Origin of the sequence: Bacillus cereus group sp. MYBK95-2 (genome assembly GCF_051915225.1) — a bacterium.
In the GTDB taxonomy this organism is placed as follows: domain Bacteria; phylum Bacillota; class Bacilli; order Bacillales; family Bacillaceae_G; genus Bacillus_A; species Bacillus_A cereus.
Genome location: NZ_JBQAEH010000001.1, coordinates 115,344 through 346,029, shown reverse-complemented (window position 1 = coordinate 346,029; position 230,686 = coordinate 115,344). Strand labels below are relative to the sequence as shown.

The following is a 230,686-nucleotide window of genomic DNA, read 5'->3' as shown; positions in this document are numbered from 1 at the left end:
AACTTGTTAGACCTCCTATTGCTAATGTCGATCAAGCGATCCTTGTGTTCTCTGCAGTAGAACCAGATTTTAATCCTGGACTGTTAGATCGATTTTTAGTGCTGATTGAATATCATAACATTAAGCCAATTATTTGTATTAGCAAGATGGATTTAGTAGATGAAAAGATGAAAGCAACTGTTGAAGCTTATGCGAATGATTATCGTGAGATGGGTTATGATGTTTTATTTACTTCTATTAATACGTCAGAAAGTATTGATATATTAAAACCATACTTAGAAAATTGTGTTTCTGTCGTTGCGGGTCAATCTGGTGTGGGGAAATCTTCAATGCTTAATGTGCTACGTCCAGAATTAGAGCTGAAAACAAATGATATTTCCTCCCATTTAGGACGCGGGAAGCATACGACAAGACACGTAGAATTAATTGCAATTGGGAGTGGACTAGTAGCAGATACACCGGGTTTTAGTTCACTAGATTTCATTGATATAGAAGTAGAAGATCTTACATATTGTTTTCCAGAGTTGAAAGAAGCGAGCCAATACTGTAAATTTAGAGGGTGTACACATCTTTCTGAACCGAAATGTGCGGTGAAAGCTGCGGTTGAAGAAGGGAAGATTACAGAATATCGCTATAAGAACTATAAACAATTCGTAGAAGAAATTAGAGAGAGAAAGCCGAGGTATTAGTTATGATTAAAATTGCACCATCGATTTTATCAGCAGATTTTTCAAAATTAGGGGAAGAGATTAAAGATGTAGAAAAGGGCGGAGCGGATTACATTCACGTTGACGTAATGGATGGACATTTCGTACCAAATATTACGATTGGACCGTTAATTGTAGAAGCTATCCGTCCAATTACATCATTACCATTAGATGTACATTTAATGATTGAAAATCCTGATAACTATATCCCGACTTTCGCACAAGCGGGAGCGGATATTATTACTGTTCACGTAGAGGCGTGTCCACATCTACATCGTACAATTCAGTTAATTAAATCTCATGGTATTAAAGCGGGCGTTGTATTAAATCCACATACGCCAGTTTCAGTAATTGAGCATGTATTAGAAGATATAGATATGGTATTACTTATGACAGTAAACCCTGGATTTGGTGGACAGAAGTTTATCCATTCTGTATTACCGAAAATTAAACAAGTTGCAGACATGGTGAAAGAGCGCAATCTAGAAGTAGAAATTGAAGTTGATGGTGGTGTAAATGCTGAAACAGCAAGACTTTGTGTGGAAGCAGGAGCAAATGTACTTGTAGCTGGATCAGCAGTATACAATCAAAAAGACCGCGGTGAAGCAATTCGCGTAATTCGTGGGTAGTGATGAACTTTATCCTAGTAAGGTATTCATAGGATAGCGTAAAAATATGTAAAAAGGCAATCTACCGAATGGCAGATTGCCTTTTTACAATGGAAGGGGAAGAAAAAATGATTATTCATATTTTGGCAGGAGGACCTTCGGAATATTGTGCAGATTTTGCTCGATATGAGGATGAGGAAGTAGTGTGGGCAGCGGTTGATAGGGGAGTATACCGTCTATTAAAGAAAGGGATTACACCGGCTGTTGCGTTTGGAGATTACGATTCAGTTACCGAAGAAGAATTAGTATGGATGGGACAGCAAACGAACGAATTACATATTGTTCCACGAGAAAAAGATCAAACGGATTTAGAAATTGCAATTAACTGGGCATTAGGACAGAAGCCGGCACTAATTCGTATTTTTGGTGCTACCGGTGGAAGGCTTGATCACGGTTTGGCAAATATACAGATGCTTTTAAAAGGGTTAGAAGTAGAGATAGAAATGTGTATTGTGGACAATAAAAATGAAATAACAGTTAAAAAAGTGGGTACACATATAATTGAAGAAAATAAAAATTTTCCTTATGTATCTTTTGTACCAGTTACTGAAATAGTGGAAGGGATTACATTGTTTGGTTTTAAGTACCCGCTTACTAATAAAACAATAGAGTGGGGATCAACACTTTGTATTAGTAACGAACTCGTTGAGGAAAAAGGTACTTTTTCATTTACTTCTGGCATATTAATGTTGATAAGAAGCACTGATTGAAGAAACAATTTTGCTCCTTACATCATATAGTGACCAAGTGGAGTAATGGGGATTAGGAGGGAAACCATGAGATTTTATACAATTAAGTTACCTAAATTTCTTGGTGGAATTGTTCGTGCAATGTTAAATACCTTCAAAAAAGATTAAAAAAAGCACCTATCACCGGTGCTTTTTCCATTGTTATAGTAAAAAAAGAGCCTATCGGCTCTTTTTTTTATTATTAAACACGTTCGATTTTGCCAGATTTTAATGCTCTAGCAGAAACGTAAACACGTTGAACTTTTCCGTCGATGCGTACGCGAACTTTTTGAAGGTTAGCGCCCCACTTACGTTTTGTAGCGTTCATTGCGTGAGAACGAGAGTTACCAGAACGAGCTTTTCTTCCAGTAATAGCACAAACACGAGCCATTTATATTTCCCTCCCTTGATACCTTACCATACGTAATTTTTCAATGTTAGTCTTTTATGCGATGCTAAAAACACTACTATAATTTAACACAACTAAAAAGAGAATGCAACACCGTAGAAAAAAGAAATCAAGAAAATTTACTTGACACTATATGTCAATGAAGAAAAGTTGAAATCCATAAAAATTGCTTGACATATTATAGTGGTACATGTTGTATAATAACAATGGACTATTTTGCTCATCATAAAAAAGTGTAATTTAAAACATAAAATATGAGAGTGAAAAGAAAGAACGATGGAATTTTCTTTAAAAAGATTATATGATAGTAACTAAAGTAGTCTAGCTCACTTTCACCATTTATGAAGGGGGAAACGAGATGTCAATTGAAATTAAAACGAAGTACGGTCAAATTGATATTAGTACAGATGTAATTGCAACAATTGCTGGAGGTGCCGCGGTAGATTGCTACGGTATCGTAGGTATGGCATCAAAAAATCAGTTAAAAGATGGATTAACAGACATTTTACGAAAAGAAAACTTCACTAGAGGTGTTATTGTTCGTAAAGATGAAGATGAAGTACATATTGATATGTATATTATTGTGAGCTATGGTACGAAAATTTCAGAAGTGGCACATAATGTGCAGACGAAAGTGAAATATACATTAGATCAAACTGTAGGACTAGCAGTAGATTCTGTAAACATCTACGTACAAGGAGTTAAAGTAATAAACTTGTAATGTGCATTAAGGAGGAAAATCTGTGTCAATTCAAAAAATTGATGGAAAACGTTTATCACAAATGATCATGCAAGGAGCGAATAATTTAACAAATAATGTTCAGCTTGTTGATGCATTAAACGTATTTCCAGTTCCAGATGGCGATACCGGTACAAACATGAACTTATCTATGACTTCAGGTGCGCGTGAAGTGAAAGCAAATCCTTCACAGCATGCTGGTAAAGTCGGCGTAAGTTTAGCCAAAGGATTATTAATGGGAGCTCGTGGTAACTCTGGAGTTATTTTATCTCAGTTGTTCCGTGGTTTCTCTAAATCCATTGAACAAAAAGAAGAATTAACAACAGTTGATTTTGCTGCAGCACTAGAAGCTGGAGTAGAGGCGGCTTATAAAGCGGTTATGAAACCGATTGAAGGAACGATTTTAACGGTTGCAAGAGAAACGGGTAAATATGCAGTAACAGTTGCGAAAAAACAGCGCGACTTTGTTTTGTTTATGGAAGACGTTGTGAAAGAAGCAAACGCATCGTTAAATCGTACGCCAGATTTATTACCTGTATTAAAACAAGTTGGCGTTGTAGATAGCGGTGGTAAAGGTCTTGTAGTGGTATACGAAGGGTTTTTAGCTGACTTAAAAGGAGAAACGATTTCTTCTGATGCACCGACGCAACCATCTATGAATGAAATGGTACGCGCAGAACATCACCGTAGTGTACAAAGCCAATTGAGTACAGAAGATATTAAGTATGGATATTGTACGGAGTTCATGGTGAAATTAGAGGCTGAAAAGGTGAAAGAGCATAATTTCTCTGAACAAAAATTCCGTGAAGATATTAGTGTATATGGTGATTCTCTACTAGTTGTGTCTGATGATGAAATTGTAAAAGTTCATATCCATGCAGAACATCCTGGAGACGCTATGAACTACGGGCAAAAATACGGTAGTTTAATTAAGATTAAAGTAGAAAATATGCGTGAACAGCATACTGCTTTGTTAGATGAACCTACTATGGTTCCTGAGCAACCAGCTCAATCGAAAGAAAAACAACCATATGGTATCGTAACTGTAGCTATGGGATCTGGTATTAAAACTTTATTTGAGAGCATCGGCGCAACGAAAGTTATCGAAGGTGGTCAAACGATGAATCCAAGTACGGAGGATATCGTGAAGGCAATTGAAGAAGCAAATGCTGAAAAAATCATTATTTTACCGAATAACGGAAATATTGTAATGGCAGCAGAACAAGCGGCATCAGTTGTAGATCAAGAAGTTATTGTTGTTCGTTCGAAAACAGTTCCTCAAGGTATGGCAGCAATGTTAGCATTTAACCCAGTTGGAACGTTAGAAGAGAATGAAGAAAACATGCAAGAAGCTTTATCTCATGTGAAAACAGGTCAAATTACGTATGCTGTACGTGATACGGAAATTGATGGTGTAGCAATTCAAAAAGATGATTTCATGTGTATTGCAGATGGGAAAATTGTATCTACAAATGCTGAAAAAGTAGGAGCTGCGAAGCAATTACTAGAAGCGCTTATTGATGAAGATTCTGAAATCGTAACGATTCTACAAGGGGAAGATGCAACTGATGAAGAAGTAGCGGAGTTAGTTGAATTTGTAGAAGAGAAATTTGAAGATGCAGAAGTAGAAGTACATGCTGGAAACCAACCAGTGTATTCTTTCATCTTCTCTGTAGAATAAGATAAGATTCGTTTTGAAAATAAATGGATTACTTACTTGCTAATGGATAAGAAGTAGTAATATGAAGTTTATTACTAGTTTTTATTCAAAAGGCTAGCATATTGAAGAGAGAAAAGAGCCTTGCTGCTAATAGTGAGGCTCTTTTTTACTTGTTTTATATAAGGGATTTGAGTAGTTTCTCTTAGAATGCCTATGATAGAATATATAAGGTGAAAGAGAGCGATTACAGATGCTAATTGGTACTCAAATAAAATGCAATAAAGAAAATAATGTGACGGGGTGTGAGAATCTTGAATGATGTTGTACAAGTTCCTGTTACGGATGTAAAGGGGATCGGAGGAGAAACATCTGAGTTACTACATGAGATGGGTATTTATACAGTTTCTCATCTATTAGAACATTTTCCGTACCGTTATGAAGATTATGCGATGAAAGATCTTGCTGAAGTAAAGCATGATGAACGTGTAACGGTTGAAGGGAAGGTTCATAGTGCTCCTTTGCTGCAATATTATGGTAAGAAGAAATCGCGTTTAACAGTTCGTGTTCTCGTCGGTCGTTACTTAATTACGGCGGTATGTTTTAATAGGCCTTACTATAAGCAAAAATTAAAGTTAGATGAAACGATAACGATTACTGGTAAATGGGATCAACATCGTCAAACAATTGCTGCATCAGAACTTCATTTTGGACCGGTTGTACGTCAACAAGAAGTGGAACCTGTTTATTCAGTAAAGGGGAAACTTACAGTAAAACAGATGCGTCGTTTTATTGCTCAAGCGTTAAAGGAATATGGAGATTCTATAGTCGAAGTGTTACCGGATGGTTTGTTAGGGCGATATAAATTATTACCAAGATATGAAGCGCTCAGGGCATTGCATTTTCCGGTAGGACAGGAAGATTTGAAGCAAGCGCGTCGCCGTTTTGTATATGAAGAATTTTTCTTATTTCAGCTGAAAATGCAAACGCTCCGGAAAATGGAGAGGGAAAATTCAAAAGGGACGAAGAAAGAGATTCCGTCAGCAGAATTACAAGAATTTATCGATGCACTGCCGTTTCCATTAACGGGTGCGCAGCGCCGAGTTGTAGATGAAATTTTGAAAGATATGACATCTCCTTATCGGATGAACCGACTATTGCAAGGTGACGTTGGTTCTGGGAAAACAGTTGTTGCTGCGATTGGTCTTTATGCATCGAAATTAGCTCATTATCAAGGTGCTTTAATGGTTCCTACAGAAATTTTAGCTGAGCAACATTATCAGTCGCTTGCTGAAACGTTTTCGCATTTTGGTATGAAGGTGGAACTGTTAACAAGTTCTGTTAAAGGGGCGAGACGTCGAGAAATTTTAGCGAAGTTAGAACAAGGAGAAATAGATATTCTTGTTGGAACGCATGCCTTAATTCAAGATGAAGTTATATTTCATAGGTTGGGTCTCGTTATTACAGATGAACAGCATCGATTTGGTGTAGCGCAGCGCCGAGTTTTACGGGAGAAAGGTGAAAGTCCAGATGTATTATTTATGACAGCGACACCAATTCCGCGTACGCTTGCAATTACTGCATTTGGAGAGATGGATGTTTCGATAATCGATGAGATGCCAGCAGGTAGAAAGGTGATTGAAACATACTGGGCAAAACATGATATGTTAGATCGCGTTCTCGGTTTCGTTGAAAAGGAGATAAAAAAAGGAAGACAGGCATACGTTATTTGTCCTCTAATTGAAGAATCTGAGAAACTTGATGTGCAAAATGCTATCGATTTACATAGTATGCTGACGCATCATTACCAAGGGAAATGCCAAGTTGGATTGATGCATGGGAGATTATCGTCTCAGGAAAAAGAAGAGATAATGGGACAGTTTAGTGAAAATAAAGTACAAATTCTTGTATCGACAACAGTTGTTGAAGTAGGTGTGAACGTACCGAATGCGACTGTAATGGTTATTTATGATGCAGAACGTTTCGGTTTATCGCAGCTTCATCAGCTTAGAGGGCGTGTCGGCCGTGGTAGTGAACAATCATATTGTTTATTAATAGCAGACCCTAAATCAGAAACAGGGAAAGAAAGAATGCGCATAATGACTGAAACAAATGATGGATTTGTATTGTCAGAAAAAGATTTAGAATTACGAGGTCCTGGAGATTTCTTTGGGAGTAAGCAAAGTGGCTTACCAGAATTTAAGGTTGCTGACATGGTACATGATTATCGAGCGTTAGAAACGGCAAGGCAAGATGCGGCGATACTAGTAGATTCAGAAGCGTTTTGGCACAATGATCAGTATGCTGCCTTGCGTACGTATCTTGATGGGACAGGTGTGTTCCAAGGAGAGAAGCTCGATTAAAGGGAGTCAACAAAAGTTTTTGTTGCATTCTACTTTTAATGATTATATACTACTGTTAGTACCTAGTCATAAAAATGGATGGTGCGGTATGAAAAAAAGAAGAAGTAAAAAAGAAAGACAAGAGTTATTACAACAAACAATCGAATCAAATCCTTTTATTACGGATGAAGATTTAGCGGAAAAATTTCAAGTGAGTATACAAACGGTACGACTTGATCGTATGGAATTGTCTATTCCTGAATTAAGAGAGAGAATTAAACATGTAGCTACAAAGCAACATGAAGAAGATGTGAAATCTTTACCGTTAGAAGAGGTTGTTGGAGAAATTATTGATATTGAATTAGATAGACATGCAATCTCTATCTTTGAAGTAAAGATAGAACATGTATTTAAAAGAAATCAAATCGCTCGTGGGCATCATCTGTTTGCGCAAGCAAACTCACTAGCTGTTGCGGTTATTGATGAAGAATTAGCTTTAACTGCAAAGTCTACCATTCGATACATTCGCCCTGTAAAATTAGGAGAGCGTGTTGTTGCAAAAGCGCGCGTTGAAGATGTAGAGAATGATAAAGGACGGACGGTTGTCAAAGTGCGTAGCTTCGTTGGAGAAGAACTTGTTTTTACAGGCACTTTTGAAATGTATCGATCTAGTAATTATAGTGAGGAAGGTAACAACTTATGAAAATCGCAATAGATGCAATGGGCGGAGATCACGCTCCAAAGGCTGTAGTATTAGGGGCAATGAAAGCTATTAAGGAATATTCTGATTTACATATTACGTTAGTAGGGAAAGAAGAGGAAATTCGTCAATACTTAACGAGTGATGAAAGAATTACTATTCTTCATACAGACGAAAAAATAGAATCAACGGAGGAACCAGTAAGAGCGGTTCGTCGAAAAAAACAAGCTTCAATGGTGCTTGCGGCACAACAAGTAAAGGATGGAGAAGCAGACGCTTGTATATCCGCAGGTAGTACAGGAGCTTTAATGGCAGCTGGATTATTTGTAGTCGGTCGTATGGAAGGAATTGAGAGACCAGCTTTATCGCCTACAATGCCAACTGTAGATGGAAAAGGTTTTGTTATGTTAGATGTTGGAGCAAATGTTGATGCAAAACCAATTCATTTATATCAATATGCAGTAATGGGATCTGTTTATGCTGAGAAGGTAAGAGGAATTGAAAATCCTCGCGTTGGACTATTAAACGTTGGAACAGAGGATGGAAAAGGAAACGAGCTTTCAAAGCAAGTATTTGCAATGCTTAAAGATGCGCCAATTAATTTCGTGGGGAACGTTGAATCAAGAGATTTATTGCAAGGTGTAGCAGATGTTGTTGTATGTGATGGTTTTACAGGGAATGTAGCGTTGAAATCATTAGAGGGAACAGCACTTGCGCTATTCTCTATGTTGAAAGAACAGTTAATGAGTTCATTTACGAGCAAATTAGCAGCGGCGGTATTAAAGCCAAAACTTATGGTATTAAAAGATAAAATGGATTATTCGGAGTATGGAGGAGCTGCATTATTTGGATTGAAAGCACCTGTCATTAAGGCTCACGGTTCTTCTAATGATCAGTCGATATTTAGTGCGATTCGTCAAACGAGAGAAATGGTAGCGAAAGAAGTAATTCCTACGATTTCAAGCGTAATGGAGAAAGAGTCACTCCAATAAGAGGAGGATTTGAAATGGGAAAAATAGCATTTCTTTTTCCGGGCCAAGGTTCACAGGCAGTTGGAATGGGTAAACAATTAGCAGAGAATAATAAAGAGGTTGCAAAAGTGTTTGCAAAAGCAGATGAGGTGTTGGAAGATTCACTTTCAGAAGTGATTTTTGAAGGACCGCAGGAAAAGCTTACATTAACAACAAATGCGCAGCCTGCATTATTAACAACGAGTTTTGCTATTTTGACAGCTTTGAAAGAGTATGACATTACACCTGACTTTGTCGCTGGTCATAGTTTAGGTGAATATAGTGCTCTTGTAGCAGCTGGTGCATTAACTTTTGAAGATGCTGTATATGCTGTAAGGAAACGTGGCGAATATATGGAAGAAGCTGTTCCGGGCGGGGAAGGCGCAATGGCAGCTATATTAGGTGCTGACCCACATATGCTGAAACAAGTTACAGAAGAAGTAACAAGTGAAGGATATGCAGTGCAAATCGCTAATATGAATAGTACGAAGCAAATTGTGATTTCTGGAACGAAGCAAGGCGTAGAGGTTGCTTCTCAAAGAGCGAAAGAAAATGGTGCAAAGAGAGCGATTCCACTAAAAGTAAGTGGGCCATTCCATTCTTCACTTATGAAGCCAGCAGCTGAGAAGTTCCAAAGTGTTTTAAATGAAATTACAATTCATGACACGAATATTCCTGTTATTGCAAATGTTACGGCGGAAGTTATTACACGTGGTGCAGACATTCAAGAAAAGTTAATCGAACAGCTTTATTCGCCTGTATTATGGTACCCGTCTATTGAATATATGGTGAACCAGGGAGTAGATACATTTATTGAAATTGGACCTGGAAAAGTACTTGCTGGACTTATGAAGTCAATTGATTCATCAGTAAAAGCATATGCGATATACGATGAAGAGACATTAAAAGATACCATTTCAAATTTGAGAGGAGAAAACTGATGTTAAAAGGGAAGGTAGCATTAGTAACTGGCGCTTCACGTGGAATTGGTCGCGCGATTGCGATTGATTTAGCGAAACAAGGGGCAAATGTAGTAGTAAATTATGCTGGTAATGAACAAAAAGCAAATGAAGTAGTAGATGAAATTAAAAAATTAGGTTCTGATGCAATTGCGGTAAGAGCAGATGTTGCAAATGCTGATGATGTTACAAATATGGTGAAACAAACAGTAGATACATTTGGACAAGTTGATATTCTTGTAAATAATGCTGGTGTAACGAAAGATAATTTATTAATGCGTATGAAAGAAGAAGAATGGGATACAGTTATTAATACAAACTTAAAAGGTGTATTCTTATGTACAAAAGCAGTATCTCGTTATATGATGCGTCAACGTCACGGTAGAATTATAAACATCGCTTCGGTTGTTGGTGTTATAGGAAACCCAGGACAAGCTAACTATGTTGCTGCTAAAGCGGGTGTTATTGGATTAACAAAAACATCTGCAAAAGAGTTAGCAAGTCGAAATATTACAGTGAATGCAATTGCGCCGGGCTTTATTGCGACTGATATGACGGATGTACTAGATGAGAATATTAAAGCCGAAATGTTAAAAGTTATTCCAGCTGCTCAATTTGGTGAAGCGAAAGATATCGCGAATGCTGTAACGTTTTTTGCTTCTGATCAAAGCAAATATGTTACAGGTCAAACGTTAAATGTTGATGGCGGTATGGTAATGTAATAAAAGAATCGATTTCACCTAGTTTTTTTGGTCAATATTTAATATAATATTTGAGGGGAGGTGAATGGAATGGCAGATGTTTTAGAGCGCGTAACAAAAATCATCGTTGATCGTTTAGGAGTAGAAGAGACTGAGGTAGTACCAGCTGCAAGCTTCAAGGAAGATTTAGGAGCAGACTCCCTAGATGTAGTAGAACTTGTAATGCAATTAGAAGATGAATTCGAAATGGAAATTTCTGATGAAGATGCTGAAAAGATTGCTACTGTTGGCGATGCTGTGACTTACATAGAGAGTCATCTATAATGCTTAAGTGAAGTCCCGTTTTTTAGCGGGGCTTTCTGGCTTATATCTGGAGGGACCTATGCCGTACCGAAAATATAGAGAAAAAAAATACGAAACAAAATATCGTGAAGCATTTAAAGTGTTTCAAGAAAAGATAGGTATTACGTTTACAGATGAAAAATTATTGATTCAAGCATTTACGCATTCATCGTATGTGAATGAGCATCGAAAAAAACCGCATGAAGATAATGAGCGTCTTGAATTTCTTGGAGATGCAGTATTGGAACTGACTGTATCGCAGTATCTGTTTCAAAAATATCCGACAATGAGCGAAGGAGAGTTAACAAAACTACGTGCAGCTATTGTATGTGAGCCATCTCTTGTTCGTTTTGCGAACGAATTGTCATTTGGTAGCCTTGTTTTATTAGGAAAAGGTGAAGAAATGACAGGTGGACGTGAACGACCAGCTTTATTAGCGGATGTCTTTGAAGCGTTTATTGGTGCCCTTTATCTTGATCAAGGGCTAGAAACAGTTTGGGAATTCTTAAAAGAAATTGTATATCCGAAAATTAATGAGGGTGCTTTTTCTCATGTGATGGATTATAAGAGTCAGTTGCAAGAATTGATTCAGCGTGATGGCAGTGGCAATGTTGAGTATCAAATTTTGCAAGAAAAAGGACCAGCTCACAATCGAGAATTTGTGTCACGTGTTACGTTAAATAACGTAGCTTTAGGTCTTGGTAGTGGTAAGTCGAAAAAAGAAGCAGAGCAACAAGCTGCTGCAGAAGCATTGAAAAAATTAAAAGAACAACTATAAGGAATCCCCCTTTGAATGAGGGGGATTCCTTGTGCATAGAATGAAACTTTCTTTTTGTTTATAATGAAAAAGAAGGTAAATCCGTATAATACTTGTTTTTGTATAGAGAACATTTATAACGACGGAGAATAGGAGGAAGGCCTTTCGTGTTTTTAAAAAGATTAGAAATAGCAGGGTTTAAGTCTTTTGCTGAGCGTGTATCTGTTGATTTTGTCCCAGGTGTAACTTCTGTAGTAGGACCTAATGGAAGCGGGAAAAGTAATATTACTGATGCAATTCGCTGGGTACTTGGTGAACAATCTGCAAAATCATTACGTGGTGCAAAGATGGAGGATATTATTTTTGCAGGCAGTGATACGAGGAGAGCGGTTAATGTTGCTGAAGTAACAATAACTTTAAATAATGAAGATCAACGTTTACCAATTGAATACAATGAGGTGTGTGTAACACGTCGTGTATCTCGTTCAGGTGATAGTGATTTTTATATTAATAAACAATCATGTAGATTGAAAGATATTATCGATTTATTTATGGACTCTGGTATGGGAAGAGAAGCTTTTTCAATTATTAGCCAGGGGAAAGTGGAAGAGATTTTAAGTAGTAAGTCAGAAGAGCGTCGAGGTGTATTTGAAGAAGCGGCAGGCGTACTAAAATACAAACTTCGCAAAAAGAAAGCTGAAGGGAAATTAGCAGAAACACAAGAAAACTTAAATCGTGTACAAGATATAATTCATGAATTAAGTAGTCAAGTAGAACCTTTAGAAAGACAAGCTTCTATTGCGAAAGATTATCTTGAGAATAAAGAAGAATTAGAGAAAGTAGAAGCTGCGCTTATTGTCCATGAAATTGAAGAATTGCACGAGAAATGGGAAGCGCTTCGAAATCAGTTTGGGCATAATAAAAACGAAGAAGCTAAAATGTCAACGAATTTACAAAAAAGTGAAGAAGAGCTTGAGGAATTACGAGGACAATTACAAGCGGTAGATGAGTCTGTAGACTCGTTGCAAGAAGTACTTCTTCTTTCTAGTAAAGAGCTAGAAAAACTTGAAGGGCAGCGCGAGTTGTTAAAAGAGAGAAAGCAAAATGCTACGACGCATTGTGCGCAACTTGAGCAGTTAATTGTTGAATTAACAGAGAAAACTAAAAGTTACGATGGTGAGATTGAGTCAAGTACAGAAGCTTTAATGCAATTTGTGAATGAAGTAAAAGAGTTGGAGCAAAAATTGCATGATAATGAGCAACTGCTTGCTACTTTTGCTGACAATTTAGAGGAACAGATTGAGAATTTAAAAGGTGACTATATTGAGCTTTTAAATCAACAAGCTAGTCATCGTAATGAATTATCTATGATTGAAGAACAATCTAAACAGCAAACGTCTAAAAACGAGCGTCTAGATGAAGAGAATGCGAAATATGTAGAAATGCGTATGGAAATTACAGCGAAAAAGACGAAACTTGTAGAAAGTTACGAACAAGCGAAAGAAAAAGTAGCTGGCATTCTCTCAAACATACAGAAGACAGAGGCGGCGCTTGGGAAATGTAAGACGCAGTATAGTGAAAATGAAACAAAACTGTATCAAGCATATCAATTTGTGCAACAGGCACGTTCTCGAAAAGAAATGCTTGAAGAGATGCAAGAAGATTATTCTGGATTCTATCAAGGTGTACGTGAAGTATTGAAAGCTAGAGAAAATAGGTTGCAAGGTATCGAGGGTGCTGTTGCGGAACTGTTAACGGTACCGAAAGAATACGAAGTTGCAATGGAAATTGCTCTAGGTGCAGCGATGCAGCATATTGTTGTACAAACAGAGGAGCATGCTCGTAATGCGATAGCATTTTTAAAGCAAAATAAACATGGACGTGCAACGTTTTTACCGCAAGCTGTTATTAAAAGCAGGTCTTTATCATTTGAGCAATTACGCATTGCAAATCAACACCCATCGTTTGTAGGTGTGGCGGCAGAACTTGTGCAGTACAACAATAAATATGAAAATGTAGTTTCAAATTTATTAGGTACGGTTATTGTTGCGAAAGATTTACGCGGAGCAAATGAGTTGGCGAAACAACTGCAATACTGTTATCGCATTGTAACAATCGAAGGTGATGTAGTGAATCCTGGCGGTTCTATGACTGGTGGGGCGGTAAAGCAAGCGAAATCTTCTTTATTAGGACGCCAACGTGAACTGGAAGAGTGGACTCGCAAGTTAACTGATATGGAAGAAAAAACAATGAAGTTAGAAAACTTTGTTAAAGCAGTAAAACAAGAGATTCAAGAAAAAGAAGTGAAAATACGCGAACTAAGGCAAACTGTAGAAGTAGATCGTGTAGATGAGCAGAAATTAAGAGAAGAGATTAATCGTCTAGAATTAGAAGAACATCGTATTAATGATCGATTGTCTATTTATGATTTAGAGATTGAAGGGTTTTTACAAGATCGAGTAAAAATGCAAGGGCGTAAAGAGGAGTTAGAAGGGATTTTAACGAATCTTCAAGCTGATATCACTAAGTTAGATAGTAAAATTGTAGCTTTAACAAAACAAAAAAGTGAGCAACATTCTTCGAAAGAAAAAGTTCAAAAAGAAATGACGGAGTTAAAAGTGCTGGTAGCTGAAAAGCAACAACGCTTATTTAATCAAAAAGAAAAAGTTGAACGATTGACGAAGGAAAAAGAAGAAACGGATGCGACACTTGTAAAAACGAAAGAGGATTTAGCGTTCTTAAAACAAGAAATGACATCTAATTCAAGTGGTGAAGAGCAAATTACGAATATGATTGAGAAGAAAGCATATGATCGTAATCAAACTTCAGAATTAATTCGCTCTCGTCGTGAACAACGTGTATCGTTGCAAGAGAGGGTAGAACATTTAGAGCGCAATTTGAAAGAAACGACAGGTAAACATAAATATATTCTTGAAATGTTGAAAGATCAAGAAGTGAGAATAAATCGACTTGATGTAGAGTTGGAAAATAGATTACAACATTTACGTGAAACATATACGATTTCATTTGAAGCGGCAAAACTAAAATATACAATGACAATGCCTGCAGAAGATGCGCGTAAGAAAGTAAAATTAATCAAATTATCTATAGAAGAGTTAGGTACAGTGAACCTAGGGGCAATTGATGAATATGAACGTGTAGCGGAGCGTCATACATTCTTACTAGAGCAGAGAGACGACCTAGAAGAAGCGAAAGCGACATTGCACCAGCTTATTACCGAAATGGATGAAGAAATGAAAAAACGCTTTTCTACTACGTTTGAAGGCATTAGAATGGAGTTTCAATCGGTATTCTCTGAATTATTTGGAGGCGGTAGAGCGGATTTAGTAATGACTAATCCAGAGGATTTACTAAATACGGGTATTGATATTGTAGCACAACCGCCAGGGAAGAAACTGCAGAACTTAGGTTTACTTTCAGGTGGAGAGCGTGCTTTAACAGCAATTGCGCTTTTATTTGGTATTTTAAAAGTACGCCCAGTACCATTCTGTGTACTAGATGAGGTAGAGGCAGCCCTTGATGAGGCGAATGTAGCTCGTTTTGCACAGTATTTAAAGAAATTCAGTAATGAGACGCAGTTTATTGTAATTACACATAGAAAAGGTACAATGGAAGAGTCTGATGTGTTGTACGGTGTAACAATGCAAGAATCAGGGGTATCTAAACTTGTTTCGGTTCGTTTAGACGCCGGAGAAGAACTTATTGCAAGTGAATAGGAAGGATGGGAAAGTATGAGTTTTTTTAAAAAACTAAAAGAAAAAATTTCAAAACAAACGGATACAGTTACAGAGAAATTTAAACAAGGATTAGAAAAAACGAGAAATTCATTTGCGGATAAAGTGAATGATTTAGTTTATCGTTACCGTAAAGTGGACGAAGATTTTTTCGAAGAGTTAGAAGAGATCTTAATCGGTGCAGACGTTGGCGTTGCGACGGTAATGGAATTAATTGACCAATTGAAAGAAGAAGTACAACGTCGTAACATTCAAGATCCAAAAGAAGTACAAGCTGTTATTTCAGAAAAACTAGTAGGAATTTACAAAGGCGACAGCGATTTTAGTAACGAAATTAATATGCAAGAGGACCAATTAACGGTTGTTTTATTTGTTGGTGTTAATGGTGTAGGAAAAACGACGACAATTGGTAAACTGGCGCATAAGTTTAAATCAGAAGGTAAGTCAGTCCTATTAGCGGCAGGAGACACATTCCGTGCTGGAGCGATTGAACAATTAGAAGTATGGGGCGATCGCGTTGGTGTAGAAGTGATTAAACAAGGATCTGGATCTGATCCAGCGGCGGTTATGTATGACGCTGTACAAGCTGCGAAAGCACGTAAGGTAGATGTATTACTATGTGACACAGCAGGACGCTTGCAAAATAAAGTAAATTTAATGAAAGAATTAGAGAAGGTGAAGCGTGTAATTGAGCGTGAAGTACCAGGTGCTCCTCATGAAGTATTACTTGTTATTGATGCAACAACAGGACAAAACGGTTTAAGCCAAGCGAAAACATTCCGTGAAGCAACGAATGTAACTGGTATTGTTTTAACGAAGTTAGATGGAACTGCTAAAGGTGGTATTGTATTAGCGATTCGTAACGAAATGGATGTACCAGTGAAGTTTGTTGGATTAGGAGAGCAAATGGATGACTTGCAACAGTTTGATCCAGAACAATATGTGTATGGTTTATTTGCGAACTTAGTAGAAACAGAAGAAGTATAAGTGAAAGGAGCGGTATTTCCGCTTCTTTTTCTATAAAAAATATATGATGTTAAGAAAAAAACTTGACACTCTTTTGGACTACATGTAAACTAATTCATGTAAAGGGAAATCACTTAACAAAGGATGATCCAACATGCTCGAAAAAACAACGAGAATGAACTATTTATTTGATTTTTATCAATCGTTGTTAACGCAAAAACAAAGAAGTTATATGTCGCTTTATTATCTAGATGATTTATCTCTTGGTGAAATTGCGGAAGAATTTGATGTAAGTCGCCAAGCCGTGTATGATAACATTAAACGGACTGAAGCGATGCTTGAAGAATATGAAGAAAAATTAGTATTACTTCAAAAGTTTCAAGAGCGACAGCGACTTGTTGCAAAGCTAAAACAGCTAATCAGCGAAGAAGAGCATGTAAATGAAGAAATGAAACAAGTTGTTGAAGCTATCGAAAAATTAGATTAGGAGGGCGGCAATATGGCATTTGAAGGATTAGCCGACCGACTTCAACAGACAATGCAAAAAATCCGCGGCAAAGGAAAAGTTTCTGAAGCCGATGTGAAAGAAATGATGAGAGAAGTTCGTCTAGCTCTTTTAGAAGCAGATGTTAACTTTAAAGTAGTAAAAGATTTTGTGAAGCGTGTGTCTGAACGTGCTGTCGGACAAGATGTAATGAAAAGTTTGACACCTGGACAACAAGTAATTAAAGTTGTACAGGAAGAACTTACAGAACTTATGGGCGGAGAGCAAAGCAAAATTGCTGTTGCTAATAAGCCACCGACTGTTATTATGATGGTTGGTCTGCAAGGTGCGGGTAAAACAACGACGACAGGTAAGCTTGCGAATTTGCTTCGTAAAAAGCATAACCGTAAACCGATGCTTGTTGCAGCGGATATTTACCGTCCAGCAGCGATTAAACAGCTTGAAACATTAGGGAAGCAATTGGACATGCCTGTATTCTCTTTAGGAGATCAAGTAAGTCCTGTTGAAATTGCGAAACAAGCGATTGCAAAAGCAAAAGAAGATCATCACGATTATGTTTTAATCGATACAGCGGGTCGCCTGCATATTGATGAAGAACTAATGGATGAATTAGCGAAAGTTAAAGAAGTTGCGAAACCGGATGAAATTTTCCTTGTTGTCGATGCGATGACGGGACAAGACGCGGTAAATGTTGCGCAAAGTTTCCATGAACAGTTAGGTTTAACAGGTGTTGTATTAACGAAATTAGATGGTGATACGCGCGGTGGTGCTGCATTATCTATTAAGGCTGTAACAAACACGCCGATTAAATTTGCTGGTATGGGTGAAAAACTAGATGCAATTGAAGCGTTCCATCCAGAGCGTATGGCATCCCGTATTTTAGGGATGGGCGATGTCTTAACATTGATTGAAAAAGCGCAAGCTACAGTTGATGAAGAGAAAGCGAAAGAACTTGAGCAAAAAATGCGTACGCTTTCGTTTACGCTTGACGATTTCCTAGAACAACTTGGACAAGTGCGTCAACTTGGGCCGCTTGATGAATTGTTAGGAATGCTTCCTGGTGCAAATAAAATTAAAGGGCTGAAAAATGCACAAGTTGATGAAAAACAAATTGGGCATATTGAGGCAATTATTCGTTCTATGACTAAATTAGAACGAGAACAACCGGAAATAATCAATGCTAGTCGCAAAAAGCGCATTGCCAAAGGTAGCGGTACAACTGTACAAGAAATCAATCGTCTAATTAAACAATTCGATGACATGAAAAAAATGATGAAGACGATGACGGGAATGCAAAAAGGTAAGAAAAAAGGACTAGGTGGATTGAAGTTTCCATTCATGTAAGGAAAAAAAGATGGCTCTGTTAAGAAAAAATACTTTACAAAGCAATAGTCTTTTTGCTAATATAATTATCTGTGTGAAATAAATTCGGAGGTGCTTTATAAATGGCAGTTAAAATTCGTTTAAAACGTATGGGAGCTAAAAAAACTCCTTTCTATCGTGTAGTTGTTGCAGATTCTCGTTCTCCTCGTGACGGACGTTTCATTGAGGAAATCGGAACTTACAATCCAGTTGCTCAACCAGCTGAAGTTAAGATCAACGAAGAAGCAGCATTAAAATGGTTAGGAAATGGTGCTAAACCATCTGATACAGTTCGTAACTTATTCTCTAACCAAGGTATCATGGAGAAATTCCACTTATCTAAACAAGGTAAGTAATTGAGGCAATGACTATGAAGAAGTTAGTCGAGACGATTGTCAAGCCTCTTGTCGATTATCCTGAAGATGTAAAAGTTACACAGGAACTTTGCAACGGAGAGATAAAGTATCGATTAACTGTACATCCTGAGGATGTTGGAAAAGTCATTGGAAAGCAAGGGAGAGTTGCGAAAGCGATTCGAATGCTCTTGTATTCAGTGGGACATCATAATGATGAAAAAGTAACACTGGAAATTCAATAAACGTAAAAAAGGGCGAGGAGTTATTCCTCTCCCTTTTTTAACATTTAAATAGAGAGTGCATGTTCCATCTGTGAAATGGAGATGCTTAATTTATATAGAAACCAGGGGTGACATACTATTTATGACAAAATGGTTTAACGTAGGGAAAATTGTAAATACTCATGGCGTAAGAGGAGAAATCCGTGTTATTTCTCGTACTGATTTTCCAGAAGAGCGATATAAAGTAGGAAACACGTTATACATATCGAATGAGAAAGGCACAGACTACCTTCCGGTGAAGGTAACTTCTCATCGCCAACATAAGACATTCGATTTATTAACATTTGAAGGATATAACAATGTAGATGAAGTAGAGAAGTTTAAAGGTTCTTTAATAAAAGTACCGGAAGAGCAGTTAGGTGAACTTGCTGAAGGTGAATACTACTATCATGAAATTATTGGTTGCAGTGTTGTAACGGAAGAAGGAGAAGCGCTAGGGACAATCAAAGAGATTCTATCTCCTGGTGCAAATGATGTTTGGGTAATTAAACGCCCGAAGGGTCAAGATCTCTTAATTCCTTATATCGATGACGTTGTACTTCAAGTTAATATTGAAAATAAATTAGTAACCATTCATGTAATGGAAGGGCTGCTATAATGAAAATTGATATTTTAACGTTGTTCCCAGACATGTTTACCGGTGTATTTGGATCTTCTATATTAAAGAAGGCACAAGAAAAAGAAGCGGTAAACCTTCGTGTTGTTAACTTTCGTGATTATACAACAAGTAAGCATAATAGTGTAGACGATTATCCTTACGGCGGAGGAGCTGGTATGGTGCTTACTCCTCAGCCTATTTTTGATGCTGTAGAAGATTTGACGAAAGAGACAGAGCGTAAGCCTAGAGTTGTCTTAATGTGTCCGCAGGGCGAAAGATTTACGCAGAAGAAAGCGGAAGAGCTTGCAGGGGAAGAACATTTGATCTTCGTATGTGGGCATTATGAAGGGTATGACGAACGAATTCGTGAGCATCTCGTAACGGATGAGATTTCTATTGGTGACTATGTATTAACGGGCGGAGAATTAGCCTCTATGGTTATTACTGATAGTGTTGTACGTCTCTTGCCAGGTGTGCTAGGAAATCATGCTTCACAAGTAGAGGATTCGTTTAGTACAGGTTTATTAGAGCATCCTCATTATACACGTCCGGCTGATTTTCGTGGTATGAAGGTACCGGATGTATTAATGTCAGGGAATCATAAAAACATTGATGAATGGCGACATAAGGAATCTTTGCGTCGAACGTATACGCGTAGACCGGATTTGTTAGATGAGAGAGAGTTATCTAAACAAGAGAAAAAATGGCTTGAGGAAATAAAGCGAGAGCAGTAATAACTTCATATATTTGCTATTGCAACAGGCCTAGTAATATGCTATTATAACATTTGTGCTACTGAAATCAGTAGCCGTATTAACGATGTTCCGCTGTAATTTATTAAGACTTTATAAGAGCATCTGTTTAAAGGAGAGAATTTAATATGCAACAATTAATCGCAGAAATTACAAAAGGCCAATTAAAAACTGACCTTCCTTCATTCCGTCCTGGTGACACTTTACGTGTACACGTAAAAGTTGTTGAGGGAACTCGTGAAAGAATTCAGCTTTTCGAAGGTGTTGTAATTAAACGTCGTGGTGGCGGAATCAGTGAAACATTCACAGTTCGTAAGATTTCTTACGGTGTAGGTGTTGAGCGTACATTCCCAGTTCACACGCCAAGAATCGCGAAAATCGAAGTACTTCGCCGTGGTAAAGTACGTCGTGCTAAGTTATACTACTTACGTAACCTTCGCGGTAAAAAAGCACGTATTAAAGAAATTCGATAAGACATGTATGGGAGCTTGTAAATGCACAAGCTCCCTTTTTCCAATCTATATGAAATTTTGGTATAATACGAGCAGTTTACATAACCGTGGAGGGGAAATGCATGAAAAAAGAGAAGAGTTCACTTTGGGAATGGATTAAGGCAATTTTGATTGCTGTTGTATTAGCTGGTGTTATTAGACAGTTTTTCTTTGCGCCAATTCTCGTAGACGGGGTATCGATGGCACCTACTTTACATGATCGTGATCGAATGATTGTGAATAAAATTGGTTATCACATTGGAGATCCAAAACGCTTTGATATTATCGTATTTCGAGCAACAGAAGATAAAGATTACATTAAGCGCATTATAGGCCTGCCAGGCGATGAAATAGAGTATCGTAATGATAAACTGTATGTTAACGGAAAGGCTTATGAGGAGCCGTATTTAGACAAGCAGAAAAAGCAAATTGCTGACGGACCGCTTACATATGATTTTAATCTTGAAGAAATGACAGGCAAGAAAACCGTTCCAAAAGATCAATTATTTGTTTTAGGTGATAATCGTCGTTTTAGTAAAGATAGCCGTTCAATCGGTACGATTTCAATGGATCAAGTAATTGGTAAAGCTAATATGTTATATTGGCCGTTAGAAGACGCACGTATTGTGAAATAAATGAAAAAGAAGGTGGCAACATGGTAATTCAATGGTTTCCAGGGCATATGGCGAAGGCTAGACGCCAAGTAACGGAGAAATTAAAATTAATTGATGTTGTAATTGAACTTGTAGATGCTCGATTACCATTATCATCTCGAAACCCAATGATTGATGAAATCATTACACATAAGCCAAGGCTTGTTGTTTTAAATAAAGCGGATATGGCGGATGATCGTTTAACAAAACAATGGATCGCATATTTTAAAGAAAAAGGCCATATGGCAATTTCGATTAACGCGCAAGCTGGACAAGGTATGAAGGAAATTGCAGCAGCTTGTAAAGTGCTTGTTAAAGAAAAATTTGATAAAATGGTTGCAAAAGGTATTAGACCGAGAGCGATTCGTGCATTAATTGTAGGTATACCAAATGTTGGTAAATCTACATTGATTAATAAATTGGCAAAGAAAAATATTGCTAAAACAGGAGATCGTCCAGGTGTGACAACAGCTCAACAATGGATTAAAGTTGGGAAGGAAATGGAATTGTTAGATACACCAGGTATTCTGTGGCCTAAATTTGAAGATCAATTAGTGGGTCTTCGTTTAGCGACAACGGGTGCAATTAAAGATTCAATTTTAAATTTACAAGATGTAGCTGTTTACGCATTACGTTTTATGGAGAAACATTATCCAGAACGCTTGAAAGAACGCTATAATTTAAATGAGATTCCAGAAGATATTGTGGAATTATTCGATGCAATTGGAAAAAATAGAGGCTGCTTAATGGGCGGCGGAATGATTGATTATGATAAGACATCTGAGCTTGTGCTTCGTGAGCTTCGTGGTGGCAAACTTGGAAAAATGACGTTTGAAACACCGGAAGAGTTTGGAGAGCAAGTGGAAGATGTGGAAAAAATAGAAGAAGTATAAGACGTGCGTTTGTGCGTCTTTTCTTTTTGGATATGTTTAAAAAGGAGCTTGTATAAATGCAAACTATGACGATAAAAGAAGCGGAAAATGTATTGAAAGAAATTATGAATGAAGAAGATGATCGCTTTCAGCTGTTAATGAAAGATGATCGAAAAGGTGTTCAAAAGCTCGTTTTGAAGTGGTATAAACAAAAAGAGTTAGAACAGAAAGAAAAAGAGAAGTTTTTTGAAATGTCCAAGTATGAAAATGCTTTGCGTGAAAAAGGGGTCACATATATCGCGGGTATTGATGAAGTAGGGCGCGGGCCATTGGCTGGGCCTGTTGTGACGGCAGCTGTCGTTCTTCCTGAGGATTTTTATATTCCAGGGTTAAATGACTCGAAAAAGTTGAGTGAAGCGAAACGTGAGCGTTTTTATGATGAAATAAAAGTACAAGCAATTGCAATTGGAGTAGGAATTGTATCACCGCAAGTTATTGATGACATTAATATTTACCAAGCAACGAAACAAGCGATGTTAGATGCAGTTGCAAATTTATCTTGTACACCTCAACATTTATTAATTGATGCGATGAAGCTTCCTACACCAATTCCGCAAACATCAATTATTAAAGGTGATGCGAAAAGTGTTTCGATTTCAGCAGCATCCATTATAGCAAAAGTAACGAGAGATCGTATGATGAAAGAACTGGGAGAGAAGTATCCTGAATATGGATTTGAGCAACATATGGGATATGGCACAAAGCAACATTTAGAGGCAATTGAAGTGCATGGAGTACTAGATGAACACCGCAAGTCATTCGCACCAATTAAAGATATGATTCAAAAATAAGCTGTAAATATACAGCTTATTTTTTTATTTTGGCATATAAACATTACTATTTTCGAAAAAGAATAAAGCGATTTCAGTTTTCTGACACTTTATTGTAGACAGCGTGCCAATCATCTTATACAATGGCAATGTAATGTTTTTTAAACATTAAAAAACTTTTCGAGTAAAACAGGAAAACAGGGGAGGATGGGACCATGAATATCCATGAGTACCAAGGTAAGGCAGTCCTTAGAAGCTATGGGGTTAGCGTTCCGAACGGGAAGGTTGCGTTTACAGTAGAAGAAGCTGTAGAAGCAGCGAAAGAATTAGGAACAGATGTATGTGTAGTGAAAGCGCAAATTCACGCTGGTGGACGCGGCAAAGCTGGCGGAGTAAAAGTTGCGAAAAATTTAGATGAAGTTCGTACATATGCAGAAAGCATTTTAGGAACTACACTTGTGACACATCAAACAGGTCCTGAAGGTAAGGAAGTAAAACGCTTACTTATCGAAGAAGGTTGCGATATTAAAAAAGAATATTATGTAGGTCTAGTTTTAGATCGTGCAACTTCTCAAGTTGTTTTAATGGCGTCTGAAGAAGGCGGAACAGAAATTGAAGAAGTAGCAGAAAAAACACCTGAAAAAATCTTTAAAGAATATATTGATCCAGCAGTAGGCTTGCAAGGTTTCCAAGCGCGCCGAATTGCATTTAACATCAATATTCCAAAAGAGCTTGTAGGACAAGCTGTGAAGTTTATGATGGGCTTATATCGTGCGTTTATCGAAAAAGATTGCTCTATCGCTGAGATTAACCCACTTGTTACAACAGGCGAAGGTAAAGTTATGGCATTAGATGCAAAATTAAACTTTGATTCTAATGCGTTATATCGCCATAAAGACATTTTAGAGCTTCGTGATCTTGATGAAGAGGATTCAAAAGAAATTGAAGCTTCAAAATACGACTTAAACTACATTCCTTTAGATGGAAATATCGGTTGTATGGTTAATGGTGCAGGTTTAGCGATGGCTACAATGGATATCATTAAACATTACCACGGTGACCCAGCTAACTTCTTAGATGTTGGTGGCGGTGCAACTGCAGAAAAAGTTACAGAAGCATTCAAAATTATCCTTTCTGACAAAAATGTAAAAGGTATCTTCGTTAACATTTTTGGTGGCATTATGAAGTGTGATGTTATTGCAGAAGGTGTTATTGAAGCAACGAAACAAGTAGGTCTTGAGTTACCTTTAGTTGTACGTCTTGAAGGCACAAACGTAGAACTAGGTAAGAAAATTTTAAATGAGTCTGGCTTAAATATTGTTGCAGCAGAATCTATGGCAGACGGTGCACAAAAAATTGTTTCACTAGTGGGCTAATAGAAAGCGGGGGAGAAAAATGAGCGTATTAGTTAATAAAGATACAAAAGTTATTGTTCAAGGTATTACAGGTTCTCAAGGTTTATTCCATACAAAACAAATGATTGAATACGGTACGAAAATTGTCGGTGGTGTAACACCAGGTAAGGGCGGCACTGATATTGAAGGTGTACCAGTATTTGATACAGTAGAAGATGCAGTGAAAGCAACAGGCGCAAACGCTTCAGTTGTATACGTTCCACCCGCTTTTGCGGCAGATGCAATTATGGAAGCTGTTGATGCAGAAATTGATTTAGTAGTATGTATTACTGAAGGGATTCCTGTATTAGATATGGTAAACGTAAAGAGATATATGGCGGGTAAACATACACGTTTACTTGGACCAAACTGCCCAGGTGTAATCACACCAGATGAATGTAAGATTGGTATTATGCCAGGATATATTCATAAAAAAGGTCATGTTGGTATCGTATCTCGCTCTGGTACATTAACTTATGAAGCTGTACATCAGTTAACACAAGAAGGTATTGGCCAATCTACTGCTGTAGGTATCGGCGGAGACCCTGTTAACGGTACAGACTTTATTGATGCGTTAAAAGCATTTAATGAAGATGAAGAAACACATGCTGTAATTATGATTGGTGAAATCGGCGGTACAGCAGAAGAAGAGGCAGCTGAATGGGTAAAAGCTAATATGACAAAACCTGTTGTAGGCTTCATTGGTGGTCAAACAGCGCCTGCTGGCAAACGTATGGGCCATGCTGGTGCAATCATTTCTGGCGGTAAAGGAACTGCTGCTGAAAAGATTAAAACAATGGAAGCTTGTGGCATTAAAGTAGCTGAAACTCCAGCAGTTATGGGAGAAACGCTAATCTCTGTTTTAAAAGAAAAAGGTTTATTTGAGACTTGTAAAAACTATTAATCTGTTGAAAGACACCTTCTTACTTGAGGGTGTCTTTTTACACTTTTTTCTGTTTACATAATAAAAATTATGGGTAAGGAGAATCAAGATGAAAAGAGAGAGGTTATTACATGTTCATTACTTGCTAGCAGATTATTGGAAAGCGATGGAGAGGCTACTATATGTCGATCCAGAATTAAAGAACATATATAATTTTAACGAAAAACAAATGGAACACTACACTGGAATATCCTCGAAAAAATCTTCAGAACTAGTAAAATTTCTTCAAAATTCAAATCTTCCGCAATATATATCTTATTTAGAGAGAAATCGTATTTTTTATATAACGATATGGGATGAAGATTATCCGCAATTATTACGTGAAATACAAGACCCTCCCTTCGTTTTATATGGAAAAGGAGAGAAAGATTTCCTGAATAAAGTAAATAAATTAGCAGTTGTTGGAACGAGAGAACCATCATTATATGGTCATGAGAGTTTGAAGTTTATTTTACACCCTTTATTAGAAAGAGAGTGGCTTATTGTCAGTGGGTTTGCAAAAGGGATAGATACAATGTCTCATGAGATTACAGTAAGGCATCATTGCCCGACTATTGCGATATTAGGGCATGGATTGTCTTTTATGTATCCGAAAGAAAATAGACATTTATATGAAATGTGGAAGGAATATATATTGTTATTGACAGAGTATCCGCCGCACTATGCACCGAAAAAATGGTATTTTCCAAAAAGGAACCGGATTATTAGTGGTATAAGTAAAGGTGTTTTAGTTGTAGAAGCGAAATCGAGAAGCGGAACACTTATTACTGCAGACCTTGCGTTAGAGCAAAATAGAGAGGTGTTTGCGCTTCCTGGACCTATATTTGTAGAGGGGGCATCGGGAACGAATCATCTTATTCAGCAAGGAGCAAAACTAGTAAGAAATGCAGAAGATATCTTGGAAGAGATTTTAAATTAACCTTATATTTTTATGTTTTTATTAAACAATTATTGACAAATGGTAGATTGGCACTGTATGGTATATTCATTCTTGATTGACAAAAACAAGAGAAATCAATAAGATTAATGAAGACTTGAATCCACCTCTTAAGGAGGCACTAGCATGTCAGATTACCTCGTAATCGTGGAGTCGCCTTCTAAGGCGAAGACCATTGAGAAATATTTAGGGAAAAAATACAAAGTTGTCGCGTCTATGGGACATGTTCGCGATTTGCCAAAAAGTCAAATGGGGATAGAAGTAAAGAACAACTTCACCCCGAAGTATATTACCATTCGTGGTAAAGGTCCCGTCTTAAAAGATTTAAAATCAGCGGCGAAAAAAGCAAAGAAAGTCTATCTCGCGGCCGATCCAGACCGTGAAGGGGAAGCGATTGCTTGGCATTTAGCGAATACGTTAAATGTGGACGTTGAATCAGATTGTCGGGTTGTGTTTAATGAGATTACGAAAGATGCAATCAAAGAATCATTTAAACATCCTCGTGCAATTAATATGGATTTAGTGGATGCACAACAAGCAAGACGTATACTTGATCGTCTTGTTGGTTACAATATTAGTCCTTTATTATGGAAGAAAGTAAAAAAAGGATTAAGTGCAGGACGTGTACAATCTGTAGCAGTTCGTTTAATCATCGAGCGTGAAAGGGAAATTCAAAACTTTGAACCTGAAGAATTCTGGACAATTAAAACAGAATTTGTAAAAGGAAAAGACACATTTGAAGCAAGCTTTTACGGTGTAGATGGTGAAAAAGTTCAATTAACAAATGAAACGCAAGTGAATGAAATAATTGAACAGATGAAAGACAATGCGTTTTCAGTTGAAAATGTAACGCGCAAAGAGCGAAAACGTAATCCTGCATTACCGTTTACAACATCTTCCTTGCAACAAGAAGCAGCACGTAAGTTAAACATGCGAGCAAAGAAAACAATGATGCTTGCACAGCAATTGTATGAAGGGATAGATCTTGGAAAACAAGGAACTGTAGGTCTTATTACGTATATGAGAACTGATTCAACACGTATCTCAGAAACAGCTCAAACAGAGGCTCGTACTTACATCACTGAAGCGTATGGTACGGAATACATAGGAACAGAAAAGAAGAAAGAAACGAAAAAGTCAAATGCGCAAGATGCGCATGAGGCAATTCGTCCTACTTCGGTAATGAGAAAGCCAGAGGAACTAAAAAGTTTCTTAGGTCGTGATCAACTTCGATTATATAAATTGATTTGGGAGCGATTTGTTGCAAGTCAAATGGCGTCTGCTATAATGGATACTGTGACAGCGAGACTCATTAATAACAATGTTCAGTTCCGTGCAAGTGGATCGGTTGTAAAGTTCCCAGGATTTATGAAAGTGTATGTAGAGTCAAAAGATGATGGTGCTGAAGAAAAGGATAAGATGTTGCCACCTTTAGAAGTAGGGGAAACTGTATTTTCAAAGGATTTAGAACCAAAGCAACATTTTACACAACCTCCTCCGCGCTATACAGAGGCTCGCCTAGTAAGAACACTTGAAGAACTTGGAATTGGAAGACCGTCAACATATGTACCTACACTTGAAACAATTCAAAAGCGTGGGTATGTAGGTTTGGATAATAAACGCTTCGTTCCGACTGAACTTGGTGAAATAGTAATTGAACTTATTTTAGAGTTTTTCCCAGAAATTATTAACATTGAATTTACTGCCAATATGGAGCAAAGCCTTGATGAAGTAGAAGAAGGAAATGCGAATTGGGTAAAAATTGTTGATGATTTCTACGTAGGTTTTGAACCGCGTTTAGAAAAAGCGGAAAAAGAAATGCGTGAAGTGGAAATTAAAGATGAACCAGCTGGGGAAGATTGTGAATTATGTAATCACCCAATGGTCTTTAAAATGGGTAAATACGGGAAATTTATGGCTTGCTCGAATTTCCCAGATTGTCGTAATACAAAGCCGATTGTGAAAGAAATCGGTGTTACTTGTCCAAAGTGTGATAAGGGTCAAATTATTGAACGCCGTAGTAATAAAAAGAAACGTCTTTTCTATGGGTGCGGTACGTATCCGGAATGCGACTTTGTATCTTGGGATAAGCCAATTGGTCGTAAGTGTCCGAAGTGCGAAGGCATGCTTGTAGAGAAAAAGTTGAAAAAAGGCGTGCAAGTACAATGTATTTCGTGCGATTATGAAGAAGAACAACAAATGTGAGCGTAACTGCTCACATTTTTTTCGGGAAGAAAAGGAAAGGTGATATAAATGACAACACAAGTAGTAAACGTCATTGGCGCAGGTCTTGCAGGAAGTGAAGCAGCTTACCAAATTGCAAAACGTGGTGTCCAAGTTAGATTATATGAAATGAGACCGGTAAGGCAAACGCCAGCTCATCACACAGATAAATTCGCTGAATTAGTATGTAGTAACTCACTTCGTGCAAACACTTTAACAAATGCAGTTGGAGTTATTAAAGAGGAAATGCGCTTAATGGATTCTGTAATTATTCGTGCGGCGGATGAGTGCTCTGTACCAGCTGGAGGTGCTTTAGCTGTAGATCGTCATGAGTTCGCAGCTAAAGTAACAGAATACGTAAAGAACCATCCAAATGTAACTGTAATGAATGAAGAAATTACAGATATTCCAGAGGGACCGACAATTATTGCTACAGGTCCATTAACATCTCCTGATCTTTCTGCAAAATTGAAAGAATTAACAGGAGAAGATTATTTCTACTTCTATGATGCTGCAGCCCCAATCGTAGAAAAAGACAGCATTGACATGAATAAAGTGTATTTAAAATCGCGTTATGACAAAGGTGAAGCTGCATATTTAAATTGCCCAATGACAGAAGAAGAGTTCGATCGTTTTTATGAGGCTCTAATTGCTGCTGAGACAGTGCCTTTAAAAGAGTTTGAAAAAGAAATTTTCTTTGAAGGTTGTATGCCAGTAGAAGTTATGGCAAGTAGAGGGAGACAGACGTTAGTATTTGGACCTATGAAACCTGTTGGATTGGAAGATCCCAAAACAGGGAAAACGCCATATGCTGTTGTTCAGTTACGTCAAGATGATGCAGCGGGAACTTTATACAATATCGTAGGTTTCCAAACTCATTTAAAGTGGGGACCGCAAAAAGAAGTGCTACAGTTAATTCCGGGATTGGAAAATGCAGAGATTGTACGTTATGGTGTAATGCATCGTAATACGTTTATTAATTCACCTAATTTGCTTCGTCCAACATATCAATATAAACAACGTGATGATTTATTCTTCGCTGGTCAAATGACTGGAGTAGAGGGATATGTTGAATCAGCAGCATCAGGATTATTAGCAGGAATTAATGCTGCGCGTCTTGTGCAAGGTGAAGAGCCAGTTGTATTACCGCCAGTAACTGCGATGGGTAGCATGGCAAATTACATTACGGCAACGAACGCTAAAAACTTCCAGCCGATGAATGCGAACTTCGGTCTATTTGCACCGTTAGAGAAGAAGATTAAAAAGAAAGCAGAACGAAATGAAGCGTACGCAGCACGCGCTTTAGAAACGATTCGAAATTTTGTAAATATTTAGTTAAATTTCTTGCAAAGGCTACTAAGTTGTGATACGATTTAGTAGCCTTTATTGAGGTGAGTTGTGTGAATGTGAAGAAATTGTTACAATTATTCGTTGGATATTTACAAATTGAAAGAAATTATTCAAAATATACAATTGCAAGTTATCAAAATGATTTAGAACATTTTGTGCAATTTATGGAACGAGAAGGCATATCCTCTTTTTTAGACGTTACATACGCGGATGTTCGTTTGTACTTAACGACGTTGCACGATGAAAAGTTAGCCCGTAAATCTGTCGCAAGAAAAGTATCAAGCTTACGAAGTTTATATCGTTTTTTGATGCGTGAAGGTTATCGAAAGGATAATCCGTTTGCACTTGCGTCACTCCCCAAAAAAGAATTGTCAATCCCAAAGTTTTTATATGCTGAAGAGTTAGAGGAATTATTTGAAGTTTCTGACACGGAAACGCCATTAGGTCAAAGGAATCAAGCTTTATTAGAGTTGATGTATGCGACTGGGATCCGTGTGAGTGAATGTGTCAATTTACAACTTACCGATATTGACTTTGCGGTGGGAACAATTTTAGTAATGGGAAAAGGAAAAAAACAAAGGTATATTCCGTTCGGAAGCTATGCGCAAGATTCTTTAATTACTTATATAGAGAATGGGAGAAAACAGTTAGTTAATAAGACTGACGAAGATTCTCATATGGTATTTTTAAATGCGAAAGGTACACCGCTAACAAGTCGTGGGGTTCGTTATGTTTTAAATGAACTCATTAAAAAGGCTTCGCTGACAATGCGGATAAGTCCCCATATGTTAAGGCATACATTTGCTACACATATGCTAGATGAAGGGGCGGATTTACGTACTGTACAGGAGCTATTAGGCCATGAAAATTTGTCGACGACACAAATTTATACGCATGTCTCTAAAGAAAGATTGCGTTCTGTTTACATGAAGCATCACCCGCGGGCATAAATTGCTTTAAAAGCTATAAAAACAAATAAAGGAGTTTTTTCTATGGGAAATTTCCACGCTACAACGATATTTGCAGTTCATCATAATGGAGAATGTGCAATGGCTGGAGATGGCCAAGTGACAATGGGAAATGCTGTTGTAATGAAACATACAGCTCGTAAAGTTCGTAAACTTTTCCAAGGTAAAGTTTTAGCTGGTTTCGCAGGATCAGTTGCTGACGCATTTACTCTTTTTGAAATGTTTGAAGGGAAATTAGAAGAGTATAATGGCAACTTGCAGCGTGCTGCTGTTGAAATGGCAAAACAATGGCGTGGCGATAAAATGTTACGTCAGCTAGAAGCGATGCTCATTGTCATGGATAAAACAACTATGCTCCTTGTTTCAGGTACAGGAGAAGTGATTGAACCGGATGATGGTATTTTAGCAATTGGATCTGGTGGGAATTATGCACTTTCTGCAGGTCGTGCTTTAAAGCAATATGCAAGTGAACACTTAACAGCGAAGCAAATTGCGAAAGCGAGTTTAGAGATTGCTGGCGATATTTGTGTTTATACGAATCACAACATAATTGTTGAAGAATTGTAGAATCGTAAGGGAGGCATTTTATATGCATTTACATTTTACTCCGCGCCAAATTGTGGAAAAATTAGATCAATACATCATCGGTCAAAAAGACGCAAAGAAAGCGGTTGCTGTAGCGTTGAGAAATCGATATCGCCGCAGTAAATTAGCTGAAAATTTACGTGACGAAATTGCGCCTAAAAATATTTTAATGATTGGACCGACAGGTGTTGGGAAAACAGAGGTAGCACGACGAATGGCGAAACTCGTTGGAGCACCTTTTATTAAGGTTGAGGCTACAAAATTCACAGAAGTTGGATATGTGGGTAGAGATGTAGAGTCGATGGTACGTGACTTGGTGGAAACATCGGTTCGTATCGTAAAAGAAGAAATGGTAGTGAAAGTTCAAGATAAAGCAGAAGAGCAAGCGAATCAACGTCTTGTTGAAATTTTAGTGCCGAGTCCGGAGAAGCAATCTGGATTCAAAAATCCATTAGAGATGCTTTTTGGAGGCGCTCAAAATTCGAATCAAACGTCTGATACACAAGAAGATGTTGAAATCGAAAAGAAACGTCAAGATGTGGAGAGAAAGCTTGCTGCAGGGCTTCTTGAAGAAGAAATTGTATCGATTGAAGTGACTGAACAACAGTCTTCCATGTTTGATATGTTACAAGGAACTGGCATGGAACAAATGGGAATGAATTTCCAAGATGCGCTAGGAAGTTTTATGCCGAAAAAAACGAAAAAACGTAAACTTTCTGTAAAAGAAGCAAGAAAACTCTTGACAAATGAAGAGGCACAGCGCTTAATTGATATGGATGAAGTTACACAAGAGGCTGTTTATCGTGCTGAACAGCTCGGGATTATTTTTATCGATGAAATTGACAAAATTGCTGGTAAGCAGTCGAATAGCGTAGATGTATCACGTGAAGGTGTGCAACGTGACATTCTGCCAATTGTAGAAGGGTCGAATGTTGCGACAAAATACGGATCAGTAAAAACGGATTATATTTTATTCGTTGCAGCTGGAGCGTTCCATATGTCTAAACCGTCGGATTTAATTCCGGAATTGCAAGGGAGATTTCCGATTCGAGTAGAATTAACAAAATTATCGACAGACGATTTTGTTAAAATATTAATCGAGCCTGACAATGCGTTAATTAAACAATATATGGCATTATTAGCGACTGAAGGTATAGAAATTGAATTTTCAGACGAAGCTATTCGTAAGATTGCTGAGATTGCTTATCAAGTTAATCAGGATACAGATAATATTGGAGCAAGAAGACTTCATACGATTATGGAGAAGCTCCTTGAAGATTTATCGTTTGAAGCATCTGAAATTACGTTAGAGAAAATAACGATAACACCTCAATACGTTGAGGAGAAATTAGCAACAATTGCTAAAAATAAAGATGTGAGCCAGTTTATTTTGTAATAGTGTCATCAGGTGACTCGCCCTAGTTTCCAAGTGATGAAAAAATATGTGAGTAACATGTAGGAGGAACTTTTGAAATGGAATTATTAGCAAAAACGAGAAAATTAAATGCGTTATTACAGAGCGCAGCAGGGAAGCCTGTAAACTTTAGAGAAATGTCTGACACAATGTGTGAAGTAATCGAAGCAAACGTATTCGTAGTTAGCCGTCGTGGTAAATTACTAGGTTATGCAATTCACCAACAAATCGAAAACGAACGCATGAAGCAAATGCTTGCAGAACGTCAATTCCCAGAAGAATATACACAAAGCTTATTCAACATTACAGAAACATCTTCAAACTTAGATGTGAACAGTGCTTACACAGCATTCCCAGTAGAAAACAGAGAATTATTCGGTCAAGGTTTAACTACAATCGTACCAATCGTTGGTGGCGGTGAGCGTCTAGGTACATTAGTATTAGCTCGTCTTGGTCAAGAGTTCTTAGATGATGATTTAATCCTTGCTGAGTACAGCTCAACTGTTGTAGGTATGGAAATCTTACGTGAAAAAGCAGAAGAAATCGAAGAGGAAGCGCGTAGTAAAGCTGTTGTTCAAATGGCAATCAGCTCATTATCTTACAGTGAGTTAGAAGCAATTGAGCATATCTTCGAAGAATTAAATGGAACAGAAGGTTTACTTGTTGCAAGTAAAATTGCTGATCGCGTAGGAATTACTCGCTCTGTAATCGTAAATGCACTACGTAAATTAGAAAGTGCTGGTGTTATTGAGTCTCGCTCTTTAGGTATGAAAGGAACATACATTAAAGTACTAAACGACAAGTTTCTACAAGAACTTGCTAAATTAAAAACAAACTAATTTATAAAAAACTCTCCTCAATTGAGGAGAGTTTTTTTGTGCAATGGATAGAAGATGCTTGTGAAAAGTGTCATAAGCGTGTTTTCTGGGAAAACTATTAATTGTATTTACTTTTTTGCTTAAAAGAAAAGAAGGTTGGTAATACTAGAATTCGAGTATGAACAAAGAAAGTTTTACATTGTTCGCATTTTCGACTTGATTGTAATATTTCAGTATGATATAGTAAGCAGTGGTGTCAGTACAAAGTACACACGTTTACTGATTTAAGTGTTGGTGCTACGTTTGTAGTTTCGCTTAGAGATGAAGTAAACGGAGGATATCAAAAACCATTTAGGAGGAACTATATTATGTCAGTAATTTCTATGAAGCAATTGCTTGAAGCTGGTGTTCATTTCGGACATCAAACTCGTCGTTGGAACCCAAAAATGAAGCGTTACATTTTCACAGAGCGTAACGGTATCTACATCATCGACTTACAAAAAACTGTGAAAAAAGTTGAGGAAGCTTACAGAACGATGCGCGACATCGCTGCTGAAGGCGGAGACATCTTATTCGTAGGTACTAAAAAACAAGCACAAGAAGCTATTAAAGAAGAAGCAACTCGTGCTGGTATGTACTTCGTTAACCAACGTTGGTTAGGTGGAACTTTAACAAACTTCCAAACAATCCAAAAGCGTATCAAGCGTCTTAAAGACATCGAAAGAATGCAAGAAGATGGTACTTTCGAAGTACTTCCTAAGAAAGAAGTTGTTCAACTTAAAAAAGAGTTAGAGCGTCTTGAGAAATTCTTAGGCGGTATTAAAGATATGAAAGGTCTTCCAAGTGCATTATTCGTAGTAGACCCTCGTAAAGAGCGTATTGCAGTTGCTGAAGCACGCAAATTACACATTCCAATCATCGGTATCGTTGATACAAACTGTGATCCAGACGAAATCGATCACGTTATCCCAGCAAACGATGATGCAATTCGTGCTGTAAAACTTCTTACATCTAAAATGGCAGACGCGATCCTTGAAGCAAAACAAGGTGAAGAAACTGTTACTGCGTAACAAAGTTGGAAAGGTGATAAGGGGTTCGGCCTTTTATCACCTTTTTTAAGGTATAAACACCTTTATAAAAGGTATAAATACATATTTTAGGAGGATGAAAAGTATGGCAATCACTGCTCAAATGGTAAAAGAATTACGTGAAAAAACTGGCGCAGGTATGATGGACTGCAAAAAAGCTTTAACAGAAACTAACGGCGACATGGAGAAGGCAATTGACTTCTTACGTGAAAAAGGTATTGCGAAAGCTGCTAAAAAAGCAGACCGCATTGCTGCTGAAGGTTTAACTTTCATCGAAACAAACGGTAACGACGCTTTAATCTTAGAATTAAACTCTGAAACTGATTTCGTTGCGAAAAACGAAGGTTTCCAAACACTAATTAAAGAATTAGCTGCTCACTTATTAACTAACAAACCAGCTAACGTTGAAGAAGCTATGGCTCAAACAATGGAAAACGGTAAAAAAGTTGAAGAGCACATCAACGAAGCAATCGCTAAAATTGGTGAAAAACTTACACTTCGTCGTTTCGAAATCGTATCAAAAACTGATGCAGATGCATTCGGCGCTTACCTACACATGGGTGGACGCATTGGTGTATTAACAGTTCTTGAAGGTTCTACTGATGAAGCTGCTGCTAAAGATGTTGCAATGCACATCGCTGCAGTTAACCCTAAATACATCGACCGCGATGCTGTAACAGCTGAAGAAGTTGAGCATGAGCGTCAAGTATTAACACAACAAGCATTAAACGAAGGCAAGCCTGAGAAAATCGTTGCGAAAATGGTTGAAGGCCGTCTAGGCAAATTCTTCGAAGAGATTTGCTTACTTGACCAAGCATTCGTTAAAAACCCTGATATGAAAGTTCGTCAGTTCGTTGAGTCTAAAGGCGGAACATTAAAAGGATTCGTTCGCTACGCTGTTGGTGAAGGTATCGAAAAACGCGAAGACAACTTTGCTGAAGAAGTAATGAACCAAGTAAAAGGTAGTAACTAATACAGATTAGGGAACACATTGTGTTCCCTTTTTTAAAATAAAGATGTAAGCAATTGGAGGTTCATTATGAGTAAACCGAAATATAATCGTGTCGTTTTAAAGCTAAGTGGAGAAGCTTTAGCTGGAGAGCAAGGATTTGGAATTAACCCAACTGTTATTAAGTCAGTTGCGGAACAAGTAAAAGAAATTGCAGAACTTGATGTAGAGGTTGCTGTTGTTGTTGGTGGCGGTAACATTTGGCGTGGAAAAATTGGAAGTGAAATGGGCATGGATCGTGCAGGGGCAGATTACATGGGCATGTTAGCGACAGTTATGAATTCATTAGCTCTTCAAGATAGCTTGGAGAATATCGGAATTCAAACTCGTGTACAAACTTCAATTGAGATGCGTCAAGTTGCAGAACCTTACATTCGTCGTAAAGCAGTTCGTCACTTAGAGAAAAAACGTGTTGTTATCTTTGCAGCAGGTACAGGTAACCCATACTTCTCTACAGATACAACAGCAGCATTACGTGCGGCAGAAATTGAAGCAGATGTAATTTTAATGGCGAAAAACAATGTAGATGGTGTATATAATGCGGATCCATCTATTGATCCAACAGCTACAAAATACGAAACGCTTACTTACTTAGATGTATTAAAAGAAGGTTTAGGTGTAATGGATTCTACAGCTTCTTCTCTATGTATGGATAATGATATTCCACTAATTGTATTCTCAGTTATGGAAAAAGGTAATATTAAACGTGCCGTTTTAGGCGAAAATATCGGAACAGTGGTAAGGGGGAAATAAATATGGGACAACAAGTATTGAAGTCTTCAAATGAAAAAATGGAAAAAGCAGTTGCTGCTTATTCTCGTGAATTAGCAACAGTTCGTGCTGGTCGTGCAAACGCGTCTGTATTAGATAAGGTACAAGTTGATTACTATGGTGCACCAACACCAGTTGTGCAATTAGCGAACATTACAGTTCCAGAAGCGCGTTTACTAGTAATTCAACCTTATGATAAAACTTCTATCGGTGATATTGAAAAAGCAATTTTAAAAGCAGATTTAGGCTTAAACCCTTCTAATGATGGAACTGTAATTCGTATTGCATTCCCTGCACTAACAGAAGAGCGTCGTCGTGATCTTGTAAAAGTTGTGAAAAAATATGCTGAAGAAGCAAAAGTTGCTGTTCGTAACGTACGTCGTGACGGAAATGATGATCTTAAGAAGCTTGAAAAAGCTGGCGAGATTACAGAAGATGATTTAAGAGGATATACTGAAGATATCCAAAAAGAAACAGATAAATATATTGCAAAAGTTGACGAAATCGCAAAAAACAAAGAAAAAGAAATCATGGAAGTGTAATAGCGATAACTTCGCAAATATGACCCTCTTCTTAAGGGGGTCTTTTTACACTTTTAGGCATACGTCTGCTTGCTGGAGGGTATGAATGATGTTTAAAAACTTTCCTTTTTTTAAAGGTAAAAAGGACACATCGTTTGATCATCTCGTTGAAGAAGTGAAAAAAGGATATATCCCAGAACATATTGCCATCATTATGGATGGGAATGGAAGATGGGCAAAGAGGAGAGCAATGCCTCGTATTGCGGGACATCATGAAGGTATGCAAGTTGTAAAGAAAATTACAAAATTTGCAAGTAAACTTAATGTGAAAGTGTTAACTCTCTATGCTTTTTCAACTGAGAACTGGAAAAGACCGAAAAAGGAAGTTGATTATTTAATGAAGCTTCCAGAAGAATTTCTAGGTACATTTTTACCAGAATTGATTGAAGAAAACGTACAAGTCCGAGTAATAGGGCAAAAAGATCGTCTTCCTACGCATACACGCAGAGCGATGGAGAAAGCCATGGAAGATACGAAAGAGAATACGGGATTAATTCTTAATTTCGCGTTAAACTATGGAAGTCGAGATGAAATCGTTTCTGCTGTGCAACATATGATGAAAGATAATGAGGAAGGAAAAATTCGTTCTGAAGAGGTAAGTGAAGAAATGCTTTCCTCCTACTTAATGACGAGTTCTTTACCTGATCCAGAGTTGTTAATCCGAACAAGCGGAGAGCTACGTATTAGTAATTTCATGTTATGGCAAATTGCATATTCGGAGTTTTGGTTTACAGACGTGTATTGGCCAGACTTCAAAGAAGAACATTTGCTAAATGCGATTACTGACTTTCAACATAGAGGGCGCAGATTCGGAGGCGTGTAGAAAGAGAGGGTTTGATAGTGAAACAGAGAATTATTACTGGAGTGGTTGCTGCCGCGCTATTCATTCCCATCGTAATATACGGTGGCGTGCCTTTTACGGTTTTAGTGTATGCACTTGCTTCTATAGGTTTATATGAATTAATTCGTATGAATAAGCTTACGCTTATTTCAGTACCGACAGTTTTAGCTGCAGTATTATTGTGGATTCTTTTAATTCCAAGTAGTGCATCAGAACTGTTTACATGGATTGGATTAGGTAAATTGGAAATCACATTTGTGATTGTTTTATTACTTTTATCATATACAGTCCTTTCTAAGAATACATTTACTTTTGATAATGCTTCATTTTTACTGATGGCAACGACATATGTGGCAATGGGATTCTTATATTTAAATGAAACGAGAATATTAGGAATTAAATATGTATTTTGCGCATTATTTGTTATATGGGCTACTGATTCAGGCGCATATTTCGTAGGAAAAGCATTTGGCAAGAGAAAATTGTGGCCAGAAATTAGTCCGAATAAAACGATTGAAGGTTCATTAGGCGGTATCGTTTGTGGAATTATTGTGGCACTTGTTTACAACGTGTTCTTCCCAGTCGAATCGAATGTAGTAATTTTAATTGTGCTGACAATTATCATTTCTATTTTTGGACAAATTGGTGATTTAGTACAATCTGCTTTTAAACGTCATTATGGCGTAAAGGATTCAGGTACAATTTTACCTGGGCATGGTGGTATATTAGACCGAACAGATAGTTGGTTATTCGTTTTACCAATTCTCTACTTCTTATTACAATACAATTAATAAATGAACGAGGGGTTGGAGTCATGAAAAACATTAGTTTATTAGGTGCAAGCGGATCAATTGGTACACAAACTTTAGATGTATTACGCTCGCACCCAGACCAATTCCGTCTCGTTGCTTTTTCTGTAGGGAAAAATATTGACTACGCAGTAAAGGTAATTCAAGAATTTTCTCCGCAAATCGTCTCTGTGCAAAGAGAGGAAGATGTTTTAAAATTACAATCTGTTTCTGGTAATACAAAAATTGTATATGGTAGTGAAGGACTTTTAGAAGTAGCATTACATCCAGATGCGGAGATTGTAGTAAATGCTGTTGTAGGTAGCGTAGGGTTGTTACCAACACTTCGTGCAATTGAGGCGAAAAAAACAATTGGAATTGCAAATAAAGAAACGTTAGTAACTGCAGGACATCTTGTAATGGAAGCAGCACGAAAACATAATGTTTCGTTACTTCCAGTAGATAGTGAACATTCGGCTATTTTTCAGTGCTTGAATGGTGAAAATGAAAAAAGAATTTCTCGTCTTATTATAACGGCTTCTGGTGGAAGTTTCCGTGATAAAACGAGGGATGAATTGCATCATGTGACCGTAGAAGATGCGCTTCGACATCCAAACTGGTCAATGGGTTCGAAAATTACAATTGATTCTGCTACAATGATGAATAAGGGACTAGAAGTAATTGAAGCACATTGGCTTTTTGGTATCCCTTATGAGCAAATCGATGTTGTTTTACATAAAGAAAGTATTATCCATTCTATGGTTGAATTTGAAGATCGTAGTGTAATGGCGCAGCTTGGTTCACCTGATATGCGAGTACCAATTCAATACGCACTTACATATCCTGATAGATTGCCTCTTTCAGACACAAAACAGTTAAACTTATGGGAAATAGGGACGTTGCATTTTGAGAAAATGGACCAAGAACGATTCCGTTGTTTACGTTTTGCGTATGAAGCTGGAAAAGCAGGTGGAAGTATGCCAGCTGTAATGAACGCAGCGAATGAAGTAGCTGTTGAAGCCTTTTTACAAAAGAGAATTGGTTTCTTAACAGTGGAAGACCTCATTGAAAAAGCAATGAACCATCACAATGTCATTGCACGACCGAGCTTAGAGGAAATTTTGGAAATTGATGCGGCCACAAGACGGTTTGTGATGGAACAAATTTAGCAAAGGTGGTTATGGAATTGAATACAGCGATTGCCTTTATATTAATTTTCGGTGCACTCGTATTTTTCCATGAGCTAGGGCATCTATATTTCGCAAAAAGAGCAGGTATTTTATGCCGCGAGTTTGCGATTGGTTTTGGTCCGAAAATATTCTCATTTGAAAAGAATGAAACGGTGTATACGATTCGATTACTGCCCCTTGGTGGCTATGTAAGAATGGCCGGCGAGGATGCGGACACAGTTGAGTTAAAGCCTGGGAAAAAGGTTGGCCTTGTATTAAATGAAAAAGACGAAGTTGTGAAATTAGTTTTTGATGGATATGAAAAGTATCCAAATGTTCGTGTTATTGAAGTCGAACAAGCTGATTTGGAGCATAATTTAACAATTTCGGGCTATGAAGAGTACGAGGAAGAGCTTCAAACATTCCGAGTGAATGAAAAGGCTCGTATTATTACTGCGGGGGAAGAAATTCAAATTGCTCCGTATAATAGACAATTTGGCTCGAAAAAACTAGGGCAACGCGCTTTAACAATCTTTGCGGGTCCTGCAATGAACTTCATTTTAGCATTTGTTATTTTTGTGATTCTTGGATTTGTACAAGGGGTTCCTATTGACAAACCAATGGTCGGAAAAGTGATGGATAACAGTGCAGCACAGCAAGCTGGATTGAAAGAGAATGATACAATTCAAGCTATTGATGGGAAAAACACAAGTACATGGAAAGATGTTGTTACTATTGTACGTGAAAACCCAAATAAAGAAATTACGTTACAAGTAAAGCGTGATAATGAACAGTTTAATGTGAAAGTAACGCCAACACTCGATAAAGAAGGAAAAGACGAAGTTGGTAGAATCGGTGTGTATTCTCCTGTAGAGAAAACAGTAATGGGTTCTATTAAATCAGGATTTGAACAAACGTACCAATGGACGAAACTAATTTTTGAATCTCTTGTTAAATTAGTAACTGGTCAATTTTCTATTAATGAGTTATCAGGTCCAGTAGGAATTTATAATCTAACAGATCAAGTTGTAGATTATGGGTTTACGCGTGTACTAAGTTTAGCTGCAGTTCTAAGCATTAATCTTGGTTTATTTAATTTATTACCAGTTCCTGCTTTAGATGGTGGCCGTTTATTCTTCTTCTTAATTGAAGCGTTACGAGGGAAACCAATTGATCGCCAAAAAGAAGGAATGGTTCACTTTATTGGTTTTGCATTATTAATGTTACTTATGTTAGTTGTAACTTGGAATGACATTCGTAAGTTTTTCTTGTAAAATAAAGTGAAACTTATAATGAAATAGAGCTCGTAGAATAAAATCCCTCACCTAACTCGAGGTGAGGGGTTTTACTGCGTGTAAGAGTAAAATGAAGAGGTGCAAATAAATGAAACAAAGTATGGTATTCAGTCCTACATTACGTGAAGTTCCAGCTGATGCTGAAATTAAGAGTCATCAGCTATTACTTCGTGCAGGTTTTATGCGTCAAAATGCTTCTGGTATTTATAGCTTTCTACCATTTGGATTAAAAGTATTACACAAAGTAGAACGTATCGTTCGAGAAGAAATGGAGCGCGCAGGAGCTGTAGAATTATTAATGCCAGCTATGCAAGCTGCGGAATTATGGCAAGAATCAGGTCGTTGGTATTCTTACGGATCTGAATTAATGCGTATGAAAGATCGTAATGCTCGTGAATTCGCATTAGGAGCGACACATGAGGAAGTAATTACGGATCTTGTGCGTGATGAAGTGAAATCATATAAAAAATTACCGTTAACATTATACCAAATTCAAACAAAATTCCGTGATGAGCAAAGACCTCGTTTCGGCTTATTACGTGGAAGAGAGTTTCTAATGAAAGATGCATACTCTTTCCATGCTACACAAGAGAGCTTAGATGAAGTATACGATCGTTTATATAAAGCATACTCTAACATTTTTGCTCGCTGTGGCTTGAATTTCCGTGCAGTTATTGCTGATTCTGGAGCAATGGGCGGAAAAGATACACATGAATTTATGGTATTATCTGATGTTGGTGAAGATACAATTGCATACTCTGACACATCTGATTATGCAGCAAACATCGAAATGGCTCCTGTTGTAGCTACGTATACGAAGAGTGACGAAGCAGAAAAAGCACTTGAAAAAGTAGCAACACCAGACCAAAAAGCAATTGAAGAAGTATCCGCATTCTTAAACATTGCAGCTGACAAGTGCATTAAGTCTATGGTGTTTAAAGTAGATGAGAAATTAGTAGTGGTACTTGTTCGTGGTGATCACGAAGTAAACGATGTGAAAGTGAAAAATGTATACGGCGCTTCAGTTGTTGAGCTTGCTTCTCATGAAGAAGTAAAAGCATTATTAAATTGTGAAGTTGGTTCATTAGGACCGATTAATGTAACAGGTGATATCGAAATTATTGCTGATCATGCTGTAGCATCAATTGTTAACGGATGTTCAGGAGCGAATGAAGAAGGATTCCATTATGTAAATGTAAATCCAGAACGTGACTTTAAAGTAAGTCAATATACAGATTTACGCTTCATCCAAGAAGGAGACCAATCTCCAGATGGAAACGGAACAATTCTTTTTGCACGCGGAATTGAAGTTGGTCATGTATTCAAATTAGGAACTCGTTATAGTGAAGCAATGAACGCAACATTCCTGGATGAAAACGGAAAAACACAACCACTTATTATGGGTTGTTACGGTATCGGGGTATCTCGTACAGTGGCAGCAATTGCAGAGCAGTTTAACGATGAGAACGGCTTAGTTTGGCCAAAAGCTGTAGCACCGTTCCATGTGCATGTAATTCCAGTAAATATGAAATCGGATGCACAACGTGAAATGGGTGAAAATATCTACAACTCATTACAAGAACAAGGCTATGAAGTGTTATTAGACGATCGTGCAGAACGTGCAGGTGTTAAATTTGCAGATGCAGATTTATTTGGTCTTCCAGTTCGTGTTACAGTTGGTAAAAAAGCAGACGAAGGTATTGTAGAAGTGAAAGTACGTGCTACAGGTGAGTCTGAAGAAGTAAAAGTAGAAGAACTTCAAACATATATTGCAAATATTTTAAAATAAGAAGAGGTACCTCGTAATGGGGTACCTTCTCTTTCTTTGTAAACGTATTTTGTAAAAGAAGAGGTGAGAAATCTTTCTTTGTGGTACGTTTCAATTTATAATAGCAAATGGAAGGAGAGTGCTTATGTCTTTAACAAATGAACAACAAGAGCGATTTCAAATTTTGCTCCAGCAGTTGCAAATACCAGACGACCTTATAAATCAATATTTACAAGGCGGTGGTATTGAAAGGCTCGTTATTGATAAAGCGAATAAAAGTTGGCATTTTGATTTACAAGTGCCACGTATTTTGCCTACAGAATTATATGAATTGCTAGAAACAAAGCTTAAGCAATCATTTTCTCATATTGCAAGAACAACATTTGCATTAGAAACAGAGAATAAACAATTTACAGAAGAAGAAGTGAGGGCGTATTGGCCGCTTTGTACGGAACGAATTACATTTTCACCTATGTTCGCATACTTAAAGAAGCAGCTTCCACAGGTGAATGGAGTGAAGTTGCTAATAAATGTGAATAACGAGTTGGAGTCTACTGCTTTAAAGAAAAACGTTGCGAAACCAGTAGGGGATCAATACGAAGTTTTTGGATTCCCGCGTTTTCAGTTAGACACACATATACAGCAAAATACAGAAGAAATGCAAAAGTTTCGTGAACAAACGCAGCAAGAAGACCGCGAGCGTGTTATACAAGCTATGGAAGAAATGGCGAAGAAGCAAGCTGAAGAAAGCAGCGTTGTGTATGAAGGACCGATTACACTCGGGTATCTTATTAAGCCAGATGAAGAGATTACACCGATGCGAGAAATTCAAGATGAAGAAAGAAGAAAAACGGTTCAAGGATATGTCTTCCATGTAGAAACAAAAGAGCTTCGTAGTGGACGTACGTTATTAACTTTAAAAATAACGGATTATACGGATTCTATTATGATCAAAATGTTCTCGCGTGACAAAGAAGATATTCCAATGCTGCAATCCTTGAAAAAAGGAATGTGGGTGAAAGCGCGTGGTTCTGTTCAAAACGATACATTCGTTCGAGATTTAGTAATGATTGCAAATGATATTAATGAAATCACAGGACCGTCTCGTAAAGATAAAGCACCAGAAGGCGAAAAACGAGTAGAGCTGCATCTCCATACTCCGATGAGTCAAATGGACGCTGTCACTCCAGTTTCTAAGCTTGTTGCTCAAGCTGGTAAATGGGGACATGAGGCTATTGCGGTTACAGACCATGCCGTGGCTCAGTCTTTCCCAGAGGCGTATTCTGCGGGGAAGAAGGCTGGAGTTAAAGTTATATATGGTGTAGAAGCAAATTTAGTTAATGATGGTGTACCGATAGCATATAACGAAGCGCATCGTTTACTTGCAGAGGAAACGTATGTTGTTTTCGACGTTGAGACGACAGGTTTATCAGCTGTATACGATACAGTTATTGAGTTGGCTGCTGTAAAAGTAAAGGGTGGCGAAATTATTGACCGCTTTGAATCTTTTGCAAATCCGCATCAACCATTATCGGCGACGATCATTGAATTAACAGGTATTACAGATGATATGTTAACTGATGCACCTGAAGTGGACGAAGTGTTTAAAAAGTTTGAGGAATGGATGGGCGACCATACACTTGTTGCCCATAATGCGAGCTTTGATATGGGCTTTATTAACGTAGGTTTTAAAAAGGCTGGACTAGAAAAAACGAATAACCCCGTTATTGATACGTTAGAACTTGCACGATTCTTATTCCCAGAAATGAAAAATCATCGATTAAATACGATGTGTAAAAAACTTGATATTGAATTAACACAACATCACCGTGCAATTTATGATACAGAAGCGACGGGATATTTACTTGTGAAAATGTTGAAAGACGTAATTGAAAAGGGATTTGAATATCACGATCAATTAAATGATAGCATGGGACAAGGGGATGCGTATAAGCGTGGCCGTCCAAGTCATATGACGTTACTTGCCACATCAGATGTTGGATTGAAAAATTTATATAAACTTGTTTCATATTCTCACCTTAATTACTTTTACCGTGTACCACGTGTGCCGAGGTCACTATTAAAAAAATACCGTGAAGGAATTTTAGTAGGAACGGCTTGTGATAAAGGTGAAGTTTTCGAGGCAATGATGCAAAAGGCACCTGAAGAGGTAGAAGAAATTGCCCAGTTCTATGATTACATTGAAGTAATGCCTCCAGAGGTGTTGCGTCATTTAGTAGAACGTGAACTTGTTCGAGACGAAGGTCAATTAAAAACAATTATTTCTAACTTAGTAAAACTAGGTGAGACGTTAGATAAACCAGTTGTTGCTACAGGAAACGTGCATTATTTAGACCCTGAGGATGCAATGTATCGTAAAATTTTAGTCAGTTCGCAGGGCGGAGCCAATCCGTTAAATCGACATTCATTACCGCCAGTACATTTCCGTACAACTGATGAAATGTTAGAATGTTTTTCATTCTTAGGTGAAGATAAAGCGAAAGAAGTTGTTGTAACAAATACACAAAAGATTGCGTCATTAATTGGTGATGTGCATCCAGTAAAAGACGATCTATACACACCGAAAATTGAAGGTGCTGATGATGAAACGCGTGATATGAGTTATAAAATGGCGCGTAGCATTTATGGTGAAGAGCTACCGGAAATTGTAGAAGCACGTTTAGAAAAAGAATTAAAAAGTATTATTGGGCATGGATTCGCCGTAATTTATTTAATTTCACATAAGCTTGTGAAAAAATCGTTAGTAGACGGATATCTAGTAGGTTCGCGTGGATCGGTAGGATCATCATTTGTTGCAACGATGATGGAAATTACAGAAGTAAACCCATTACCACCACACTATGTATGTCCGAAGTGTAAGCAATCAGAATTCTTTAATGATGGTTCTGTAGGCTCTGGTTTTGACTTACCAGATAAAGAATGTCCTGCTTGTAATATTCCATATGTAAAAGATGGACATGACATTCCGTTCGAAACATTCCTTGGATTTAAAGGAGATAAGGTACCCGATATCGATTTGAACTTCTCCGGGGAATACCAACCACGTGCCCATAACTATACGAAAGTACTGTTCGGTGAAGACTATGTATATCGTGCAGGAACGATTGGTACAGTTGCGGAAAAAACTGCTTACGGATATGTAAAAGGTTATGCAAATGATCATAACTTAACGATTCGAAATGCAGAGATTGATCGCTTAGTAGCAGGGTGTACCGGTGTAAAACGTACAACAGGACAGCATCCAGGCGGTATTATCGTTGTGCCAGATTACATGGATATCTTTGATTTCTCACCAATACAGTATCCAGCTGATTCAATTGGTGCTGAATGGAGAACAACGCATTTTGATTTCCACTCGATTCATGATAATTTATTGAAACTTGATATACTAGGACACGATGATCCGACCGTTATTCGTATGTTACAAGATTTAAGTGGTATTGATCCGAAAACAATCCCAACGGATGATCCAGAAGTAATGAAAATTTTCTCTGGTCCAGAATCGTTAGGGGTAACGGAAGAACAAATTAACTGTAAAACAGGTACACTTGGTATACCAGAGTTTGGTACAAAATTCGTAAGACAGATGTTAGAAGAGACAAAACCGACGACATTCTCAGAGTTAGTCCAAATTTCTGGACTATCACATGGTACCGACGTATGGCTTGGTAATGCAAACGAGTTAATTTATAACGGTACATGTACGCTGAGCGAAGTTATCGGTTGTCGTGATGACATCATGGTATATTTAATCTATCAAGGTCTAGATCCATCATTAGCCTTCAAAATCATGGAGTCGGTTCGTAAAGGTAAAGGTGTACCGGAAGAATGGGAAGAAGACATGAAAAATAATAATGTACCAGGTTGGTATATTGATTCATGTAAGAAGATTAAATACATGTTCCCTAAAGCCCATGCGGCTGCTTACGTACTTATGGCTGTACGTATCGCATACTTTAAAGTACATTTTGCACTGTTATTCTATGCCGCATATTTTACAGTTCGTGCAGATGATTTTGATGTAGAGGCAATGGCGAAAGGTTCAGCATCTATACGTGCAAGAATTGATGAAATTGCTCAAAAGGGACTCGATGCTGCGCCGAAAGAGAAGAGTTTATTAACGGTACTAGAAATGACACTTGAAATGTGTGAGCGTGGATACTCATTCCAAAAGGTGGATTTATACCGCTCACATGCAACAGAATTTATTATTGATGGAGATACATTAATCCCTCCATTTAATGCAGTACCTGGTCTTGGCACAAACGCAGCTTTAAGTATTGTAGAAGCACGTAAAAATGGAGACTTCTTATCAAAAGAAGACTTGCAACAGCGAAGTAAGGTTTCGAAAACAATTATTGAGTATTTAGATAGCCAAGGTTGTTTAGGAGACTTACCAGATCAAAACCAGTTATCACTGTTCTAGTAGGTAGGAAAAGTCTTTGCAAATCAACATTTCCTATGATATACTATTAACCGAGATAACCATGTCATGTATATTGTGTAAAGAAAAGAGTGGGGAAACCCACTCTTTCGTGTTACTATCTATGTTTTATCTACGTAGATAGGTAAAAGATTTCTGTCGTATATACATATTTTGTTACAAGTTTTACTTCTTAAATTTGGTAATACTAAGACAGATAATCCCTGCTGAACAGCAGGGGCTTTTGTTAGCTAACGAGAAAGAATAAGATAGACCGTTTTTAAATTGGCGGGGTCTTCTTCTTTTAAATGGTACATGACGGCAGGAAGGAGGCTGTTTATGGATAAGAAAGTCACAGAAGTTGTAGAAGCATTTGCGCAGCCGATCGTTGAAGAGTTAAATCTTGAACTTGTAGATGTAGAGTATGTGAAAGAAGGACAAGACTGGTTCTTACGCGTATTCATCGATTCTGAAAAGGGAGTCGACATTGAAGAATGCGGTGCGGTAAGTGAACGTTTAAGCGAAGCTTTAGATAAAGAGGACCCAATTCCTCATCTTTACTTTTTGGATGTATCATCTCCTGGAGCGGAACGCCCATTAAAGAAAGAAAAAGACTTCCAGCAAGCGGTAGGAAAACAAGTGGCAATTAAAACATATGAGCCGATTGATGGTGAAAAGATGTTTGAAGGAAAACTGCTTTCTTACGATGGTACAACAATAACATTATTATTAACAATTAAAACACGTAAAAAAGAAATCCAAATTTCGATGGATAAAGTCGCAAATGCGCGACTTGCTGTTACGTTTTAGTTAGAAGGGGGATCTTCATGAGCACTGAGTTATTAGATGCTTTGCTCGTATTAGAATCTGAAAAAGGCATTAGCAAAGACATTATTATTGATGCGATTGAAGCAGCTTTAATCTCTGCTTATAAGCGCAATTTTAATCAAGCACAAAACGTTCGTGTGAGCTTTAACCCAGAAGTGGGAACAATTCAAGTTTTAGCACGTAAAGACGTAGTAGACAATGTGTTTGATCCACGTCTTGAAATTTCTGTAGAGGAAGCAAGACAAATTAATCCAAACTACCAAGATGGTGACGTACTAGAAATTGAAGTAACACCAAAAGACTTTGGTCGTATTGCAGCACAAACTGCAAAACAAGTTGTAACACAACGAGTGCGTGAAGCAGAGCGCGGTGTTATTTACTCTGAGTTTAGTGATCGTGAAGAAGATATTATGGTAGGTATTGTACAACGTCAAGATGCTCGTTTCATCTATGTAAGCTTAGGAAAAGTAGAAGCTTTATTACCTGTAAGTGAGCAAATGCCTAATGAGCAATACAAACCACATGATCGTATTCGCGTATTCATTACGAAAGTAGAAAAAACGACAAAAGGACCACAAATTTACGTATCACGTACACATCCTGGTCTTTTAAAACGTTTATTCGAAATGGAAGTTCCTGAAATCTATGATGGAACTGTAGAAATTCGTTCTGTAGCACGTGAAGCTGGCGATCGCTCTAAGATCTCTGTATATGCAGAGAACACTGATGTTGATCCAGTTGGTTCTTGTGTAGGACCAAAAGGGCAACGTGTACAACGCATTGTAGACGAATTAAAAGGTGAAAAAATTGACATCGTTCGCTGGTCAAATGATCCAGTTGAATATGTTGCAAATGCATTAAGCCCATCACAAGTTGTTAAAGTACTTGTAGATGAAGAAGAAAAAGCGACAACAGTAGTTGTTCCAGACCACCAGCTATCATTAGCTATCGGTAAGCGTGGACAAAATGCACGTCTTGCAGCTAAATTAACAGGCTGGAAAATTGACATTAAGAGTGAGTCTGATGCGAAACAACTTGGTATTGTAACAGAAGAAGATAGCGTAATCGCATTTGGATTCGATTCAGTGGAAGACGAAATCGAATAGAGGTGATGAGTATGAGCAATCGAAAAGTTCCGTTACGAAAATGTGTTGCAACGCAAGAAATGAAATCAAAACGAGAGCTCGTTCGCATTGTTCGTTCCAAAGAGGGAGAAGTGTCCATTGATTTAACTGGGAAAAAATCAGGACGAGGTGCTTACTTGTCGAAGGACAAGGAGAGCATTCTTCAAGCTCAAAAGAAAAATGTTTTGGAACATCATCTAAAAGCGAAAATCGACGGTTCTTTATATGAAGAGCTTCTTGAGCTTGCTGAGAAGGAGTCGAAATAAGTGTCCGATTGGAAATCGTTTTTAGGACTAGCAAACCGGGCTCGGAAAATTATTTCGGGTGAAGAACTCGTTTTAAAAGAAGTACGAAGTGGCAAAGCAAAACTTGTATTGCTATCTGAAGATGCGTCAGTAAATACTACAAAACGCATCACAGATAAAACTACGTACTACAACGTACCAATGAGAAAGGTCGAAAATCGACAACAATTAGGGCATGCGATTGGGAGAGATGAGCGAGTCGTTGTAGCTGTGTTAGATGAAGGCTTTGCGAAAAAGCTGCGTAGCATGCTCGATACAAATTACCGGGGGTGAAGGTATGAGTAAAATTCGAGTGCATGAATATGCAAAAAAACATAATATCTCAAGTAAAGATCTTATGACAAAACTAAAAGAAATGAATATCGAGGTTTCGAATCATATGACAATGTTAGACGATGAAGTAGTAAATAAATTAGATAATGAATATCAAACTGAAAAACCTTCTGTTGCAGATGAGTTTGAAGTAGAAGAAAAAGTTGTTCGCAGTAAAAAGAACAGTAATAAGAAAAAGAAAAAAGGCAAAGGAAACGAAGACAAACGTCAAGAGAACTTTGCTGGTAGACAACAAACTCAAATTGTAGAAACACCAGATAAAATTACTTTCTCTGGAAGCCTTACAGTAGGAGATCTTGCTAAAAAATTAAGCAAAGAGCCATCTGAAATTATTAAGAAGCTCTTCATGCTTGGAATTATGGCAACAATTAACCAAGACTTGGATAAAGATACAATTGAGTTAATTGCTAACGACTACGGTATTGAAGTAGAAGAAGAAGTAATTGTGAGCGAGACTGAGTTTGAAACATTCATTGATGAGCAAGATGATGAAGAGAACTTAAAAGAACGTCCAGCTGTAGTTACAATCATGGGACACGTTGACCACGGTAAAACAACATTACTGGATTCTATTCGTAACTCAAAAGTAACTGCAGGCGAAGCGGGTGGAATTACTCAGCATATCGGTGCATATCAAGTTGAAGTAAACGATAAGAAGATTACATTCTTAGATACACCTGGTCACGCAGCATTTACAACGATGCGTGCTCGTGGTGCACAAGTAACGGATATTACAATCCTTGTTGTTGCAGCGGATGACGGTGTTATGCCACAAACGGTTGAAGCAATTAACCATGCGAAGGCAGCAGGAGTACCAATTATTGTTGCTGTGAATAAAATGGATAAACCAGCTGCAAACCCTGATCGCGTAATGCAAGAACTAACAGAATATGAATTAGTTCCAGAAGCTTGGGGCGGAGATACTATTTTCGTACCAATTTCTGCAATTCAAGGCGAAGGCATTGACAACTTACTAGAAATGATCCTTCTTGTAAGTGAAGTAGAAGAATACAAAGCAAATCCAAACCGCTATGCAACTGGTACAGTAATCGAAGCGCAGCTTGATAAAGGTAAAGGAACTATCGCGACATTACTTGTTCAAAACGGTACGCTTCGAGTTGGAGATCCAATCGTTGTTGGAACTTCATTCGGACGTGTTCGTGCAATGGTAAGTGATATTGGTCGTCGTGTAAAAGTTGCTGGTCCATCAACTCCTGTTGAAATTACTGGTTTAAACGAAGTACCACAGGCTGGAGATCGTTTCATGGCATTCGCTGATGAGAAGAAAGCTCGTCAAATTGGTGAATCACGTGCACAAGAAGCGTTAGTTGCACAACGTGGTGAGAAATCTAAATTAAGCCTTGAAGATTTATTCCAACAAATCCAAGAGGGCGATGTAAAAGAAATTAACTTAATCGTAAAAGCAGACGTACAAGGTTCTGTTGAAGCGATGGCAGCATCACTTCGTAAAATTGATGTTGAAGGCGTAAAAGTTAAAATCATTCACACTGGTGTAGGTGCGATTACAGAATCTGATATCATTTTAGCTTCTGCATCTAATGCAATTGTAATTGGATTTAACGTACGTCCAGATGTGAACGCGAAGCGTACAGCTGAATTAGAGAACGTTGATATTCGTTTACACCGTATTATTTATAAAGTAATCGAAGAGATTGAAGCAGCGATGCAAGGTATGCTTGATCCAGAATTCGAAGAAAAAGTAATCGGTCAAGCAGAAGTTCGTCAAACGTTTAAAGTAACAAAAGTTGGAACAATCGCAGGTTGTTATGTAACAGACGGTAAAATTACGCGTGATAGTGGCGTACGTATTATCCGTGACGGCGTAGTAATTTTCGAAGGACAACTTGATACGTTAAAACGTTTCAAAGACGACGTAAAAGAAGTTGCACAAAACTATGAGTGTGGTATTACAATTGAGAGATATAATGATCTTAAAGAAGGGGACATCATTGAAGCGTATATTATGGAAGAAGTGAAGCGATGATTATCGCTTCACTCTCATTCGAGTGTATGATTTACGATGTGCATTCTTTAAAAGAGAAACGTGCAATTTTACAACGTGTGTTAACTCGTGTGAAACAGCGCTATAATGTAGCTGTTTCTGAAGTTGGGCACCAAGATGTATGGCAACGTACAGAAATTGCAATTGTTTCCGTATCCTCAAATCGTGTTATCTGTGAAAAAGAAATGAATCGTGTACTTGAGTACATCGATTCATTTCCTGAAATTGAACGTACAATAACACATTTGGAATGGTATTGAATGAGGTGAAGAGTTATGAAATTACGTGCGAACCGTGTGGGCGAGCAAATGAAAAAAGAATTAGGCGATATTATCAGTCGTAAAATTAAAGACCCACGTATTGGATTTGTTACAGTAACAGATGTACAAGTGAGTGGTGATTTACAAATTGCTAAAGTATATATTTCTGTTTTAGGTGACGAAGAACAGAAAGAAAATACTTTAAAAGGTTTAGCGAAGGCAAAAGGCTTTATTCGTTCAGAAATTGGCCAACGTATTCGTCTTCGTAAAACACCGGAAATTACCTTTGAGTTTGATGAGTCTATCGGATATGGTCATCGAATTGATACACTTTTACATGAAATTAATAAAGACGGTAAACGTGAAGAATAATGGATAGACATTTGTCTATCCATTTTTTCAATGCAAAATAAGTTTTGGATATTTAATACGAAAGAATTATGATGAGGTGAACATATATGGAAGGTGTAGTATTATTACATAAGCCAAAAGGCATGACATCACATGATTGTGTATTTAAATTAAGAAAGATATTGCGAGAAAAGAGAATTGGTCATACGGGAACATTAGATCCAGATGTAACAGGAGTATTACCAATTTGCGTTGGAAGAGCAACGAAAATTGCACAATTTTTAACAAGTGAAACGAAAACATATGAAGGTGAAGTAACATTAGGGTTTTCAACGACAACTGAAGACGCTTCTGGTGAGGTTGTTGAAACGAAAAATGTAGATCGTACTATTACTCGTATGGAAGTAGAGAAAGTCCTTGCGGAATTAACAGGCACGATTGAACAAATGCCACCAATGTTCTCGGCTGTAAAAGTAAACGGGAAAAAATTATATGAATATGCAAGAGCAGGACAAGAGGTGGAACGTCCAGTTCGTACAATTACAATTCATGAATTCGTATTACTTGATGATCGTGAAGTTTTTGAAGGAGAAAATATTTCATTCCGTTTCCGTGTAACGTGTAGTAAAGGAACATATGTAAGAACGTTAGCTGTAATGATCGGGGAGAAACTTGGTTTCCCATCACATATGTCTCACCTTGTAAGAACGGCATCTGGTGAATTTTTATTAGAAGATTGCATATCATTTGAAGAAATTGAAGAAAACGTGCAAAATGGAACAGTAGAGTCTATCTTCATTTCAATTGATGAAGCATTAAGTAAGTTTCCAAAAATGGTTGTAGATGAAAAGCAAGCAGAGAAAATAAAGAATGGTATGTTCTTAAAGAATGAATTAGAAATAACAGCACCATTTATTACAGTGTTTGATAAAAATGATCGTTGCTTAGCAATTTATGAACATCATCCGAAACATCCTGGCATGTTAAAGCCGATGAAAGTACTTGTGAATAATCAAGAACTAAAGCTATAATGAATTATTGGAAGGATTATTACAGAAAAAGGTGAATTCAAGCGTGAAACTTATTCATTTAACTCATCCACATGAACAAAATAAATTAGAATTACCACCTACTGTAATGGCATTAGGATTTTTTGATGGCATTCATTTAGGACATCAATGTGTAATTCGAACTGCGAAAAAAATAGCGGACGAACGAGGATATAAAAGTGCAGTTATGACATTTCATCCTCATCCATCTGTTGTTTTAGGGAAAAAGGATGCGCATGTGGAGTATATTACACCAATGCGTGATAAAGAAAAAATAGTCGAAAGCTTAGGAATCGATATATTATATGTGATTAAATTTGATGAATCATTTGCAGGGTTATTACCGCAACAATTTGTAGATGATTATATTATTGGTTTAAATGTAAAGCATGTAGTAGCAGGGTTTGATTATTCATATGGACGTTTAGGAAAAGGAAAGATGGAGACTTTACCATTTCATGCAAGAGGGGAGTTTACACAGACTGTGATTGAAAAAGTTGAATTTCAAGAAGAGAAAGTAAGTTCTACAGCATTACGAAAGTTAATTCGAAATGGCGAAATGGAGCAAATTCCATCTATTTTAGGTAGAGCCTATACTGTAGCGGGAACAGTTATACACGGCGACAAACGTGGGCGTCAAATTGGTTTCCCGACAGCTAATGTAGGTTTAAGTGATGAGTATTTATTGCCACCTGTAGGTGTTTATGCAGTGAGATTAAAAGTTCACGATGAATGGTACGATGGTGTATGTAATATTGGATATAAACCGACTTTTAAAGAAGATGAGCGTCAATTATCAATTGAAGTGCACTTATTTGAATTTAACAAAGATATATACGATCAAAATGTTACAGTAGAGTGGCATATGCGTATAAGAGCAGAAAAGAAATTCAACGGTATTGATGAGTTAGTTGAACAAATCGCAAAAGATAAGAAAACAGCACAAGACTATTTTATGAGCGAAAAGAATATACTTGCTTTTTCAAATGAAAAGTAGTATTCTATGTTATGTACTTTATGACAACCATTGCTTGGCATTGCGACTCACCGACGCTTGCTAGGTAATTGGGGGTTTAATTAATAGGAGGTGAAATAGGATGGCTTTAACACAAGAACGTAAAAATGAAATCATTGCACAATTTAGAACTCATGAGACTGATACTGGTTCTCCAGAGGTTCAAATTGCTGTCCTAACGGAGCAAATTAACACTCTAAACGAGCACTTACGTACTCACAAGAAAGATCATCATTCACGTCGTGGTCTATTAAAGATGGTTGGTAAACGTCGTAACTTACTAACTTACCTTCGTAATAGCGATATCACACGTTACCGTGAATTAATCACAAAGCTTGGCTTACGTCGATAGTCAAAGAAGCGGGAATATTCCCGCTTTTTTGTTAGGTAAAAATATATCTTCTACGCTTTATAGCTTACTTAATTTTAGGCAATACTAGAGGTAGAATATTGTGATATACTATCCATTTACATAGAAGAATTGAATACTTTAAATTGAGAGGGGTACTTAAATGAGTCAAGAAAAGCAAGTCTTCTCGATAGATTTAGCTGGTCGCCAGCTAACAGTTGAAACTGGTCAGCTTGCAAAACAAGCGAACGGAGCAGTATTAGTAAGATATGGCGATACAGCGGTTCTATCTACAGCAACTGCATCAAAAGAAGCAAAAAATGTAGATTTCTTCCCACTTACAGTAAACTATGAAGAGCGTTTATATGCAGTCGGAAAAATTCCTGGCGGTTTTATTAAGCGTGAAGGTCGTCCAAGTGAAAAAGCAATTTTGGCAAGTCGTTTAATCGACCGTCCAATTCGTCCGCTATTCGCAGATGGCTTCCGTAACGAAGTACAAGTTGTCAGCATTGTAATGAGTGTTGATCAAGATTGTTCTTCTGAAATGGCAGCTATGCTTGGTTCTTCATTAGCGTTATCGATTTCAGATATTCCATTTGAAGGTCCAATCGCTGGTGCGACAGTTGGCCGTATTAATGGCGAATTCGTTATTAACCCAACAGTAGAACAGCAAGAACAAAGTGATATCCACTTAGTTGTAGCTGGTACGAAAGATGCGATTAACATGGTTGAAGCAGGAGCAGATCAAGTACCTGAAGAAACAATGTTAGAAGCAATTATGTTTGGTCATGACGAAATTAAACGTCTAATTGCATTCCAAGAAGAGATTGTACAAGCTGTAGGTAAAGAGAAATCAGAAGTGAAACTTTATGAAGTTGACGCTGATCTTAACCAAGCTGTACGTGAAATGGCTGAAGAAGATATGCATTCAGCAATTCAAGTACATGAGAAACATGCACGTGAAGATGCAATTAACGAAGTGAAAAAGCGTGTTATTGAGCATTACGAAGCGCAGGAAGCTGACGCTGATACATTAGGACAAGTAAATGAGATTTTATATAAAATTGTAAAAGAAGAAGTACGTCGTCTTATTACAGTTGAAAAAATCCGTCCAGATGGCCGTAAAGGTGACGAAATCCGTCCATTAGCATCAGAGGTTGGTATTTTATCTCGTACACACGGTTCTGGTTTGTTCACTCGTGGACAAACACAAGCATTAAGTATTTGTACATTAGGTGCATTAGGCGATGTGCAAATTTTAGATGGTCTTGGTGTAGAAGAATCAAAACGCTTTATGCACCATTACAATTTCCCATCATTTAGTGTTGGTGAAACAAGACCAATGCGTGGACCAGGTCGTCGTGAAATCGGCCACGGTGCACTAGGAGAACGCGCACTTGAGCCTGTAATTCCATCTGAAAAAGATTTCCCATACACAGTACGTCTTGTATCTGAAGTTTTAGAATCAAATGGTTCTACTTCACAAGCAAGTATTTGTGGTAGTACTTTAGCAATGATGGATGCTGGTGTTCCACTTAAAGCTCCAGTTGCAGGTATTGCAATGGGTCTAGTTAAAACTGGTGAGCATTACACAATTTTATCTGATATTCAAGGTATGGAAGATCATTTAGGTGATATGGACTTTAAAGTAGCAGGTACAGCACAAGGTGTAACTGCACTACAAATGGACATTAAAATCGATGGTCTATCTCGTGAAATTTTAGAAGAGGCATTACAACAAGCAAAAGTTGGTCGTGTGCACATTCTAAATCATATGTTATCTGTTATTCCAGAGCCACGCACTGAATTATCAGCGTACGCTCCAAAGATTATTACAATGACAATTAATCCAGATAAAATCCGTGACGTTATCGGACCGAGCGGTAAACAAATCAATAAAATTATTGAAGAAACTGGCGTTAAAATTGACATCGAGCAAGATGGCACAGTATTCATTTCTTCAATAAACCAAGAAATGAACGACAAAGCTAAGAAAATTATCGAAGATATCGTTCGCGAAGTACAAGTAGGTGAAATCTACGAAGGAAAAGTGAAACGTGTTGAGAAATTCGGTGCTTTCGTTGAATTATTCAGCGGTAAAGATGGATTAGTTCATATTTCTGAACTTGCACTTGAGCGTGTAGGTAAAGTAGAAGACGTTGTAAAAATCGGTGATGTAATTACAGTTAAAGTTATCGAGATTGACAAGCAAGGTCGCGTAAATCTATCTAGAAAAGTATTGCTAAAAGAAGAGCAAGAAAAAGAAGCTGCTAAAGAAGAAAACAAACAAGAGCAGCAATAAGTAAAAGCCAGTTTAACTGGCTTTTTTTGTTATGTAAAAATATGATTTATATATATTTTTATGTCAGCATAGGTATAGTTTTCATTATAACGCTCAAATTAACAAAGATAAGAAGAAAATGTTTTTATATAGTTAATTTGGGAGGGTTTATATGAAAGTTCGTATATTGGCATACATATGTATATTTTCTTTATATGTCAGTTTAGGCTCTTATTCTGTTTTTGCACAAGATAACTTGCATGAAGAAATTCAAAAGCATGCAAAAAAGTATGAGATTGCACCTCAAAATGCGATGATTGATAAAATATGGAAGGCAACACCTGGATATAATGGAAGACAAGTGGATATTGAAGCATCGTATAATAATATGAAGAAGCTAAAGGAATTTGATCAAAAATATCTTGAATTCAAAGAAGTCTCACCGAGTGTTCATTTAGAAGATTTATCACCCGCTCCAATTTATAGAGGCCATCCAAATAAAAAAATGGTAGGATTAACAATAAATGTGGCATGGGGAAATGAGTATTTGCCTCGCATATTAGAGATATTGAAAAAGCATGATGTGAAGGCCACTTTCTTTTTAGAAGGACGTTGGGTGAAAGAAAATTTACGATTTGCAAAAATGATTGTCGATGCAAATCAAGAAGTCGGAAATCATTCTTATACGCACCCTAATATGAAAACGCTATCGTCTGATGAAATACGAGAGCAGTTACAAAAAACAAATCGAATGATAGAAGTAGTAACGAATCAAAAAGTAAGATGGTTTGCCCCGCCGAGTGGAAGTTTTCGAGATGAAGTCGTGAAAATCGCTGATGATTTCCAAATGGGAACGATTATGTGGACTGTCGATACAATCGATTGGAAGCGACCTGAGCCAGATGTACTATTGCAGAGAGTAATGAGAAAAATACACCCAGGTGCTATCGTATTAATGCATCCTACTTCGTCAACGGCAGAAGCATTAGATACAATGATTAAAAAATTGAAGGAACAAGGATATAAAGTGGGGAATATAACAGAATTACTGGATGAAAAACGTGTGGATTAAATACATTTGCATGACATTCATCCTTAAACTTGTTATCATTAAATAATAGCACTTATTTAGAGAAACTGGCAGTAGGAGGAAAGTTTTTGATTAAAAAATATACTTGTAAAAATGGTGTAAGAATAGTTATGGAGAATATACCAACTGTAAGATCGGTTGCGATTGGTATTTGGATCCATGCGGGATCAAGAAATGAAAATGAAAAAAATAACGGGATTTCTCACTTTTTAGAGCATATGTTCTTTAAAGGGACAGAAACACGTAGTGCACGAGAGATTGCAGAATCATTTGATAGCATTGGTGGTCAAGTGAATGCATTTACTTCAAAAGAATATACATGTTACTATGCAAAAGTATTAGATGAGCATGCTAAATATGCTTTAGATGTTTTAGCAGATATGTTCTTTAATTCAACATTTGATGAGGAAGAACTGAAAAAAGAGAAGAATGTCGTATGTGAAGAAATTAAAATGTACGAAGATGCTCCAGATGATATTGTGCATGATATGTTAACGAAAGCAACATATGAAACGCATCCACTTGGATATCCTATTTTAGGAACAGAAGAAACGCTTAATACGTTTACAGGTGATACGTTACGTCAATATATAAAAGATCATTACACACCTGAAAATGTAGTTGTATCAATCGCAGGAAATATTGATGAAGCATTTTTACAAACAGTGGAGCAATATTTCGGTAGTTATGAAGGAACAACAAACCGTGAACAAGTACATAGCCCAATTTTCCATTTCAATAAGGTAGCCCGTAAAAAAGAAACGGAACAAGCTCATTTATGTCTAGGATATAAAGGCTTACAAATGGGACACGAAGATATTTATAACTTAATTGTATTAAATAATGTTTTAGGCGGTAGCATGAGTAGCCGTTTATTCCAAGAAGTACGTGAGCAACGTGGATTAGCTTACTCAGTATTTTCTTACCACTCTTCTTATGAAGATACAGGCATGTTAACACTTTACGGTGGAACAGGTAGCCAACAATTAGATACATTGTATGAAACAATGCAAGAAACATTAGAGACATTGAAAAATACAGGTATTACAGAAAAAGAGCTTATGAATAGTAAAGAGCAATTAAAAGGAAACTTAATGTTAAGTTTAGAAAGTACAAATAGCCGTATGAGCCGTAACGGTAAAAATGAATTGCTTCTTCGTAAACATCGTTCACTTGATGAGATTATTGAAAGTGTAAACACTGTAACAAAAGAAAATGTGGACGGATTAATTCGCAATATGTTTACTGACGAGTTCTCTGCGGCACTTATTAGTCCAGACGGAAAACTTCCAAAAGGAATAAAACTATAATCAATTTTTACGATGTATAAAAAATAACCTTCTCTCTTTTTAAATGAGAGAAGGTTATTTTTTTTATACATATAGAATAGGTACTAATTATAGACAATGCAAATGAAAAATTCAGTAGGGGAGTGGAGTGTGTATGCGATTAAGTGAATTAAGTGGTAAAGAGGTTGTAGATATAGAAAAAGCGGAAAAAATGGGAGTCTTAGGTTATATGGATTTAGAGATTAATGAGAAAGACGGGCAAATACAAACACTTATAATACCTGTAGGTAAGTGGGGAGGTTTTAAAAAGGAACCACAAGAAGTAAGGGTGGCATGGAGTCAAATAAAGAAAGTCGGACACGATATGCTTCTTTGTGATAGTATAGATCGTTCAAATTCGGAGTGAAGGATGGCCATTTTGGTCATCTTTTTTTGTATCTACATAGAAACCTGATAAATCATATGTGCATTTGGATTTTCAATCACCATAAACTCGTACATTACATATGATGTGGAGGAAAAAGAAAAAGTAGGCACTTTTCTTATAAATGACAGAAAAAGAAGGTGAATTAGGGAATGTTGACTGAGATGCATATTGCTGTCATAGGAGGAGATGCAAGGCAGCTAGAAGTAATTCGTAAGCTAGTTGAATTGGATGCGAAACTTTCTTTGATAGGTTTTGATCAGTTAGATCATGGTTTCACAGGGGCAGCAAAAGAAAGTATACAAAATTTAGATTTCACTTCTGTAGACGCAATTATTTTGCCGGTTGCCGGTACAAATGCCAAAGGAGAAGTAGATACTATTTTTTCAAATGAAAAAGTTTCAATAACGAAAGAACAAATTGAAAATACACCAGAACACTTTACTATATATTCAGGTATTGGTACACCTTACTTGGAAAATCTCGTATCTACTACGAACCGAAAACTTGTTAAATTATTTGATCGTGATGATGTAGCAATATACAATTCTATTCCAACGGTAGAAGGTACATTAATGATGGTAATTCAACATACCGACTATACAATTCATGGGTCCAATGTAATGGTTCTAGGATTTGGTAGAACAGGAATGAGTGTTGCGAGAGCATTTCAATCATTAGGAGCCCATGTCAAAGTTGGAGCAAGACGATCTGAACATATTGCACGTATTACAGAAATGATGTTTTCTCCTTTTCATATGCAAGACATAGAGAAAGAAGTAGGAAATATCGATATTGTAATTAATACGATTCCGCACCTCGTTGTAACAGCGAATGTTATTGCAAAAATGCCAGCTCATACGTTAGTGATTGATTTAGCTTCTAAACCAGGCGGTACTGACTTTAGATATGCGGAAAAAAGAGGAGTCAAAGCATTGCTAGCACCTGGATTACCAGGTATTGTTGCCCCAAAAACGGCTGGGCAAATCTTAGCAAATGTTCTTTCTCAGTTATTAGCAGCAGATGCAATCGCAAAGGAGGAGGAAAAGAAATGAGTTTGAAGGGGAAACGAATTGGTTTCGGATTTACAGGTTCACATTGTACGTATGAGGAAGTTATGCCGCACTTAGAAAAATTAATTGCTGAAGGAGCAGAAGTACGTCCTGTTGTTTCATACACTGTTCAATCAACAAATACTAGATTTGGAGAAGGAGCAGAGTGGATTAAGAAGATTGAAGAAATAACAGGTTTTAAAGCAATTAATTCAATTGTTGGAGCAGAGCCACTTGGACCTAAAATTCCATTAGACTGCATGGTAATCGCTCCTTTAACAGGAAATTCTATGAGTAAATTTGCAAATGCAATGACAGATTCTCCAGTACTAATGGCAGCAAAAGCGACGCTAAGAAATGGCAAGCCTGTCGTATTGGCGGTTTCGACGAATGATGCTTTAGGGTTAAATGGGGTAAATCTCATGCGCCTAATGGCAACAAAAAACATCTACTTCGTCCCATTCGGTCAAGATGCGCCAGAGAAAAAACCGAACTCAATGGTAGCTCGTATGGAGTTACTGGAAGATACAGTATTAGAAGCGCTGCAAGGAAAGCAATTGCAACCGGTGGTCGTAGAAAAATTCAGATATATGAATTAAAAAACGAAAAAAAACGGACAATTTTTGATGAAACCATCATTCTTACTGTAGAATATGATAAAATTAACGTTATTAAGATTAGAAGGGGTATTGTATACTCCTTCTGATTCTAAGTTATAGAAGGATTGGTATCTAGAAAGGGGCATAGTGATGGAAAAGCAAAAAACTTTTCATGTCGCTGTAGTTGGAGCAACCGGCGCAGTTGGTGAACAAATGTTAAATACTTTAGAGAAACGAGAATTTCCAATCGGGAAATTAACGTTACTTTCATCTAAACGATCTGCAGGTAAGAAACTTGTATTTAAAGGCGAAGAATTTACAGTTCAAGAGGCAACTCCTGAAAGCTTTGAAGGAGTAGATATTGCACTATTTAGTGCTGGTGGATCTGTATCGAAACAATTAGCGCCAGAAGCAGCAAAACGCGGTGCGATTGTTGTTGATAATACAAGTGCATTCCGTATGACAGAAAACGTGCCACTTGTTGTACCTGAAGTAAATGAAAACGACTTAAAAGAACATAATGGTATTATTGCAAATCCAAACTGTTCTACAATTCAAATGGTAGTAGCTCTTGAGCCAGTTCGTCAGCAATATGGTTTAAAACGAGTAATCGTTTCCACATATCAAGCTGTATCAGGTGCTGGTGCGGCAGCTATTGAAGAACTGCATGAACAATCACAAGCAATCTTAAATGGCGAAGAAGTTAAGGCAAATGTTCTTCCTGTATCAGGTGATAAGAAGCATTTCCCAATTGCTTTTAATGCGATTCCACAGATTGATAAATTCCAAGATAATGGATTTACGTTTGAAGAAATGAAAATGATTAACGAAACGAAAAAAATTATGCATATGCCTGAATTAGAAGTAGCGGCAACATGTGTACGTTTACCAGTTGTATCAGGACACTCTGAGTCTGTTTACATCGAAGTAGAAAAAGAAGGCGTAACAGTAGCAGAATTAAAGAGCTTACTTGCAAATGCGGAAGGTATTGTTCTACAAGATAATCCAGAAGAGCAGTTATATCCAATGCCAGCTACTGCAGTAGGTAAAAACGAAGTATTCGTTGGAAGAATCCGTAAAGATTTAAATAACGATAAAGGATTCCATCTTTGGGTCGTATCTGATAACTTATTAAAAGGCGCTGCATGGAATTCTGTTCAAATTGCAGAGCGCTTAGTAAAATTACAATTAGTGTAAACGGCTAAGAGAAGGTGCAAAATATGAAAATAATTGTTCAAAAATTTGGTGGCACATCAGTACGTGATGACAATGGACGTAAGCATGCGCTTCATCATATAAAAAAATCATTAGCTGCTGGTTATAAAGTAGTTACTGTCGTATCTGCTATGGGCCGTAAAGGTGAACCATATGCAACGGATACGTTATTAAGTCTTGTAAATCAAGAGGAATCTACTATTTCTAAGCGTGAGCAAGATTTATTATTATCGTGTGGAGAGTTAATCTCTGCAATTGTTTTCTCTAATATGTTGAATGAGAACGGTATAAAAGCAGCAGCATTAAATGGTGCACAAGCTGGTTTTGTAACGAATGATGACTTTACGAATGCAAAGATTATTGAAATGAATTGCGATCGTATACATGAAGAGTTAGAAAATGTAGATGTAATCGTCGTTACAGGATTCCAGGGACAAACGAAAAAAGGTGATACGACAACACTTGGACGCGGAGGTAGTGATACTTCAGCTTCAGCATTAGGTGTTGCACTTCATGCTGAATACATCGATATATTCACTGATGTAGAAGGTGTTATGACTGCGGATCCTCGTATTGTAAAAGATGCACGTCATCTTCAAACTGTAACGTATAACGAAATTTGTAACATGGCTTATCAAGGTGCGAAAGTCGTTCATCCACGTGCAGTTGAAATTGCGATGCATGCAAAAGTGCCACTTCGTGTACGTTCTACGTATTCTGATAGTGAAGGTACGCTTATTTCAGCATATGACGGTGCTACAAGAGGTCGTGATGTAGAAGAACGTCCTGTTACAGGCATTGCCCATGTATCAAACGTAACGCAAATTAAAGTGCTTGCAAAAGAAACGGCATATGATTTGCAACAACATGTGTTTAAAGAGATGGCGAACGAAGGAATAAGTGTTGATTTAATTAATATTTCACCTACTGGCGTAGCATATACAGTGAGTGATAATGTATCAATTCATGCAGTTAAATTATTACAGAACCTTGGATATGAGCCAATTGTGACAGAACATTGTGCGAAAGTATCTATCGTTGGGGCTGGAATGGCAGGATACCCAGGGGTTACTGCGAAAATCGTTACAGCTTTAGCGGAAAAAGGTATTCAAATCCTGCAATCGGCAGATAGTCATACAACAATTTGGGTTCTTGTAAAAGAAACTGATTTAGTGGAGGCTGTAAATGCATTACATAGTGCGTTTGAGCTTTCAAAAGAAAAGCAACTGGAACAATAAGGAGTGAGACCATGATAGATTTTGGGACAATTGCAACCGCGATGGTAACACCGTTTGATATAAACGGGAATATCGATTTTGCAAAGACAACGAAATTGGTAAATTATTTAATTGATAACGGTACAACAGCAATCGTGGTAGGAGGAACGACAGGAGAATCTCCTACATTAACTTCAGAAGAGAAAGTAGCGTTATATCGCCATGTCGTATCTGTTGTCGATAAAAGAGTGCCCGTAATCGCTGGAACAGGTAGCAATAATACGCATGCTTCTATTGACTTAACTAAAAAGGCAACAGAAGTTGGTGTGGATGCAGTAATGCTAGTAGCACCGTATTATAACAAACCGAGTCAAGAAGGAATGTATCAGCATTTTAAAGCAATTGCTGAAAGCACACCGCTTCCGGTTATGCTATATAACGTTCCAGGACGATCTATTGTACAAATCTCCGTTGATACAGTTGTTCGTTTATCAGAAATAGAAAACATTGTTGCTATTAAAGATGCCGGCGGCGATGTGTTAACAATGACAGAAATCATTGAAAAAACAGCGGACGACTTTGCGGTATACAGCGGTGATGACGGTTTAACGTTACCAGCTATGGCAGTTGGAGCGAAAGGTATCGTTTCGGTAGCCTCTCATGTTATCGGAAACGAAATGCAAGAAATGATTACAGCATTTCAAGCAGGAGAATTTAAGAAGGCACAAAAATTACATCAATTACTTGTAAGAGTAACTGATTCATTATTTATGGCGCCAAGTCCAACTCCAGTAAAAACAGCGTTACAAATGGTTGGATTAGATGTAGGTTCTGTACGTTTACCACTTCTTCCATTAACAGAAGAAGAAAGAGTAACGTTACAATCTGTAATGCAATCTATCCCTCGTTAATAAAAAATGACCTAGTGTAGAACTAGGTCATTTTTTATTATATGCAAATCTTTTCCTCTTTTTCTTACTTATATGTGTTCTTATAAGAATATTAATCGCTTCTTCATTATGTGTATAAGAAAATAATCGTATCCCTTTAACTGAGTCAAAAAATGATAGATATTATGGCATAAACGTAATAAACTACGGTGTCTGTTTTTAGAGAAATCCCCTCAAATGTGACGTAATTCATAAAAAAACTCCATTTTGTAAGTGTTTTTGTTGGATTCTAGAAAAATAAATCTTGAAACTCCCTATTATGAAATGAATTTAGCGTATGTATGGCTAGTTCTTCAAAATAATATGGAGTATAAAATCGGAGTAAATATAAAGGAAATACGTTCGATACTTTTGTTGTCATTCCGTTCTTTTCCTCTTTCTTTCGCACGATTTAACTTGTGTTCTATTTCTTGTATCAGGTATAATATGGCTAAGTAGCTTAGTACGGGTATGCTTAGCAAAATTGGGAAAAATTATAATTTAATTAAATTTTCATATCATATCGAATAAGATATTTGATTTATATAATGAAAGAGAGGTGAAACCTGGTTTAAAAAATAAACAAGGACATGATATCGCATAACGGTAAGGACATTCGTCTTGGACGGTGAAAATATGGTGGTTGTAGAGTTTCCCCTGGTGTCTCTGCAATTTTAGTGAAATCAGTGTTTGCAAGATTTTTAAACCAGGCAACAACATGAAGAGAAAAGAGAATGAGTCTGTTAAAGTATTTGCTCTTGGTGGAGTAGGTGAAATCGGGAAAAACATGTACTGTGTTGAAATTGATTCTGAAATCTTTATCGTAGATGCAGGGTTAATGTTCCCGGGAGATGAAATGTTTGGAATTGATATCGTTATTCCTGATATTACATATTTAGTGGAAAATCAAGAGCGAGTAAAAGGTTTATTTATTACTCACGGTCATGAAGATCATATTGGTGGAATTGTGTATGTACTTCGTAAATTATCTATTCCAGTCTATGCAACGAAATTAACAGTAGGACTTATACAAGAAAAACTTGGTGAAGCGGGCATGTTAGGCCGTGTAGACCTAAAAACAATCGATTCAAATTCAACAGTAGAATTTAACACTACAACGGTGTCATTCTTCGGAACGACACATAGTATTCCGGATTCTGTTGGCGTTTGTTTCCATACATCAAAAGGTGCAGTCGTATATACGGGAGACTTTAAATTCGATCAAACTCCAATTGGAAATAGTGGAGCAGACCTTGGTAAAATGGCACAAATCGGAAATGAAGGCGTACTTTGCTTATTATCTGATAGTACAAACGCAGAGCGCCCAGGCTATACAGGTTCAGAAAAAGAAGTTGGTGTAGAAATCTCTAAAGTGTTCTACGGCGCAGAAGGTCGCATTATCGTTGCTTCATTTGCATCGAATGTACATCGTATTCAACAAGTATTTGATGCAGCTGCTGAAACAGGGCGAAAAGTAGCAGTAGTAGGACGTAGTATGGTGAAAGTAGTAGACATTGCAAGACGTCTTGGTTATTTAGATGTTCCAGAAGGTATGGTTATTTCATTACAAGAAGTAGACAACTTCCCAGAGAAAAAGGTAGCTATTTTAACGACAGGTAGTCAAGGTGAACCGATGGCTGCTCTATCTAGAATGGCAAAACAAGCGCATAAACAAATTTCAATTCGTAAAGGTGATACTGTTATCATTGCTGCTTCGCCAATTCCGGGTAATGAAATATCTGTATCAAAAATTATTGATTTGTTATTTAGAGCTGGAGCTGAAGTTGTTTATTACGGCGAACGAAAAGTTCACGTGTCAGGTCACGGTAGCCAAGAAGAATTAAAATTAATGTTAAATTTAATGAAACCAAAGTACTTTGTACCCGTACATGGTGAGTTCCGTATGCAAAAAGCACATGCATATTTAGCTGAAGATGTAGGTATTACAAGAGAAAATATCTTTATCGTAGAAAAAGGCGATGTAATTGCTTTTGGTGACGATGAAGCAAACTTAGTCGGTAAAGTACAAGCTGGTAATGTTTTAATTGATGGATTAGGTGTAGGTGACGTTGGTAATATCGTTCTTCGAGATAGAAAGATGTTATCTCAAGATGGAATACTAGTAGTTGTTGTAACGCTTGGTAAAGATGAAAAGAAAATTATCTCTGGCCCAGAAATCATTTCACGTGGTTTCGTATATGTTCGTGAATCAGAAGCGTTAATTGAACGATCTACAGAGATTGTACGTATGATTGTTGAGCAGTCAATTAAAGAATATTCAATTGAATGGTCAATGTTAAAACAAAATATTCGTGAATTATTAGGACAGTTCTTGTACGAAGAGACAAAGAGAAAACCTATGATTTTACCGATTATTATGGAAGTATAAAAAGATCACCCTTATGGGTGATCTTTTTTCTTTTTAACCCTATCGAATGAAATTTATAACTTAAGAAATAATAGTTATATACGAGTGAAAGGGGATGCGAAATGACAGAACGTGATCGATATACAAATGAAGAAAAAGAAGCTGAGCCAAAAGAAGCTGGAAAAGAGGCTTCAATAGTTGAAAAAATTCAACAGCTTGGACAGACAAATGTACCACAGATGAATGAATCACGTATTCATTGTTTAACGATTATCGGACAAGTGGAAGGTCATGTTCAATTACCACCGCAAAATAAAACAACAAAATATGAGCATATCATTCCGCAAATTGTTGCGATTGAACAAAATCCGAAAATTGAAGGTTTGCTTTTAATATTAAATACAGTTGGAGGTGACGTTGAAGCTGGGCTAGCAATTTCTGAAATGGTAGCTTCACTTTCAAAACCAACAGTATCTCTAGTTTTAGGTGGGGGACATTCCATCGGTGTACCGATTGCTGTTTCTACTGACTATTCGTTTATTGCGGAAACTGCGACGATGACAATTCATCCAATTCGTTTAACAGGTCTTGTCATAGGTGTGCCACAAACATTTGAGTATTTGGATAAGATGCAAGAAAGAGTCATTCGTTTTGTGACGAAGCACTCGAAAGTAACAGAAGATCGTTTTAAAGAGCTTATGTTTGCGAAAGGAAATTTAACGCGAGATATTGGGACGAATGTAATTGGTGGGGATGCAGTAAAGTACGGTCTTATAGATGATGTCGGCGGTATTGGAAATGCGATTCGAAAATTAAACGAATTAATAGATGTTCGTGCGGAAGATAGTACAGAAGGGACAATGCTACAATGATTTTATATACAATTATGCCAGAGCAACTTGTGTATCCGGTCGATTATTCACAATGTGAAAGTCAAAAAGTTGTAAATATAAATGGTGTGGAATTAATGGTTTCTGAAGAGGAACATGGATGTTATTCTATTGTACGTGTGCTAAGTACGGACCCACTTCACTATTTAGAGTTTGAGCCCGGTCAGAAAATAACCTTTTAGCAAAAAGAAGGATTTTGTTTAGAAGCTATGGTATAATATAAAAAACAAGACGGTTGAGCAGCCATGAGTAGGCTGCTTTCTTCTGTTTATTTAGCATTTTACAAGAAGTGTAAAAATAGAAGATATAAAGACCAGAAAAATAGAGAAAACAGACATATAAATAGAGCGTTTTGAAGGGAGCTTTACTTATATGTAGAACACGAGGTGAAGAAATGGCAAAACAAAAGCAAAGAGGGACGAAGGCAAAGGCAAGACGTACGATAAAGCCAACTTTGTATTATGAAATCGTCGGTTTAACTCTTTTTGCACTTTCAATCATTACGATTTTACAGCTAGGCGTTGTAGGGAAATCGTTTGTGTTATTTTTTCGCTTCTTCTTTGGTGAGTGGTACATAATTGGTGTGTTAGGTGTAATAGCTTTATCGGTTTCCTTTGTTATAAAACGCGGATGGCCGAACCTTTTAAATAAACGATTAATTGGATTTTATTTAATTGTATTGGCGATATTAATGTTTAGTCATATTACATTATTTAACCTTCTTACAAAAGATGGAGCAGTGCAAAATACTTCTGTTATTGTGAGTACGAAAGATAACTTCTTTCTTGAAATGAAAAAGGGGCCAGATAGCGTTCATTTAGGTGGTGGTATGTTTGGTGCGCTTATGTTCGCAACATGTTACTTCTTATTTGACGAAGTAGGAGCTTATATCATTGGTATTATTCTAGTTATTCTCGGTATACTTTGTATAACAAATAAGCATATTGGAGAAGTGTTAGCTCCAGTTGGTAGAATTCTTAGAAGTCAGTTTCAAGTGATGCAAGGGGATTATAAAGATTGGAGAGCCAAAAGAACGGCTGAACAAACAGAAAAGAAAAAAACAACAAGAAGCACAAGAAGCAAACGTGCTGCAGAACAAGAAGAAATTATTGAGCCGATGGAAGAAATCTCAATTGATCCTCCGATTATTTCGAATTTCACTGAGAATTATCCTGTAAATGAAGAAGAGGATAAACGAATCGAAGTAGAGCAAGAAGAGTTGATCACTTCACCGTTTATTGAAGAGACTCCGCCAATTGAAGAACCAAAGAAAAAGCGTGGAGAAAAAATTGTTGAATCGTTAGAGAGTGAAGCGCAAGCACCTCCTATGCAATTTTCAAATGTAGAAAATAAAGATTACAAGCTTCCTTCACTTGATATATTAAAATTTCCAAAGAATAAGCAAGTTACAAATGAAAATGCGGAAATTTATGAGAATGCTCGTAAATTAGAACGTACATTCCAAAGTTTCGGAGTGAAAGCGAAAGTAACAAAAGTGCATAGAGGTCCTGCAGTTACAAAATATGAAGTGTATCCTGATATGGGGGTAAAGGTAAGCAAAATTGTCAGTTTAAGTGATGATTTAGCCCTTGCTTTAGCTGCAAAGGACATTCGTATTGAAGCGCCAATTCCCGGGAAATCAGCTGTAGGGATCGAAGTTCCAAACTCAGAAGTTTCGATGGTAACGCTGAGGGAAGTTCTTGACTCTAAGGCTAATAATCATCCGGAAGAGAAGTTGTTAATTGGTCTTGGCCGAGATATTACAGGTGAAGCTGTATTAGCCCGGCTAAATAAAATGCCTCATTTACTCGTAGCTGGTGCGACAGGTAGCGGGAAAAGTGTATGTATTAACGGTATTATTGTTAGTATTTTAATGCGTGCAAAACCACATGAAGTAAAATTAATGATGATTGACCCGAAAATGGTAGAGCTAAATGTATATAACGGTGTGCCTCATTTGTTAACGCCAGTTGTAACTGATCCGAAAAAAGCATCGCAAGCATTGAAAAAAGTTGTGAGTGAAATGGAACGTCGTTATGAATTGTTTGCTCATAGTGGTACACGTAACATTGAAGGATACAACGATTATATAAAAGAGCATAATAGTCAATCAGAAGCGAAACAACCCGAATTACCTTATATTGTAGTAATTGTGGACGAGTTAGCAGATTTAATGATGGTTGCTTCGTCTGATGTAGAGGATGCGATTATGCGTCTAGCGCAAATGGCTCGTGCTGCTGGTATTCATTTAATTATTGCAACGCAACGTCCGTCAGTTGACGTTATTACGGGTGTTATTAAAGCAAATATTCCATCACGTATTGCATTCGCTGTATCTTCTCAAACAGATTCTCGTACAATTCTTGACGGTGGTGGTGCAGAGAAGCTACTAGGTCGTGGAGACATGCTGTTTATACCAATTGGTGCATCGAAACCTGTACGTGTACAAGGCGCATTTTTATCAGATGATGAAGTTGAGAGAGTTGTAGAATATGTTATTGGACAGCAAAAAGCACAATATCAAGAAGATATGATTCCGCAAGATGTTCCTGATACGAAGCAGGAAGTAGAAGATGAATTATATGATGAAGCGGTTCAACTTGTAGTGGAAATGCAAACAGCATCTGTTTCTATGTTACAACGTAGGTTTAGAGTAGGTTATACGCGAGCTGCTCGCCTAATTGATGCAATGGAAATGAATGGTGTAGTAGGTCCGTATGAAGGGAGTAAACCGAGAGAAGTACTCATTAATGATGTACAAGAAAAAAGTTCTTAAAAAAAGCCTAATTGTTTTTACAATTAGGCTTTTTTATATAGTGTTTTTGTTATATACTATACTCAGCGGTAAAGAAAGGGCTTACATTTAGGGGTGCCCTTTAGAATACGAATACTTTGAGTATGTTTTATGTAAATGTTCGATATTTAATGCAGAAAAATGTTAGATTTTGTTGACACGTATGAGAGCAAGTGGTAAGATTACTTCGAAAAGAATCACTGCCTCATATAATCTTGGAGATAAGGTCCATAAGTTTCTACCTGGCAACCATGAATTGCTAGACTATGAGGGGAAAAGTGTGTAACAAAGGATGTAAAGGATCTTTGTGCCGAACTTTTTCTCGAAATGAGGAATGTTTATGGTGCAAAGTTTTTTTTATGCAATAAAGAGTGAAAATTTTATTTTAAAAAATTATTATTATTTATTCGACAATTACACTTATTTTGGTGTTTAGTCATTTGTACTATGTTGTAAGTTGAAAAAAGAGAAAAGAAGTCTTACATCAGAGGTCGAATAATTGAAATGCGGGGGAGTCTTATGTCAGTAAAATCTGATAGTCGTCACCTATATCTACGGGTGATTGATCACATCAAAGAAAAAATTAAAGATGGAGCTTATAAAGAACGACAAAAGTTACCATCAGAGTTTGATTTAGCGAAAGAACTTGGCGTAAGTAGAGCGACTTTAAGGGAAGCGTTGCGTATTTTAGAAGAAGAAAATGTTGTCATTCGTAGACATGGTGTAGGGACATTTGTAAATGCAAAGCCATTATTTTCTTCTGGAATAGAACAACTTTCTAGTATTACAGATATGATTTCTAGTGTGGGGAAAACACCAGGAACAATCTTTTTATCATCATCTACTACAACTTTAACAGAAGAGGAAAAAGAGAAGTTTAATAGTGAAGATGGTTTTAATGCAGTGATGATTGAACGCGTGCGTACAGCAGATGGGGAACCTGTTGTGTATTGTATCGATAAACTTGCAAAAGAAATATTGCCAGACTTATCGGGTTACAATGAGGAATCATTATTAACGGTGATACATAATAACACGCATAAGCGCATAACATATGCGGTTGCTCACATTGAGCCAATTGGCTATCACCCTAAAATCTCACCAATTTTAGAATGTGAGCCTGAAACAGCACTGCTTGTATTAAAACAAATGCACTATGATCAAAATGATGAGCCAATCTTATATTCTATCAATTACTTTAGAGCTGATAAATTTAGCTTCCACGTATTAAGAAAGCGTATGTAGGTAAATTCCTTTTTAGGGAGGTGACAGCAAGAAGTAAGGAACAGCAGCGTAAGAATAAATAAATATATATCATTTTTGGAGGGGTTTCTAGTATGAAGAAAAAAGCAGGCCTTTTATTATCATTAACTTTAGCAGCAAGTACAGTTTTAGGTGCATGTGGTAACTCGGATAAGGCGAGCAGTGACAAGAAAGACACGAAAGACAATAAAGACTTCAAGGTTGGTCTCGTAACGGATGTTGGGGGCGTTGATGATAAGTCATTTAACCAATCTTCTTGGGAAGGGTTACAAAAGTTTGGTAAAGATAATGGTTTAAAAGAAAAGACAAATTATCGTTACCTTCAGTCTGAAAAAGAAGCTGATTATATTCCGAATTTAAAAAAATTCTCAAAAGATAAATATGATTTAACATTCGGAATTGGTTATAAATTAGAAGGTGCAATTAAAGAAGTAGCAAAAGAATCTTCAAAACAACAATTTGCAATCGTAGATACTGTTGTAGATGCACCGAACGTAACGAGTATTACGTTTAAAGATCATGAAGGATCATTCCTTGTAGGTGCGGTAGCAGCTATGTCAACAAAATCGAATAAAGTAGGATTTGTTGGTGGAATGAAAAGTGATTTAATTAGTAAATTTGAAAATGGATTTAAAGCTGGTGCAAAGGCAGTAAATCCAAACATTGAAATCGTATCTGAATATGCAGAAGCATTCGATAAGCCTGAAAAAGGTACAGTTCTTGCTTCAGCAATGTATGGTCAAGGCGTAGACGTAATTTATCATGCTGCTGGTGGTACAGGTAACGGTGTGTTCACAGAAGCGAAAAACCGTAAGAAAAAAGGTGAAAATGTTTGGGTAATCGGTGTTGACCGTGACCAACATCAAGAAGGTATGCCTGAAAATGTAACATTAACTTCAATGATTAAACGTGTTGATGTAGCAGTAGAAAAAGTAGCTAAAGAAGCAAAAGATGGGAATTTAAAAGGCGGGAAAATTGAAGAGTTTGGCTTAAAAGATGACGGTATTGGTATTTCAAAAACAACTGATAACGTGAAAAAAGTTAACCCTGAAATTTTAACAAAAGTAGAAGAGCTTGAAAAGAAAATTACAGCCGGTGAAATTAAAGTGCCAGCTACAGATAAAGAGTATAAAGAATATGAAGCTTCTCTAAAAAAATAAATAGAGAAATAGCAAAGGTTAGTTCATAGAACTAACCTTTGTATGTATAAAACTTCCGAATTGCTTAATAAGTTAATAGTGTAATAGGGAATGTTCCCTGTTAAAAGGAGGAACACAATGGAATACGTAATTGAGATGAATAACATTACGAAAGTATTCCCAGGCATTGTAGCGAATGATGATATTACGCTGCAAGTAAAGCAGGGTGAGATACATGCTTTACTTGGAGAAAATGGTGCAGGGAAATCCACATTGATGAATGTACTATTTGGTTTGTACCAACCAGAGCAGGGTGAAATTAAAATTAAAGGTAAACCTGTAAAAATCACAAATCCGAATATAGCAAATGACCTTGGTATTGGAATGGTCCATCAACACTTTATGCTTGTTCATAATTTTACAGTTACAGAGAATATTATTCTCGGAAATGAACCGAAGAAAAAAGGGAAAATTGCTGTTGAGGAAGCTGCTAAAGAAATTCAAAAACTGTCTGAACAATACGGTTTATCTGTAGATCCATATGCGAAAATACAGGATATTTCAGTTGGTATGCAGCAGCGTGTTGAGATTTTGAAAACTCTTTACCGCGGTGCAGAAATTTTAATATTTGATGAACCAACAGCTGTGTTAACACCGCAAGAAATTCATGAGCTAATTCAAATTATGAAAAAGCTTGTGCAAGAAGGAAAATCTATTGTTCTTATTACACATAAGTTGAAAGAAATTATGGAAGTTTGCGATCGTTGTACGATTATTCGTAAAGGAAAAGGGATTGGAACGGTTGACGTTGCAAATACGGATGAAAATAAACTTGCAGAATTAATGGTCGGACGTCAAGTGAATTTTAAAACAGAAAAAATAGACGCGAAGCCAAAAGAAGAGGTACTTTCAATTGCAAACCTTGTTGTTCACGATGCACGTCAACTACCTGCTGTAAAAGGCCTTGACTTAACTGTTCGTGCGGGGGAAATTGTTGGGATTGCAGGGATTGATGGAAACGGACAAAGTGAATTAATAGAAGCAATTACTGGTTTACGAAAAGTTGAGTCAGGTTCTATTGCAATTAAAGGAAAAGAAATAACAAATTGGCCTGTTAGAAGAATAACAGAAGAAGGAATTGGTCATATTCCAGAAGATCGTCATAAACACGGACTCGTTCTTGATTTTTCTGTTAGAGATAATATAGTTCTGCAAACGTATTATAAAAATCCATTTTCAAAGAAAGGGATTTTAAATTTCAGCAAAATTACAGAAAAAGCAAAGGCTCTTATTGAACAGTTTGATGTGCGTACACCTAGTGAGCAAACGTTAGCACGCGCTCTATCTGGGGGGAATCAACAAAAAGCAATTATTGCACGTGAAGTAGACCGAAATCCAGATTTATTAATTGCGGCACAGCCAACACGTGGTTTAGATGTAGGAGCAATTGAATTTATTCATAAGAGATTAATAGAGCAAAGGGATAAAGGAAAAGGTGTATTACTTTTATCATTAGAGTTAGATGAAATCTTAAATGTTAGCGATCGAATTGCTGTTATTTATGAAGGGGAAATTGTAGCAATAGTTGATGCGAAAGAAACGAATGAACAACAGCTTGGATTGTTAATGGCTGGAGGAACAAAGAAGGAGCAGGTGGGTACAAATGGCTAAAAAGCTTTTAACAGAACGAACGATAAATATTTTAGTCCCAGTACTATCCGTTATTTTCGGCTTACTTGTAGGAGCGATTGTAATGCTAGTTAGTGGCTATGATCCAATTGTTGGTTATAGTGCACTTTGGACAGGAATGTTCGGCAGCGCAAGTGCGATTGGTGAAACGCTTCGTACAATGATACCGCTTATTCTTGCTGGCTTATCGGTGGCGTTTGCATTTCGTACAGGTTTATTTAATATCGGGGTAGAGGGTCAATTGTTAGTTGGTTGGCTTGCAGCGGTTTGGTTCGGTTATGCAGTCTCACTACCAGCTTTCCTTCATATTCCATTATCTATTTTATTTGCAGCATTGGTGGGCGGAATTTGGGGCTTCATTCCGGGATATTTAAAAGGGAAGTTTCAAGTGAATGAAGTTATTGTAACTATTATGATGAACTATATCGCTTTGTATGTAACGTATGACATCATTAAGCGTTTCTTACATGCGGGTAATGACAAAACGTATGATATTAAAGAGAGTGCGTCACTATCTTCAGACTGGCTTGCTTCTATTACTGATGGTTCACGTCTACACTGGGGAATTATTGTAGCAATTTTAATCGCTATTTTAATGTGGTTCTTATTAGATCGAACAACTTTAGGTTACGAATTAAAGTCAGTAGGATTTAATCAGCATGCTTCTCAATATGCAGGTATGAAAGTTTCTCGTAATGTAGTATTCTCCATGACAATTGCTGGTGCATTTGCGGGGATTGGTGGAGCGATGGAAGGATTAGGGACATTCCAGAGTATGACAGCGATGTCTTCGTTTACAGGAGTAGGATTTGATGGGATTGCCGTAGCATTACTTGGAGGGAATAATCCGTTTGGTATAATCCTTTCAGCTTTATTATTTGGTGGTTTGAAAAGTGCTTCCCCTCAAATGAACTTTGAGGCAGATGTACCGTCAGAGCTTATTAATGTAATTATTGCATGTATCATCTTCTTTGTTGCATGTAGTTATGTGTTAAGATGGGCGCTTACACGCATGAGCAAGGAGGGGAAATAAATGAGCTTTTTAGATATATTAGCCATTCTTGTGACGGGTACGTTATATACATCGGCACCTATCATTTTCACAGCACTAGGTGGTGTATTTAGTGAACGATCGGGTGTTGTAAACATCGGATTAGAAGGACTAATGCTATTTGGTGCATTTATTGGAGTCGTTACAAACTTATTAATGGGTGATACTTGGGGAACGATGACTCCGTGGATTGCGTTACTATTTGCGGCAATTGGTAGTGGGTTATTTGCATTACTTCATGCGGTAGCTTCTATTACATTCCGAGCAGATCAAGTTGTAAGTGGTGTAGCCATTAACTTCTTATCTCTTGGTTTAACAGTATTTGCAATTAAGAAGATTTTTGATAAAGGGCAGACTGACTTTATTCAGTATCGTATTGAAAAGATTGATATTCCAGGCCTTTCGGATATTCCGGTTTTAGGGAAAATATTTTTCTCGAACGTACCAATAACGTCATATATTGCCATTATTTTAGCATTCGTTGTTTGGTATGTTATTTATAAAACACCGTTCGGTCTTCGTCTACGTGCTGTTGGTGAACACCCAATGGCAGCGGATACGATGGGGATTAACGTATATAAAATGCGCTATATTGGAGTCTGTATTTCAGGAGTGTTTGCTGGAATTGGTGGAGCGATTTTTGCAATGTCAATTTCTAATAACTTCTCAGGGGCAACTATTACAGGACAAGGTTTCTTAGCTTTAGCTGCTATGATTTTTGGAAAGTGGAATCCACTAGGCGCACTAGGTGCAGCTCTATTCTTTGGTTTTGCGCAATCTCTAAGTGTAACGGGCGGAACAATCCCTGTATTAGATCAAATTCCAAGTGTTTTATTAACGATATTACCATATATATTCACAATATTAGCGCTTGTCGGTTTTGTAGGTCGTTCTGAAGCTCCGAAAGCTTTAGGAACTCCTTATGAAAAAGGAAAACGATAAGTATTTTATAAGTATAAAAAAGCTCGCACATTAGTGTGGGCTTTTTTACATAGAATATATTTAATACGGAATTTTACTATGTTCCTTACATATTAAAGTTTTTAGAAAGAATCATATGTAAGCATAATAAGGGAGAAAAGTTGATTTTTTATTTCTAAAAACTGTATATTGAAGAGGAATATTCCTATATACGTAAAGGAGGGCTATAAATGAAACTAATGGAACAACAACTACATGAGTTAGGTGGTTTGCGCGTACATATTATTCCGACTGATAAATATAAAACGAATACCTTTGTATTTCGTTTTAAAGCGCCTTTAAATGAGGAGACGGTGACAGAGCGTGCCCTATTGCCATACGTATTGCAAAGTGCGACAGAAAAATTACCTTCTGTAATTCGTCTTCGTCAATATTTAGAAGAATTATACGGATCTTCTTTAGCGGTAGATGTAAGTAAAAAAGGGGAAGACCATATTATCTCCATTTATGTAGACATTGCAAATGAAGTTTATTTACATGATGCACCACCGTTATTTGAAAAAGCGCTTTCTATGTTGTCAGATATTGTGTTACATCCAGCAACGGAGGGGAACGGTTTCCTATCTTCTATCGTAGAAAGTGAAAAAAGAGCACTGTTACAGAGAATTGAAGCTACTTATGATGATAAAATGCGTTATGCAAACGAGCGTTTAATTGAAGAAATGTGCAAAGTAGAACCGTATCGTTTAAGTGCAAATGGAAAAAAAGAGAGTGTTATGTCTATTACAAATGAAAGTTTGTATCAATATTATCAAAAGGTGTTAGCGGAAGATGAAATGGATCTATATATTATTGGTGATATTTCAGAAAACGCCGTTGATCTTGTAAGTAAGTATTTTTCTATTTCAACTCGTCCAGTGAGAGAAAGAAATGTACTCCTTCATAGACGAAATAATGAAGAAAAAGAAGTTGTTGAAAAACAAGAATTAAAACAAAGTAAATTACACATCGGTTATCGTACATTTGTCACATATAAAGATGAAGATTATTTTGCATTGCAATTGTTCAATGGATTGTTTGGTGGCTTTTCTCATTCGAAGTTATTCGTAAATGTGCGTGAAAAAAATAGTTTAGCGTACTATGCAGCATCGCGCTTTGAAAGTCATAAAGGTTTATTATTTGTTATGTCAGGAATCGAAGCGAAAAATTATGAAAAAGCAGTTGAGATTATTAAAGAACAAATGCTTGCGATGCAAAACGGAGAGTTTTCTGAAGAAGAAATACATCAAACAAAAAGTGTCATCCAAAATCAAATATTAGAGGCAATTGATACACCACGTGGCTTTGTAGAAATGCTATATCATGGTATTATTTCAGATCGTACACGTCCAGTTGAAGAATGGCTTACAGGTATAGAAAGTGTGACGAAAGAAGAAATTGTAAAAGTTGCTAAAAATATTGAACTAGATACAATTTACTTTTTACAAGGAACGGAGGGAGAGTAAATGGAGAAAATTGTTTATGAGCAATTAAAAGAAACACTCTATTATGAAAAACTTCCTAATGGATTAGATGTATATGTTTTACCGAAACAAGGATTTAATAAAACATTTGCGACGTTTACGACGAAATATGGTTCTGTAGATAATACATTTGTACCATTAGGGAAAGAAGAAATGATTCGTGTGCCTGATGGAATTGCACATTTTCTTGAGCATAAATTATTTGAAAAAGAAGATCACGATGCTTTCCAATTGTTTAGTAAACAAGGAGCATCGGCAAATGCTTTTACATCCTTTACACGAACAGCTTACCTTTTTTCATGTACTTCAAACGTAGAACAAAATTTAAATACATTGCTAAACTTCGTGCAAGAGCCTTATTTCTCTGAAAAAACGGTTGAAAAAGAGAAGGGGATAATTGGGCAAGAAATTCAAATGTATCAAGATAACCCAGATTGGCGTTTGTACTTCGGGTTAATTGATAGCTTGTTTGTAAAACACCCAATTAAAATTGATATTGCAGGGACAATCGAATCTATTAGTAAAATTACGAAAGATTTATTGTATGAATGTTATGAAACATTTTATCATCCGAGCAATATGTTATTATTTGTTGTGGGTGCAATTGATCCAGAGAAAACAATGGATTTAGTACGTGAAAATCAAGCGAAAAAAGATTATAAAAACCAGCCAGAAATTGTGCGTTCATTTGAAGAAGAACCAAATGAGGTAAATGAAAAGAAAAAAATTATTTCAATGCCTGTGCAAACACCGAAATGTTTAGTTGGTATTAAAGCGACTAATTTAAAGGAAAAGGGGCAAGCGCTTTTAAAACAAGAAATTGCGCTTACGTTACTCTTAGATTATTTATTTGGGAAAAGTTCTGTTCATTACGAAACTTTATATAATGAAGGGCTTATTGATGATTCATTCTCGTATGACTATACAGAAGAAAATAACTTCGGTTTTGCAATGGTTGGCGGTGATACGAAACAACCTGATGAATTGGCAAATCGTTTAAAAGATATTTTATTAAAAACAGATTATGATCAATTAGATGCGGCGGCATTAGAACGAGTGAAGAAAAAGAAAATTGGTGGTTTTTTACGCTCGTTGAATTCACCAGAATATATTGCAAATCAATTTACACGATACGCGTTTAATGAATCTAGCCTATTTGACGCATTGACTGTATTAGAAGGACTAACCGTTCAAGACTTACAAGAAGTAGCGAAATTATTGTTATCAGAAGACAAAATGAGTATTTGTCAGGTGTTACCGAAAAAATAAAATTAAAAAGATACCCTCATCTTATCATTGAAAAATTGTAAGATGAGGGTATTATTTAGTTATGTGAAAATTGAACTTGTAGAGATAAGAGAGGGACTTTATGAAAAAGTATGCGTTAGTAACTGGAGGGAGCGGAGGAATTGGCTCTGCTATTTCGAAACAATTAATTCAAGATGGATATACAGTTTATGTTCATTACAATAACAGTGAAGAAAAGGTATTGGAATTGCAGAAGGCATGGGGAGGAGTTATCCCTGTTCAAGCGAATTTAGCTTCTAGTGATGGAGCAGAGCAATTGTGGGGACAAATTGAACATCCTATTGATGTTATTGTATACGCAGCTGGGAAGAGTATTTTTGGACTAGTAACAGATGTAACAAACGATGAATTGGATTATATGGTAGAACTTCAAGTGAAGAACGTATATAAATTACTTTCTATGGCACTTCCGCCTATGATCGGGAGAAGAAGTGGTAATATTGTAATTGTTTCATCTATATGGGGACAAATAGGGGCTTCTTGTGAAGTGCTTTATTCAATGGTAAAAGGGGCACAAAATTCATATGTGAAAGCTTTAGCGAAAGAAGTTTCTTTAAGTGGATTACGTGTGAATGCAGTAGCACCAGGAGCAATTGAAACGGAAATGTTAAGTGTTTTTTCTGAAGAAGATAAAATGGGAATTGCTGAAGATATACCATTAGGTAGAATAGGATTACCAGAAGAAGTAGCGAAAACAGTTTCATTCCTCGTATCACCAGGAGCGTCTTACATAACTGGACAAATTATCGGAGTGAATGGCGGTTGGCACTGCTAAAAAATTCTTACATAAAAAATGAATAGTTGCACAAATTAAGGATGATTTTATTACTCAATAGTGAGGTGCTTAATTATGTCAGTATTAGATAATTTTGATCAGTGGAAGAGCTTTTTAGGAGAACGTTTAGAGCAAGCGCAAGACAAAGGTTTAGATGGCGGTGCGGTATCAGATATGGCGTTTCGTGTTGGCGACTATCTTGCTAATGAGGTAGAAGGACGCAATGACCAAGAGAAATTATTAGCTGAGCTTTGGAAAGTTGCTGATGAACAGGAGCAACATACAATTGCAAATTTAATGGTTAAGTTCGTACAACATAAGTAAAAGTAGAGAGGAGATTCTCCTCTCTACTTTTTTTGTATAATAATTACACAGGGTAGATTATACATTTAGCTTCCCTATTAAGGTGAAATCATATAATATAGTACGTAGGTGTAAAGTAAGCAAGGGGAGTGATCTTGGATGATTGAATGGTATTTTGAATATGAAATACATAAAAACCGACCTGGCTTGCTTGGTGACGTTTCTTCGTTAATCGGTATGCTCGGCATTAATATTGTCACAATTAATGGTGTAGATAATGCACGACGTGGGTTACTTCTTATGTGTGATAATCAAGAGCAAATCTCTAGACTTGAATCAATTTTAAATACGATGGATAACATAACGGTAACGAAATATCGTCCGCCCAAGCTAAGAGATAAGCTAGCGGTTAGACATGGTAGGTACATACAACGAGATGCAGATGATAAGAAAACATTTCGATTTGTGCGTGATGAATTAGGCTTACTTGTAGACTTTATGGCAGAAATTATGAAAAAAGAAGGCCATAAACTAATTGGGATACGCGGAATGCCTCGTGTCGGAAAAACAGAATCCATTGTTGCTGCAAGTGTTTGTGCAAATAAAAGGTGGTTATTTGTATCATCTACTCTTATTAAGCAAACTGTTCGTAGTCAATTAATTGAAGATGAGTATAGCGATGACAATATTTTCATCCTAGATGGAATTGTGTCAACGAAGCGTGCTAACGAAAGACATTGGCAGCTCGTTCGTGAAATTATGAGATTGCCTGCAACGAAAGTTGTGGAACATCCTGATGTATTTGTGAGTCAGTCAGAATACACATTGGATGATTTTGATTATATTATCGAGTTGCGTAACGATTATGATGAAGAAATTCAATATAATTTAGTAGATGAAATTGAGCAAGGTACGCAAAATAATTTCTCTATGTTTGACTTTTAAAGAAATATTGAGGTGTTAGTAGTGACGGAATTGGGACAAAAGCTGAAAGAAGCAAGAGAAGCGAAAGGCTTGTCTATTGATCAGCTGCATGAGATTACAAAAATTCAAAAACGCCATTTAGTGGCAATTGAAGAAGGCAATTATGATGTATTGCCAGGAGCTTTTTATGCGCGTGCATTCATTAAACAATACGCAGATGCGGTTGGATTAAATGGAGAGGAACTGCTCGTAGAACATCAGAGTACGATACCACAATCTGAAAAGCGTGAAGTTCCACAAGTATCAACGGGACAAAAAACACAAGAAACAATGCAAAAATCTTCATCATGGCCAATTGCAGATCACATGCCGAAAATCTTAGTTGCGCTGTTAGTAATCGCAGTTGGAGTGGTAATCTGGTTTGTGTTTCAAGCGTTAACTGGAAAAGATGATGAAAAAGTTCCGAGTGCTCAAAGTGAGAAAATTGAAGTTCAAAAAGCGAAAGATTCTCCGTTAGATACGAAGAAAGATGAAGTGAAAGCGGAAGAGCCAAAAAAAGAGGAACCAAAGAAAGAAGAACCAAAGAAAGAGGAGCAACCAGCACAACCAACTGGACAGCAAGAAGTGAAAGTAGTTGGAACAACTGGAAAGGTATCTACTTTGGAAATTCATAATAATAAAACATTAGAACTGGAATTATCGGGTAAAGGTGCGAGTTATGTAGATGTTAAAGATGATGCTGGGAATGTGATTCTAAACGCTACAGTACAAGAGGGCCAAATAGAAAAACGTGATGTATCAACATTAAAAGAAGTGCGACTTAATATTGGAAATGCAACGAATGTTGAAGTTAAATTGAATGGCCAAGTGGTCGCTTATCCATTGGATCCAGAAAAAGAACTTCACCAAAGATTGGTGATAAAAAACCAAGGGATAGAGCAACCTGCACAATAACAGTCATCGCTTCGATGACTTTTTTTCGATGAACAAATGTTTTTGATATGATGGAGGAATAGCTGTGAATTTACCAAATAAAATTACAATATCTAGAATCTTCTTAATTCCAATTTTTATGGTAATTATGTTAGCACCCTTTGATTGGGGTTCATACAAAATTGGTGATGTTGATTTACCGATTCAACATTTAGTGGGGGCACTTATCTTTATCATTGCTTCAGCTACAGATTGGATTGATGGACATTACGCAAGAAAATATAATCTTGTAACGAATTTAGGGAAGTTTCTTGACCCGTTAGCTGATAAATTACTTGTTTCGGCAGCACTTATTACATTGGTAGAGATGCAATATGTACCGGCTTGGATTGTTATTGTAATTATCAGTCGTGAGTTTGCGGTAACTGGTTTACGTCTTGTACTTGCTGGAACAGGGGAAGTAGTTGCAGCAAACCAGCTAGGAAAAATTAAGACATGGACACAAATTATTGCGATTGCAGCATATTTATTACACGATGTACCTTTAAATTTAATCCATATTCCAGTTGCGGATATCTTCATATGGATTGCATTAATCTTTACTGTTATTTCAGGATGGGATTATTTCTGGAAAAATAGAGCTGCTTTTGTAAACTCAAAATAGAAGTTTATGGGGGAATTGGGATGAATGCTGAGATTATTGCGGTTGGAACTGAATTATTACTTGGACAAATTGCAAATACAAATGCCCAGTTTTTATCTGAAAAGTTAGCTTCAATCGGAATTAACGTGTACTATCATACTGTTGTTGGTGATAATAATAAGCGATTGCAAAAGGCGATTGAAGCTGCGGAAGAACGTGCTGATATACTTATTTTTACAGGTGGATTAGGACCGACAAAAGATGATTTAACGAAAGAAACGATAGCTGCTAGTTTAGATGAAGAGCTTGTGTATGATGAAAAGGCATTAGCCTTAATAAGTAATTACTTTAAGCGTACAGGCCGTGAATTTACGGAGAATAATAAAAAGCAAGCGCTCGTTTTAAATGGAGCAACAGTATTTGCAAATGACCACGGTATGGCGCCGGGTATGGGGGTAAATAAGAACGGAAAAGTTTATATTTTATTACCAGGGCCGCCAAAAGAAATGAAACCAATGTATGTAAGTTACGTAGAGCCTTTTTTACGTAATTTTACAACAGGAGAAAACATTTATTCTCGTGTGCTTCGTTTCTTCGGCATTGGGGAGTCCCAATTAGAGGTGAAAGTTCAAGATTTAATTGATGGACAAACAAACCCAACAATTGCCCCGTTAGCAAATGATGGAGAAGTGACATTACGTTTAACTGCTAAGCATCAAAATGTTAGCGAAGCGGAGAAACTAATTCAACATGTGGAAGATTTGATTTTAGAAAGAGTAGGAGAATTTTTCTACGGATATGACCAAGAATTTTTGCATTATAAGGCAATCGAGTTATTGAAGAGAAAAGGGTTAACTTTAGCGTGTGCAGAAAGTTTAACAGGTGGTCTTTTTGGAAATCAAGTAACTGAAAACGCTGGTGTTTCTTCTGTGTTTAAAGGCGGTGTCATTTGTTATCATAATGATGTGAAGCAATATGTTTTACGTGTGCCTGAAGAAGTGTTGCATACTGATGGTGCAGTTAGTAAAGAATGTGCTCGTTATCTTGCTGAAAATGTTAAGGATGTACTAAAAGCGGATATTGGAATTAGTTTCACTGGGGTAGCAGGGCCAGATGCTTCAGAACAGAAAGAACCAGGAACAGTATTTGTTGGGCTTTCGATTAAGGATGAACCAACTGTAGTCTTTCCTCTTAATTTAAGCGGAAGTCGTCAACAAATTAGAGAACGAACAGCAAAATATGGATTTTATCATTTATATAAAAAGCTAGAAGAGATATAAGTTTCTTCTAGTTTTTTTACGGTTAAATTTAGATATTATTTGATAGAAAATAAAAAAATCGAATAAACGTTCGATTTTTGTTGGCAAATTGAATTGAAAATAGGTATAATAAGATTAGCAATTCAGTTAAGGAGGAATTTTGAATGAGTGATCGTCAAGCAGCGTTAGATATGGCGTTAAAACAAATAGAGAAGCAATTCGGTAAAGGTTCAATTATGAAATTAGGAGAACAAGCGGAGCGTAGAGTTTCTACGGTTTCTAGTGGTTCTTTAGCACTTGATGTGGCACTAGGGGTAGGCGGATATCCACGTGGCCGTATTATCGAAATTTACGGACCTGAAAGTTCAGGTAAAACGACAGTTTCATTACATGCAATTGCAGAAGTACAACGTCAAGGTGGACAAGCAGCATTCATCGATGCGGAGCACGCAATGGATCCTGTATATGCACAAAAATTAGGCGTTAACATAGATGAATTACTATTATCACAGCCTGATACAGGGGAGCAAGGATTAGAAATCGCGGAAGCACTTGTACGAAGTGGTGCGGTTGACATTATCGTAATTGACTCTGTAGCAGCTCTTGTACCGAAAGCAGAGATTGAAGGCGACATGGGTGACTCACACGTAGGTTTACAAGCACGTTTAATGTCACAAGCACTTCGTAAGCTTTCAGGAGCAATCAACAAATCAAAAACAATTGCAATCTTTATTAACCAAATTCGTGAAAAAGTTGGGGTTATGTTCGGAAACCCAGAAACAACTCCAGGTGGTCGTGCGTTGAAATTCTATTCAACTGTTCGTCTTGAAGTGCGTCGTGCGGAGCAATTAAAGCAAGGTAACGACATCGTTGGTAATAAAACAAAAGTAAAAGTAGTGAAAAATAAAGTAGCACCACCATTCCGTGTTGCTGAAGTTGATATTATGTACGGAGAAGGTATTTCAAGAGAAGGTGAAATCTTGGATATGGCTTCTGAGCTTGATATCGTTCAAAAGAGCGGTGCTTGGTATTCTTATAATGAAGAACGCCTAGGACAAGGTCGTGAAAATTCGAAGCAGTTCTTAAAAGAAAATACAGATTTAAGAGAAGAAATTGCTTTCTTTATTCGTGAGCATCACGGAATTAGTGAAGATTCTGGTGCTGAGGGCGCAGAAGATTCAACTCTTCTTGATTAAAAAAATAAAAGACACGGCCTCGTGTCTTTTATTTTTTTATCTACTATTAAGGAGCATAATACTATAGATAAAAAATATTTTTTTACTTCAAATGCGTTGTGTAAAGAGGGATATATAAATATTTTAAGTAAAAGAAATGGGAATTACTAAGGTTTTCCAGTATAGTAGGCTCCTTACTTTTAAAATTTAGGTCACATTCAAGGCTGAAGGCAAAGAAAGTAAAAGTAGACAACGCTTGACAATGAAAATTACGATAGATACAATGAGAATGTATATTTTTTCTTATATACAATATACTCTTCTCAAGAAGAGAAGTAATATTCGGAGTAAGGTTTAAATCTTACCGAAATAATAATATGACATTTTAATTGTGAAATGAAGAAAGTCCCTTAAAAAAGCGGGACGACGGTCTTTGCTGTATGTTGTAATTCAATGTACATGCCGACAGTCTTTTTTCATTCATAGCAAGGGGAGGTGAAATCATGACGAGTACAGTTTGGATACTCATCTCCATTTTGCTTGCAACAGTCGGTGCAGTTGTTGGCTTTTTTGTTCGAAAGTCTATTGCTGAAGCGAAGATTAATGGTGCGGCTAATGAAGCGAGACGTATTTTAGACGAAGCGAATCGTGATGCTGAAGCACTTAAGAAAGAAGCGCTTTTAGAAGCAAAGGATGAAATTCATACACTTCGTACAGAAGCTGAATTAGAAATTCGTGACCGTAGAAGCGAATTACAAAAACAAGAAAATCGTTTAATGCAAAAAGAAGAGAACCTTGATCGTAAAGACGAAACGCTCGATAAACGCGAGCAACAGTTAGAGAAGAAAGAGGAATCTCTTGTAGCGAGACAACAACAGATTGAAGAGTTGGAAAGCAAAGTGGGAGAGTTAGTTCAAAAGCAACAAACAGAATTAGAGCGCATTTCCAATCTGACACGCGAACAAGCGAAAGCAATTATTCTTGGTAAAGTAGAAAGTGAAGTTTCTCATGAAATCGCTGTTATGGTAAAAGAGAGTGAAGTTCGCGCGAAAGAAGAAGCGGATAAGAAAGCAAAAGAGATTTTATCTCTTGCAATGCAAAGATGTGCAGCTGATCATGTTGCTGAAACAACCGTTTCGGTTGTAAATCTTCCAAATGACGAAATGAAGGGACGTATTATCGGGCGTGAAGGTCGTAATATTCGTACGTTAGAAACGTTAACGGGTATTGACTTAATTATCGATGATACACCAGAGGCAGTAATCCTTTCTGGATTCGACCCAATTCGTCGTGAAACAGCTCGTATCGCTCTTGATAAACTAGTACAGGACGGACGTATTCACCCAGCGCGTATTGAAGAGATGGTCGAAAAATCAAGACGTGAAGTGGACGAGTATATTCGCGAAGTCGGAGAGCAAACAACGTTTGAAGTGGGTGTTCATGGATTACATCCAGATTTAATTAAAATTTTAGGTCGTTTAAAATACCGTACAAGTTATGGTCAAAACGTCTTAAAACACTCTATGGAAGTTGCATATTTAACTGGACTTATGGCGGCAGAGCTTGGCGAGGATGAAAAACTAGCAAGACGTGCAGGTCTATTACATGATATCGGAAAAGCGATTGACCATGAAGTAGAAGGAAGCCACGTTGAAATTGGTGTTGAACTTGCAACGAAATATAAAGAGCATCCTGTAGTTATAAACAGTATCGCATCTCACCATGGTGACACAGAACCAACTTCTATCATTGCAGTTTTAGTTGCAGCAGCAGATGCTTTATCAGCTGCAAGACCGGGAGCTCGTAGTGAAACACTTGAAAACTATATTCGTCGTCTTGAAAAGTTAGAAGAGATTTCAGAGTCTTATGAAGGCGTTGAAAAGTCATTTGCAATTCAAGCAGGACGTGAAGTTCGTATTTTGGTAAAACCAGATACAATCGATGACTTAGAAGCTCATCGTTTAGCTCGTGATATCCGAAAACGTATTGAAAATGAACTGGATTACCCAGGACATATTAAAGTAACTGTTATTCGTGAAACACGTGCAGTGGAATACGCAAAATAAAGTGGTGAAACACCACTTTATTTTTTTGTGTTGGAATTGGATAAAATAAAGACAGTTAGTTATATAGTATAAAAGTGAAACAAACTTATAATAAACATATTATAAGGAATTTACTTGATGCTATAGCAATAAAAAATGCAGTACATAGAAAGGGTAAGACATATGAGAATATTATTTGTTGGGGATGTAGTAGGATCTCCTGGTAGAGGTATGATTCAACAATACGTACCGGCATTAAAGAAAAAATATACACCTACAGTAACAATCATTAATGGAGAAAACGCAGCAGGTGGCCGTGGGATTACAGAAAAAATATATCGAAACTTTTTAGAATGTGGGGCGCAAGCAGTTACACTTGGAAACCACGCTTGGGATAATCGTGAAGTATTTGAATTCATCGATGATGCAAAATATCTTGCAAGACCAGCTAACTTCCCAGAAGGAACTCCAGGAAAAGGACTTATCTTTGTGAACTGTAATGGAACAGAAGTTGCAGTTATTAACTTACAAGGACGTACTTTCCTTCCTCCGATTGATTGTCCATTCCGTAAAGTGGATGAATTAATTAATATTGCGAAAAAACGTACGAATATTATCTTTGTTGACTTCCATGCGGAAACTACAAGTGAAAAACAAGCGCTAGGTTGGTATGTAGATGGACGTGCTACAGCAGTAGTAGGTACGCATACGCATGTCCCTACAGCAGATAACCGTATTTTACCAAGCGGAACGGCATACATTACAGATGTTGGAATGACAGGGCCGTATGATGGAATATTAGGTATGGATAGAGAAGCAGTATTGAAGAAGTTTTTAACAAACTTACCAGTACGATTTGAAGTAACAAATGGTAGAACGCAATTAAGTGCAGTGTTAATTGATGTGGATCCAAATACAGGAAAAGCAAAGAAAATTGAACGTATTTTAATTAATGACGATCAACCATTTTTTGAGTAAATTCCCGTTAAATTTTAGATAAGTTATTATATTTTAATTTTTTAGAAAAATTACGAAAATTTAGCAGGAATACGCGCCATTCCTCGTGAATATAAGTTAAAGTGAAATAATTGCTAATACTTTTTAAAGAAACGAGGAGGAAACGCGGAATGGAAATATTAAAAGTTAAAGCAACGTCGGTCCCTAATTCTGTAGCTGGTGCACTTGCAGGTGTTATTCGCGAACGCGGAACAGCAGAAATTCAAGCTATTGGTGCAGGTGCATTGAACCAAGCGGTAAAGGCAGTAGCAATCGCAAGAGGATTTGTAGCGCCTAGTGGTTTGGACCTGATTTGTATCCCAGCGTTTACAGATATTATGATTGATGGCGAAGAGCGTACAGCAATAAAATTAATTGTAGAACCTCGTTAAGTTTTAAACAACCTGTTTGCAGTATGCAAACAGGTTGTTTTTATAATGGAGGAATGAAAATGAAAATTTTTGATGCTCATTGTGACGTGCTTCTTCAGTTATGGAGTGCACAAGGGAAAAGGAATTTTAACGATGATTCACAATTACATATTACATTTGAACAGTTAAAGAGAAGAAAAGGAAGTATACAATGTTTTGCTATATATGTACCAGAAACAGTGACATATGAAAACCGATTTGAAGCAGCATTACAAATGGTAGATATTTTTTATAATGAAATTTTATCCCTACCAGGTGTAAAGTTTATTCAGACAAAAGATGATATTAACATGTTAAAACAGGACGAGGTTGGAGCGATATTAACACTAGAAGGATGCGAAGTAATTGGAAAAGAAGCAATGAAATTACGGTTGTTGTATCGCCTAGGAGTACGTTCTTTTGGACTAACATGGAATTATGCCAATCTCTTAGCTGATGGTGCGCTAGAGACACGTGGGGCGGGTTTAACGAATTTTGGTAAACAGGTTGTACAAGAACTGAATGCGCTACATGTATGGACTGATGTGTCTCATCTGAATGAAAGAAGTTTTTGGGATGTTATAGAGATTGCAAAAAATCCTATTGCTTCCCACTCAAATTGTATGAAACTTTGCGAGCACCCACGTAATTTAAACGATGAACAACTTAAAGCTCTTATAAAGAAAAATGGCATGATCGGTGTCACTTTTGTACCGCAGTTTCTAACGAATGAAAATGAAGCAAATATAACAGATATAGTAAGACATATCGAATATATTTGTTCATTAGGTGGAGAGTACAATATAGGATTTGGTTCAGATTTTGATGGGATTTTAGAAACAGTTGTAAATGTATCAGTTTATCGAGATTATGAAAATGTAATGAATGAGCTTTGTAAACACTATGCTACATCTACTGTAGAACGATTTTTATATGATAATTTTGTAGAACATATGAGTTTTTAAGTTTCGGTTTAAAATTCAGAAAAATTAAAATTAATTCATTTGATTTTATTGCTTTTTTTAAGACCTAATACTAGAATGAAAAACAAAATAGCTTTATACTAAAGATTCAGGGAAATCAGAAGAGGCATAATTTGCGTCCGTTGTAGTTTATTTGCATAAAAAATGCTAAACTATTACTGTAAAAAAATACACTACAATGAATGCAGCCAAAAGGGGTGTAGGAGATGATTAGTCAACTTTCATGGAAAGTTGGAGGCCAACAAGGTGAAGGAATTGAAAGTACAGGAGAAATCTTCTGTATTGCATTAAACCGATTAGGATATTACCTATACGGTTACCGCCACTTCTCATCACGTATAAAAGGCGGCCATACAAATAATAAAATTCGTGTAAGTACAACAGAAGTACGAGCGATCTCAGATGATTTAGATATTTTAATTGCTTTTGACCAAGAAACAATTGATTTTAATTTCCACGAACTACGTCCAGGTGGAATTGTAGTTGCGGATGCGAAATTTAATCCAACAATACCTGACAATACAGATGTAAATCTATATGTGATACCGTTTACAGATATTGCTTCAGAATTAGGCACATCATTAATGAAAAACATGGTTGCTGTTGGAGCATCAAGTGCAGTATTAGGATTAGATGAAACAGCTTATTTAGATGTTGTTGAAGAAATCTTTGGTCGTAAAGGAGAGCAAGTCGTTCAAAAGAATATGGACGCAATTAAACGTGGCTCTCAATATATGAAAGAATTACTAGGTGAGAAAGTAAACATGATGCAGCTTGAAAAAGCTGATGGTAAAAAACGCATGTTTATGATTGGGAACGATGCAATCGCATTTGGTGCGGTAGCTGGTGGTGCTCGTTTTATGTCAGCATACCCAATCACACCTGCATCAGAAATTATGGAATACTTAATTAAAAAATTACCGAAAGTCGGCGGAACAGTAATCCAAACTGAGGATGAAATCGCAGCTTGTACAATGGCAATCGGTGCAAACTATGCTGGTGTTCGTACATTAACGGCATCTGCTGGTCCAGGTCTTTCATTAATGATGGAAGCAATCGGTTTAGCAGGTATTACAGAAACTCCATTAGTAATTGTTGATACACAACGTGGCGGCCCAAGTACAGGATTACCAACTAAGCAAGAACAGTCTGACTTAATGGCGATGATTTACGGTACGCATGGTGAAATTCCAAAAATCGTAATGGCGCCAAGTACAGTTGAAGAAGCTTTCTATGACATTGTAGAGGCATTTAACTTATCTGAAGAATATCAAGTTCCTGTTATTTTCTTAACAGATTTACAGCTTTCTTTAGGAAAACAAACAGTAGAACCACTTAAATTAGATAAAGTGGAAATTCGTCGTGGTAAGCTTGATTTAGAAGTAGAATTACCAGAACGTGAAAATAAAGCATACTTCAAGCGTTATGAAGTAACAGAAGACGGCGTTTCACCACGTGTTTTACCTGGTATGAAAAATGGTGTTCACCATGTTACAGGTGTAGAACATGATGAAACTGGAAAACCATCGGAATCAGCAATAAACCGTAAAGATCAAATGGACAAACGTTTCCGTAAAATGGAGAACTTGAAGTTTAATACCCCTGTTTATAAAAATGTTAAGCATGAAGAAGCAGACGTATTGCTTGTTGGATTTAACTCAACTCGTGGTGCGATCGAAGAGGCAATGACGCGTTTAGAACAAGAGGGTATGAAAGTAAACCATGCTCATGTGCGTTTAATTCACCCGTTCCCAACAGCTGAAATCGATCCACTTATGAAAAAGGCGAAGCGTGTTGTAGTAGTAGAAAACAATGCAACAGGTCAGCTTGCTAACATTATGAAAATGAATCTTGGTAATGGTGAGAAAATTTCTAGTCTTTTAAAATATGATGGAAACCCATTCTTGCCGAAAGAGATTTACAACGAATGCAAAAAAGGGGTTGTATTAAATGGCAACATTTAAGGACTTTCGTAACAGTGTAAAGCCAAACTGGTGCCCAGGTTGCGGAGACTTCTCAGTGCAAGCTGCAATTCAACGTGCGGCAGCTAACGTTGGCCTAAATCCAGATGAACTTGCTGTTATTTCTGGTATCGGCTGTTCAGGCCGTATTTCAGGTTATATTAATTCATATGGTGTGCATAGTATTCATGGTCGTGCCCTTCCAATTGCGCAAGGTGTGAAAATGGCAAATCGTGATTTAACAGTTATCGCTTCAGGTGGTGACGGTGATGGATTTGCGATTGGTATGGGTCATACAATCCATTCTATTCGTCGTAATATCGACATTACGTACATCGTAATGGATAACCAAATTTACGGATTAACAAAAGGGCAAACTTCACCACGTAGTGAAGCTGGATTTAAAACGAAAAGCACACCACAAGGTTCAATTGAACCATCACTAAATGTAATGGAAATGGCCTTAACAGCTGGTGCGACATTTGTGGCACAAAGCTTTTCGAGTGATTTAAAAGAATTAACACAAATTATTGAAGCTGGTATTAACCATAAAGGATTTTCATTAATTAACGTATTTAGCCCATGTGTTACTTACAATAAAGTAAATACTTACGATTGGTTTAAAGAGAATTTAACGAAACTAAGTACAGTAGAGGGATATGATCCATCTAATCGCATGATGGCTATGCAAACTTTAATGGAAAATAACGGTTTAGTAACAGGGTTAATTTATCAAAATACTAAGCAACCATCATATCAAGAACTTGTTAAAGGCTATAGTGAAGAGCCTTTAGTGAAATCTGATTTAAATATGGATCAGAAAATGTTTGATGAGCTTGTTGCTGAATTTATGTAATGTAAGAAGAGGAGGTTGCCGATTTGGTAACCTTTTTTTATGTACAAAAATATAGGGTAGTCTTATTTACTTAGAAAATTCAGAATGATAAAATAATATATAAATCGTTGTATGAAAATGGCAAGTTCATTGCTTATGAAATGTAAGATAATAAAGGGCCTCTTTATTGTTAAAATTGGCGAAATACATCATACTATGGTAATGTTTATAGGGATAAAGCAATATGCTTTTTGGTAGGACAACAAGAAATGATAAAAAGGGAATGTCTATTTGCGTGGGGAAGACTTCATTCTTATGAATGATTAGATTGATTACTCAAGTTTCAAAGGACAAGTTATCTCTCAAGCTATCTAACCATTTTTGAGGTGAGTCTAGGCGCATTAAAATGGACTATAGAGTATGTATAGTTAAGGGTGAAAGGAGATTACCGATGAACGAGCAACAACGATTAGCAAGTCAACAAGCAAATTCCTCTACGAAAAAAGAAGAGAAAGATTATAGTAAATACTTTGAAAGTGTATATCAACCACCTTCCTTAAAGGATGCGAAAAATCGCGGGAAAGAAGAAGTTAAAATTGAACGGGATTTTGGCTTACCTGAAGAGTTTCGCAATTTTGGTACAGGAAGAAAGTTCTATATTCGTACATATGGTTGTCAAATGAATGAGCATGATACGGAAGTAATGGCAGGCATTTTCACCGCACTTGGATATGAACCAACTTTTTCAACTGAGGATGCAGATGTAGTTTTATTAAACACTTGTGCAATTCGTGAAAATGCTGAAAATAAGGTGTTTGGTGAGCTAGGCCATTTAAAGTCACTCAAACGAAGAAATCCAGACCTTTTAATTGGTGTATGTGGTTGTATGTCTCAAGAGGAATCTGTTGTAAATAAAATTATGCAAAAAAATCAGCATGTAGATATGGTATTTGGAACGCATAATATTCATAGATTACCGTACATTCTAAAAGATGCGATGTTCTCGAAAGAGACGGTAGTTGAAGTATGGTCAAAAGAAGGTGACGTAATTGAAAACCTTCCGAAAGTACGTCGTGGTGATATTAAAGCTTGGGTAAATATTATGTATGGCTGTGATAAATTCTGTACGTATTGTATTGTACCGTATACACGCGGAAAAGAGCGAAGTAGACGTCCAGAAGATATTATCCAAGAGATTCGTCATTTAGCTGCAAATGGTTATAAAGAAATTACTTTACTTGGTCAAAACGTAAATGCATATGGTAAAGACTTTGAAGATATAGAATACGGTCTTGGCGATTTAATGGACGAACTTCGTAAAGTTGATATTGCCCGTATTCGTTTTACAACGAGCCATCCACGTGATTTCGATGATCACTTAATTGAAGTGCTTGGCAAAGGTGGCAACCTAGTAGAACATATCCATTTACCAGTTCAATCTGGAAGTACGGATATGCTGAAAATTATGGCACGTAAATATTCGCGTGAGCATTATTTAGAACTTGTAAGAAAAATTAAAGAAGCAATTCCAGATGCAGTATTAACAACAGATATTATCGTTGGTTTTCCAAATGAAACAGATGAGCAATTTGAAGAAACGATGTCGTTATATCGTGAAGTAGGGTTTGATACTGCCTTTACATTCATTTACTCTCCTCGCGAAGGTACACCAGCTGCAAAAATGAAAGATAATGTACCGATGGAAGTAAAGAAAGAACGTCTTCAACGCTTAAATACACTAGTAAATACGTTGGCAATTGAAAAGAATAGTCGTTACAAAGGTCAAATTGTAGAAGTGTTAGTTGATGGGGAAAGTAAAAATAATCCGGAAGTACTTGCAGGTTATACTCGTACGAATAAACTTGTAAACTTCGTCGCTTCAAAATCTTTAATTGGTCAGCTTGTGAAAGTAAAAATAACGGAAGCAAAAACTTGGTCTCTTAATGGGGAATTAGTTGAAGAGCCGATTGAGGTGAAATAATAGATGAAAGTATATTCGAAAGATGACATTGTTGAACAAGCGAAAGAATTAGCAAAAATGATTTCTGAAACAGAAGAAGTTGATTTTTTTAAGAAAGCAGAGGCGCAAATTCATAAAAATGAAAATGTAAAGCGCGCAATCGATGAAATTAAAGCACTGCAAAAACAAGCAGTAAACTTGCAACATTACGGGAAATGGGAAGCTTTAAAAAAGGTAGAAGCTGAAATTGATGCATTGCAAGATAAGTTAGACAGTATTCCAGTCGTACAACAATTTAAATCTTCACAAACATACGTAAATGACTTATTACAGTTAGTTGCTAGTACAATTTCTAACAACGTAACAGATGAAATATTAATTTCAACTGGTGGCGATGTACTAAAGGGTGAAACTGGCGCAGCAGTAGAAAGTAAAAAAGGAAATTGTGGTTGTTAAAGAGATGTCATATTGACATCTCTTTTTTTGTGGATTAAACGTAAGGTCTTCTTAAAAAAAAGAATGACACATTCCGCTATTGTCACGCATATGATTAAGTGAATAGTGATTGAGGAGGGTTACGAATGTCCGAATTTAGAGAGATTATTACAAAAGCAGTGGTTGGAAAAGGACGTAAGTATACAAAGTCAACGCATACATGTGAATCGAATAATGAGCCAACAAGTATTTTAGGGTGCTGGGTAATTAACCACTCGTACGAAGCAAGAAAGAATGGAAAACATGTGGAAATTGAAGGTTTCTATGATGTGAACACTTGGTATTCATTTGATGGAAATACAAAGACTGAAGTTGTAACAGAACGTGTGAACTACACGGACGAAGTAAGTATTGGTTATCGTGATAAAAACTTTTCTGGTGACGATTTAGAAATTATTGCTCGTGTTATTCAGCCGCCAAATTGTTTAGAAGCACTTGTATCACCAAATGGTAATAAAATTGTTGTAACTGTAGAACGTGAATTTGTAACAGAAGTAGTTGGAGAAACGAAAATTTGTGTAAGTGTAAATCCTGAAGGCTGCGTAGAATCAGATGATGATTTCCAAATTGCTGATGATGAATTTGAAGAATTAGATCCGAACTTTATCGTTGATGCAGAAGAAGAGTAATAGAAAGCTAGGGAGAAGTTCTTCCTAGCTTTTTACTTTACATAAGTGGCGCTGAATGAACATGATTCTTTATGAAATATGTTATAATGAAGAAAGACTCCTGAAATAGGAGATAAGAGTGTCCGTGAAATGCGACATATATGAAAATAGATTATCATGTAAGAATTATGGAGGAAAAGTATGACTCAATATACGCCTATGATACAGCAATATTTAAAGGTTAAGGCAGATTATCAAGATGCCTTTTTATTTTTTCGCTTAGGCGATTTTTATGAAATGTTCTTTGAGGATGCTGTTAAAGCAGCCCATGAACTTGAAATTACATTAACGAGCCGAGATGGTGGTAGTAGTGAACGTATACCAATGTGCGGTGTACCATATCATGCGGCTAAAAACTATATTGAACAACTTGTTGAAAAAGGATATAAAGTAGCTGTTTGTGAGCAAGTAGAAGATCCGAAAACAGCTAAAGGTGTAGTACGTCGTGAAGTAGTACAATTAATTACGCCAGGAACGATGATGGAAGGGCGTACAATTGATGAGAAAGAAAACAACTTCTTAGCCGCATTAACACATTTTGAAGATGGATCATATGCATTAGCTTGTAACGACTTAACGACTGGACAAAATACAGTAACGTTACTGACTGGTTCAGTAGAAGATATTTTATTAGAAGTGTATGCAACTGGTTCGAAAGAAATTGTTGTTGATTCTTCATTTTCTAAAGATGAACTAAACAAGTTAACTGAAACATTGAAAATGACGATTTCGTATGAAGATGCAACGGCAATTCCGGAAGGATTAGAACATCTTGTGAAAAATGTTTCACAAGCAAAATTAATTAAAGCAGTTGGACGTTTATTTAACTATGTAATAAGAACGCAAAAACGTTCTTTAGATCATTTGCAACCAGTAGAAATTTATTATACGAATCAATTTATGAAAATTGATGTACATTCAAAGCGAAACTTAGAACTGACAGAAACACTTCGGACGAAAGAAAAAACAGGATCACTATTATGGTTATTGGACAAGACGAAAACAGCTATGGGTGGTCGTATGTTAAAACAGTGGATGGAACGTCCACTTATACAGAAAGAAAGAATTGAAGAGCGTTTAGAAATGGTTGAAACGTTTGTAAATGATTACTTCTTACGTGAAGATTTAAAAGAAAAGTTAAAAGAAGTATATGATTTAGAACGCTTAGCAGGAAAAGTTGCATTTGGTAACGTAAATGCAAGAGACTTATTACAATTAAGACGTTCATTACTTCAAGTGCCAGCTATTTTAGAAGCAATTAGTTTGTTAGATAACGCTTATGCATCGAGATTAATTCAAGGTGCAGATCCATGTGAAAGCTTAACAGAATTACTAGGAAGAAGTATTCAAGAAAACCCACCGCTTTCAATTAAAGATGGAGATATTATTAAAGATGGGTATAATGACAAGCTTGATCAATATCGTTACGTGAGTAAAAACGGGAAAACGTGGATTGCTGAGCTTGAAAAAAGAGAACGTGATATTACTGGAATTAAATCGTTAAAAATCGGATACAACCGTATTTTCGGTTACTACATTGAAGTAACGAAAGCGAATCTTGCAGCACTTCCAGAAGGTCGCTATGAACGTAAACAGACGCTTGCTAATGCTGAACGTTTCATTACAGATGAACTGAAAGAAAAAGAAACGTTAATCTTAGAAGCTGAAGAAAAAATTGTACAGCTAGAATACGATTTATTTACAGCACTTCGTGAAGAAGTAAAAGTATTTATTCCGAAATTACAACATTTAGCGAAAGTAATTAGTGAATTAGACGTACTGCAAAGTTTTGCGACAGTTAGTGAAGAAGAACAGTTTGTAAAACCTGTACTGACAACGAAGCGCGAAATCTTTATTAAAGATGGTCGTCATCCTGTCGTTGAAAAAGTATTGAACGGGAAATTGTATGTACCGAATGATTGTATTATGCCAGAGAATATGGATGTCTTTTTAATTACAGGGCCGAACATGTCTGGTAAAAGTACGTATATGAGACAATTAGCACTTGTAACGGTTATGTCGCAAATCGGTTGTTTCGTACCAGCAACAGAAGCAGTATTACCTGTATTTGATCAAATCTTTACGAGAATTGGTGCAGCGGATGATTTAATATCAGGTCAAAGTACATTTATGGTCGAAATGTTAGAAGCGAAAAATGCAATTGCAAACGCATCAGAAAGAAGTTTAATTTTATTCGATGAAATTGGACGCGGTACATCTACCTATGATGGTATGGCACTTGCACAAGCAATTATTGAACATATTCATGACCAAATTGGTGCAAAAACGTTATTCTCTACGCATTATCACGAATTAACGGTGTTAGAAGAGAGTTTAGATCAACTGAAAAATGTACACGTTTCAGCAATTGAAGAGAATGGAAAAGTAGTATTCCTTCATAAAATTCAAGACGGGGCAGCAGATAAAAGTTACGGAATTCACGTTGCGCAACTTGCAGAGCTTCCAGATAGCTTAATCGCCCGCGCGAAAGAAGTGTTAGCACAGCTAGAAGGACAGGAAGAAATTATTATTCCAAAACGAGTAGAAGTGAAAGTACAAGAAGCTGCTCCAGAACCTGTAGTTGTAAAAGAGGAAATAGCAGAAATACAGGAAACGAAAGTAGAGACTGAAGAAGAATCGCAACTATCTTTCTTTGGAGGAGAACAGTCTTCGAAGAAACAAGACAAACCTCTGCTAGATCAAAAAGAAACAGCAGTATTGGCGCAAATTAAAAAAATCGATTTACTTGATATGACACCTTTAGAAGCGATGAACGAATTGTATCGCTTACAGAAAAAGTTAAAGAAAGGATGAGTAAGTAGATGGGGAAAATTCGCAAACTCGATGACCAACTCTCTAACTTAATTGCGGCAGGGGAAGTAGTAGAGCGCCCTGCTTCAGTCGTAAAAGAACTTGTGGAAAATTCTATCGATGCGAATAGTACATCTATTGAAATCCACTTAGAAGAAGCTGGGTTATCGAAAATTCGTATCATTGATAACGGTGATGGTATTGCAGAAGAAGACTGTATCGTCGCTTTTGAACGCCATGCGACGAGTAAAATTAAAGATGAAAACGATCTGTTTCGCATAAGAACACTCGGTTTCCGCGGTGAGGCATTGCCGAGTATTGCCTCTGTTAGTGAATTAGAATTAATTACTAGCACAGGCGATGCGCCTGGTACACACCTCATAATTAAAGGTGGAGACATTATAAAGCAAGAGAAGACTGCGAGCCGAAAAGGAACAGATATTACAGTACAAAACTTATTCTTTAATACACCAGCGCGTCTTAAATATATGAAAACCATTCATACGGAGCTCGGGAATATTACAGATATCGTGTATCGTATTGCAATGTCACATCCAGAAGTATCGTTAAAACTGTTTCATAATGAAAAGAAATTGCTTCATACATCAGGTAACGGTGATGTAAGACAAGTACTTGCATCGATTTACAGTATTCAAGTTGCGAAGAAGCTTGTTCCAATTGAAGCTGAATCTTTAGACTTTACAATTAAAGGCTATGTAACATTACCAGAAGTAACGAGAGCATCTCGTAATTATATGTCAACGATCGTAAATGGTCGTTACGTTCGAAACTTTGTACTAATGAAAGCAATTCAGCAAGGCTACCATACATTACTGCCAGTTGGCCGGTATCCAATTGGCTTCTTATCGATTGAAATGGATCCAATGCTAGTTGACGTTAACGTACATCCAGCGAAGTTAGAGGTTCGTTTTAGTAAAGAACAAGAATTGCTAAAGCTGATCGAAGAAACATTGCAAGCTGCATTTAAAAAAATACAGCTCATTCCAGATGCAGGCGTAACAACGAAGAGAAAAGAAAAAGACGAAAGTGTGCAAGAACAGTTCCAGTTTGAGCATGCGAAGCCGAAAGAACCATCTATGCCGGACATTGTTTTACCAACTGGCATGGATGCAAAACAAGAAGAACCGCAGGCTGTGAAACAGCCACCACAACTGTGGCAACCGCCGAAACAAGAATGGCAACCACCACAGTCGCTCATAAGAGAAGAACAAAGTTGGCAACCATCCACTAAACCGATAATCGAAGAACCAATTCAAGAAGAGAAATCGTGGGACAGTAATGAAGAGGATTTTGAACTAGAGGAATTAGAAGAAGAAGTTCGGGAAATAAAAGAGATTGAAATGAACGGGAATGACTTACCACCGCTTTATCCAATTGGACAAATGCATGGAACATATATTTTCGCTCAAAATGATAAAGGCTTATATATGATTGACCAGCATGCCGCGCAGGAACGTATTAATTATGAATACTTCCGTGATAAAGTAGGAAGGGTAGCGCAAGAAGTACAAGAGTTACTTGTACCGTACCGTATTGATCTATCTCTTACTGAATTTTTACGTGTCGAAGAACAGTTAGAAGAACTAAAAAAAGTTGGGCTATTTTTAGAACAATTCGGCCATCAATCCTTTATCGTCCGCTCGCATCCAACATGGTTCCCGAAAGGACAAGAAACAGAAATTATCGATGAAATGATGGAGCAAGTTGTCAAACTAAAAAAAGTGGATATTAAAAAGTTACGTGAAGAAGCAGCCATCATGATGAGCTGTAAAGCATCCATTAAAGCGAATCAATATTTAACGAACGATCAAATATTTGCCTTACTGGAAGAATTACGTACAACAACAAACCCATACACATGCCCACACGGAAGACCGATTCTTGTGCATCATTCTACTTATGAGTTGGAGAAGATGTTTAAGAGGGTTATGTAGAGTGAATAAATTATATTTCAAAAGGGAGCAACATTTACTGTTGCTCCCTTTTCATATGTAGATTTAATAGTTAAACGAGAATATGGTGGAGTAATTTTACCGTTTATTTCTTGGTTGTGTTAGCTTAAATTTATCTATGTATAAAAAAGCGCTGTATACAGCACTTTTTAAAATGTGCATGAATTGTATCATTACTAACTAAATAACTATGCATGGTTGAATGTTGTTTCTTATTTAGCTAATTGTTATAAAAATCTATACAATTACTTATTTTTATTATTATTAATTTTTTCAGTGTATAGAACTTGCTCTTTATAGTGCTTCTTAATTGGGAAGTTATGTGTACCTGTGCCGTTCTTGAATTTTTTATCAATGGGGTTCTTTAGAGGAACTGTTGTAGTTTCAGTAAATTCATATGGGTAATTTATTTTAGATTTATCTTCAAACATGAAAATGCCTCCTTTTAGGATCTCCTAAATTCTTTACTATAACATGATATGCATATAGATATTTTTTGGACTAGTTATTTATATAGGTTAATGGAATTTAATTACATAACTACTGAAACATTTTAAAGGAAAACAATTTGAGAAAGAAATGGTATGAATAGCTGTTGGCTCCTATTGTTGTTTTTTTTGTTTGACAGCACAGTTAATTATGTATATAAATTCAATATAGATTGTTTTTATAATATGGTTTATATGGGGTTTTCTTGATAATATAATGTGGAATATTATAGTGTTATTAGGTTATTAGGAACATTTAATGCTGTTTCATAACTGAAAGGTAATTGAAAAAAAACTGAAACTTTTCTCATAAAAATTCAATCTAACTTGAAAAATGAAAGGAAAATGAAATTTTCCAAAAGATATTCTTTGTTAAGATAAAAAGCATACATACAAAAAGTATTGACATATCTTAAAAATGTATTTTCAAGATATAGTGGGGGAAAAGATGAGATTAGAAAAACAATTAATAAAAAAGATGTATTATGAAACATTCCTAATGGAGAATGAAACAAAACCAACTCTTGACGTACTTGGACAAGCTTATGTAAACGAAGAAAAAAATGAGATTTCTGATGGGTCTTATATTCGTTTTGCACAAGGTGAATTTTATTATCGTCATCAAGATTTTGAAGCAGCTATTTTTAAATGGGAGAAGGTTAGTAATGAATTAGCACCATGGGCACAAAAAAATATTGCGGATGCGTATTTCGAACTGAATCAGTTATCATTTGCTGAAAATATTTATACTTCTATTACTACTGATAATAAAATATTGATGACCGAAATTAGACTACAATTACTTTCTCTTTATATTGAGCAAAATAATTTTGACTCAGCTTTCGGTGTTATTAAAGAAGCAGTTTCTTTAAATCCTGATTATCCGAATGTCACAAAAATTGCCCGTTCCTTTTATGAGGAACAGCAAGATTTTGATAGTGCAGTAGAGCTTGCTGTGAATGAGTTAATTCGCATAGAATCGTATCCTTGGTTTGAGGTGTTAAAAGGATATATCGATAAAGGGTTTACTAAACATATTTCACCAGACTATTTTTATGATGCATTAGCTACATTAAATAATGTAGATCAAGTACAATTTACGCAAATGGTTTCATCACTCTGGAACAGTTATAAAAATGAAAAAAATTACTTATTGTGGCTTAACACAATAAATGAATTTTTCTTACATATTGAAATACATTCGTCCGATATATGGAACAAAGTTTCTGCTCTTTACGAAGAAACGTACTTTGCATTAATTCAAGGTCAATATACGCTTAGACAATTAAACGATATCATACCAAATCTGTTAGCAAATTGGTTAAAGGTAGTCAATCCATCTTATGCTGTATTTCCATCTGCAGCTGTATTGGCATGGGATGAGATTTTCCCTTCCAAAATAGATTCAGCAAATATAGAACATGCGGAAAACTTACTGTCACATTCTATTAATCATGTAAATGGCTTAGAGTACAGCTTACACCTTTTTGAATCTATTACACAGTGGGCACAAAAGCAGAATATAGAAATAGGTCACCGATTTAAATGGTTAGTTGACGAGCTCGCAGATTTAAGAACAAATCGTATTTTAGTAACGGGAACTTCAGGGAACGGAAAAACTACATTTATTAACTCTATATTAGGAGAAAATATATTAGAAAAATCAATTTCAAATGTAGTAGTTTTAAAAAATGATGCTCATATAGAAATAAACGCTATAACAGACTCAGCAATTACAACAACGGAAGATGTCTCTGATTACCATAATATGATGTCTCAGCACCATCAAACATATAGAGATAGAGCGTGTGTTGAATTTAAATTACCATGCAGATTTTTAAATGAAAATAAACTTACATTTGTAGTGACACCTGGCTTTAATAGGAATAACGACACTAGAGATGAGATATTCGAATATTTAAATTCTGTAGACGAATTACTGTTCGTATTGAATGCGGATTCACCTTTTACTGATAAAGAACGTGACATTCTATTAAGTATTCAAGAACATACGCCAAATTTACAAATTCATTTCTTATTAAATAAAATCGATAACATTTACAGTGAAGCAGAAGTGAAAAGGGTATTACATGATACGGCAACGAGAATAAACACATATTTCCCGTATGCGAGAATTTTCCCTTATTCCTCGTTATATACAAGTAGTCAACAATTAAATGATTTAACTGAGTTTATTCATTTTAACTTTAATCATAAAAATATCGATGCAGAACGTACTGAAAAGTTATTATTTTTCATTCGAAAAACAATTACATATCTTTTGGATAAACGTGTTGAGAAAGAAAATAATCTGGTGGATGCTATTAATTGGAATGAAGATATGCTAGTGAAACTAAACGGTAGCATTAATAACCTTACTACATTTGAGAGGGAAAAAATTCATTTCATTACACAATCATATCGTTCAATGAAGACTGAAATTACAAATGATCTTACTGAAAATATTCCGAAGATATTAAAGAGCTGTTCTAATTTAATTAGTGAAGAAAGTGATTTCGGGCACATGGATACGGAACTAAATAAAGCAATGAATGAAAGAGTGCATAAATATTTAGAACAAACTGTGTTACCTAATCTGGCTCTTTCTATGCAAAATTGGATTGCAACTTCTAATAATGAGCTTCTTCAAAGTCAAACGTATTTAGAAGAACTTAGTGAAGGGCTTAATTCACTATTTGGAGAAAATAGAATACAGTTAGAATGTGACTTTAAAGTGCTTGATGACTGGCGCAGAGATACTGACAGGATGACGACTAGAATACAAATGGATGAAGTAAATATTTTACGTCGATTTACGCCAGCACAATTTTTACTGAAAAGTGCCGGTAAATTGTTTGGAGTTCTTCCTAAAAATAAATCTATGCTATATAACAAATACAAACAGTATGTAGAAAATGAAGATTATACTGAAGTAACGGCTTCTATTATGAAGAAATTTTTCTTGCAATTTGAGCTGTTTGAAAACACACAAGAGCGAGATATTAATATATTCTTTAGGAATCCATTTAACTCTTTAAAGCAAGCTGTAGAAAACACGCATTTAGAAATACAAGAAAAACAAGAGATATTACATAAGATGAAATCAAATCCTGAAATCTATCATGATTCTATCATGCTCTTTGAATTGAGATTGCGTCAATGTGAAGTAATTTTAAATATAAGTGATGATAATACTTTTGCGGATGTAGCTTTAGAAATAAGCGTAGAATAAAAGTAAAAGGGAGCAACTGTAATAAGTTGCTCCTTTTTCATATATAGATTATTTTTCTGTTTCTTTAATTTTAGTTTGTACTTCGCCAGTTTTAATTTTATTACTTTCTGAGAAGCGTAATAAATCGCCTTCAATAATTTTGTCAGACATTCGTAATTCATTTTGGGCACGTTTAATGAGGGCTTGAGCTTCTTTTTTTGGTAGATCTACAATTTCACCTGTTATACGGTCGTAGAAAGTGTTGTTTTTGTATGCATACTTATCTGTAACGAAGCTACCATCACGTAAAACAACAAAGCCAGTATATTCATCTGAAAACATATCATGGCCAAAACGAATATCATTCGTAGAATCAACACCTAATAAATTTAGAATAGTAGGTTTCATATCGATTTGTCCAGTAGGCTTTGAAATAGTTTGACCTTCTGTTTGTCCAGGAATATGAATATATAAAGGTGTACGTTGTAAATTTAAAGTATCAAATTCTGTTATTTGATCTTTTTCTAAAAACTGTGCCATTGCACGATTATGTTTTTCGGAAATACCATAATGATCACCGTATAACACAATAATAGAATCATCGTAAAGCCCCTCGGCCTTTAGACGTTCAATAAATTTTTTAATTGATTCGTCTAAGTAACGTGCTGTTACGATGTAACGATCAAATACGCCATTACCAGAGTTGTATGGTTCAATGAATTTTGTATCTTCATCATACGTAAATGGATAATGGTTTGTTAAAGTAAGGAAACGAGCATAGAATGGTTGATTAACAGTTTTTAATATATCTACTGATTGATCAAAGTATTCGATATCTTTTAATCCCCAATTTAAATTTGTTTCTGGTGTAATTTTGTAATCAAGCTCATTATAGTAACGATCATAACCAAGAGCAGAGTACATGATATTACGATTCCAAAATGTTGCGTTATTCGCATGAAATACAGAAGTGAAATAACCTTGCTGACGTAAAATTTCTGGAGTTGCAGTATAATCATTGTTACCGTGTGTAAAGAATACAGCTCCTCGATTTAATGGATACAACGACGTATCGATTAGAAATTCAGAATCAGATGTTTTCCCTTGACTAGTTTGATGGAAAAAGTTATCAAAGTAATAACTTTCATTTATGAATTCATTTAGGAATGGTGTAACTTCTTGCCCGTTCACTGATGCGCCTATTAAGAAGGTCTGCAAGGATTCAAGAGTGACGACAATTACGTTTTTTCCTTTCGCTGCACCAAACATATTAGGGTTTGGCTCGCTTTGATTTGCTTTTACGTAGTTTTCAGTTTCTTGTAATTTACTACTATCAGCAAGTGCTTTTTGTGACCCAGCTTTTACTTGCAGTGTTAAGTCATATACTTGGTGAGTATATAAGCCTAAATTTTTGACAAGCATGACTCGGTCGAATGATCTTGTTAATAATTCAGGGCGCTCTTTTTCTGCAAGATGTAGATTCGCAAAGAATACACCAATCGTTAAAAGAAAGTATAACAAGCGCGTAGAATGATTTACACGTTCTGTTTTAAAGACCAATGATTTCTTTTTTAATAAAATAAAGAAGAAAACAATGTCTACGAATGCGAGTATAATTTTGTAGTTTAATATTTCTATAATACTGCCGCCTAATTGGCCGAAGTTTGAGGTTTGTCCAAGTACTGGTAATGTAACGAAATCACTATAAAAATCATAGAACATTACATTTCCAACAAGCACGATTGTTAATAAGAAATTAATACAGAGCGCTATATAATTTCGCTTTTCACCAGTTGCAAATAATGCTAATCCAACAAATGCTAATGATGCGGCTAGAGGGCTAATAAACAAAATGAGCTCTTGCGTTGAAGACTCGATTTTTAAATCAAAACTGAATCGCGTAATAAGATATGTTTTTAACCATACCGCTAAAGCCATTATTATAACAAAACTTATATTTTGCATTTGTAAATTTATTTTGTTCTTCATTTTTACACCTTCTTTATATAATTTATTTAACTAAAGTTATATATTATGTTTTTATAACTATTAGAGTGTAATGAACCATTTAGACTTTGTTTTCTAAAGGGAATAATTTGAAGTATTCATATATATACAATGGGGATTTTTAAAGCGTAGTAGCATAAATATAACTCTTTTTGAGAAACGGGCAGAACAAGTCATAGTTGTAGTGAAATTGACTTATAGACATCCTACCATATTAAACACTATGATGATGTTACAAAATATCGAACAAATAAAAGTGAAAATGGATAGAGACTTTTAAAACTGTTGACATTCAATTTATTAGAATTGAATGTCAATCGTTTTAAATATACAGTTATATTACATATGTATTTTGTAAAATCCCGATTTTTTGTCGGTTAATTATTAGCAGGGAAGGATAGGGGTTTTATTAATATAATTTTACTATATGTAAGTAAAGTGTTTTGAAATTGAAAATATTTGACTGACATTTTAATGATAGAAATTAAATGTCAGATAAGTACTTTCCAACATACAGACCACTTGCAGCTGCTTGAGATAATGAATGCGTAACGCCTGAACAATCTCCAATTAAAAATAGCCCATGTATACTAGTTTCAAAATGATTATTAATTTTTATCGTAGGAGCATAGAACTTTCCATCAATTCCATATAGTAAAGTATGTTGATCAATAGGTTCTTGTATAAATTGTTCTAAACGTAATAAAAATTCTTTGAGCCCTTCAATATATAATTGAGGAATTTCTTGATTCAAATCTCCATAATCCCCCTGTAGTGTAGGCTGTATACGGCTATGTTCCATGATGTTTTCCACCGTAGGTTGTTTCTTTAGTAAGTCCTCTAAGCGCTGTATAACAATCCGATCTCGTCCTTGGTTAATGCCTTTAATAATTGAACTTGCGTATACATTTGCTTCTTTGAGAGTTGGAAAATAGCTAGGAATAAATAAAGTGAAATTTAAATTAGAAGTGCCAGTTCCTTGCTCTCGAAAATTTTGACCGTCAGGCATAACTAAACCTTCTTCGTACTTTCGAATGATGCGTCCTTTTGGATTCATACAGTAAGTAGTTGCTGTGAAATGCTCACCTTGATAAGAAAGTTTTGTTTCAAAAGTATCTTTTAATATAGAACGTAATTGATGTTCTTTCATTTCTACTCTAATTCCTAAATCTACACGTGTTTGCTCCTGAGAAATATTTAGGGAACTGCACATTTCTTTTAACCAATCGGCCCCAGAGCGCCCAGTTGCAAATACTAGTTGCGTAGTTTGAACTGTTCCTTGATTTGTATCTATTGTAAAATGATCTTCCTGTTTCAGAATATGTTGTACATCTATATGAAATTGGATCTTTATTTTCGTCAGTAAAAATTCATAGAGCTGCTGAAAAATGTTACTGGAAAGTGTAGTACCAAGATGTCTTACTTCTGTTGTTAGCATTTGTAAACCACACGCTTCAGCTCTCTTAGTGAGACTTGAATTTTCAGTAGAATATTTTGAAACCGAACTTCCACCAAACTGACATAGAATTTCATCTACTTCAGCCATGAGTTGTATAAAACCCTCTTTACCGACTTTTTTCTCAAGTTCTCCGCCAAATCCGTTTGTATAATTAAATTTCCCTTCAGATTTGCCTAAACCACCAAACCCGAAATATTTATCACATGTAGTACAATTACACACTTTTCCTTCGTCTAAAGGACAATGGCGATCTTCTAGCGCTTTACCTTTATCAAGAATTAAAACTTTTTTGTTACTTTTAGCTAGTGAATAAGCCATAAAAATGCTACTTACTCCAGCGCCGATAATCGTAACATCATACATATTCTTCCACCTGCTAACGAATAGTTTGTTTTTTATTTTTCTAGTGTATAACAATTTTATGAAGTTAAGAAATAGCTTTTATTAATAAAGTGGGAGTTTTTGAACTTGATGCTTTATTAATTTCTACGAGTGGTGGAGTAAATACAAAAATTTTTATTTGAAAGAAGAAACAGTTTAAAAAATAACTATGTCATATGATTAATAACATCTTACATAGAAAAAAACAGACCTTTTAAGTGAAGAGGTCTGTTAATGATTTTAAATCTTATTTAGCAAACACATGATTACCAATTACTGCTACTGTTTGACGTGTCGTAATCCACTTGTCCGTTGATGTTTTTGGATTGTAGAAATAAATCCAGTCTGAATCTACTCCATTTGTGGAGATAGCCTCTTCTACAGCCATTTTTGCTTCTGCACTTGCAGGTTGATTAATTCTTCCATCTGTAACAGGAGTAAATGCATATCCGTATTTAATAGGTTCATAAATAACGCCTGTTATTGTATTTGGAAAACCTTTTGCATTTACACGATTTAGTATAACTTTGGCTACTGCTACTTTTCCTTTATAGGATTCGCCACCTGCTTCAGCGGTAACTAAGCGTGCCATTAAGTCTTTTTCTTTTTGTGAAATACTTGAGTTGATTTTTAAATGTTGTCCTGTATAAAGCTTGTTTCCGACTGTATTGTTCATTTGTTTTATAGATTGGACAGTGACATTGTAACGCTTTGCTATCGTTTCTAATGAATCTCCCGGTTGTACTTGATAAATAATTTGTTCAGAAATGTTCGCAGGCTTGGCATTTTGAGGAACAGTGATTTCATTTGATTTCACGGACCCTGGAATATGTAACTGTTCGCCAATAAAGGTTTTATCGTTTCCTTTATTATTAGCCTGTTTAATGGATTGTATTGAAACTCCGTATTGTTTACTAATGCCCCAAAGTGTATCGTTCTTTTTTACTGTATGAATGGTAGAAGCTTCAGCTGTACTTTGACTACATACGAATGTAATTGCGGCCGCAGATAAAGGAATTATATGTTTTAGTTTTAGTAATTTCATTGTAAATCCTCCTAAGAAAAAATTAAGGTGAAACGATTAAGTAATGTAGTTTGAAATGTGTATATGCGTAATATATTAATGTAAGTATATTAGCACATATAAAATAAATAATCACTATAAGTTTCATATTCGTTTAGTGTAGAGTCAGAATATGAAATATTGCATATGAAAATACATTGAAGTTCATATTTCTGATTACTATAATCTATTTAGTAGAAAGGGAATACGTTATAGAATTAATCATTATAGATTAATATAATGATTAATAATTATTAATAGGAGGATTGATGTAATGAAAATATTTCAAAAAATGTGTGCGTCAACTGTAATCATTACAACACTTTTAGGAACAGGAGGCACTATCAATAGTGTATATGCTGATTCTATAGAACAGCAGAGTAAATTAGGGATAGAACAAGAAACAGATAAGCAAATCATTGTAAAATTTAAAGCGGATTTGGATTTGCCATATGAAGATGGTATTGAAAAACAAATACAATCTCAAACGAATGATAAAGTAATAAAAGATCTTTTGACAGAATATCCAGATGTAACATTTACTCGTTTATTCACATCTGTAAGCCCGGAACAAATACAAAACCTTGAAGTGAAAGCACCTAATCATGTATCTACAAGTCTATTAAACTACTATATTCTTCAAAATCAAAATAGTGGGTATGAAGAAGAAATAGTAGATAAGTTAAAGGCATCTTCTTTAATAGAAGATGCGTATATGAAGAAACAAGAGAAAATAATGCCACCTGAAGTGCAATCATCAAGTGTAGCTCTTAATCCTAATAACAATCCTAGATTTAAAAAACAAGGTTATCTTGAAGCAGCCCCATACGGTATTAATGCGCCTTTCGCCTGGGGAATTCAAGGCGGTAATGGAAATGGTATTACTTTTGTTGATATGGAATACGGATGGCTATTAAATCATGAGGATTTATTACATCAAAATATTGAATTAATGTCTGGAAGAAATATAGATCAGCATGTCGGTCATGGGACGTCTGTACTAGGAATTGTATCCTCTGAGGACAATGAAGTCGGGAATATTGGGATTGCGCCAAAAGCGAAAGCAAAGGTTATCTCTCAAATAAGAGATAACGGACAGTATAATACGGCTGATGCAATATTAAGCGCTGTAAATCAGTTAGAAGCTGGGGATGTTTTATTATTAGAGGCGCAAGCATCCTTTGATGGATATGGTGATAAATATTTACCTGTTGAAGTACAACCAGATATTTTTGATGCAATTCGTGCTGGTACAGATAAAGGGATTGTAATTATAGAGGCTGGAGCAAATGGGTGGAATGATTTAGACCAGTTCAAAGATAGAAAAGGTAAGCAAGTCTTAAATCGTAATAGTAAAGATTTTAAAGATTCGGGTGCAATTATGGTAGGCGCTGGCTCTTCATCTTTCCCTCATGAACGTATGTGGTTTTCGAATTATGGAAGCCGTATTGATGTGTACGGATGGGGAGAAAATGTAGATACAACTACAGCTGAACAAAGTAGAAGTGCTGTAAATCTTTATACTTCAAGCTTTAGCGGAACATCTAGTGCTTCGCCAATTATTGCTGGGGCAGCGACTTTAGTACAAAGCATTGCTAAAGAAAATTTAGGACAACCATATAGACCTAGTGAACTAAGAGCAATATTAAGCAACCAGAGCACAGGAACAAAATCTAAAGATCCATATGCAGATAAAATTGGTGTTTTACCAGATTTGAAGTCTATACTAGTAAACTTAGGCTATGAACAAAGAAAACCAAACGGTGGGAATGAATTACAAGTAACAGAAAATGAACCAAATAATGAGCCTAGGCAGGCAAATAAAGTTAACTTTCATACACCGGTGAAAGGAACGCTACATAATAGTGATAGAGTAGATGTATTTACTTTCCAAATTGACTCGCCGGAAAATATTAATATTTCTCTACTAAATGAACAAAATATCGGAATGACATGGGTACTTCATCATGAATCAGATTTAAATAACTATGTAGCATATGGTGAAAATGAAGGCAATGTAGTTAAAGGAACTTATAATGCAAAGCCAGGTAAATATTATTTATACGTCTATAAATATGAGAATAAAGATGGTTCATACGTATTGAACATAAAATAAGTAAAAGGAACTTCAGATGAAGTTCCTTTAAATTTTTCTAATTTAGTATATGTGAATGATTTTTTAACTTTACTTCTATGCAATATTTCATATTGATGAAATGTTATTTATTTTTTCTGAACTAGCTTATATTATATTCAATAAGTTTGATATAAAAACAGAAAAAGAGAGGGATAATAATGAGCAATAAGAAGTTAATTTTGAAATTATTCATATGTAGTACAATATTTATCACATTTGTATTTGCTTTACATGATAAGCAAGTAGTTGCAGCTAGCTCTGTTAATGAGCTTGAAAATTGGTCGAAATGGATGCAACCTATACCTGATAATATCCCGTTAGCACGAATTTCAATTCCAGGAACACACGATAGTGGGACGTTCAAGTTGCAAAATCCGATTAAGCAAGTATGGGGAATGACGCAAGAATATGATTTTCGCTATCAAATGGACCATGGAGCTCGCATTTTTGATATAAGAGGACGTTTAACAGATGATAATACGATAGTTCTTCATCATGGGCCATTATATCTTTATGTAACACTGCATGAATTCATAAACGAAGCGAAACAATTTTTAAGAGATAACCCGAGTGAAACGATTATTATGTCTTTAAAAAAAGAGTATGAGGATATGAAAGGGGCAGAAGATTCATTTAGTAGTACGTTTGAAAAAAATTATTTTGTTGATCCTATCTTTTTAAAAACAGAAGGAAATATAAAACTTGGAGATGCTCGTGGGAAAATTGTACTACTAAAAAGATATAGTGGTAGTAATGAATCTGGAGGATATAATAATTTTTATTGGCCAGATAATGAGACGTTTACCACAACTGTAAATCAAAATGTAAATGTAACAGTACAAGATAAATATAAAGTGAGTTATGATGAGAAAGTAAAATCTATTAAAGATACAATGAATGAAACGATGAACAATAGCGAGGATTTAAATCATCTATATATAAATTTTACAAGCTTGTCTTCTGGTGGTACAGCATGGAATAGTCCATATTACTATGCCTCTTATATAAATCCTGAAATTGCAAACCATATAAAACAAAAGAATCCTGCGAGAGTAGGCTGGGTAATTCAAGACTACATAAATGAAAAGTGGTCACCATTATTGTATCAAGAAGTTATAAGAGCGAATAAGTCATTAATAAAAGAATAAAGATGATGAGAGTGAGAAGCGATAAAATATATCGCTTCTTATTTCTTTTCCAATAACCAACAATATAAATTGTACTTTTATAATAGAAAAAAATAAAAACATAAGATATAATCATACATATAAAATTTGTACCTATAAATTTTATATGTATGATTGAATTTGATTTGTTGTAATGAAATGGAGGTATATACTATGAAGTTTCCACATGATTTTTTATTCGGAGCTGCTTCAGCTTCTTATCAAGTAGAAGGTGCATGGAATGAAGATGGAAAAGGTGTTACGAATTGGGACGAGTTTTCAAAAATTCCTGGCAAAACATACAATGGAACAAATGGTGATATAGCTGTTGATCATTATCATCGATATAAGGAAGATGTTCGCTTAATGGCTGAGATGGGATTAGAATCGTATCGTTTTTCTATTTCTTGGGCGAGAATATTGCCGACTGGAGATGGAAAGGTAAATGAAAAAGGGATTGAATTTTATAACAACTTAATTGATGAATGTTTAAAATACGGGATTGTGCCGTTTGTCACTTTATATCATTGGGATTTACCATTACCGTTAGAAAAAGATGGTGGATGGACGAATAAAAGAACAGCAGAGGCTTTCGTAAAATATGCAGAAACTTGTTTTAAGGCATTTGGTGACAGAGTTAAGCATTGGATTACTTTTAATGAGACCGTAATGTTTTGTGGATTAGGTTATTTAAAAGGTGCACATCCACCAGGAATACAAAATGATGTTCCAAAGTATTTTCAAGCGACTCATTATGTATTTTATGCACACGCGAAAACAGTTGCGGTGTACAAGCAGCTGAAACAATATGGTGAGATTGGGATTACACATGTTTTCTTACCAGCTTATAGTGTGGATGATCAAAAAGAAAATATACAAGCAGCAAATCATGCGAATGAATATGAAACGTATTGGTATTATGATCCAATTTTAAAAGGCGAGTATCCGTCTTATGTTGTACAACAATTAAAGGAAAAAGGATGGACTCCTAATTGGACGGTTGAAGAATTAGAAATCATTAAACAAAATGCAGAAGAAAATGATTTTATTGGCTTGAATTATTATCAACCAATACGAGTAGAAAGATACGATATGGATATAAAGAGTGAGGAACATTCTCGAGAAAACTCAACGCTTGCTCCAGGTAACCCTTCTTTTGATGGTTTTTATCGAACAGTTAAAATGGATGATAAAACATATACAAAATGGGGATGGGAAATATCTCCCGAAGGTTTCTTAGAGGGATTGCATATGTTGAAAGCGCGTTACGGTGACATAAAGATGTATGTAACGGAAAATGGACTTGGTGATGAAGATCCAATCATTGACGGAGAAATTGTAGATGTTCCGAGAATTAAATTTATTGAAGCGCATTTAAAAGTAATGAAGCGTGCAATTGAAGAGGGAATTAACTTAAAAGGTTATTATGCATGGTCAGTGATTGATCTTTTAAGTTGGTTAAATGGATATAAAAAGCAATATGGCTTTATTTTTGTCGATCATAATGATAACTTAAAACGTAAGAAGAAACTTTCGTTTCATTGGTATAAACGTGTGATCGAAACGAGAGGGGAAGAGTTATAACAGATAAAAGCGTATTTTAGGAGAAAGTGTATGAGTGCAAAGTATAAACAAATTGCAGATGTGTTAGAGCAAAACATTCGAGATGGGCTTTTTAATGAAACGAAAAAACTACCTACAGAAGAAGCGTTGATGAATCGATTTGAAGTAAGCCGTAATACGATACGTAAAGTAATTAGTCAGCTTGTGAATAGAGGTTATATTTTTCAAGTGCAAGGTAGTGGCATGTTTTTACGCGAAACTTCTGTAACAGATTACATTAATTTAGGAAGTTTACGTGGATTAACGAAAAATCTTGTTTCACAAAATATTGAAACGAAAGTGTTAGAGCTGGAAGTAATAGATGCGGACGAAGAGATAGCAAAGCGGATGCAATGCGAAGCTGGAACTAGGTTGTATTTTTTGAAGCGCTTAAGAATTGTAGATGCTAAACCATTCTCTATTGAAGTAAGTTATTTCAAAAAGGATATTATTCCATATTTGAACGAAGAAATAGCATTAAGCTCTGTATACAGTTATTTCATTGAAGATTTACGATTAAATATTGGTTTTGCTGATAAAGTTATTAGTTGTGAAAAAGTAAATAAAGAAAATGCACAGCTTTTAGAATTAAATGAAGGTGATCCGGCGCTTCTTATTGAAAATACAGTGTATCTTGTAAATGGAACAATTTTTGAGTTATCTCAGTCGATGTTTCATTATGAAAAGGCGAAACTTTTAAATCGAATTAATTTTAAATGAAAAATTATCGTGTGAAAAAAGCAACTGGTCCTAAGTGATCAGTTGCTTTTTATTTTTTAAGTGGATGAGCAAAAAAACATGAAAGTGGTTGGTCCGCTTTTTGCAAACATCTATTATGATAAGAGAAGAAAGGTAGTATGTTATCGACGTTTTAAAGAGGAAGGTTTTTATGTAAGTTCTTTAATTAAAATAGATGGGTCTTAGAGAGGTGAAAAGACAATGAGTTTTGCAATTTCACTAGTCGTTATTATTGTAATTGTATCGCTATTTGGGACTGTACTAGTTGCAAGAAACGTGGAGGAGAATTACGGTAAGTCTACAAAAAGAAATGTGAAAAACTTATCTGCAATCTATATTCTTCTTCTTTTTGTTCTACTGGCCGGGGTAACATGGTACGCGGTAATGATTTAATAGTTTGTAAAAGAACTGAAATGAGAGTATGAAGTTGGAATTTCAGAAGCTATTGAGTAATCAGAAAGAGAACCATTTTGGATATATCCATTTACGGATAAGAAAATGTGACTAATTAATACTATTTTTACGGTGAATACTGTTAGTAAAAAATGAGGATAGTTCGTTTTGAAAGGAGGAAACTAGATGGAATGGAAACCAAATCGTGCAGATAAGACACCTGTATATAAACAAATTGCGGATTATATTGAAAGAGGCATTTCTTCAGGTGAATTTCCTTCTGATAGTAAGTTACCTTCTGAGCGTATGTTAGCAAAGGAATTACAGGTGAACCGGAGTACAATAGTAGCTGCGTATGAAGAATTAAAATCACTTGGAGTAGTAGAACGGCAAAAGGGAAGCGGAACACGGGTCAATACAGACATATGGGGTGTCTCACATAAACGAATACCGAACTGGGGTAGGTACGTGGAGGATGGATCGTTCTTACCTAACGTACCACTCGTTCAACAAATTCGAACGGAAACACAAAAAGATGATTTAATTAATTTAGCAAGCGGTGAACTGTCACCAGAATTAATTCCAAGTGATAGATTTCGAACAATTTTGTCGGAGAAAACATTTATGGAAAACCTCGGTTATGATCATCCACTTGGAAATGAGATGTTGAGAAAAACAATTGCAGCACATGTTCAGCAATATAAACAAATTGAAGCAGATTCAAGCTCTATTCTTATTACGTCAGGAGCACAACAGGCGCTTAATCTTATCGTTCAATGTTTATTAAAACCTGGTGATGCGATCGCGATTGAAGATCCTTCGTATTGTTTTTCGCTTCCAATGTTTAAATCGGCCGGTTTAAACATATTTCATTTACCTGTTGATGAGCATGGAATGAATCCAGATGACTTAATCGATTTGCACAAAAAGCATCGCATTCGTATGGTGTTTTTGAATCCAGATTATCAGAATCCGACGGGGACTGTGCTTTCATTAGCGAGACGTAAAAAAATTTTAGAACTGTCTTCTGAGTTCGGTATACCAATTGTAGAAGATGATCCGTATAGTTTAATCTCTTTTAATGGAGAAGTGAACCCGACATTAAAATCAATGGACCAAAATGGAAATGTTCTTTATATAAGTTCATTATCAAAAATTGTTGCATCAGGATTACGTATTGGATGGATAATTGGTCCTACACGTGTAATTGAGCGTTTAGCAGATGCAAAGCAACAAGTTGATTTTGGCCATAGTGTATTTACGCAGTGGGTAGCAAATCAATTTTTAGAATCAAAGGATTTCCATAAACATATTACGATACTTCGTGGACAATTGAAGCAAAGAAGAGATGTATTAATTGCAGAGCTTGAAGGAACATTGGGAGACCGAGTTGAATGTTTCGTGCCAGAGGGTGGAATACATGTATGGTGTAAAGTGAAAGGAAAGTTTGATGAATATCACTTATTAGGTGAATCTATACAGAATGGTGTCGCATTTGTTCCGGGCAGTGTTTTAGGTTCGAAAAATGAATATATACGATTTACGTTTGGTAGAGCGAATATAGAACAAATTCAACTTGGAATTAAACGGTTTGCCGACACGCTAAATGAGATTTCATAATATGGATGTGTGATAGTGAAATGAGGGAAAGAAATGAAGTACGTGACGCTTTTACTTCAAGTAGGCGTGCTATATGTATTTAGCCTAGTGGGTACGTGGATTCAAGGAGTATTCCATCTATCAATGCCAGGAAGTTTAATAGGGATGTTAATACTGTTCCTGCTCCTTTCCACTCGCGTTTTACCGTTAAAATGGTTTGAGTTAGGTGCGGAAAAGTTAATCGTATTTTTACCGTTATTTTTAATCCCTTCGACAACAGGGCTCATGGAATACGGGTCTTTTCTTTTCAGTAAGGAGAGTATTATATTCCTTTTAGTAGTTGCAAGTACTGTAGTAACTTTGATTGTTTCAGGGTATATAAGTCAATTATTAATAACAACAAAAAAATAAAATCGACAAGGTGCACGATTCAAATGGTCTTAATTATTATTACTGTAGCAATTTATTTCTTGGCGACAAAGCTATATAAAAAATTTACGTTTGCATTTACGTTACCGGTGTTAACAGTTACGGCAATTATGATTTGTTTATTTTTCATTTTTGGTATTTCTCATCATGAGTATAGGGAAAATGGAGGAGACATTCTTTCAAGCTTATTGAGCCCTGCAATTGTAGCATTAGCCATACCTCTATTTAAAGAGCGAAAGATACTTATGAAAAATTTTTTATCGATACTTATTGGAGTAGTGATAGGTATAGTGGCTGTAACGAGTATGAATGTAGTGATTGGCGGAATTTTAAATATAGATAAGGAACTTATATTAACTACTTTACCACAGTTAGCAACGATGCCTATTGCCCTATCATTAGCGGATCAAATTGGTGGTATTCCATCTATGACTTCTAGTTTTGTAGTTGTTGCAGGAATAACAGGCGCTATTATCGGACCAACAGTACTTAAGTTTTTCAGTATAACAAGTACGATTGGAAAAGGAGTTGGAATGGGCTGTGCATCACATATTATCGGTGTGAGCCGTCTCGTGAAGGAAGGCGAGAAAGAGGCGACAATCGGTTCGGTAACGATGATTGTAACTGGAATACTCATTAGTATACTAATACCGTATGGAACGAAATTTATTTTTTAAATGTAATGGAGATGATAACAATGACAACATGGTTTATAGTTACATTATTTGTTTTTGGAGCTATTAAAGTATTAGTTTCTAGCATGCCCACTTCTGTTGTGGAATCAATTATTAGTAAATTTGAATTGCATCAAAAGCTTGAGGCGGAAAATACTTCTATATCGATAGATGGAAAAAATATAGAGGGAGAAATGAAACTACAAGTTATTCATGAATTTAATGAGGCTTTGTTTTTAGATAAACATTATTTCCCGCCGCACGGAGAAGGGACACCCATAGTCATTGATACGAAGAAAGGGAATAAAGAGATTAGATTTTCGCTATATAGCTATGAAGAACATGTTGATGTCATTAAGCAATATAAGAAGAAAGTCGTTGCCTATCGTTTACGCTCTAAAAGCCTTCAAACATTGGCACCATTAGCAATAACGGAAGAGTATGCTTAAGAAGGGACCTATAATGGTCTCTTTATTTTTTTATCCAATTATATACGTTCCAAATAAAAGAATGAAAAATCATATAACCAAATAAAGAATATGTATGGTTCCAATTCGCGTTATGTACAAATAAACCTAAACTTTCAGCAATCTGTTCAAAAAGGCTAGCACAAATACCGATTGAAATAATAAATAAAATTCTAGAAACGTTAGATAATTTTTTTGAAATGTGTATAAAGATAACTGTTAAAATCGGCAGTACGAACAATGTAAAAGCTATATTAACCGAAAATGTGGATGAGAAGGGCCTAGCCGGAAAGGAATATATTTGTTTATGAACAAAAAAGGCATCTAAGCAAGTTCCAATAATAGAAGAGAGAAAGATTGTAACTACTAATGCTAGAAACTCATTCTTCTTCTCGGAGGAGGACATTTTTCTTTGCGAGAATGGCGAGTTCAATTTTTTCGAGTGTTTTGCAGTAGTCTTCTGTAATTTGTCCATTTATATTTTCCTCCTTATCAACTAAGTAATTTACAACTTGCCAATCGGTAAACCAATCTTCACTGTCAACTTCTTCATGCTTCATATCTCGCCATGCATAGATGAGTGCAGGGCTGTATATGCGATAAGCGCCATTTCGTAACTGGCATTTCTTTATTCGGCGCTTATAAAACTCACGGGAAAAAGATTCATTTACACTTGAAAATAAATGGGGCCAGTAATCTTTCCTTGATCCTGTATGTGGATGGTGTTGAGCCCAGCTTATTATTTGAGATAAAACATGTGTATCTCGAAATAATAATGAGTACAATCTTTTTCCAATTAATATCCGTTCATGTAAGGAAGTGAAATGTTTCATTGTATCACCAAATAGTAATACTTTTTGTTTCTTATCATTTTCGTAGAATGGGAAAAGAATATGATTAAACTGAAAGAAATCAAAGAGTTTAAATCCAATACTATTTAGTACAGTCTTTTTAAATTGTACATTTTGAATCACTCTTTTTTCTAAGTAGTTTTGTTCATTAATAATAGTGGCAATCGCTAAAGTTTTTTTGTTACCTGTTTTCCAAAAATGGTGCCACATCGTTTCCATAAATGTAGAAACATTTAGGTGAGGGAGAAGGTGAAATAACTTTTGTGATCTCTTTACACTTTGTTCGTAAAGTAAAAATTGAGGGTATACATCTTGGAAAATAAGCCAATTCCCTTTTTCTAAAAAAGAAAAAAATATGAATTGATCTTTCTCTGATAAAATTCTCGTATATAAATCCCCCTTTAAATCAGTCATATTCCAACCGCCGTTACGTGATACCATATGTCCAAGCAGTGCCCAATGTATTTCTGGATATTGAATGTAAAATTGGTAGTATGCGCGTGTTCTTGTAACATTATTTTTATTTAGCTGTTCTGTTTGTATTTTTATTTTGTTGATGATGAGTTGCTCTTCTTTCGTTAATTTATACATGGTATCAGAAGGAATAAGTTTGCTTTTTTGTTTCAATTCATTTTTTACATCGAATAGGGAGAGAGGCAGTGCTTTGGAAGGTCCGTTATATGTATGATATGAATTGTTTCGGTCCATTCCGTTACCTCCCTTTTTCATAAATTTAAACATGATTATTGGCTATGAATCATTCTATTTATTTTATTACGAGTATAAGAAATAAATGAGCGGTGTTTTTTTACAAGGAATTTATTTATCATGCAAACAGTATGGAAAATCTTACTGTTGTGAGGTGAAATGAAAAACAGAAACTAAGTTTAATAGTTTCTGTTTTTTTATTTTGTCAATTAAATGTAACAAACGACGATTATGATTTGAATCAATTGAAAATAATTCAATAAATATTATTTAAATTGAGATGTTTCGTAGGAGGAAAAGGAATGTTAAATAAAATAATTTTAATTACTGGTGGTACAGGTTCGTGGGGGCATGAACTTATAAAACAACTATTAGAAAAATCACCGAAAGAAATTAGAGTTTTTTCAAGAAATGAAACGGTTCAGTTTGAAATGCAGCAACAGTTTATAAATGATGATAGGCTAAAATTTATTATTGGAGATATTCGTGATAAAGATCAACTAGTCTATGCATGCCAAGGTGTACATTATGTATTCCATCTTGCAGCTTTAAAACACGTTCCAGTATGTGAGTATTATCCTTATGAAGCTATAAAAACTAACATACATGGTACGCAAAATGTAATTGAAGCCTCTACACAGATGCAAGTTGAAAAAGTTATATATGTTTCAACGGATAAAGCAGCTGATCCATCAAATACGTATGGGATGACAAAAGCAATTGGTGAAAAATTAATGGTTCATGCGAATATACAAACGAAGAAAACAAAATTCATTTGTGTTCGTGGTGGAAATGTTTTAGGAACGAGTGGAAGTGTAGTACCGCTTTTTAAACAACAAATTAAAAGATCTTCAGAAGTAGGGATTACCGATGCGAATATGACTAGATTTTTCTTAACAGTTGAAGATGCTGTTGGATTGTTATTTAAAGCCGTATCTCAAGGTAGAGGCGGGGAAATCTTTGTTATGAAAATGCCGGCATGTAAAATAACAGATTTAGCGGAAATATTAATTGAAGATTCAAAAAAAGAGAATATTAAGGTGAAAGAGGTAGGGATAAGACCGGGTGAAAAATTAAGTGAAATGCTTCTATCTGAGGTAGAGAGTAAAACAAGTATAAGTTTTGATCAAAATTATTTTGTGGTACTACCGACGATTCCTATCGAAGGACTTCAAGAATATTATTCTAGCTATCCGCTAGTGGATGTGAAGAATTTTAGTTCTCAACAAGATTTACTTGCAAAACATGAGGTGAAACAAATGCTATTAAAAGGAGGGTTTTTGCGATGAAAAAAAATGCGAGCCTTTTAATAACTGGTGCAAATGGTTTCACAGGCCGCCATGCTTGCCACTATTTTTTAGAGCAGGGCTTTCATGTAATTCCTATGTTTCAAAATCGTGCACATAGAGAAAAAATTAGAAATGGTATTACGTGTAATTTAACTAATAAGAGCGAAGTAATGAAGGTAATGAAACAAATAAAGCCAGACTACGTATTGCATTTAGCGGGAAGGAATTCGGTTATAGAATCTTGGACAGCTGCTCTTGAGTATATAGAGATTAATGTAATAGGAACGTTATATTTATTAGAAGCAATTAAGCAAGAAGCCTCGCATTGTAGAACATTAGTTATAGGATCTGCTTTGCAAGCAGATAGTATGAACGAAATGAAAATTTCAAATCCATATAGTTTAAGTAAAACGATGCAAGTCATTATTGCAGAGGCTTGGGGAGGATTAATGGATTCAAATATTATCATTGCAAAGCCCTCAAACTTAATTGGTCCAGGGGTATCGAATGGTATTTGTTCGATTCTCGCAAAGAAAATAATAGATATAGAATCAGGTAGAAGTAAGGCTATTATCGAAGTAAACAGTTTGAAAGATAGTAGAGATTTTCTAGATGTACGTGATGCGGTCAAAGCGTATCATGTGTTATTACGAGATGGAATAAATGGAAAACAATATAATATCGGATCAGGAGTAAAACGATCTTTATTAGATGTACTAGAACAATATAAAGAATTAACACAGCTAAATTTTTTTATAGAGGAAACAGAGAAAAGTGGGAGCGACTCAAATGAGAGTTTAGCAACAGAGGAAATAAAAAATTTAGGTTGGATCCCAGAAATTGAATTTCATCAATCATTAAAAGATGTACTTGAGTATGCGAAGTGTAGTGACATCTGCGTGCAATGAAAAACAAAAAAGGGTGTAAGAAATATATGAATGGTTATGAAGTAATAGATAATCAAAATACGCTATTTCTTTCAATTGTTGATACGCTGGACTGGAGAGATGAAGAAGCGCATGTATTGCTTATTTATGAGGCAATACATAAATATCAAGCGTATGTAGAAGAAAAAAGGGTTAATCGAATAAAGTCAGCATTAGAGACGGAAACTAGATATGTGATTCAAATCTTTGCTCAATACGAGTGTAGTGAGTATGGAAATGATTTTTATGAACTCATTAACGATCTTTTACAAGATATAGAGGTGGAGTTAAAGATTTATATAAAAAATAATAAGTTTATTTACATTTAAAAGGTAAAGAGAAAGCTAGATTTTTAATAATAAAGGTGGGTATAAGTTATGAGCAAAACGATTCTTTTTACTGGGGGCGGTACAGCCGGACACGTTATGATTAATATTGTATTAATTCCTAAATTTATAGAGAAAGGCTGGAGAGTCGAGTATATTGGATCCAAAAATGGAATTGAAAAATCATTAGTGCAAAATGTAAAATACAATAGTGTTTCAACGGGAAAGCTTAGGAGATATTGGGATTGGGAGAATTTTAAAGATCCTTTTAAAATTATACGCGGTTGTTTACAAAGTTATAATTTAATTAAGAAAACAAAGCCTGACGTTATCTTTTCAGCAGGAGGATTTGTTTCAGTTCCTGTAGCTATAGGAGCATGGTTAAATCGTGTGCCTATAATTATACGTGAACCAGATAGCACATTAGGGCTTGCCAATAAAATAGCATTACCTTTTGCTACAAAGCTATGCACAACATTTCCTCAGACAGGAGAAAATGTAAGTAATGAGAAGAAGGTTTATGTAGGACCAATTGTAAGGGAAGAAATTGAGAAGGGTAACGTATTACGAGGAAGAAGATATTGTGAATTTCAGCAAGATAAACCAGTATTATTAATTATGGGTGGGAGTCAAGGTGCTAAGTGGATAAATGATATGGTAAGGGAATGTTTAGATACAATACTATTAAACTTTAATATTATTCATATATGTGGTAAAGGGAAGGTAGACCCATCTATTGGCATGGAGGGATATATGCAATTTGAATATATAGGCGACGAGTTGCCGCATATACTAAATATGGCAAGTGTTGTAGTTTCTAGAGCGGGTTCTACTGCTATTTCTGAATTGTTATTTTTGAAGAAACCGATGTTGCTTATCCCGTTAACTAACAGTTCCAGTAGGGGAGATCAAGTTTTAAATGCTGAATATTTTTCACGGCAAGGATATGCGGAAGTTATACTCCAAGACAGAGTAAGTACGAATACATTTATACATGCAGTAAATAAGTTGTATACAAATAAGGAGAAATATATTCAAAACATGAATGGATATAAGAAAACAAATGATGAGGGAATTCATCAAATAATAGATATAATAAATGAAGTGGTGAAGTAATAGAAATGTAAATAGAAAAACAAAAGGAAAGAAGGTATCTTCTTTCCTTTTTGCTATATTTGTTCTAATTAGTTATGTACTATGGGTGAATGCCGTTTTCTAATAGCTCAGTAAATGCATGAATATGAATAGGTTTACTGTAATAATAACCTTGAATAAACTGACATTTATTTTTTTGAAGGAAATTTACGTGCTCTTTCGTTTCTACACCTTCAGCAATGACAGACATTCCTAATGTATTTGCTAATGTGATGATCGTTTTAATAATTTCCATTCCATCATCACATGTTTCAGACATTGTAATAAATTCTCTCGGGATTTTTAACGTATCAATTGGATACAAAGGTAAGTAGGCTAGCGAAGAATAACCTGTACCAAAATCGTCGATAGAAATGTGAATCCCTAAACTTTTTAGTGTACGCAGTTTTATCAATGTTTCTCGCTCATCCATCATTGCAATTCGCTCTGTTAATTCAAGATCAAGAGAGCTTGCTGGTAAACCTGTATTTGTTAAAGTAGAAGAAATAGATTTTACAAAATCCTCTTGTTCAAATTCCTTAGCAGATAAATTTACACCTATTTTTAAATGTGAATATCCGAGTACGTGCCAACGTTTCATTTGTTTACAAGCCTGCTCTAATGTCCATTTACCTATTGAAATAATTTGTAGTGTTTCTTCTGCAATCGGAATAAACTCGTATGGAGAAATAATACCTAATTCAGGATGATTCCACCTAATTAAAGCTTCTGCACCGATAATTTTATTAGATTCACTATCAACTTGAGGTTGATACAAAAGGAACAATTCTTCATTTTGTAGTGCGTTTGGTAAATCTTTTTCTAATCGCAATCGTCTTTCAATTTTTTTAGCGATTACATCGTCATAAATAGATACAGAGTTAAGTTCTTTTGCTTTTGCATCATACATTGCAACATTAGCGTTTTTCAGAAGTGTAGCGGTATCGATTCCGGAATGTGGATAAATAGCGATGCCGATACTCAGTGATAAAGTTAATTTATGCTCATGTATGATAAATGACTTTTTCATGCATTTAAATAATTGGTTACATAATTGGAATAAGTAATCTTCGTCAGTATAGTTTTCAATTATGATTGTAAATTCATCGCCACCGATTCTTGAAAGATGAGTATGTGATGGAAGACATGATTGGAAGCGCTTTGCTACTTCTTCTAATATGTAGTCTCCTGATGAATGTCCAAGTGTATCGTTAATTGCTTTAAAGCGATCTAAATCTAAATATAATAATGCAAACTCGCTTTCTGTTATTTCAGCATTTTTTATAACTCTCTTTAATTTCTTATGGAAAAAGGCACGGTTACCAATTTTCGTTACAGTGTCATGGAATGCTAAATATTTTATTTCTTCTTGCTGTTTTTTTAGTGCAGTAATATCTTTCACCATAATATAGCTTCCTGAAATTTGTCCGTCTATTATAATAGGAATGATTGTAACGTATAAAAAATAAGTAAAGCCATCTTTATATTGAGAACTAAGTTGTAAGGATGCCGATTCTTGTTGTTTCACTTTCTCTAACGCCAATGCTAGCTTATGCTTATCTTCATCTAAAATAATCGAAAAACAAGTTTCACCGAGTAACTCATCTGTTGGTGCTCCAAGTAGTACACTCCCAGCCTTATTTACATTTAAGAATATTCCATTTAAATCAATGGTGAAAATAGGGTCAGGATGATATTCATATAATGATTTGAATTTTTGTTGTTTTTGAGAAAGAGCCTCTGATTTATGAACTAAATCAGAAGTCCGTAAAGTAACTTTTTCTTCTAGTTGGGCATTAAATGCCTGCAAACGTTTTGTTAAGGAATTGTTTTGCATACGTACGATAGAATGACGAATGAGTACGAAAATAAAAGTAATACAATTTCCTGTAATGAGAGTTGAAGATGATGTTTGTTCTTTTAATGTAAACCCGATTAGTATTGCAACAGCAAGATAGGGAAATACAACTAAAGCTTTTTTTCCTATTATAGGGTTTACAAGGAAATAATTTTTATGGCTATTATGATCTTCTGAAATAGAGCCAGCTATTGCAATAAGTAATATAGGTATTCTATATAAAAGACGTAATAATATTATCGTTTCAGTTGATAAGTGGTTATTTAAGTAAAAATAAATATAGTTAAAAGTTGCAGAACTTATTAATACAAAAATAAAGATATAAATTTTCCGTTTGGAATTAAAAATTGTTGGACGGAAAAAGAGACTAACACCTAGCAGTAGAAATAATAAATCTGCAATTGGGTATAAAAATGAAAGGAAAACATCTCCTAGTGAAAGAGCGAATATATTTAAATTTGGTTGATTAAATAAATACCATTCTAATGTAAATATGGAAGTAAGCACTATGCATATATCACAAATAAAGAACGCTTTTTCCCATTTATTGCATTCCTTTAAGATTTTATAGCAGAAAGCGATAAGACAGAAAAATAGAAAAAACATGTAAAATACATCAGAAACCGTAAAACGATGTATTGGAATTTCGAAGAAGCTATCTTGATATGTATATACTATTTTCCCTAATAAAAAACTACCAATTGCTATTGTAATACATATCCAAAACGGATTTGAACTGACTTTTTTAGAATATATAGAGTAAATCAGTGATACAAATGTAATGGCTTCAACGACAAGTGAAGCGAAGCGTACATCTGAATTTGAAAAATGAGTAGGGAACAGATAGAAAAACATAAAATAGATTGAATAGCATATTAATGTTCCGATTAATATACATAATTGTAAATTTTTATTTAATTTCAATGAAATCACCTTCTTTAATTATGCACTATGTTCGTTATATCTATACATAATAATATTATTTAAGAATTGTATCAGATTTCCTTATAAAAATCATGTTTATAAGGAAAGTGTTAAAGAGTGTAAGTATTCTTAAGGTTGAAAAAATATTGCGGTTGATAGTATAGACTGTATCAAGACTTTAAATAGAAATTGTATATTTAGTCATCCTTTGAATTGTAAAGTTTTTTTAGTGATTTGTAAGTGGAGATGCAAAATTGCATATAAAATGATGAGTATCTTTTTTTGGTGAGCTTTTTATTTTTAATCTGAAGATTAATATTTGTGAAAATGTTGAGAAAAGATATAAAATAAGAACGTGTATTCTTACAGAGTGGAATAGTATTGCCACTAAATAGGGAGGCTTTTTTATGATATATCGAATTAAAGATTCAGAAATATACTATGAAATTGTGGGAGAGGGTAAACCGGTCATTATCATACATGGCTGCGCCCCTGACCATAGGTTAATGATGAAATGTATGGAATCAGTATTTCAGAAATATGAAGGTTATAAGCGAATATATATTGATTTACCTGGAATGGGAAAATCGAATGCTCCAAATTGGATAAATAGTTCAGATCGTATAGTAGAAGTGCTTATCACATTTATTGAGGAAATCATTTCTACTGAAAAATTTTTATTGGTAGGAGAATCATATGGAGGCTATTTAGCCAAAGGTATACTTGCAAAGATGTTTGAGAGAGTTAGCGGATTACTATTAGTATGTCCTGTTGTTGTAGCGGAGCCAGAAAAAAGGATTCTTCCAGATAAACAGGTAATTGTACAAGATGAGGAATTTTTAAATACGCTCACTTCCACAGAAAGAGAGGAGTTTTGTGAGTTAGCTGTAATAGCAAATGAATATACATATAAGCGATTTAAAGAAGAAATTAAGCCTGGGTTAGATGTTGCTAATTATGAATTTATTGAAAGGTTGCAAAAGAATTACTCTCTTACTATGGATTTTCAGCATGAAAAATATGAAAATCCCGTTCTTTTACTGACTGGAAGACAAGATATATCAGTAGGTTATCAAAATATTATAGAAATTATTGAAGAATATCCAAGGGCAACATTAGCAGTGTTAGATATGGCAGGGCATAATTTGCAAATTGAGCAGCCTGAATTATTTGAGAGTTTAGTAGGAGAATGGATTAGACGAACAAATCAGCACAGTTTATAAAGTATTTTAGTATTACCCCTAAGTGTTGAAATGGGATAAATGAACGTGATTTATTAACTTATCTCGCTATTTGCCGGGCAGCCCGATTAGTGAGGGCTGATTAAAGTTTCACTTTATAAAAAATTTTAAGGAGAAATTATGAGCACATATATTTATATGGTTAGACATGGTGAATCACCAAAACTAGAAGGAAATGAAAGAATGCGTGGATTAACTGAGAGGGGACATATGGATGCCCGTAGAGTAACTGACATATTAAAAGCGGAGAGGATTGATACTTTTATTTCCAGTCCTTATAATCGGGCTATGCTAACGATAGAGGAGTCAGCTAATTTCCATGAAAAAGAAATAGTAGTATATGAAAATCTTAAAGAGTGTATGTTTTCAAGTGAGGATCAGGTTATATCAGACAAAGAGGTGTATCCACTTGTACAGAAGATGTTCTCTAATCCGGACTTTGCACGAACGGAAGGAGAGTCATATGCAGATTGCCAGAGAAGAGTAGTGAAAGTATTAAAAGAAATCTTAATGGATTTTCGAGGATGCAAAATTGTAATTGGTACACATGGGCTTGTCATGACATTAATGATGAACTATTTTGATAAACAATATGGTTTTGAATTTTTAATGAATACGTCAAAACCGGATATATATAAGATGGAATTTAAAGAAGAACAATTAATGAATGTAGAGAGATTATGGAAAGCTGAATAAAATTAGTTGCATGGATTTTGTTGTAAAAGTTACTTTTATAGCAAAGTCTTTTTTTGAATAGAAAGCATCTTTATCAACTATTGTTAGAATGTTAAATAAATAAGTAATTATTCAGTCTTTGAATAAATTATGGAGAAATTGGTTTAGGGAAACAATTTTAAATGTGTCAAAATTCCAAACGTTGGATTTATATTCAATAGGAGAAAAAGATGTAGAATTTTGTCTTACAGTCCCCGTTTACTTTTCATTTCATTACATATAGGCTTTGTGGTGTAAGGGAGGACATTGCCTTTACGTAAAATCTATAAGGAGGTCATTGTAATGAAACAGATTAAAAAGTTTGCGGGAGTTGCTTTAGCGGGGACGATTGGATTAAGTGGATTACTGTTTTTAGAACCAAGTGTAAGCGTTGCGGAAGCACAGCAAGTGAAAGTAGAAAATTTCAATACAATTGATGTAACGATGAATCTAAATGAATTGTATGTATTAAGTGGCAGAAGCATTGATATTCTTTCTGGAGATAAAGAAGCAATTCAGTTAAATAAATACACAATTAGTTTTAATAAACCTGGGAAGTATGTGATTAAAGTAAATGGCTGTATTTATGATGATGTATATACTTTTATTGTAAATGAGTAGTATATATTCTTAAATTGCGAGATAAAAACAGAAACACCCTATTTGCGATGAGAGTCGTAAATAGGGTGAATTTATTTGTATTAAGCTGTACTTTAAATATGTTCACTAATATTCTTTTTGTTATGTAAAAGTGTTAACAATGCAAATGAAATATACATCTTCACAGTCAAAAAAGTTAAAATATTTCGTTTTAAGGATTATAATGGAGGGAGGAACATAAAAGGGAGTGAATGAACTTGAAACAAGAACTTATTGAAAGATTTACGAGATATGTAAAAATTGATACGCAATCAAATGAAGAAAGTCATACAGTACCAACAACACCAGGACAAATTGAGTTTGGTAAGTTATTAGTGGAAGAGCTAAAAGAAATTGGTTTAACAGAAGTAACGATGGATGATAATGGCTATGTAATGGCAACACTTCCAGCTAATACGGACAAGGATGTTCCTGTAATCGGATTTTTAGCCCATTTAGATACGGCAACAGACTTTACAGGGAAAAACGTCAAACCACAAATTCATGAAAATTTTGATGGTAATGCAATTACGTTAAATGAAGAGCTAAATGTTGTGTTAACACCAGAGCAGTTCCCGGAATTACCATCATATAAAGGACATACCATTATTACAACTGATGGTACAACACTTCTAGGAGCAGATGATAAAGCTGGTCTTACAGAAATTATGGTTGCAATGAACCATTTAATACATAATCCGCAAATTAAGCACGGGAAAATAAGAGTAGCATTTACACCGGATGAAGAAATTGGTCGTGGGCCAGCGCATTTTGATGTAGAAGCGTTTGGTGCATCATTCGCTTATACGATGGATGGAGGTCCATTAGGTGGTTTAGAGTATGAAAGTTTTAATGCTGCAGGTGCTAAGTTAACGTTTAACGGAACGAATACACATCCTGGAACAGCAAAAAATAAAATGCGCAATGCTACTAAACTTGCTATGGAGTTTAATGGGTATTTACCAGTAGAAGATGCGCCAGAATATACAGAAGGCTATGAAGGATTCTATCATTTACTTTCTTTAAATGGTGATGTTGAGCAAAGTAAAGCATATTATATTATTCGAGACTTTGATCGTGAAAATTTTGAGGCACGTAAAAATAACGTTAAAAATATTGTGAAAACTATGCAAGAAAAATATGGCGAAGATGCAGTCGTTTTAGAAATGAATGATCAATACTATAACATGCTTGAAAAAATTGAACCGGTAAGAGAAATTGTTGATATTGCATATGAAGCAATGAAAAGTTTAGACATTGAACCAAATATTCATCCGATTCGCGGAGGCACAGATGGATCACAATTATCATATATGGGATTACCGACGCCGAATATTTTCACTGGTGGTGAAAACTATCACGGTAAATTTGAGTATGTTTCGGTAGATACTATGGAAAAAGCCGTTCAAGTTATTGTGGAAATTGCAAGACGTTTTGAGGAGCAAGCTTAAAAAAGAACCAAGTAGTACGAATGTGCTACTTGGTTCTTTTAATATAGTACTCGCCACAAATAAAAAGTCGCATAAGACTCCCAATTAGCCCAGTTTGCCGCGAAATCTTTTATTTCATTTTTTGTCGGTTTATTTTCGGAACCTGTTATAAATTTAATTGCATTATGCAGACCAACATCATCAATTGGAAAAGCCGAAGGAAATCTTAAACAACGCATTAAAACATAGTTGGCAGTCCATGGTCCTATACCATGGATAGCAGTTAATTGTTTCTCAGCAACCTTTACATCTTGTGTTTGCAGTAAATCCTCTTTTGATAATTTTCTCTCTGTAATAAGCTTCGCAATACCGATTAAATATTCACATTTTCTAGTCGTCATTTTTAATTGTTGAAGATTTTCTACATGTAGATTTGCAATTGTTTCAGGTGATGGGAATATCCAATGTTTTCTACCGTCCCATTCTACATAACTTCCAAATTGCTCAACTAATCTCCTTTTTAGTGTATAAGCATATGTTAGGTTAATTTGTTGACCGATAATTCCCCAGGAAAGTGCCTCAAATAAGTCTGGAATGCCTAAAGTACGAAGGCCATAATATTGTTCAATTGGTCCTTGAAGGAGTAAATCATGTTTAGCTAATGTATAAAATGGGGCTAAATCAGTAGTTAAATCAAACCATTCTTTTACATAGTTAACTACAGCTTCACGTATCGATTTTTCAGATGTATATGGTTCTTCTAAACAACGTATTTGAATATTCCCATCTGTATTCACACTAATTTCAACTAAAGGATTTACATCTTGAACAGGGATAACTTTATAAATTTTGTTATCTTCAATATGGAACATACATTCATTGTTAGAGCGTGATAGATAACGTAAATTTTCTTGGAAACAAAATTCTTTTGGAACTGCTATAGATAATGCGCTATTATATTCTGCTGTCATATGAATTCCACCTGCAACTTTTCTAATGTAAGCAATTTTTTCTTCATTTCTAATCCACCCCTAAATCCGGTTAGTTTCCCATTCTTCCCAATAACGCGGTGACAAGGAATGGTAATAAGAAGAGGGTTAGCAGCAATAGCAGAAGCAACGGCGCGCACAGCTTTAGGTTTTTGAATTCTTTCAGCAATTTCTGTATAAGAATATGTCTTTCCATAAGGAATTTCACGTACCGTATTCCAAACAGATAATTGAAAATTAGTTCCATAAGCATCGATAGGAAATGTAAAAGTTTCTCGCTTGTTTTCTAAATACTCGATAACTTCTTGCGTATATATTTGCAAGTAATCTGGACTATGGGTCAATATATGTTGGGGCAGTTTTTTTCTAGCCCATATATTTAATTCTTCAAAGTTTTCGTCTTGTGATCCAATGAAACATAGTCCATTTTCAGTTGCAGCAATATGAAATCGCCAATTTTTATGTGTAAGTAGCGTCCAATATATATAATTATTTTTGTAGGAATTCATTATCGTATCCCTCTTTCATTTCGTTCTTTTTTCGATATTCAGTAGGAGTAAATCCGGTTTTCTTTTTAAATAAAGTTGCGAAATACTCTGGGTTTTCTATCCCGACAGCAGTACTAATTTCTTTAATAGATTGATTTGTGTGTAAAAGGTATTCGGTTGCTTTAAGAACCCTGAATTGTTGTATATATTCTATAGGAGTTAACCCTATTATTCTTTTGAAAGTACGTTGTAAATGAAAAGGGCTACCGTGACACATTTCCGCAAGCATGTCGAGAGTTAAGGATTCGTCATAATGCTTTTCGATATAGTCTTTAATTTGTTCTACCCACTCTTCATTAGGTAAAGTGATCCCATTTGGCTTACAACGTTTGCACGGGCGAAAGTTCTCACTTAATGCTTGCTCTGCATGATGAAAAATTCGTACATTGTTTCTATTCGGTATTCTTGATTTGCATGATGGTCTGCAAAAGATTCCAGTTGATTTCACAGCATAAAAGAATTTGCTATCATAGGAAGAATCATTATGAATAATTGCTTGCCAATACTCATTTGTTAATGTAACTCCTTCATTGTGCATAGAACATCACCTCTGAAATTAGTATAACCTGAATAAAGTGCGTATGTATGTATTCATAAATGTAAGAGCAAGATTACAAAGGTGAAAATATGATTGTTTTCTATTTTGTGATAGCATGAAATTTGGAAATAAACATCAAGAGGAGGACTATAGATGAAGTTAATTTCATGGAATGTAAATGGTTTGCGAGCTGTTATCGCAAAAGGTGGATTTTTGGAATATCTTGAGGAATCAAGTGCTGACATATTTTGTCTACAAGAGATTAAATTACAAGAAGGGCAAATTGATTTAAATTTAGAGGGATATTATACATACTGGAATTATGCTGTGAAAAAAGGATATTCAGGAACTGCTATTTTTTCGAAAAAAGAACCGCTTTCAGTTACATATGGTTTAGGCATTGAAGAGCATGATCAAGAAGGGCGACTTATTACTTTAGAATTCGAAGATTTTTACATGATAACGTTATATACACCAAATTCAAAACGTGGATTAGAACGATTAGATTACAGAATGAAATGGGAAGATGATTTCAGGTCCTATATCAAACGATTAGATGAGAAGAAACCAGTTATTTTTTGTGGAGACTTAAATGTTGCTCATAAAGAAATCGATTTGAAAAATCCGAAAAGTAATCGTAAAAATCCTGGATTCTCTGATGAGGAACGAGAGAAATTTTCATGTATTTTAGAAGAAGGATTTATTGATACATATCGTTACCTTTATCCTAATCAAGAAGGTGCATACTCGTGGTGGTCGTATCGTATGGGCGCGAGAGCGAAAAATATCGGATGGCGTTTAGATTATTTTGTTGTTTCGGAAAGAATGAAAGACCAAATAACAGAAGCGAAAATTAATAGTGAAGTAATGGGGTCAGACCATTGTCCAGTTGAATTACATATAAATTTCTAAAAAAAGAAGTATCTCCCTAATATTAGGGAGATACTTCTTTTTTTAATTCAGTTTGTTAAAATTTTTCAAATCATTCTTGAAATAATTTCATATTAAATATATACTTAGTAACGATAATCATTATCAGTGAAAATGATTATCAAGTGATGAAGTCGTAAAAGAATTATAGTCTAGGGGAAGTGAACGGGAATGAGTTCTGGATAAAATTATTAATCTAATGAAATATATATATGGGACAAAGTTCATATAGTTAAATTTTATTGAGAATATAGTTTGAAAATTCGAGAGGAGACATATAAAGATGAACAAGAAATTATTTACTTTAGGGATGGTTACAGTTTTAAGTGTAGGTTTAGCGGCATGTAATAGTGCGGATAAAACTTCAGGCGAGCAAAAACAACAGACAAAAGCTACGGAAACGAAAAAAGATGAAAAACGAAAAATCACATATTTAGGTAAAGAGTATACAGTGCCAGCAAAAGTAGATAAAATTGCGACAGCTAGTTTAGAGTCAATGGAAGATGCGGCAGTACTTGGAATTAAACCAGTTGGTGCCATTACTGTAGGTGGTAAATTACCAAAATATCTTGAAAAAGAGTTAGAAGGTGCTAAATCTGTTGGTGAGAAAATGCAACCCAATTTCGAAACATTACTACAATTAAAACCAGATGTTATTACATCGAGTACGAAATTCCCAGCAGAAACAGCTGAAAAGTTTACGAAAGTAGCTCCTACATTCCCGGTATCACACGTTTCAACAAATTGGGAAGATAACTTAAAGTTAATGGGAGAATTAACTGGTAAAAAAGATAAAGCAGAAAAAATTATTAAGGATTACAATTCGGACGCTGAAAAAGCAAAAGCAAAACTAGGAGATAAGTTAAAAGATAAAAAAGTACTTGTCATAAGACTAAGAGCAAACGAATTATTCCTATATCCAGAAGGAGTATACTTCAACCCTGTAATTTATAAAGATCTTGGACTAACTGCTCCAGAACAATTGAAAACTGTAAAAGCACAAGAGAAAATTTCATTTGAAAAACTTGCTGAACTTAACCCAGATTATATTTTCTTACAATATGAGGCAAGTGAAAATAAAAACCCGAAAGTGTTAGAAGAAATTGAAAGTAATCCAATTTGGCAAAGTATGAATGCTGCGAAGGAAAAGAAAGTATTTGTAAATGTTGTAGATCCAATGGCACAAGGTGGTACAGCTTGGAGTAAAACAGCATTCTTAAAAGAAGCCGTGAAAAATTTATCTAAATAATACAATAAGTAAGGTGCGTTGAATGATATGCAGAAAACAAATGCAGTACCAGTAACTATATTATGTATAGCACCCATACTCATCTTATTTACAATTATACTTTCGATTTTGTATGGGGCAAAAAGTATTGACGCTGAAACAGTGTGGAACGCATTATTTCATTTTGATTCAAGCGATGTAAATCATAATATTATTATTACTTCACGTTTACCAAGGGTAGTTGCAGCTCTTTTAGTCGGAGCATTTCTAGCCATATCAGGAGCACTTATGCAGGGGATGACAAGAAACTATCTTGCATCCCCTTCTATTATGGGTGTGACGGATGGCGCTGCCTTTGTTATTACACTTAGCATGATTTTTCTTCCGGGAATGTCATCAATTGGTATGGTTGTATGTTCAATGATTGGTTCTGCACTAGGAGCCGGTATCGTGTTTGGTTTTGGTTCGCTCCTTCAAAATGGCTTATCACCAGTTAGGTTAGCGATTATAGGAACAGTTATTGGAACATTTTTAAGTAGTGTATCGGCTGCAATGGCTTCGTATTTCCAAATTTCTCAAAATGTTAGTTTTTGGTTTAATGCAAAGTTAGATCAAGTAGATCTTAATATCATTAAAATCACGATACCGTTTGGGATAATTGGAATAATTTTAGCATTGTTAATATCAAAATCTATTACCATTCTTTCATTAGGCGAAGAGGTTTCTATTAATTTAGGGCAACGTACAAAACTAGTTAAAGCGATGGCAATTTTATCGGTAATTTTCTTAACAGGAACAGCAGTTGCTTTAGTGGGGAAAGTTGGTTTTGTAGGTTTAATTATTCCGCACATTACGCGCTTTATAATTGGGGTAGATTATAAGTGGATTTTGCCATGTGCAGGTGTTATTGGTGGCGTTTTCTTAGCGTTATGTGACGTTTTGAGTAGATTTGTAAACTATCCATTTGAAACACCTATTGGAGTCGTTACCTCTTTAATTGGAATTCCTTTCTTCCTTTATTTAATCCGTACTAGAGGAGGAGAGAGACATGCTTAAAAGTTCAAGTCAACGTTTCGGAATGACGATGGGGATTATTATATTTTTAATACTATGTGCTATTTATATTAGTTTAACAAATGGTACGTTCGACATTACGATTACAGATATATTTAAAACACTGTTTAGAATTGATCCAGTACCAGAACATGATTTAGTTATTTTTGAGTTTCGCCTTCCGCGCATCGTAATTGCTGGATTAGTAGGATTAGGCCTTGGTGTTGCGGGTGCCGTTATTCAAGGGATTACGAGAAATGGGTTGGCGGACCCAGGTATTTTAGGCGTAAATGCCGGAGCAGGAACAGCGATTGTCATTTTTATGTTTTTCTTTCAAGGGCAATTAAAAAGCACAGACTGGGTTTCTATTATGATGATGCCAATGCTTGGTTTAGTAGGCGGATTAGGTGCAGCTATCATCATTTATCTGTTTTCTTGGAAAAACGGTAAATTAGATTCGCAGCGACTTTTATTAACAGGGATTGCAATTGGATCAGGATTTGGAGCCTTTTCTATGTACTTATCACTCAAAATGAAGTCAACTGATTTTGAAATGGCCGCAGTGTGGGTGTCTGGAAGCATATATAGTGCAAACTGGAAGTATATTGTGGCTATGTTACCATGGCTTATTATCTTAATTCCGCTTATACAAAAGAAAGCTTATTTATTAGATTTATTTCAATTGGAAGAAACGAGTATTACAAGTTTAGGTGTTTCAGTAGAAAGAGAGAAATCGATTTTACTATTAAGTAGTATCGGGCTTGTGAGCGCATGTGTTGCTGTTTCAGGGAGTATCGGTTTTATTGGCTTAATGGCACCGCATATAGCGAAAAGGCTTGTCGGTATTCAACATAAGTATATAATTCCTACGTGCGGCGTAATCGGAATGTTTCTTGTAATTGCTTCAGACTTTATTGCGAAAACAGTTTTTACACCTGTAGAGCTACCAGTTGGAATCGTTATTTCTATTGTCGGTGTACCGTATTTCTTATATTTACTTTATAAGGCGAAAGCGTAAGAGGAGGAATAAAAGTGAGTATTTTAAGTGCAAAAAATTTAGAAACAAGTTATGAAAAGCTTACAGTGTTTCGCGATTTAAATGTGGAAATACAAGAAGGAAAAGTAACGACAATTATAGGTCCAAACGGTTGCGGTAAATCGACATTGTTAAAAACAATGGGAAGAATTTTAAAACAAAAAAGCGGTAAAGTATATTTGCAAGGACAGGATTTACATACAATTCCAACGAAAGAAATTGCGAAGCAGTTAGCTTTACTCCCGCAAACTCCAATTGCACCAGGTGAGCTTAAAGTGGAAGAATTAATTTCTTATGGACGCTATCCACATCGAAATAACGTAAATAAGTTAACGACAAAAGATAAAGAAATGATTGATTGGGCATTAGATATAACGAAAACTTCTGAATTTCGAACGAGACAAATTGCAAATTTATCAGGTGGTCAAAGACAAAAGGTATGGCTAGCGATGGCATTAGCACAAGAGACAGAAGTGTTGCTATTAGATGAGCCAACTACATACCTTGATATGTCTCATCAATTAGATGTATTACAAATTGTGGAGAAGTTAAATAAAGAACATAATTGTACGGTTGTTATGGTATTACATGATATTAACCATGCATCAAGGTTTTCAGATGAAATTATTGCAATGAAGGAAGGCGAAATTGTTACAACTGGTAGCCCAGAAGAAATCATTACAAATGAAGTGTTAAAAGAAGTATTTCATATTGATGCGCGTGTCATGATTGATCCGCATAATGGGGCTCCTGTTTGTTTCGGTTATGATAGCGTTGTATCTCAAGAAGAAAAAATCGAAATATATGTAACAAGTTAAAAGGGGGGGATAGGGTGAATACTACAATTGAAAAACAGCAGATTATAACATCTAATACAGAGCAGTGGAAAATGTATTCAAAATTAGAAGGTAAGGAATATCAAATTCATATTTCAAAGCCGAGGCAACCAGCACCGGATTCAGGATATCCCGTTATTTACGTATTAGATGGCAATGCCTTTTTTCAAACATTTCATGAAGCAGTTAAAATACAATCAGTAAGAGCGGAAAAAACTGGTGTTTCACCAGCTGTTATAGTTGGAGTGGGTTATCCGATTGAAGGCGCATTTTCAGGGGAAGAAAGGTGCTATGATTTTACGCCTAGTGTAATTTCAAAAGATGCCCCTTTAAAACCAGACGGTAAACCGTGGCCTAAAACAGGAGGAGCACATAATTTCTTTACTTTTATTGAAGAAGAACTGAAACCACAAATTGAAAAGAATTTTGAGATTGATAAAAGTAAGCAAACGTTATTTGGACATTCTTTAGGTGGACTATTTGCTTTGCATATACTATTTACAAACTTAAACGCTTTTCAAAATTATTTTATTAGTAGTCCATCTATATGGTGGAATAATAAATCCGTTCTTGAAAAAGAAGAGAACCTTATACATGAATTAAACAATGCTAAGTTTGAAACAGGAGTGTTCCTTACAGTTGGATCACTTGAACGAGAGCATATGGTTGTAGGTGCAAATGAATTATCAGAGCGCCTTCTCCAAGTAAACCACGATAAACTTAAATTTAAGTTTTATGAAGCTGAAGGGGAGAATCATGCATCTGTTGTGCCGACGTCTTTAAGTAAAGGATTGAGGTTTATTAGTTACGTATAGGAAAAAAGGTTATGGATGAAACATTCCATAACCTTTTTTAATGTGTAGAATTGTCCTTTTCGAAAGTTTTGTTTCAACTTTTCGTCTAAAGAGACAAAAAGTTGTCACAAAACGGTCACAATTAGCATAAACATAAAATAGACGAAATGAACTTATTTCCAAAAAGGCTTGGTTTATTCCGATCATGATTTGTAGAGCTGAAAAAGTATGGATGAAAAGTTCACTATATTCCCAAGGAGGTAGATCGTATGAAAACTATTCTTGCTATCGCTGGACTTATTTGGGTTCTATCACATGGCATTCCAATTTATGAAGGAGAACAAATTCGCAGTGCTCTAAATAAAAATTTTAATGAATATCATATCATTGATCGGCAAGATAATGTTGTGACAGTTCGAGTAAATGACTGTTTTCATACGGTAACCGTTGAAGGAACTTCAGTAGTGAATGATACAAAAGTATGTGATCAGCAATAATTATATATGGAAAGAAAAAATTCTCAGGTTAAATATCTGAAAATTTAAATTAAAACATTATAGACGAAGAATAAGCGGGGGCGGGTAATCCCCGCTTATTCTTGTTTCACTTTATTGAATTTTGATGAGAGATATAATGATTTTTTGACAAAAAGGAAAGGGTATACTGAAAATTGAGATTAAGAAGCTAATGCGTTGTTAAGAATAATCATAAAGTGTAAATATACTCTTATGGGGTATCATGCGTAGATATTTAATGCTATAATTGATATACTCATAAAAAACAATTGTTTTATTGGATGAAGAGAAACTTTAAGAAGGTGATAATATGGATCATAAAGAGCATGAAGCAGTAACACATAGATCAGAAAAAGAAAAAGAACAGATTATAAATAGATTAAAGAGAATTGAAGGACAGGTCCGCGGTATTCAAAACATGATTGAAAATGATCGTTATTGCGTAGATATTTTAGTGCAAATTTCAGCGATTAATGCAGCGATGAAAAAAGTAGGAATGGGCGTTCTCAAAAATCATACGAGTCATTGTGTTTCAGGAGCTATTAAAAATGGAAATGGTGACGAAGCAATTGAAGAATTAATGACAGTATTTGAACGTTTTTCAAAAGCGTAAAAACAAGCTAGTATTTAACTGGCTTGTTTTTTTGTTTACCCTCATATTGGATTTGGGTGTATTGTAGTGAAAAAGTGTGTGTAAAATAAACTTTTAGAAAATAATTGAAAAATCATGATACAAAACCATTGATTACCTTAGGGGGGTATGGTAAGATGTAATTGTGATTAACAAACAATGAATAAACAAGAGGAGGATTTTAAATGGAACAGTTAACATTACAGGTTGAAGGTATGTCTTGTGGACATTGTGTAAATGCTATCGAAAGCAGTGTGAAAGAGCTAAACGGTGTTGAACAAGTGAAGGTTCAATTAGCAGAAGGAACTGTTGAAGTTACTATCGACTCGTCTGCTGTAACATTAAAAGATATCGTTGCTGTAATCGAAGATCAAGGATACGATGTTCAATAATTATTTTTAGATATGGAAATAAATCGTACTTTAAATGAAGTACGATTTATTTTGCTAATCATTATACCTCATAAGGGTATATAGAGGTGAGAGACATGAATGAAAAAAAAGAGGCCAATCTTCAAATATCAGGAATGACATGTGCGGCATGTGCAAATAGAATTGAAAAAGGTCTAAAAAAAGTAGAAGGTGTTCATGAGGCAAATGTAAATTTTGCGCTTGAAAAAACAAAAATAATGTACGATCCAACTAAAACAAATCCGCAACAATTTAAAGAAAAAGTTGAATCATTAGGATATGGAATTGTAAGTGATAAAGCTGAATTTACTGTTTCAGGAATGACATGTGCAGCATGTGCAAATAGAGTTGAAAAGCGTTTAAATAAGTTAGATGGTGTGAACAAGGCGACAGTAAATTTTGCTTTAGAATCAGCCACAGTAGACTTTAACCCTGATGAAGTTAATGTAAATGAAATGAAGAGCGCGATTACGAAGCTAGGATATAAATTAGAAGTGAAACCAGATGATCAAGATGCATCAACTGATCATCGATTACAAGAAATTGAAAGACAAAAGAAGAAGTTTATTATTTCGTTTATTTTATCTTTCCCATTATTGTGGGCAATGGTTAGTCATTTCTCATTTACGTCATTTATTTATTTACCGGATATGTTAATGAACCCTTGGGTGCAACTAGCACTTGCAACTCCTGTTCAATTTATCATTGGTGGACAGTTTTATGTTGGGGCTTATAAAGCGTTACGCAATAAAAGTGCTAATATGGATGTTCTCGTGGCGCTTGGAACGTCGGCCGCGTACTTCTATAGTGTATATTTAAGTATTCAATCTATTGGTTCTTCGGAACATATGACAGATTTATATTTTGAAACGAGTGCGGTACTTATTACATTAATTATTTTAGGTAAATTATTTGAAGCGAAAGCAAAAGGGCGCTCATCAGAAGCAATTAAAAAATTGATGGGTTTACAAGCGAAGACAGCTACAGTTGTGCGAGATGGAACAGAAATAAAAATTTTGATTGAAGAAGTAGTAGCTGGTGATATCGTCTATGTAAAGCCTGGTGAAAAAATACCAGTAGATGGTGAGATTGTAGAAGGAAAGTCAGCAATTGATGAATCGATGTTAACGGGTGAAAGTATTCCTGTTGATAAGTCAATTGGGGATGTAGTAATAGGTTCGACAATAAATAAAAATGGATTTTTAAAAGTGAAAGCAACTAAGGTAGGAAGAGATACTGCATTAGCTCAAATTATTAAAGTAGTAGAAGAGGCACAAGGTTCAAAAGCTCCTATTCAAAGGGTAGCAGATCAAATTTCAGGTATTTTCGTACCGGTTGTAGTTGTGATTGCGATTATCACATTTGCAGTATGGATGATATTTGTTACACCTGGTGATTTTGGCGGAGCACTTGAGAAAATGATAGCAGTACTTGTTATTGCTTGTCCATGTGCATTAGGTCTTGCAACGCCTACATCTATTATGGCAGGATCAGGAAGATCGGCTGAGTATGGTATTTTATTTAAAGGTGGAGAGCATTTAGAAGCAACGCACCGATTAGATACGGTTATTCTAGATAAAACGGGTACAGTGACAAATGGGAAGCCGGTATTAACAGATGTAATTGTAGCAGATGGATTCAATGAAAATGAACTGCTTAGATTAGTAGGGGCAGCAGAAAGAAATTCTGAACATCCGCTTGCAGAAGCGATTGTAGAAGGAATTAAAGAAAAGAAAATTGATATCCCGAGTTCAGAAACGTTTGAAGCGATTCCGGGATTTGGTATCGAATCAGTTGTAGAAGGAAAACACTTATTAATTGGTACACGTCGATTAATGAAGAAATTCAATATTGATATTGAAGAAGTTTCTAAATCAATGGAAGCGCTAGAACGAGAAGGAAAAACAGCAATGCTTATTGCAATCGATAAAGAATATGCTGGTATAGTTGCCGTTGCAGATACTGTGAAAGATACTTCAAAAGCAGCTATCGCAAGACTGAAAAAAATGGGTCTAGACGTTGTGATGATTACAGGAGATAATACACAAACTGCTCAGGCAATTGCAAAGCAAGTTGGTATTGATCACGTAATTGCAGAAGTATTGCCAGAAGGAAAAGCAGAAGAAGTGAAAAAACTGCAAGCAAATGGTAAGAAAGTAGCGATGGTTGGAGACGGGATAAATGATGCTCCTGCTCTTGCTACAGCGAACATTGGTATGGCAATTGGAACGGGAACGGATGTAGCGATGGAAGCAGCGGATATAACGTTAATCCGCGGTGACTTAAATAGTATTGCTGATGCGATATTTATGAGTAAAATGACGATAAGAAATATTAAACAAAATTTATTCTGGGCATTAGCTTATAACGCGTTAGGAATTCCAATTGCGGCATTAGGTTTCTTAGCCCCTTGGGTTGCTGGAGCAGCGATGGCATTTAGTTCTGTATCCGTTGTATTAAATGCATTACGATTACAAAGAGTTAAATTAAAACCTTAAAAAGCTACATTAAGTAATTGAATAGAATTAAAAAACAATACTTGAATAAGTATTGTTTTTTTGTTCGTATAGAAATTAAAACGATATAATAAAGCAGAAATATAGAATCGTATGTAGTAGAAAAGTTAAGAGGTAGTTTGGTAAGGAGACTTATATATGTTAAAAGATATTATAATTAGAACATTCCAGAAAAAAGATTTAGATCAAGTATTACAATTGTTCTATGAAACAGTTCATACGGTTAATGCAAAAGATTATAATGAGTTACAGCTACAGGCGTGGGCACCGGAGCGACTAGATAGAGAAAATTGGTTACAGTCTTTAGAAAAGAATATTAGCTATGTAGCGGATCATAAAGGTATGATTGTGGGGTTTGGGGATTATAACGATGATCGTTACGTAGATCGTTTATTTACGCATAAAGATTATCAAGGGAAAAGAGTCGCTTCATACATACTACAGAAGTTAGAAAAAGAAGCAGTGAACTTGGGACATAGGGAGATATATACAGAGGCGAGCATTACCGCAAAACCTTTTTTTGAAAGTAAAGATTTTATTTGCATAAAAGAACAAAAGAAACAGCATAATGGTCAGATTTTTATTAATTATGTTATGAAAAAATATCCTTCTCATAAATGAGAAGGATATTTTTCATTATTTTACAGCTTCTTTTAGTTCTTTACCAGCTTTGAAAGCAGGTACTTTAGAAGCTGCGATTTGCATTTCTTCACCAGTTTGTGGGTTACGGCCTGTACGAGCAGCTCTTTCGCGAACTTCGAATGTACCGAATCCGATAAGTTGTACTTTTTCACCAGCAGCTAAAGTGTTAGTGATTGATTCTACTACAGTTTGTACAACTACAGTAGCTTCTTTTTGAGAAATCTCAGCATTTTGTGCTACGTTTTTAATTAATTCTGTTTTGTTCATGTTTTTCACCTCATATGTAAATAATGCTATTTAAGTTGTTATTATAACGTATAAAACATTCGAGAACAAGTGTACGTACATATATTCGCAAAAAAAATGAAATTTGTAATATTTTTAGGGTTCTTTATAGACATTCTATTTAAGCCGACAGAGATTTGTTCTTCATTTCAGTCTTCTCTTGATAAGAAGATAGTTTCTTATTATAAGATATGAAGTAAGGTAGTGCTACAAATAACATACCTCCTACTAAATTTCCAAAGAAAACAAAAATAAAGTTTGGAAAATATTCAGCCCAAGTGAAATGACCGGCAAAAATTGCGGCTGGGATGACAAACATATTTGCTACAACGTGTTGAAATCCAATCGTAACAAAAGTCATAACTGGGAACCAAATACCGATAATCTTTCCGATAAATTCTTTACTTCCCATACTGAGCCAAACAGCTAAACAAACGAGCCAATTACATCCGATTGCAGAAATAAATGCTTGCAATGGTGTATCTTGTAGTTTCGCTTGAGCGATAGAAATAGTTTTCGCTAAAAAAGCTCCTTCAGTTAAGCCAACGATATGGCCAAAAAAGTAGGCTACAAATACAGCCCCTATGAAATTGCTAAACGTAACAATAACTAAATTTCGTATGAAATGAAATAAAGTAATTTTCTTTTGAAGCCAAGCCATAGAAACTGTCATCATGTTACCAGTTACTAGTTCACCGCCTGCAAGAATAACGAGAATAAGACCGATAGGGAATACAGCAGCGCCTAGAAAACTAGTAAATGATCCCCAATATTTTGGCATTGTTCCAATAACATGAATATCGAGTAAATACCCTAATGCGATAAAAGCACCGCCAAAAAAACCGAGAATTAGCATAGGGAGTAATGATAAATGAGCTTTTTTCCTTCCGGAATTCGCAGCAAGTTCCGTAATTTCTTCTGGTGTAAATACAGACATGAATAACCCCTCCGTAATAAAATGATGGAATGAATAGAAAAAGATTCGAAAATATATGTATTATAAAAATATGGTATGACTTCTGTATAAAATTGTCAAAGTGAATAGGGAGGAAATTACATATTAATAACATTGTTCATGTTGTCACATTAATGTAACAATAAGGATTTAAAGTGTTTCTAGAGGTGAAAACATGAATACGAATCATGTAAAAAAAGAACGAAAAAAATCAATCGTAAAGATATTTATTATTAGTTTTATAAGTATATTAATGATACTAGTAAGTTTGTATTATTATGCGACAGAAATAGAACGAAAACTAGTAACAGTTACATGGAATGAAATAGAAGCTTCTGCAATTCCTAAAGAATTTAATAATAAAAAAATATTACAGTTTTCAGATGTACATTTAGGGCCAGAGTTTACATTGAAGCAACTTGAACATTTGGTGGAGAAGATGAATGAATTACATCCAGATATAGTAGTTTTTACCGGAGATTTAATAGATAAATTTGGTTCTTATAGTGCAGAAAGAGAGGGAGCGAAGGCTATTTTGCAGAAAATTTATGCTCCCTTAGGGAAATATGCTGTGTTTGGGAATCATGATAGGGGCGGGGGCGGTAGTTTATTTTACAAAAAATATATGGAGGAAGCTGGTTTTTCTGTATTAGTAAATGAAGTGCAGAAAATTAAAGTGGAAAACGGCAAATATATTACAATATCAGGTTTGGATGATTTTCTATTAGGGAAGCCGAAAATAGATTCAACTTTAAAAAACTTGAAACAAAATGATTTCAACATGTTATTAGTACATGAGCCGGATGTTGTAACCAAAATAAATCGTTACCCAGTTGATCTTCAACTGTCAGGACATAGTCACGGAGGACAAGTCCAAATCCCTTTTGTAGGTCCGTTAATTACTACCAAACTAGCTGAGAGTTATGTTGAAGGTATGTATGAAGTGGAGGGGAAGAGTAAGCAGTTATATTTATATGTAAATCGTGGTATTGGGACTACTAGGATGCCTGTTAGATTTTGTAGTGTACCTGAACTTTCAGTTTTTGTGTTGAAGCAAAAGAGTGACTAGAATATTTAACAATATGATTCGGAGGAACGTGCGATGTTGGGCGATGGAAAACAGTTTCTTAAAACTTTAGATGTGACAAAGTAATTTTCATAAATAAAAAACAACAATAGGACCTATAAAGGGTCCTATTGCTGTTTTTATCCTGCATTGATTGCCCATAAATGTCCGATTGATGGGGGCTAATTATAGTTTTACTTTGTTATTTTTGCAAGGAAAGACCATCAAAATATGTTCTATAGTTATTTGAGAATTCGAAGTTGTTTTTTGCATCCCAATTAATAGACCAAGACATTAGGCCGCGGAATGCAGGATAGCCACTCTGGTTAGAAAGTTTATACTTTCCTCCGAACGGAACTCCTTTAATGATATAATTTAAAGCTTTTTTCATTTCAGTTGGCGAAATGTATCCACCACTTGGAGCTGCCGCTGGTGCTGCTGGAAGCCCAATCATGACTTGATCTGAACGAAGAGCTGGGAAAATGTTATTTGCATTACCACCTACAGGAAAACCATGTAAGAGCATATCTGCCATAGCGACCTCGTAGTCTGCAGTACCTTGATTGTAGTTATTACCGTCCATTCCAATCCCGCTACCAGCGTTGTAGTGTTGAACATGAATGTATGTTAGTTTATCTTTCACTCCGTAAATAATTGGTAAATATGCACCCCATATGCTTCCATATGCGCTATAACCGCCTTGAACATAAGCTGTTTCAGGAGCCATGCTTAATAGAAAATCTGGACCATAATGATCTGAGATTGTTCGAATAGCTGATATAAGATTTACGATTTGGGGAGTAGTTGGATTTTTGAAATTAGTATCATTTCCGTTTAAGTAAATACCTGATTCAAGGTCAATATCTATTCCATCAAAACCGTATTTATCGATTAGAGACTGTATGGAATTAATAAAACGATCCTTAGCGGCATTGTCAGGAAGTAAAACGACTCCATTTTGTCCACCTATTGAAAGAACTACTTTCTTTCCTTTACTTTTTAAATAAGAAATATCTGATTTGAAGTCTGCATCTGTACCATACACAGGAGAAAATTCAACAGTGGAACGATCACCACCAGTTTCACCAAAAGATACATTGATTACATCCCATTTTGGTGAAACGTCTTTTAATTTAATAATGCCAGTACCGTTATCAAAGTTATGCCAATATCCAACGAGTAATTTTGAACCTAAATTGTTTGCTGCTTGTGCTTGGAAAGGGGATAGCGGTAGAAGTAAGAACATTACTAAAATGCAACAAAAAAATTTGAACTTGTTTAACATATCAACACTCCTATACAAAAAGTTGTCTAGATGTATAATCTTGTTTATTTAATAATATCTGAAAATTCTTTCTTTTGTAAGGGGACTATAATTTTCTCAACAATTGTGTATGGGAAAGTATTAAACCTAATGTAATAATTTTTGAAGAAGGTTGAATTGTAATTGTTAAATTCAGAATATTTTGATATATTTTAACGTATAGAACAAAATCTTTCGCACAGTACTCTTACATAAGTTTCAAAATTTAGTTTGGAAGGGGATGTACAAGATTTGGATAAAAATCTAAAGAAAGACCTCAAAATACGCCACATTACAATGATTTCAATTGGCGGCGTAATAGGGGCTGGTTTGTTTGTTGGAAGTGGTGCAGTTGTACATTCGGCAGGACCAGGTTCTATCGTTTCATATGCATTAGCAGGACTTCTAGTCATTTTCGTCATGAGAATGCTAGGAGAAATGGCAGCTGTTAATCCGACAAGTGGTTCATTTGCAACGTATGCAAGAGAAGCGATTGGTCCTTGGGCGGGTTATACAATAGGCTGGTTATACTGGTTTTTTTTGGGTAATTGTTATTGCAATAGAAGCCACAGCAGGTGCTGGTATTATCCAATATTGGATTCCACAAATACCGCTTTGGTTATTAAGTTTAATATTAACAATTTTATTAACGCTGACGAACGTTTTTTCGGTGAAATCATTTGGAGAGTTTGAATATTGGTTTTCTTTTATTAAAGTAATAAGTATTGTTTTGTTCCTTTGTCTAGGTCTTGCTGTTATTTTAGGATTTGTTCCAGGAACAGAAGCACCCGGCACTTCGAATTTAATTGGACAAGGTGGATTTATGCCAAACGGTATAAGTTCGGTCCTGCTTGGAATTACTGTTGTTATATTTTCATTTATGGGATCAGAGATTGTAGCAGTAGCCGCAGGTGAATCTGCAGAACCTGTAAAAGCAGTAAAAACAGCAACAAACAGTGTGATTTGGCGTATTCTTGTATTTTTTATTGGGTCTATAGCAGTAGTTGTTACGCTACTGCCATGGAATTCAGCAAACATATTAAAAAGTCCATTTGTAGCTGTACTTGAACATATAGGAATACCAGCGGCAGCACAAATTATGAATTTTATCGTTTTAACAGCTGTACTTTCTTGCTTAAATTCAGGCTTATATACAAATTCAAGAATGCTTTTTTCAATGGCAGAAAGAGGAGATGCTCCAAAGTCATTTTTAAAATTGAACAGTAGTGGTGTTCCCGTTCGAGCGGTTTTATTTGGAACTTTCTTCGCTTATATTGGAGTTGTGTTTAGTTACATTTCTCCAGATAAAGTCTTTTTGTTTTTAGTGAATGCATCTGGCGGGATTGCGTTACTAGTTTATCTCGTTATTGCAGTTTCGCATTTAAAGATGCGTAAAAAAATGGGGAAAGTAGAACAACAAAATTTGAAAGTGAAAATGTGGCTTTTTCCGTATGTAACGTATGTTACAATTGCTGCTATTATAGCAGTTTTAGTTGCGATGTTCGCAATTGATACTTTACGTTCACAAGCATTTTTAACAATGTTTGTTACTGTTCTTATCATACTTTCTTATTTTATTTTTAATAGAAATAAAAATAGCACAGTTTTGCATCCTAAAAGTAAGAATGAGGAATCTGTTCGATTCTAATTTTCTTATTTTCGAAGAGAGTTACACCCAATTATTGCTATAAAAGAATCATATATAATCATAGAAACAAGTAATTACTATTGTCATAGTGAATATAAACTTTTTTCTTGACTTTTTATACGAAGGCGAGCAAAATGGTAAAAAAGGAAGGGGGGATGATGATGGAAGAGTACGTATTAGAGCTGTATAACCTGTTATATACGACAGAATGGCAAGATATTGTTTCGTTTCTAGGAATCGTATTTTGCATGAAAATTGTAATTGTATATATGGAAGAGCAAGGTATGTTCTATTCCTTCTCATCTCCGTTCGATGTGCAGCGCGAGCCGTTGCTAAACTATGCCAATGTGAATTACGAACAATTTCCTTTTGTAGTTTTCTTTATGATTCGATTTATTACAGCAATTGTAAGGAAAAAGGAAAGTGATGATGAAGAGTGCCACGCAACTTGTAAGGTAGCTAACGTTTTTTAAGCTAAATACAAGGAGGAGATTTATATGTGGTTTCGATTTCTTATGATTGGTTTCTTTTCATTAACAGCAATTTCATTAATGGGATATCAAGTGTCTGAAATTTTTCAAGCATATAGCGATACATTTTTTAACAAAAACTAATCGCATTGCTATTTGAATAATAAAGCGATAAAATCCTTCTTAAGAAGTTTTATTAAGAAGGATTTTTTTCTTTGTCTGGTCTTGCTGTGTCAAACTATTGTCACATTTACACTGTGAATAATATGTTAAAATAGTGAGGTTATGTATACATACTTGAAGGAAGAGGGAGTGACCATTTTGGTGGATCAATCAACAAATCAGAAAAGCTATGCTCCTATTGTGATAACGCTTTCTGTAATTGTAAATGCGATTATTTTATTTTTGTTCTTTGGACCTGTTGGCTATGAAGGAGAAGTACATTTTGATGTAACGATTTTACCAATGTTAAACGCGATTTTTAATAGCTTTACGTTCGTATTTTTATTAGCAGCGTTATTCTCTATCATTAAAAAGAATGTGAAAATGCATCGTGGTTTTATCCTTGCAGCATTTACGACAACTTTACTATTTTGTGTGTCGTATTTATCGTATCATTACTTAGCACCGGCAACACATTTTGGCGGAGAAGGATTCATTAAATATGTGTATTTCATCATTTTAATTACACATATTATCCTAGCAGCAATTATCGTACCACTTGCATTGTTTGCGCTTGTATTTGGTTTTACAAATCAATTAACACGTCACCGTAAAATTGTACGTTGGACGATGCCGATTTGGTTATATGTAAGTTTATCTGGTGTTATTGTTTACTTAATGATCTCACCTTATTACCAATAAAAAAATCTCAGCCTGTAGGCTGGGATTTTTTTATTAAGCAAATATTTTTGTGAAATGAAAAAAATATGGTATACAAAAGTATAGTTGCTTTTCATATAGAAGGGATGGTAAAGAAATATGCAAAATTTTGTATTTCGTAATCCAACGAAACTTATTTTCGGTAAAGGTCAATTAGAACAGTTAAAAACTGAAATTCCACAGTTCGGTAAAAAAGTTCTTCTCGTATACGGGGGAGGCAGCATTAAAAGAAACGGTATTTATGATAATGTAATTTCTATTTTAAAGGATATTAATGCAGAAGTATTTGAATTAACAGGTGTTGAACCGAATCCACGTGTATCAACTGTAAAGAAAGGGATTCAAATTTGTAAAGAGAATGGTGTTGAATTTATTTTAGCAGTTGGTGGAGGAAGTGTAATCGACTGTACGAAGGCAATTGCAGCTGGTAGTAAGTACGATGGAGATGTATGGGATATTGTAACGAAAAAAACATTTGCTAATGAGGCATTACCATTTGGTACTGTACTTACTCTTGCAGCAACAGGATCTGAAATGAATGCAGGCTCGGTAATTACAAACTGGGAAACGAATGAAAAGTATGGATGGGGTAGCCCGGTTACTTTCCCGCAGTTTTCGATTTTAGATCCAGTTCATACTACTTCTGTACCGAAAGATCAAACAATTTACGGTATGGTAGATATTATGTCGCACGTATTAGAACAATATTTCCATCATGGAACGAATACAGAACTACAAGATCGTTATTGTGAAGCTGTTTTAAAAACAGTAATTGAGACAGCTCCTAAGCTTTTAAGTGATTTAGAAAATTATGAGCATAGAGAAACTATTTTATATTGTGGTACTATGGCGTTAAACGGCATTTTAGCAATGGGAGTAAAAGGAGATTGGGCGACTCATAATATTGAGCATGCAGTTTCTGCTGTTCATGATATACCACACGGGGGTGGCCTTGCGATTTTATTCCCGAACTGGATGAAGCATGTTGTAGAGGGAAATGTAAGTCGTTTTAAACAGTTTGCTATTCGAGTATTCAATGTAGAAACAGATGGAAAGACTGATCGAGAAATTGCGTTAGAAGGAATTCAGGCGTTACGTCAATTTTGGACTTCAATTGAGGCGCCAGTAACATTATCTGATTACGCTATTGGAGAAAATGAAATTGATTTAATGGCGGATAAAGCGATGGCGTATGGTGAATTTGGTAACTTTAAAAAATTAAATAAAGATGATGTTTTAAGTATATATAAAGCTTCTTTATAAGTGAATTTAGAAAAGAAATCTATTTGATTGTTTGATCGAATAGGTTTCTTTTTTTGCTGTTTATAAATGTTTGTGGATGTTTTTGATTATTTTTGATTGTTTATGGTTGATTTTTGTGACCGTTTTCATTATACTGTAATCAAAGAAGAGGTGAATAAAATGTTAACTCCTGAACGTCATCAAATGATATTGCAACTTGTAAAAGAACAGAAAGTTGTAAAATTACAGCAATTAGTTGAAAGAACAGAAAGCTCTGAGTCGACAATTCGCCGTGATTTAGCACAATTGGAAAAGCAAAGGTTATTAAAAAGAGTTCATGGTGGTGCCGCTGTTTTAACAGGAAAAGGGCAAGAACCAACGATGGTCGAAAAATCATCCAAAAACATTCAAATAAAACAACAAATTGCTAAGTATGCGGCTAGCGTTATTGAACAAGGTGATTGTATTTATTTAGATGCAGGAAGTACAACATTTGAAATGATTCCATTTTTAATAAATAAAGATGTTACTGTCGTTACGAATGGACTTATGCATATTGAAGCTTTAGTTGAAAATAATATTCGTGCGTATTTACTAGGCGGAATGATGAAGAGTAGGACGAAAGCTTTAATCGGTGCTATGGCACAGGAAAGTATGCAGAAGTATCGTTTTGATAAATGTTTTTTAGGTGCAAATGGTGTACATGAACAGCTTGGCTTTACAACGCCAGATCCAGAAGAAGCGCTCTTAAAACAAATGGCATTAACATTAGCAAACGAAGGATATTTCTTAATTGATGAAAGTAAGTTTTCAGAAGTTGCGTTTGCGAAAATTGCAAATGTTGAAGATGCAAATATTATTACAAACCATTTAGAAATTGATTTAGAAAAATATAAACAACAAACCAATGTAATTGAGGCTGATAAACAATGATCTATACAGTTACTTTAAACCCATCTATTGATTATGTAGTGCAAGTTTCTTCCTTTGATTTAGGAACAATAAATCGAGCGGAAAAAGATATGAAGTTTCCTGGAGGAAAAGGAATTAATGTTTCTCGTGTTCTTCAGCGTTTAGGTGTTAAAAATATAGCACTTGGATTTACTGGTGGATTTACTGGTCAATTTATTAAAGAGGTATTACAGACGGAAGGTGTAACAACAAACTTCGTCCAAGTAGATGAAGATACTCGCATTAATGTGAAAATAAAAGGGGAAGAAGAAACAGAATTAAATGGCCAAGGTCCTATTGTAACAAAAGAGCAGTTCGAACAGTTAATGAAAAAAATTGAGAGTATGCAACCTGGAGATTGTGTTGTACTTGCTGGGAGTGTACCAGTTTCTATTCCAAGTACCTTTTACGAATCAATTGCTGCGTTTGGAGCTGAAAAAGGTATTCGTGTAGTAGTAGATGCAAGTGGAAGTGCACTGCAACATGTAATTAAAAATAAGCCATTTTTAATTAAGCCAAACCACCATGAACTTGGTGAGTTGTTTGGAGTGGAGCTTTCAACAGTAGAGGACGTTTTACCTTATGGAAGAAAATTAATTGAACAAGGTGTAAAACACGTTATCGTATCGATGGCTGGAGAGGGAGCTTTATTATTTACGGCAGAAGGTATATATGAAGCGACTGTTCCAAAAGGTGTTGTAATTAATTCAGTTGGGGCCGGGGATTCTCTTGTTGCAGGGTTTGTAGGCAAATATGAACAGACAAAAGATATTGAAAAGGCATTTCAATACGGCGTTGCAACAGGGAGTGCAACAGCATTTTCAGCTGATTTATGTAAGAAGGAAAAAGTAGAAGAATTATTGTCGCAAGTAATTGTAGCTAAGCGATAGGGGGAAGCAACATATGAAAATTACAGAACTATTAAAAAGGGATACAGTCATTATGGATTTGACAGCTTCAAATAAAGAAGCTGTCATAGATGAATTAGTTGAGAAATTAAACGGGGCAAATCGTTTAAATAGTAAAACGGAATTTAAAGAAGCTATTTTAAAGCGGGAGGCCCAAAGTACGACTGGAATAGGGGAAGGTATTGCAATACCTCATGCGAAGACAAAGGCTGTTAAACAACCATCGATTTGTTTTGGTAGAAGTGTAAGCGGTATCAATTATGAGTCGCTTGACGGACAGCCAGCACACTTATTCTTTATGATTGCTGCAAGTGAAGGAGCGAATAATACTCATTTAGAAACGTTGTCTCGTTTATCGACATTATTAATGGATGAAGGATTTCGCAAGCAACTATTAGAAGCAAAGGATGAAAGTGAGCTTCTTCAACTATTTGATGAAAAAGAGAATGAAAAAGAAGAAGAGATTGAAGTCGCAAAACCAGAAGGAAATGAACCGTACGTACTTGCTGTTACAGCTTGTCCAACTGGAATCGCTCACACATATATGGCAGCGGATAGCTTAAAAGCAAAAGCGACAGAGTTAGGAATAGCGATTAAAGTTGAAACAAACGGATCAACAGGTATTAAAAACGGTTTAACGAAAGAGGATATTGAACGTGCAACAGCTATTATTGTTGCGGCGGATAAACAAGTAGAAATGAATCGTTTTGCTGGTAAACATGTCATTCAAGTGCCAGTTGCTGATGGGATTCGAAAAACGGAAAATCTGCTTAAGCGAGCTGTCAAACAAGATGCACCAATCTTTAAAGGTGTAAAAGAGGACGGGAAATCAGAAAGTATTGAGGGAGAAAAAGGATTAGGAATTTATAAGCATTTAATGAGCGGTGTAAGTAATATGCTTCCATTCGTTGTTGGTGGCGGGATTTTAATAGCGCTAGCGTTTTCGTTTGGTGGTATAAAGGCGGAAGGTCCTTTAGCTGAATTGTTCATGTCAATTGGTGGAGGAAAAACAGGTGCGTTTTTATTCCTTGTACCAATTTTAGCTGGATTTATTGCAAGTTCTATTGCTGATCGTCCTGGTTTTATGCCTGGTGTTGTAGGTGGATTTTTAGCGGCGAATGCGAATGCTGGATTTTTAGGTGGATTAATTGCTGGTTTCTTAGCTGGATATGTTGTTTTAGGGTTGAAAAGATTATTTTCAGGACTACCAGTACAATTAGAAGGAATTAAACCTGTATTGTTATATCCAGTCTTTGGATTATTGATTACAGGAGTTGTAATGCAAAAAGTAGTAATTCCGCCTGTAGTAGCATTAAATGAAATGTTGACAGGGTGGTTAAATGGTTTAAACGGTACGAATGCTATATTACTAGGTCTTATTTTAGGTGGTATGATGGCAATTGATATGGGGGGGCCAATTAATAAAGCGGCATTTACGTTTGGTATTGCTGCAATAGAAGCGCAGAATTTTGGAGTGCACTCAGCAGTTATGGCTGGTGGGATGGTACCACCACTTGCGATTGCATTCGCAACTACATTCTTTAAATCAAAGTTTACAGAAGCGGAACGTAAATCTGGTTTAACAAATTATATTATGGGAGCGTCGTTCATTACAGAAGGTGCGATTCCGTTTGCAGCTGCAGATCCGGTTCGAGTAATCGTAAGTTGTGTTGTTGGTTCAAGTATTGCAGGTGCGTTATCTATGTTATTCCAAATTACATTACCGGCACCGCATGGTGGATTATTTGTAATAGCGTTAGTAAATAAACCGTTACTATATATTTTCTCTATATTAATTGGAACAATTGTCTCGGCTGTTATGCTAGGTGTTTGGAAAAAGAAAGTTCAATAACAAATAAAAAGAGAGCAGTTTTTAGTAGCTGCTCTCTTTTTATTACAAAAAAATAGGTTAACAATTGAATATTGATGTTTTTTGGTAAAAGATGTAACGAATTGTGAATTTTTTGTAACAAAAAAGTAACACTGTAATTTTTTCTGGAAAAAAGTTCTTGTGCTCTTATATGAAAAATATATGAAAACCACTGGAGATTGTATGAGAAATACATTTTATTAATATGGAAATTTATGTTACAACTCGTTAATCGTATATTACGAATGCTTTGTAATTGTGTGATTTCTAAAAATTCTAAAAAACTGTTGCTATAATGAAAATACGAAAACAAAGCAAATGGAGGCTATTCATGAAAAAATTATTAGGTATAGCAACAGCAGCAGTTTTTGGTCTTGGGATTTTTGCGGGTTCTGCTAAAGCGGAAACAATTGTAACAACAGACATATTAAATGTTAGAGAAAACCCAAATGTAGAGTCAAAGCTTGTAGGTAAAGTGTTCAGTGGGAATACACTAGATGTTATAAATACAGAAAATGGATGGACAAAAATTAAGTTGAACGGTAAGGAAGCGTTTGTAAGTGCCGATTTTACAAAGAGCACATATTATGTAACGGCGGGCGTATTAAATGTTCGTGCTGGAGCGAATACTGATTCTGAAATTTTAGGTAAACTTAATAAAAATGATGTGATTGAAACGACGAATCAAGTTCAAAATGAATGGTTACAATTCGACTACAATGGAAAAGTTGGATATGTTCACGTGCCATTTTTAACAGGAACAGCACCTGTAATCGAAAAGAAAGAGGTTGTAGCTCAAGAAGAAGCACCAGCTAGAACAAATACGCCAGTTAAAAATAATACAGTAGTTAAGAATAAAGAGTCTGTTAAGAGTAACGATTCTATTAAGAATGTAGAATCAAGTAAACCTGTGGTAAAAGCAAAACCGGCTGCAAAACCAGTTGCAAAATCTACTGAAACAAGTGCGCCTACTGGTGGTCGTGAAATTACAGTAGAAGCGACGGCATATACAGCAGATCCGAGTGAGAATGGTTCGTATGGTGGTCGTGTATTAACTGCAATGGGGCATGATTTAACAGCAAATCCAAATATGAAAGTAATTGCTGTTGATCCGAAAGTAATTCCGCTTGGATCAAAAGTATGGGTAGAAGGATATGGAGAAGCGATTGCTGGAGACACCGGTGGTGCGATTAAAGGAAATCGTATTGATGTATTAGTCGGTTCAGATGGTAGTGCTAATAGCTGGGGGCGCAAATCTGTAAAAGTGAAAGTTATACAATAGGTTATCGATATTAATATAAAAAGCGGTTGCTTAAAACTATGTAAGCAGCCGCTTTTTATGGATTATTGAAATGGATAAATAGTTTTACCTGTAATAATTTTATATGCACTGCAAAATTGCGTTTGTATATATTCTGTATTTTTATTTTCTGGATGTAATGTTGTTTCATGGAGAGTAGAATGAAAAGCCCGTAGTAAACAATTTAGGGCGAAGTATAATTCCTCTTGTGAACAATTTTGTTCTTTTGTAGAAGTGGCTAAAATGAGGTCTTTTGTCAAAGATGAAAAATTGATGGTGGATTGTTTCATAGTTAACTCATCCTCTCGAAACTATTTTTATCATGTATATGCAGAATTGGACAAACTATGTTCTTTTTTCTGTATAATTTCATGTACCGAAATGAAAGAACTTGCAATCATGCCGTTAAAATTGGTAAGATTGGGTATAATCAATAGATGGAGTATATTACATAAAGAGAGTTGAATGATATGGGAGAAGTGCAACGTGAAAAAGTTGCTGTCATCATTGGACCAACTGCTGTTGGAAAGACGAAGTTAAGTATCGATCTTGCCAAAGTGTTGAACGGTGAAATTATTAGTGGTGATTCCATGCAGATCTATCGAACGATGGATATTGGAACTGCAAAGGTAACAAAAGCAGAGATGGACGGAATTCCACATTATATGATCGATATAAAAAATCCGGAAGATTCATTTTCTGTCGCGGAATTTCAAGAACGTGTTCGCAAGCATATTCGAGAAATTACAGAACGTGGTAAATTACCAATTATAGTTGGTGGGACCGGTCTTTATATACAATCTGTTTTATTCGATTATCAGTTTACAGATGATGCTGGTGATGTGATATACCGAGAGCAAATGGAAAAGTTAGCTTTAGAACGCGGTGTGGAATATGTACATAAAAAATTGCAAGAAGTAGATCCAGAAAGTGCGGAGCGTATTCATGCAAATAATGTACGACGTGTCATTCGGGCGTTAGAAATTTTCCACACGACGGGTGAAAAAATGAGTGAACAAATTGAGAAACAAGAAAAAGAGTTACTCTATGATGTTTCATTAATTGGCTTGACAATGGATCGAGAAATGCTATACGATCGCATTAACTTACGAGTGGATTTGATGATGGAACAAGGCCTATTAGAGGAAGTAGAAGGGCTGTATAATAGAGGGATACGAGATTGTCAATCTATTCAAGCGATTGGATATAAAGAAATCTATGATTATTTTGAGAATCGAGCCTCTTTAGAAGATGCGGTGTCACAATTAAAGACGAATTCGCGTCGTTATGCAAAACGTCAATTAACGTGGTTCCGTAATAAAATGGATGTCACGTGGTTTGATGTTACAGACGGTGAAAAAACGTCAGAAATTTTACGATACATAGAAGGAAAGTTACAAGTAAAGTCGAATAATAGTAAGTAGAGAAAAAGAGGAGGATTCGACATGAAGCAATCAATCAATATTCAAGATCAGTTTTTAAATCAACTCCGTAAAGAAAATACGTTTGTTACGCTGTACTTATTAAATGGTTTCCAGCTTCGTGGACTAATTAAAGGATTTGATAATTTTACAGTCCTGCTGGAAACAGAAGGTAAGCAACAGCTTATTTATAAACATGCAATTTCCACATTTGTACCACAAAAAAATGTTTCAATTGAATTAGAATAGTAATGAATTATTGTACATAACAAAAAAAGAGCGAGTTTCCTCGCTCTTTTTTTATTTGTCATAAACAATATATGATGAAATTTAAGCGATTCTAAATACAGTAAGGCGGATGTTAGTATTTCCTGTCGCAGGGATCGTAATCTCATTAAGAGTAGATTGAACAGAAATTCTTGCACCAGCTGCTAATGTTTCGATTGTAGTAAATGAAAGTGAGTCGCCTATTAAATTTGAAGAGAAATTATCAGTTGCGACTGCTCCATTAATTGAAATTCCTACTCCGAGTGGAGCGCATCCTGGCGCAGTTGTAGAAATGGATACGCTAATTACATAAATACCACCGTTAATAACAGTAACTGTATCTGTGCCGTTGAAGATAATATTGTTTACGTTAATTGCAGTACTAAAAATAAAGTTATTAAATTGCAGTACTGTTTGCTGAATATTGTTTGTTACAACAATTGTTGCTATAGGGAAGCTAGGTCCAGTAGGCCCAGTAGGTCCGGTAGGTCCACCAGAAGGTCCAGTAGGTCCAGTAACTCCTATACCAGTAGCGCCGGTAGCACCCGTTGGTCCTTGAATGCCTTGAGGTCCAGTAGCACCCGTGTTACCTTGAACACCTTGAGGTCCAGTAGCGCCAGTAGCACCTGTGTTGCCTTGAACACCTTGAGGTCCAGTGGCACCGGTAGCACCTGTGTTACCTTGAACACCTTGAGGTCCAGTAGCACCAGTAGCACCCGTGTTACCTTGAACACCTTGAGGTCCAGTAGCACCAGTAGCGCCGGTAGCACCTGTGTTACCTTGAACACCTTGAGGTCCAGTAGCGCCAGTAGCGCCGGTAGCACCTGTGTTACCTTGAACACCCTGAGGTCCAGTAGCGCCGGTAGCACCTGTGTTACCTTGAACACCTTGAGGTCCAGTAGCGCCAGTAGCGCCGGTAGCCCCCGTGTTACCTTGAACACCCTGAGGTCCAGTAGCACCAGTAGCACCAGTAGCGCCGGTAGCACCTGTGTTACCTTGAACACCTTGAGGTCCAGTAGCGCCAGTAGCGCCGGTAGCCCCCGTGTTACCTTGAACACCCTGAGGTCCAGTAGCGCCGGTAGCACCTGTGTTACCTTGAACACCCTGAGGTCCAGTGGCACCAGTAGCACCTGTGTTACCTTGAACACCTTGAGGTCCAGTAGCACCAGTAGCACCTGTGTTACCTTGAACACCTTGAGGTCCAGTAGCGCCAGTAGCGCCGGTAGCCCCTGTGTTACCTTGAACACCTTGAGGTCCAGTAGCGCCAGTAGCGCCGGTAGCACCTGTGTTACCTTGAACACCTTGAGGTCCAGTAGCACCAGTAGCGCCGGTAGCACCTGTGTTACCTTGAACACCCTGAGGTCCAGTAGCGCCGGTAGCCCCTGTGTTACCTTGAACACCTTGAGGTCCAGTAGCACCAGTAGCGCCGGTAGCCCCTGTGTTACCTTGAACACCTTGAGGTCCAGTAGCGCCAGTAGCGCCGGTAGCACCTGTGTTACCTTGAACACCCTGAGGTCCAGTAGCACCAGTAGCACCAGTAGCGCCGGTAGCCCCTGTGTTACCTTGAACACCTTGAGGTCCAGTAGCGCCAGTAGCGCCGGTAGCCCCCGTGTTACCTTGAACACCCTGAGGTCCAGTAGCGCCGGTAGCCCCTGTGTTACCTTGAACACCCTGAGGTCCAGTGGCACCAGTAGCACCTGTGTTACCTTGAACACCTTGAGGTCCAGTAGCGCCAGTAGCGCCGGTAGCACCTGTGTTACCTTGAACACCTTGAGGTCCAGTAGCGCCAGTAGCGCCGGTAGCACCTGTGTTACCTTGAACACCTTGAGGTCCAGTAGCACCAGTAGCGCCGGTAGCACCTGTGTTACCTTGAACACCCTGAGGTCCAGTAGCGCCGGTAGCACCTGTGTTACCTTGAACACCCTGAGGTCCAGTGGCACCAGTAGCGCCGGTAGCACCTGTGTTACCTTGAACACCTTGAGGTCCAGTAGCACCAGTAGCGCCGGTAGCACCTGTGTTACCTTGAACACCTTGAGGTCCAGTAGCACCAGTAGCACCTGTGTTACCTTGAGGTCCAGTAGGTCCAGGAGGCCCGCCAGAAGGTCCAGTAGGTCCGGTAACTCCTATACCAGTAGCGCCAGTGGCACCCGTGTTACCTTGAGGTCCAGTAGCACCAGTAGCGCCGGTAGCACCTGTGTTACCTTGAACACCCTGAGGTCCAGTGGCACCAGTAGCACCTGTGTTACCTTGAGGTCCAGTAGCGCCAGTAGCGCCCGTGTTACCTCGAGGTCCAGTGGCACCGGTAGGTCCAGTAGCGCCTGTGTTACCTCGGGGCCCAGTGGCACCGGTAGGTCCAGTAGCGCCCGTGTTACCTTGAGGTCCAGTGGCGCCAGTAGCGCCCGTGTTACCTCGAGGTCCAGTAGCGCCTGTGTTACCTCGGGGCCCAGTGGCACCGGTAGGTCCAGTAGCGCCCGTGTTACCTTGAGGTCCAGTGGCACCAGTAGCGCCCGTGTTACCTCGAGGCCCAGTGGCACCGGTAGGTCCAGTAGCGCCCGTGTTACCTCGAGGCCCAGTGGCACCGGTAGGTCCAGTAGCGCCCGTGTTACCTCGAGGCCCAGTGGCACCAGTAGCGCCTGCTGGTCCAGTAGGTCCGGTAGGTCCTTGAATGAACGAAGCAGAATTAACTAGAGCAGTTTGTAATGCTGCTATTAATTTAAGGAGCTCTTGAAGTGTGCAAGGGTCAATTCGGAATAATTTTGTAATGTATAGTAAATAGTTAATGAGATTTTGAAGCTCAATAAATACAGCGCTTGCTACAAAGGTTGGATTTCTTAATATAGTTATTAAGTTTTTAATAATAGCTAACCCTTGTGCTTTCAGGGAGGAAGTAGCGTCTAGTGAACAAATAAATTTACTCAGTAGGTTCAATGTATCGATTAGATCTTCAATATTTTGGGGAGATGGATTTGCGAAAAGTTTTGGGATTATTTTTGTTAAATCAATAATAATCGCACGAAATGTTCTAAGTTGAGCTTTAGTAATTGGGATTGATGGAGTATTTGGAATTCGTCCGGCGCTACTTGGAAAGCATGGTTTGGAGAATTTGTTTTGATTGTCGTTATAACGAGACATTAAATCTCTCCTTTCTCACGAAAATGTGAACGAAACTCATCATAGTAGATGCAGAAATTAGTTAAATGGTCATAATAAAATCGTTTGTTTAAAGAAAAAATAGAAAAAACGCCTTACAATAAGGCGTTTTTTCTATTTTCTGCGTATTGATAATATCGCTTTAATGAAATTTTTGATTTGAATCCAGCGAGTTTTATAATTTCTGATTCAGGAGTTTCTTTTTTTATTAAGTTTAAAATATAGGTGTTACGAAAATGTTGTCCTGAAATTCCTTTACGTAAATTGGCTCTAGCCACTTCGAGGCGAATCATTTTTTGTATAGCAATTTCCGTTAATGCCTTTGGTGCATCATTTTCATATACCCACCTGTATGTTCCACGGTTAAAATCGAATGCGACAAATAATGGATCATCACTATGGTATTTAGGACGAACTGGTTCCGGGATGCTTTTGTAATAATTATATAGTTGTTTTTTGTCTTCTTTTGCTAATGTAATTGTTCTTTCTACACCTGCGGTTGCTGGGATTGATAATGTGTTAGTTTCAAAGTGAACGTGATGCATTGTTAATGCTGTAAGTTCTTGTAAGGATAAACCGTAGTCAATCAATAGATTTAAAATAGCAATATTGCGATCCATTAATAAGGGGCGCACAGGAAGTTGTTTTTCTGAAAGTCCTTCTAATGAAGTGACTATATACTTTAACCTTTTTTCTTCATCAGGTGAAATGAAATCTTCGTTACGAAGTGTACGGTCTGGTTGAATAGATATCTCCATATTTTTCAATGGATTAGGAATGTTTAGAAAATGATGCATTCTATTTAGTACAATAAATACACGATGCATTGTTTTTTCTGAGTAATGTCGATTCGTTTTTAAATCGGAAAAGTAATCTTCGTAGTCTTTTGTACAAAGTGTAGCCCATATATTACTGGAAGGGAGCTTTTTGTTTTTTTCTAACCAATGTCCGAAGTCTTCAACGTCATAAACATAACGTTTAATAGTTGAGGGTTTTCGGCCTTTATTCAATAAAAAAATAGAAAAGGCTTGTATTGTATCATGGAATTCCGTTGTCTCCATAGTCCCACCACCTTAATTATTTCTTATATTATAGCAAACTTTTCTGAAAATAGGCATTTACAAGGGGGACAGGAATAATAATATTTGGTGAGTGGATAAAATGAGGTGATTGTATGGAACAATCGATGCGAAAGAAAAACAATAATCAAATTAATATTGTGTTAAACCATCGAAAGAAAATTTCTTTGCCAGCCGCAGAAAATAAAACGGTAATTTCAAATGAAACTACAATTAAACATGAAATGCTGCAGAGAATTGAAGAAGAGATGGGGAAGCTTGTTGGGATGGATGATATAAAAAAGATAATAAAAGAAATATATGCTTGGATTTATGTGAATAAAAAAAGACAAGAGAAGGGATTGAAGTCAGAGAAGCAAGTACTTCATATGCTGTTTAAAGGGAATCCAGGTACAGGGAAGACAACAGTTGCTAGAATGATAGGAAAATTGCTGTTTGAGATGAATATTCTATCGAAAGGCCACTTGGTTGAAGCTGAACGTGCTGATCTTGTAGGAGAGTACATCGGCCATACAGCCCAAAAAACAAGAGACTTAATAAAAAAAGCAATGGGAGGTATTTTGTTTATTGATGAGGCGTATTCTTTAGCTCGAGGAGGAGAGAAGGACTTTGGAAAAGAAGCAATTGATACGCTTGTAAAACATATGGAAGATAAACAACATGGTTTTGTATTGATTTTAGCTGGATATTCAAGAGAGATGAATCACTTTCTTTCATTAAATCCAGGGCTGCAATCTCGTTTTCCATTTATTATTGAATTTGCGGATTACTCGGTAAATCAGTTGTTGGAAATTGGGAAAAGAATGTATGAAGAGCGTGAATATCAGTTATCGAAAGAGGCTGAATGGAAATTTAGGGATCATTTACATGCTGTAAAGTATTCGTCGCAAATTACATCGTTTAGTAATGGGCGGTATGTACGGAATATTGTTGAAAAATCAATTCGTACACAGGCGATGCGGTTGTTGCAAGAAGATGCCTATGATAAAAATGATTTAATTGGAATATCGAGCATGGATTTGATGCTCGAAGAGGAGACGCACAGTACATAAACTGTGCGTCGATTTTTGTGTATAAGTTCGTTTACTCTTTTTTTGCTTTTTCTTGGTGTGCTTTATGGAAGTGTTCCATTTTAGCGCTCTTTTCGTGTGCTGAATTAGGATCGTGCCCGAATTGATTTACTGAGCTTTTTTGAGCTCCTTTATTAACGTGGTTTGTCATTTGTATTCACCTCACTTTAAAAATTAGTATAAACATTATATAAAGAAAAAATCGTTAGAAAAGAAAAACCTCTTTACGATATGTAAAGAGGTTAGATTGCTATTTATGCATTGAACGTTCTTTCGTTTCGATACGTCTGTGCGGTAAATGCCATTTGTAATGAATAGAAACCATGCGGAAGCAAACAATTAAAATGAATAAAATGTAAAGAGCCCAATCGCTAACAATAATTTGAGCGCCAATTAAGAAACCTGCTAAAATTGTCCAAAAGGCATATACTTCAGCTCGAAGAACGAGAGGTTTTCTGCGGGCTAAAAGATCGCGAATGATACCGCCGCCGATACCAGTTAAAACAGCTGCTACAATTGTGGCGCTAATTGGTAAATTTAATTTTTGGGCATATAATGCTCCTTGTACAGCAAATGCTGATAAGCCGATAGCGTCAGTGATATTTTCCCACTTTTTCCAATGTCTAATTAACTTATTTGGAAAAAGAAAAATAATAGTCATTGATAAAAGTGCGATTTGGAATAACATGTCTTGTTGCCAAAATGCGACAATCGGATAACCGATTAATAAATTACGAAGGGCACCTCCCCCAAATGCGGTTGCCATTCCTAAAATATACACCCCGAAAATATCATAATCCTCTTCCATTGCAACAATGGCTCCGCTTAGTGCGAAAGCGATTGTGCCTATGATGCTAAAAATCTCCCATGCCATGAATTTTCTCCCCCGCTAACTAGATGAAATGTGCTTCCTCTGCTATTATATTAGAAGGTTTAAATTTCGAAAAGGATGAGTGAACATATTTGATGGAAGAAAAAGAAAAAGTCATATTAGTAGGCTGTCAATTGCCACAAGATGATGATGAAAAATTTATGCATTCCATGAAAGAGCTTGCATCACTAGCGAAGACTGCACGAGCAGAATTGTTAGTGTCAACAACGCAAAAACGACCAAAGTTTCATCCGGCAACTTACATAGGTAAAGGGAAATTAGAAGAGCTTACAATGTTAACTGAAGAATTAGAGCCGGATGTTATTGTATTTAATAATGAATTAACGCCGAGTCAAATTCGGAATTTATCCTCAGTATTAAATGCGAGAGTAATTGATCGAACGCAACTAATACTGGATATTTTTGCGCAACGTGCGAAGTCGAGGGAAGGTAAGCTTCAAGTAGAATTAGCTCAGTTGCAATATACAATGCCGCGTCTTATGGGGCAGGGATTGTCCTTATCGCGTCTTGGTGGTGGTATTGGAACGAGAGGACCGGGTGAGACGAAATTAGAGACGGATCGTCGTCATATTCGATCCCGTATTGATGAAATAAAGAAACAACTTGCAGTTGTTGTGGAACATCGAAAAAGATATCGTGAGAGAAGAAAAGATAATAAAGTATTTCAAGTTTCGTTAATAGGGTATACAAATGCAGGGAAATCGACACTGTTTAATAGATTAACGGAAGCTGATACGTTTGAAGAAAACCTTCTGTTTGCAACATTAGACCCAACGACGAGGAAGATGCCGTTACCTTCTGGTTATACAGTATTACTAACTGATACTGTTGGTTTTATACAAGATTTACCCACTTCATTAATCGCTGCTTTTCGTTCGACACTGGAAGAAGCGGGGGAAGCAGATGTCATTTTACATGTAGTTGATTCCGCGGATTCTAACTACATAGGGCATGAAAAAACAGTAAAACGATTATTATCAGAACTTGAAATTAACCATATTCCTATTATTACGTTATATAATAAAAAAGATGAATTACATCAAAACTTTATTCCGTTTCAGAAAAGTGATTTCTTAATGACTAGTGCTTTTGAAGAAAGTGATTTATTGCGTATAAAAGAAGCGATAGAAACGAAGATGAAGAAAGAAATGGATTGTTATCGAGTGGAAATCCCTCCGAGTGAAGGTAAGTTGTTAACGCTTTTAAAGACGGAAACTCTATTAGCAAAGATGGAGTTTCTAGAAGATAAATTTGTATATGATTGTGCAGGGTATATTTTTACTCATTCATCGCTTAATGTGCAATTAAAGAGATTTTTAGTGGAAGAAGGAGAAAATAAAAATGTTTGATCGTTTGAAAAATGGAGAAAAAATTGCTCCAATTGTAAAAGAAGTAGAGAGTCAGATTACAGAAGTACATAAACGTGCGGATGAAGTGATTGAAAGCAATCAGTTTCGTGTATTAGAAAGTTTTCGGAAACATAAAATTAGTGACTCGCATTTTATCCCGACAACAGGTTATGGTTATGATGATATTGGCCGTGATACGTTAGAAAAAGTGTATGCTGATGTATTTGGGGCGGAAGCTGGACTTGTTCGTCCGCAAATTATTTCAGGTACTCACGCTATCTCTACAGCGTTATTTGGTATTTTACGCCCGGGAGATGAGTTATTATATATCACTGGGAAACCGTATGATACGTTAGAGGAAATTGTTGGTGTGCGTGGGAAAGGTGTAGGTTCATTTAAAGAATATAATATCGGTTACAATGCAGTTCCGCTAACTAGTGCTGGGCTTGTTGATTTTGAGGCTGTTGCAGCGGCGATTCATAATAATACGAAAATGATCGGTATTCAGCGTTCGAAAGGTTATGCTACTCGTCCATCGTTTACTATTTCTCAAATTAAAGAGATGATCGCGTTTGTTAAAGAAATTAAACCTGATGTTGTTGTGTTTGTAGATAACTGTTATGGCGAGTTTATTGAAGAGCAAGAGCCATGTCATGTTGGTGCAGATTTAATGGCGGGTTCACTTATTAAAAACCCGGGCGGCGGAATTGTTAAAACTGGCGGTTATATTGTCGGGAAAGAACAGTATGTTGAAGCGTGTGCATATCGTTTAACATCTCCGGGAATTGGTGCGGAAGCTGGAGCGTCTTTATACAGTCTGCAAGAAATGTATCAAGGGTTCTTCTTAGCGCCACATGTTGCAGGACAAGCGCTGAAAGGTGCAATTTTTACAGCTGCGTTTTTAGAAAAGTTAGGAATGAACACGTCACCAGCGTGGAATGCGCCAAGAACAGACTTAATTCAATCGGTTCAATTTGATGATAAAGACCGTATGATTGCCTTCTGCCAAGCGATTCAATATGCATCTCCAATTAATTCGCATTTTACTCCGTATGCAAACTATATGCCAGGTTATGAAGATGATGTAATCATGGCGGCGGGAACGTTTATTCAAGGTGCAAGTATTGAATTGTCTGCTGATGGTCCAATTAGACCACCGTATGTTGCGTATGTGCAAGGTGGCTTAACGTATTCGCATGTTAAAATTGCGATTTGTTCTGCGATTGACGAATTGATTGAAAAGAATTTATTAATAATTTCTTAATGGGAAGCTGTCGATTTTGGCAGCTTTTTTCGTATAAAAGTAATGATTTATGCGATTAGAAAAAAGAATGAAAAAATTCGTAAAAAAAATTATAAAAAATCATGTGAGAAAAGCTAACATCTATTGACACTAAATATAACATGGTATAAAATGAGAAGCAGTTAAGGCGAAGGAGGAACTGAAAAATGAAAGAAGATAGACGTTCTGCCCCGCTGTTTCCTATTGGTATTGTTATGGATTTAACACAATTGTCTGCACGTCAAATTCGCTACTATGAAGAGCATAATCTTGTTTCTCCAACCCGTACAAAGGGGAATCGTAGATTATTTTCATTTAACGATGTAGATAAGTTGTTAGAAATTAAAGATTTGTTAGATCAAGGCCTGAATATGGCTGGTATTAAACAAGTGTTACTAATGAAAGAAAATCAAACAGAAGCAGTGAAAGTAAAAGAAGAAACGAAAGAAATTTCAAAAACTGAGCTTCGCAAAATACTTCGAGATGAACTACAACATACAGGTAGATTCAATCGAACTTCATTGCGACAAGGTGACATTTCAAGATTTTTTCACTAAAGATAACTGATTCTGAAGGCGATTAGAGGGACTAAGGAGGAATTTATAATGTCTAGATACACAAAAGAAGATATTTTCCGTTTGGCGAAAGAAGAGAATGTAAAGTATATCCGTTTACAATTTACGGACCTTTTAGGGGTAATTAAAAACGTAGAGATTCCAGTGAGACAATTAACGAAAGCTCTTGATAACAAAATGATGTTTGATGGATCTTCGATTGAAGGTTTCGTACGTATTGAAGAGTCTGATATGTATTTATATCCTGATTTAGACACTTGGGTAATTTTCCCTTGGACAGCTGAAAAAGGTAAAGTAGCTCGACTAATCTGTGATATTTACAATGCAGATGGCACTCCATTTGATGGAGACCCACGTAACAACTTAAAACGTGTGTTAAAAGAAATGGAAGCTTTAGGATTTTCAGACTTCAATCTTGGACCAGAGCCAGAATTCTTCCTATTTAAGGTTGATGAAAAAGGAAATCCAACATTAGAACTAAACGATAACGGTGGATACTTCGACCTTGCGCCGATGGATCTAGGGGAAAACTGTCGTCGTGATATCGTTCTTGAACTTGAAGAAATGGGATTTGAAATTGAAGCATCTCACCATGAGGTTGCTCCAGGACAGCACGAAATTGACTTTAAATATGCAAATGCAATTCGCTCATGTGATGACATTCAAACATTCAAACTTGTTGTAAAAACAATTGCTCGTAAACATGGTTTACACGCAACGTTTATGCCAAAACCACTATACGGTGTGAACGGTTCAGGTATGCACTGTAACTTATCATTATTTAAAAATGGTGAGAACGTATTCTTTGATGCAAACGGTGACTTACAATTAAGTGATGATGCTCGTCACTTCATCGCAGGTATTTTAAAACATGCACCAGCATTTACAGCGATAGCAAACCCAACTGTAAACTCATATAAACGTCTAGTACCTGGATATGAAGCGCCTTGTTACGTAGCATGGTCTGCACAAAACCGTAGTCCGTTAGTACGTATCCCTGCATCTCGTGGTATTAGTACACGCGTAGAAGTGCGTAGTGTTGACCCAGCTGCAAACCCATATTTAGTAATGGCTACATTATTAGCTGCAGGTCTTGATGGAATTAAAAACAAATTAACTCCACCAGCAGCAGTAGATCGTAACATCTATGTAATGACAAAAGAAGAGCGCGAAGAAGCAGGTATCGTTGACTTACCAGCAACATTAGCGCAAGCATTAGTTACATTACAATCTAATGAAGTAGTATGCGGTGCACTAGGAGAACACTTACTTGAGCACTTCATCGAAGCGAAAGAGATTGAGTGGGATATCTTTAGAACACAAGTTCACCAATGGGAACGCGATCAATATATGTCTCTATACTAAGAGGCTTGAACCCTTGATACAACTAGTATCAAGGGTTTTTTAATTCCCTATTATTACAATTTTATGTGGTTGCAAAATGAAAAACAACCACATAAAAGCCAATAATTAATAACAAGTAGTGATATCATAGAAAAACATTATCAGATAAACGTAAGTTTTATATAATTTATGAACTAAAAAAGCCTTGATACTACGGTATCAGGGCTTTTTTAGTGAAGTTATTGGATATATTAACTACTAGATAATGGATTGTTTTTGGTTATTTTGAATCATGTTACTAAGAAAATCTTTTCAAAAGAATTGATTTTATCTTTTTTAAATCACTTGTGCTATAACTTAATAATTCTTTACTGCCTGTACAACGCGAGCGATGATTTTTATGTCCTCATCTGCAAGGCTATAAGTTTGTGGCTTGTGAATCAGATTATCACTCAATGATATTAACGTAATGATGCTTAGTTATAACGCAGTCTTATTCAGGATTTCGTTAGTTCATTTTCTAAATTTAGGGAATAAATATAGTTTAGTACCTTGCAATAAACAATACTAAGTGGTATATTATGGATAAAACAGGTACCGTGTATTGAACAGTACTAAGATAGGAAAGGAGGATGGCACTTGAACGTTCAATTTAAAAAAGGTGTGCTTGAACTTTGTGTATTAGCACTTGTAAAACGTAAAGATAGTTACGGTTATGAACTTGTTCAGCAAATTTCTAATAAATTTTTAATATCGGAAGGATCAGTATACCCTTTATTACGTCGTTTGACGAAAGAAGGGTATTTTCAAACGTATTTAAAGGAATCTACGGAAGGGCCACCTCGTAAATATTATCAATTAACAGAGCAAGGGGAGACGCAATTTCATTTGTTAGTAACAGAATGGCGTGATTTTGCGAAAGGGGTACAAGAAATTATTGAAGGGGTGGAATGGGATGAGTAAAGAAGGGTTTCTTAAAGAATTATCAAGTTATCTTAGAAAGTTACCAGAGGAAGAGAGGCAAGATATTTTATTGGATTATGAAGAGCACTTTCAGTTTGGACTAGAAGAGGGGAAAACTGAATCGGAAATAATACAGGGCCTTGGTTCTCCGAAAGTAATCGCGAAAGAATTACTTGCGATGTATCGCTTCGATGAAATGAAAAAAAATCCATCGACTTCAAATGTGACAAGAGCTGTTATGGCAGCGATTGGACTTAGTTTGTTTAATTTTATTATTGTGTTAGGCCCGTTAGTCGCAATTATTGCTTTTATATTTTCTTTTTGGATCGGTGGTATTGCTAGTGTAGTAACACCATTTTTCGTTATTGGAAAAGTATTTATGGGTACTTTTATATGGTTGGATCTTTTCGTTAGTATAACGTTTGTTGGGGTAGGTTTATTGTTATGTATTATCGCTTTTTATAGTACAAAGTGGTTTAAGAGATTGTGTGTACGATATGTAATATGGAACTTCAAAATGATAAAAGGAGAGTAAATGATGAAAAAACTATTTTTAATCGCTATCGCTTGTATCATTATTGGAGTAATAGGAATTTCCCAAACATATGAAAAAGCAGTACAAACTGCTGAAAAAGGCGATAAAGAAAATGTAATTAAAAACGAAACATTAAAAAATATAGAAGTTAAGTTAGATGCCGGGGATATTATTGTCCAAAAATCTCCTGACTCTTCTTTTTATGTAAAGCAATCGGGAGATGTACGTAAACAAGAGATTCGTATCGCAGAAGATGGTGACACATTAAAAATTATTGGGGAAAGAGAAAAAGGTGCTTCATTTGATTTTTCTTTTTACAATTTTAGGTTTCAAACGTCTAAATTGACTCTCCTTGTGCCCGAACGCTCTTACCAAGATATAAAAGTAAATTCATCTGCTGGACAAATCGAAATGAGTGATGTGAAAAGTGATAGCGTAAGTGTTAGAACACTTACTGGAGAAGTAGAGTTGAAACAAGTAACGGCTAAGAATGTGGAGGGATCGACAAAAGCTGGTGAGGTGAACTTTAAGAAGGTATTAGGGAAAGTGACCGCAAAAACAACAAGTGGGGAAATAAATATTCAAGATCATGATTCTAAGTATAATCTAGAAGCAAGTTCAACTGCGGGAGATATAGATATTACTTTATCGGAAAAACCACAAGATGCGGTAATTACTGGGCAAAGTGCTGCTGGAGATGTAACAATTTTTAATGAAGAAAATAAAAATGTAACAATTGGAAATGGTAGTAAAAAGATTAGCGGTAAAACGGCTGCGGGAGATGTGACGATTGAAACTCGTTAATAAGAAATAGAATGCATGGAAATCTATCAAAATACAAAAAGAAGATAATTACCGTATATAAATAAGGTAATTATCTTCTTTTTGTTATTTTTAATGTAAATCACGATATACGCCAATTACTTTCCCGATAACTGACACTTGTTTTAAAATGATAGGTTCTAATGAAGAGTTTTCTGGTTGTAGACGGAAATGGTCTTTTTCTTTATAGAAACGTTTAACTGTTGCTTCGTTATCCTCTGTTAAAGCGACTACAATTTCACCATTATATGCAGACTGCTGTTGGCGAACAACAACTAAATCTCCATCGAAAATACCAGCTTCAATCATACTATCTCCAGAAATACGTAACATGAACACTTGGTCTGCTCCAGCAACAATACTAGCTGGAAGTGGGAAATGTTCTTCTACGCTTTCGACCGCTGTAATTGGTAAACCAGCAGTGACTTTTCCGACAATTGGAACTTGAATAACAGATTGTGTTTCCGTATCCATTCGGTCTTCACCTAAAATTTCAATGGCACGTGGTTTTGTTGGATCGCGTCGAATGTATCCTTTTTCTTCTAATCGTGATAAATGTCCGTGCACTGTAGAACTAGAAGCGAGGCCGACTGCTTGACCAATTTCACGTACGGAAGGTGGATATCCTTTTTCTTGTACTTTTAGCTTAATAAAGTCGAGAATGTCTTGCTGGCGTTTCGTTAACTTTTCCATGTTTTCTAACACCTCGTTTTCTTTCATTTTTCTTATTAATAAGTATAACATGTGAAAAAACATTCTACAAACATAAGTTCGAACAAATGGCGGATTTATGTTACACTATAGGGAAATAATAGGGAGAAAGAGGGGTTCAAAATGAATGCAATTATTTATGCACGTGTGAGTACAACGAAAGAAGCGCAAGAAACATCATTATTACGTCAAAAAGATGAATTATTGCATTTAGCTGAGCGCTATCAAATGAATGTTACTAAGGTGATTGAAGAGCAGGCTAGTGGATATACAATTGAACGTGACGGTATATTAGAGGTGTTGGATACAATTCGAGACGAACAAATTGATGTGTTACTTATACAAGATGAAACGCGTCTTGGTAGAGGAAATGCGAAGATCGCGTTAATGCATTGTTTACATAAAGAAGGCATAAAAGTATATACGCATACACATAATGGTGAATTACAATTGTCGGATTCTGATTCAATGGTATTAGATATTATTGGTATTGTTGAAGAATATCAAAGAAAGATTCATAATTTGAAAATTAAACGAGGTATGCAACGTGCAGTAGAAAAAGGTTATCGTCCAGAAAAAAATTTAAAAAATCGTCATTTAAGTGTAGGAAGAGAGAAAAAAGAAGTGCCGATTGAGGAAATTGTACGTTTGCGAAAAAGTGAACTCACGTTTGAAGAAATTGCAGCAACATTACGTGGATTTGGTCATAATGTTTCAAAGGCGACTGTACATCGTAGATATGTAGAGTATACGAAGCAATTGCTTGATAAAGAAGAGTAACTATTGTATGATAATAATCAGTTTTGATTAGAAGGGGGATTCGAGATGATTAATCACGAACTCGTTGAACGCATTAACTTCTTAGCGAAAAAAGCAAAAGCTGAAGGTTTAACTGAAGAAGAGCAACGTGAGCGTCAATCGCTACGTGAACAATATTTAAAAGGATTTCGTCAAAATATGTTAAACGAACTTAAAGGTATTAAAGTTGTTAACGAAGAAGGTACAGATGTTACACCGACGAAATTAAAAGCTTTAAAAAAGCAAGATAATGCAAAATTAAATTAAAAGATGGGCGAAGCCCATCTTTTTTATATGTAAAAATCGTTATTTAATAACTTTCCAGTTGTTATTAACTGTTGCTTCTATCGTTTTATGTTCCAATATATAATTAGCGATAAGTTCAGACATATCTGTGGGTATATCTTTTACTACCGGTTTGTTTTGAAACATAAAGAAATTTCCCCCGCCACTTGCACGATAATTATTCATTACAACGTCATATTCTTCATTCATATTAAGAGGAGCACTGTTATACTGTAAAGATTCTACTCTTTCACCAATTGGTTTTGAAATGTTTAATACGTATGAAATCCCTTCCCACATATCATAATTATAATGTTGTGGCTTTGGTTCTATGTAGGTAGGACTTACGGTGATGGATCCATCTGTTTTTAATGTGAAATAAGAAGCAGAGAGTTCAAGAGCATTTTTTATATCCGCTCCAGTTATTCTAATTACTTTTAATGTGTTTGGATAAATATAATTAGAAACGATGTCACGCATTGTTACATGTTCCGGGAAACCTGGAGATGTATTATGGAACAAACTTGTACAAGAAATTGATACATTAGCTATATCCATCTGTATTTTATTTATGAATTCGATAAAAGGATGATCATGCAAACGAGTTTGCATAGCATCTGAAATTTGCATATCCCCCTGAATGATTCCAATAGGTTGATCAAGCCACTTTTGTGTTTTCTCTTCGTAATCGGCTACCAATGAAAGTACATCTTGGTCAGCCTCAACTCCTTGTACAGATAATAATTCAGAAGAACTCTCTTTTTTAACCCATTTATGTTTTGTTTTTTCGAATGTTATTTTTACTTTTCCAACTGAGTTTCCATTACATCCGGTCTGTAAAATTGTTACACCGTTAGCCATTGTGTGAGCAATTTCCCGGTGTTGGTGGCCTGTTAATAAAATATCTATGTCGTCAATTTCATGGCACATTGCATATCCTTGGTTTTCTCCTGTTAAAACTTCAGTCGGTACCCCGGTTTGTAAATCTCGTTCAACTCCCCCGTGATACGCTACGACTAGTAAATCTGGTTTCTCATGTTTGCGAATGTAAGAAACCCACTTTTTCGTTGTTTCTAATGCATCTTCAAATTGTAAGTCTTTAATGTGATGGGGTTGTTCCCAATTGGTAATGTAGTGCGTTGTCACCCCTAAAATAGCAATTTTTATATTGGATTCAATCTGTTTGATTATATAAGGTTTTCCGAAATAAGGTTTCTTTATGTTTTTATCTAAAATGTTTGCTGATAGGTACGGGAAGTTCGCAGTAGTCACAGCGTTATTTAATATACCCATCCCGTAATTAAACTCATGATTGCCGATAATTGCAGCGTCATACTGTAAGTAATTTGCTAATAAGGACATTGGGTTTTTTTTGTTTTTTTCGTATGTAACATAATGATAAGTAAATGGTGTTCCTTGAATAAAGTCGCCATTATCAATTAAAAGAACGTTTGTATTTTGGGAACGTTCTTTTTTTATAAGAGTAGAAATTTTAGCTAAACCAAGTTCTGCTGGGGAGTTATCTTGGTAGTGAATAGGATAAACAGTGCCATGTATATCGCTTGTTAATAAGATGTTTAAAGTTACAGTTTGATTTTGTTCCAATATGACTCACCTTTTCTATTGTTATCTTCCAATTCATCATATCAAATATGTGAAGAGAATTTTAATGTGAGTGTATAGAATGTGTAAAGATTCTGTAAATAATCAATTATTTGTAAAAATATGTGATATATTTCTTCATGTTTATGAAAGGTTATTTTATAACAATGAAAAATGGAGGCATTAATATGTTGAAAAAAGTTTTTGCAATGAGCACAACAGTTGTACTAGCAGCGGGATTATTAAGTGGCTGTGGAACGAAGGAATCAAGTGCAAGTAAAAATGAAGATACGAAAAAAGGGTATGTACCGAAGACTTTAAATGTTCAATTTGTTCCTTCTCAAAATGCAGATACGTTAGAGGCGAAGGCAAAACCGCTTGAGAAGCTATTAAGTGATAAGTTAAATATTCCAGTAAAAGTTAGTATTTCAACGAACTACAATACAATTGTAGAAGCGATGGCATCTAAACAAGTAGATGTAGGATTTTTACCGCCAACAGCGTACGTATTAGCACATGAAAAGAAGGCTGCAAATGTAATTTTACAAGCACAACGTTTTGGAGTAGAGGATGAAACAGGAGCTCCTACAAAAGATTTAGTAGATTATTATAAATCTGAGTTTGTTGTTAAAAAAGACTCTAATATAAATAGTGTAAAAGATTTAAAAGGTAAAAAGATTGGTTATCAAGACGTAACATCATCAGCAGGGTATGTATGGCCTGCAGCTGTTCTATTAAAAGAGGGAATTGATCCGTTAAAAGATGTGAAACCTGTTACATTAAAAGGTCACGATCAGTCGCTTATTGCTCTTTTAAATGGTGACGTAGATGCAGCTGTTGTATTCCAAGATGCTCGTAATATTGTAAAAAAAGATTATCCGAATATATTCGAGCAAACGAAAATAGTGAAATTTACGGAGAAAATTCCAAACGATACGATTTCGGTACGTTCTGATTTAGATGAAGAGTGGAGCAAGAAATTACAGGATGCTTTCATTGAAATTGGAAAAAATGAGGAAGGTCACAAAATCATTAAAGAAGTATATTCACATGAAGGATATGTTAAATCTGATGATAGTAAATTTGACATCGTTCGTGAATATGGGAAGAAAGTAAAAACGCAATAATACATATGGAAATGGCAGCTAGCTGAAAGGGAATGTTTTCAGTTAGTTTGCCGTTTTGAATACATAGAAGGTAGGTAAGATGTGTGATAGAATTTCGAAATGTCTCCAAAGTGTATCCAAATGGTACAAAAGGATTGAATAATATAAACTTGAAAATTCAAAAAGGTGAGTTTGTTGTAATGGTAGGGCTGTCCGGAGCTGGAAAGTCTACACTTCTAAAATCGGTAAATCGTCTTCATGAGATTACAGAAGGCGAAATCATGATTGAATGTGAGTCTATTACTGCTGCAAAAGGAAAAGATTTACGACGTATGCGCCGGGATATTGGTATGATCTTTCAAAGTTTTAACCTTGTAAAGCGATCAACAGTATTGAAGAATGTATTAGCTGGCCGTGTTGGATATCATTCGACATTGCGTACAACGTTAGGTTTGTTTCCGAAAGAGGATGTGGAGCTCGCATTTCAAGCGTTAAAAAGAGTGAATATTTTAGAAAAAGCATATGCACGTGCTGATGAATTATCAGGAGGACAACAACAACGTGTATCGATAGCTAGAGCATTGGCGCAAGAAGCAAAAATCATATTGGCAGATGAACCTGTTGCGTCGTTAGATCCGCTAACAACAAAGCAAGTATTAGATGATTTAAAGAAAATTAATGAAGATTTTGGAATTACAACAATTGTAAACTTACATTCTATTGCTTTAGCTAGGCAATATGCGACGCGTATTATTGGATTACATGCAGGCGAAATTGTTTTTGATGGTTTAGTAGAAGCAGCAACGGATGAAAAGTTTGCTGAAATTTATGGTGACGTAGCACAGAAAAGTGAATTGTTAGAGGTGGCAGCTAAATGAATGATGTGACGATATATTCGAAGTCGATACCGAAGCCGCCGAGTAAGTTAAAACATATGTTAACGTTTATTCTATTCATTTTACTGTTGTGGGGAAGTAGTATACAGGTCGACGCATCATTTTCAAAGCTAGTAGTTGGTTTTCCTAATATAATGGATTTGTTAAAAGAAATGGTGCCGCCAGATTGGAGTTATTTTCAAGTTATTACAACAGCAATGTTAGATACAATACGTATGGCGATTATTGGGACGACTTTAGGAGCGATTTTAGCTATTCCACTTGCACTGTTTGCGGCAAGTAATGTGTTTACTAGTACATTTTTATACAGTCCAGCTCGATTGATTTTAAATTTTATTCGAACGATACCAGATTTATTATTAGCGGCAATTTTCGTAGCTATTTTTGGAATAGGACCACTTCCGGGTATTTTAGCTCTTACTTTTTTCTCAATTGGGCTCGTGGCGAAATTGTTGTATGAATCAATTGAATCAATTGACCCTGGCCCACTAGAAGCGATGACAGCTGTAGGGGCTAATAAGGTGCAATGGATTGTTTATGGAGTCATTCCACAAGTAAAAGCACACTTTGTTTCCTATGTACTATATACATTTGAGGTGAATGTACGGGCAGCGGCTGTCCTAGGTTTAGTAGGAGCAGGTGGTATTGGACTATATTATGATCGTACACTTGGATTTTTACAATATCAACAAACTGCATCTATTATCATCTATACTCTTGTTGTTGTATTGGTAATTGATTATGTAAGTACATTGTTGCGGGAGAAATTATAATGAGTAAAACGACGATAATCGTACCAAAACCGAAGAAACCGAGTGTGTATCGCTCGTTTATTTTTATAGCACTTACATTTGTTTATATATGGGCTTTTTCAGGAGTACCGCTAGAGGGAATAAAGGAAACGGCGGGAGAAATTACAAAAGCAATTATGACAGGGATATTGACTCCAGACTGGTCGTATGTATCTTTGCCAGATGGTGAAGATTTATTACATGGATTAATTGATACGTTGGCAATTGCGATATTAGGTACATTTATTTCTGCATTTTTATCTGTTCCGTTTGCTTTTTGGGCGGCAACGAATATGAGTAGTGGAAAATTAACTTCAGGATTTGGGAAATTTGTACTTAGTTTTGTTCGTACGTTTCCTGAATTAGTTATGGCTCTTTTATTTATAAAAGCTGTTGGTCCAGGCTCTTTTGCAGGAGTATTAGCCTTAGGATTGCATTCTATTGGAATGTTAGGAAAACTATATTCAGAAGGAATTGAAAACATAGATAAAGGACCGACGGAAGCATTACTAGCAACAGGAGCAAATCGTTTTCAAATACTTTGGTATGCGGTGTTACCGCAAGTGTTACCAGATTTTCTATCGTATACGTTATACAGATTTGAAATTAATGTACGATCCGCTGCGATTTTAGGAGTTATCGGAGCAGGAGGGATTGGTACACCTTTAATTTTTGCGCTGAGTTCACGGAATTGGTCTCGTGTTGGTATTATTTTATTAGGTATTATTTTAATGGTAATTATAATTGATTTGATTTCAAGCTCGATTCGGAAACGGATTGTTTAACTTATTTGAAAAGCATCGAAGTTAGATGCTTTTTTATGTTTTTAAAAACTTATTTAAAAAAGTAAGTATAGAAGAAATTTGTATAAATATACAGATAATTCCCTTTCTTTTTAAAATAAAAATAATGAAAAAGTATGTCATATTGAATGCCCATACATTCCCGGAAACATTGATTTTTTTATAAAAAATCAAAAAAATATCAACATATTTGTCGATACATGTTGTATAATCTTGCGTGGGAAGCTATCATATAAATGTATAAAACGTTTACTAATATAAGCGAAGGGAAGAATAGCATGTCACATTCAATCGAACAACTTTCTATCAACACGATTCGCACATTATCCATCGATGCGATTGAAAAAGCAAACTCTGGTCACCCAGGAATGCCAATGGGTGCAGCACCAATGGCTTATACATTATGGACTCAATTTATGAAACACAATCCAAATAACCCAACGTGGTTTAACCGTGATCGTTTCGTATTATCTGCAGGTCATGGTTCAATGTTATTATACAGCCTACTTCACCTATCTGGTTATGATGTAACAATGGATGACTTAAAGAACTTCCGTCAATGGGGAAGCAAAACTCCAGGACATCCTGAGTATGGTCATACAGCTGGTGTAGATGCAACGACTGGTCCACTTGGACAAGGTATTGCAACTGCTGTAGGTATGGCAATGGCTGAAAGACATTTAGCTGCTAAATATAACCGTGATGCGTATAATGTAGTAGATCATTATACATATGCTATTTGTGGTGATGGAGATTTAATGGAGGGCGTTTCTGCTGAAGCATCTTCATTAGCTGCTCATTTACAATTAGGTCGTCTTGTTGTGCTTTACGATTCAAACGATATTTCATTAGATGGCGATTTAAATCGTTCATTCTCTGAAAGTGTAGAAGATCGTTACAAAGCATACGGATGGCAAGTAATCCGTGTTGAGGATGGAAACGATATTGAAGCAATCGCGAAAGCAATTGAAGAAGCGAAAGCTGACGAAAAACGCCCAACGCTAATTGAAGTAAGAACGACAATTGGTTTCGGTTCTCCAAACAAATCAGGAAAATCAGCTTCACATGGTTCTCCACTTGGTGTAGAAGAAACAAAATTAACGAAAGAAGCATATGCTTGGACTGCTGAGCAAGACTTCCACGTAGCAGAAGAAGTATATGACAACTTCCGTAAAACAGTACAAGATGTTGGTGAAACTGCGCAAGCTGAGTGGAACACGATGCTAGGTGAATATGCACAAGCATACCCAGAATTAGCAAACGAATTCCAAGCAGCAATGAACGGTCAACTTCCAGAAGGTTGGGAGCAAAACTTACCAACTTATGAATTAGGATCAAAAGCAGCAACTCGTAATTCTTCTGGTGCTGTAATTAATGCAATTGCAGAGTCTGTACCATCATTCTTCGGTGGATCTGCTGACCTTGCTGGTTCTAACAAAACATACATGAATAACGAAAAAGACTTTACAAGAGATGATTACAGCGGTAAAAACATTTGGTACGGTGTACGTGAGTTCGCAATGGGTGCAGCAATGAACGGTATTGCACTACATGGTGGTTTAAAAACTTACGGTGGTACGTTCTTCGTATTCTCTGATTACTTACGTCCAGCAATTCGCCTTGCAGCATTAATGCAATTGCCAGTAACGTATGTATTCACACATGACAGTATCGCTGTTGGTGAAGATGGTCCAACACATGAACCAATCGAGCAATTAGCAGCGCTTCGTGCAATGCCAAACGTTTCTGTTATCCGTCCTGCTGATGGTAACGAATCTGTTGCAGCTTGGAGACTAGCTTTAGAATCTACAAACAAACCAACTGCTTTAGTATTAACTCGTCAAGACCTTCCAACATTAGAAGGTGCAAAAGATGATACGTATGAAAAAGTAGCAAAAGGTGCATATGTAGTTTCTGCAAGCAAGAAAGAAACGGCTGACGTAATCTTACTTGCAACTGGATCTGAAGTAAGCCTAGCTGTTGAAGCTCAAAAAGCATTAGCAGTAGACGGCGTTGACGCAGCTGTTGTCAGCATGCCATCTATGGATCGCTTCGAAGCTCAAACTGCAGAGTACAAAGAATCTGTATTACCAAAAGCAGTAACAAAACGTTTCGCAATCGAAATGGGTGCTACATTCGGATGGCACCGTTACGTAGGTCTTGAAGGAGATGTGTTAGGTATCGATACATTCGGTGCTTCTGCTCCTGGTGAGAAGATTATGGAAGAGTATGGATTTACTGTAGAGAACGTTGTTCGTAAAGTAAAAGAAATGCTTTAATGATTTCAGAAAAATCTCTCCGGCATGGAGAGGTTTTTCTATGTAAATGAGTTTTTTCGACAGAAAAAGTTTTTTATCTCTCCGCAGTCAGACAATCATTGCAAATTTTCTTATATATAATGAAGAGAAAAGGTTGTCCAGATTGGGAGTGGAAAAATGAAAACGTATGAATTGTATTTAATTCAAGAGGATATTGCGAAAGCTTATTTTGGTCGTGAATATTTGTTTTTTGATTTATTTGCTCGATTTTCAGAATCTGGGTCCCTTTCGGAGAAAAAAGTGTTATATAAGCAAATGATGTATATAACGATGCCATTGCAAGTAATGAAAATTCATCATAAATTAGAACAAGCTTTGCGCGTTCTTGGTAAATATGATAGAACACATCATACACATACAATTTATACGGGAGCGGAGTACGGCGAAATAATGGTGAAACCGCACTATATTCGTATGAATACCTCTGGAAATGTCTCAATGGAAACGACGTTCTTTGAGGTGTTAAGAAAGTGTGAATTAACATTTTTAGCTATGGATTATGAAAATACAAAGTACGGATGGCTGAATCCTCTAAAACAAGTACGAACATATGTGTAAAAAATGTCGAATTGTATCTTGTCTTATTGAAAAGGTTTTAGTACACTGTAAGGTAGACAACATGAAGGAGGAAAATATATGCCAATTTGGTTAGGTATTCTAGTGGGCGTAGTAGCACTAGTAGCAGGCGTGGCGTTAGGATTTTTCATTGCCCGCAAATACATGATGAATTACTTACAAAAAAATCCACCAATTAACGAACAAATGTTAAAAATGATGATGATGCAAATGGGACAAAAACCTTCCCAAAAGAAAATCAATCAAATGATGAGCGCAATGAACAAGCAACAAATGAAATAAGCGCTAAAAGACACTCGCTAAGAGTGTCTTTCTTTTTGTTAGTTATAGTTTTTAAAACTTTTAAAAATTCTGTATCTTTGGTAAACTGAAAACATCGCTCATTTTAAGGGAGGAGGAAAAAAATGAAAGTGTTTATGAATTTAGCGTGGTTTTTTAAACAAGAAAAACGAGCGTACATAACTGGAATTATTTTATTGTTTGGCGTTGCACTTTTAGAACTTGTAGCACCAAAAGTAATTGGAATCGTTGTAGATGAAATTAATGATGGAACATTGACGACCGATAAGTTACTAAAATGGGTTGTACTATTAGTAATTGTAGGTATTACGATGTACATATTACGTTACATATGGCGTATTATGATTTTCGGGTCTTCATTAAAATTAGCTCGCCAATTACGAAAAAATTTGTATGAACATTTTACAAAGATGAGTCCATCTTTCTATCAGTCAAATCGGACAGGTGATTTAATGGCACATGCGACCAATGATATTCAAGCGATCCAGCAAACTGCTGGAGCAGGTGTTTTGACGCTTGTTGACTCATTAGCTGTCGGAGGATGTGTACTCGTAGCGATGGGTTTTACAATTAGTTGGAAGTTAACATTATTAAGTTTAATTCCAATGCCGATTGTAGCTATTTCGACAAATTATTATGGAACTTTATTACATAAAAGGTTTCATAAAGCACAGCAATCGTTTTCGGAAATCAATGATAAAGTGCAAGAGAGTATGAGTGGAATGAAAGTGATTCGCTCGCTTGGACAAGAGAAAGAAGATTTACAGGCGTTTCGAAGAAAATCAGAAGATGTTGTACATAAAAATGTGTTAGTTGCACGTATTGATTCGTTATTTGATCCGACAATCTCTCTTATCGTTGGATTTTCTTTTTTAATCGCAGTATGTTACGGATCGGTATTAGTTGTAAGAGGTGAATTAACAGTAGGTGATCTCGTTACATTTACGACATATTTAGGTACCCTCGTTTGGCCAATGTTAGCGTTTGGATGGTTATTCAATATTATGGAGCGTGGGCGTGCTTCATATGACCGTGTAGAAAAAATTCTTTCACAAAAATCAGATGTAGTAAATAGCGAAAATGCTGTACATACAATAGCGAGCGGTAATGTTTCGTTTGCCGTTGATTCATTTTCGTATAAGAAAAATGAATTGTTACATTTAAACGATATTCACTTTGATTTGAAGAAGGGCGAAACGCTAGGAGTTGTAGGACGTACAGGCGCAGGGAAAACGACTTTATTAAAATGTTTAATCCGTGAGTATGATCATTTTAATGGTGAATTAAAAATTGGAGAGCGAGATATTCGAGATATAACACTTCATGGTGTCCGTTCTGCCATTTCATACGTGCCGCAAGATCATTTTTTATTTTCAGCAAGTATTGGCGAGAATATTGCCTTTGGAAAGGCGGATGCTACATATAATGAAATTACCCAAGCAGCAGAGATTGCTTGTATTCATAATGACATTCTCCAATTTTCAGAAGGATATGAAACAGTAGTAGGGGAAAGAGGTGTTTCGTTATCTGGTGGTCAAAAACAGCGAATCTCTATTGCTCGTGCTTTATTAACAAATGCTGAAATTTTAATTTTGGATGATTGTTTATCAGCGGTAGATGCAAAAACAGAAGAGACGATTTTAAGTGCCTTAAAGAGGGAGAGAGCAGGGAAAACGACGATTATTACTGCACACCGATTAAGTGCAATTCAGCATGCCAATCTTATTCTTGTTGTTGATGAAGGTAGAATTGTACAAAGAGGTACACATGAGGAATTAATGAAGGAAAACGGCTGGTATAAGGAAATGTATGAAAGCCAGCAATTAGAAGCTTTAGTCGAGAAAGGAGGCGTATGATGGTAGAGAAGAAGCGAAGTGATTTAAGTAGATTGCTTTCCTATATGAAGCCATATAAAGGGTTACTATCTTTAGCATTTATCTTTTTAGTTGGTGCGACAGTAACGGAAATGATGGGTCCTTTTTTAATTAAACAATTCCTCGATGAACACCTAGTACCGCGGGATTTTGAACGATCAGCGCTCGTTACTTTATTTGTAATTTACATAGTTGCTCATTTATTAAAAGTACTATTTACGTATTTAAATCTATTGTACTTTCAGAACATTGCTTTTAAGATTGTTCAAGATATGCGAGTTGAAGTATATGAACATGTTCAAAAGCTGTCATTAAGTTTCTTTGATCGTACGCCGATTGGTACACTTGTATCGCGTATAACAAATGATACGGAAGCGATTAAAGATTTTTATGTCAGTGTATTATCAACATTTGTAAAAAATGTAGTCTTTTTAGTAGGTATTTTAGTAGCGATGTTTTTATTAGATGTAAAATTAGCGCTATTTTCTCTCGTATTAATTCCGATAATGTTTGCGATTATGGTATTATATCGCCGGAAAAGTGCAGCTTTTTATTTAGAAGTACGTAATCAACTAAGCGTGTTAAATGCAAAGTTGAACGAGTCCATACAAGGAATGAATATTGTTCAAGTGTTCAGACAAGAAAAACGTATGAGAAAAGAGTTTGAAGAAGTGAATAATAAACATTATAGTGCAGGGCGACGTACTTTGAAGTTAGACGCATTACTTTTACGACCAGCTACGGATTTAGTACATATTGTAGCTATTGCGTTAGTACTAGGTTTATTTGGGATTGATGCTTTAAAGAGCCCTGTTGAAGTAGGAGTTTTATATGCTTTTGTTAACTATATACATCGTTTCTTCCAACCTGTAAATGAGATGATGATGAAATTGTCCTTCTTCCAACAGGCACTTGTTTCGTCATCACGTGTATTTCATTTAATGGACGAGAAAGATTTAGCACCGGTTCAAAAAGGTAATGAGAATCCTCAAATCGTGGATGGAGATATTGAATTTAAAAATGTTACTTTTTCATATGATGGAAAGCGTGACGTTTTAAAAAATGTATCATTTCACGTGAAACAAGGGCAAACGGTTGCTTTTGTTGGGCATACTGGTAGCGGAAAAAGTACGATTATGAATTTGTTAATGCGATTTTATAATATTAAGTCAGGAAATATTGTAATAGACGGTGTAGATTTAGAAAAATTTGAAGAACGAGAAATTAGAAAGAAAATAGGACTCGTATTGCAAGATGCATTTTTATTTGCTGGAAATGTAAAGCAAAATATTCGTATGTATAATGAAGAAATTACGGATGAAGAAGTAAAAGAAGCTGCTCGATTTGTGCAAGCGAATACGTTTATTGAAAAGTTACCAAAACAGTATGAAACAGAAGTAGTAGAAAGAGGTGCAGCATTTTCAAGCGGTCAACGACAATTAATTGCTTTTGCTAGAACGATAGCAACGAATCCGAAAGTATTAGTATTAGATGAAGCAACAGCTAATATCGATACAGAAACAGAAGAGGCTATTCAAACAGCGTTGCAACAAATGCGAAAAGGTAGAACGACGATAGCCATTGCGCATAGGTTATCTACAATTCAAGATGCGGATCAAATTTTTGTGATGCATGATGGAGAGATAGTAGAGAGAGGGACACATCAAGAATTATTAAGTGAGCAAGGTTTGTATTATAATATGTATTTGCTACAAAATAAAGTGAGTTTGCAAAAGGCCTTGTAATACAAGGTCTTTTTTATTTTGTATAAAAAATATGTTTACTCTTTGTTTCTATAGCATAAATGTCGTGTCCTCTTATGAAACTTGTACATATTGTATGTATACGAAGTAAAAAAATGATAGGAGATTTTATATGCAAAACAGATCAAGTTCAAATGTTACGTTTATTGATGTGTCTCATTGGGAAGGGAATATTGATTGGAATGCAGTGAAGGCATCTGGAATTCCAGCAGCGTATGCAAAAGCGACAGAAGGTGTAAACTACATTGATCCTACTTTTACTAAGAATGTACAAGCAGCACGAAATGCGAATGTATTAATTGGTGCATACCATTTTGCGCGCCCAGAACAAAATGATGCAATTTCAGAGGCAAAATATTTTGTGAGTATATTACAAAATAACCAGACAGACTTAATGCCAGTTCTGGATTTAGAATCACCAACAGATCCGAGTAACAGTAATTTAACTGGTAACGCTATATCGAATTGGGCAAGAAGCTTCATAAATTATGTGAAACAGGCTACTGGAAAAGATGTAATGTTATATACAGGAGTTTGGTATATTAATGAGTTCGGAATTAGCGGATTAAGTGATATACCGCTTTGGATTGCTAAATACTCGAGTACACCGCCTGCTGATGCTGGTGGATGGACAACGTGGACAGCGTGGCAGTACACAGATTCTGGACAAATTTCAGGCGTAGGAAATTGTGATGTATCAGCTGCAGTTTCATTAGAAGCTTTAAAAGGGAATGGAGCAAGTGGTGGAGGTAATGTTTCCCCGCCTAATAATGCAACTCCAGTGTACGGGGTTGCTATAATTAATGGAGATAATGTGAATTTGAGAAGTGGACCATCTTTGCAGTCTAGTGTAATTCGCCAATTGAATCGTGGCGAAACATATGAAGTTTGGGGAGAACAAGATGGATGGCTTTGTTTAGGGACAAATCAGTGGGTATATAATGATCCGAGTTATATTCAGTATAAACATTATGTGGCGACTATTACTGGTGATAATGTAAATTTGCGTGATGCTCCATCATTAAATGGAAATGTTATAAGACAGTTACATCATGGTGAATCGTATCGAGTATGGAGTAAGCAAGATGGATGGCTTTGCTTAGGGACAAATCAATGGATATACTACGATCCAAGTTATATTCAGTATGGTGTACAATAGAGTGAAAATAAAAGGTGCCCCGTCAGAGGTGCCTTTTATTAAAAATATACAACTTTTACAAAGTCTATATCGAAACCATAGTATACTATAATAGATATATTTATAAAAAATAATCGATAATGAAATAAAGGGGTAAAAATATGAATTATGTGCTAATAGGTACGGTTTTAATATTATTAGCTGTAGTATTTGTGCTGTTTTATAAAAATAAACAGTTAGAATCAGAGAGTCAGCAAGTAGAATTTGAAAAGAAACAAGCGATTGAAACGTATAAAAATGAAATTGCAGCTACGGTGATAGAGCATAAAGAACAACAAAATAATTTAAAAAATATGGAACAGAAAAAATACAATGATTTACAAGTAAGTGCAAATAGAGAAATTGAAAATATGCGTATGATGAAAAATCAATTAGCTGTGCAGCATAGTAAAGAACGTAGTGAAATGCAAAATAAACATAATAACGAAATACATATGTTTCAAAAACTAATTGCAAATCTACGAGAATATACTAAAAACGGCGCTGAAATGAATACGTACGAAACATTACATTATATGAAACGAGGATTCATAGAGCAAGGCACCATATTAGATGCTGAAATTCAAATCATGCCGAATGTTTTTATTAAAAATAATAGTGAAATAAACGATAATCGAATCCATCATCTCATCTTGTGCAAAACTGGTATTTATCTACTTGAGACGAAAGAATGGGAAGAGAAATTAATTCATGGTTTAACGAAAGAAAATGCTGGTATATATTCATTTATGATTGATGAAATGGGTAAGTATCAACAAGAAGTTGAAAAAGAAGAGACATTTGAATATATAGTAGGTAAAGATTCGTCAACTATACAAGTGAAAAATGAAGGGAATCCAGTATATAGGGCGAAGAAACTATCTCAAATTTTATACAGTGGTTTGAAAGAAATGCAGGCTAATAGTATAAAAGAAAAAGTAAAACCAGTTGTATATTTTTATAATAAAAATGGAAAAGAAATAGTAGACCTTTCTAGTGAGGAAACACCTAGATTAAAAGATCGGGAGCAAATTGTAACGTTCTTTAGAAATGAAATATTAGCAGGGGAAGTAGTATATACAGTGCAAGAATTAGAACAGATTCAAGAAATGATTAGCCGGATGAATTATATAGTGAGTTAAAAGGGGAGATCTTTCTGAACGCTATGCTACGTGGCATTTTGTATGTCTCTTTTTGTTTATATATAGTAATGTACATTGTATTTATATTCGTCATTGATATGGTCCATATACCCTTAAGTGTAAGGAGCATTTTTGTAGTATTCATACCATTTGTTTTATTAGTCATGATTCAAAGGGCTATTTTATATGTTTCTAAAAATCGTAATGAAGAAAAGAAGCAAATGTTGGGGGGGTTAATAGTAGCACTCATACCATTAATAGTGTGCACTGTACAACTAAGTGTAAATGAATATACATCAAAGTTTAATCAAAATAGATGGTTAAATCATGCAGATAAGCGGGTACATATGGTAGATGATCTATTACAAAAATATAAATTAAAAGGGAAATCAAATGAAGAAATTACACAATTGTTAGGAGCCCCAACGGAAACGAGAAGTGGGGGAGAAGGAGTTATCACTTTGTATTATCTTGGGACTGAACGTGGCTTTATCCCAATAGATAGCGAACAGCTTATTTTACAATTTGATAGAGATGGTAAAGTCATGGAATATACGGTGCATAAAGATTAAAGAAACGTGGAGGGAAGCTATATGTTATAGCTTCTTTTTTATTTTTCAATATGTCAAGGAAGGGGGAGAAGGTTTTTGAGTGGAATAAGGAATGAAAGCGGAGGTGATGCATATATATAGATGCATTGGGCGATTATTCGCCCGATTGGTGAGGGTTAATAATCAATAAGTACGGACAAAAACCCCACTGATGAAAGTTTCACTTTATCATATTGTATAAATGAAAAGGAGGTAAGACGGTGAAAGCAATCCCGACTGATGTCCTGAGTAAAGAATTGATGGAAAGAGAAGGAGTTATATCTATTACAGTAAAGGAATTTGAAAAAATAGAAGTAGCTGGAGTAGTAGTAGCTGGTCCAGCGGTTATTTTGATTAATCAAGATTAAGTACATATCATTGAAATAAAAAGCATCCATCTAGGATGCTTTTTATTTGTATGTAAGGATAAATATGATGGATAATTGTATTACTGGAGGGAAAGTCTGTGGCAATTATTATAACAATGTTAGTAATGGGTATTTTATTAGGATTTGTTGGAGCTGGAGGAGCTGGGTTTATTATCGCGATACTCACTTTAGTATTTCATATTCCTATTCATGTTGCTCTTGCAACATCTTTAACTGCAATGGCGTTTACGACATTATCAGGTGTTGTCAGTCATTACCGTGAAGGTAATGTAGCACTTATTATAGGCGGGATTGTTGGGGGATTTGGCGCAATTGGCTCTTATATTGGTTCTAAATTTGGTTCACTTATACCAGCACATCTTCTTCATTGGTTTACAGCTGGGATGTTATTTTTATCGGCAATTTTTATGTTTATTAAATTAATTATGTTCCAAAACAAAGAACAGTCATCTTTATATAAGCATAAAGAGTTTTCCATGAACTACTTGTTGAAATGTATATGCCTTGGATTAGTTACTGGAATGATGGCTGGTTCATTTGGGATTGGTTCTGCACCGTTTATTCAGCTTGGATTAATGGTTCTATTGGGATTAACGATTCAGCAATCTGTAGGGACAACAATGCTTGTTATATTACCGATTGCAATTGGAGGCGGTCTAGGATATAGTTCGGAAGGATATTTAGATTATATATTGTTATTGCAAGTATTAATTGGGACCATGTTAGGGGCATATATTGGCGCGAAGTTTACAAATTATGCACCCCGAATGCTTTTGAGGTTTTCGATGATTATGACACCGGTTTTAGCTGGATGTATGCTATTGATGGAGTAAGGTGAAATTATAATAAGTAGGGGGTTACTGCTTACAAATAGCGGGATAAAATTAATATAGCAAACTATTAATATATTTTACGAATGAATTATGTAGGTAATTCATATTTCCCATATAAAAGGATTTGTTTTAATATTATGAGTGTAAAGTTCGAGTATTCGAAGTACTACTTGAATTATATCCCTATCCCTTTTCTAAAAATGCGAACAAGTTTTGCCCTATTCTATTCAATAGTTAATTGCATAGAAATATATTGTTCGATGACCATTATGGAACGTACATAATGGGAAAATCCCGATCCTTAAAGAGGATGCCCCTAATCTTCATGTGAAAATATGATCGGATAAGAAAGCTGACCAATTTATGGTCGGCTTTCTTTTTGTTCAAAAACAATTTTTTCTTTAATTTCTGTTTGTAATAATACAGTTTTTCCGAAGCGACGTTTGCATTCCGCACGCACTTTTTCAATGGCTAGTAGCTGAGTAGTCGCGGGAACTGTGACAATAGCTTGGCGAGCCTTTCGATTTTCTTCACAAAAGACACATTCCACAACATAATTAGAAATCATATTTTCATCCTTCCAGTTTTAATTTCTAAAAAAGGATTGTCTATGAAGTTGATGTAATTTTTCGTCATTGTTTTATTATTTTCCTCTTTTTTCAAGGGGAAAATAAAAAAGAGGGCGAATTTTAGTAGGGGAGGGATGTTTATGGAGAGATGGATAGGTAGTGCAGCGGTATGTGTAAATGAAAGAAATGAAGTTTTAATGGTACTGCAGGGCAAAGAGGGAGAAGAAAAAAGATGGTCTGTCCCAAGTGGAGGACTTGAAAAGGGAGAGACACTAGAAGAATGTTGTATCAGGGAAGTTTGGGAAGAAACAGGTTACAATGTGGAAGTGGTAAATAAAATATATGAAAAAGAGGGTATTACATACGGTGTTCCAGTGTATGTCCATTATTATTTTGTTAAACAAATAGGCGGTAATATGAAAATCCAAGATCCTGATGAGTTAATACATGAAATTGCTTGGAAAGGGATACATGAAATTGAACAATTGTGTTTAGCTTTTCCAGAGGATTATGAATTGCTGTGCCAATATATAGATAAAGAAGCAAGTATGTAAATACTTGCTTCTTTAATGTATCCAAGACAAGAAAAGCGGAACGATAACTAAACTAGCGCCTGCTGTTAAAAGCATGGATAAACTTGCAATTGTTCCTTCCACAGGACCGATTTCGAATGCTTTTGATGTACCGGTTCCATTTGCGCTCGTTCCTAACATAATACCTTTTGCGATTGCTGTTTTAATGCGGCAAATGCGTATGAGAGAAGGACCGAGCAATGCTCCTGTTAAGGCAGTTAAAACGACAAATACAGCAGTTAATTGTGACATACCACCAATCATTTCTGAAATAGCCATTGCGATTGGTGTTGTTACGATATGTGGCGCTAAACTATGTTCTAGTGATGAATCAATTTGAAAATAATTTGCTAGTAGTGCTGAAGTAATGACTGATAAAAACGAACCGACAATGACATTAAGTAAGATAGCCATTCCATGTTTCTTTAATAAATCAAAATATTTATAGATTGGCCATGCAAAAGCAACTGTTGCGGGCTTTAATAATTCAGTTAACCAGTGACCACCAGATTCATATGTTTCATAAGGTGTATCTAATCCGAGCAATAAAGCAATTAAAATAATGGGACAGACGAGAAGAGGAGAAAGTAGACTCCAATTCCAACGTTGATACATTTTTTTTGATATCCAATATGTGAATAGTGTTAATAGTAAACAAAGAAATCCGATCATTGCGTTGATCCTTTCCGCTTTAGTAGCAATTCTGTTAAAAGTCCTGTAACTAAGGTAACGCAAAGAGTGCTAATCATAATAATTAAAATGAGATCGATTCCATATTGTGTTAGTGTATCTCTGTAACGTATGACAGCGACTGCAGAAGGGATGAAAAATAAAATAAGTTCTTTTAATAAAAAATCTGCTCCGTCCTGTATCCATTCTTTTTTAACTAGGTTAAATTTTAACGAAATTAATAATAAAAAAATACCGATTATACTTCCTGGAACTGGGAGGTGTGCCTGTTTTGCAATCCATTCACCTGTCCAAGCGAAACAAAATAGTAATAAAATTTGTCCGCTTAACTTCCACCATTTCATACAGTAACCACCTCTTTCTTTTTTTACATAAAAATTGTAAAAAAGAATTAACAATTTCAACTATACGTTCATTCAAAATATTTGTCTAATATATAAATTATATGTTATTAATATATTAGACATATTAATCGAAAGTGAAAAGGGTGTCCAAAAATGGAATTACGGCATTTGCAATATTTTGTTGTTGTGGCAGAAGAGTTACACTTTGGACGGGCAGCTGCTCGTTTACAAATGACACAACCACCACTTAGTCAACAAATACAGCAATTAGAAAAAGAAATGGGAGTTACATTATTTTCAAGAACGAAAAGAAAGGTTGAACTAACAGAAGCAGGAGAAATGTTTTTAAAAGAAGTAAAAAAAGCGTTTGAACAAATTGAAAAAGCAGTAGAAGTTGCACAAAGTGCGCAAAGGGGAGAAGTAGGATCACTTTCAATTGGTTTTGTAGGTGCGGCGATATATGATATTTTACCATCAATTGTTAGGGAATATAGAAAGAAATTTCCGAGAGTGTCTGTTGCATTACATGAATTGTCAACACCAGATCAAGTTCATGCACTTCATGATAACCGTATTGATATTGGCTTTTTACGTCCACCAATTCCAACACAATTATTAGAATTAGAGCCAATTCAAAGGTTATCTTGTACCTTATGTTTACCAAAGGCACATCCACTTGCAGAGAAAGATGAAATACATATAGAAGATTTACGAGATGAGCCGTTTGTATTTATTACGAGACCAGTATGGCCAGCTTTGTATGATACAATTTTATCTCTTTGCAGAGAAGTTGGATTTAGTCCACGTATTGTACAAGAAGCAACAGAGTATCAAACAGTTATGGGGCTTGTAGCGGCAGGGATTGGAATTACAGTAATACCCGTATCGGCAAATAAGTTATATAAAACAGAAGTTGTATATAAAGAATTATATGATTCTAATTTTGTGGCAGAAATGTCAGTGGCTTACAAAAAAATGAATAGTAATCCAGAGCTGCTAGAGTTTTTAAAAATTGCAAGAGAGAAGAAAAGAATAGAAGTAGAGGATGAGCAATAGTAGTAACAGAATATGGATTTAATTCAAATCCATAAAAGTACACCTTATTAAACAATAAAGCGGAAATGCAACTTAAGTTGCATTTCCGCTTTATTGTTCTTTTTTTAGCTCGATACTGAATAGATAAACGTGTTCATTTTCTTTTAAGAGTAGATCAATACCTGTTTCTTCATCAATGGTAGGAACGCTTACAGTTTCTTTACTTGTTTGGATTACAGCAGCTAAAATTGTTTTTTGATTGTATTTTAAATTTTTTATAGATTGGATTGTAGTAGTTGCGGAGCTATTTACGCTTGGTGGTGCTTCTTCATGAACAAGCGTTGAAGCACCTTCAATATTCATATACCACTGCCTTTTTTCTTGTATATCTTTATCGAATTGGAAATGTGGTGGTAAAAAAGAAAGCTTTACTTTCTTTTTTGAAAAATGTGAGGTAGCTATATTAGCAATTTCTTTTGTTTTTTTACCATTGTTATAATAATCAATTGTAGCATTTATTTCATCTTTATCATTTTTAAGCGTAACGTTATAAAACATGCTATTTCCTTCTTGAAAAGGAGTCATTTGTAAAATAGAAGCTTGCTCTTTTGTTAATTTGTATGGCTCAACAATGGCAACTTCATTGTTTTTTATTTGGCTACAACTTGTGAGTAATAATAAAAACAAGATTGATAGTAATTTTATACGCATGCAATCTCCTCCTTTTTACAATTATATTCTAAATGTGATTTTTTATCATTTCGTTTTCTAGGACTAAAGACTTAGAAGAAATTCCGATTGTAGTGCGATGTTTAAAATGTCATATTTTTATACACTAGTAGTATAGAATGCGTATGTAATAAGGTAGGGGAAGAATTTTATGTCTTTATGTCGGTTAGCGAGAAAAAATATAAGAACATTTGCTACCAAAAGGATGAAGCAATTTATGTGGATTGCTATGAGTATTATGATTTTGTTTTTTATGATATCGTTACAATTTAATGAAGGAGCTATTTTGAAAGTAGGGGATGCATTTGTATTTCAAATGTATTTTTACACACTGTTTATTGTACTAATTTTCATATGTATTTTTACTACATATAAAATGATGTACTCCCTTTTGCTAGTGAGGAGAGAGGAGTTTACATCTTATGTAGCAGAAAATATAAAAAGAAAAGAAGTACTATATTTATTATGTCAGGAGCAATTATTCATTTATGGAGCAGCGTTTGTTTTTGGATTAGTTAATGGGATGTTATTTTTAAAATTATTTACGATTATTTTTATAAGAATAGCAGGAATACAAGGGATAAATAGTGCACCGATTACAATATATGCAATAGTAGTAGTGAGTATAATTATGATTGTTATCCTTCTATTATCGATGGTGCAATGTTTTCGATTTGTTCAAAGTTTACAAGATAAAAATTCGTTGCATTTCAAGAAAAAGGCATGAGAAATCATGCCTTTTTCCATTTTACACATAAAAATAATCATGTTACAGTGAAAAGACCTGACAAAGAATGGGAAGGAAAGGTTGTATAGAATGACAAATGAACAATCAATTGTAAAAGTCGATCGGTTAACGAAGCGAATCGGATCAAAGACACTTGTACAAAATATTAGTTTTGAAGTGAAAAAAGGCGAGGTTGTCGGTTTACTCGGACCAAACGGTGCTGGAAAAACGACTTTAATGAGAATGATGGTTGGTATGATCCGTATGACAGAAGGTGAAGTATGGATTGATGGTCAATCTGTGAAACAGCAATTCGAAAAAACAGCTGCGAAAATTGGAGCGGTAATTGAGACACCTGAATTTTATCCTTTTTTGAGCGGCTATGAAAATTTAACATATTTCGGACGAATGAATGGTAATGTGACCGAAGAACGTATCGATGAAGTAGTGAAATTGTTAGGGATGGGACAAGTAATTGATCGCAAAGTAAAAGCGTATTCACTCGGCATGAGACAACGTTTAGGAATCGCTCAGGCACTTATTCACGATCCAGACGTGTTGATACTAGATGAACCGACAAATGGATTAGACCCTAGTGGAATACATGAAATGAGAATGTACATAAAAAAAATTGCACATGAACAAGGAAAAGCTGTACTTGTATCAAGTCACTTACTTTCAGAAGTTGAATTAATGTGTGACAGAGTTATCATTATTCAGCACGGGGAATATGTGGCTACGCAAAATATTCAGCATAGCCAAAGCGAAGAGATGGAGACGATCCGTATACGTGTAGATGATGCGAATAAAGCAGCAGAAATATTAGGGCATGATGTTTTAGTAAAAGATAATGAATTACTTATTAATGTAAAAGATGAAGAAATCCCAAATGTTATTCGTACATTGCTTGAGAAAAACATTCAAGTGTATCGTGTATATGAAGAAAGAAAAACGTTAGAAGAGCAATTTTTAGAATTAACAGGGGGAAAAGATATTGTTTAATTTAGTATATAACGAACTGTATAAAATATTTAAGCGGAAGCGAACGATTATTCCATTTGCAGTTATTGCAGTATTAATAATCGGATTAGGATGGGTTACGGTAAAGTATTTTGAACCGGAAACAAAAGGATGGAAAGTAGATTATACAGAACGAACTGTAGAAATTGAGAAAAAGCTTGGCATGAAAAAAGAAGCTATTTTAGCAGAAAAATCAGGGGATGAGCTTGTAAAAGAATACCAGCTTAAGATGAAGCATTTAGATACGGATACAGCACCGGCAAGCAGTTCTCCACTTTCTTTCATGAGAGATACAGGTTTTATCGTATTTCCAATTTTGCTCCCATTTATCCTCGTGTATGCAAGTACAATTTTTGCGAATGAATATAGCTGGGGAACATATAAATTTTTAACGATACGACCAGCGAGTCGCTTTAAAATTTTAACAGCAAAATTTTTAGCAATCGTTATATTTGCAGCTTTATTATTTATATTTAATATGATCTTCTCCGCTTTATGTGGACTTGTTATTTATAAATTCCAACAGCCTGCATGGAGTGAGTTTATTTTCCAAGATGGAAATATAATAAAACAAAACATTTTTGTAGAAGCAAGTAAATATTATGTTTTATCGTGGTTACCAACGGTTGTGTACGCATCGTTTGCATTTATGATTTCTGTGTTAACGAGATCTAGTGGAGGTGCAATTGGTATTTCACTATTCCTTGCTTTATCAGGCAATATTGCGTTATTAGCAGCCACTAGATATAACTGGGCGAAATATTTATTGCCAGCAAACACAGATTTATATAGTATTTCAAAGAACGGAAGTTTTATTGATGGAGTAACATTCCCGTTTGCATCATGTATGTTGCTACTTTATTTGTTCGTATTTTTATGTATTTCATATACTGTGTTTTTAAAACGTGATTTAACTTAATAAGAAAAGCCGTTCAGGGTGCTGAGATGCACTTTGAACGGCTTTTTTTATGAGAATTGTTTAAGTGCTCTTTCGGCTAGTAAAGCAAAGTATTCTGCACTTATAGGCAGTGCCTCTTCATTAATTGTAAAAGCAGGATGATGCCATTCATGTGTACCGCTCGTTCCCATAAAGACGAATGAACCTGGTATTTCCTGTTGGTAAAATGAGAAATCTTCTCCAGCCATTGATAGACTAGGCGAGATGATATTAAGATTCATCTTTGTGGCAACTTGAGTAGATAAGTCTGTAAGAGCTTTATCGTTGTGAACAGCAGGAGGACCTGAATAAAAACGGAATTTCGTTTTTACACCTAATGCATCAGATACACCTTTAATAATACGCTCCATGAGTGCTGGAATCTTTTCACGTGTTTCAGCTTGGAACGTGCGAATCGTTCCTTCTAACGTAGCTTTTTCAGGAATCACGTTCCACGTATTTCCTGCGTGAATATTTGTAACACTAACAACTGCATTATGAGATGAACTTATATTTCGGCTTACAATTGTTTGCAGTGCCATCACAATTTGAGAGGATGCGACAATAGGATCTACGCCAGCATCTGGTACAGCCGCGTGTGTACCAACTCCGTGAATTTCAATTTCAAATCGATCAACTCCAGCCATCAGTGGACCATCTTTAATGCCAATTGTACCTACTGGTAAATCAGGTTTATTATGCATGCCGAAAATCGCTTGCACATTACGTAAATGTCCAGCATCAATAACTTTGCAAGCGCCATTACTACTTTCTTCAGCTGGTTGGAATATGAAGCGAACCGTTCCATTTAGGGAAGATTCTCTTTCTTTTAATAAGAAAGCAGTACCTAAAATGGCAGCTGTATGAAAATCGTGTCCACAAGCATGCATTTTCCCTCGTACTTTAGATGCATAGGACAAATGTGTTTCTTCTTGAATAGGAAGGGCATCAATATCAGCACGAACTGCTACAATTGGCCCGTTTTTATTACCAGACACTTCAGCGATAATTCCTGTTTCTAAATTGGAGTCAATGATAGTAATGTTTTTTTCTTCTAACCAATTTTTTATTGCTTTTGTTGTTTCGAACTCTTCATATGATAGTTCTGGATACTCATGTAAATGTCGACGGATGGAAATAAGTTTTTCTTTTAGTTGATTTGAAATAGATACCATGTAGTATGCCTTCTTTCTTCAGCAAAATATTTATCATAAGTATACAACAATAAAAGAGAGGATTCTCAAATGAAAATCCTCTCTCGTTTATCCCGTATTAATGGGCAGTCCGATTGGTTCAACTAATTAAAGTTTCACTTTATGCTGCGACTTTTTTATGCGTATGATGTTTACGATAACGTCCACGCATTGCGTATGCAATTTGCGGGATTGCAATCCCGATTAAAATAAGTGATACACCGAACCATTGTGAAGATAGTACAGCCTCTTTTAAAACGAATACGGACATAATTGTTGTAACTGGTAGTTCCGCTGCACCAAGAATAGTTGCTAAGCCAGAACCGATTTTTGGAATACCGATTGTAAAGGCAATAGATGGAATTACGATACTAAATGTTCCTAATCCTAAACCGTATTTCCAAAGACCTTGAGAAATGGCACCATTAAAAATAAATGTTGGTGGGAATACAATCATGACTAAAGTTAAAGCACCAGTCATTAAGAGAACACCGCGCGGTAATGAAGGTACTTCAATAGCAACTTTTCCGCTCACGAAAATGTATGTTGCGAATGTAACAGCAGATAATAAACCTAAAATGATCCCAGTCGTATCGAAAGCACCTGCTGATTGTTCAAGTAAACCACTTGATAAAAATGTCCCTACAAGTAAGAAAATAACAGAAATAACTTTTTCTCTTGAAGGTAATGTTTTTGTTGCGACTGCTTCAATGATAATTCCGACCCAAACAAATTGGAATAAAAGAATAATTGCAATAGAAGCTGGTACAGTTTTTAATGAAGCATAATAAAAAATTCCGGTAAAACTTGCAGATGTTCCTGCAACGAATAAAAGTAATGCTTGCTTTAAAGGAACGCGATGTCTAGAAAATAGAAGTGTAATAGCAAGCAAAATAATCCAACCGAACAAATATTGGCTGCCAATTACCTCTCCAAGTGAAAATCCTTCTGCATATGCAAGCTTAACAAAAATAGCTAAAATTCCATAACTACACGCTCCTAATAAAACTAAAAGAGAATAACGAAGCATGAAAAATTCCTCCCATCTATATGAAGTTGTTCCGTATCGAAAATATATAACTAGAGGGAAGTATACAAAATTAGAAATAAAGGGTCAAATGAAAGAAAAGTATGACATTTTATAGAATAATAATAAAAGTATGATATTTATGCATAATCTTGAAATTATTAATAGTAGAAGTATTATAAAATCAACTTTGCATTGTATAGAGCCAGCATTTGAAAAAAATATTTTTTAAACCAATATGTATATAGACGTACTAGTAACGTGCTAATTATTTGAGAAACTATGTTACCTTTGTTATGGTAATGACAATTAAAGGAGTTTCATAATCCATTTGAGTTTTTTCTATATAATAGAAGGAAATGAAAACGTTTTATTAGAAACTGTGAGGAAGTACTTTTTTCTTATTGCCACGTTGTAAAAGTGATTTCACGAATTGTTCATAGTATTTTTATGTGTTTTTGTTACAATATTTAGGGAGAGGAGTGGAATGATGCAAGATATTAGTATTTTTTTAGCGTTTGGCGCCGGGTTCTTATCATTTATTTCCCCATGTTGCTTACCGCTTTATCCGGCATTTTTATCGTACATAACAGGTATGTCGGTTTCTGAATTGAAAGAAGAAAATGCAATGCTTCGCAAAAGAAGTATGATACATACAGCGTTTTTCTTACTTGGATTTTCAATTATATTTATTGCAATTGGATTTGGTACAAGTTTTATTGGAGGAATCTTTACTGACTATAAAGATTTAATCAGACAGTTAGGTGGTATATTTATCATCGTGTTCGGCTTAATTATTGTCGGGGTGTTTAAGCCGAAATTTTTAATGCAAGACCGTAAATTTACATTTAAAAATCGTCCAAGTGGCTATTTTGGATCAGTACTAATTGGATTAGCCTTTGCAGCAGGGTGGACGCCATGTACCGGACCAATTCTAGTGTCGGTAATTGGATTAGCAGCAACAAACCCAGAATCAGCAATGATTTACATGATTGCTTACATACTTGGATTTGCTATCCCGTTTTTCGTACTGTCATTCTTTATTACGAAAATGTCTTGGATTAAAAGAAATAGTATGGCCTTCATGAAAGTCGGAGGATATATTATGATTGTTATGGGGGTCTTCCTATACTTTAACTGGATGACGAAAATTATCGTATATTTCTCAAGTTTATTTGGTGGTTTTACCGGTTTTTAGTATTATTCTGCGAAAATGTTGGAAATACTAACGGAAAAGCATATAATGAAAGTATATTTTGCATATAGCCACAAAAAAGGATGAGAAAATATGAACATAGTTCTTTTATCAAGTATCGTTGCTGTTTGTATGGCTGTCGGTGCGATGTTTATTCGTTTAAAAGCAGCTAAGAAACCTGCAACATTGAAAAAAATTATACTTCCGCCATTTTTTATGAGCACGGGAGCATTGATGTATGTTTTTCCTGAATTTCGATTAACTCCAGCGGAAATGTTAGAAGCAATTGGCGTCGGTTTGTTTTTCTCTATTTTTCTTATTAAAACATCTAAATTTGAAATTAGAGGACAAGAGATTTATTTGAAGCGTTCAAAAGCCTTTGTTTTTATATTAATTGGATTACTTGTCGTGCGGATTGTATTTAAAACATACTTAAGCCAATCTCTTGATTTAGGACAACTTAGTGGCATGTTCTTCTTACTGGCGTTCGCGATGATTGTGTCATGGAGAATTGCCATGTACCGTTCCTTTACGAAATTACAAAAGGAAATGGAAAAAGAAGATGGTTTTTATAATGAAAAAGATATGAAGCTAACTTAAAAACTGTATATGTACCAAATAAAAAGACAGCGTCAAAGGCGCTGTCTTTTTTATCGAAAATAATATGAAGTTACTTTGCGAGTAAAGATCGATAGTTAGAATAATCAATCTTTTTTTCTTGTAGTTTTTTAATTAAAAATTTATGATCACGCTTTGGTGTGGCAATGATATATCCTTTAATAATTAAGTCTTGTGTAATTTGAGAGGCATTTTCTTGTAATGCAAGTTCCCCGATTTTTCCAGCAATCTTTGATTTTGCAACATCGCGAAATAGTTCTGGAACAGGACTTACAAGCTCTTCTAACAATTGTTTTTGTTCGTCAGCCCATAAATGTCTCGTTTTATTTATGTAGTGTTCTTCCCAATCCAAAATGGACATGCCGTCTTCTTTTGGTAAACGTTTTAAAAATTTTCTGAACATAAAGTATCCACCGATAGACATAAGCCCTAATAAAATAACCGTCCATAATACAATGAACCAACTGAACCATCCTTCGAGCAAGCATATCCCCCCTTAATGATAGCGGTTTTCTTTTATTCATATTATATACAGTGAGATTCATAGAAAGCAAGAACGCTTGGTCATTTTGACCAAGCGTTATCATTTAAACAAAGTATAGTTGTTCCACATGTAAATTATTATTATCATCTTCTACATATTCAATGATTAATGTGCCAACTTTACGATCTTTATCTTCAGTTGTGAAAATAGAGTAAGAAGTAAAACGTGTTTTTGATAGGCCGCTTATGTGTGTAGGTAAAGAAATGTAGTCGTTATCGCGGAAGAATTCCATCAGTTCAATATCCTCAAATTCTTTTCGGTCAACTTGTTTGTTTGTATAGCGGCGTTGAAGTTGTTTTAAAGATTCATTCCAAGAAATTGCTTTTGTGTCGTATACCATTGTTCTATCTCCTTACTGTATGTAATTATTAAGAACATACGTTCTAATCTAGTATACTCTTTTTATTAGAAAAGGGAAAGCAAAAAATAATGTAAGCTTGGATTTCCAAGCTTACATTATTGATGCGTCCGTCATAATCTCTATTTTTCATTATAAGTTAGATAAGAATAAGAAACAAGATGATATATATAATGTTGATAGTTTTCAAGATTCTGTATATTATAGTTTTACTAAAGCGCAAGGGAATGAGAGGAATGGCATATGTAATTTCACTCCAAGGACCGATGGCAAGCGGAAAAACGACATTGGCTAAAAGGTTAGAGCGATGTGGGTTTTCAGTTATATATGAAAATCCTTATCCAATTGTAGAAAAGCGAAAGCGATTAAAGTTGGATATGAATTCAAAAGAAGGGTTTATAGCAAATCAAAAAATGTTTATAGAAGCTAAAATAAAAGATTTTCAAAATGCAAAAGGTTCAGTCGTGATTTTTGATCGTGGGCCAGAAGACATCGAATTTTATACACTTTTTTACCCAATGGTTATAGGGAAAGAGTGGGATATAGAAAATGAATTGAAAGATGAATTATATAAATTAAGAGAATGCCGTTCGGATGCTATTTTTTATTTGGATGTATCGGAAAGTAATTTATATGATAGAAAAAATAATGATAGAACAAGAAACAGAAGTACATTTGAGGAGCAATTTAAATTAGCAGAAACTGAAAAAGACTGGTATAAACAATTTCCTGTAACTTATGTGGACACGAATAGATTAACAGTTGACGATTTAGAGGTATATTTTATGGGCTGGTTAAAGGAGAGAGGGCTATGAAAAAAATACTTTTATTTGTATACCCAACATTTGCGGAGTTTGAAATAACAGTAGCGACGGCATTGCTGAAAAATAAATTTGAAATCATTACAGCGGGCTTAACAAAAGAATTGATTATAAGTGAAACAGGTTTGCAAGTGCAACCACATATAGAAGTAAGTGAAGTACGTGTAGATGAGTATGAGGGGGTACTTATTCCAGGTGGAGAAGAAGTACAGTTGAAAGATGCGAAATCTCTTTTTTCAGTCATTCGTCAATTTCACGAACAAGAAAAATTAGTGGCGGCAATTTGTGCTGGACCGTATGCGCTAGCAAAAGCAGGGTTATTTAAAGGGATTTCTTATACTGCGACTATAGATTATCAAAAATTCGATTGTTTTCCAGTAGAAAATTTCGTGTATGAAGAAGTTGTGCAACACTCAAATATCATTACAGCACAAGGGCATGCATTTGTACCATTTGGAATAGCGATTGCCTCTTATTTTGGAGTGGCAGACGAACATAATACAGATTTTTATTGTGGTAAAGGCAATGTAGTAATGGAGAAACTTTTACGAGAAAACGTGTAAAAGCTAGCAAATGCTAGCTTTTTTACACCGATAAATTACTAACGTTTTTGGATCGCGCCATATACCGTTATGAAGCGATAATTCCTTGTTGATTTCTTCTGTTAGCCATTCTTTCATCTCGACTTGAAGATACATATTATCGGGTATATTTAACGATGGAAACATGCTGGAAATATAGTTTACTATTGGGGTAGCATGATGAAAAACGAGCGCATTATGAATAACTGTTTCTTCAACCGTTGGAAAAGCAGATGCTACTATCTCTTTACCATTTTCTAAACAAAATGGAGAGACTGCTGGTGATGTTTTCGGTAGATCAAATGCGTCAAGCATGTTGTTACACATTTCAACTATACGAGGTAATGAAACTTTAGAATTTGTTGTAGCTAAAAGTGTTCCGCCAGGACGAATGACTTTATAAAAGCCTTGAATTGTTTTTTCAACATCTTTCACATGGTATAACATATGTCTTGCGATTATTAGGTCATAATAATTTGTTTCGAAAGGAAGTTTACTAGCATCCCCTCGTTTCCATTCTATTAAGTTACTCGTCTTAGCAGCTTCAGCAAGCATAGCTTCGGATTGATCAAACCCGGTTAATGGGCCTTTATGACCATTTGTTTGTAAAAGGGAAAGAAATTTTCCACTAGCGCACCCAACCTCTAATATGTTTTCATCCCCTTGAAGGTGTAAATGTTCAATGACGATCTTATCTAAATCTACGTGTTTTTCTTCGTAATGTGTATGTGTGTCGATGCGTGTTTGTAAATGGTTGCTAACGTTATATTGTCGTTTTACATCATTCATTTTGTCACATTCTACCTTTGTGCAAAATTGTTGGATTGCATGTGTTAATACATCTGTTTTCTTTAAACCTTCGTAATGGAGTGCTGATTCAAACCTTTCAAGTAATTTCTCTTCAATTCGAAAATGAATATCTTTTCGTTTTGTCACTGAAATTTCGCCCCTTTGCATCTGTTAGTGAGACTATAGCACGTCTGGAAATTTTGTGTAAATCATTTGTGTACACAAAATTAGGGGGATGAAAAAAATGGTTGAATATGATTTTAAACTATTGACGATTTAACCGTTTTCATATATTCTTAAATTAAGTAATATTCAAATAATTCAAAAGAAATGAGAGAGTCACATGCTTCTTCAAGGAACACATCGAATTGGTCGTATGGCCATGCTGTTGGCACTTGCGGATGAGAATGAAAGTCCTGTATTATCCATTCCAAAAGGTTGGAAGTATTGTACGGGGAAAGTGGGTTCGATGAATTCGCAAAAGGTTGTCGCAGCAATGGAAACAGCGGCTAAAAGCAACCAAGTTATTGAAACAGACGTTTACAGAGAAACACATGCACTTTATCATGCAATTATGGAAGCTTTGTACGGAGTGACGAGAGGTCAAATTCAGTTAGCAGACGTTCTTCGTACAGTAGGACTTCGTTTTGCGATTGTGCGCGGTACACCATACGACGGGAAAAAAGAAGGCGAATGGGTTGCTGTTGCATTATATGGAACGATTGGTGCACCTGTAAAAGGATCTGAGCATGAGGCGATTGGTTTAGGAATTAATCACATATGATTTGCCCATAGTCTATTAGTTAGAAGGGGGCCTTACTTTTTTAGGACAGAAGTCTGTCTTAAAAAGATAAGGTCCCCTTTTGCCTTTTTAAGGAGGAAAAATGATGATTACGTTAACAGGACATACATTGACAGTTGAAGAAATGAAGAGGTTATTACTGGAAGGAGAAGGTGTAACAGCTTGTCCAACTAGTATGCAAAAGGTAGCGGAGTGCCGCGAAGTAGTTGAGAAAATTGTAGAGGACGGAAAAGTCGTTTACGGTATTACAACTGGATTTGGAAAGTTTAGTGATGTGCTTATCCAAAAAGATGATGTAAAGGCACTTCAACATAATTTAATTCAGTCACATGCATGTGGGATAGGTGATCCATTCCCGGAAGAAGTATCGCGCGGAATGTTAATTTTACGAGCGAACACGATGCTTAAAGGAGTATCAGGCGTAAGGCCGCTTGTTGTAAATATGCTTCTTGAGTTTGTAAATCGTAAAATTCATCCAGTCGTTCCGCAACAAGGTTCACTTGGTGCAAGTGGAGATTTAGCACCTTTATCTCATCTTGCGCTCGTATTATTAGGCGAAGGTGAAGTGTTCTATAAAGGGAAACGCGTTCATGCAATGGTTGCTCTTACAGAAGAAGGGCTTGAGCCAATTGAACTTGAAGCGAAAGAAGGTCTTGCGTTAATTAATGGTACGCAGGCGATGACAGCACAAGGAGTTCTTTCTTATATAGAAGCAGAAGCAACGGCGTATCAAGCTGAACTAATTGCTTCGATGACAATTGAAGGGTTACAAGGCATTATTGATGCATTTGATGAAAATGTTCATAAAGCACGTGGCTATAAAGAGCAAGTGGATGTAGCAAGCAGAATTCGTGACATTCTTCATGATAGTAAGTTAACAACAAAACAAGGAGAACTACGTGTACAGGATGCCTATTCACTTCGTTGTATCCCGCAAGTACACGGTGCTTCTTGGCAAGTTTTGAATTATGTGAAAGAAAAATTAGAAATTGAAATGAATGCCGCAACAGATAATCCGCTAATCTTTGATGGCGGGGAAAAAGTAATTTCAGGTGGTAATTTCCATGGTCAACCGATTGCATTTGCGATGGACTTCTTAAAAGTAGGAATGGCGGAACTTGCAAACATTTCAGAGCGTCGTATTGAGCGTTTAGTAAATCCGCAGTTAAACGATTTACCGCCATTTTTAAGTCCAGAACCAGGACTTCAGTCTGGTGCAATGATTATGCAATATGCTGCAGCGTCACTAGTTTCTGAAAATAAAACGTTAGCACATCCAGCGAGTGTTGATTCAATCCCGTCATCAGCTAACCAAGAAGATCACGTAAGTATGGGAACAATCGCTTCACGTCATGCACATCAAATTATTCAAAATGTAAGACGTGTTCTTTCAATTGAAATGATTTGTGCGATGCAAGCGGCAGAATATCGTGGAATTGAAAACATGAGTACAGTGACGAAGAGCTTCTACCATCAAGGGCGTCAGCAAGTACCATCTATTACAAATGATCGCATCTTCTCAACGGATATTGAAAATATTGCACATTGGTTAAAAACGAATTATTCGATAAAAGAAAGATTGGATGTAAACGCAGCACTATAAAATGAGAAAAGGGAGAGATTGAAATGGAAAAAGTACAACAAACAATTCGCGCGCCAAGAGGTACAGAGTTACAAACGAAAGGGTGGGTGCAAGAAGCTGCACTTCGTATGCTAATGAACAATTTAGATCCGGAAGTTGCTGAAAAACCAGAAGAATTAGTTGTGTATGGCGGAATTGGCCGTGCAGCTCGTAACTGGGAAAGCTATCAGGCGATTGTAGATTCATTAAAAACGTTAGAAAGCGATGAAACGTTACTTGTTCAATCAGGAAAACCAGTTGCCATTTTTAAATCACATGAAGATGCACCTCGCGTTCTGTTAGCGAACTCAAACTTAGTACCAAAATGGGCAAACTGGGATCACTTCCGAGAACTAGAGAAAAAAGGTCTTATGATGTACGGACAAATGACAGCTGGTAGCTGGATTTACATTGGAACACAAGGGATTCTACAAGGAACATATGAAACATTTGGTGAAGCAGCTCGTCAACATTTCGACGGTTCATTAAAAGGTACATTAACACTTACTGCTGGTTTAGGTGGTATGGGTGGTGCACAACCTCTTGCTGTAACGATGAACGGCGGTGTTGTCATTGCTATTGATGTTGATAAGCGTAGCATCGATCGTCGTATTGAAAAGAGATATTGTGACATGTATACAGAATCATTAGAAGAAGCATTAACTGTTGCGAACGAGTATAAAGAGAAGAAAGAACCAATTTCAATTGGCTTGCTAGGAAATGCGGCAGAGATTTTACCAGAACTAGTGAAGCGTGATATTACGCCAGATTTAGTTACAGATCAAACATCTGCTCATGATCCATTAAACGGTTATATTCCAGTAGGTTACACATTAGAAGAAGCAGCGAAACTTCGTGAAAAAGATCCAGAACGTTACGTACAATTATCAAAAGAAAGTATGACAAAACATGTGGAAGCGATGCTTGCGATGCAAGAAAAAGGTGCAATTACATTTGATTATGGAAATAACATTCGCCAAGTTGCTTTCGATGAAGGTTTGAAAAATGCTTTCGATTTCCCAGGATTCGTTCCAGCATTTATTCGTCCATTATTCTGTGAAGGAAAAGGGCCATTCCGCTGGGTAGCACTTTCTGGTGATCCAGAAGATATTTATAAAACAGACGAAGTAATTTTACGTGAGTTCGCTGATAATGAACATTTATGTAACTGGATTCGTATGGCACGTCAACAAGTTGAGTTCCAAGGACTTCCATCACGTATTTGTTGGTTAGGTTACGGTGAGCGTGCGAAATTTGGTCGCATCATTAATGAAATGGTTGCAAATGGTGAATTATCAGCACCGATTGTTATTGGTCGTGACCATTTAGATTGCGGATCAGTAGCATCTCCAAACCGTGAAACAGAAGCGATGAAAGACGGTAGTGATGCAGTAGCTGACTGGCCAATTTTAAATGCATTAATTAATAGTGTAAACGGTGCGAGCTGGGTATCTGTTCACCACGGTGGTGGCGTTGGTATGGGTTATTCACTTCACGCTGGAATGGTTATCGTTGCAGATGGAACAGAAGCAGCAGCAAAACGTATTGAGCGCGTATTAACTTCTGACCCTGGTATGGGTGTTGTTCGTCACGTGGATGCTGGATATGACTTAGCTGTGGAAACTGCGAAAGAAAAAGGCGTTAACATTCCAATGATGAAATAAGGAGGAGAAAACATGCTGGACACTTTACTAATAAATATCGGTCAATTACTAACAATGGATCAAGAAGATGGCTTGTTAAGACGAGAAGCGATGAACACGCTTCCTGTTATCGAAAACGGTGCGGTTGGAATTGAAAATGGTGTAATCACTTTCGTTGGAACAGCGGAAGAAGCGAAAGGATTACAAGCGAAAGAAGTTATTGATTGCGGGGGGAAAATGGTTTCTCCTGGTCTTGTTGATCCGCATACCCATCTTGTATTTGGTGGATCTCGTGAAAATGAAATTGCGCTAAAATTACAAGGAGTTCCGTACTTAGAAATTTTAGAACAAGGCGGAGGTATTCTTTCAACTGTAAATGCAACGAAACAGGCGTCGAAAGAAGAACTTGTTCAAAAAGCGAAATTCCATTTAGACCGTATGCTATCTTTCGGCGTTACAACTGTAGAAGCGAAGAGTGGTTACGGATTAGATGATGAGACGGAATGGAAACAATTAGAGGCAACTGCACAATTACAAAAAGAGCATTCAATCGATTTAGTTTCCACATTTTTAGGTGCTCATGCAGTTCCGAAAGAATATAAAGGTAGATCGAAAGAATTTTTACAATGGATGTTAGACCTATTACCAGAAATGAAAGAGAAACAATTGGCGGAATTCGTTGATATTTTCTGTGAAACAGGTGTGTTCTCAGTAGAAGAATCAAAAGAATTTTTATTAAAAGCGAAAGAGCTTGGCTTTGATGTGAAAATTCATGCAGATGAAATCGACCCTCTTGGTGGTGCGGAAGCAGCGGCAGAAATCGGTGCAGCATCAGCAGACCATCTAGTTGGCGCTTCTGATAAAGGGATTGAAATGCTTGCAAACTCGAATACAGTAGCAACATTATTACCAGGAACAACTTTCTATTTAAATAAAGAAAGCTTTGCTCGTGGTCGTAAAATGATTGATGAAGGTGTTGCAGTTGCGTTAGCTACAGACTTTAACCCAGGTAGCTGTCCAACTGAAAATATTCAGCTTATTATGAGCATTGCGATGCTAAAACTGAAAATGACACCAGAAGAAGTTTGGAATGCCGTAACGGTTAACTCATCATATGCCATTAACCGTGGTGATGTAGCTGGGAAAATTAGAGTTGGTCGTAAGGCAGATTTAGTTTTATGGGATGCTTACAATTATGCTTACGTACCGTATCATTACGGCGTAAGTCATGTGAATACAGTATGGAAGAATGGTAATATTGCATATACAAGAGGTGAACAATCGTGGAGCACGGCCACTATTTAAAGAAAAACGCAAAGTTTATTGATCGTGAAGTGACAAAATGGAGTGAGATGATTAAAGATTGGGAGGAAGGTGTAGAAATATTCGGTGCTGCCTTAATTGGAGCACCCCTTTCTAAACCATCTATTAGTCATTCAGGAGCGAGTTTTGCTCCAAAGACAATTCGTGCGATGTTAGATGCATACAGCACATATGCAATTACAGAAGAACACGATATGAAAGAAAGTGTCTTATATGATTGCGGCGATATTACGATGCATGTGACGGATATAAAAGAAAGTCATAACCGAATTGCGAAAACAGTTGGTCATGTAACGAAAGTAAATCCGAACATGATACCAATCGTTCTTGGTGGTGACCACTCGATTAGTTTTCCGAGTATAACAGGCTTTGCAAACAGTAAAGGAAAGGTCGGGATTATTCAATTTGATGCTCATCATGATTTACGTAATTTAGATGATGGAGGCCCGTCAAATGGTACACCATTCCGTAGTTTACTAGAAAATGATGTCATTACAGGGAAACAACTTGTTCAAATTGGAATTCGTAATTTTTCTAATGCACGTGCGTACCATGAATATGCAATAGAGCATGGTGTAACAGTGTATACAATGAAAGACGTACGAGAGCGAGAAATAAAAGATATTATCACGGAAAGTATTGAATTATTAAGAAATCAAGGTGTGACTTCTATTTATATTTCTCTTGATATGGATGTGCTAGACCAAGCGTTTGCACCAGGTTGTCCAGCAATTGGGCCTGGTGGAATGGATAGTACGACTTTACTAGATGCGATTGAATTCCTTGGTAAAGAACCGCTCGTTCAAGGGATGGATATAGTAGAGATTGATCCAACTCTTGATTTCAGAGATATGACGAGTAGAGTAGCAGCGCAAGTGATTATGAGTTTTCTTTTAGCGAGGGAAACGGTTAGTAAGCAAGTTAGTATATAGACGGAAAAGTAGATCTTTATTTATGCCTTAACAAAAACACATCACTACTTAAATGTAGTGATGTGTTTTTGTATTAAAAGAGAATGAATGTGTGTGGAACCGTTAATGGAATTGCGATTTTTATAGTTTATTGTGTAAATTTAATTTCTTGCTTCTGAAGTGTTGACGTGTAAAATAATTTTATGATAAAATAAAAATTTTGCTAAAAAACTAAAAGTATGTTAAGCTTGAGAAGGTTACCATATATGGAGGTGGATTATTTGTTTCAAATTGGCGATAACATTGTTTATCCAATGCAGGGAGCAGGTATAATTAAAGCCATAGAAGAGAAGGAAATCTCAGGAGAAAAACAACAGTATTATGTTATAAAAATGTCGGCTAGTAATATGGAACTAATGATTCCAGCAGGGAGAATATTGAATTCGAATATACGTCCAGTTACGGATATAACCGCATTAGCACACATAATGGATATTTTTCAACATGGGGAATCAGATAGATTACTTACGTGGAAACAAAGGTATAAATTGAACACTGATAAAATAAAGACGGGTAAAATGCAAGAAGGTGCTGAAGTTGTGCGTGATTTAATGCGTATACAGAAAGAAAAAGCACTTAATGCAAGCGAAAAGAAGATGTTAGATAACGCATATGAATTTTTGATTAGTGAACTGGGATTAATTGAAGGTATCACAGAAAATCAGATAAAAAGCTTTTGTTAAGGTTCATTACAAATAATGTATTATATCCCAAAAAAGATCTTGAATTTTTTGGGAACATAATTATAGAAAATTTATCATTTCAAAGACATTCAACTCTTTCAAACCACTTTTAGAGCATTACCTCTATTGTTATTACTACAATCAAATCCATTTTTATTTTTTAATTTCATTTATGAATGTTCGAAGTTTAATTGAATACTTCGATAAAATAGTTACTTGATTTTTGCAATCCTGATTCACACTGGCACGGACGAGGAGCCGTAAGGATGAAAGAGAGGTAGGGCTTTCATTGTTTTAGGTATATAAGTTATTATTTTTAGAAGAATACTGAACCATTTTCACTTCTATTGATAAGGTGCTTTTTTATTAAAGAGATAAACGAATTGACAGCCATATATGGTCAACAAAAAAGGTTTCCTCCTAAGGAAACCTTTTTAATATTATTTATAGCGTTTTGTTTTTTGAATATTCGAATTTTTTATTTTAAAGTCGTAAAAATTGACGTTACTATCTAAAAGTAAGTATGATGCGATTATAGTAAGATTTTTTAGGGGGAAGAAAAATGACAAGTTCAAGTAATAAAGCAGCGAGTATTTATGAAGGAACAAATGTAAATGCTGGGGGATTTTTTGAAAACGTTGAAGAAACAAAGTTGTTTGATCCAATTCAAGTTGGAGCTTGGTCTCTTCGTAATCGTATAGCGATGGCACCGATGACAAGATGCTTTGCAGATAATGAGACTGGAGTAGTTGGTGCGGATGTAGTGGAGTACTACAGAAAACGTGCTGCGGATGGAATTGGACTAATTATTACAGAAGGAATTGTCATTAGTCCGAGAGCAAAAGGAAACCCAGGAGTACCAGGTATTTATACACAAGAACAAATCGATTCTTGGAAACCTGTTACAGAGGCAGTACATAAAGAAGGCGGGACGATTATTGCTCAAATATGGCATGTTGGGCGTATGAGTCATCATGAAATAATTGGTGGTCAAATGCCACAAGCGCCGTCGGCTATCGCTGCAGAGGGAAATGTTCCACGCTTTCGTAAACCGTTTGATATGCCAGAAGCAATGACGTTAGAAGAAATACAAGAAGTGATCGATCAATACGCACAAGCTGCGAAAAATGCGATCGAAGCTGGATTTGATGGAGTAGAAATTCACGGTGCACACGGATATTTAATCGATCAATTTACGTATGAGTTTGCGAATAAGCGAACAGATAAATATGGCGGTGATTTAAAACAAAGGTTAACGTTTATGAAAGAAGTAACGGCAGCTGTAATAGAAGCTGTTGGAGCTAATAAAACACTTCTTCGTTTCTCTGCTTTCAAAGGTGATAATCCTACTTATATGTGGGAAAACCCTGAGTTTGCAATTGAAACGTTCATAAATATGTTTAAAGAGGTTGGATTAACGATGATCCATCCTTCAACGATGAATTATACCCAAGAGATTGCTGACGGAAAGAATTTTCATCAACTAGTAAGAAAATATTGGGATGGTACGATTGTTGGGGTTGGTAATTTAAATCCGAAAGAGGCCGAAGAAGCGTTGCAAGAAGGAACGATTGATGTAGCGGCATTCGGAAGACCGTTAATTGCTAATCCAGACTTTGTTCATCGAATTAAACACGCTGAAAGTTTAGTTGAATATGACGCGAAAGAGCATCTTGTTACGTTAGTATGAATAAAGATAAAAGGAGAACACATCTAGTGTTCTCTTTTTATTATGGAATTTCATAGGGGGAAGCGGGATGAGTGAAACGCTACTCGTTATTATTAGTATATTACTATTTTTAATGTTGCTTTTAATCGTCTTTTTTATCATTACATTTTTTATAAAAAAACGAACACATCATTCTATTTTAAAATTACATCCGTACTTAGGAAGAATGCGCTACTTACTGGAAAAGATAGGGCCTGAATTTCGACAATATTGGTTTGATCATGATACGGATGGAAAGCCTTTCTCACGTTATGATTTTCAAAGTGTTATGTTTTTAGCGAAATATCGCTCTGAAATACTTGGTTTTGGATCAAAACGAGATTTTGAAGCTTCTGGATATTATATTGCTAATACATTATTTCCGATATTAACGGAGGAATTAAGTGTGAATCTCACGCAAGAGCGAGAAGGTAAAAAGTACGTGATTCATAAAGAAGGGTTATTTTCAAGAAGAGAAAAATTGACAGCGGATACAACGAATCTTTGGCTGTACGAAGAAGATGATGCAATTATAGTCGGTGAGAACCGTAAATATCCGTGGAAGCTACATGGCATGTTTGGTGCATCTGCGACTTCTTATGGTGCGATTGGAGAAAATTATATTTTAGCGAGTGGTCTTGGAGCAAAAATGGCAGGCGGATCGTGGATTAATACGGGTGAAGGTGGTGTTATTCCAGAACATTTACATACAGGAGCGAATATCGTTGCGCAAATTGGTCCAGGGTTATTTGGATACCGTGATGAAGACGGTAATTTTTCAATGGGAAAATTCATGGAGAAAGTGAAAGAAAGTAATATTAGAGCATTCGAATTGAAATTTGGGCAAGGTGCTAAAATACGTGGTGGTCATTTAGAGGGGCAAAAAGTAAATGAGAAAATTGCGTTTGTTCGCAACGTCCGAAAGGGAGAGACGATTAATTCACCGAATCGATTTTCATTTTTAAAGAATGCAGCGGATACACTTTATTTTATTCAACAGTTGCAAGAAAGCGGCGGTAAACCAGTTGGAATGAAAATTGTAATTGGTCAGCAGAAGCCTTTGGAAGATTTAATAAAAACAATGAAAGAACTAAACATTTATCCAGATTTTATTACAATAGACGGTTCAGAAGGCGGGTCAGGGGCAACGTATAAATCGATGGCAGATTGTATGGGACTGCCGCTTATTCCAGCATTACTTACATTTATTGATACAGCAAACCATTATGGTGTTCGTAACAAGTTTAAAGTATTTGCATCGGGTAAATTAATCACACCAGATAAAGTAGCGATTGCTTTAGCGATTGGGGCGGATGCTGTAAGTTCAGCCCGCGGATTTATGATGGCAAGCGGCTGTATTATGGCCCTTCAATGTAATTCTGGCCAATGTCCATCTGGTGTAGCCACGACGAATCCGCATTATCAAAAAGCGTTAGATCCGTATGAGAAGAAGTGGCGAGTCATGAATTATATTATTAGTATGAGATATAGTTTATTTTCATTAGCGGCAGCGGCGGGAGTGAAGAGCCCGCGCCATTTAACTAGAGAGCATATTGTGTTTAAAGACGAGGTGGGGAGAGTAGTTCCTCTTTCGGAATTGTTTCCTATAGTAAATCAAACCTAAAAGTATATTTGATATGTAAGATTTTTTTAAGGAATAATCATATTTTTGGAAAAATTAGGAGTATAATAGGGAAGTATTTTTAAAAATGACTATTTTTAGGGAGAGATTCACTTGCAACAAGGTTCTTACAGTATTACAATTTTTTTACTCGTCATAGGGCTCGTTATATTTAGACGCATGCGCTCTATGAATCGACCAATTAATAATAAAGGAAGACGACTACTATTGCCATTATTTTTCTTATTACCAGGTTTTTCTTTATACGCAGCACCGATACAACTTGCTGGTTGGCAAATTTGTATAGCTGCTGGGATCGGACTGCTATTGTCAATTCCACTTATTATTTTAAGTGGGTATGAAGTCAGAGAAGATGGTCAAATTTATGCAAAAAAAAAGTATCGCTTTTATTGCTACATTTTTAGTTATCGTTCTTTTACGTGCTTATTTTAGAAGACATTTACAAGGTCTAGATCCAAAGTCAATCGGCATTCTTTTCTACACTCTTGCGGTTTGTTATATAGTACCTTGGCGTATTGGATGTTATATGAAATTTCGTAAAGTATATGTAGAGAAAGAGAAAATTGAGACGTCAATAAGCTAAAAGTCATACATTTGTATGGCTTTTTTCTTTTAAAATTTATCGGGTAAACGAATGAAAATAAGGTGTGAAAAAACACCGTTTAATTTTCCGAATATTATTACTTTAATTCCTTAAAAAATCATTGTAATCCACTGGGATAAAGGCGTTTATAAAGGTTTTCACATGTAATAAAAAGTGCTCGTTCACTTGAAAGAACAAAAAATGTTTGTTAAGGTAGGGAACCATAAGCGAAAACAAGAAAATAGAAAAAGTCATTTTTCGAAATTTTGAATGGCTTATGGACTAAGGGAGAGATTTGGTGAAGATTGAAATTATGGTATCGCTTGCTATTTATATGGCAGGTATGTTGTATATCGGATATTGGTCTTATAAGAAGACATCCGATTTATCAGATTATATGTTAGGCGGGAGGGGACTCGGTCCAGCAGTTACAGCTTTATCAGCTGGTGCTTCTGACATGAGTGGTTGGATGCTAATGGGATTACCTGGTGCGATGTATGCAACAGGATTATCAAGTGTATGGATTGCGATAGGTTTATTAATAGGTGCGTATGCAAACTATTTAATCATTGCCCCGCGTTTACGAACGTATACAGAAGTGGCAAATGATTCAATTACGATTCCAGACTTTTTAGAGAATCGGTTTAAAGATCGTACGAAAATACTTCGTTTTGTCTCCGCTATCGTCATTTTAGTATTTTTCACATTTTATGCGTCGGCTGGTTTAGTTTCAGGTGGACGTTTGTTTGAAAATTCTTTTAACCTTGATTATAAAATTGGTTTATTTGTAACAGTGGGTGTCGTTGTTGCGTATACACTATTCGGTGGCTTTCTAGCCGTAAGTTGGACGGACTTTGTGCAAGGTTGTATTATGTTTATTGCGCTTGTATTAGTGCCAATTGTTGCTTTTACGGATGTCGGTGGTGTAACAGAAACATTTAATACGATTAAGCAAGTCGATGCATCGCATTTGGATATGTTTAAAGGGACTACAGTATTAGGGATTATTTCCTTTTTAGCATGGGGCCTTGGATATTTTGGTCAACCACATATTATTGTCCGCTTTATGGCAATTACCTCTATTAAAGATTTAAAAACTTCTCGTAGAATCGGTATCGGTTGGATGACGATTTCAATTATAGGTGCAATGCTTACTGGTCTAATTGGTATCGCCTATTATGCTAAAAATAATGCGATATTACAAGACCCAGAAATGGTCTTTGTAACATTCTCAAATATTTTATTCCATCCATACATTACAGGATTTTTATTATCAGCTATTTTGGCTTCGATTATGAGTAGTATTTCCTCACAATTACTTGTTATTTCAAGTGCAGTAACGGAAGACTTTTATAAAACATTTTTCCGTCGTAACGCAAGTGACAAAGAACTTGTATTTATCGGTAGATTATCAGTATTAGTAGTGGCTATGATAGCAGTTGTTTTAGCGTATCATCCAAGTGATACAATTTTAACACTTGTAGGTTATGCTTGGGCAGGATTTGGTTCAGCATTTGGACCCGCTATTTTATTAAGTTTATATTGGAAGAGAACGAACAAATGGGGCGTTCTTGCTGGTATGATTGTCGGTGCAGTAGTTGTTATAGCATGGGTACAAATTCCAAGTTTAAAAGCAATTATGTATGAAATGGTACCTGGATTCTTCTGTAGTTTATTAACTGTTATCGTTGTAAGTTTATTAACGAAAGAACCCGTTAAGGCAGTTCATCGTGAATTTAATGAGATGGAAGCAGTACTGGAAGAAGAAACGAAATGATTTGAAAAGAGAGTAGACGGTGAATAACGTTTACTCTCTTTTCTTTTTAAATGAAATAAGTAACTTATTGACAAAGAAAAGTAAGTAACTTATAATAAGTATTGAGGTTGAGATAAATGACATTCTAAATCAAGTTTTATTATGATTTTAGAGTGAGTAAATGTTTTTTGGAAACTATCTTGAAATCGAGATAATCCCGATAAGTTAGACGCTAATGTGTAATTTTGTAATTAATATCTCGAATTCGAGATAAAATTATTATAACGGATTTTACTTTGTAGCATGGACAAAATGAATAATGAATTTAAATGTAAAAGAATTTTTATAATGAAATAAAAAAGGAGTGGAAGAAATGGAAAAGAAAACAATGGGAATCCATCACATTACAGCGATTGTAGGGCATCCACAAGAAAATGTAGACTTTTATGCTGGTGTATTAGGGTTACGTTTAGTGAAACAAACAGTGAATTTTGATGATCCAGGTACGTACCATCTTTATTTTGGAAATGAAGGAGGAAAGCCTGGAACAATTATTACGTTTTTCCCATGGGCAGGTGCTCGTCAAGGTATTATTGGGGACGGTCAAGTAGGAATTACGTCTTACGTTGTACCAAAAGGTACAATGGAGTTTTGGGAAAATAGATTAGAAAAATTCGATGTTTCGTATACAAAAATGACTCGTTTTGGAGAGCAGTATTTAGAATTTGATGATCCGTATGGTTTGCATATAGAATTAGTTGAAAGAGAAGCAGGCGAATTAAACAATTGGAGTTTTGGAGAAGTTACACCAGAAGTAGCAATTAAAGGGTTTGGAGGTGCTGTTCTTTTATCTGCACAGCCTCAAAAAACAGCTGAATTGTTAGAACATATTATGGGTCTTGAAAAAATTGGAGAAGAGGGCGAATTTGTTCGATTCCGTTCTTCTGCTGACATTGGAAATATTATTGATTTGAAATTATCAACAATCGGTCGTGGCCAAATGGGCGTTGGCACAGTTCATCATATTGCCTGGAGAGCGAGTGATGATGCTGATCAGCTAGACTGGAAAGAGTATGTGTCGCGTTTTGGATATCACGTAACTCCTGTACAAGATCGAAATTATTTTAACGCGATTTATTTTAGAGAACATGGTGAAATCTTATTTGAAATTGCAACAGATCCTCCTGGTTTCGCTCATGATGAATCGTTAGAGACGATGGGTGAGGAATTAAAGTTACCGGAACAATATGAACAACATAGAAAACAGATTGAACAAACGCTTTTACCATTTGAAGTGAGAAATTTAGATTAAAGTGATTGGAGGGGGAACAGGATTATGATGAAACATGTTTTTCAAAAAGGAAAAGATACGTCAAAACCAGTGTTGTTATTACTTCATGGCACAGGTGGTAATGAATTAGATTTACTACCACTTGCAGAAATAATTGATCCGGAAGCGTCGGTATTAAGCGTTAGGGGAAATGTGTTAGAGAATGGGATGCCGCGTTTCTTCCGCCGATTAGCAGAGGGCATTTTTGATGAAGAGGATTTAATTTTCCGTACGAAGGAATTAAATGAATTTTTAGATGAAGCGGCTAAAGAATATAAATTCGATAGAAATAACATTGTAGCTATCGGTTATTCGAATGGGGCAAATATCGCAGCAAGCTTATTATTCCATTACGAAAATGCATTGAAAGGTGCTGTGCTTCATCACCCAATGGTACCAAGAAGAGGAATTCAATTAGCAAATTTAGCAGGGAAATCTGTGTTTATTGCTGCTGGGACAAATGACCCAATTTGTTCATCAGCAGAGTCAGAGGAATTGAAGGTACTATTAGAAAATACAAATGCGAATGTAACAATGCATTGGGAAAATCGAGGGCATCAATTAACGATGGGTGAAGTAGAAAAAGCAAAAGAGTGGTATGACAAAGCATTTTAAAAAAAGAAGCATCTGCTAACGATTAGCAGATGCTTCTTTTTTATTTAAGACTGGATTGCAAGATGAGATGAAGAAAGTGGTAGCTCAATATCAACAATCGTACCTTTATTTAATTCGCTTGAAATGTGTAATTTACCATGATGTTCTTCAATTATTTTGTAACACATCATTAATCCTAGTCCTGTGCCTTTTTCTTTTAAACTATAAAAAGGTTCGCCTAGACGGGAGATACGATCTTCTGGAATGCCACAACCTTCATCGATAATTCGTATTAAGATGAAATTATCCTCTAATGGTTTTGTTTGGATGAAAATATTTCCGCCATTTGGCATCGCTTCTATCGCATTTTTTAATATGTTTATAAAAACTTGTTTTAATTGGTTACCGTCACATTGAATATCATATACGTAATCAAAATGATCCATGATGATATGAACGCTATGCATAATTGCAGTCGGTAAAATAAATGTAACTACCTCTTCAATTAAAGTTTGTATGTTACAAGTTTGGATAGATAATACTTGTGGCTTAGACATCGCCATAAATTGACTCGTGATGGATTCCATTTGTGAAATCTCACTTAACATAACATCGATATACCATTTTTGCTCCTCATTTATTTCAGGGAGGAGCAACGTTAGAAAACCTTTTAGAGAAGTGAGTGGATTTCGAATTTCATGGGCAATTCCAGCTGTCAGTTGTCCGACTACTGCGAGCTTCTCAGATTTTCGTAATAACTTTTCAGTTTCTTTTAGCTCAGTAACATCTCTCCCCATCACGATAAGACCTTTGCGAGAACCGTCAGGATGATAAAGCGGGACTTTTGATATACTTAAGATTAGATCGAAATCATCTCTATGTATAATAAATTCCTCGCCATGAAGAATTTGTCTTTGTTGCCATGCTAGTTCATCAATTTCTTCACAATGTAAAAAAGCTTCTCGGTATGCTTCATTATATTGAATGAGTTCGCTATCTTTTTTCCCGTGGTAAGGTACATGATGGAAATTGAAGCAAGAAAGTGCGTAATCATTTGCCTCAAGCCAGCGCCCTTCATGATCTTTAAAAATAACAAACGCAGGCATGGAGTTTACTAATGTACGTAATCTCTTCTCACTTTCTTTTAGCATATTCTCAATTCTTTCTGATTTTTCAAGCGGCTTCATAATAGCATATACGCCAGTAAGACGATTTTGAACAAAAATAGGAACTAGTTTTGTCACAACATCTAATAAGAATCCATTTTTATGATAAATAGATAAGATATACTCTTGTTGATTATCCGCTTCAGTATTCTTTATATTTTGTAATACTTGCTCAGAAATATGGGCTTCTAAAATAGAGGTAATATTTTTCTGTTCCAATTCTAAAGAAGTGTAACCTAATATTCTTTCGGCAGAAGGATTTATATGTAGAATAACTCCTTCTAAATTTAATGAAATAATACTATCAGGATTGTGTTCGAACAGAGATGCGTACATTTCTGTTAATGAACGATCTTGTATATGGTTTCGCAAACGTCTCGAAATGTTCGGATGACGTTTTTTTTGAGTTGGTGAATATTTTTTACGACTCATAATAGTTCCTCCGTACAAATAGCATCTAAAAAGATTTGTCTATTCATAACTATAATATAGATGTAATGTGTATTTCTATAAAAAATGGAAGTTATAGAATAAATTTTGTTTTTTTTTATTTTTTGCAAGGTGAATGCAGGATGGTAATAAGGGGAGCTTATATTGTTTTATAAACCTTTTGTAAGTTACAGACGGCTGTTTTCCGTATAACATTAGGGTAGAGGAGGGGGAGAGAAAATGAAAAATTATATTCAAGGGATTGATCACGTGCAAGTAGCTGCACCTGTAGGGTGTGAAGAAGAGGCGCGTGATTTTTATGGGAATACGATTGGTATGGAAGAAATTCCAAAGCCAGAAGAGTTGAAAAAACGAGGTGGATGTTGGTTTAAATGCGGAAATCAAGAAATCCATATTGGTGTCGAGCGGAACTTTACACCAGCTAAAAAGGCTCATCCAGCTTTTTATGTGAATGAAATTAATGAATTTAAGCAAACACTTATAGAGCAAGGTGTTAAAGTGATTGATGATTATGCACGGCCAGATGTAATTCGATTTTACGTGTCAGATCCATTTGGAAACCGAATTGAATTTATGCAAAATAAAGACTAGGTGGATTCCCACCTAGTCTTTAACTTCTTCTGAAAAGTCCTAACACTTCTACAGTTTCTGTAATATTAACGAATGCATTCGGGTCGATTTCAGAAATTGTTAGTTTCATACTTGCTAATTCTTCACGAGAAACGACGGTCATAAGTACACGCTTTTTCTCGCTTGAATAAGCACCTTCGCCATCAAGTAACGTTATTCCACGTACAACAGTTGAAAGAAGTTGTTTTTTCATTTTTTCTGCTTCATTTGTTACAATCATAAGTGTAACTTTACGATGTTTTGTATGAACAGCATCAATTACTTTACCAGTTACATAAATTGAAAGTAAGCTTGTAAGTGCAACATCCCAGGTGAAGAAGAATCCTGCGATTATTACAACGACTGCATTTAAAATAATAAGGAATCCGCCAAGTTTAATGTCTCGCTTGCGGGATAAAAGCATACCGATAATATCAAATCCACCAGTGGATCCATTACAGTTAAAAACAAGACCAATACCAGCTCCGGCGATTACACCTCCGAAGATAGAAGATAACAATGGATCTGTTGCTACGACTTTTACTGGAACGTAGTATAATGCAACAGATAATACAACTACAGAGACAACTGTGTTAAAAATTACTTTTTTCCCAAGACCTATGTACCCTAAAATAAGGATAGGTAAGTTTAATACAAAGTTAATAATGCCTGTGTTTACAGGGGTTACAATCCCTAAAATAATAGCAATTCCGCCAATTCCACTACTTAAAATTTTGTGGGGGATAAGGAAAAGATTAAAGGCAACCGCAATAATAATAGAACCGATAATAACACCAAGGAATCTGACCATTTCTTTCCCGTCCTTCACTGAAAAATTCATATTATTTCAAGATTATATATGATATTGAAAGTTTTGGGTAAAAACAGTTTATTTAGGTAAATTAGATTAATCAAAAGAATTTGAGTATTTTATCATTTGAAAGGGGATACAGTTGTGAAGATAAAAACATATCAACAGAAAAGCCCGTTGAAGCAAGAATGTGAGGATTCTTATTTTTGTAATAAAGAAAAAAAGATTTATGGTGTATGTGACGGTGCAACACCACTTGTCCCGTTTCGTGATGAAAAGGGACATAATGGAGCATACATCGCTTCGCATTTATTTGCAAGTTATTTTACTGTATTACGAGAGAATCATAGTTTACAATTTGCAGTTGCCAAAGCAAATGAAGCATTGCAAAGCAAAATGTTAGAATATGAAGTAGACACGAGAAAAAAAGAGCATTTGTGGTGCACATGTATCGCGGCAGTCCAAATAGTTGGTGAGAAAATTGAATATGCGCAGCTTGGGGACTGTATGATTGTCGCAACTTTTCAAAATGGAACGATGCAAGTATTAACGAAAGACACAGTTGAAGGAATTAGTAAAAGAGCAAAAAAGAAGAGGGAAGAAGATCGTAAAAAAGGGTTATCTGTACCAGAAGAATATGTTTTTCAAGATGTTCGAGAACAGTTAAAATACAATCGTTATCTTGCAAATATGCCAAATGGTTATTCAGTTGCAAATGGAATGAAAGAAGCGATACATTATTTACAACATGGTGAATTACATACAGATGAAGTGAGTGGGATTTTTATTTGTTCAGACGGGTTATTTCACCCAGATTGGTCATTAGAACAAACTGTTGCATATATAAGAAAGAATAGTATAAACGAATATATAGCAATTATTGAAGAGCTAGAAGCGGAAAAGAGAATAAGGCCAGATGATAAAACGATTATTATGATTGATTTTTAAGAGGAGGCAGTTCAAATGGAAATTAAACGTGTCAATCTAACATTTCAAGATGAATTAGTTCCTTTAGAAAAAGTAAACAAACTGATTATTCACCATACAGCTGAAGATGGATGGGACGTGTATAAAACGCATGAATTTCATCAAACTGTAAGGGGGTGGAGCGGAATTGGTTACAACTATTTTATCGAAAAGGATGGAACTGTAGTGGAAGGGCGAGGTTTACATATTGGAGCGCACGCGAAAGACCATAACCGTCATACAATTGGAATATGTATGACGGGAAATTTCGATAAATATGATCCCACTCCTGCACAAGTGAATGCATTATATTCTTTATGCAAAATGTTTATGAAGCAATTTGCTATAAAGAAAGAAAATATACTAGGTCATAGGGAGTTAGAAGGAGTTACAAAAAGCTGTCCTGGTAATCGTTTTTCTATGGTAGAGTTAAGGAAGATATTATCTTAAATATAGAGGAGTAACAACGATGATGAATATAAAAATACCAAATGATAAAAAAGAAGAGCTTGTAGCGCAAATTCAGCAATTTTTCATGGAAGAAGATCTAGATGAAATTGGGCGTTTCCAAGCAGAGCGTTTAATAGAAGAAATGATTAAATTAGTTGGACCATTTGCATACAATCAAGCAATTGGAGATGCAAGAAAGCTTGTAAGTGAGAAATTAACGAATATGGAAGAAGATTTATACGTGTTAGAAAAAAATGAAGGGAAATAAAAAAAGAGCCGATGGGCTCTTTTTATTTTTCTTTCTTATGTTCCTTATATTCATGTACTTTTTCTTTCACATTACCAACTGTATCTTTAGCAGTGCCTTTCACCTTATCCCATTTTCCTTCAGCTTGTAATTTCTTATTGTCAGTTACTTTCCCAACAACTTCTTTTACTTCACCTTTTACCTTATCAATGGCACCTTCTACTTTTTCTTTTAAACCATGATCATGTTTAGTCATACATTTCTCCTCCTTGTAGTTTGATTAGAATTCTCTTTTCATATTGCAAGTTGAATGATGTATCTAGTAATAGCGTAACAAATCTAGTTTGAATATTCAAATGATTAATAGGATAGAAAGGAATTGTCATAAAATGTTTAAAAATGTAACGGAAGGAGAAATAAAGTAAATTATAATATGTCTTTTGCGGTCCATATTGATTTTGTATAAGCGATTTTCATGTGAGCACGTTCCATGTTATTTTGACTGCCGCTACCGAACCTTGCTTGTCCAACTATTAAAGTACAATTGGATTCAATAGCTGTCTTAATTCGTTTTTGAATTAATGCAGTATGACAGCCTTTACGCTGAAATTCTGGCAAAGTAGCAGAAGCAGCTAATGATGCGACACCCTTATTTATATACAGGACACCAATACCAGCAGGGATATTTTGAACTTCAGCTATGAAAAAATGCCACCCTGGTTCATTGTAAAGAATTTCATTATTTTGGCGCACGCTATCTTTTGTAAAGGATGGCATATTAAATCCACGTACATAAATGTCTGCAAAAATATCAAACTCATTTTCTTTTAGTTTTCGTATTGTAATATTAGAAGGAAGAAGTGATGAACCCTCTCTCGGTATACTATACAAAGCAGTATGGAAGCTAGATTGATAAAACCCTTTTTGAGATAAGTATTGAAATAATTCAGTTGTACCTTGTGCTGGGGTAATTTCAAAACGACAAGGGATTTGTAGTGATTCATAATAAGAAATGATTGCATCAATCGCATCTGCATTTGTAATACCTTTTACTGTATTAAAAGCAGGACCAGCAATTATTTTTGATGAAAAGGCAGTGGCGCTACCGAATTTTTTCATTTGCACTTGCATTGGGTTTCCGCTTATTGTTTGTAGTCTCTCTAATCTAGAAGAGAGCATGTCAATTTCTGCATTTTCAATTTCTGTTGCTATATCGAGTGTCATAACAGTAGTCATAAAATTCCTCCGTTAATAAATATATTTCATAGTACATATACGATTTTTGTTTTGAGATTCCTGTTGAAATGTGAGAGAATAAGAGTTTTTTTGGAAGGGAAATGGAAGTGAGCTGTCGAAGGGAGTGGAAACAGATTAAAGGTGGTGCTCTCATGAAACAAAAAACCGTGCAGACATGCTCTAATTGTGGTTCTCAAAACATAGGAGAAGGTGAGTTTGTCGGATATGCACAAATACGGAAAAAGGAAACGATGTTCACATCTTCACCGGTGGATGCGTATATTTGTACAGATTGTGGGAATATCCTTCTATTAAAAGTACGACATTATGAAAAGTTTAAGCAGAAGCCGTTATGATCATTGAGAAATGGTCATATCCAACGTTGTATACGAAACGACTTATGTTAAGGAAAATGAATATGAGTGATAGTTTACATATATATGAGTATGCTACAGATAAAGAGATGACAACTTTTACTGTATGGGATGCTCATCGATCGTTATGTGACACATATAACTATGTAGAAGAAATTGTGGGGCAATATAATGAAGGGCAAGTAGCACCTCTTGGAATTGTATTAAAAGAGGAGAAAAAACTTATAGGCATGTGTGGATTTATAAAATATGATTTGGTCACACATACAGCAGAAATTGCATACGCCTTATCTCGAAAATATTGGGGAAGAGGATTAGCCACGGAGGCTGCATTAGCTTTTTTCTACTATGGTTTTCATGAGTTGCATCTTAATAGTATTGAAGCGGGATGTGATTCAGAAAATGAAGCATCTGAAAAATTAATGAAACGTTTGAATATGGAGTACAAATATACAATTCAGAAGGATATGTTTATTAAAGGTAAGAATCGCGATACAAAAAGATATTGTATATCTAGAGAAGGATATATGAATCAATGAAATATCTTACATTGAAAAACTCCTTTAAATGAATCAAGGAGTTTTTTTATTTTGATAACAACAAATCGGAGTTTATCTTTTTGTTCGTGTGTTAGGAGTATGGGAGATATATCGAATTTTAGTAGAAAATAAGGAATACAGTAATCGTTTTATTTTTAAACTGAAAAAGAAAGTAAGAAAAAAGGTAGATAGTTTATCGTTCTGAATTATTTCCAAAGAAATAATTCAGAAAATACAGAAAAATGTCGTAATCATTTGCGGAAGTCTGTTATAATAAACGGAAAAATGAAAACGCTTTAAAGGGGGATGTAACCAATATGATGATGAATGTACCGCTAACAATTAGTTCTATGATGGAAAGAGCAGAAAAGTTATTCTCAAAGAAAGAAATTGTTTCTCGTACACATGATACCATTACGACATTAACGTATAAGCAGCTAGGAGAAAGGACGAGAAGACTTTCTAGTGCGTTAAAAAAGCTTGGGATTAAGGAAGGCGAACGTGTAGGAACGTTAGCGTGGAATCATCATCGACATGTGGAGGCGTATTTTGCTATTCCTGGTATTGCTTCCGTTTTACACACAATTAATATTCGTTTATCTCCTCAACATATTTCATACATTATTCAGCACGCAGAAGACCGAATTCTACTTATAGATGAAGATCTCGTACCGCTTGTTGAAAATATTCAATCACAATTATCAACTGTACAAGCTTACATTATTATGACTGATAAAGATGAACTCCCAAACACTACGCTGAAGCCTGTATATCATTATGAAAAGCTATTAGAAGAAGGCGATCCCAATTTCCAATTTGTAAAAGATATTGATGAAAATACACCAGCTGGTATGTGTTATACGTCAGCGACTACAGGAAATCCGAAAGGTGTTGTATATACGCATCGTAGTACTGTACTGCATTGCATGGCACTCGGTTTAGCGGATACAGCTGCTTTATCGGAAAGTGACGCGGCGATGGCAATTGTACCGATGTTCCATGTGAATGCTTGGGGACTTCCTTTCGCTGCTACTTGGTTTGGATCAAAACAAGTTCTTCCAGGACCGATGTTTACGCCGAAAATTTTATTAGAAATGATCCAATCTGAAAAAGTGACGTTAGCTGCCGGTGTGCCGACAATTTGGCTCGGTGTATTACAAGAGTTAGAAAATAATAGTTATGATTTATCTAGTATGACGAGAATACTATGTGGTGGTGCAGCCGCACCGAAAAGTGTTATTAAAGCATTTGAACAGAAACACAATGTTCCTTTCATCCATGCATATGGTATGACCGAAACAAGCCCACTCGTAACACTTGCACGTTTAAAAAGTTATGAAACAGAATTATCGTATGAAGAGCAATTAGAAATTAGATCAAAGCAAGGGTATCTTGTCCCTGGTGTAGAGATGAAAGTAGTCGGTACAAATGGTGAAGTGAAGTGGGACGGTACGGAGATGGGAGAACTATGTTTACGAGCACCTTGGATCGCTGAAAGCTATTATAACGATGATCGTACTGTCGAAGGTTTTCGCGATGGATGGTTATATACTGGTGATGTTGTCACAGTGGATGAGGAAGGTTGCGTGAAAATTGTTGACCGTACGAAGGATGTTATTAAAAGCGGGGGAGAATGGATTTCTTCGGTCGATCTTGAAAATGCTTTAATGGCACATGATGCTATATTTGAAGCGGCTGTCGTTGCAGTTCCTCACCCTCAGTGGCAAGAGCGACCAATTGCCTGCGTTGTTCAAAAGAAAAATAGTACGGTTACAAAAGAAGAAATATATGAGTTTTTAAAACCACAGTTTGCGAAGTGGTGGTTGCCAGACGATATTGTCTTTATGGAAGAAATACCGAAAACATCTGTTGGGAAGTTTTTAAAACAGGCGCTTCGGAAAGAACTGGAGCATTTGCATAGAGAGAAATAAGTGAACTTCTATTTGTAAACTCTAATACATTAATGGTTGACAAAAGAAGAATGGAAAGATAATATGATTTTTATGATATGTTACCTAAAATAAATTTTAAGTTTACAAATAGGAGAAGCAAATATGAATACAAAAAACTTAGTTTTTGTCGCTTTATTTAGTTCTATTATGGGAGTGTTAGGGTTAATACCTCCGATTGCTCTTTCTATTACACCAGTTCCAATTACATTGCAATCACTCGGTGTTATGCTTGCGGGTGGGTTGTTAGGATCACGTCTAGGTGCGTTAAGTCAGCTTATTTTCTTACTTATTGTAGGAGTTGGAGCACCATTGCTTGCTGGTGGACGCGGTGGCCTTGGTGTATTTGTTGGACCAAGTGCAGGATATTTACTTGGTTACATCATTGGGGCGTTTGTTATTGGTTATTTAATTGAGCGTTTACGTGAAGTTTCTATTATAAAAGTATTATGTATTAATATAATTGGTGGTATTTTCGTAGTTTATGTATTTGGTATTACTGTACAAGCGTTCTTAATGGATGTTTCTGTATGGGAGACAATGAAAGTGAGTGCTGTGTTTTTACCAGGGGATTGTATAAAAGCAATTATTGCAGCAGTTCTCGTAACAAAATTACATCGTTCATTGAAACATATTATTACGCCCGCTTTAAAGAATGGAAAATATACAAATGCGGGATGATAAAGGGAAGAAACACGTTAATTGCGTGTTTCTTTTTATTATTATTGTAAAGAAAGGACGTCTCATATGGGGATTACAAAAGAATATAAAAAGCATGCCTCTTTACAACCAAATAAAATAGCGATAAAGGAAAATGATAGAGTTTTAACATATAAAGAGTGGTTTGAATCAGTTTGTAAAGTAGCAAGCTGGTTAAATGAAAAAAAATCGAAGAATAAAACGATAGCAATCCTATTAGAAAATCGTATAGAGTTTTTACAACTATTTTCTGGTGCCGCTATGGCCGGGTGGGTTTGTGTTCCGTTAGATATAAAGTGGAAACAAGATGAGCTCAGAGAAAGAATTGAAATTAGTAATCCGGATATGATTGTGACAGAACGATATAAGGTGAATGATCTATTGGATGAAGAAGGAAGAGTAATTGAAATTGATGAGTGGAAAAGAATGATAGAGAAATATCTTCCTACATATTCCACTGTAGAAAGTGTACAACATGCTCCTTTTTATATGGGATTTACATCAGGATCAACAGGAACAGCAAAAGCATTTTTACGTGCACAGCAATCGTGGGTTCATAGTTTTGATTGTAATGTACATGACTTTCATATGAAAAGGGAGGATTCAATTTTAATAGCTGGGACGCTCGTTCATTCTCTTTTCTTATACGGGGCAATAAGTGCATTATATGTAGGACAAACAGTGCACATTATGAGAAAGTTCTTTCCAAATCAAGTATTAGATAAGTTAGAAACTGAAAATATATCAGTTATGTATACAGTTCCGACAATGCTTGAATCTTTATATAAAGAAAGTAGATTAATAGAAAATAAAGTGAAAATTATTTCGTCAGGAGCGAAATGGGAAGCTGAAGCGAAAGAAAAAATAAAGAATATATTTCCTTATGCGAAAAGATATGAATTTTATGGTGCATCAGAGTTAAGTTTTGTAACAGCACTAGTCGATGCAGAAAGCGAAAGAAGGCCAAATTCAGTAGGAAAACCTTGTCATAATGTGCAAGTTCGAATATGTAATGAAGCAGGCGAAGAAGTACAAAAAGGTGAAATAGGAACTGTTTATGTGAAAAGTAATCAGTTTTTTATGGGATACATAATAGATGGGGTTTTAACACGGGAGTTGAATGCAGAAGGTTGGATGACAGTGCGAGATGTAGGCTATGAAGATGAAGAAGGCTTTATATATATTGTTGGTAGAGAGAAGAATATGATTTTATTTGGAGGAATCAATATTTATCCAGAAGAAATAGAAAGTGTATTACATGAACACCCAGCTGTTGATGAAATAGTTGTAATTGGTGTGAAAGATAGTTACTGGGGTGAAAAGCCCGTCGCGATCGTAAAAGGAAGTGCTACGAAACAACAATTAAAGAGTTTTTGCTTACAGAGATTATCCTCTTTTAAAATACCGAAAGAATGGCATTTTGTAGATGGAATACCTTATACAAATAGTGGGAAAATCGCTCGTATGGAAGCAAAAAGTATGATTGAAAACCGGGAGAAAATATATGAATAGAGCAGTCATTGTAGAGGCGAAAAGAACACCTATTGGTAAGAAGAATGGGATGTTAAAAGAGTATGAAGTTCAGCAATTAACAACGCCGCTTCTTACGTTTTTAAGTAAAGGGATTGAGAGGGAAATAGATGATGTCATATTAGGTAATGTTGTTGGGCCAGGAGGGAATGTTGCGAGACTATCTGCTTTAGAGGCGGGACTTGGCTATCATATTCCTGGTGTAACGATTGATCGGCAATGTGGTGCTGGTTTAGAAGCAATTCGAACTGCGTGTTATCTCATTCAAGGCGGGGCAGGTAAGTGTTATATCGCCGGGGGAGTAGAGAGTACAAGTACGTCACCTTTTCAAAAAAGAGCACGATTTTCACCTGAAACAATTGGTGATCCTGACATGGGAGTAGCGGCTGAATATGTTGCAGAACGTTATAATATAACGAGAGAAATGCAAGACGAGTATGCTTGTCTTAGTTATAAGCGGACACTGCAAGCGTTAGAAAAAGGATATATACATGATGAAATATTTTCTTTTAATGGATTATTAGATGAATCTATAAAGCCAGAAATGAATTATGAACGAATCATTAAAAGAACAAAGCCCGCATTTTTACAAAATGGAACAGTGACGGCAGGTAATTCATGTGGTGTAAATGATGGGGCATGTGCTGTTCTTGTAATGGAAGAGGGACAAGCCCGAAAGTTAGGTTATAAACCTGTCCTTCGTTTCGTTCGTAGTGCTGTAGTGGGAGTGGATCCCAAGCTTCCAGGGACTGGTCCGATATTTGCGGTGAACAAATTATTAAACGAAATGAATATGAAAGTAGAGGACATCGATTATTTTGAAATAAATGAAGCATTTGCTTCAAAGGTTGTTGCTTGCGCAAAAGAGTTACAAATCCCGTACGAAAAAGTAAATGTAAATGGTGGAGCAATTGCGCTCGGTCATCCGTACGGTGCATCTGGTGCTATGCTTGTAACACGTTTGTTTTATCAGGCACAAAGAGAGTCTATGAAATATGGAATTGCTACATTAGGAATTGGAGGCGGGATAGGGATTGCGCTATTATTTGAGAAAGTAGAAGACTAGCGAGGTAACTAGTTTTCTACTTTTTGAGGAACATAAATATTGCTACCAGGCTTCGCTTTCATTTCGTTCCAAGCAGCAATCGCATCAGCTTTTGCTTTCCCTTTATTATTTGGATCTTCGAAAAAGTCACGAGTAAAGCGATTGTATTCAAATTGTGTACCGATAGTTGTTTTGTATGTAGGGTCTTTTTTTCGTTCGTTTTCTTCATGCCAAAAAGCTATCGCGTCTTCATATGTTTTTCCAACATTCTCTTTGAAAAATTTTTGAAGAGCTACTGTAAAGCGAAAGTTTGTTCCGATTTTTTCTTTGAAAAAAGCACGAACATCTTCGCTACAGCGGTGATTGTTAGTAATAATCGTTTGAAGAGAAAGGTCTTTATAGGATAGGGAAGTTTTACTCACCTTTTGAACAGAGCTGTTTTTTAATATTTTACCAGTAGTTAAATAATGTGAGATACAATCGGTTATTTCGATCTTAGAGCCACTAGCTGGCAACCCATTCTCACGACAAAATGTTTGGAGTTCTGCTTTTAACCAATAATAGTTTTGGAAATCTTCAAGTGATATAGACTTTGTTAAAGGTGGACGCATGAATGTAACAACTACTTTCTTCCATAATTTCCTTCAATTATAAAACATATGTTCTTTTTATGGAAGGGTTAATTTGTAAATATAATGGGAAGAGGAGATTGCATATGGAAAATGTAATGCAAGTTCGTGTTACAGGAATTTT

Annotated in this window: 221 protein-coding genes, 5 pseudogenes and 1 riboswitch (2 of these 227 only partly in view); of the genes and pseudogenes, 190 read left to right on the top strand and 36 right to left on the bottom strand. The window is 35.8% G+C overall.

Annotated elements, in window-relative coordinates; translation table 11 throughout:
- The 4 genes from rsgA to spoVM form a co-directional block, all read left to right on the top strand.
- On the top strand, positions 1-689 hold the 3' portion of the coding sequence (gene rsgA / locus ACTFN4_RS01645) for a ribosome small subunit-dependent GTPase A (RefSeq protein ID WP_001113932.1). Its footprint begins 193 nt before the window's first position; the window shows 689 of its 882 coding nt (coding positions 194-882); its start codon lies beyond the left edge, outside the window; its stop codon occupies positions 687-689.
- A gap of 2 nt (positions 690-691) precedes the next feature.
- Positions 692-1,336 (top strand): ribulose-phosphate 3-epimerase, encoded by a 645-nt coding sequence (gene rpe, locus ACTFN4_RS01640; RefSeq protein WP_000589974.1) that lies wholly within the window; start codon positions 692-694, stop codon positions 1,334-1,336.
- Positions 1,337-1,404: 68 nt separating this feature from the next.
- Positions 1,405-2,085, top strand: a complete 681-nt coding sequence (locus tag ACTFN4_RS01635; protein ID WP_002026234.1) for a thiamine diphosphokinase — start codon at positions 1,405-1,407, stop codon at positions 2,083-2,085.
- A gap of 66 nt (positions 2,086-2,151) precedes the next feature.
- Positions 2,152-2,232 (top strand): stage V sporulation protein SpoVM, encoded by an 81-nt coding sequence (gene spoVM, locus ACTFN4_RS01630; RefSeq protein WP_001213599.1) that lies wholly within the window; start codon positions 2,152-2,154, stop codon positions 2,230-2,232.
- A gap of 73 nt (positions 2,233-2,305) precedes the next feature.
- On the opposite strand, the gene rpmB is transcribed toward spoVM, so the two are convergent.
- Positions 2,306-2,494 carry a 50S ribosomal protein L28 gene (gene rpmB, locus ACTFN4_RS01625; protein ID WP_000124776.1) on the bottom strand — a complete coding sequence of 63 codons (189 nt, stop codon included), beginning with the start codon at positions 2,492-2,494 and terminating at the stop codon, positions 2,306-2,308.
- 376 nt (positions 2,495-2,870) lie between these two features.
- Between rpmB and ACTFN4_RS01620 the strand changes: the two genes are divergently transcribed.
- From ACTFN4_RS01620 to mutL, 88 genes are all read left to right on the top strand, one after another.
- On the top strand, positions 2,871-3,233 hold the full coding sequence (locus ACTFN4_RS01620) for an Asp23/Gls24 family envelope stress response protein (RefSeq protein ID WP_000021109.1): 363 nt from the start codon (positions 2,871-2,873) through the stop codon (positions 3,231-3,233).
- 22 nt (positions 3,234-3,255) lie between these two features.
- On the top strand, positions 3,256-4,932 hold the full coding sequence (locus ACTFN4_RS01615) for a DAK2 domain-containing protein (protein WP_000027129.1): 1,677 nt from the start codon (positions 3,256-3,258) through the stop codon (positions 4,930-4,932).
- 290 nt (positions 4,933-5,222) lie between these two features.
- On the top strand, positions 5,223-7,271 hold the full coding sequence (gene recG, locus ACTFN4_RS01610) for an ATP-dependent DNA helicase RecG (RefSeq protein WP_439962040.1): 2,049 nt from the start codon (positions 5,223-5,225) through the stop codon (positions 7,269-7,271).
- A gap of 88 nt (positions 7,272-7,359) precedes the next feature.
- Entirely contained in the window at positions 7,360-7,953 is a 594-nt protein-coding gene (gene fapR, locus ACTFN4_RS01605) for a transcription factor FapR (protein WP_000747348.1), read from the top strand.
- A complete protein-coding gene (plsX, locus tag ACTFN4_RS01600) occupies positions 7,950-8,942 on the top strand; it encodes a phosphate acyltransferase PlsX (RefSeq protein ID WP_000684100.1) in 993 nt (330 codons plus the stop codon). Before fapR ends, plsX begins: the two co-directional genes overlap by 4 nt.
- Before the next feature lie 14 nt (positions 8,943-8,956).
- Positions 8,957-9,901, top strand: a complete 945-nt coding sequence (gene fabD / locus ACTFN4_RS01595) for an ACP S-malonyltransferase (RefSeq protein ID WP_000515899.1) — start codon at positions 8,957-8,959, stop codon at positions 9,899-9,901.
- Positions 9,901-10,641, top strand: a complete 741-nt coding sequence (gene fabG, locus ACTFN4_RS01590; protein WP_000911773.1) for a 3-oxoacyl-[acyl-carrier-protein] reductase — start codon at positions 9,901-9,903, stop codon at positions 10,639-10,641. The genes fabD and fabG overlap by 1 nt, the downstream gene beginning before the upstream one ends.
- A gap of 69 nt (positions 10,642-10,710) precedes the next feature.
- Positions 10,711-10,944 (top strand): acyl carrier protein, encoded by a 234-nt coding sequence (gene acpP / locus ACTFN4_RS01585; RefSeq protein WP_000786062.1) that lies wholly within the window; start codon positions 10,711-10,713, stop codon positions 10,942-10,944.
- Between the two features lie 58 nt (positions 10,945-11,002).
- Entirely contained in the window at positions 11,003-11,740 is a 738-nt protein-coding gene (gene rncS, locus ACTFN4_RS01580; RefSeq protein ID WP_001146875.1) for a ribonuclease III, read from the top strand.
- 146 nt (positions 11,741-11,886) lie between these two features.
- A complete protein-coding gene (gene smc / locus ACTFN4_RS01575; protein ID WP_439962039.1) occupies positions 11,887-15,456 on the top strand; it encodes a chromosome segregation protein SMC in 3,570 nt (1,189 codons plus the stop codon).
- Between the two features lie 15 nt (positions 15,457-15,471).
- Positions 15,472-16,461: a signal recognition particle-docking protein FtsY gene (gene ftsY / locus ACTFN4_RS01570; protein WP_000007655.1), complete on the top strand. Its 990-nt coding sequence runs from the start codon at positions 15,472-15,474 to the stop codon at positions 16,459-16,461.
- 133 nt (positions 16,462-16,594) lie between these two features.
- Positions 16,595-16,927 (top strand): putative DNA-binding protein, encoded by a 333-nt coding sequence (locus ACTFN4_RS01565; protein ID WP_000891062.1) that lies wholly within the window; start codon positions 16,595-16,597, stop codon positions 16,925-16,927.
- Between the two features lie 12 nt (positions 16,928-16,939).
- Positions 16,940-18,289 carry a signal recognition particle protein gene (ffh, locus tag ACTFN4_RS01560; protein WP_000863460.1) on the top strand — a complete coding sequence of 450 codons (1,350 nt, stop codon included), beginning with the start codon at positions 16,940-16,942 and terminating at the stop codon, positions 18,287-18,289.
- 101 nt (positions 18,290-18,390) lie between these two features.
- Complete coding sequence (gene rpsP / locus ACTFN4_RS01555; RefSeq protein WP_000268750.1) at positions 18,391-18,663, top strand: 30S ribosomal protein S16; 273 nt, start codon at positions 18,391-18,393, stop codon at positions 18,661-18,663.
- A 14-nt stretch (positions 18,664-18,677) separates the two neighbouring features.
- A complete protein-coding gene (locus tag ACTFN4_RS01550) occupies positions 18,678-18,905 on the top strand; it encodes a KH domain-containing protein (protein WP_000737401.1) in 228 nt (75 codons plus the stop codon).
- Positions 18,906-19,026: 121 nt separating this feature from the next.
- Positions 19,027-19,542 carry a ribosome maturation factor RimM gene (gene rimM / locus ACTFN4_RS01545; RefSeq protein WP_000170278.1) on the top strand — a complete coding sequence of 172 codons (516 nt, stop codon included), beginning with the start codon at positions 19,027-19,029 and terminating at the stop codon, positions 19,540-19,542.
- Complete coding sequence (gene trmD, locus ACTFN4_RS01540) at positions 19,542-20,276, top strand: tRNA (guanosine(37)-N1)-methyltransferase TrmD (RefSeq protein WP_000686903.1); 735 nt, start codon at positions 19,542-19,544, stop codon at positions 20,274-20,276. The genes rimM and trmD overlap by 1 nt, the downstream gene beginning before the upstream one ends.
- 146 nt (positions 20,277-20,422) lie before the next feature.
- Positions 20,423-20,767, top strand: coding sequence for a 50S ribosomal protein L19 (gene rplS, locus ACTFN4_RS01535; protein ID WP_001186516.1), 345 nt, complete (start codon positions 20,423-20,425; stop codon positions 20,765-20,767).
- 101 nt (positions 20,768-20,868) lie between these two features.
- On the top strand, positions 20,869-21,420 hold the full coding sequence (gene lepB, locus ACTFN4_RS01530) for a signal peptidase I (protein WP_000711853.1): 552 nt from the start codon (positions 20,869-20,871) through the stop codon (positions 21,418-21,420).
- Positions 21,421-21,440: 20 nt separating this feature from the next.
- Positions 21,441-22,331: a ribosome biogenesis GTPase YlqF gene (gene ylqF, locus ACTFN4_RS01525; RefSeq protein WP_000236704.1), complete on the top strand. Its 891-nt coding sequence runs from the start codon at positions 21,441-21,443 to the stop codon at positions 22,329-22,331.
- Positions 22,332-22,387: 56 nt separating this feature from the next.
- On the top strand, positions 22,388-23,161 hold the full coding sequence (locus ACTFN4_RS01520; RefSeq protein WP_001194265.1) for a ribonuclease HII: 774 nt from the start codon (positions 22,388-22,390) through the stop codon (positions 23,159-23,161).
- 194 nt (positions 23,162-23,355) lie between these two features.
- Positions 23,356-24,516, top strand: a complete 1,161-nt coding sequence (gene sucC / locus ACTFN4_RS01515) for an ADP-forming succinate--CoA ligase subunit beta (RefSeq protein WP_001020791.1) — start codon at positions 23,356-23,358, stop codon at positions 24,514-24,516.
- Between the two features lie 19 nt (positions 24,517-24,535).
- Positions 24,536-25,438 (top strand): succinate--CoA ligase subunit alpha, encoded by a 903-nt coding sequence (gene sucD / locus ACTFN4_RS01510; protein WP_000115178.1) that lies wholly within the window; start codon positions 24,536-24,538, stop codon positions 25,436-25,438.
- Positions 25,439-25,526: 88 nt separating this feature from the next.
- Positions 25,527-26,396 carry a DNA-processing protein DprA gene (dprA, locus tag ACTFN4_RS01505; protein WP_000818059.1) on the top strand — a complete coding sequence of 290 codons (870 nt, stop codon included), beginning with the start codon at positions 25,527-25,529 and terminating at the stop codon, positions 26,394-26,396.
- A 144-nt stretch (positions 26,397-26,540) separates the two neighbouring features.
- Positions 26,541-28,619, top strand: coding sequence for a type I DNA topoisomerase (gene topA / locus ACTFN4_RS01500; RefSeq protein ID WP_001286963.1), 2,079 nt, complete (start codon positions 26,541-26,543; stop codon positions 28,617-28,619).
- A gap of 48 nt (positions 28,620-28,667) precedes the next feature.
- Positions 28,668-29,972: an FADH(2)-oxidizing methylenetetrahydrofolate--tRNA-(uracil(54)-C(5))-methyltransferase TrmFO gene (gene trmFO, locus ACTFN4_RS01495; RefSeq protein WP_000213002.1), complete on the top strand. Its 1,305-nt coding sequence runs from the start codon at positions 28,668-28,670 to the stop codon at positions 29,970-29,972.
- Between the two features lie 65 nt (positions 29,973-30,037).
- Positions 30,038-30,937 carry a tyrosine recombinase XerC gene (xerC, locus tag ACTFN4_RS01490; protein WP_001101243.1) on the top strand — a complete coding sequence of 300 codons (900 nt, stop codon included), beginning with the start codon at positions 30,038-30,040 and terminating at the stop codon, positions 30,935-30,937.
- A 42-nt stretch (positions 30,938-30,979) separates the two neighbouring features.
- Positions 30,980-31,522, top strand: coding sequence for an ATP-dependent protease proteolytic subunit HslV (hslV, locus tag ACTFN4_RS01485; protein ID WP_000526272.1), 543 nt, complete (start codon positions 30,980-30,982; stop codon positions 31,520-31,522).
- Positions 31,523-31,544: 22 nt separating this feature from the next.
- Positions 31,545-32,936: an ATP-dependent protease ATPase subunit HslU gene (gene hslU, locus ACTFN4_RS01480; protein WP_000550078.1), complete on the top strand. Its 1,392-nt coding sequence runs from the start codon at positions 31,545-31,547 to the stop codon at positions 32,934-32,936.
- A 77-nt stretch (positions 32,937-33,013) separates the two neighbouring features.
- A complete protein-coding gene (gene codY, locus ACTFN4_RS01475) occupies positions 33,014-33,793 on the top strand; it encodes a GTP-sensing pleiotropic transcriptional regulator CodY (protein WP_000421290.1) in 780 nt (259 codons plus the stop codon).
- Positions 33,794-34,140: 347 nt separating this feature from the next.
- Positions 34,141-34,842, top strand: coding sequence for a 30S ribosomal protein S2 (gene rpsB / locus ACTFN4_RS01470; protein ID WP_000111485.1), 702 nt, complete (start codon positions 34,141-34,143; stop codon positions 34,840-34,842).
- Between the two features lie 103 nt (positions 34,843-34,945).
- Complete coding sequence (tsf, locus tag ACTFN4_RS01465; protein ID WP_001018578.1) at positions 34,946-35,833, top strand: translation elongation factor Ts; 888 nt, start codon at positions 34,946-34,948, stop codon at positions 35,831-35,833.
- Positions 35,834-35,899: 66 nt separating this feature from the next.
- Entirely contained in the window at positions 35,900-36,622 is a 723-nt protein-coding gene (gene pyrH / locus ACTFN4_RS01460; protein ID WP_000042668.1) for a UMP kinase, read from the top strand.
- Positions 36,623-36,624: 2 nt separating this feature from the next.
- The gene (gene frr / locus ACTFN4_RS01455; RefSeq protein WP_000531501.1) at positions 36,625-37,182 is read left to right on the top strand and encodes a ribosome recycling factor; all 558 of its coding nucleotides are present in this window, start codon (positions 36,625-36,627) and stop codon (positions 37,180-37,182) included.
- 85 nt (positions 37,183-37,267) lie between these two features.
- Positions 37,268-38,044 (top strand): isoprenyl transferase, encoded by a 777-nt coding sequence (uppS, locus tag ACTFN4_RS01450; RefSeq protein ID WP_000971296.1) that lies wholly within the window; start codon positions 37,268-37,270, stop codon positions 38,042-38,044.
- A 17-nt stretch (positions 38,045-38,061) separates the two neighbouring features.
- Positions 38,062-38,853 (top strand): phosphatidate cytidylyltransferase, encoded by a 792-nt coding sequence (gene cdsA / locus ACTFN4_RS01445; RefSeq protein WP_439962038.1) that lies wholly within the window; start codon positions 38,062-38,064, stop codon positions 38,851-38,853.
- A 23-nt stretch (positions 38,854-38,876) separates the two neighbouring features.
- On the top strand, positions 38,877-40,019 hold the full coding sequence (gene dxr, locus ACTFN4_RS01440; protein WP_000790373.1) for a 1-deoxy-D-xylulose-5-phosphate reductoisomerase: 1,143 nt from the start codon (positions 38,877-38,879) through the stop codon (positions 40,017-40,019).
- Between the two features lie 17 nt (positions 40,020-40,036).
- The gene (gene rseP, locus ACTFN4_RS01435) at positions 40,037-41,293 is read left to right on the top strand and encodes an RIP metalloprotease RseP (RefSeq protein ID WP_001090243.1); all 1,257 of its coding nucleotides are present in this window, start codon (positions 40,037-40,039) and stop codon (positions 41,291-41,293) included.
- Between the two features lie 109 nt (positions 41,294-41,402).
- Positions 41,403-43,103: a proline--tRNA ligase gene (locus ACTFN4_RS01430; protein ID WP_000814299.1), complete on the top strand. Its 1,701-nt coding sequence runs from the start codon at positions 41,403-41,405 to the stop codon at positions 43,101-43,103.
- A 124-nt stretch (positions 43,104-43,227) separates the two neighbouring features.
- A complete protein-coding gene (locus tag ACTFN4_RS01425; protein ID WP_000060005.1) occupies positions 43,228-47,529 on the top strand; it encodes a PolC-type DNA polymerase III in 4,302 nt (1,433 codons plus the stop codon).
- Between the two features lie 336 nt (positions 47,530-47,865).
- The gene (rimP, locus tag ACTFN4_RS01420) at positions 47,866-48,336 is read left to right on the top strand and encodes a ribosome maturation factor RimP (RefSeq protein WP_000359096.1); all 471 of its coding nucleotides are present in this window, start codon (positions 47,866-47,868) and stop codon (positions 48,334-48,336) included.
- Between the two features lie 17 nt (positions 48,337-48,353).
- The gene (gene nusA / locus ACTFN4_RS01415) at positions 48,354-49,460 is read left to right on the top strand and encodes a transcription termination factor NusA (protein ID WP_000102604.1); all 1,107 of its coding nucleotides are present in this window, start codon (positions 48,354-48,356) and stop codon (positions 49,458-49,460) included.
- Between the two features lie 11 nt (positions 49,461-49,471).
- Positions 49,472-49,744 (top strand): RNase P modulator RnpM, encoded by a 273-nt coding sequence (gene rnpM / locus ACTFN4_RS01410; RefSeq protein ID WP_439962037.1) that lies wholly within the window; start codon positions 49,472-49,474, stop codon positions 49,742-49,744.
- A complete protein-coding gene (locus ACTFN4_RS01405; protein ID WP_001286523.1) occupies positions 49,745-50,056 on the top strand; it encodes a YlxQ family RNA-binding protein in 312 nt (103 codons plus the stop codon).
- Positions 50,057-50,060: 4 nt separating this feature from the next.
- Positions 50,061-52,121 (top strand): translation initiation factor IF-2, encoded by a 2,061-nt coding sequence (gene infB / locus ACTFN4_RS01400; RefSeq protein ID WP_000036343.1) that lies wholly within the window; start codon positions 50,061-50,063, stop codon positions 52,119-52,121.
- Entirely contained in the window at positions 52,118-52,399 is a 282-nt protein-coding gene (locus tag ACTFN4_RS01395; RefSeq protein WP_000582363.1) for a DUF503 domain-containing protein, read from the top strand. Before infB ends, ACTFN4_RS01395 begins: the two co-directional genes overlap by 4 nt.
- A 15-nt stretch (positions 52,400-52,414) precedes the next feature.
- Positions 52,415-52,771: a 30S ribosome-binding factor RbfA gene (gene rbfA / locus ACTFN4_RS01390; RefSeq protein ID WP_000776437.1), complete on the top strand. Its 357-nt coding sequence runs from the start codon at positions 52,415-52,417 to the stop codon at positions 52,769-52,771.
- 86 nt (positions 52,772-52,857) lie between these two features.
- A complete protein-coding gene (truB, locus tag ACTFN4_RS01385) occupies positions 52,858-53,781 on the top strand; it encodes a tRNA pseudouridine(55) synthase TruB (RefSeq protein WP_000399352.1) in 924 nt (307 codons plus the stop codon).
- Between the two features lie 43 nt (positions 53,782-53,824).
- Positions 53,825-54,796: a bifunctional riboflavin kinase/FAD synthetase gene (gene ribF / locus ACTFN4_RS01380; protein ID WP_439962036.1), complete on the top strand. Its 972-nt coding sequence runs from the start codon at positions 53,825-53,827 to the stop codon at positions 54,794-54,796.
- 100 nt (positions 54,797-54,896) lie between these two features.
- Positions 54,897-55,166, top strand: a complete 270-nt coding sequence (rpsO, locus tag ACTFN4_RS01375) for a 30S ribosomal protein S15 (protein WP_001229392.1) — start codon at positions 54,897-54,899, stop codon at positions 55,164-55,166.
- A 160-nt stretch (positions 55,167-55,326) separates the two neighbouring features.
- Entirely contained in the window at positions 55,327-57,465 is a 2,139-nt protein-coding gene (gene pnp, locus ACTFN4_RS01370) for a polyribonucleotide nucleotidyltransferase (protein WP_000076737.1), read from the top strand.
- Between the two features lie 151 nt (positions 57,466-57,616).
- Positions 57,617-58,516, top strand: a complete 900-nt coding sequence (locus ACTFN4_RS01365) for a polysaccharide deacetylase family protein (protein ID WP_000868217.1) — start codon at positions 57,617-57,619, stop codon at positions 58,514-58,516.
- Positions 58,517-58,602: 86 nt separating this feature from the next.
- Positions 58,603-59,844, top strand: coding sequence for a M16 family metallopeptidase (locus tag ACTFN4_RS01360; protein ID WP_000592996.1), 1,242 nt, complete (start codon positions 58,603-58,605; stop codon positions 59,842-59,844).
- A gap of 133 nt (positions 59,845-59,977) precedes the next feature.
- The gene (locus ACTFN4_RS01355) at positions 59,978-60,229 is read left to right on the top strand and encodes a YlmC/YmxH family sporulation protein (RefSeq protein WP_001239759.1); all 252 of its coding nucleotides are present in this window, start codon (positions 59,978-59,980) and stop codon (positions 60,227-60,229) included.
- Positions 60,230-60,399: 170 nt separating this feature from the next.
- Positions 60,400-61,302, top strand: coding sequence for a dipicolinic acid synthetase subunit A (dpaA, locus tag ACTFN4_RS01350; protein ID WP_000954735.1), 903 nt, complete (start codon positions 60,400-60,402; stop codon positions 61,300-61,302).
- Positions 61,299-61,898 carry a dipicolinate synthase subunit B gene (gene dpaB / locus ACTFN4_RS01345; protein WP_000053596.1) on the top strand — a complete coding sequence of 200 codons (600 nt, stop codon included), beginning with the start codon at positions 61,299-61,301 and terminating at the stop codon, positions 61,896-61,898. Before dpaA ends, dpaB begins: the two co-directional genes overlap by 4 nt.
- A 150-nt stretch (positions 61,899-62,048) precedes the next feature.
- Entirely contained in the window at positions 62,049-63,095 is a 1,047-nt protein-coding gene (gene asd / locus ACTFN4_RS01340) for an aspartate-semialdehyde dehydrogenase (protein WP_000414846.1), read from the top strand.
- A 23-nt stretch (positions 63,096-63,118) separates the two neighbouring features.
- Entirely contained in the window at positions 63,119-64,351 is a 1,233-nt protein-coding gene (gene dapG, locus ACTFN4_RS01335; RefSeq protein ID WP_439962035.1) for an aspartate kinase, read from the top strand.
- A gap of 11 nt (positions 64,352-64,362) precedes the next feature.
- A complete protein-coding gene (gene dapA / locus ACTFN4_RS01330) occupies positions 64,363-65,241 on the top strand; it encodes a 4-hydroxy-tetrahydrodipicolinate synthase (RefSeq protein ID WP_000564763.1) in 879 nt (292 codons plus the stop codon).
- Between the two features lie 736 nt (positions 65,242-65,977).
- A complete protein-coding gene (locus ACTFN4_RS01325) occupies positions 65,978-67,648 on the top strand; it encodes a ribonuclease J (RefSeq protein WP_000823096.1) in 1,671 nt (556 codons plus the stop codon).
- Positions 67,649-67,749: 101 nt separating this feature from the next.
- Entirely contained in the window at positions 67,750-68,499 is a 750-nt protein-coding gene (gene tepA / locus ACTFN4_RS01320) for a translocation-enhancing protein TepA (protein ID WP_000139806.1), read from the top strand.
- On the top strand, positions 68,496-68,699 hold the full coding sequence (locus tag ACTFN4_RS01315) for a YlzJ-like family protein (RefSeq protein WP_000605036.1): 204 nt from the start codon (positions 68,496-68,498) through the stop codon (positions 68,697-68,699). The genes tepA and ACTFN4_RS01315 overlap by 4 nt, the downstream gene beginning before the upstream one ends.
- A gap of 212 nt (positions 68,700-68,911) precedes the next feature.
- Positions 68,912-71,293, top strand: a complete 2,382-nt coding sequence (locus ACTFN4_RS01310; protein WP_001118782.1) for a DNA translocase FtsK — start codon at positions 68,912-68,914, stop codon at positions 71,291-71,293.
- 203 nt (positions 71,294-71,496) lie between these two features.
- Positions 71,497-71,598: riboswitch (purine riboswitch) on the top strand.
- A gap of 232 nt (positions 71,599-71,830) precedes the next feature.
- A complete protein-coding gene (locus ACTFN4_RS01305) occupies positions 71,831-72,556 on the top strand; it encodes a GntR family transcriptional regulator (protein ID WP_000114182.1) in 726 nt (241 codons plus the stop codon).
- Positions 72,557-72,648: 92 nt separating this feature from the next.
- Positions 72,649-73,734 (top strand): BMP family lipoprotein, encoded by a 1,086-nt coding sequence (locus ACTFN4_RS01300; protein ID WP_000725771.1) that lies wholly within the window; start codon positions 72,649-72,651, stop codon positions 73,732-73,734.
- Positions 73,735-73,851: 117 nt separating this feature from the next.
- Positions 73,852-75,384, top strand: coding sequence for an ABC transporter ATP-binding protein (locus tag ACTFN4_RS01295; protein ID WP_000456914.1), 1,533 nt, complete (start codon positions 73,852-73,854; stop codon positions 75,382-75,384).
- Positions 75,377-76,435 carry an ABC transporter permease gene (locus ACTFN4_RS01290; protein ID WP_001085254.1) on the top strand — a complete coding sequence of 353 codons (1,059 nt, stop codon included), beginning with the start codon at positions 75,377-75,379 and terminating at the stop codon, positions 76,433-76,435. Before ACTFN4_RS01295 ends, ACTFN4_RS01290 begins: the two co-directional genes overlap by 8 nt.
- Entirely contained in the window at positions 76,436-77,395 is a 960-nt protein-coding gene (locus tag ACTFN4_RS01285) for an ABC transporter permease (RefSeq protein WP_000008856.1), read from the top strand.
- Positions 77,396-77,604: 209 nt separating this feature from the next.
- Positions 77,605-78,879: an EF-P 5-aminopentanol modification-associated protein YfmF gene (gene yfmF / locus ACTFN4_RS01280; protein ID WP_000772418.1), complete on the top strand. Its 1,275-nt coding sequence runs from the start codon at positions 77,605-77,607 to the stop codon at positions 78,877-78,879.
- The gene (gene yfmH / locus ACTFN4_RS01275) at positions 78,880-80,166 is read left to right on the top strand and encodes an EF-P 5-aminopentanol modification-associated protein YfmH (RefSeq protein ID WP_000411976.1); all 1,287 of its coding nucleotides are present in this window, start codon (positions 78,880-78,882) and stop codon (positions 80,164-80,166) included. It abuts the gene before it with no gap.
- A gap of 100 nt (positions 80,167-80,266) precedes the next feature.
- Entirely contained in the window at positions 80,267-80,980 is a 714-nt protein-coding gene (ymfI, locus tag ACTFN4_RS01270; RefSeq protein ID WP_078420754.1) for an elongation factor P 5-aminopentanone reductase, read from the top strand.
- A gap of 75 nt (positions 80,981-81,055) precedes the next feature.
- Positions 81,056-81,304: a DUF3243 domain-containing protein gene (locus ACTFN4_RS01265; protein ID WP_000114450.1), complete on the top strand. Its 249-nt coding sequence runs from the start codon at positions 81,056-81,058 to the stop codon at positions 81,302-81,304.
- Between the two features lie 138 nt (positions 81,305-81,442).
- Entirely contained in the window at positions 81,443-82,228 is a 786-nt protein-coding gene (locus tag ACTFN4_RS01260; protein ID WP_000574107.1) for a DUF3388 domain-containing protein, read from the top strand.
- 21 nt (positions 82,229-82,249) lie between these two features.
- Complete coding sequence (locus tag ACTFN4_RS01255) at positions 82,250-83,161, top strand: helix-turn-helix domain-containing protein (protein ID WP_000137461.1); 912 nt, start codon at positions 82,250-82,252, stop codon at positions 83,159-83,161.
- Positions 83,162-83,225: 64 nt separating this feature from the next.
- Positions 83,226-83,804 carry a CDP-diacylglycerol--glycerol-3-phosphate 3-phosphatidyltransferase gene (gene pgsA / locus ACTFN4_RS01250; protein WP_001052967.1) on the top strand — a complete coding sequence of 193 codons (579 nt, stop codon included), beginning with the start codon at positions 83,226-83,228 and terminating at the stop codon, positions 83,802-83,804.
- A 20-nt stretch (positions 83,805-83,824) separates the two neighbouring features.
- Entirely contained in the window at positions 83,825-85,063 is a 1,239-nt protein-coding gene (gene cinA / locus ACTFN4_RS01245; RefSeq protein ID WP_000990690.1) for a competence/damage-inducible protein CinA, read from the top strand.
- 143 nt (positions 85,064-85,206) lie between these two features.
- Complete coding sequence (recA, locus tag ACTFN4_RS01240; RefSeq protein ID WP_001283860.1) at positions 85,207-86,238, top strand: recombinase RecA; 1,032 nt, start codon at positions 85,207-85,209, stop codon at positions 86,236-86,238.
- Between the two features lie 482 nt (positions 86,239-86,720).
- Positions 86,721-88,283: a ribonuclease Y gene (rny, locus tag ACTFN4_RS01235; RefSeq protein ID WP_000204911.1), complete on the top strand. Its 1,563-nt coding sequence runs from the start codon at positions 86,721-86,723 to the stop codon at positions 88,281-88,283.
- 162 nt (positions 88,284-88,445) lie between these two features.
- Positions 88,446-89,240, top strand: coding sequence for a TIGR00282 family metallophosphoesterase (locus ACTFN4_RS01230; protein ID WP_001221095.1), 795 nt, complete (start codon positions 88,446-88,448; stop codon positions 89,238-89,240).
- Between the two features lie 149 nt (positions 89,241-89,389).
- Positions 89,390-89,650 (top strand): stage V sporulation protein SpoVS, encoded by a 261-nt coding sequence (gene spoVS, locus ACTFN4_RS01225; RefSeq protein ID WP_000404341.1) that lies wholly within the window; start codon positions 89,390-89,392, stop codon positions 89,648-89,650.
- Between the two features lie 59 nt (positions 89,651-89,709).
- A complete protein-coding gene (locus tag ACTFN4_RS01220; RefSeq protein ID WP_322356510.1) occupies positions 89,710-90,633 on the top strand; it encodes a dipeptidase in 924 nt (307 codons plus the stop codon).
- A 224-nt stretch (positions 90,634-90,857) separates the two neighbouring features.
- Positions 90,858-92,615: a 2-oxoacid:acceptor oxidoreductase subunit alpha gene (locus tag ACTFN4_RS01215; RefSeq protein WP_439962034.1), complete on the top strand. Its 1,758-nt coding sequence runs from the start codon at positions 90,858-90,860 to the stop codon at positions 92,613-92,615.
- Positions 92,602-93,468 (top strand): 2-oxoacid:ferredoxin oxidoreductase subunit beta, encoded by an 867-nt coding sequence (locus tag ACTFN4_RS01210; RefSeq protein WP_000190155.1) that lies wholly within the window; start codon positions 92,602-92,604, stop codon positions 93,466-93,468. Before ACTFN4_RS01215 ends, ACTFN4_RS01210 begins: the two co-directional genes overlap by 14 nt.
- Before the next feature lie 430 nt (positions 93,469-93,898).
- Positions 93,899-95,428, top strand: coding sequence for a tRNA (N6-isopentenyl adenosine(37)-C2)-methylthiotransferase MiaB (gene miaB, locus ACTFN4_RS01205; RefSeq protein ID WP_001005394.1), 1,530 nt, complete (start codon positions 93,899-93,901; stop codon positions 95,426-95,428).
- A 3-nt stretch (positions 95,429-95,431) separates the two neighbouring features.
- Complete coding sequence (locus ACTFN4_RS01200) at positions 95,432-95,863, top strand: RicAFT regulatory complex protein RicA family protein (RefSeq protein ID WP_000870461.1); 432 nt, start codon at positions 95,432-95,434, stop codon at positions 95,861-95,863.
- A 125-nt stretch (positions 95,864-95,988) separates the two neighbouring features.
- Positions 95,989-96,531 (top strand): outer spore coat protein CotE, encoded by a 543-nt coding sequence (gene cotE / locus ACTFN4_RS01195; RefSeq protein ID WP_001288799.1) that lies wholly within the window; start codon positions 95,989-95,991, stop codon positions 96,529-96,531.
- 180 nt (positions 96,532-96,711) lie between these two features.
- A complete protein-coding gene (gene mutS / locus ACTFN4_RS01190; protein ID WP_000196026.1) occupies positions 96,712-99,384 on the top strand; it encodes a DNA mismatch repair protein MutS in 2,673 nt (890 codons plus the stop codon).
- Between the two features lie 8 nt (positions 99,385-99,392).
- Entirely contained in the window at positions 99,393-101,336 is a 1,944-nt protein-coding gene (gene mutL, locus ACTFN4_RS01185) for a DNA mismatch repair endonuclease MutL (protein WP_439962033.1), read from the top strand.
- A 263-nt stretch (positions 101,337-101,599) separates the two neighbouring features.
- Here mutL and ACTFN4_RS01180 read toward each other — a convergent pair whose 3' ends face one another.
- A complete protein-coding gene (locus ACTFN4_RS01180; RefSeq protein ID WP_000461138.1) occupies positions 101,600-101,785 on the bottom strand; it encodes a hypothetical protein in 186 nt (61 codons plus the stop codon).
- A 505-nt stretch (positions 101,786-102,290) separates the two neighbouring features.
- On the opposite strand from ACTFN4_RS01180, the gene ACTFN4_RS01175 reads away from it, so the two are divergent.
- On the top strand, positions 102,291-105,074 hold the full coding sequence (locus ACTFN4_RS01175; RefSeq protein WP_001235310.1) for a dynamin family protein: 2,784 nt from the start codon (positions 102,291-102,293) through the stop codon (positions 105,072-105,074).
- 48 nt (positions 105,075-105,122) lie between these two features.
- On the opposite strand, the gene ACTFN4_RS01170 is transcribed toward ACTFN4_RS01175, so the two are convergent.
- The 3 genes from ACTFN4_RS01170 to ACTFN4_RS01160 form a co-directional block, all read right to left on the bottom strand.
- Positions 105,123-107,042, bottom strand: coding sequence for an LTA synthase family protein (locus ACTFN4_RS01170; RefSeq protein WP_439962032.1), 1,920 nt, complete (start codon positions 107,040-107,042; stop codon positions 105,123-105,125).
- A gap of 502 nt (positions 107,043-107,544) precedes the next feature.
- Positions 107,545-108,882 (bottom strand): NAD(P)/FAD-dependent oxidoreductase, encoded by a 1,338-nt coding sequence (locus ACTFN4_RS01165; RefSeq protein WP_000272399.1) that lies wholly within the window; start codon positions 108,880-108,882, stop codon positions 107,545-107,547.
- Between the two features lie 265 nt (positions 108,883-109,147).
- Positions 109,148-109,945 carry a cell wall hydrolase gene (locus ACTFN4_RS01160; protein WP_000771172.1) on the bottom strand — a complete coding sequence of 266 codons (798 nt, stop codon included), beginning with the start codon at positions 109,943-109,945 and terminating at the stop codon, positions 109,148-109,150.
- A gap of 292 nt (positions 109,946-110,237) precedes the next feature.
- Here ACTFN4_RS01160 and ACTFN4_RS01155 point away from each other — a divergent pair, with 292 nt between their 5' ends.
- The 9 genes from ACTFN4_RS01155 (at position 110,238) to ACTFN4_RS01115 (ending at position 119,150) form a co-directional block, all read left to right on the top strand.
- Positions 110,238-112,079: a S8 family peptidase gene (locus ACTFN4_RS01155; protein ID WP_000689198.1), complete on the top strand. Its 1,842-nt coding sequence runs from the start codon at positions 110,238-110,240 to the stop codon at positions 112,077-112,079.
- A gap of 179 nt (positions 112,080-112,258) precedes the next feature.
- Complete coding sequence (gene plcA / locus ACTFN4_RS01150) at positions 112,259-113,248, top strand: phosphatidylinositol diacylglycerol-lyase (RefSeq protein WP_000066288.1); 990 nt, start codon at positions 112,259-112,261, stop codon at positions 113,246-113,248.
- Between the two features lie 192 nt (positions 113,249-113,440).
- Positions 113,441-114,850 (top strand): glycoside hydrolase family 1 protein, encoded by a 1,410-nt coding sequence (locus ACTFN4_RS01145; protein ID WP_000671620.1) that lies wholly within the window; start codon positions 113,441-113,443, stop codon positions 114,848-114,850.
- Positions 114,851-114,880: 30 nt separating this feature from the next.
- Entirely contained in the window at positions 114,881-115,588 is a 708-nt protein-coding gene (locus ACTFN4_RS01140; RefSeq protein WP_001274912.1) for a GntR family transcriptional regulator, read from the top strand.
- A gap of 219 nt (positions 115,589-115,807) precedes the next feature.
- Positions 115,808-115,999, top strand: a complete 192-nt coding sequence (locus ACTFN4_RS01135; protein WP_000006458.1) for a hypothetical protein — start codon at positions 115,808-115,810, stop codon at positions 115,997-115,999.
- Between the two features lie 186 nt (positions 116,000-116,185).
- Positions 116,186-117,619 (top strand): MocR-like pyridoxine biosynthesis transcription factor PdxR, encoded by a 1,434-nt coding sequence (gene pdxR, locus ACTFN4_RS01130; RefSeq protein WP_000454965.1) that lies wholly within the window; start codon positions 116,186-116,188, stop codon positions 117,617-117,619.
- 33 nt (positions 117,620-117,652) lie between these two features.
- The gene (locus ACTFN4_RS01125) at positions 117,653-118,009 is read left to right on the top strand and encodes a CidA/LrgA family holin-like protein (protein WP_000878488.1); all 357 of its coding nucleotides are present in this window, start codon (positions 117,653-117,655) and stop codon (positions 118,007-118,009) included.
- A 23-nt stretch (positions 118,010-118,032) separates the two neighbouring features.
- On the top strand, positions 118,033-118,704 hold the full coding sequence (locus ACTFN4_RS01120; RefSeq protein ID WP_000242939.1) for an LrgB family protein: 672 nt from the start codon (positions 118,033-118,035) through the stop codon (positions 118,702-118,704).
- A gap of 20 nt (positions 118,705-118,724) precedes the next feature.
- Positions 118,725-119,150 carry a YfmQ family protein gene (locus ACTFN4_RS01115; RefSeq protein ID WP_000214634.1) on the top strand — a complete coding sequence of 142 codons (426 nt, stop codon included), beginning with the start codon at positions 118,725-118,727 and terminating at the stop codon, positions 119,148-119,150.
- 22 nt (positions 119,151-119,172) lie between these two features.
- On the opposite strand, the gene ACTFN4_RS01110 is transcribed toward ACTFN4_RS01115, so the two are convergent.
- Together ACTFN4_RS01110 and ACTFN4_RS01105 are read right to left on the bottom strand one after the other, a co-directional pair.
- Positions 119,173-119,574: a CBO0543 family protein gene (locus ACTFN4_RS01110; RefSeq protein WP_033666325.1), complete on the bottom strand. Its 402-nt coding sequence runs from the start codon at positions 119,572-119,574 to the stop codon at positions 119,173-119,175.
- Positions 119,549-120,727 (bottom strand): DUF2515 domain-containing protein, encoded by a 1,179-nt coding sequence (locus tag ACTFN4_RS01105; protein ID WP_000375773.1) that lies wholly within the window; start codon positions 120,725-120,727, stop codon positions 119,549-119,551. Before ACTFN4_RS01105 ends, ACTFN4_RS01110 begins: the two co-directional genes overlap by 26 nt.
- A gap of 302 nt (positions 120,728-121,029) precedes the next feature.
- Here ACTFN4_RS01105 and ACTFN4_RS01100 point away from each other — a divergent pair, with 302 nt between their 5' ends.
- Genes ACTFN4_RS01100 through ACTFN4_RS01085 form a run of 4 tightly spaced genes read left to right on the top strand, consistent with a single transcriptional unit; the run spans position 121,030 to position 124,384 of the window.
- A complete protein-coding gene (locus tag ACTFN4_RS01100; protein WP_088362774.1) occupies positions 121,030-122,016 on the top strand; it encodes a UDP-N-acetylglucosamine 4,6-dehydratase family protein in 987 nt (328 codons plus the stop codon).
- The gene (locus ACTFN4_RS01095) at positions 122,013-122,924 is read left to right on the top strand and encodes an NAD-dependent epimerase/dehydratase family protein (protein ID WP_000739078.1); all 912 of its coding nucleotides are present in this window, start codon (positions 122,013-122,015) and stop codon (positions 122,922-122,924) included. Before ACTFN4_RS01100 ends, ACTFN4_RS01095 begins: the two co-directional genes overlap by 4 nt.
- Entirely contained in the window at positions 122,921-123,271 is a 351-nt protein-coding gene (locus ACTFN4_RS01090) for a DUF6572 domain-containing protein (RefSeq protein WP_002164458.1), read from the top strand. Before ACTFN4_RS01095 ends, ACTFN4_RS01090 begins: the two co-directional genes overlap by 4 nt.
- 48 nt (positions 123,272-123,319) lie before the next feature.
- Complete coding sequence (locus tag ACTFN4_RS01085; RefSeq protein ID WP_000047562.1) at positions 123,320-124,384, top strand: undecaprenyldiphospho-muramoylpentapeptide beta-N-acetylglucosaminyltransferase; 1,065 nt, start codon at positions 123,320-123,322, stop codon at positions 124,382-124,384.
- A gap of 79 nt (positions 124,385-124,463) precedes the next feature.
- On the opposite strand, the gene ACTFN4_RS01080 is transcribed toward ACTFN4_RS01085, so the two are convergent.
- Positions 124,464-127,184 carry a sensor domain-containing protein gene (locus ACTFN4_RS01080; protein WP_000773558.1) on the bottom strand — a complete coding sequence of 907 codons (2,721 nt, stop codon included), beginning with the start codon at positions 127,182-127,184 and terminating at the stop codon, positions 124,464-124,466.
- A 407-nt stretch (positions 127,185-127,591) separates the two neighbouring features.
- Here ACTFN4_RS01080 and ACTFN4_RS01075 point away from each other — a divergent pair, with 407 nt between their 5' ends.
- The 4 genes from ACTFN4_RS01075 (at position 127,592) to pepT (ending at position 131,229) form a co-directional block, all read left to right on the top strand.
- A complete protein-coding gene (locus ACTFN4_RS01075) occupies positions 127,592-128,407 on the top strand; it encodes an alpha/beta fold hydrolase (protein ID WP_000640346.1) in 816 nt (271 codons plus the stop codon).
- 138 nt (positions 128,408-128,545) lie between these two features.
- The gene (locus ACTFN4_RS01070) at positions 128,546-129,121 is read left to right on the top strand and encodes a histidine phosphatase family protein (RefSeq protein WP_000109179.1); all 576 of its coding nucleotides are present in this window, start codon (positions 128,546-128,548) and stop codon (positions 129,119-129,121) included.
- Positions 129,122-129,442: 321 nt separating this feature from the next.
- Positions 129,443-129,760: a hypothetical protein gene (locus tag ACTFN4_RS01065; protein ID WP_000809495.1), complete on the top strand. Its 318-nt coding sequence runs from the start codon at positions 129,443-129,445 to the stop codon at positions 129,758-129,760.
- Between the two features lie 236 nt (positions 129,761-129,996).
- Positions 129,997-131,229 (top strand): peptidase T, encoded by a 1,233-nt coding sequence (gene pepT, locus ACTFN4_RS01060; RefSeq protein ID WP_002164459.1) that lies wholly within the window; start codon positions 129,997-129,999, stop codon positions 131,227-131,229.
- A gap of 38 nt (positions 131,230-131,267) precedes the next feature.
- Here the strand turns inward: pepT and ACTFN4_RS01055 are convergent, their stop codons facing one another.
- From ACTFN4_RS01055 to ACTFN4_RS01045, 3 genes are read right to left on the bottom strand one after another with little or no spacing between them, the layout of a single operon-like run.
- Complete coding sequence (locus ACTFN4_RS01055) at positions 131,268-132,179, bottom strand: DNA glycosylase (RefSeq protein ID WP_000123504.1); 912 nt, start codon at positions 132,177-132,179, stop codon at positions 131,268-131,270.
- On the bottom strand, positions 132,176-132,706 hold the full coding sequence (locus tag ACTFN4_RS01050) for a methylated-DNA--[protein]-cysteine S-methyltransferase (RefSeq protein ID WP_001089840.1): 531 nt from the start codon (positions 132,704-132,706) through the stop codon (positions 132,176-132,178). Before ACTFN4_RS01050 ends, ACTFN4_RS01055 begins: the two co-directional genes overlap by 4 nt.
- Positions 132,687-133,283: a bifunctional transcriptional activator/DNA repair enzyme AdaA gene (locus tag ACTFN4_RS01045; RefSeq protein WP_000551322.1), complete on the bottom strand. Its 597-nt coding sequence runs from the start codon at positions 133,281-133,283 to the stop codon at positions 132,687-132,689. The genes ACTFN4_RS01050 and ACTFN4_RS01045 overlap by 20 nt, the downstream gene beginning before the upstream one ends.
- 153 nt (positions 133,284-133,436) lie before the next feature.
- Between ACTFN4_RS01045 and ACTFN4_RS01040 the strand changes: the two genes are divergently transcribed.
- From ACTFN4_RS01040 to ACTFN4_RS00990, 11 genes are all read left to right on the top strand, one after another.
- Complete coding sequence (locus ACTFN4_RS01040) at positions 133,437-134,195, top strand: exodeoxyribonuclease III (protein ID WP_000767621.1); 759 nt, start codon at positions 133,437-133,439, stop codon at positions 134,193-134,195.
- A 301-nt stretch (positions 134,196-134,496) separates the two neighbouring features.
- Positions 134,497-135,462 carry an iron-hydroxamate ABC transporter substrate-binding protein gene (locus ACTFN4_RS01035; RefSeq protein WP_001035506.1) on the top strand — a complete coding sequence of 322 codons (966 nt, stop codon included), beginning with the start codon at positions 134,497-134,499 and terminating at the stop codon, positions 135,460-135,462.
- Positions 135,463-135,489: 27 nt separating this feature from the next.
- Positions 135,490-136,497: a FecCD family ABC transporter permease gene (locus ACTFN4_RS01030; protein WP_001173041.1), complete on the top strand. Its 1,008-nt coding sequence runs from the start codon at positions 135,490-135,492 to the stop codon at positions 136,495-136,497.
- Complete coding sequence (locus ACTFN4_RS01025; RefSeq protein ID WP_439962031.1) at positions 136,490-137,512, top strand: FecCD family ABC transporter permease; 1,023 nt, start codon at positions 136,490-136,492, stop codon at positions 137,510-137,512. The genes ACTFN4_RS01030 and ACTFN4_RS01025 overlap by 8 nt, the downstream gene beginning before the upstream one ends.
- Positions 137,513-137,526: 14 nt before the next feature.
- Entirely contained in the window at positions 137,527-138,348 is an 822-nt protein-coding gene (locus ACTFN4_RS01020; protein ID WP_000025765.1) for an ABC transporter ATP-binding protein, read from the top strand.
- A 14-nt stretch (positions 138,349-138,362) separates the two neighbouring features.
- Positions 138,363-139,181, top strand: coding sequence for an alpha/beta hydrolase (locus tag ACTFN4_RS01015; RefSeq protein ID WP_001098322.1), 819 nt, complete (start codon positions 138,363-138,365; stop codon positions 139,179-139,181).
- A 248-nt stretch (positions 139,182-139,429) separates the two neighbouring features.
- Complete coding sequence (locus ACTFN4_RS01010; RefSeq protein ID WP_000849103.1) at positions 139,430-139,657, top strand: hypothetical protein; 228 nt, start codon at positions 139,430-139,432, stop codon at positions 139,655-139,657.
- A 328-nt stretch (positions 139,658-139,985) separates the two neighbouring features.
- On the top strand, positions 139,986-140,288 hold the full coding sequence (locus ACTFN4_RS01005; RefSeq protein WP_000349637.1) for a metal-sensing transcriptional repressor: 303 nt from the start codon (positions 139,986-139,988) through the stop codon (positions 140,286-140,288).
- A gap of 203 nt (positions 140,289-140,491) precedes the next feature.
- Positions 140,492-140,698, top strand: coding sequence for a copper chaperone CopZ (gene copZ / locus ACTFN4_RS01000; RefSeq protein ID WP_000436973.1), 207 nt, complete (start codon positions 140,492-140,494; stop codon positions 140,696-140,698).
- 95 nt (positions 140,699-140,793) lie between these two features.
- On the top strand, positions 140,794-143,214 hold the full coding sequence (locus tag ACTFN4_RS00995) for a heavy metal translocating P-type ATPase (RefSeq protein ID WP_001003178.1): 2,421 nt from the start codon (positions 140,794-140,796) through the stop codon (positions 143,212-143,214).
- Between the two features lie 156 nt (positions 143,215-143,370).
- A complete protein-coding gene (locus ACTFN4_RS00990; RefSeq protein WP_000910167.1) occupies positions 143,371-143,853 on the top strand; it encodes a GNAT family N-acetyltransferase in 483 nt (160 codons plus the stop codon).
- 15 nt (positions 143,854-143,868) lie between these two features.
- On the opposite strand, the gene ACTFN4_RS00985 is transcribed toward ACTFN4_RS00990, so the two are convergent.
- Positions 143,869-144,141: an HU family DNA-binding protein gene (locus tag ACTFN4_RS00985; protein WP_001043904.1), complete on the bottom strand. Its 273-nt coding sequence runs from the start codon at positions 144,139-144,141 to the stop codon at positions 143,869-143,871.
- Positions 144,142-144,280: 139 nt separating this feature from the next.
- On the bottom strand, positions 144,281-145,096 hold the full coding sequence (locus ACTFN4_RS00980) for a formate/nitrite transporter family protein (protein WP_086401011.1): 816 nt from the start codon (positions 145,094-145,096) through the stop codon (positions 144,281-144,283).
- Between the two features lie 193 nt (positions 145,097-145,289).
- Between ACTFN4_RS00980 and ACTFN4_RS00975 the strand changes: the two genes are divergently transcribed.
- Positions 145,290-146,183, top strand: coding sequence for a metallophosphoesterase (locus tag ACTFN4_RS00975; protein ID WP_001095336.1), 894 nt, complete (start codon positions 145,290-145,292; stop codon positions 146,181-146,183).
- Between the two features lie 199 nt (positions 146,184-146,382).
- Here ACTFN4_RS00975 and ACTFN4_RS00970 read toward each other — a convergent pair whose 3' ends face one another.
- Entirely contained in the window at positions 146,383-147,465 is a 1,083-nt protein-coding gene (locus ACTFN4_RS00970; RefSeq protein ID WP_000932436.1) for a chitinase, read from the bottom strand.
- Positions 147,466-147,735: 270 nt separating this feature from the next.
- On the opposite strand from ACTFN4_RS00970, the pseudogene gabP reads away from it, so the two are divergent.
- The 8 genes and pseudogenes from gabP to entD all read left to right on the top strand — a co-directional run bounded on the left by gabP (position 147,736) and on the right by entD (position 156,736).
- A pseudogene (gene gabP / locus ACTFN4_RS00965) lies at positions 147,736-149,131 on the top strand (GABA permease).
- A gap of 134 nt (positions 149,132-149,265) precedes the next feature.
- Entirely contained in the window at positions 149,266-149,604 is a 339-nt protein-coding gene (locus ACTFN4_RS00960) for a hypothetical protein (RefSeq protein ID WP_002041693.1), read from the top strand.
- A 318-nt stretch (positions 149,605-149,922) separates the two neighbouring features.
- Positions 149,923-150,465: a DUF420 domain-containing protein gene (locus ACTFN4_RS00955; RefSeq protein ID WP_000228315.1), complete on the top strand. Its 543-nt coding sequence runs from the start codon at positions 149,923-149,925 to the stop codon at positions 150,463-150,465.
- 117 nt (positions 150,466-150,582) lie between these two features.
- Entirely contained in the window at positions 150,583-151,746 is a 1,164-nt protein-coding gene (locus ACTFN4_RS00950; RefSeq protein ID WP_001179093.1) for an iron-containing alcohol dehydrogenase, read from the top strand.
- Between the two features lie 159 nt (positions 151,747-151,905).
- Entirely contained in the window at positions 151,906-152,658 is a 753-nt protein-coding gene (locus ACTFN4_RS00945) for a DeoR/GlpR family DNA-binding transcription regulator (protein WP_000957279.1), read from the top strand.
- Complete coding sequence (gene pfkB, locus ACTFN4_RS00940) at positions 152,655-153,566, top strand: 1-phosphofructokinase (RefSeq protein ID WP_000640859.1); 912 nt, start codon at positions 152,655-152,657, stop codon at positions 153,564-153,566. The genes ACTFN4_RS00945 and pfkB overlap by 4 nt, the downstream gene beginning before the upstream one ends.
- A gap of 13 nt (positions 153,567-153,579) precedes the next feature.
- Positions 153,580-155,436 (top strand): PTS fructose transporter subunit IIABC, encoded by a 1,857-nt coding sequence (locus tag ACTFN4_RS00935; RefSeq protein ID WP_000704605.1) that lies wholly within the window; start codon positions 153,580-153,582, stop codon positions 155,434-155,436.
- A 349-nt stretch (positions 155,437-155,785) separates the two neighbouring features.
- Positions 155,786-156,736: a cell wall-binding protein EntD gene (gene entD / locus ACTFN4_RS00930; protein WP_439962030.1), complete on the top strand. Its 951-nt coding sequence runs from the start codon at positions 155,786-155,788 to the stop codon at positions 156,734-156,736.
- 62 nt (positions 156,737-156,798) lie between these two features.
- On the opposite strand, the gene ACTFN4_RS00925 is transcribed toward entD, so the two are convergent.
- The gene (locus ACTFN4_RS00925; RefSeq protein ID WP_000814429.1) at positions 156,799-157,044 is read right to left on the bottom strand and encodes a hypothetical protein; all 246 of its coding nucleotides are present in this window, start codon (positions 157,042-157,044) and stop codon (positions 156,799-156,801) included.
- Between the two features lie 180 nt (positions 157,045-157,224).
- On the opposite strand from ACTFN4_RS00925, the gene miaA reads away from it, so the two are divergent.
- Positions 157,225-158,178 (top strand): tRNA (adenosine(37)-N6)-dimethylallyltransferase MiaA, encoded by a 954-nt coding sequence (gene miaA / locus ACTFN4_RS00920; protein ID WP_000504956.1) that lies wholly within the window; start codon positions 157,225-157,227, stop codon positions 158,176-158,178.
- 21 nt (positions 158,179-158,199) lie between these two features.
- Positions 158,200-158,424, top strand: coding sequence for an RNA chaperone Hfq (gene hfq / locus ACTFN4_RS00915; protein WP_000813896.1), 225 nt, complete (start codon positions 158,200-158,202; stop codon positions 158,422-158,424).
- 81 nt (positions 158,425-158,505) lie between these two features.
- Here hfq and ACTFN4_RS00910 read toward each other — a convergent pair whose 3' ends face one another.
- Positions 158,506-161,574, bottom strand: a complete 3,069-nt coding sequence (locus tag ACTFN4_RS00910) for a Gly-Xaa-Xaa repeat protein (protein WP_439962029.1) — start codon at positions 161,572-161,574, stop codon at positions 158,506-158,508.
- Positions 161,575-161,687: 113 nt separating this feature from the next.
- Entirely contained in the window at positions 161,688-162,653 is a 966-nt protein-coding gene (locus tag ACTFN4_RS00905; RefSeq protein WP_000450326.1) for a tyrosine-type recombinase/integrase, read from the bottom strand.
- Between the two features lie 113 nt (positions 162,654-162,766).
- On the opposite strand from ACTFN4_RS00905, the gene spoVK reads away from it, so the two are divergent.
- Complete coding sequence (gene spoVK, locus ACTFN4_RS00900) at positions 162,767-163,723, top strand: stage V sporulation protein K (protein WP_000438178.1); 957 nt, start codon at positions 162,767-162,769, stop codon at positions 163,721-163,723.
- A gap of 31 nt (positions 163,724-163,754) precedes the next feature.
- Here spoVK and ACTFN4_RS00895 read toward each other — a convergent pair whose 3' ends face one another.
- Together ACTFN4_RS00895 and ACTFN4_RS00890 are read right to left on the bottom strand one after the other, a co-directional pair.
- Complete coding sequence (locus ACTFN4_RS00895; RefSeq protein ID WP_000181500.1) at positions 163,755-163,892, bottom strand: hypothetical protein; 138 nt, start codon at positions 163,890-163,892, stop codon at positions 163,755-163,757.
- 99 nt (positions 163,893-163,991) lie between these two features.
- A complete protein-coding gene (locus ACTFN4_RS00890; protein ID WP_000312267.1) occupies positions 163,992-164,615 on the bottom strand; it encodes a trimeric intracellular cation channel family protein in 624 nt (207 codons plus the stop codon).
- A gap of 92 nt (positions 164,616-164,707) precedes the next feature.
- Here ACTFN4_RS00890 and hflX point away from each other — a divergent pair, with 92 nt between their 5' ends.
- The 4 genes from hflX to glnA all read left to right on the top strand — a co-directional run bounded on the left by hflX (position 164,708) and on the right by glnA (position 169,204).
- Positions 164,708-165,982, top strand: coding sequence for a GTPase HflX (gene hflX, locus ACTFN4_RS00885; protein ID WP_439962028.1), 1,275 nt, complete (start codon positions 164,708-164,710; stop codon positions 165,980-165,982).
- Positions 165,975-167,246, top strand: coding sequence for a methionine gamma-lyase family protein (locus tag ACTFN4_RS00880; protein WP_000460304.1), 1,272 nt, complete (start codon positions 165,975-165,977; stop codon positions 167,244-167,246). Before hflX ends, ACTFN4_RS00880 begins: the two co-directional genes overlap by 8 nt.
- Positions 167,247-167,431: 185 nt before the next feature.
- Positions 167,432-167,821 (top strand): transcriptional repressor GlnR, encoded by a 390-nt coding sequence (gene glnR, locus ACTFN4_RS00875; protein ID WP_000656783.1) that lies wholly within the window; start codon positions 167,432-167,434, stop codon positions 167,819-167,821.
- A 48-nt stretch (positions 167,822-167,869) separates the two neighbouring features.
- Complete coding sequence (gene glnA, locus ACTFN4_RS00870; RefSeq protein ID WP_000092763.1) at positions 167,870-169,204, top strand: type I glutamate--ammonia ligase; 1,335 nt, start codon at positions 167,870-167,872, stop codon at positions 169,202-169,204.
- 336 nt (positions 169,205-169,540) lie between these two features.
- On the opposite strand, the pseudogene ACTFN4_RS00865 reads toward glnA, so the two are convergent.
- Positions 169,541-169,660: pseudogene (locus tag ACTFN4_RS00865) on the bottom strand (LexA family protein); the annotation flags it as partial.
- A gap of 162 nt (positions 169,661-169,822) precedes the next feature.
- Between ACTFN4_RS00865 and ACTFN4_RS00860 the strand changes: the two are divergent.
- From ACTFN4_RS00860 to ACTFN4_RS00850, 3 genes are read left to right on the top strand one after another with little or no spacing between them, the layout of a single operon-like run.
- A complete protein-coding gene (locus ACTFN4_RS00860; RefSeq protein WP_001102628.1) occupies positions 169,823-170,146 on the top strand; it encodes a PadR family transcriptional regulator in 324 nt (107 codons plus the stop codon).
- Positions 170,139-170,681, top strand: coding sequence for a DUF1700 domain-containing protein (locus ACTFN4_RS00855; RefSeq protein ID WP_000031383.1), 543 nt, complete (start codon positions 170,139-170,141; stop codon positions 170,679-170,681). Before ACTFN4_RS00860 ends, ACTFN4_RS00855 begins: the two co-directional genes overlap by 8 nt.
- Positions 170,682-171,485 (top strand): DUF4097 family beta strand repeat-containing protein, encoded by an 804-nt coding sequence (locus tag ACTFN4_RS00850; RefSeq protein WP_439962027.1) that lies wholly within the window; start codon positions 170,682-170,684, stop codon positions 171,483-171,485. It begins immediately after the preceding gene.
- Between the two features lie 90 nt (positions 171,486-171,575).
- Here the strand turns inward: ACTFN4_RS00850 and lexA are convergent, their stop codons facing one another.
- On the bottom strand, positions 171,576-172,196 hold the full coding sequence (lexA, locus tag ACTFN4_RS00845) for a transcriptional repressor LexA (RefSeq protein ID WP_000413738.1): 621 nt from the start codon (positions 172,194-172,196) through the stop codon (positions 171,576-171,578).
- Between the two features lie 141 nt (positions 172,197-172,337).
- Between lexA and ACTFN4_RS00840 the strand changes: the two genes are divergently transcribed.
- Together ACTFN4_RS00840 and ACTFN4_RS00835 are read left to right on the top strand one after the other, a co-directional pair.
- On the top strand, positions 172,338-172,994 hold the full coding sequence (locus tag ACTFN4_RS00840) for a YneB family resolvase-like protein (protein WP_000991469.1): 657 nt from the start codon (positions 172,338-172,340) through the stop codon (positions 172,992-172,994).
- Between the two features lie 45 nt (positions 172,995-173,039).
- Positions 173,040-173,279: a DUF896 domain-containing protein gene (locus tag ACTFN4_RS00835; protein WP_000607015.1), complete on the top strand. Its 240-nt coding sequence runs from the start codon at positions 173,040-173,042 to the stop codon at positions 173,277-173,279.
- 39 nt (positions 173,280-173,318) lie between these two features.
- On the opposite strand, the gene ACTFN4_RS00830 is transcribed toward ACTFN4_RS00835, so the two are convergent.
- Positions 173,319-174,902, bottom strand: coding sequence for a bifunctional metallophosphatase/5'-nucleotidase (locus ACTFN4_RS00830; RefSeq protein ID WP_086401140.1), 1,584 nt, complete (start codon positions 174,900-174,902; stop codon positions 173,319-173,321).
- A 185-nt stretch (positions 174,903-175,087) separates the two neighbouring features.
- Here ACTFN4_RS00830 and ACTFN4_RS00825 point away from each other — a divergent pair, with 185 nt between their 5' ends.
- The 14 genes from ACTFN4_RS00825 to ACTFN4_RS00760 all read left to right on the top strand — a co-directional run bounded on the left by ACTFN4_RS00825 (position 175,088) and on the right by ACTFN4_RS00760 (position 189,457).
- The gene (locus tag ACTFN4_RS00825; protein ID WP_000915065.1) at positions 175,088-176,026 is read left to right on the top strand and encodes a phosphate/phosphite/phosphonate ABC transporter substrate-binding protein; all 939 of its coding nucleotides are present in this window, start codon (positions 175,088-175,090) and stop codon (positions 176,024-176,026) included.
- 83 nt (positions 176,027-176,109) lie between these two features.
- Positions 176,110-176,883 (top strand): phosphonate ABC transporter ATP-binding protein, encoded by a 774-nt coding sequence (phnC, locus tag ACTFN4_RS00820; protein WP_000569244.1) that lies wholly within the window; start codon positions 176,110-176,112, stop codon positions 176,881-176,883.
- Positions 176,880-177,674 (top strand): phosphonate ABC transporter, permease protein PhnE, encoded by a 795-nt coding sequence (gene phnE / locus ACTFN4_RS00815; protein ID WP_001000763.1) that lies wholly within the window; start codon positions 176,880-176,882, stop codon positions 177,672-177,674. Before phnC ends, phnE (ACTFN4_RS00815) begins: the two co-directional genes overlap by 4 nt.
- Positions 177,674-178,477 (top strand): phosphonate ABC transporter, permease protein PhnE, encoded by an 804-nt coding sequence (gene phnE / locus ACTFN4_RS00810; RefSeq protein ID WP_000047897.1) that lies wholly within the window; start codon positions 177,674-177,676, stop codon positions 178,475-178,477. The genes phnE (ACTFN4_RS00815) and phnE (ACTFN4_RS00810) overlap by 1 nt, the downstream gene beginning before the upstream one ends.
- 296 nt (positions 178,478-178,773) lie before the next feature.
- The gene (gene tkt, locus ACTFN4_RS00805) at positions 178,774-180,774 is read left to right on the top strand and encodes a transketolase (RefSeq protein WP_000019766.1); all 2,001 of its coding nucleotides are present in this window, start codon (positions 178,774-178,776) and stop codon (positions 180,772-180,774) included.
- Between the two features lie 156 nt (positions 180,775-180,930).
- Positions 180,931-181,371: a sporulation inhibitor of replication protein SirA gene (gene sirA, locus ACTFN4_RS00800; protein ID WP_000860636.1), complete on the top strand. Its 441-nt coding sequence runs from the start codon at positions 180,931-180,933 to the stop codon at positions 181,369-181,371.
- Positions 181,372-181,449: 78 nt separating this feature from the next.
- Complete coding sequence (locus tag ACTFN4_RS00795) at positions 181,450-181,671, top strand: YneF family protein (protein ID WP_001123317.1); 222 nt, start codon at positions 181,450-181,452, stop codon at positions 181,669-181,671.
- A 122-nt stretch (positions 181,672-181,793) separates the two neighbouring features.
- Positions 181,794-183,545, top strand: a complete 1,752-nt coding sequence (locus tag ACTFN4_RS00790) for an ABC transporter ATP-binding protein (protein WP_000862455.1) — start codon at positions 181,794-181,796, stop codon at positions 183,543-183,545.
- Positions 183,545-185,308, top strand: a complete 1,764-nt coding sequence (locus ACTFN4_RS00785; RefSeq protein WP_000229520.1) for an ABC transporter ATP-binding protein — start codon at positions 183,545-183,547, stop codon at positions 185,306-185,308. Before ACTFN4_RS00790 ends, ACTFN4_RS00785 begins: the two co-directional genes overlap by 1 nt.
- A 130-nt stretch (positions 185,309-185,438) precedes the next feature.
- Positions 185,439-186,485 (top strand): GH25 family lysozyme, encoded by a 1,047-nt coding sequence (locus ACTFN4_RS00780; protein WP_001181398.1) that lies wholly within the window; start codon positions 185,439-185,441, stop codon positions 186,483-186,485.
- Positions 186,486-186,625: 140 nt separating this feature from the next.
- Positions 186,626-187,645: an NERD domain-containing protein gene (locus tag ACTFN4_RS00775; protein WP_001110284.1), complete on the top strand. Its 1,020-nt coding sequence runs from the start codon at positions 186,626-186,628 to the stop codon at positions 187,643-187,645.
- Positions 187,646-187,668: 23 nt separating this feature from the next.
- Positions 187,669-188,217, top strand: a complete 549-nt coding sequence (locus tag ACTFN4_RS00770) for a hypothetical protein (protein WP_017673069.1) — start codon at positions 187,669-187,671, stop codon at positions 188,215-188,217.
- Positions 188,218-188,456: 239 nt separating this feature from the next.
- On the top strand, positions 188,457-188,603 hold the full coding sequence (locus ACTFN4_RS00765; RefSeq protein WP_000644411.1) for a BC1881 family protein: 147 nt from the start codon (positions 188,457-188,459) through the stop codon (positions 188,601-188,603).
- A gap of 98 nt (positions 188,604-188,701) precedes the next feature.
- Positions 188,702-189,457 carry a sulfite exporter TauE/SafE family protein gene (locus tag ACTFN4_RS00760; protein ID WP_000974659.1) on the top strand — a complete coding sequence of 252 codons (756 nt, stop codon included), beginning with the start codon at positions 188,702-188,704 and terminating at the stop codon, positions 189,455-189,457.
- Positions 189,458-189,818: 361 nt separating this feature from the next.
- On the opposite strand, the gene ACTFN4_RS00755 is transcribed toward ACTFN4_RS00760, so the two are convergent.
- A complete protein-coding gene (locus tag ACTFN4_RS00755; protein ID WP_000625222.1) occupies positions 189,819-190,025 on the bottom strand; it encodes a DUF3903 domain-containing protein in 207 nt (68 codons plus the stop codon).
- Positions 190,026-190,166: 141 nt separating this feature from the next.
- Here ACTFN4_RS00755 and ACTFN4_RS00750 point away from each other — a divergent pair, with 141 nt between their 5' ends.
- Complete coding sequence (locus ACTFN4_RS00750; RefSeq protein WP_000442981.1) at positions 190,167-190,580, top strand: NUDIX hydrolase; 414 nt, start codon at positions 190,167-190,169, stop codon at positions 190,578-190,580.
- 12 nt (positions 190,581-190,592) lie between these two features.
- Here the strand turns inward: ACTFN4_RS00750 and ACTFN4_RS00745 are convergent, their stop codons facing one another.
- Complete coding sequence (locus ACTFN4_RS00745; RefSeq protein WP_000578954.1) at positions 190,593-191,270, bottom strand: LrgB family protein; 678 nt, start codon at positions 191,268-191,270, stop codon at positions 190,593-190,595.
- Entirely contained in the window at positions 191,267-191,632 is a 366-nt protein-coding gene (locus tag ACTFN4_RS00740; protein WP_000872365.1) for a CidA/LrgA family holin-like protein, read from the bottom strand. The genes ACTFN4_RS00745 and ACTFN4_RS00740 overlap by 4 nt, the downstream gene beginning before the upstream one ends.
- A gap of 153 nt (positions 191,633-191,785) precedes the next feature.
- Here ACTFN4_RS00740 and alsR point away from each other — a divergent pair, with 153 nt between their 5' ends.
- Complete coding sequence (gene alsR, locus ACTFN4_RS00735; protein ID WP_000423235.1) at positions 191,786-192,688, top strand: acetoin biosynthesis transcriptional regulator AlsR; 903 nt, start codon at positions 191,786-191,788, stop codon at positions 192,686-192,688.
- Positions 192,689-192,778: 90 nt separating this feature from the next.
- Here alsR and ACTFN4_RS00730 read toward each other — a convergent pair whose 3' ends face one another.
- Positions 192,779-193,378, bottom strand: coding sequence for a hypothetical protein (locus ACTFN4_RS00730; RefSeq protein ID WP_025687645.1), 600 nt, complete (start codon positions 193,376-193,378; stop codon positions 192,779-192,781).
- Positions 193,379-193,547: 169 nt separating this feature from the next.
- On the opposite strand from ACTFN4_RS00730, the gene ACTFN4_RS00725 reads away from it, so the two are divergent.
- From ACTFN4_RS00725 to ACTFN4_RS00715, 3 genes are all read left to right on the top strand, one after another.
- Positions 193,548-194,123, top strand: coding sequence for a hypothetical protein (locus ACTFN4_RS00725; RefSeq protein WP_025687646.1), 576 nt, complete (start codon positions 193,548-193,550; stop codon positions 194,121-194,123).
- 90 nt (positions 194,124-194,213) lie between these two features.
- Positions 194,214-195,125 carry an ABC transporter ATP-binding protein gene (locus ACTFN4_RS00720; protein WP_000180622.1) on the top strand — a complete coding sequence of 304 codons (912 nt, stop codon included), beginning with the start codon at positions 194,214-194,216 and terminating at the stop codon, positions 195,123-195,125.
- Positions 195,118-196,062: an ABC transporter permease gene (locus ACTFN4_RS00715; RefSeq protein ID WP_000482759.1), complete on the top strand. Its 945-nt coding sequence runs from the start codon at positions 195,118-195,120 to the stop codon at positions 196,060-196,062. The genes ACTFN4_RS00720 and ACTFN4_RS00715 overlap by 8 nt, the downstream gene beginning before the upstream one ends.
- Before the next feature lie 47 nt (positions 196,063-196,109).
- On the opposite strand, the gene ACTFN4_RS00710 is transcribed toward ACTFN4_RS00715, so the two are convergent.
- Positions 196,110-197,255: a M20 peptidase aminoacylase family protein gene (locus tag ACTFN4_RS00710; protein ID WP_000253675.1), complete on the bottom strand. Its 1,146-nt coding sequence runs from the start codon at positions 197,253-197,255 to the stop codon at positions 196,110-196,112.
- A 139-nt stretch (positions 197,256-197,394) separates the two neighbouring features.
- Positions 197,395-198,303, bottom strand: a complete 909-nt coding sequence (locus ACTFN4_RS00705; protein WP_025687647.1) for an EamA family transporter — start codon at positions 198,301-198,303, stop codon at positions 197,395-197,397.
- 322 nt (positions 198,304-198,625) lie between these two features.
- On the opposite strand from ACTFN4_RS00705, the pseudogene ACTFN4_RS00700 reads away from it, so the two are divergent.
- The 3 genes and pseudogenes from ACTFN4_RS00700 to ACTFN4_RS00690 all read left to right on the top strand — a co-directional run bounded on the left by ACTFN4_RS00700 (position 198,626) and on the right by ACTFN4_RS00690 (position 200,095).
- Positions 198,626-198,774 (top strand): annotated as a pseudogene (locus tag ACTFN4_RS00700) (peptidase T).
- A 16-nt stretch (positions 198,775-198,790) separates the two neighbouring features.
- Entirely contained in the window at positions 198,791-199,498 is a 708-nt protein-coding gene (gene ccdA / locus ACTFN4_RS00695; RefSeq protein ID WP_001152676.1) for a cytochrome c-type biogenesis protein CcdA, read from the top strand.
- Positions 199,499-199,588: 90 nt separating this feature from the next.
- A complete protein-coding gene (locus ACTFN4_RS00690; RefSeq protein WP_001028439.1) occupies positions 199,589-200,095 on the top strand; it encodes a CcdC family protein in 507 nt (168 codons plus the stop codon).
- A 70-nt stretch (positions 200,096-200,165) separates the two neighbouring features.
- Here ACTFN4_RS00690 and ACTFN4_RS00685 read toward each other — a convergent pair whose 3' ends face one another.
- Positions 200,166-200,597 (bottom strand): DUF2621 domain-containing protein, encoded by a 432-nt coding sequence (locus ACTFN4_RS00685; RefSeq protein ID WP_000889373.1) that lies wholly within the window; start codon positions 200,595-200,597, stop codon positions 200,166-200,168.
- 103 nt (positions 200,598-200,700) lie between these two features.
- Positions 200,701-200,997 (bottom strand): hypothetical protein, encoded by a 297-nt coding sequence (locus ACTFN4_RS00680; RefSeq protein ID WP_000262401.1) that lies wholly within the window; start codon positions 200,995-200,997, stop codon positions 200,701-200,703.
- Between the two features lie 245 nt (positions 200,998-201,242).
- On the opposite strand from ACTFN4_RS00680, the gene ACTFN4_RS00675 reads away from it, so the two are divergent.
- Together ACTFN4_RS00675 and ACTFN4_RS00670 are read left to right on the top strand one after the other, a co-directional pair.
- Entirely contained in the window at positions 201,243-201,830 is a 588-nt protein-coding gene (locus ACTFN4_RS00675; protein WP_142292957.1) for an ATP/GTP-binding protein, read from the top strand.
- Positions 201,827-202,399 carry a DJ-1/PfpI family protein gene (locus ACTFN4_RS00670; protein ID WP_000722200.1) on the top strand — a complete coding sequence of 191 codons (573 nt, stop codon included), beginning with the start codon at positions 201,827-201,829 and terminating at the stop codon, positions 202,397-202,399. The genes ACTFN4_RS00675 and ACTFN4_RS00670 overlap by 4 nt, the downstream gene beginning before the upstream one ends.
- A gap of 3 nt (positions 202,400-202,402) precedes the next feature.
- Here ACTFN4_RS00670 and ACTFN4_RS00665 read toward each other — a convergent pair whose 3' ends face one another.
- Positions 202,403-203,353, bottom strand: coding sequence for a class I SAM-dependent methyltransferase (locus ACTFN4_RS00665; protein ID WP_025687649.1), 951 nt, complete (start codon positions 203,351-203,353; stop codon positions 202,403-202,405).
- 196 nt (positions 203,354-203,549) lie between these two features.
- Between ACTFN4_RS00665 and hutP the strand changes: the two genes are divergently transcribed.
- The 12 genes and pseudogenes from hutP to ACTFN4_RS00605 all read left to right on the top strand — a co-directional run bounded on the left by hutP (position 203,550) and on the right by ACTFN4_RS00605 (position 217,883).
- The gene (gene hutP, locus ACTFN4_RS00660) at positions 203,550-203,990 is read left to right on the top strand and encodes a hut operon transcriptional regulator HutP (protein ID WP_000926516.1); all 441 of its coding nucleotides are present in this window, start codon (positions 203,550-203,552) and stop codon (positions 203,988-203,990) included.
- Between the two features lie 103 nt (positions 203,991-204,093).
- A complete protein-coding gene (hutH, locus tag ACTFN4_RS00655) occupies positions 204,094-205,611 on the top strand; it encodes a histidine ammonia-lyase (protein WP_000631874.1) in 1,518 nt (505 codons plus the stop codon).
- A 23-nt stretch (positions 205,612-205,634) separates the two neighbouring features.
- A complete protein-coding gene (gene hutU, locus ACTFN4_RS00650) occupies positions 205,635-207,293 on the top strand; it encodes a urocanate hydratase (protein WP_000416944.1) in 1,659 nt (552 codons plus the stop codon).
- A 12-nt stretch (positions 207,294-207,305) separates the two neighbouring features.
- Positions 207,306-208,577: an imidazolonepropionase gene (gene hutI / locus ACTFN4_RS00645; RefSeq protein WP_000887531.1), complete on the top strand. Its 1,272-nt coding sequence runs from the start codon at positions 207,306-207,308 to the stop codon at positions 208,575-208,577.
- Positions 208,556-209,527 (top strand): formimidoylglutamase, encoded by a 972-nt coding sequence (gene hutG / locus ACTFN4_RS00640; RefSeq protein WP_000399838.1) that lies wholly within the window; start codon positions 208,556-208,558, stop codon positions 209,525-209,527. Before hutI ends, hutG begins: the two co-directional genes overlap by 22 nt.
- Positions 209,528-209,787: 260 nt before the next feature.
- Entirely contained in the window at positions 209,788-210,249 is a 462-nt protein-coding gene (locus ACTFN4_RS00635; protein ID WP_170317877.1) for a CarD family transcriptional regulator, read from the top strand.
- A 562-nt stretch (positions 210,250-210,811) separates the two neighbouring features.
- On the top strand, positions 210,812-211,939 hold the full coding sequence (locus ACTFN4_RS00630) for an alkene reductase (RefSeq protein WP_000204580.1): 1,128 nt from the start codon (positions 210,812-210,814) through the stop codon (positions 211,937-211,939).
- A 67-nt stretch (positions 211,940-212,006) separates the two neighbouring features.
- The gene (locus ACTFN4_RS00625) at positions 212,007-213,581 is read left to right on the top strand and encodes an FMN-binding glutamate synthase family protein (protein ID WP_000005167.1); all 1,575 of its coding nucleotides are present in this window, start codon (positions 212,007-212,009) and stop codon (positions 213,579-213,581) included.
- A gap of 111 nt (positions 213,582-213,692) precedes the next feature.
- A pseudogene (locus ACTFN4_RS00620) lies at positions 213,693-214,182 on the top strand (CcdC family protein).
- A gap of 298 nt (positions 214,183-214,480) precedes the next feature.
- On the top strand, positions 214,481-215,959 hold the full coding sequence (gene putP, locus ACTFN4_RS00615) for a sodium/proline symporter PutP (protein ID WP_000687595.1): 1,479 nt from the start codon (positions 214,481-214,483) through the stop codon (positions 215,957-215,959).
- Between the two features lie 352 nt (positions 215,960-216,311).
- Entirely contained in the window at positions 216,312-217,250 is a 939-nt protein-coding gene (locus ACTFN4_RS00610) for a ring-cleaving dioxygenase (protein ID WP_439962026.1), read from the top strand.
- 24 nt (positions 217,251-217,274) lie between these two features.
- Positions 217,275-217,883, top strand: a complete 609-nt coding sequence (locus ACTFN4_RS00605) for an alpha/beta hydrolase (protein WP_439962025.1) — start codon at positions 217,275-217,277, stop codon at positions 217,881-217,883.
- A gap of 44 nt (positions 217,884-217,927) precedes the next feature.
- Here ACTFN4_RS00605 and ACTFN4_RS00600 read toward each other — a convergent pair whose 3' ends face one another.
- Positions 217,928-219,460, bottom strand: coding sequence for a BA3702 family sensor histidine kinase (locus ACTFN4_RS00600; protein ID WP_000087650.1), 1,533 nt, complete (start codon positions 219,458-219,460; stop codon positions 217,928-217,930).
- A 237-nt stretch (positions 219,461-219,697) separates the two neighbouring features.
- Between ACTFN4_RS00600 and ACTFN4_RS00595 the strand changes: the two genes are divergently transcribed.
- A complete protein-coding gene (locus ACTFN4_RS00595; protein WP_000800772.1) occupies positions 219,698-220,069 on the top strand; it encodes a VOC family protein in 372 nt (123 codons plus the stop codon).
- Positions 220,070-220,088: 19 nt separating this feature from the next.
- Here the strand turns inward: ACTFN4_RS00595 and ACTFN4_RS00590 are convergent, their stop codons facing one another.
- Positions 220,089-220,898 carry a YitT family protein gene (locus ACTFN4_RS00590; RefSeq protein WP_000251344.1) on the bottom strand — a complete coding sequence of 270 codons (810 nt, stop codon included), beginning with the start codon at positions 220,896-220,898 and terminating at the stop codon, positions 220,089-220,091.
- Positions 220,899-221,024: 126 nt separating this feature from the next.
- Here ACTFN4_RS00590 and ACTFN4_RS00585 point away from each other — a divergent pair, with 126 nt between their 5' ends.
- From ACTFN4_RS00585 to ACTFN4_RS00575, 3 genes are read left to right on the top strand one after another with little or no spacing between them, the layout of a single operon-like run.
- The gene (locus ACTFN4_RS00585) at positions 221,025-221,846 is read left to right on the top strand and encodes a protein phosphatase 2C domain-containing protein (protein WP_069461620.1); all 822 of its coding nucleotides are present in this window, start codon (positions 221,025-221,027) and stop codon (positions 221,844-221,846) included.
- Positions 221,847-221,861: 15 nt separating this feature from the next.
- Positions 221,862-222,314, top strand: coding sequence for a peptidoglycan recognition protein family protein (locus ACTFN4_RS00580; protein ID WP_000404000.1), 453 nt, complete (start codon positions 221,862-221,864; stop codon positions 222,312-222,314).
- A 19-nt stretch (positions 222,315-222,333) separates the two neighbouring features.
- Positions 222,334-222,582, top strand: a complete 249-nt coding sequence (locus tag ACTFN4_RS00575) for a DUF2164 domain-containing protein (protein ID WP_000981066.1) — start codon at positions 222,334-222,336, stop codon at positions 222,580-222,582.
- Between the two features lie 22 nt (positions 222,583-222,604).
- On the opposite strand, the gene ACTFN4_RS00570 is transcribed toward ACTFN4_RS00575, so the two are convergent.
- Both ACTFN4_RS00570 and ACTFN4_RS00565 read right to left on the bottom strand, forming a co-directional pair.
- Positions 222,605-222,817, bottom strand: coding sequence for a CsbD family protein (locus ACTFN4_RS00570; RefSeq protein ID WP_000160410.1), 213 nt, complete (start codon positions 222,815-222,817; stop codon positions 222,605-222,607).
- Positions 222,818-222,987: 170 nt separating this feature from the next.
- On the bottom strand, positions 222,988-223,797 hold the full coding sequence (locus ACTFN4_RS00565; RefSeq protein WP_000214343.1) for a GNAT family N-acetyltransferase: 810 nt from the start codon (positions 223,795-223,797) through the stop codon (positions 222,988-222,990).
- 152 nt (positions 223,798-223,949) lie between these two features.
- On the opposite strand from ACTFN4_RS00565, the gene ACTFN4_RS00560 reads away from it, so the two are divergent.
- The 7 genes and pseudogenes from ACTFN4_RS00560 to ACTFN4_RS00530 all read left to right on the top strand — a co-directional run bounded on the left by ACTFN4_RS00560 (position 223,950) and on the right by ACTFN4_RS00530 (position 229,954).
- Positions 223,950-224,153 carry a hypothetical protein gene (locus ACTFN4_RS00560; protein ID WP_000810948.1) on the top strand — a complete coding sequence of 68 codons (204 nt, stop codon included), beginning with the start codon at positions 223,950-223,952 and terminating at the stop codon, positions 224,151-224,153.
- Positions 224,150-224,710 (top strand): GNAT family N-acetyltransferase, encoded by a 561-nt coding sequence (locus tag ACTFN4_RS00555; protein ID WP_439962024.1) that lies wholly within the window; start codon positions 224,150-224,152, stop codon positions 224,708-224,710. Before ACTFN4_RS00560 ends, ACTFN4_RS00555 begins: the two co-directional genes overlap by 4 nt.
- Before the next feature lie 64 nt (positions 224,711-224,774).
- A pseudogene (locus tag ACTFN4_RS00550) lies at positions 224,775-224,915 on the top strand (helix-turn-helix domain-containing protein); the annotation flags it as partial.
- Positions 224,916-225,027: 112 nt separating this feature from the next.
- Complete coding sequence (locus tag ACTFN4_RS00545; RefSeq protein WP_000980172.1) at positions 225,028-226,641, top strand: long-chain fatty acid--CoA ligase; 1,614 nt, start codon at positions 225,028-225,030, stop codon at positions 226,639-226,641.
- Positions 226,642-226,764: 123 nt separating this feature from the next.
- Complete coding sequence (locus ACTFN4_RS00540; RefSeq protein ID WP_001093334.1) at positions 226,765-227,340, top strand: biotin transporter BioY; 576 nt, start codon at positions 226,765-226,767, stop codon at positions 227,338-227,340.
- A gap of 66 nt (positions 227,341-227,406) precedes the next feature.
- On the top strand, positions 227,407-228,870 hold the full coding sequence (locus ACTFN4_RS00535) for an acyl-CoA synthetase (protein WP_439962023.1): 1,464 nt from the start codon (positions 227,407-227,409) through the stop codon (positions 228,868-228,870).
- Positions 228,863-229,954, top strand: coding sequence for an acetyl-CoA C-acyltransferase (locus ACTFN4_RS00530; RefSeq protein ID WP_001078008.1), 1,092 nt, complete (start codon positions 228,863-228,865; stop codon positions 229,952-229,954). Before ACTFN4_RS00535 ends, ACTFN4_RS00530 begins: the two co-directional genes overlap by 8 nt.
- Positions 229,955-229,962: 8 nt before the next feature.
- Here the strand turns inward: ACTFN4_RS00530 and ACTFN4_RS00525 are convergent, their stop codons facing one another.
- A complete protein-coding gene (locus tag ACTFN4_RS00525; protein WP_001247747.1) occupies positions 229,963-230,544 on the bottom strand; it encodes a DUF6434 domain-containing protein in 582 nt (193 codons plus the stop codon).
- Between the two features lie 104 nt (positions 230,545-230,648).
- Here ACTFN4_RS00525 and ACTFN4_RS00520 point away from each other — a divergent pair, with 104 nt between their 5' ends.
- On the top strand, positions 230,649-230,686 hold the 5' portion of the coding sequence (locus tag ACTFN4_RS00520; protein WP_000432568.1) for an NUDIX hydrolase. Its footprint extends 406 nt past the window's final position; the window shows 38 of its 444 coding nt (coding positions 1-38); it begins with the start codon at positions 230,649-230,651; its stop codon lies off the right edge, out of view.

Excerpts from the sequence above, each read along its gene's own strand:
- rpe (WP_000589974.1), top strand. The coding sequence starts at position 692 with ATGATTAAAATTGCACCATCGATTTTATCAGCAGATTTTTCAAAATTA.
- ACTFN4_RS01635 (WP_002026234.1), top strand. The coding sequence starts at position 1,405 with ATGGCAGATTGCCTTTTTACAATGGAAGGGGAAGAAAAAATGATTATT.
- spoVM (WP_001213599.1), top strand. The coding sequence starts at position 2,152 with ATGAGATTTTATACAATTAAGTTACCTAAATTTCTTGGTGGAATTGTT.
- rpmB (WP_000124776.1), bottom strand. The coding sequence starts at position 2,494 with ATGGCTCGTGTTTGTGCTATTACTGGAAGAAAAGCTCGTTCTGGTAAC.
- ACTFN4_RS01620 (WP_000021109.1), top strand. The coding sequence starts at position 2,871 with ATGTCAATTGAAATTAAAACGAAGTACGGTCAAATTGATATTAGTACA.
- fapR (WP_000747348.1), top strand. The coding sequence starts at position 7,360 with ATGAAAAAAAGAAGAAGTAAAAAAGAAAGACAAGAGTTATTACAACAA.
- plsX (WP_000684100.1), top strand. The coding sequence starts at position 7,950 with ATGAAAATCGCAATAGATGCAATGGGCGGAGATCACGCTCCAAAGGCT.
- fabD (WP_000515899.1), top strand. The coding sequence starts at position 8,957 with ATGGGAAAAATAGCATTTCTTTTTCCGGGCCAAGGTTCACAGGCAGTT.
- fabG (WP_000911773.1), top strand. The coding sequence starts at position 9,901 with ATGTTAAAAGGGAAGGTAGCATTAGTAACTGGCGCTTCACGTGGAATT.
- acpP (WP_000786062.1), top strand. The coding sequence starts at position 10,711 with ATGGCAGATGTTTTAGAGCGCGTAACAAAAATCATCGTTGATCGTTTA.
- rncS (WP_001146875.1), top strand. The coding sequence starts at position 11,003 with ATGCCGTACCGAAAATATAGAGAAAAAAAATACGAAACAAAATATCGT.
- ftsY (WP_000007655.1), top strand. The coding sequence starts at position 15,472 with ATGAGTTTTTTTAAAAAACTAAAAGAAAAAATTTCAAAACAAACGGAT.
- ACTFN4_RS01565 (WP_000891062.1), top strand. The coding sequence starts at position 16,595 with ATGCTCGAAAAAACAACGAGAATGAACTATTTATTTGATTTTTATCAA.
- ffh (WP_000863460.1), top strand. The coding sequence starts at position 16,940 with ATGGCATTTGAAGGATTAGCCGACCGACTTCAACAGACAATGCAAAAA.
- rpsP (WP_000268750.1), top strand. The coding sequence starts at position 18,391 with ATGGCAGTTAAAATTCGTTTAAAACGTATGGGAGCTAAAAAAACTCCT.
- ACTFN4_RS01550 (WP_000737401.1), top strand. The coding sequence starts at position 18,678 with ATGAAGAAGTTAGTCGAGACGATTGTCAAGCCTCTTGTCGATTATCCT.
- rimM (WP_000170278.1), top strand. The coding sequence starts at position 19,027 with ATGACAAAATGGTTTAACGTAGGGAAAATTGTAAATACTCATGGCGTA.
- trmD (WP_000686903.1), top strand. The coding sequence starts at position 19,542 with ATGAAAATTGATATTTTAACGTTGTTCCCAGACATGTTTACCGGTGTA.
- rplS (WP_001186516.1), top strand. The coding sequence starts at position 20,423 with ATGCAACAATTAATCGCAGAAATTACAAAAGGCCAATTAAAAACTGAC.
- lepB (WP_000711853.1), top strand. The coding sequence starts at position 20,869 with ATGAAAAAAGAGAAGAGTTCACTTTGGGAATGGATTAAGGCAATTTTG.
- ylqF (WP_000236704.1), top strand. The coding sequence starts at position 21,441 with ATGGTAATTCAATGGTTTCCAGGGCATATGGCGAAGGCTAGACGCCAA.
- ACTFN4_RS01520 (WP_001194265.1), top strand. The coding sequence starts at position 22,388 with ATGCAAACTATGACGATAAAAGAAGCGGAAAATGTATTGAAAGAAATT.
- sucC (WP_001020791.1), top strand. The coding sequence starts at position 23,356 with ATGAATATCCATGAGTACCAAGGTAAGGCAGTCCTTAGAAGCTATGGG.
- sucD (WP_000115178.1), top strand. The coding sequence starts at position 24,536 with ATGAGCGTATTAGTTAATAAAGATACAAAAGTTATTGTTCAAGGTATT.
- dprA (WP_000818059.1), top strand. The coding sequence starts at position 25,527 with ATGAAAAGAGAGAGGTTATTACATGTTCATTACTTGCTAGCAGATTAT.
- topA (WP_001286963.1), top strand. The coding sequence starts at position 26,541 with ATGTCAGATTACCTCGTAATCGTGGAGTCGCCTTCTAAGGCGAAGACC.
- trmFO (WP_000213002.1), top strand. The coding sequence starts at position 28,668 with ATGACAACACAAGTAGTAAACGTCATTGGCGCAGGTCTTGCAGGAAGT.
- hslV (WP_000526272.1), top strand. The coding sequence starts at position 30,980 with ATGGGAAATTTCCACGCTACAACGATATTTGCAGTTCATCATAATGGA.
- hslU (WP_000550078.1), top strand. The coding sequence starts at position 31,545 with ATGCATTTACATTTTACTCCGCGCCAAATTGTGGAAAAATTAGATCAA.
- codY (WP_000421290.1), top strand. The coding sequence starts at position 33,014 with ATGGAATTATTAGCAAAAACGAGAAAATTAAATGCGTTATTACAGAGC.
- rpsB (WP_000111485.1), top strand. The coding sequence starts at position 34,141 with ATGTCAGTAATTTCTATGAAGCAATTGCTTGAAGCTGGTGTTCATTTC.
- tsf (WP_001018578.1), top strand. The coding sequence starts at position 34,946 with ATGGCAATCACTGCTCAAATGGTAAAAGAATTACGTGAAAAAACTGGC.
- pyrH (WP_000042668.1), top strand. The coding sequence starts at position 35,900 with ATGAGTAAACCGAAATATAATCGTGTCGTTTTAAAGCTAAGTGGAGAA.
- frr (WP_000531501.1), top strand. The coding sequence starts at position 36,625 with ATGGGACAACAAGTATTGAAGTCTTCAAATGAAAAAATGGAAAAAGCA.
- uppS (WP_000971296.1), top strand. The coding sequence starts at position 37,268 with ATGATGTTTAAAAACTTTCCTTTTTTTAAAGGTAAAAAGGACACATCG.
- dxr (WP_000790373.1), top strand. The coding sequence starts at position 38,877 with ATGAAAAACATTAGTTTATTAGGTGCAAGCGGATCAATTGGTACACAA.
- ACTFN4_RS01430 (WP_000814299.1), top strand. The coding sequence starts at position 41,403 with ATGAAACAAAGTATGGTATTCAGTCCTACATTACGTGAAGTTCCAGCT.
- ACTFN4_RS01425 (WP_000060005.1), top strand. The coding sequence starts at position 43,228 with ATGTCTTTAACAAATGAACAACAAGAGCGATTTCAAATTTTGCTCCAG.
- rimP (WP_000359096.1), top strand. The coding sequence starts at position 47,866 with ATGGATAAGAAAGTCACAGAAGTTGTAGAAGCATTTGCGCAGCCGATC.
- nusA (WP_000102604.1), top strand. The coding sequence starts at position 48,354 with ATGAGCACTGAGTTATTAGATGCTTTGCTCGTATTAGAATCTGAAAAA.
- rnpM (WP_439962037.1), top strand. The coding sequence starts at position 49,472 with ATGAGCAATCGAAAAGTTCCGTTACGAAAATGTGTTGCAACGCAAGAA.
- infB (WP_000036343.1), top strand. The coding sequence starts at position 50,061 with ATGAGTAAAATTCGAGTGCATGAATATGCAAAAAAACATAATATCTCA.
- ACTFN4_RS01395 (WP_000582363.1), top strand. The coding sequence starts at position 52,118 with ATGATTATCGCTTCACTCTCATTCGAGTGTATGATTTACGATGTGCAT.
- rbfA (WP_000776437.1), top strand. The coding sequence starts at position 52,415 with ATGAAATTACGTGCGAACCGTGTGGGCGAGCAAATGAAAAAAGAATTA.
- truB (WP_000399352.1), top strand. The coding sequence starts at position 52,858 with ATGGAAGGTGTAGTATTATTACATAAGCCAAAAGGCATGACATCACAT.
- rpsO (WP_001229392.1), top strand. The coding sequence starts at position 54,897 with ATGGCTTTAACACAAGAACGTAAAAATGAAATCATTGCACAATTTAGA.
- pnp (WP_000076737.1), top strand. The coding sequence starts at position 55,327 with ATGAGTCAAGAAAAGCAAGTCTTCTCGATAGATTTAGCTGGTCGCCAG.
- ACTFN4_RS01365 (WP_000868217.1), top strand. The coding sequence starts at position 57,617 with ATGAAAGTTCGTATATTGGCATACATATGTATATTTTCTTTATATGTC.
- ACTFN4_RS01355 (WP_001239759.1), top strand. The coding sequence starts at position 59,978 with ATGCGATTAAGTGAATTAAGTGGTAAAGAGGTTGTAGATATAGAAAAA.
- dpaA (WP_000954735.1), top strand. The coding sequence starts at position 60,400 with ATGTTGACTGAGATGCATATTGCTGTCATAGGAGGAGATGCAAGGCAG.
- dpaB (WP_000053596.1), top strand. The coding sequence starts at position 61,299 with ATGAGTTTGAAGGGGAAACGAATTGGTTTCGGATTTACAGGTTCACAT.
- asd (WP_000414846.1), top strand. The coding sequence starts at position 62,049 with ATGGAAAAGCAAAAAACTTTTCATGTCGCTGTAGTTGGAGCAACCGGC.
- dapG (WP_439962035.1), top strand. The coding sequence starts at position 63,119 with ATGAAAATAATTGTTCAAAAATTTGGTGGCACATCAGTACGTGATGAC.
- dapA (WP_000564763.1), top strand. The coding sequence starts at position 64,363 with ATGATAGATTTTGGGACAATTGCAACCGCGATGGTAACACCGTTTGAT.
- ACTFN4_RS01325 (WP_000823096.1), top strand. The coding sequence starts at position 65,978 with ATGAAGAGAAAAGAGAATGAGTCTGTTAAAGTATTTGCTCTTGGTGGA.
- tepA (WP_000139806.1), top strand. The coding sequence starts at position 67,750 with ATGACAGAACGTGATCGATATACAAATGAAGAAAAAGAAGCTGAGCCA.
- ACTFN4_RS01315 (WP_000605036.1), top strand. The coding sequence starts at position 68,496 with ATGATTTTATATACAATTATGCCAGAGCAACTTGTGTATCCGGTCGAT.
- ACTFN4_RS01310 (WP_001118782.1), top strand. The coding sequence starts at position 68,912 with ATGGCAAAACAAAAGCAAAGAGGGACGAAGGCAAAGGCAAGACGTACG.
- ACTFN4_RS01305 (WP_000114182.1), top strand. The coding sequence starts at position 71,831 with ATGTCAGTAAAATCTGATAGTCGTCACCTATATCTACGGGTGATTGAT.
- ACTFN4_RS01300 (WP_000725771.1), top strand. The coding sequence starts at position 72,649 with ATGAAGAAAAAAGCAGGCCTTTTATTATCATTAACTTTAGCAGCAAGT.
- ACTFN4_RS01295 (WP_000456914.1), top strand. The coding sequence starts at position 73,852 with ATGGAATACGTAATTGAGATGAATAACATTACGAAAGTATTCCCAGGC.
- ACTFN4_RS01290 (WP_001085254.1), top strand. The coding sequence starts at position 75,377 with ATGGCTAAAAAGCTTTTAACAGAACGAACGATAAATATTTTAGTCCCA.
- ACTFN4_RS01285 (WP_000008856.1), top strand. The coding sequence starts at position 76,436 with ATGAGCTTTTTAGATATATTAGCCATTCTTGTGACGGGTACGTTATAT.
- yfmF (WP_000772418.1), top strand. The coding sequence starts at position 77,605 with ATGAAACTAATGGAACAACAACTACATGAGTTAGGTGGTTTGCGCGTA.
- yfmH (WP_000411976.1), top strand. The coding sequence starts at position 78,880 with ATGGAGAAAATTGTTTATGAGCAATTAAAAGAAACACTCTATTATGAA.
- ymfI (WP_078420754.1), top strand. The coding sequence starts at position 80,267 with ATGAAAAAGTATGCGTTAGTAACTGGAGGGAGCGGAGGAATTGGCTCT.
- ACTFN4_RS01265 (WP_000114450.1), top strand. The coding sequence starts at position 81,056 with ATGTCAGTATTAGATAATTTTGATCAGTGGAAGAGCTTTTTAGGAGAA.
- ACTFN4_RS01260 (WP_000574107.1), top strand. The coding sequence starts at position 81,443 with ATGATTGAATGGTATTTTGAATATGAAATACATAAAAACCGACCTGGC.
- cinA (WP_000990690.1), top strand. The coding sequence starts at position 83,825 with ATGAATGCTGAGATTATTGCGGTTGGAACTGAATTATTACTTGGACAA.
- recA (WP_001283860.1), top strand. The coding sequence starts at position 85,207 with ATGAGTGATCGTCAAGCAGCGTTAGATATGGCGTTAAAACAAATAGAG.
- rny (WP_000204911.1), top strand. The coding sequence starts at position 86,721 with ATGACGAGTACAGTTTGGATACTCATCTCCATTTTGCTTGCAACAGTC.
- ACTFN4_RS01230 (WP_001221095.1), top strand. The coding sequence starts at position 88,446 with ATGAGAATATTATTTGTTGGGGATGTAGTAGGATCTCCTGGTAGAGGT.
- spoVS (WP_000404341.1), top strand. The coding sequence starts at position 89,390 with ATGGAAATATTAAAAGTTAAAGCAACGTCGGTCCCTAATTCTGTAGCT.
- ACTFN4_RS01220 (WP_322356510.1), top strand. The coding sequence starts at position 89,710 with ATGAAAATTTTTGATGCTCATTGTGACGTGCTTCTTCAGTTATGGAGT.
- ACTFN4_RS01215 (WP_439962034.1), top strand. The coding sequence starts at position 90,858 with ATGATTAGTCAACTTTCATGGAAAGTTGGAGGCCAACAAGGTGAAGGA.
- ACTFN4_RS01210 (WP_000190155.1), top strand. The coding sequence starts at position 92,602 with ATGGCAACATTTAAGGACTTTCGTAACAGTGTAAAGCCAAACTGGTGC.
- miaB (WP_001005394.1), top strand. The coding sequence starts at position 93,899 with ATGAACGAGCAACAACGATTAGCAAGTCAACAAGCAAATTCCTCTACG.
- ACTFN4_RS01200 (WP_000870461.1), top strand. The coding sequence starts at position 95,432 with ATGAAAGTATATTCGAAAGATGACATTGTTGAACAAGCGAAAGAATTA.
- cotE (WP_001288799.1), top strand. The coding sequence starts at position 95,989 with ATGTCCGAATTTAGAGAGATTATTACAAAAGCAGTGGTTGGAAAAGGA.
- mutS (WP_000196026.1), top strand. The coding sequence starts at position 96,712 with ATGACTCAATATACGCCTATGATACAGCAATATTTAAAGGTTAAGGCA.
- mutL (WP_439962033.1), top strand. The coding sequence starts at position 99,393 with ATGGGGAAAATTCGCAAACTCGATGACCAACTCTCTAACTTAATTGCG.
- ACTFN4_RS01180 (WP_000461138.1), bottom strand. The coding sequence starts at position 101,785 with ATGTTTGAAGATAAATCTAAAATAAATTACCCATATGAATTTACTGAA.
- ACTFN4_RS01175 (WP_001235310.1), top strand. The coding sequence starts at position 102,291 with ATGAGATTAGAAAAACAATTAATAAAAAAGATGTATTATGAAACATTC.
- ACTFN4_RS01170 (WP_439962032.1), bottom strand. The coding sequence starts at position 107,042 with ATGAAGAACAAAATAAATTTACAAATGCAAAATATAAGTTTTGTTATA.
- ACTFN4_RS01165 (WP_000272399.1), bottom strand. The coding sequence starts at position 108,882 with ATGTATGATGTTACGATTATCGGCGCTGGAGTAAGTAGCATTTTTATG.
- ACTFN4_RS01160 (WP_000771172.1), bottom strand. The coding sequence starts at position 109,945 with ATGAAATTACTAAAACTAAAACATATAATTCCTTTATCTGCGGCCGCA.
- ACTFN4_RS01155 (WP_000689198.1), top strand. The coding sequence starts at position 110,238 with ATGAAAATATTTCAAAAAATGTGTGCGTCAACTGTAATCATTACAACA.
- plcA (WP_000066288.1), top strand. The coding sequence starts at position 112,259 with ATGAGCAATAAGAAGTTAATTTTGAAATTATTCATATGTAGTACAATA.
- ACTFN4_RS01145 (WP_000671620.1), top strand. The coding sequence starts at position 113,441 with ATGAAGTTTCCACATGATTTTTTATTCGGAGCTGCTTCAGCTTCTTAT.
- ACTFN4_RS01140 (WP_001274912.1), top strand. The coding sequence starts at position 114,881 with ATGAGTGCAAAGTATAAACAAATTGCAGATGTGTTAGAGCAAAACATT.
- ACTFN4_RS01135 (WP_000006458.1), top strand. The coding sequence starts at position 115,808 with ATGAGTTTTGCAATTTCACTAGTCGTTATTATTGTAATTGTATCGCTA.
- pdxR (WP_000454965.1), top strand. The coding sequence starts at position 116,186 with ATGGAATGGAAACCAAATCGTGCAGATAAGACACCTGTATATAAACAA.
- ACTFN4_RS01125 (WP_000878488.1), top strand. The coding sequence starts at position 117,653 with ATGAAGTACGTGACGCTTTTACTTCAAGTAGGCGTGCTATATGTATTT.
- ACTFN4_RS01120 (WP_000242939.1), top strand. The coding sequence starts at position 118,033 with ATGGTCTTAATTATTATTACTGTAGCAATTTATTTCTTGGCGACAAAG.
- ACTFN4_RS01115 (WP_000214634.1), top strand. The coding sequence starts at position 118,725 with ATGACAACATGGTTTATAGTTACATTATTTGTTTTTGGAGCTATTAAA.
- ACTFN4_RS01110 (WP_033666325.1), bottom strand. The coding sequence starts at position 119,574 with ATGTCCTCCTCCGAGAAGAAGAATGAGTTTCTAGCATTAGTAGTTACA.
- ACTFN4_RS01105 (WP_000375773.1), bottom strand. The coding sequence starts at position 120,727 with ATGGACCGAAACAATTCATATCATACATATAACGGACCTTCCAAAGCA.
- ACTFN4_RS01100 (WP_088362774.1), top strand. The coding sequence starts at position 121,030 with ATGTTAAATAAAATAATTTTAATTACTGGTGGTACAGGTTCGTGGGGG.
- ACTFN4_RS01095 (WP_000739078.1), top strand. The coding sequence starts at position 122,013 with ATGAAAAAAAATGCGAGCCTTTTAATAACTGGTGCAAATGGTTTCACA.
- ACTFN4_RS01090 (WP_002164458.1), top strand. The coding sequence starts at position 122,921 with ATGAAAAACAAAAAAGGGTGTAAGAAATATATGAATGGTTATGAAGTA.
- ACTFN4_RS01085 (WP_000047562.1), top strand. The coding sequence starts at position 123,320 with ATGAGCAAAACGATTCTTTTTACTGGGGGCGGTACAGCCGGACACGTT.
- ACTFN4_RS01075 (WP_000640346.1), top strand. The coding sequence starts at position 127,592 with ATGATATATCGAATTAAAGATTCAGAAATATACTATGAAATTGTGGGA.
- ACTFN4_RS01070 (WP_000109179.1), top strand. The coding sequence starts at position 128,546 with ATGAGCACATATATTTATATGGTTAGACATGGTGAATCACCAAAACTA.
- ACTFN4_RS01065 (WP_000809495.1), top strand. The coding sequence starts at position 129,443 with ATGAAACAGATTAAAAAGTTTGCGGGAGTTGCTTTAGCGGGGACGATT.
- ACTFN4_RS01055 (WP_000123504.1), bottom strand. The coding sequence starts at position 132,179 with ATGACAGCAGAATATAATAGCGCATTATCTATAGCAGTTCCAAAAGAA.
- ACTFN4_RS01050 (WP_001089840.1), bottom strand. The coding sequence starts at position 132,706 with ATGAATTCCTACAAAAATAATTATATATATTGGACGCTACTTACACAT.
- ACTFN4_RS01045 (WP_000551322.1), bottom strand. The coding sequence starts at position 133,283 with ATGCACAATGAAGGAGTTACATTAACAAATGAGTATTGGCAAGCAATT.
- ACTFN4_RS01040 (WP_000767621.1), top strand. The coding sequence starts at position 133,437 with ATGAAGTTAATTTCATGGAATGTAAATGGTTTGCGAGCTGTTATCGCA.
- ACTFN4_RS01035 (WP_001035506.1), top strand. The coding sequence starts at position 134,497 with ATGAACAAGAAATTATTTACTTTAGGGATGGTTACAGTTTTAAGTGTA.
- ACTFN4_RS01030 (WP_001173041.1), top strand. The coding sequence starts at position 135,490 with ATGCAGAAAACAAATGCAGTACCAGTAACTATATTATGTATAGCACCC.
- ACTFN4_RS01025 (WP_439962031.1), top strand. The coding sequence starts at position 136,490 with ATGCTTAAAAGTTCAAGTCAACGTTTCGGAATGACGATGGGGATTATT.
- ACTFN4_RS01010 (WP_000849103.1), top strand. The coding sequence starts at position 139,430 with ATGAAAACTATTCTTGCTATCGCTGGACTTATTTGGGTTCTATCACAT.
- ACTFN4_RS01005 (WP_000349637.1), top strand. The coding sequence starts at position 139,986 with ATGGATCATAAAGAGCATGAAGCAGTAACACATAGATCAGAAAAAGAA.
- copZ (WP_000436973.1), top strand. The coding sequence starts at position 140,492 with ATGGAACAGTTAACATTACAGGTTGAAGGTATGTCTTGTGGACATTGT.
- ACTFN4_RS00995 (WP_001003178.1), top strand. The coding sequence starts at position 140,794 with ATGAATGAAAAAAAAGAGGCCAATCTTCAAATATCAGGAATGACATGT.
- ACTFN4_RS00990 (WP_000910167.1), top strand. The coding sequence starts at position 143,371 with ATGTTAAAAGATATTATAATTAGAACATTCCAGAAAAAAGATTTAGAT.
- ACTFN4_RS00985 (WP_001043904.1), bottom strand. The coding sequence starts at position 144,141 with ATGAACAAAACAGAATTAATTAAAAACGTAGCACAAAATGCTGAGATT.
- ACTFN4_RS00980 (WP_086401011.1), bottom strand. The coding sequence starts at position 145,096 with ATGTCTGTATTTACACCAGAAGAAATTACGGAACTTGCTGCGAATTCC.
- ACTFN4_RS00975 (WP_001095336.1), top strand. The coding sequence starts at position 145,290 with ATGAATACGAATCATGTAAAAAAAGAACGAAAAAAATCAATCGTAAAG.
- ACTFN4_RS00970 (WP_000932436.1), bottom strand. The coding sequence starts at position 147,465 with ATGTTAAACAAGTTCAAATTTTTTTGTTGCATTTTAGTAATGTTCTTA.
- ACTFN4_RS00960 (WP_002041693.1), top strand. The coding sequence starts at position 149,266 with ATGGTAAAAAAGGAAGGGGGGATGATGATGGAAGAGTACGTATTAGAG.
- ACTFN4_RS00950 (WP_001179093.1), top strand. The coding sequence starts at position 150,583 with ATGCAAAATTTTGTATTTCGTAATCCAACGAAACTTATTTTCGGTAAA.
- ACTFN4_RS00945 (WP_000957279.1), top strand. The coding sequence starts at position 151,906 with ATGTTAACTCCTGAACGTCATCAAATGATATTGCAACTTGTAAAAGAA.
- pfkB (WP_000640859.1), top strand. The coding sequence starts at position 152,655 with ATGATCTATACAGTTACTTTAAACCCATCTATTGATTATGTAGTGCAA.
- ACTFN4_RS00935 (WP_000704605.1), top strand. The coding sequence starts at position 153,580 with ATGAAAATTACAGAACTATTAAAAAGGGATACAGTCATTATGGATTTG.
- entD (WP_439962030.1), top strand. The coding sequence starts at position 155,786 with ATGAAAAAATTATTAGGTATAGCAACAGCAGCAGTTTTTGGTCTTGGG.
- ACTFN4_RS00925 (WP_000814429.1), bottom strand. The coding sequence starts at position 157,044 with ATGAAACAATCCACCATCAATTTTTCATCTTTGACAAAAGACCTCATT.
- miaA (WP_000504956.1), top strand. The coding sequence starts at position 157,225 with ATGGGAGAAGTGCAACGTGAAAAAGTTGCTGTCATCATTGGACCAACT.
- hfq (WP_000813896.1), top strand. The coding sequence starts at position 158,200 with ATGAAGCAATCAATCAATATTCAAGATCAGTTTTTAAATCAACTCCGT.
- ACTFN4_RS00910 (WP_439962029.1), bottom strand. The coding sequence starts at position 161,574 with ATGTCTCGTTATAACGACAATCAAAACAAATTCTCCAAACCATGCTTT.
- ACTFN4_RS00905 (WP_000450326.1), bottom strand. The coding sequence starts at position 162,653 with ATGGAGACAACGGAATTCCATGATACAATACAAGCCTTTTCTATTTTT.
- spoVK (WP_000438178.1), top strand. The coding sequence starts at position 162,767 with ATGGAACAATCGATGCGAAAGAAAAACAATAATCAAATTAATATTGTG.
- ACTFN4_RS00895 (WP_000181500.1), bottom strand. The coding sequence starts at position 163,892 with ATGACAAACCACGTTAATAAAGGAGCTCAAAAAAGCTCAGTAAATCAA.
- ACTFN4_RS00890 (WP_000312267.1), bottom strand. The coding sequence starts at position 164,615 with ATGGCATGGGAGATTTTTAGCATCATAGGCACAATCGCTTTCGCACTA.
- hflX (WP_439962028.1), top strand. The coding sequence starts at position 164,708 with ATGGAAGAAAAAGAAAAAGTCATATTAGTAGGCTGTCAATTGCCACAA.
- ACTFN4_RS00880 (WP_000460304.1), top strand. The coding sequence starts at position 165,975 with ATGTTTGATCGTTTGAAAAATGGAGAAAAAATTGCTCCAATTGTAAAA.
- glnR (WP_000656783.1), top strand. The coding sequence starts at position 167,432 with ATGAAAGAAGATAGACGTTCTGCCCCGCTGTTTCCTATTGGTATTGTT.
- glnA (WP_000092763.1), top strand. The coding sequence starts at position 167,870 with ATGTCTAGATACACAAAAGAAGATATTTTCCGTTTGGCGAAAGAAGAG.
- ACTFN4_RS00855 (WP_000031383.1), top strand. The coding sequence starts at position 170,139 with ATGAGTAAAGAAGGGTTTCTTAAAGAATTATCAAGTTATCTTAGAAAG.
- ACTFN4_RS00850 (WP_439962027.1), top strand. The coding sequence starts at position 170,682 with ATGATGAAAAAACTATTTTTAATCGCTATCGCTTGTATCATTATTGGA.
- lexA (WP_000413738.1), bottom strand. The coding sequence starts at position 172,196 with ATGGAAAAGTTAACGAAACGCCAGCAAGACATTCTCGACTTTATTAAG.
- ACTFN4_RS00840 (WP_000991469.1), top strand. The coding sequence starts at position 172,338 with ATGAATGCAATTATTTATGCACGTGTGAGTACAACGAAAGAAGCGCAA.
- ACTFN4_RS00835 (WP_000607015.1), top strand. The coding sequence starts at position 173,040 with ATGATTAATCACGAACTCGTTGAACGCATTAACTTCTTAGCGAAAAAA.
- ACTFN4_RS00825 (WP_000915065.1), top strand. The coding sequence starts at position 175,088 with ATGTTGAAAAAAGTTTTTGCAATGAGCACAACAGTTGTACTAGCAGCG.
- phnE (WP_001000763.1), top strand. The coding sequence starts at position 176,880 with ATGAATGATGTGACGATATATTCGAAGTCGATACCGAAGCCGCCGAGT.
- phnE (WP_000047897.1), top strand. The coding sequence starts at position 177,674 with ATGAGTAAAACGACGATAATCGTACCAAAACCGAAGAAACCGAGTGTG.
- tkt (WP_000019766.1), top strand. The coding sequence starts at position 178,774 with ATGTCACATTCAATCGAACAACTTTCTATCAACACGATTCGCACATTA.
- sirA (WP_000860636.1), top strand. The coding sequence starts at position 180,931 with ATGAAAACGTATGAATTGTATTTAATTCAAGAGGATATTGCGAAAGCT.
- ACTFN4_RS00795 (WP_001123317.1), top strand. The coding sequence starts at position 181,450 with ATGCCAATTTGGTTAGGTATTCTAGTGGGCGTAGTAGCACTAGTAGCA.
- ACTFN4_RS00790 (WP_000862455.1), top strand. The coding sequence starts at position 181,794 with ATGAAAGTGTTTATGAATTTAGCGTGGTTTTTTAAACAAGAAAAACGA.
- ACTFN4_RS00785 (WP_000229520.1), top strand. The coding sequence starts at position 183,545 with ATGGTAGAGAAGAAGCGAAGTGATTTAAGTAGATTGCTTTCCTATATG.
- ACTFN4_RS00780 (WP_001181398.1), top strand. The coding sequence starts at position 185,439 with ATGCAAAACAGATCAAGTTCAAATGTTACGTTTATTGATGTGTCTCAT.
- ACTFN4_RS00775 (WP_001110284.1), top strand. The coding sequence starts at position 186,626 with ATGAATTATGTGCTAATAGGTACGGTTTTAATATTATTAGCTGTAGTA.
- ACTFN4_RS00770 (WP_017673069.1), top strand. The coding sequence starts at position 187,669 with ATGCTACGTGGCATTTTGTATGTCTCTTTTTGTTTATATATAGTAATG.
- ACTFN4_RS00755 (WP_000625222.1), bottom strand. The coding sequence starts at position 190,025 with ATGATTTCTAATTATGTTGTGGAATGTGTCTTTTGTGAAGAAAATCGA.
- ACTFN4_RS00750 (WP_000442981.1), top strand. The coding sequence starts at position 190,167 with ATGGAGAGATGGATAGGTAGTGCAGCGGTATGTGTAAATGAAAGAAAT.
- ACTFN4_RS00745 (WP_000578954.1), bottom strand. The coding sequence starts at position 191,270 with ATGATCGGATTTCTTTGTTTACTATTAACACTATTCACATATTGGATA.
- ACTFN4_RS00740 (WP_000872365.1), bottom strand. The coding sequence starts at position 191,632 with ATGAAATGGTGGAAGTTAAGCGGACAAATTTTATTACTATTTTGTTTC.
- alsR (WP_000423235.1), top strand. The coding sequence starts at position 191,786 with ATGGAATTACGGCATTTGCAATATTTTGTTGTTGTGGCAGAAGAGTTA.
- ACTFN4_RS00730 (WP_025687645.1), bottom strand. The coding sequence starts at position 193,378 with ATGCGTATAAAATTACTATCAATCTTGTTTTTATTATTACTCACAAGT.
- ACTFN4_RS00725 (WP_025687646.1), top strand. The coding sequence starts at position 193,548 with ATGTCTTTATGTCGGTTAGCGAGAAAAAATATAAGAACATTTGCTACC.
- ACTFN4_RS00720 (WP_000180622.1), top strand. The coding sequence starts at position 194,214 with ATGACAAATGAACAATCAATTGTAAAAGTCGATCGGTTAACGAAGCGA.
- ACTFN4_RS00710 (WP_000253675.1), bottom strand. The coding sequence starts at position 197,255 with ATGGTATCTATTTCAAATCAACTAAAAGAAAAACTTATTTCCATCCGT.
- ACTFN4_RS00705 (WP_025687647.1), bottom strand. The coding sequence starts at position 198,303 with ATGCTTCGTTATTCTCTTTTAGTTTTATTAGGAGCGTGTAGTTATGGA.
- ccdA (WP_001152676.1), top strand. The coding sequence starts at position 198,791 with ATGCAAGATATTAGTATTTTTTTAGCGTTTGGCGCCGGGTTCTTATCA.
- ACTFN4_RS00690 (WP_001028439.1), top strand. The coding sequence starts at position 199,589 with ATGAACATAGTTCTTTTATCAAGTATCGTTGCTGTTTGTATGGCTGTC.
- ACTFN4_RS00680 (WP_000262401.1), bottom strand. The coding sequence starts at position 200,997 with ATGGTATACGACACAAAAGCAATTTCTTGGAATGAATCTTTAAAACAA.
- ACTFN4_RS00675 (WP_142292957.1), top strand. The coding sequence starts at position 201,243 with ATGAGAGGAATGGCATATGTAATTTCACTCCAAGGACCGATGGCAAGC.
- ACTFN4_RS00670 (WP_000722200.1), top strand. The coding sequence starts at position 201,827 with ATGAAAAAAATACTTTTATTTGTATACCCAACATTTGCGGAGTTTGAA.
- hutP (WP_000926516.1), top strand. The coding sequence starts at position 203,550 with ATGCTTCTTCAAGGAACACATCGAATTGGTCGTATGGCCATGCTGTTG.
- hutH (WP_000631874.1), top strand. The coding sequence starts at position 204,094 with ATGATTACGTTAACAGGACATACATTGACAGTTGAAGAAATGAAGAGG.
- hutU (WP_000416944.1), top strand. The coding sequence starts at position 205,635 with ATGGAAAAAGTACAACAAACAATTCGCGCGCCAAGAGGTACAGAGTTA.
- hutI (WP_000887531.1), top strand. The coding sequence starts at position 207,306 with ATGCTGGACACTTTACTAATAAATATCGGTCAATTACTAACAATGGAT.
- ACTFN4_RS00630 (WP_000204580.1), top strand. The coding sequence starts at position 210,812 with ATGACAAGTTCAAGTAATAAAGCAGCGAGTATTTATGAAGGAACAAAT.
- ACTFN4_RS00625 (WP_000005167.1), top strand. The coding sequence starts at position 212,007 with ATGAGTGAAACGCTACTCGTTATTATTAGTATATTACTATTTTTAATG.
- ACTFN4_RS00610 (WP_439962026.1), top strand. The coding sequence starts at position 216,312 with ATGGAAAAGAAAACAATGGGAATCCATCACATTACAGCGATTGTAGGG.
- ACTFN4_RS00605 (WP_439962025.1), top strand. The coding sequence starts at position 217,275 with ATGATGAAACATGTTTTTCAAAAAGGAAAAGATACGTCAAAACCAGTG.
- ACTFN4_RS00600 (WP_000087650.1), bottom strand. The coding sequence starts at position 219,460 with ATGAGTCGTAAAAAATATTCACCAACTCAAAAAAAACGTCATCCGAAC.
- ACTFN4_RS00595 (WP_000800772.1), top strand. The coding sequence starts at position 219,698 with ATGAAAAATTATATTCAAGGGATTGATCACGTGCAAGTAGCTGCACCT.
- ACTFN4_RS00590 (WP_000251344.1), bottom strand. The coding sequence starts at position 220,898 with ATGGTCAGATTCCTTGGTGTTATTATCGGTTCTATTATTATTGCGGTT.
- ACTFN4_RS00580 (WP_000404000.1), top strand. The coding sequence starts at position 221,862 with ATGGAAATTAAACGTGTCAATCTAACATTTCAAGATGAATTAGTTCCT.
- ACTFN4_RS00575 (WP_000981066.1), top strand. The coding sequence starts at position 222,334 with ATGATGAATATAAAAATACCAAATGATAAAAAAGAAGAGCTTGTAGCG.
- ACTFN4_RS00570 (WP_000160410.1), bottom strand. The coding sequence starts at position 222,817 with ATGACTAAACATGATCATGGTTTAAAAGAAAAAGTAGAAGGTGCCATT.
- ACTFN4_RS00565 (WP_000214343.1), bottom strand. The coding sequence starts at position 223,797 with ATGACTACTGTTATGACACTCGATATAGCAACAGAAATTGAAAATGCA.
- ACTFN4_RS00560 (WP_000810948.1), top strand. The coding sequence starts at position 223,950 with ATGAAACAAAAAACCGTGCAGACATGCTCTAATTGTGGTTCTCAAAAC.
- ACTFN4_RS00555 (WP_439962024.1), top strand. The coding sequence starts at position 224,150 with ATGATCATTGAGAAATGGTCATATCCAACGTTGTATACGAAACGACTT.
- ACTFN4_RS00545 (WP_000980172.1), top strand. The coding sequence starts at position 225,028 with ATGATGATGAATGTACCGCTAACAATTAGTTCTATGATGGAAAGAGCA.
- ACTFN4_RS00540 (WP_001093334.1), top strand. The coding sequence starts at position 226,765 with ATGAATACAAAAAACTTAGTTTTTGTCGCTTTATTTAGTTCTATTATG.
- ACTFN4_RS00535 (WP_439962023.1), top strand. The coding sequence starts at position 227,407 with ATGGGGATTACAAAAGAATATAAAAAGCATGCCTCTTTACAACCAAAT.
- ACTFN4_RS00530 (WP_001078008.1), top strand. The coding sequence starts at position 228,863 with ATGAATAGAGCAGTCATTGTAGAGGCGAAAAGAACACCTATTGGTAAG.
- ACTFN4_RS00525 (WP_001247747.1), bottom strand. The coding sequence starts at position 230,544 with ATGCGTCCACCTTTAACAAAGTCTATATCACTTGAAGATTTCCAAAAC.